219 protein-coding genes, 3 tRNA genes, 1 other RNA gene, 1 pseudogene and 1 riboswitch (1 of these 225 cut by a window edge) are annotated in these 230,686 nt (G+C 31.3%); of the genes and pseudogenes, 204 read left to right on the forward strand and 20 right to left on the reverse strand.

Features of this window, described 5'->3' with window-relative positions:
- Positions 1–111 precede the first annotated feature (111 nt).
- Complete coding sequence (locus bsdE14_RS18515) at positions 112–414, forward strand: DUF1919 domain-containing protein (RefSeq protein ID WP_264851480.1); 303 nt, start codon at positions 112–114, stop codon at positions 412–414.
- A gap of 31 nt (positions 415–445) precedes the next feature.
- Here bsdE14_RS18515 and bsdE14_RS18520 read toward each other — a convergent pair.
- Positions 446–534: transfer RNA gene (locus tag bsdE14_RS18520), tRNA-Leu, on the reverse strand.
- Positions 535–762: 228 nt separating this feature from the next.
- On the opposite strand from bsdE14_RS18520, the gene glsA reads away from it, so the two are divergent.
- The 13 genes from glsA (at position 763) to bsdE14_RS18585 (ending at position 13,696) form a co-directional block, all read left to right on the forward strand.
- Positions 763–1,680 carry a glutaminase A gene (gene glsA / locus bsdE14_RS18525; RefSeq protein WP_264851481.1) on the forward strand — a complete coding sequence of 306 codons (918 nt, stop codon included), beginning with the start codon at positions 763–765 and terminating at the stop codon, positions 1,678–1,680.
- Between the two features lie 90 nt (positions 1,681–1,770).
- Positions 1,771–2,181: an RrF2 family transcriptional regulator gene (locus bsdE14_RS18530; protein ID WP_264851482.1), complete on the forward strand. Its 411-nt coding sequence runs from the start codon at positions 1,771–1,773 to the stop codon at positions 2,179–2,181.
- A 355-nt stretch (positions 2,182–2,536) separates the two neighbouring features.
- Positions 2,537–5,167, forward strand: a complete 2,631-nt coding sequence (polA, locus tag bsdE14_RS18535; RefSeq protein ID WP_264851483.1) for a DNA polymerase I — start codon at positions 2,537–2,539, stop codon at positions 5,165–5,167.
- 19 nt (positions 5,168–5,186) lie between these two features.
- On the forward strand, positions 5,187–5,795 hold the full coding sequence (coaE, locus tag bsdE14_RS18540) for a dephospho-CoA kinase (protein WP_264851484.1): 609 nt from the start codon (positions 5,187–5,189) through the stop codon (positions 5,793–5,795).
- Positions 5,792–6,361 (forward strand): lytic transglycosylase domain-containing protein, encoded by a 570-nt coding sequence (locus bsdE14_RS18545; RefSeq protein WP_264851485.1) that lies wholly within the window; start codon positions 5,792–5,794, stop codon positions 6,359–6,361. Before coaE ends, bsdE14_RS18545 begins: the two co-directional genes overlap by 4 nt.
- 288 nt (positions 6,362–6,649) lie before the next feature.
- Positions 6,650–7,606, forward strand: a complete 957-nt coding sequence (locus bsdE14_RS18550) for a tyrosine-type recombinase/integrase (protein ID WP_264851486.1) — start codon at positions 6,650–6,652, stop codon at positions 7,604–7,606.
- A gap of 145 nt (positions 7,607–7,751) precedes the next feature.
- Positions 7,752–8,588: an SHOCT domain-containing protein gene (locus bsdE14_RS18555; protein ID WP_264851487.1), complete on the forward strand. Its 837-nt coding sequence runs from the start codon at positions 7,752–7,754 to the stop codon at positions 8,586–8,588.
- A 742-nt stretch (positions 8,589–9,330) separates the two neighbouring features.
- Positions 9,331–9,528: a helix-turn-helix domain-containing protein gene (locus bsdE14_RS18560; RefSeq protein WP_264851488.1), complete on the forward strand. Its 198-nt coding sequence runs from the start codon at positions 9,331–9,333 to the stop codon at positions 9,526–9,528.
- Between the two features lie 64 nt (positions 9,529–9,592).
- Positions 9,593–10,288, forward strand: coding sequence for a hypothetical protein (locus bsdE14_RS18565; protein ID WP_264851489.1), 696 nt, complete (start codon positions 9,593–9,595; stop codon positions 10,286–10,288).
- A gap of 554 nt (positions 10,289–10,842) precedes the next feature.
- Positions 10,843–11,907: a hypothetical protein gene (locus bsdE14_RS18570; RefSeq protein ID WP_264851490.1), complete on the forward strand. Its 1,065-nt coding sequence runs from the start codon at positions 10,843–10,845 to the stop codon at positions 11,905–11,907.
- A gap of 41 nt (positions 11,908–11,948) precedes the next feature.
- Positions 11,949–12,128, forward strand: a complete 180-nt coding sequence (locus bsdE14_RS18575; RefSeq protein ID WP_264851491.1) for a hypothetical protein — start codon at positions 11,949–11,951, stop codon at positions 12,126–12,128.
- Between the two features lie 766 nt (positions 12,129–12,894).
- Positions 12,895–13,473, forward strand: a complete 579-nt coding sequence (locus bsdE14_RS18580; protein ID WP_264851492.1) for a hypothetical protein — start codon at positions 12,895–12,897, stop codon at positions 13,471–13,473.
- 141 nt (positions 13,474–13,614) lie between these two features.
- A tRNA-Leu gene (locus tag bsdE14_RS18585) sits at positions 13,615–13,696 on the forward strand.
- A 127-nt stretch (positions 13,697–13,823) separates the two neighbouring features.
- Here the strand turns inward: bsdE14_RS18585 and bsdE14_RS18590 are convergent.
- Positions 13,824–14,066, reverse strand: a complete 243-nt coding sequence (locus bsdE14_RS18590; protein ID WP_264851493.1) for a hypothetical protein — start codon at positions 14,064–14,066, stop codon at positions 13,824–13,826.
- Positions 14,067–14,282: 216 nt separating this feature from the next.
- Entirely contained in the window at positions 14,283–15,677 is a 1,395-nt protein-coding gene (locus tag bsdE14_RS18595) for a leucyl aminopeptidase (protein WP_264851494.1), read from the reverse strand.
- Between the two features lie 143 nt (positions 15,678–15,820).
- Between bsdE14_RS18595 and bsdE14_RS18600 the strand changes: the two genes are divergently transcribed.
- The 35 genes from bsdE14_RS18600 to bsdE14_RS18770 all read left to right on the forward strand — a co-directional run bounded on the left by bsdE14_RS18600 (position 15,821) and on the right by bsdE14_RS18770 (position 49,663).
- Complete coding sequence (locus bsdE14_RS18600) at positions 15,821–16,339, forward strand: GNAT family N-acetyltransferase (protein WP_264851495.1); 519 nt, start codon at positions 15,821–15,823, stop codon at positions 16,337–16,339.
- Positions 16,340–16,404: 65 nt separating this feature from the next.
- Positions 16,405–16,574, forward strand: a riboswitch (cyclic di-AMP (ydaO/yuaA leader).
- A complete protein-coding gene (locus tag bsdE14_RS18605) occupies positions 16,575–17,204 on the forward strand; it encodes a C40 family peptidase (protein ID WP_264851496.1) in 630 nt (209 codons plus the stop codon).
- A gap of 160 nt (positions 17,205–17,364) precedes the next feature.
- A complete protein-coding gene (locus bsdE14_RS18610) occupies positions 17,365–18,075 on the forward strand; it encodes a hypothetical protein (RefSeq protein ID WP_264851497.1) in 711 nt (236 codons plus the stop codon).
- A 208-nt stretch (positions 18,076–18,283) separates the two neighbouring features.
- Positions 18,284–18,889 carry a Maf-like protein gene (locus bsdE14_RS18615; protein WP_264851498.1) on the forward strand — a complete coding sequence of 202 codons (606 nt, stop codon included), beginning with the start codon at positions 18,284–18,286 and terminating at the stop codon, positions 18,887–18,889.
- Between the two features lie 12 nt (positions 18,890–18,901).
- Positions 18,902–19,588: a RadC family protein gene (gene radC / locus bsdE14_RS18620; protein ID WP_264851499.1), complete on the forward strand. Its 687-nt coding sequence runs from the start codon at positions 18,902–18,904 to the stop codon at positions 19,586–19,588.
- 21 nt (positions 19,589–19,609) lie between these two features.
- Entirely contained in the window at positions 19,610–20,617 is a 1,008-nt protein-coding gene (locus bsdE14_RS18625; RefSeq protein WP_264851500.1) for a rod shape-determining protein, read from the forward strand.
- Positions 20,618–20,622: 5 nt separating this feature from the next.
- A complete protein-coding gene (mreC, locus tag bsdE14_RS18630; protein WP_264851501.1) occupies positions 20,623–21,486 on the forward strand; it encodes a rod shape-determining protein MreC in 864 nt (287 codons plus the stop codon).
- A gap of 10 nt (positions 21,487–21,496) precedes the next feature.
- Positions 21,497–21,997, forward strand: coding sequence for a rod shape-determining protein MreD (mreD, locus tag bsdE14_RS18635; RefSeq protein WP_264851502.1), 501 nt, complete (start codon positions 21,497–21,499; stop codon positions 21,995–21,997).
- 20 nt (positions 21,998–22,017) lie between these two features.
- The gene (locus tag bsdE14_RS18640) at positions 22,018–24,906 is read left to right on the forward strand and encodes a penicillin-binding transpeptidase domain-containing protein (protein WP_264851503.1); all 2,889 of its coding nucleotides are present in this window, start codon (positions 22,018–22,020) and stop codon (positions 24,904–24,906) included.
- Positions 24,907–25,069: 163 nt separating this feature from the next.
- Positions 25,070–25,702, forward strand: a complete 633-nt coding sequence (gene minC / locus bsdE14_RS18645; RefSeq protein ID WP_264851504.1) for a septum site-determining protein MinC — start codon at positions 25,070–25,072, stop codon at positions 25,700–25,702.
- A 13-nt stretch (positions 25,703–25,715) separates the two neighbouring features.
- Positions 25,716–26,513: a septum site-determining protein MinD gene (gene minD, locus bsdE14_RS18650; RefSeq protein ID WP_264851505.1), complete on the forward strand. Its 798-nt coding sequence runs from the start codon at positions 25,716–25,718 to the stop codon at positions 26,511–26,513.
- 12 nt (positions 26,514–26,525) lie between these two features.
- Complete coding sequence (gene minE, locus bsdE14_RS18655) at positions 26,526–26,795, forward strand: cell division topological specificity factor MinE (protein WP_264851506.1); 270 nt, start codon at positions 26,526–26,528, stop codon at positions 26,793–26,795.
- Between the two features lie 84 nt (positions 26,796–26,879).
- Positions 26,880–27,995, forward strand: coding sequence for a rod shape-determining protein RodA (gene rodA / locus bsdE14_RS18660; RefSeq protein ID WP_264851507.1), 1,116 nt, complete (start codon positions 26,880–26,882; stop codon positions 27,993–27,995).
- Between the two features lie 23 nt (positions 27,996–28,018).
- A complete protein-coding gene (mgsA, locus tag bsdE14_RS18665; protein WP_264851508.1) occupies positions 28,019–28,393 on the forward strand; it encodes a methylglyoxal synthase in 375 nt (124 codons plus the stop codon).
- A gap of 130 nt (positions 28,394–28,523) precedes the next feature.
- On the forward strand, positions 28,524–29,513 hold the full coding sequence (locus bsdE14_RS18670; protein WP_264851509.1) for a sugar-binding protein: 990 nt from the start codon (positions 28,524–28,526) through the stop codon (positions 29,511–29,513).
- 121 nt (positions 29,514–29,634) lie between these two features.
- Positions 29,635–30,966 (forward strand): sensor histidine kinase, encoded by a 1,332-nt coding sequence (locus bsdE14_RS18675; protein ID WP_264851510.1) that lies wholly within the window; start codon positions 29,635–29,637, stop codon positions 30,964–30,966.
- An 8-nt stretch (positions 30,967–30,974) separates the two neighbouring features.
- Complete coding sequence (locus bsdE14_RS18680) at positions 30,975–32,231, forward strand: response regulator (protein ID WP_264851511.1); 1,257 nt, start codon at positions 30,975–30,977, stop codon at positions 32,229–32,231.
- 194 nt (positions 32,232–32,425) lie between these two features.
- Positions 32,426–33,523, forward strand: a complete 1,098-nt coding sequence (chvE, locus tag bsdE14_RS18685) for a multiple monosaccharide ABC transporter substrate-binding protein (protein ID WP_264851512.1) — start codon at positions 32,426–32,428, stop codon at positions 33,521–33,523.
- An 89-nt stretch (positions 33,524–33,612) separates the two neighbouring features.
- The gene (gene mmsA, locus bsdE14_RS18690; RefSeq protein WP_264851513.1) at positions 33,613–35,151 is read left to right on the forward strand and encodes a multiple monosaccharide ABC transporter ATP-binding protein; all 1,539 of its coding nucleotides are present in this window, start codon (positions 33,613–33,615) and stop codon (positions 35,149–35,151) included.
- Positions 35,151–36,326, forward strand: coding sequence for a multiple monosaccharide ABC transporter permease (gene mmsB, locus bsdE14_RS18695; protein WP_264851514.1), 1,176 nt, complete (start codon positions 35,151–35,153; stop codon positions 36,324–36,326). Before mmsA ends, mmsB begins: the two co-directional genes overlap by 1 nt.
- Positions 36,327–36,719: 393 nt before the next feature.
- The gene (locus bsdE14_RS18700) at positions 36,720–37,514 is read left to right on the forward strand and encodes a M23 family metallopeptidase (protein WP_264851515.1); all 795 of its coding nucleotides are present in this window, start codon (positions 36,720–36,722) and stop codon (positions 37,512–37,514) included.
- Between the two features lie 38 nt (positions 37,515–37,552).
- Entirely contained in the window at positions 37,553–38,407 is an 855-nt protein-coding gene (locus tag bsdE14_RS18705) for a M50 family metallopeptidase (protein ID WP_264851516.1), read from the forward strand.
- 113 nt (positions 38,408–38,520) lie between these two features.
- On the forward strand, positions 38,521–40,380 hold the full coding sequence (locus bsdE14_RS18710; protein WP_264851517.1) for a TIGR03960 family B12-binding radical SAM protein: 1,860 nt from the start codon (positions 38,521–38,523) through the stop codon (positions 40,378–40,380).
- The gene (locus bsdE14_RS18715; RefSeq protein ID WP_264851518.1) at positions 40,355–41,059 is read left to right on the forward strand and encodes a TIGR03936 family radical SAM-associated protein; all 705 of its coding nucleotides are present in this window, start codon (positions 40,355–40,357) and stop codon (positions 41,057–41,059) included. The genes bsdE14_RS18710 and bsdE14_RS18715 overlap by 26 nt, the downstream gene beginning before the upstream one ends.
- A 65-nt stretch (positions 41,060–41,124) precedes the next feature.
- On the forward strand, positions 41,125–42,576 hold the full coding sequence (locus bsdE14_RS18720) for a ribonuclease E/G (protein ID WP_309298128.1): 1,452 nt from the start codon (positions 41,125–41,127) through the stop codon (positions 42,574–42,576).
- Positions 42,577–42,701: 125 nt separating this feature from the next.
- Positions 42,702–43,010: a 50S ribosomal protein L21 gene (gene rplU / locus bsdE14_RS18725; RefSeq protein WP_264851520.1), complete on the forward strand. Its 309-nt coding sequence runs from the start codon at positions 42,702–42,704 to the stop codon at positions 43,008–43,010.
- Positions 43,011–43,012: 2 nt separating this feature from the next.
- Entirely contained in the window at positions 43,013–43,339 is a 327-nt protein-coding gene (locus tag bsdE14_RS18730; protein WP_264851521.1) for a ribosomal-processing cysteine protease Prp, read from the forward strand.
- Positions 43,340–43,343: 4 nt separating this feature from the next.
- Entirely contained in the window at positions 43,344–43,649 is a 306-nt protein-coding gene (gene rpmA, locus bsdE14_RS18735) for a 50S ribosomal protein L27 (RefSeq protein WP_264851522.1), read from the forward strand.
- Positions 43,650–43,849: 200 nt separating this feature from the next.
- Positions 43,850–45,124, forward strand: coding sequence for a GTPase ObgE (gene obgE / locus bsdE14_RS18740; RefSeq protein ID WP_264851523.1), 1,275 nt, complete (start codon positions 43,850–43,852; stop codon positions 45,122–45,124).
- 262 nt (positions 45,125–45,386) lie between these two features.
- Positions 45,387–45,677, forward strand: coding sequence for a YhbY family RNA-binding protein (locus bsdE14_RS18745; RefSeq protein ID WP_264851524.1), 291 nt, complete (start codon positions 45,387–45,389; stop codon positions 45,675–45,677).
- Positions 45,678–45,840: 163 nt separating this feature from the next.
- Positions 45,841–46,443 (forward strand): nicotinate-nucleotide adenylyltransferase, encoded by a 603-nt coding sequence (nadD, locus tag bsdE14_RS18750; RefSeq protein WP_264852299.1) that lies wholly within the window; start codon positions 45,841–45,843, stop codon positions 46,441–46,443.
- Between the two features lie 15 nt (positions 46,444–46,458).
- Positions 46,459–47,028 (forward strand): bis(5'-nucleosyl)-tetraphosphatase (symmetrical) YqeK, encoded by a 570-nt coding sequence (yqeK, locus tag bsdE14_RS18755; protein ID WP_264851525.1) that lies wholly within the window; start codon positions 46,459–46,461, stop codon positions 47,026–47,028.
- Positions 47,029–47,057: 29 nt separating this feature from the next.
- Entirely contained in the window at positions 47,058–48,299 is a 1,242-nt protein-coding gene (locus bsdE14_RS18760; protein WP_264851526.1) for an LCP family protein, read from the forward strand.
- Between the two features lie 28 nt (positions 48,300–48,327).
- Positions 48,328–48,711, forward strand: coding sequence for a RidA family protein (locus bsdE14_RS18765; RefSeq protein ID WP_264851527.1), 384 nt, complete (start codon positions 48,328–48,330; stop codon positions 48,709–48,711).
- Positions 48,712–48,763: 52 nt separating this feature from the next.
- Complete coding sequence (locus tag bsdE14_RS18770; RefSeq protein WP_264851528.1) at positions 48,764–49,663, forward strand: RluA family pseudouridine synthase; 900 nt, start codon at positions 48,764–48,766, stop codon at positions 49,661–49,663.
- Positions 49,664–49,687: 24 nt separating this feature from the next.
- Here bsdE14_RS18770 and bsdE14_RS18775 read toward each other — a convergent pair whose 3' ends face one another.
- Positions 49,688–50,905, reverse strand: a complete 1,218-nt coding sequence (locus tag bsdE14_RS18775; protein WP_264851529.1) for a D-alanyl-D-alanine carboxypeptidase family protein — start codon at positions 50,903–50,905, stop codon at positions 49,688–49,690.
- 124 nt (positions 50,906–51,029) lie between these two features.
- On the opposite strand from bsdE14_RS18775, the gene bsdE14_RS18780 reads away from it, so the two are divergent.
- The 6 genes from bsdE14_RS18780 to bsdE14_RS18805 all read left to right on the forward strand — a co-directional run bounded on the left by bsdE14_RS18780 (position 51,030) and on the right by bsdE14_RS18805 (position 57,511).
- Complete coding sequence (locus tag bsdE14_RS18780; RefSeq protein ID WP_264851530.1) at positions 51,030–51,623, forward strand: helix-hairpin-helix domain-containing protein; 594 nt, start codon at positions 51,030–51,032, stop codon at positions 51,621–51,623.
- Between the two features lie 142 nt (positions 51,624–51,765).
- Positions 51,766–52,794 carry a selenide, water dikinase SelD gene (gene selD, locus bsdE14_RS18785; RefSeq protein ID WP_264851531.1) on the forward strand — a complete coding sequence of 343 codons (1,029 nt, stop codon included), beginning with the start codon at positions 51,766–51,768 and terminating at the stop codon, positions 52,792–52,794.
- 58 nt (positions 52,795–52,852) lie between these two features.
- On the forward strand, positions 52,853–54,241 hold the full coding sequence (selA, locus tag bsdE14_RS18790; RefSeq protein ID WP_264851532.1) for an L-seryl-tRNA(Sec) selenium transferase: 1,389 nt from the start codon (positions 52,853–52,855) through the stop codon (positions 54,239–54,241).
- 13 nt (positions 54,242–54,254) lie between these two features.
- On the forward strand, positions 54,255–56,162 hold the full coding sequence (gene selB / locus bsdE14_RS18795; protein ID WP_264851533.1) for a selenocysteine-specific translation elongation factor: 1,908 nt from the start codon (positions 54,255–54,257) through the stop codon (positions 56,160–56,162).
- A gap of 117 nt (positions 56,163–56,279) precedes the next feature.
- Positions 56,280–56,376: transfer RNA gene (locus tag bsdE14_RS18800), tRNA-Sec, on the forward strand.
- 253 nt (positions 56,377–56,629) lie between these two features.
- Positions 56,630–57,511: a patatin-like phospholipase family protein gene (locus bsdE14_RS18805; protein WP_264851534.1), complete on the forward strand. Its 882-nt coding sequence runs from the start codon at positions 56,630–56,632 to the stop codon at positions 57,509–57,511.
- 130 nt (positions 57,512–57,641) lie between these two features.
- Here the strand turns inward: bsdE14_RS18805 and bsdE14_RS18810 are convergent, their stop codons facing one another.
- The gene (locus bsdE14_RS18810; protein ID WP_264851535.1) at positions 57,642–58,133 is read right to left on the reverse strand and encodes a hypothetical protein; all 492 of its coding nucleotides are present in this window, start codon (positions 58,131–58,133) and stop codon (positions 57,642–57,644) included.
- A 251-nt stretch (positions 58,134–58,384) separates the two neighbouring features.
- Here bsdE14_RS18810 and bsdE14_RS18815 point away from each other — a divergent pair, with 251 nt between their 5' ends.
- Genes bsdE14_RS18815 through holA form a run of 4 tightly spaced genes read left to right on the forward strand, consistent with a single transcriptional unit; the run spans position 58,385 to position 64,024 of the window.
- On the forward strand, positions 58,385–60,865 hold the full coding sequence (locus tag bsdE14_RS18815; protein ID WP_264851536.1) for an HAD-IC family P-type ATPase: 2,481 nt from the start codon (positions 58,385–58,387) through the stop codon (positions 60,863–60,865).
- A 59-nt stretch (positions 60,866–60,924) separates the two neighbouring features.
- Positions 60,925–61,221, forward strand: coding sequence for a hypothetical protein (locus tag bsdE14_RS18820; RefSeq protein ID WP_264851537.1), 297 nt, complete (start codon positions 60,925–60,927; stop codon positions 61,219–61,221).
- Positions 61,214–62,983, forward strand: a complete 1,770-nt coding sequence (locus bsdE14_RS18825; protein WP_264851538.1) for a ComEC/Rec2 family competence protein — start codon at positions 61,214–61,216, stop codon at positions 62,981–62,983. Before bsdE14_RS18820 ends, bsdE14_RS18825 begins: the two co-directional genes overlap by 8 nt.
- A gap of 18 nt (positions 62,984–63,001) precedes the next feature.
- Positions 63,002–64,024: a DNA polymerase III subunit delta gene (gene holA, locus bsdE14_RS18830; RefSeq protein ID WP_264851539.1), complete on the forward strand. Its 1,023-nt coding sequence runs from the start codon at positions 63,002–63,004 to the stop codon at positions 64,022–64,024.
- Positions 64,025–64,057: 33 nt separating this feature from the next.
- Here holA and rpsT read toward each other — a convergent pair whose 3' ends face one another.
- Positions 64,058–64,324 carry a 30S ribosomal protein S20 gene (gene rpsT / locus bsdE14_RS18835; protein ID WP_264851540.1) on the reverse strand — a complete coding sequence of 89 codons (267 nt, stop codon included), beginning with the start codon at positions 64,322–64,324 and terminating at the stop codon, positions 64,058–64,060.
- 251 nt (positions 64,325–64,575) lie between these two features.
- Here rpsT and gpr point away from each other — a divergent pair, with 251 nt between their 5' ends.
- From gpr to ppdK, 26 genes are all read left to right on the forward strand, one after another.
- The gene (gpr, locus tag bsdE14_RS18840) at positions 64,576–65,550 is read left to right on the forward strand and encodes a GPR endopeptidase (protein ID WP_264851541.1); all 975 of its coding nucleotides are present in this window, start codon (positions 64,576–64,578) and stop codon (positions 65,548–65,550) included.
- Positions 65,551–65,613: 63 nt separating this feature from the next.
- Positions 65,614–66,699, forward strand: coding sequence for a stage II sporulation protein P (locus bsdE14_RS18845; protein ID WP_264851542.1), 1,086 nt, complete (start codon positions 65,614–65,616; stop codon positions 66,697–66,699).
- 49 nt (positions 66,700–66,748) lie between these two features.
- The gene (locus tag bsdE14_RS18850) at positions 66,749–67,018 is read left to right on the forward strand and encodes a hypothetical protein (protein ID WP_264851543.1); all 270 of its coding nucleotides are present in this window, start codon (positions 66,749–66,751) and stop codon (positions 67,016–67,018) included.
- 106 nt (positions 67,019–67,124) lie between these two features.
- Complete coding sequence (lepA, locus tag bsdE14_RS18855; RefSeq protein WP_264852300.1) at positions 67,125–68,930, forward strand: translation elongation factor 4; 1,806 nt, start codon at positions 67,125–67,127, stop codon at positions 68,928–68,930.
- Positions 68,931–69,027: 97 nt separating this feature from the next.
- A complete protein-coding gene (gene hemW, locus bsdE14_RS18860; protein WP_264851544.1) occupies positions 69,028–70,152 on the forward strand; it encodes a radical SAM family heme chaperone HemW in 1,125 nt (374 codons plus the stop codon).
- A gap of 198 nt (positions 70,153–70,350) precedes the next feature.
- A complete protein-coding gene (gene hrcA, locus bsdE14_RS18865; protein ID WP_264851545.1) occupies positions 70,351–71,388 on the forward strand; it encodes a heat-inducible transcriptional repressor HrcA in 1,038 nt (345 codons plus the stop codon).
- A gap of 72 nt (positions 71,389–71,460) precedes the next feature.
- Positions 71,461–72,078, forward strand: a complete 618-nt coding sequence (gene grpE, locus bsdE14_RS18870; RefSeq protein ID WP_264852301.1) for a nucleotide exchange factor GrpE — start codon at positions 71,461–71,463, stop codon at positions 72,076–72,078.
- A 77-nt stretch (positions 72,079–72,155) separates the two neighbouring features.
- Positions 72,156–74,006, forward strand: a complete 1,851-nt coding sequence (gene dnaK, locus bsdE14_RS18875; RefSeq protein ID WP_264851546.1) for a molecular chaperone DnaK — start codon at positions 72,156–72,158, stop codon at positions 74,004–74,006.
- Positions 74,007–74,107: 101 nt separating this feature from the next.
- The gene (gene dnaJ, locus bsdE14_RS18880) at positions 74,108–75,232 is read left to right on the forward strand and encodes a molecular chaperone DnaJ (protein ID WP_264851547.1); all 1,125 of its coding nucleotides are present in this window, start codon (positions 74,108–74,110) and stop codon (positions 75,230–75,232) included.
- A 122-nt stretch (positions 75,233–75,354) separates the two neighbouring features.
- Positions 75,355–76,296: a 50S ribosomal protein L11 methyltransferase gene (prmA, locus tag bsdE14_RS18885; protein ID WP_264851548.1), complete on the forward strand. Its 942-nt coding sequence runs from the start codon at positions 75,355–75,357 to the stop codon at positions 76,294–76,296.
- An 11-nt stretch (positions 76,297–76,307) separates the two neighbouring features.
- The gene (locus tag bsdE14_RS18890) at positions 76,308–77,063 is read left to right on the forward strand and encodes a 16S rRNA (uracil(1498)-N(3))-methyltransferase (protein ID WP_264851549.1); all 756 of its coding nucleotides are present in this window, start codon (positions 76,308–76,310) and stop codon (positions 77,061–77,063) included.
- Between the two features lie 76 nt (positions 77,064–77,139).
- A complete protein-coding gene (gene mtaB, locus bsdE14_RS18895; protein WP_264851550.1) occupies positions 77,140–78,441 on the forward strand; it encodes a tRNA (N(6)-L-threonylcarbamoyladenosine(37)-C(2))-methylthiotransferase MtaB in 1,302 nt (433 codons plus the stop codon).
- A gap of 16 nt (positions 78,442–78,457) precedes the next feature.
- Complete coding sequence (locus tag bsdE14_RS18900) at positions 78,458–78,802, forward strand: histidine triad nucleotide-binding protein (protein WP_264851551.1); 345 nt, start codon at positions 78,458–78,460, stop codon at positions 78,800–78,802.
- Positions 78,803–78,934: 132 nt separating this feature from the next.
- Entirely contained in the window at positions 78,935–79,111 is a 177-nt protein-coding gene (gene rpsU, locus bsdE14_RS18905; protein ID WP_021801013.1) for a 30S ribosomal protein S21, read from the forward strand.
- Positions 79,112–79,136: 25 nt separating this feature from the next.
- The gene (locus bsdE14_RS18910; RefSeq protein ID WP_264851552.1) at positions 79,137–79,583 is read left to right on the forward strand and encodes a GatB/YqeY domain-containing protein; all 447 of its coding nucleotides are present in this window, start codon (positions 79,137–79,139) and stop codon (positions 79,581–79,583) included.
- A 112-nt stretch (positions 79,584–79,695) separates the two neighbouring features.
- On the forward strand, positions 79,696–79,980 hold the full coding sequence (gene yqfC, locus bsdE14_RS18915; RefSeq protein ID WP_264851553.1) for a sporulation protein YqfC: 285 nt from the start codon (positions 79,696–79,698) through the stop codon (positions 79,978–79,980).
- A complete protein-coding gene (yqfD, locus tag bsdE14_RS18920) occupies positions 79,964–81,112 on the forward strand; it encodes a sporulation protein YqfD (protein WP_264851554.1) in 1,149 nt (382 codons plus the stop codon). Before yqfC ends, yqfD begins: the two co-directional genes overlap by 17 nt.
- A gap of 52 nt (positions 81,113–81,164) precedes the next feature.
- Positions 81,165–83,243: an HD family phosphohydrolase gene (locus bsdE14_RS18925; protein ID WP_435382614.1), complete on the forward strand. Its 2,079-nt coding sequence runs from the start codon at positions 81,165–81,167 to the stop codon at positions 83,241–83,243.
- On the forward strand, positions 83,240–83,740 hold the full coding sequence (ybeY, locus tag bsdE14_RS18930; protein WP_264851556.1) for an rRNA maturation RNase YbeY: 501 nt from the start codon (positions 83,240–83,242) through the stop codon (positions 83,738–83,740). The genes bsdE14_RS18925 and ybeY overlap by 4 nt, the downstream gene beginning before the upstream one ends.
- A 57-nt stretch (positions 83,741–83,797) precedes the next feature.
- On the forward strand, positions 83,798–84,496 hold the full coding sequence (locus tag bsdE14_RS18935) for a diacylglycerol kinase (RefSeq protein ID WP_264851557.1): 699 nt from the start codon (positions 83,798–83,800) through the stop codon (positions 84,494–84,496).
- Positions 84,497–84,592: 96 nt separating this feature from the next.
- On the forward strand, positions 84,593–84,991 hold the full coding sequence (locus bsdE14_RS18940; protein WP_264851558.1) for a cytidine deaminase: 399 nt from the start codon (positions 84,593–84,595) through the stop codon (positions 84,989–84,991).
- A 44-nt stretch (positions 84,992–85,035) separates the two neighbouring features.
- Positions 85,036–85,920 carry a GTPase Era gene (gene era, locus bsdE14_RS18945; protein ID WP_264851559.1) on the forward strand — a complete coding sequence of 295 codons (885 nt, stop codon included), beginning with the start codon at positions 85,036–85,038 and terminating at the stop codon, positions 85,918–85,920.
- A 61-nt stretch (positions 85,921–85,981) separates the two neighbouring features.
- A complete protein-coding gene (recO, locus tag bsdE14_RS18950) occupies positions 85,982–86,737 on the forward strand; it encodes a DNA repair protein RecO (RefSeq protein ID WP_264852302.1) in 756 nt (251 codons plus the stop codon).
- Positions 86,730–87,359 carry a DUF4342 domain-containing protein gene (locus bsdE14_RS18955; protein WP_264851560.1) on the forward strand — a complete coding sequence of 210 codons (630 nt, stop codon included), beginning with the start codon at positions 86,730–86,732 and terminating at the stop codon, positions 87,357–87,359. Before recO ends, bsdE14_RS18955 begins: the two co-directional genes overlap by 8 nt.
- A gap of 315 nt (positions 87,360–87,674) precedes the next feature.
- On the forward strand, positions 87,675–88,316 hold the full coding sequence (ccpN, locus tag bsdE14_RS18960) for a transcriptional regulator CcpN (RefSeq protein WP_264851561.1): 642 nt from the start codon (positions 87,675–87,677) through the stop codon (positions 88,314–88,316).
- Positions 88,317–88,409: 93 nt separating this feature from the next.
- Complete coding sequence (gene ppdK / locus bsdE14_RS18965) at positions 88,410–91,043, forward strand: pyruvate, phosphate dikinase (protein ID WP_264851562.1); 2,634 nt, start codon at positions 88,410–88,412, stop codon at positions 91,041–91,043.
- Between the two features lie 39 nt (positions 91,044–91,082).
- On the opposite strand, the gene bsdE14_RS18970 is transcribed toward ppdK, so the two are convergent.
- Positions 91,083–92,150, reverse strand: a complete 1,068-nt coding sequence (locus tag bsdE14_RS18970) for a CotS family spore coat protein (RefSeq protein ID WP_264851563.1) — start codon at positions 92,148–92,150, stop codon at positions 91,083–91,085.
- Positions 92,151–92,274: 124 nt separating this feature from the next.
- Between bsdE14_RS18970 and bsdE14_RS18975 the strand changes: the two genes are divergently transcribed.
- The 7 genes from bsdE14_RS18975 (at position 92,275) to rnpB (ending at position 99,545) form a co-directional block, all read left to right on the forward strand.
- A complete protein-coding gene (locus bsdE14_RS18975) occupies positions 92,275–93,303 on the forward strand; it encodes a deoxyguanosinetriphosphate triphosphohydrolase (protein ID WP_264851564.1) in 1,029 nt (342 codons plus the stop codon).
- 195 nt (positions 93,304–93,498) lie between these two features.
- Positions 93,499–95,268: a DNA primase gene (dnaG, locus tag bsdE14_RS18980; RefSeq protein WP_264851565.1), complete on the forward strand. Its 1,770-nt coding sequence runs from the start codon at positions 93,499–93,501 to the stop codon at positions 95,266–95,268.
- Positions 95,269–95,270: 2 nt separating this feature from the next.
- Positions 95,271–96,356: an RNA polymerase sigma factor RpoD gene (rpoD, locus tag bsdE14_RS18985; protein ID WP_264851566.1), complete on the forward strand. Its 1,086-nt coding sequence runs from the start codon at positions 95,271–95,273 to the stop codon at positions 96,354–96,356.
- 170 nt (positions 96,357–96,526) lie between these two features.
- Positions 96,527–97,414: a PH domain-containing protein gene (locus bsdE14_RS18990; protein WP_264851567.1), complete on the forward strand. Its 888-nt coding sequence runs from the start codon at positions 96,527–96,529 to the stop codon at positions 97,412–97,414.
- Positions 97,415–97,505: 91 nt separating this feature from the next.
- Positions 97,506–98,198: a tRNA (adenine(22)-N(1))-methyltransferase gene (locus tag bsdE14_RS18995; protein WP_264851568.1), complete on the forward strand. Its 693-nt coding sequence runs from the start codon at positions 97,506–97,508 to the stop codon at positions 98,196–98,198.
- The gene (locus bsdE14_RS19000; protein WP_264851569.1) at positions 98,189–99,004 is read left to right on the forward strand and encodes a Nif3-like dinuclear metal center hexameric protein; all 816 of its coding nucleotides are present in this window, start codon (positions 98,189–98,191) and stop codon (positions 99,002–99,004) included. The genes bsdE14_RS18995 and bsdE14_RS19000 overlap by 10 nt, the downstream gene beginning before the upstream one ends.
- Before the next feature lie 141 nt (positions 99,005–99,145).
- An RNA gene (rnpB, locus tag bsdE14_RS19005) (RNase P RNA component class A) lies at positions 99,146–99,545 on the forward strand.
- Between the two features lie 56 nt (positions 99,546–99,601).
- Here rnpB and bsdE14_RS19010 read toward each other — a convergent pair.
- Entirely contained in the window at positions 99,602–99,826 is a 225-nt protein-coding gene (locus bsdE14_RS19010; protein ID WP_264851570.1) for a hypothetical protein, read from the reverse strand.
- 191 nt (positions 99,827–100,017) lie between these two features.
- On the opposite strand from bsdE14_RS19010, the gene ppaX reads away from it, so the two are divergent.
- Both ppaX and bsdE14_RS19020 read left to right on the forward strand, forming a co-directional pair.
- On the forward strand, positions 100,018–100,683 hold the full coding sequence (gene ppaX / locus bsdE14_RS19015) for a pyrophosphatase PpaX (protein WP_435382570.1): 666 nt from the start codon (positions 100,018–100,020) through the stop codon (positions 100,681–100,683).
- Between the two features lie 165 nt (positions 100,684–100,848).
- Complete coding sequence (locus bsdE14_RS19020) at positions 100,849–101,094, forward strand: hypothetical protein (RefSeq protein ID WP_264851571.1); 246 nt, start codon at positions 100,849–100,851, stop codon at positions 101,092–101,094.
- A 50-nt stretch (positions 101,095–101,144) separates the two neighbouring features.
- On the opposite strand, the gene bsdE14_RS19025 is transcribed toward bsdE14_RS19020, so the two are convergent.
- Positions 101,145–101,900 (reverse strand): TSUP family transporter, encoded by a 756-nt coding sequence (locus bsdE14_RS19025; protein ID WP_264851572.1) that lies wholly within the window; start codon positions 101,898–101,900, stop codon positions 101,145–101,147.
- A 91-nt stretch (positions 101,901–101,991) separates the two neighbouring features.
- A complete protein-coding gene (locus tag bsdE14_RS19030) occupies positions 101,992–103,854 on the reverse strand; it encodes an LTA synthase family protein (protein WP_264851573.1) in 1,863 nt (620 codons plus the stop codon).
- 264 nt (positions 103,855–104,118) lie between these two features.
- On the opposite strand from bsdE14_RS19030, the gene bsdE14_RS19035 reads away from it, so the two are divergent.
- The 8 genes from bsdE14_RS19035 to bsdE14_RS19070 all read left to right on the forward strand — a co-directional run bounded on the left by bsdE14_RS19035 (position 104,119) and on the right by bsdE14_RS19070 (position 114,302).
- A complete protein-coding gene (locus bsdE14_RS19035) occupies positions 104,119–104,574 on the forward strand; it encodes an RDD family protein (RefSeq protein WP_264851574.1) in 456 nt (151 codons plus the stop codon).
- Between the two features lie 33 nt (positions 104,575–104,607).
- Complete coding sequence (rlmD, locus tag bsdE14_RS19040) at positions 104,608–105,960, forward strand: 23S rRNA (uracil(1939)-C(5))-methyltransferase RlmD (RefSeq protein ID WP_264851575.1); 1,353 nt, start codon at positions 104,608–104,610, stop codon at positions 105,958–105,960.
- A gap of 52 nt (positions 105,961–106,012) precedes the next feature.
- Positions 106,013–107,137, forward strand: coding sequence for a radical SAM protein (locus bsdE14_RS19045; RefSeq protein WP_264851576.1), 1,125 nt, complete (start codon positions 106,013–106,015; stop codon positions 107,135–107,137).
- A gap of 294 nt (positions 107,138–107,431) precedes the next feature.
- Positions 107,432–108,175 carry a LytR/AlgR family response regulator transcription factor gene (locus tag bsdE14_RS19050; RefSeq protein WP_264851577.1) on the forward strand — a complete coding sequence of 248 codons (744 nt, stop codon included), beginning with the start codon at positions 107,432–107,434 and terminating at the stop codon, positions 108,173–108,175.
- The gene (locus tag bsdE14_RS19055; protein WP_264851578.1) at positions 108,160–109,452 is read left to right on the forward strand and encodes a sensor histidine kinase; all 1,293 of its coding nucleotides are present in this window, start codon (positions 108,160–108,162) and stop codon (positions 109,450–109,452) included. The genes bsdE14_RS19050 and bsdE14_RS19055 overlap by 16 nt, the downstream gene beginning before the upstream one ends.
- Before the next feature lie 172 nt (positions 109,453–109,624).
- Entirely contained in the window at positions 109,625–111,025 is a 1,401-nt protein-coding gene (locus tag bsdE14_RS19060) for an MFS transporter (protein WP_264851579.1), read from the forward strand.
- Between the two features lie 103 nt (positions 111,026–111,128).
- A complete protein-coding gene (locus tag bsdE14_RS19065) occupies positions 111,129–112,295 on the forward strand; it encodes an amidohydrolase (protein ID WP_264851580.1) in 1,167 nt (388 codons plus the stop codon).
- 237 nt (positions 112,296–112,532) lie between these two features.
- Complete coding sequence (locus bsdE14_RS19070; RefSeq protein ID WP_264851581.1) at positions 112,533–114,302, forward strand: oleate hydratase; 1,770 nt, start codon at positions 112,533–112,535, stop codon at positions 114,300–114,302.
- Between the two features lie 69 nt (positions 114,303–114,371).
- Here the strand turns inward: bsdE14_RS19070 and bsdE14_RS19075 are convergent, their stop codons facing one another.
- Positions 114,372–115,088, reverse strand: a complete 717-nt coding sequence (locus bsdE14_RS19075; protein ID WP_264851582.1) for a Crp/Fnr family transcriptional regulator — start codon at positions 115,086–115,088, stop codon at positions 114,372–114,374.
- A gap of 112 nt (positions 115,089–115,200) precedes the next feature.
- On the opposite strand from bsdE14_RS19075, the gene bsdE14_RS19080 reads away from it, so the two are divergent.
- Positions 115,201–116,733, forward strand: a complete 1,533-nt coding sequence (locus bsdE14_RS19080; protein WP_264851583.1) for a YjjI family glycine radical enzyme — start codon at positions 115,201–115,203, stop codon at positions 116,731–116,733.
- Positions 116,726–117,568: a YjjW family glycine radical enzyme activase gene (locus tag bsdE14_RS19085; protein WP_264851584.1), complete on the forward strand. Its 843-nt coding sequence runs from the start codon at positions 116,726–116,728 to the stop codon at positions 117,566–117,568. The genes bsdE14_RS19080 and bsdE14_RS19085 overlap by 8 nt, the downstream gene beginning before the upstream one ends.
- 84 nt (positions 117,569–117,652) lie before the next feature.
- On the opposite strand, the gene bsdE14_RS19090 is transcribed toward bsdE14_RS19085, so the two are convergent.
- Positions 117,653–118,273, reverse strand: coding sequence for a response regulator (locus tag bsdE14_RS19090; protein WP_264851585.1), 621 nt, complete (start codon positions 118,271–118,273; stop codon positions 117,653–117,655).
- A gap of 25 nt (positions 118,274–118,298) precedes the next feature.
- Positions 118,299–119,051, reverse strand: a complete 753-nt coding sequence (locus tag bsdE14_RS19095; protein ID WP_264851586.1) for a sensor histidine kinase — start codon at positions 119,049–119,051, stop codon at positions 118,299–118,301.
- Positions 119,052–119,582: 531 nt separating this feature from the next.
- On the opposite strand from bsdE14_RS19095, the gene bsdE14_RS19100 reads away from it, so the two are divergent.
- Genes bsdE14_RS19100 through bsdE14_RS19110 form a run of 3 tightly spaced genes read left to right on the forward strand, consistent with a single transcriptional unit; the run spans position 119,583 to position 122,847 of the window.
- Positions 119,583–120,515 (forward strand): ABC transporter ATP-binding protein, encoded by a 933-nt coding sequence (locus tag bsdE14_RS19100; RefSeq protein ID WP_264851587.1) that lies wholly within the window; start codon positions 119,583–119,585, stop codon positions 120,513–120,515.
- A gap of 24 nt (positions 120,516–120,539) precedes the next feature.
- Complete coding sequence (locus bsdE14_RS19105; RefSeq protein WP_264851588.1) at positions 120,540–121,694, forward strand: ABC transporter permease; 1,155 nt, start codon at positions 120,540–120,542, stop codon at positions 121,692–121,694.
- Positions 121,681–122,847 carry an ABC transporter permease gene (locus bsdE14_RS19110; protein ID WP_264851589.1) on the forward strand — a complete coding sequence of 389 codons (1,167 nt, stop codon included), beginning with the start codon at positions 121,681–121,683 and terminating at the stop codon, positions 122,845–122,847. The genes bsdE14_RS19105 and bsdE14_RS19110 overlap by 14 nt, the downstream gene beginning before the upstream one ends.
- A gap of 148 nt (positions 122,848–122,995) precedes the next feature.
- On the opposite strand, the gene bsdE14_RS19115 is transcribed toward bsdE14_RS19110, so the two are convergent.
- Entirely contained in the window at positions 122,996–123,838 is an 843-nt protein-coding gene (locus bsdE14_RS19115) for a DegV family protein (RefSeq protein ID WP_264851590.1), read from the reverse strand.
- 134 nt (positions 123,839–123,972) lie between these two features.
- Between bsdE14_RS19115 and bsdE14_RS19120 the strand changes: the two genes are divergently transcribed.
- The 7 genes from bsdE14_RS19120 (at position 123,973) to bsdE14_RS19150 (ending at position 139,598) form a co-directional block, all read left to right on the forward strand.
- Positions 123,973–124,515 carry a TetR/AcrR family transcriptional regulator gene (locus bsdE14_RS19120; RefSeq protein WP_264851591.1) on the forward strand — a complete coding sequence of 181 codons (543 nt, stop codon included), beginning with the start codon at positions 123,973–123,975 and terminating at the stop codon, positions 124,513–124,515.
- Positions 124,516–124,939: 424 nt separating this feature from the next.
- Positions 124,940–129,418: a non-ribosomal peptide synthetase gene (locus bsdE14_RS19125; protein WP_264851592.1), complete on the forward strand. Its 4,479-nt coding sequence runs from the start codon at positions 124,940–124,942 to the stop codon at positions 129,416–129,418.
- 86 nt (positions 129,419–129,504) lie between these two features.
- Positions 129,505–130,842: a condensation domain-containing protein gene (locus bsdE14_RS19130; RefSeq protein WP_264851593.1), complete on the forward strand. Its 1,338-nt coding sequence runs from the start codon at positions 129,505–129,507 to the stop codon at positions 130,840–130,842.
- A 368-nt stretch (positions 130,843–131,210) separates the two neighbouring features.
- Positions 131,211–133,160 carry a DNA gyrase/topoisomerase IV subunit B gene (locus bsdE14_RS19135; protein ID WP_264851594.1) on the forward strand — a complete coding sequence of 650 codons (1,950 nt, stop codon included), beginning with the start codon at positions 131,211–131,213 and terminating at the stop codon, positions 133,158–133,160.
- Positions 133,161–133,177: 17 nt separating this feature from the next.
- The gene (locus bsdE14_RS19140; RefSeq protein ID WP_264851595.1) at positions 133,178–136,111 is read left to right on the forward strand and encodes a DNA topoisomerase IV subunit A; all 2,934 of its coding nucleotides are present in this window, start codon (positions 133,178–133,180) and stop codon (positions 136,109–136,111) included.
- Between the two features lie 330 nt (positions 136,112–136,441).
- A complete protein-coding gene (locus bsdE14_RS19145) occupies positions 136,442–138,283 on the forward strand; it encodes an APC family permease (protein WP_264851596.1) in 1,842 nt (613 codons plus the stop codon).
- 97 nt (positions 138,284–138,380) lie between these two features.
- Positions 138,381–139,598: a M16 family metallopeptidase gene (locus bsdE14_RS19150; RefSeq protein ID WP_264851597.1), complete on the forward strand. Its 1,218-nt coding sequence runs from the start codon at positions 138,381–138,383 to the stop codon at positions 139,596–139,598.
- 101 nt (positions 139,599–139,699) lie between these two features.
- Here the strand turns inward: bsdE14_RS19150 and bsdE14_RS19155 are convergent, their stop codons facing one another.
- Positions 139,700–140,188 (reverse strand): MogA/MoaB family molybdenum cofactor biosynthesis protein, encoded by a 489-nt coding sequence (locus bsdE14_RS19155; protein ID WP_264851598.1) that lies wholly within the window; start codon positions 140,186–140,188, stop codon positions 139,700–139,702.
- 120 nt (positions 140,189–140,308) lie between these two features.
- Positions 140,309–140,533 (reverse strand): YuzB family protein, encoded by a 225-nt coding sequence (locus bsdE14_RS19160; RefSeq protein ID WP_264851599.1) that lies wholly within the window; start codon positions 140,531–140,533, stop codon positions 140,309–140,311.
- Between the two features lie 202 nt (positions 140,534–140,735).
- Here bsdE14_RS19160 and hydE point away from each other — a divergent pair, with 202 nt between their 5' ends.
- The 5 genes from hydE to bsdE14_RS19185 all read left to right on the forward strand — a co-directional run bounded on the left by hydE (position 140,736) and on the right by bsdE14_RS19185 (position 146,144).
- Positions 140,736–141,767 (forward strand): [FeFe] hydrogenase H-cluster radical SAM maturase HydE, encoded by a 1,032-nt coding sequence (hydE, locus tag bsdE14_RS19165; RefSeq protein ID WP_264851600.1) that lies wholly within the window; start codon positions 140,736–140,738, stop codon positions 141,765–141,767.
- 173 nt (positions 141,768–141,940) lie between these two features.
- The gene (recJ, locus tag bsdE14_RS19170) at positions 141,941–143,710 is read left to right on the forward strand and encodes a single-stranded-DNA-specific exonuclease RecJ (protein WP_264851601.1); all 1,770 of its coding nucleotides are present in this window, start codon (positions 141,941–141,943) and stop codon (positions 143,708–143,710) included.
- A gap of 106 nt (positions 143,711–143,816) precedes the next feature.
- Positions 143,817–144,008, forward strand: coding sequence for a hypothetical protein (locus bsdE14_RS19175; protein ID WP_264851602.1), 192 nt, complete (start codon positions 143,817–143,819; stop codon positions 144,006–144,008).
- Between the two features lie 128 nt (positions 144,009–144,136).
- Complete coding sequence (locus bsdE14_RS19180) at positions 144,137–145,753, forward strand: PAS domain-containing sensor histidine kinase (protein ID WP_264851603.1); 1,617 nt, start codon at positions 144,137–144,139, stop codon at positions 145,751–145,753.
- Complete coding sequence (locus bsdE14_RS19185) at positions 145,734–146,144, forward strand: ATP-binding protein (protein WP_264851604.1); 411 nt, start codon at positions 145,734–145,736, stop codon at positions 146,142–146,144. The genes bsdE14_RS19180 and bsdE14_RS19185 overlap by 20 nt, the downstream gene beginning before the upstream one ends.
- 37 nt (positions 146,145–146,181) lie before the next feature.
- On the opposite strand, the gene bsdE14_RS19190 is transcribed toward bsdE14_RS19185, so the two are convergent.
- Positions 146,182–146,376, reverse strand: a complete 195-nt coding sequence (locus tag bsdE14_RS19190; protein WP_264851605.1) for an alpha/beta-type small acid-soluble spore protein — start codon at positions 146,374–146,376, stop codon at positions 146,182–146,184.
- A gap of 248 nt (positions 146,377–146,624) precedes the next feature.
- On the opposite strand from bsdE14_RS19190, the gene murG reads away from it, so the two are divergent.
- From murG to bsdE14_RS19555, 74 genes and pseudogenes are all read left to right on the forward strand, one after another.
- Positions 146,625–147,683 (forward strand): undecaprenyldiphospho-muramoylpentapeptide beta-N-acetylglucosaminyltransferase, encoded by a 1,059-nt coding sequence (gene murG / locus bsdE14_RS19195; protein ID WP_264852304.1) that lies wholly within the window; start codon positions 146,625–146,627, stop codon positions 147,681–147,683.
- Between the two features lie 197 nt (positions 147,684–147,880).
- Positions 147,881–149,386, forward strand: coding sequence for an MBL fold metallo-hydrolase RNA specificity domain-containing protein (locus bsdE14_RS19200; RefSeq protein WP_264851606.1), 1,506 nt, complete (start codon positions 147,881–147,883; stop codon positions 149,384–149,386).
- 153 nt (positions 149,387–149,539) lie between these two features.
- Positions 149,540–150,148, forward strand: coding sequence for a SafA/ExsA family spore coat assembly protein (gene safA / locus bsdE14_RS19205; RefSeq protein WP_264851607.1), 609 nt, complete (start codon positions 149,540–149,542; stop codon positions 150,146–150,148).
- Positions 150,149–150,472: 324 nt separating this feature from the next.
- Positions 150,473–153,976 (forward strand): pyruvate:ferredoxin (flavodoxin) oxidoreductase, encoded by a 3,504-nt coding sequence (nifJ, locus tag bsdE14_RS19210; RefSeq protein WP_264851608.1) that lies wholly within the window; start codon positions 150,473–150,475, stop codon positions 153,974–153,976.
- A gap of 143 nt (positions 153,977–154,119) precedes the next feature.
- Positions 154,120–154,494 (forward strand): DUF1292 domain-containing protein, encoded by a 375-nt coding sequence (locus tag bsdE14_RS19215; protein WP_264851609.1) that lies wholly within the window; start codon positions 154,120–154,122, stop codon positions 154,492–154,494.
- Between the two features lie 67 nt (positions 154,495–154,561).
- Complete coding sequence (locus bsdE14_RS19220) at positions 154,562–155,203, forward strand: HAD-IB family hydrolase (protein ID WP_264851610.1); 642 nt, start codon at positions 154,562–154,564, stop codon at positions 155,201–155,203.
- An 89-nt stretch (positions 155,204–155,292) separates the two neighbouring features.
- A complete protein-coding gene (locus bsdE14_RS19225) occupies positions 155,293–156,114 on the forward strand; it encodes an aminotransferase class IV (RefSeq protein WP_264851611.1) in 822 nt (273 codons plus the stop codon).
- A gap of 94 nt (positions 156,115–156,208) precedes the next feature.
- The gene (locus bsdE14_RS19230) at positions 156,209–158,143 is read left to right on the forward strand and encodes a flagellar assembly protein A (protein ID WP_264851612.1); all 1,935 of its coding nucleotides are present in this window, start codon (positions 156,209–156,211) and stop codon (positions 158,141–158,143) included.
- A gap of 11 nt (positions 158,144–158,154) precedes the next feature.
- Complete coding sequence (locus bsdE14_RS19235; RefSeq protein WP_264851613.1) at positions 158,155–158,601, forward strand: chemotaxis protein CheW; 447 nt, start codon at positions 158,155–158,157, stop codon at positions 158,599–158,601.
- 12 nt (positions 158,602–158,613) lie between these two features.
- Positions 158,614–159,102: a chemotaxis protein CheD gene (locus tag bsdE14_RS19240; protein WP_264851614.1), complete on the forward strand. Its 489-nt coding sequence runs from the start codon at positions 158,614–158,616 to the stop codon at positions 159,100–159,102.
- 13 nt (positions 159,103–159,115) lie between these two features.
- The gene (locus bsdE14_RS19245; protein ID WP_264851615.1) at positions 159,116–160,183 is read left to right on the forward strand and encodes a protein-glutamate methylesterase/protein-glutamine glutaminase; all 1,068 of its coding nucleotides are present in this window, start codon (positions 159,116–159,118) and stop codon (positions 160,181–160,183) included.
- A gap of 2 nt (positions 160,184–160,185) precedes the next feature.
- Complete coding sequence (locus bsdE14_RS19250; RefSeq protein ID WP_264851616.1) at positions 160,186–160,953, forward strand: CheR family methyltransferase; 768 nt, start codon at positions 160,186–160,188, stop codon at positions 160,951–160,953.
- Between the two features lie 12 nt (positions 160,954–160,965).
- On the forward strand, positions 160,966–163,038 hold the full coding sequence (locus bsdE14_RS19255; RefSeq protein ID WP_264851617.1) for a chemotaxis protein CheA: 2,073 nt from the start codon (positions 160,966–160,968) through the stop codon (positions 163,036–163,038).
- A 13-nt stretch (positions 163,039–163,051) separates the two neighbouring features.
- Positions 163,052–163,651, forward strand: a complete 600-nt coding sequence (locus bsdE14_RS19260) for a chemotaxis protein CheC (protein WP_264851618.1) — start codon at positions 163,052–163,054, stop codon at positions 163,649–163,651.
- 75 nt (positions 163,652–163,726) lie between these two features.
- Positions 163,727–164,086, forward strand: a complete 360-nt coding sequence (locus tag bsdE14_RS19265) for a response regulator (protein ID WP_264851619.1) — start codon at positions 163,727–163,729, stop codon at positions 164,084–164,086.
- Between the two features lie 11 nt (positions 164,087–164,097).
- Positions 164,098–164,499, forward strand: a complete 402-nt coding sequence (locus bsdE14_RS19270; protein WP_264851620.1) for a chemotaxis protein CheW — start codon at positions 164,098–164,100, stop codon at positions 164,497–164,499.
- Between the two features lie 20 nt (positions 164,500–164,519).
- Positions 164,520–165,515 (forward strand): flagellar motor switch protein FliM, encoded by a 996-nt coding sequence (gene fliM, locus bsdE14_RS19275; protein WP_264851621.1) that lies wholly within the window; start codon positions 164,520–164,522, stop codon positions 165,513–165,515.
- Positions 165,508–166,650 carry a flagellar motor switch phosphatase FliY gene (fliY, locus tag bsdE14_RS19280; RefSeq protein ID WP_264851622.1) on the forward strand — a complete coding sequence of 381 codons (1,143 nt, stop codon included), beginning with the start codon at positions 165,508–165,510 and terminating at the stop codon, positions 166,648–166,650. Before fliM ends, fliY begins: the two co-directional genes overlap by 8 nt.
- A gap of 120 nt (positions 166,651–166,770) precedes the next feature.
- Positions 166,771–167,046, forward strand: coding sequence for a flagellar biosynthesis anti-sigma factor FlgM (locus tag bsdE14_RS19285; RefSeq protein ID WP_264851623.1), 276 nt, complete (start codon positions 166,771–166,773; stop codon positions 167,044–167,046).
- Between the two features lie 2 nt (positions 167,047–167,048).
- A complete protein-coding gene (locus tag bsdE14_RS19290; RefSeq protein WP_264851624.1) occupies positions 167,049–167,456 on the forward strand; it encodes a flagellar protein FlgN in 408 nt (135 codons plus the stop codon).
- Between the two features lie 19 nt (positions 167,457–167,475).
- Positions 167,476–169,332: a flagellar hook-associated protein FlgK gene (gene flgK, locus bsdE14_RS19295; protein ID WP_264851625.1), complete on the forward strand. Its 1,857-nt coding sequence runs from the start codon at positions 167,476–167,478 to the stop codon at positions 169,330–169,332.
- 26 nt (positions 169,333–169,358) lie between these two features.
- Positions 169,359–170,366 (forward strand): flagellar hook-associated protein FlgL, encoded by a 1,008-nt coding sequence (gene flgL, locus bsdE14_RS19300; protein ID WP_264851626.1) that lies wholly within the window; start codon positions 169,359–169,361, stop codon positions 170,364–170,366.
- 76 nt (positions 170,367–170,442) lie between these two features.
- Positions 170,443–170,868: a flagellar assembly protein FliW gene (gene fliW, locus bsdE14_RS19305; protein ID WP_264851627.1), complete on the forward strand. Its 426-nt coding sequence runs from the start codon at positions 170,443–170,445 to the stop codon at positions 170,866–170,868.
- Between the two features lie 4 nt (positions 170,869–170,872).
- The gene (csrA, locus tag bsdE14_RS19310) at positions 170,873–171,088 is read left to right on the forward strand and encodes a carbon storage regulator CsrA (RefSeq protein WP_264851628.1); all 216 of its coding nucleotides are present in this window, start codon (positions 170,873–170,875) and stop codon (positions 171,086–171,088) included.
- 17 nt (positions 171,089–171,105) lie between these two features.
- Positions 171,106–171,489 carry a flagellar protein FlaG gene (locus bsdE14_RS19315; RefSeq protein ID WP_264851629.1) on the forward strand — a complete coding sequence of 128 codons (384 nt, stop codon included), beginning with the start codon at positions 171,106–171,108 and terminating at the stop codon, positions 171,487–171,489.
- Positions 171,490–171,515: 26 nt separating this feature from the next.
- Positions 171,516–171,800: a hypothetical protein gene (locus tag bsdE14_RS19320; RefSeq protein WP_264851630.1), complete on the forward strand. Its 285-nt coding sequence runs from the start codon at positions 171,516–171,518 to the stop codon at positions 171,798–171,800.
- Positions 171,801–171,811: 11 nt separating this feature from the next.
- Complete coding sequence (fliS, locus tag bsdE14_RS19325; protein WP_264851631.1) at positions 171,812–172,198, forward strand: flagellar export chaperone FliS; 387 nt, start codon at positions 171,812–171,814, stop codon at positions 172,196–172,198.
- Positions 172,199–172,244: 46 nt separating this feature from the next.
- The gene (gene fliD, locus bsdE14_RS19330; protein WP_264851632.1) at positions 172,245–174,236 is read left to right on the forward strand and encodes a flagellar filament capping protein FliD; all 1,992 of its coding nucleotides are present in this window, start codon (positions 172,245–172,247) and stop codon (positions 174,234–174,236) included.
- 18 nt (positions 174,237–174,254) lie between these two features.
- Positions 174,255–174,599 carry a flagellar protein FliT gene (gene fliT / locus bsdE14_RS19335; RefSeq protein WP_264851633.1) on the forward strand — a complete coding sequence of 115 codons (345 nt, stop codon included), beginning with the start codon at positions 174,255–174,257 and terminating at the stop codon, positions 174,597–174,599.
- A gap of 170 nt (positions 174,600–174,769) precedes the next feature.
- Entirely contained in the window at positions 174,770–175,594 is an 825-nt protein-coding gene (locus bsdE14_RS19340; protein WP_264851634.1) for a flagellin N-terminal helical domain-containing protein, read from the forward strand.
- A 132-nt stretch (positions 175,595–175,726) separates the two neighbouring features.
- Entirely contained in the window at positions 175,727–177,532 is a 1,806-nt protein-coding gene (locus bsdE14_RS19345) for a motility associated factor glycosyltransferase family protein (RefSeq protein ID WP_264851635.1), read from the forward strand.
- Positions 177,525–177,863, forward strand: a complete 339-nt coding sequence (locus tag bsdE14_RS19350) for a DUF8042 domain-containing protein (protein ID WP_264851636.1) — start codon at positions 177,525–177,527, stop codon at positions 177,861–177,863. The genes bsdE14_RS19345 and bsdE14_RS19350 overlap by 8 nt, the downstream gene beginning before the upstream one ends.
- Before the next feature lie 13 nt (positions 177,864–177,876).
- Positions 177,877–179,019, forward strand: coding sequence for a glycosyltransferase (locus tag bsdE14_RS19355; RefSeq protein ID WP_264851637.1), 1,143 nt, complete (start codon positions 177,877–177,879; stop codon positions 179,017–179,019).
- A gap of 91 nt (positions 179,020–179,110) precedes the next feature.
- Positions 179,111–179,779 carry a glycosyltransferase family 2 protein gene (locus tag bsdE14_RS19360; protein ID WP_264851638.1) on the forward strand — a complete coding sequence of 223 codons (669 nt, stop codon included), beginning with the start codon at positions 179,111–179,113 and terminating at the stop codon, positions 179,777–179,779.
- A gap of 44 nt (positions 179,780–179,823) precedes the next feature.
- Positions 179,824–181,050: a motility associated factor glycosyltransferase family protein gene (locus bsdE14_RS19365; protein WP_264851639.1), complete on the forward strand. Its 1,227-nt coding sequence runs from the start codon at positions 179,824–179,826 to the stop codon at positions 181,048–181,050.
- Positions 181,051–181,096: 46 nt separating this feature from the next.
- Positions 181,097–181,831, forward strand: coding sequence for a glycosyltransferase family protein (locus bsdE14_RS19370; RefSeq protein ID WP_264851640.1), 735 nt, complete (start codon positions 181,097–181,099; stop codon positions 181,829–181,831).
- A gap of 30 nt (positions 181,832–181,861) precedes the next feature.
- Entirely contained in the window at positions 181,862–182,458 is a 597-nt protein-coding gene (locus tag bsdE14_RS19375) for a formyltransferase family protein (RefSeq protein ID WP_264851641.1), read from the forward strand.
- Entirely contained in the window at positions 182,455–183,507 is a 1,053-nt protein-coding gene (gene pseI / locus bsdE14_RS19380) for a pseudaminic acid synthase (protein ID WP_264851642.1), read from the forward strand. Before bsdE14_RS19375 ends, pseI begins: the two co-directional genes overlap by 4 nt.
- A gap of 118 nt (positions 183,508–183,625) precedes the next feature.
- Positions 183,626–184,822: a UDP-4-amino-4,6-dideoxy-N-acetyl-beta-L-altrosamine transaminase gene (gene pseC / locus bsdE14_RS19385; RefSeq protein WP_264851643.1), complete on the forward strand. Its 1,197-nt coding sequence runs from the start codon at positions 183,626–183,628 to the stop codon at positions 184,820–184,822.
- Positions 184,823–184,847: 25 nt separating this feature from the next.
- The gene (locus bsdE14_RS19390; protein ID WP_264851644.1) at positions 184,848–185,864 is read left to right on the forward strand and encodes an SDR family NAD(P)-dependent oxidoreductase; all 1,017 of its coding nucleotides are present in this window, start codon (positions 184,848–184,850) and stop codon (positions 185,862–185,864) included.
- Positions 185,865–185,867: 3 nt separating this feature from the next.
- Complete coding sequence (gene pseG, locus bsdE14_RS19395) at positions 185,868–186,857, forward strand: UDP-2,4-diacetamido-2,4,6-trideoxy-beta-L-altropyranose hydrolase (protein ID WP_264851645.1); 990 nt, start codon at positions 185,868–185,870, stop codon at positions 186,855–186,857.
- 4 nt (positions 186,858–186,861) lie between these two features.
- Positions 186,862–187,866 carry a dTDP-glucose 4,6-dehydratase gene (locus bsdE14_RS19400; protein WP_264851646.1) on the forward strand — a complete coding sequence of 335 codons (1,005 nt, stop codon included), beginning with the start codon at positions 186,862–186,864 and terminating at the stop codon, positions 187,864–187,866.
- A gap of 59 nt (positions 187,867–187,925) precedes the next feature.
- Positions 187,926–188,060 (forward strand): DUF86 domain-containing protein, encoded by a 135-nt coding sequence (locus bsdE14_RS19405; protein ID WP_264851647.1) that lies wholly within the window; start codon positions 187,926–187,928, stop codon positions 188,058–188,060.
- A 93-nt stretch (positions 188,061–188,153) separates the two neighbouring features.
- Positions 188,154–189,029, forward strand: a complete 876-nt coding sequence (locus tag bsdE14_RS19410; RefSeq protein ID WP_264851648.1) for a flagellin N-terminal helical domain-containing protein — start codon at positions 188,154–188,156, stop codon at positions 189,027–189,029.
- A 383-nt stretch (positions 189,030–189,412) separates the two neighbouring features.
- Positions 189,413–189,823 carry a flagellar basal body rod protein FlgB gene (gene flgB / locus bsdE14_RS19415; RefSeq protein ID WP_264851649.1) on the forward strand — a complete coding sequence of 137 codons (411 nt, stop codon included), beginning with the start codon at positions 189,413–189,415 and terminating at the stop codon, positions 189,821–189,823.
- A 4-nt stretch (positions 189,824–189,827) separates the two neighbouring features.
- Complete coding sequence (gene flgC, locus bsdE14_RS19420) at positions 189,828–190,262, forward strand: flagellar basal body rod protein FlgC (protein ID WP_264851650.1); 435 nt, start codon at positions 189,828–189,830, stop codon at positions 190,260–190,262.
- 95 nt (positions 190,263–190,357) lie between these two features.
- On the forward strand, positions 190,358–190,666 hold the full coding sequence (gene fliE / locus bsdE14_RS19425) for a flagellar hook-basal body complex protein FliE (RefSeq protein ID WP_264851651.1): 309 nt from the start codon (positions 190,358–190,360) through the stop codon (positions 190,664–190,666).
- Positions 190,667–190,681: 15 nt separating this feature from the next.
- The gene (gene fliF / locus bsdE14_RS19430) at positions 190,682–192,277 is read left to right on the forward strand and encodes a flagellar basal-body MS-ring/collar protein FliF (RefSeq protein WP_264851652.1); all 1,596 of its coding nucleotides are present in this window, start codon (positions 190,682–190,684) and stop codon (positions 192,275–192,277) included.
- 6 nt (positions 192,278–192,283) lie between these two features.
- The gene (fliG, locus tag bsdE14_RS19435) at positions 192,284–193,300 is read left to right on the forward strand and encodes a flagellar motor switch protein FliG (RefSeq protein ID WP_264851653.1); all 1,017 of its coding nucleotides are present in this window, start codon (positions 192,284–192,286) and stop codon (positions 193,298–193,300) included.
- Positions 193,284–194,051, forward strand: coding sequence for a FliH/SctL family protein (locus bsdE14_RS19440; RefSeq protein ID WP_264851654.1), 768 nt, complete (start codon positions 193,284–193,286; stop codon positions 194,049–194,051). Before fliG ends, bsdE14_RS19440 begins: the two co-directional genes overlap by 17 nt.
- Positions 194,048–195,364 carry a flagellar protein export ATPase FliI gene (gene fliI, locus bsdE14_RS19445; RefSeq protein ID WP_264852306.1) on the forward strand — a complete coding sequence of 439 codons (1,317 nt, stop codon included), beginning with the start codon at positions 194,048–194,050 and terminating at the stop codon, positions 195,362–195,364. The genes bsdE14_RS19440 and fliI overlap by 4 nt, the downstream gene beginning before the upstream one ends.
- Before the next feature lie 13 nt (positions 195,365–195,377).
- Positions 195,378–195,815, forward strand: a complete 438-nt coding sequence (fliJ, locus tag bsdE14_RS19450) for a flagellar export protein FliJ (protein WP_264851655.1) — start codon at positions 195,378–195,380, stop codon at positions 195,813–195,815.
- 4 nt (positions 195,816–195,819) lie between these two features.
- A complete protein-coding gene (locus bsdE14_RS19455; protein WP_264851656.1) occupies positions 195,820–197,703 on the forward strand; it encodes a flagellar hook-length control protein FliK in 1,884 nt (627 codons plus the stop codon).
- Positions 197,704–197,715: 12 nt separating this feature from the next.
- On the forward strand, positions 197,716–198,171 hold the full coding sequence (locus bsdE14_RS19460) for a flagellar hook assembly protein FlgD (RefSeq protein ID WP_264851657.1): 456 nt from the start codon (positions 197,716–197,718) through the stop codon (positions 198,169–198,171).
- 30 nt (positions 198,172–198,201) lie between these two features.
- Complete coding sequence (locus bsdE14_RS19465; RefSeq protein WP_264851658.1) at positions 198,202–198,588, forward strand: TIGR02530 family flagellar biosynthesis protein; 387 nt, start codon at positions 198,202–198,204, stop codon at positions 198,586–198,588.
- Between the two features lie 124 nt (positions 198,589–198,712).
- Positions 198,713–199,438 (forward strand): annotated as a pseudogene (locus bsdE14_RS22410) (flagellar hook-basal body complex protein); the annotation flags it as partial.
- Positions 199,439–199,600: 162 nt separating this feature from the next.
- Positions 199,601–201,406: a flagellar hook-basal body complex protein gene (locus tag bsdE14_RS19470; RefSeq protein ID WP_435382615.1), complete on the forward strand. Its 1,806-nt coding sequence runs from the start codon at positions 199,601–199,603 to the stop codon at positions 201,404–201,406.
- A gap of 83 nt (positions 201,407–201,489) precedes the next feature.
- Positions 201,490–201,681, forward strand: coding sequence for a flagellar FlbD family protein (locus bsdE14_RS19475; protein ID WP_264851660.1), 192 nt, complete (start codon positions 201,490–201,492; stop codon positions 201,679–201,681).
- Positions 201,682–201,711: 30 nt separating this feature from the next.
- The gene (locus bsdE14_RS19480) at positions 201,712–202,245 is read left to right on the forward strand and encodes a flagellar basal body-associated FliL family protein (protein WP_264851661.1); all 534 of its coding nucleotides are present in this window, start codon (positions 201,712–201,714) and stop codon (positions 202,243–202,245) included.
- A gap of 10 nt (positions 202,246–202,255) precedes the next feature.
- Entirely contained in the window at positions 202,256–202,612 is a 357-nt protein-coding gene (fliO, locus tag bsdE14_RS19485; protein WP_264851662.1) for a flagellar biosynthetic protein FliO, read from the forward strand.
- Positions 202,605–203,369, forward strand: a complete 765-nt coding sequence (gene fliP / locus bsdE14_RS19490) for a flagellar type III secretion system pore protein FliP (RefSeq protein WP_264851663.1) — start codon at positions 202,605–202,607, stop codon at positions 203,367–203,369. Before fliO ends, fliP begins: the two co-directional genes overlap by 8 nt.
- A 10-nt stretch (positions 203,370–203,379) precedes the next feature.
- Positions 203,380–203,649: a flagellar biosynthesis protein FliQ gene (fliQ, locus tag bsdE14_RS19495; RefSeq protein ID WP_264851664.1), complete on the forward strand. Its 270-nt coding sequence runs from the start codon at positions 203,380–203,382 to the stop codon at positions 203,647–203,649.
- Positions 203,650–203,660: 11 nt separating this feature from the next.
- Positions 203,661–205,493 carry a fused FliR family export protein/FlhB family type III secretion system protein gene (locus tag bsdE14_RS19500; protein ID WP_264851665.1) on the forward strand — a complete coding sequence of 611 codons (1,833 nt, stop codon included), beginning with the start codon at positions 203,661–203,663 and terminating at the stop codon, positions 205,491–205,493.
- 3 nt (positions 205,494–205,496) lie between these two features.
- Positions 205,497–207,575 carry a flagellar biosynthesis protein FlhA gene (gene flhA / locus bsdE14_RS19505; protein WP_435382576.1) on the forward strand — a complete coding sequence of 693 codons (2,079 nt, stop codon included), beginning with the start codon at positions 205,497–205,499 and terminating at the stop codon, positions 207,573–207,575.
- The gene (flhF, locus tag bsdE14_RS19510; RefSeq protein WP_264851667.1) at positions 207,575–208,756 is read left to right on the forward strand and encodes a flagellar biosynthesis GTPase FlhF; all 1,182 of its coding nucleotides are present in this window, start codon (positions 207,575–207,577) and stop codon (positions 208,754–208,756) included. Before flhA ends, flhF begins: the two co-directional genes overlap by 1 nt.
- Positions 208,750–209,604, forward strand: coding sequence for a MinD/ParA family protein (locus tag bsdE14_RS19515; RefSeq protein WP_264851668.1), 855 nt, complete (start codon positions 208,750–208,752; stop codon positions 209,602–209,604). Before flhF ends, bsdE14_RS19515 begins: the two co-directional genes overlap by 7 nt.
- Before the next feature lie 11 nt (positions 209,605–209,615).
- Positions 209,616–210,275, forward strand: coding sequence for a flagellar brake protein (locus bsdE14_RS19520; RefSeq protein WP_264851669.1), 660 nt, complete (start codon positions 209,616–209,618; stop codon positions 210,273–210,275).
- A 13-nt stretch (positions 210,276–210,288) separates the two neighbouring features.
- Positions 210,289–211,014, forward strand: coding sequence for a FliA/WhiG family RNA polymerase sigma factor (locus tag bsdE14_RS19525; RefSeq protein ID WP_264851670.1), 726 nt, complete (start codon positions 210,289–210,291; stop codon positions 211,012–211,014).
- Positions 211,015–211,089: 75 nt separating this feature from the next.
- Positions 211,090–211,629: a hypothetical protein gene (locus tag bsdE14_RS19530; RefSeq protein ID WP_264851671.1), complete on the forward strand. Its 540-nt coding sequence runs from the start codon at positions 211,090–211,092 to the stop codon at positions 211,627–211,629.
- 56 nt (positions 211,630–211,685) lie between these two features.
- Positions 211,686–211,829: a hypothetical protein gene (locus tag bsdE14_RS19535; RefSeq protein ID WP_264851672.1), complete on the forward strand. Its 144-nt coding sequence runs from the start codon at positions 211,686–211,688 to the stop codon at positions 211,827–211,829.
- A complete protein-coding gene (locus bsdE14_RS19540; RefSeq protein ID WP_264851673.1) occupies positions 211,826–212,620 on the forward strand; it encodes a flagellar hook-basal body complex protein in 795 nt (264 codons plus the stop codon). The genes bsdE14_RS19535 and bsdE14_RS19540 overlap by 4 nt, the downstream gene beginning before the upstream one ends.
- Positions 212,621–212,670: 50 nt before the next feature.
- Positions 212,671–213,450, forward strand: coding sequence for a flagellar basal-body rod protein FlgG (locus tag bsdE14_RS19545; RefSeq protein WP_264851674.1), 780 nt, complete (start codon positions 212,671–212,673; stop codon positions 213,448–213,450).
- 142 nt (positions 213,451–213,592) lie between these two features.
- Positions 213,593–213,883: a hypothetical protein gene (locus bsdE14_RS19550; protein ID WP_264851675.1), complete on the forward strand. Its 291-nt coding sequence runs from the start codon at positions 213,593–213,595 to the stop codon at positions 213,881–213,883.
- Positions 213,884–213,987: 104 nt separating this feature from the next.
- Positions 213,988–214,749 (forward strand): hypothetical protein, encoded by a 762-nt coding sequence (locus bsdE14_RS19555; RefSeq protein WP_264851676.1) that lies wholly within the window; start codon positions 213,988–213,990, stop codon positions 214,747–214,749.
- A 19-nt stretch (positions 214,750–214,768) separates the two neighbouring features.
- On the opposite strand, the gene bsdE14_RS19560 is transcribed toward bsdE14_RS19555, so the two are convergent.
- Positions 214,769–216,412: a putative manganese-dependent inorganic diphosphatase gene (locus bsdE14_RS19560; protein ID WP_264851677.1), complete on the reverse strand. Its 1,644-nt coding sequence runs from the start codon at positions 216,410–216,412 to the stop codon at positions 214,769–214,771.
- 338 nt (positions 216,413–216,750) lie between these two features.
- Between bsdE14_RS19560 and bsdE14_RS19565 the strand changes: the two genes are divergently transcribed.
- Positions 216,751–219,297: a calcium-translocating P-type ATPase, SERCA-type gene (locus bsdE14_RS19565; RefSeq protein ID WP_264851678.1), complete on the forward strand. Its 2,547-nt coding sequence runs from the start codon at positions 216,751–216,753 to the stop codon at positions 219,295–219,297.
- A gap of 61 nt (positions 219,298–219,358) precedes the next feature.
- Here bsdE14_RS19565 and bsdE14_RS19570 read toward each other — a convergent pair whose 3' ends face one another.
- A complete protein-coding gene (locus bsdE14_RS19570; RefSeq protein WP_264851679.1) occupies positions 219,359–219,763 on the reverse strand; it encodes a hypothetical protein in 405 nt (134 codons plus the stop codon).
- Between the two features lie 313 nt (positions 219,764–220,076).
- Between bsdE14_RS19570 and bsdE14_RS19575 the strand changes: the two genes are divergently transcribed.
- From bsdE14_RS19575 to bsdE14_RS19600, 6 genes are all read left to right on the forward strand, one after another.
- On the forward strand, positions 220,077–220,310 hold the full coding sequence (locus tag bsdE14_RS19575; RefSeq protein WP_264851680.1) for a HypC/HybG/HupF family hydrogenase formation chaperone: 234 nt from the start codon (positions 220,077–220,079) through the stop codon (positions 220,308–220,310).
- Between the two features lie 61 nt (positions 220,311–220,371).
- Positions 220,372–221,454, forward strand: coding sequence for a hydrogenase formation protein HypD (gene hypD / locus bsdE14_RS19580; RefSeq protein WP_264851681.1), 1,083 nt, complete (start codon positions 220,372–220,374; stop codon positions 221,452–221,454).
- Between the two features lie 31 nt (positions 221,455–221,485).
- Positions 221,486–222,493: a hydrogenase expression/formation protein HypE gene (gene hypE, locus bsdE14_RS19585; RefSeq protein ID WP_264851682.1), complete on the forward strand. Its 1,008-nt coding sequence runs from the start codon at positions 221,486–221,488 to the stop codon at positions 222,491–222,493.
- Positions 222,494–222,512: 19 nt separating this feature from the next.
- Complete coding sequence (gene hypA, locus bsdE14_RS19590) at positions 222,513–222,869, forward strand: hydrogenase maturation nickel metallochaperone HypA (RefSeq protein WP_264851683.1); 357 nt, start codon at positions 222,513–222,515, stop codon at positions 222,867–222,869.
- Positions 222,859–223,506 carry a hydrogenase nickel incorporation protein HypB gene (gene hypB / locus bsdE14_RS19595; protein WP_264851684.1) on the forward strand — a complete coding sequence of 216 codons (648 nt, stop codon included), beginning with the start codon at positions 222,859–222,861 and terminating at the stop codon, positions 223,504–223,506. The genes hypA and hypB overlap by 11 nt, the downstream gene beginning before the upstream one ends.
- A gap of 201 nt (positions 223,507–223,707) precedes the next feature.
- Positions 223,708–226,002: an AAA family ATPase gene (locus bsdE14_RS19600; RefSeq protein WP_264851685.1), complete on the forward strand. Its 2,295-nt coding sequence runs from the start codon at positions 223,708–223,710 to the stop codon at positions 226,000–226,002.
- Between the two features lie 26 nt (positions 226,003–226,028).
- Here bsdE14_RS19600 and ychF read toward each other — a convergent pair whose 3' ends face one another.
- Entirely contained in the window at positions 226,029–227,126 is a 1,098-nt protein-coding gene (ychF, locus tag bsdE14_RS19605; protein ID WP_264851686.1) for a redox-regulated ATPase YchF, read from the reverse strand.
- Positions 227,127–227,432: 306 nt separating this feature from the next.
- On the opposite strand from ychF, the gene mraZ reads away from it, so the two are divergent.
- The 4 genes in view from mraZ to bsdE14_RS19625 are tightly spaced (at most 20 nt apart) and all read left to right on the forward strand, a layout consistent with a single transcriptional unit that may run on beyond the window.
- Positions 227,433–227,861 carry a division/cell wall cluster transcriptional repressor MraZ gene (gene mraZ / locus bsdE14_RS19610; RefSeq protein WP_264851687.1) on the forward strand — a complete coding sequence of 143 codons (429 nt, stop codon included), beginning with the start codon at positions 227,433–227,435 and terminating at the stop codon, positions 227,859–227,861.
- A 20-nt stretch (positions 227,862–227,881) separates the two neighbouring features.
- Positions 227,882–228,814, forward strand: coding sequence for a 16S rRNA (cytosine(1402)-N(4))-methyltransferase RsmH (gene rsmH, locus bsdE14_RS19615; RefSeq protein WP_264851689.1), 933 nt, complete (start codon positions 227,882–227,884; stop codon positions 228,812–228,814).
- Positions 228,815–228,832: 18 nt separating this feature from the next.
- Positions 228,833–229,345 (forward strand): cell division protein FtsL, encoded by a 513-nt coding sequence (locus bsdE14_RS19620; protein ID WP_264851690.1) that lies wholly within the window; start codon positions 228,833–228,835, stop codon positions 229,343–229,345.
- 13 nt (positions 229,346–229,358) lie between these two features.
- Positions 229,359–230,686 carry the 5' portion of a stage V sporulation protein D gene (locus bsdE14_RS19625; RefSeq protein ID WP_264851691.1) on the forward strand. 859 nt of this gene lie beyond the right edge of the window, so the window shows 1,328 of its 2,187 coding nt (coding positions 1–1,328); its start codon is at positions 229,359–229,361; its stop codon lies off the right edge, out of view.

Genomic DNA, 230,686 nt, shown 5'->3' on the forward strand with positions numbered 1-230,686 from the left:
TATAAGGTTTGGCAAAGATGACTGCTGACCATTGGTTATGCAAAGGTACTTAATCCCAAGGACCTAGTCTAGGTCCTTATGTAAACAATTACATTAAGGGGGGGATTGGTATTGACTAGTGATGTAAGCAGATATAAGAAAGCGCCAGAAATAGATACAAATATTTTTGCACATATTCAGTATAATAAAAAAATTATTGATGCAAGAATTTTAAACTTGAACTGCTGGGGGGCTACTATATACATGGATGATAAACTGCCCACAAATGAGCCATTTATTATCCGATTTGTTTATATGTTAGATTATGTACTACATGCTAAAATTATTTGTAAATTAAGTGAACATGAATATAGGATCGAATTTATATTTATTGACTGGCATCAAAGAGAAACTTTAAGAAGAGACATAAAATAAGAAAACCACACTGTATAGTGTGGTTTTCTTATGGTGCCGGAGGCGGGGGTCGAACCCGCACGGAGTGTTAGCTCCACCGGATTTTGAGTCCGGCGCGTCTGCCAATTCCACCACTTCGGCAAAGATTACGTTTATTATAATAACATACAATTTTCATAAATGCAATAAAAAAGATGCTTTTTATTTCTAATTTTACTAATAAAATTTCTTTAATTATAAATAAAATTGCTAAAAACAATTACAAAGTAATAAAAAGAATATATAATATAGTTGGAAAATATCTTAGCTTATAATAATTTTTATTTAATTATAGGATTAAGCTGTATGAAAAGTGTATGGAGGTAACAAATGAACAGATTATTAGAAGCAGTAGTAGAAAACAATAGACAATGGACAAAAGAAGGTAAAATTGCTACTTATATACCTGAGCTTGGAAAGGCAGACCCAAATACATTAGGAATATGTATAACTACTTTGCATGGAGAAGAATACTTTGGTGGAGATTATGAGACTAAATTTACAATACAAAGTATATCTAAAGTAATTACTTTGATGCTCGCACTACTTGATAATGGCAGGGATAGAGTATTTTCGAAGGTTGGTGTGGAACCAACAGCTGATGCTTTTAATTCAATAATTACGCTAGAAACAAAGAATACTCAAAAGCCGCTAAATCCAATGATAAATGCTGGGGCAATTGCAACAGTTTCATTAATAGAAGGTAAAAATAGCGAGGAAGCTTTCAATAGAATATTGAATTTTACTAGGAAAATTACTGGAAATCCTGATATAAATATAAATAAGGATGTTTACAATTCGGAAAAGGCTACTGGTCACAGAAATAGAGCATTAGCATATTTTATGAAAAGTACAGGAGTTATTGAAAACGATGTAGAAGAGGTTTTGGATGTATATTTTAGGCAGTGTTCAATGGAGGCAACCTGTAAGGATATTGCTAGAATTGGAGCAATGCTTGCAAATGATGGAGTTTTACCTTGGAGTGGTGAAAGGATTATACCAAGACATGTTGCTAGGATAGTAAAAACTATAATGGTTACCTGTGGACTTTATGATGCATCTGGACAATTTGCTGTTGAAATAGGAGTACCTGCTAAAAGTGGAGTTGGTGGTGGAATTCTTGCCGCTGTACCAGGAAGAATGGGAATAGGTGTATTGTCCCCTGCTTTAGATGCAAGAGGTAATAGTATTGCTGGCTTAAAGGCACTAGAAGAACTATCAAAAGAGTTGGATTTAAGTATATTTTAGTGAAATTAAGTAAATTATTGACACTGCTTATATGTGGTGGTATATTGAATCTAAATGTAGATGGCATATTTTGAAAGTAGGGGAATAACTATGAAAATAACCCAAGAGGCTGATTATGGTTTAAGGGTAGTCCTTTTTCTCAGTAAGTTAGACTACGGTGAAAAAATTGAAGCAAAGTCAATAGCTGAACATGAACATATACCAATAAGATTTTTGCTTAAGATTTTACGAAAGTTAACTCACGCTGGAATTATAAAATCTTATAGAGGTGTAAATGGTGGGTATTCCTTAAATAAACTGCCAGAGGAAATAAGCGTAAAAGATGTTATAGAAATAATTGATGGGCCTATCAGCATTAATAGATGCACTATAGATGAAAATTTTTGTACTGCTAATAGGGCTTCCTATTGTCAATTACATAAGGCAATGGAAGGAGTTCGAGACACGTTATGCGATATTCTAAGTAAAACGAATTTTGGAGATTTTATTGATAGAAAATAAAAATAGTGAAAAAATTATAATAAAAAATAAAAGTGTATTTTTACCACTTTTATTTTTTTTCATTAAATTAGTCATCAATCAATAGAACAAAATCATGTTAGATGTTATAATTAGACGGTAGAAGGTATAAAATAATTATTTTTTATATTTAAATTAAAAATGGAGATAATATTAATGGTATTATTTTCATGTATATGAAATGCATTCCTAAGGAGTATAAAATAAATACGTAACAATTAATATCTTATTTTGATAAAGTTAGTTACAGTATGGTATTTATAATTATTTGAAAAGCATTTTAGATTTTACATAAACAGAATATAGGATTGTTTTGTTATAAATGGAGGTTTCTTTTATGGGAAGAGAAAGATTATTGATATTAGATGGAAATAGTTTGATGAACAGGGCTTTTTACGCTTTGCCACCTCTTACAAATAGCGAAGGACTTCACACTAATGCATTGTATGGATTTACGAATATGCTTTTAAAGATGAAGGAAGAAATTGTACCTGATTACATAGTGTGTACTTTTGATAGAAAAGCTCCTACATTTAGACACGAAGAATATAAGGATTATAAAGCGGGACGAAAAAAAATGCCGGATGAACTTTCAGAACAATTTCCGGTACTGAAAGATATCTTAAATCTCTTAGCGATTGATATTTTTGAAATTGATGGCTTTGAGGCGGATGACCTTATTGGAACTTTGGCGAAGTTTGCTGAAAAAAAAGAAATAGAAGTGTATATAGTCACAGGTGATAGAGATGCACTTCAATTAGCTTCAGACAATATAAAAGTTGTTATAAACAAAAAAGGAATGACTGAAAAGGAAATATACGACAAAGAAAGAATGACACAAGAATTTGGTGTTACTCCTACACAATTTATTGATGTGAAGGGTTTAATGGGTGATAGCTCTGATAATATACCTGGAGTACCTGGAATAGGCGAAAAAACTGCTTTTAAACTCATAAAGGAGTACGGAAGCATAGAAAATGTGCTTCTAAACATTGATAATATAAGTGGAAATAAAATAAAAGAAAATTTAAGAGAATATAGTGAGCAGGCTATTTTTAGTAAAAAGCTTGCTACTATAATAACAGAAGTACCTATAGAAATAGATTTGGATTCAATAAAGTCTAAGGAAAACTTTGATAAGGCAGCGCTTAGGCAATTATTTTATAAACTTGAATTTAGGACCTTATTAGACAAATTAACGATTGATGCAGAAGATAAAAGTATATCAAATAGTGAAGAAAAAGAAAAAGCAAAATATATAGAAATACGCAGCTTAGACGGCCTTAAAACTTTTTGTGAAGATATTAAAACAGAAATATATCTTATATACAATGTTATCAATGCTAACGTGTTTTCAAAATGTGAATTTGAAAAATTATATATTAACTCAAATGGCAAGAACTATAGTTTGAATATGCAAGATATTTTTATTGAGAACAAAGATAAAGCTGTTGAAATAATTAAAGGTATCTTTGAAAATGAAAATATACTAAAAATAGGACATGATTTTAAATTGGCTTATCTTATATTAGCAAAGTACGGAATCAATATTAAAGGCGTGAAATTTGACACCAAGATTGCAGCTTATCTAATTGATTCTTCAAAAAGTGATTACGATTTGGTAGATTTAATCGTTAAGTATCTTCATTTTGAAGTTTCAGGTGAAGAAGAGCAAATTGAAATTGAGAAAATTGATTGCATGCCGAACCTATACAAGGCATTAAAAGAAAAAATTGAAGAGTTTAATATGGAGGAACTGCTTTATGAGGTGGAACTTCCACTAACAAAGGCCATTGCTTATATGGAAGTAGAGGGCTTTAAAGTTGATAAAGATAAGCTAAATGAACTGGGAGAAAAATTTAAAATAGAAATTGATAGAACTCAAAATGAGATATATGATTTATCAGGTGAAAACTTTAATATAAGTTCTCCGAAACAACTTGGAAAAGTATTATTTGAAAAATTAGATCTTCCAGTAATTAAAAAGACTAAAACAGGATATTCAACAAATGCTGAAGTGTTGGAAGAATTAATCGATAAGCATCAAATAATAGAAAAGATAATTTATTATAGACAGCTTACTAAACTTTACTCTACTTATATAGAGGGGTTAAAAGCAGTAATTGATGTTGATGGAAAGATACATTCTAGCTTTAATCAAACAGTTACTACTACGGGAAGGCTTTCTAGTACTGAACCTAACCTTCAAAACATACCTATAAAGTATGAGTTAGGAAGGGAGATAAGAAAGGTTTTTGTACCAAATAATGAAGAATGTATAATATTATCAGCTGACTACTCTCAAATTGAGTTAAGAGTTCTAGCACATATAGCTTCTGATGAAAATCTTATAGATGCATTTGTAAACCATAGTGATATTCATACAAAGACAGCTGCTGAAGTGTTTAAAGTGCCAATTGAAGAAGTTACAAAGCTCATGCGAAGCAGAGCAAAAGCCGTTAATTTTGGTATAGTTTATGGCATAGGAGAATTCAGTCTTGCCAAGGATCTAAAAATTACTAAAAAGGAAGCTAAAGAATATATCGAAGCATACTTTGATAGATATCCAATGGTAAAGAAGTACATGGAGGACATAGTAAAAGAAGCAGAAAAAAATACTTTTGTAACTACTATTTTGAATAGAAGAAGGTATATTCCTGAAATAAATGCTTCTAATAAGATATTAAAAGCTTTAGGAGTCCGTTTGGCAATGAATACACCTATTCAAGGAAGCGCGGCAGATATAATAAAAAAGGCTATGGTTAATGTTCATAAGGTACTAAAAGAACAAAAACTTAAGAGTACTTTGATTTTGCAGGTTCATGACGAATTGATTTTAAACGTATATAAAGATGAACAAGTTCAAGTGGAAGAGATTGTAAAAAGAGAAATGGAGCAGGTATTTAATTTGTTAGTACCATTAGAAGTTGACATAAATATAGGAAACACCTGGTATGAGGCAAAATAGTATTTTGGGAGTGATTTCTATGATTAAAGTAGGGCTTACTGGAGGCATAGGTAGTGGTAAGAGTACCGTTTCTAAAATACTAAAAGAAATAGGAATACCTGTAATTGATGCAGATATCATTTCTAGGGATATATTTAAAATATATCCAGAAGTAGTCGAAAAAATAAAGCATCAATTTGGAGAACAGTATTTTGATGAAGAGGGACAGCTAAGAAGAAAAGCACTTGGAAACTTAATTTTTAAAAACCATGAATTGAGAAAGGTACTTGAAGACATTACTATACCTTTTATAGAATTAGAAATAAATAATCAGTTTTCACAGTATAATAGAAAAGGATGTAAACTATGTGTATTAGATGCTCCTACATTGATTGAGCATGGTATTCATAAGCAAATGGATAAAAACATATTAGTATGGGTAGACATTGATACACAGGTTTCAAGGGTTAAATCTAGAGATAAGATAAGTATTGATCAAGTGATGGATAGAATACATTCACAAATACCTCTTAACGACAAAAGAGATTTAGTAGATTTTATAGTAGATAATTGTGGTTCAATTGAAGAAACAAAAGCACAACTTAAAGCAATATTAGCAGAGATTTATAGATATGAGGGGGAGCAATGAAATCACTTAAACACAGATATATTATAATACTTTTAATACTCATTGCAGTGGTACTATGTGTGCCATCAGTTGCACGTAAGATGTATCCGTTAAAATATTCTGATTATATAATGAAGTATTCAAGTAAATATGATTTAAGTCCATATATAGTGGCAGCAGTAATTAAAGCTGAAAGTAATTTTGATACTAAAGCAAAATCACCCAAAAATGCTTTTGGGCTTATGCAGATAACTCCTGCTACTGCGGAATGGGCAGCAAAAGAAATGAAGATAGATAATTTTAATACAGATATGCTGAATGATCCTGAATTCAACATTAATATGGGCTGCTGGTATTTAAACAACTTAAAAGAGGAATTTAACGGAAATATGGATTTGGTTTTAGCAGCTTATAATGGGGGAAGAGGTAATGTTCAAAAATGGCTGAATGATACCAGTCATTCCAAGGATGGAAAAAATCTGCATTATATTCCCTTCAAGGAAACTGATAAATATGTTAAGAGAGTAAAGGTAAACTATAACATATATAAGTTTTTATATAGTAAAAATATAGGTAATAAAAATTAGTAATAAATAATAGGGCTATTTTTATTTTATATATGTTGACTTTATTTTTTTAGTTAGTATAATTAAATATGTAATGCGGATGTGGCGGAATGGCAGACGCGCACGTTTGAGGGGCGGAAATGATAAAATAGCCTAAAATGCACGTAATTTAAAGGACTTTAAAGCCTTTAAACATTGATAAAATCGAATATTTAGCACGTTTATAAGTGTTACACGTTGTTTTATGAAAAATAAACAAACGTGTAACACTTTTTTATTTTATCAATAAAACGAAAGGAAGTTTTTTAAATGGTGCAGAGGAAAAAAATTGAATTAAAAAGAGAAGAAAATCAAATTACTTTTGATAGGCTATTTGATGAATTTATAGTTTATCAAAAATCAAAAAATCTTAGACAACATACAATCAAACATTATGAAAACACAGTTAATTCTAGCTTCTATAAGTACATAGATTGTAAAACAGAAGTTAAGAACATCACAAGCAAGACAATAGAAGGATATATTAATTTTTTAAAGTCACGGGGAAATATTGGAGATGTAACAATAAATACTTATCTTAGAGATATAAGAGCAATTTTATATTATGCAATGAAGGAAGGATATTTAGCAGAGTATAAAATTAAACAAATCAAAGCAGACAAAGAAATTATTGAAACTTATACAGATGAAGAATTAATAATATTGCTAAAGAAGCCTGATGTAAAGAAGTGTAATTTTATTGAATTTAGAAATTGGACTATATCAAATATTCTTATTGGAACTGGAATGAGAATACAAACTTTAGTAAACATAAAAATCGAAGATATAGATTTAAGCAATGACTTAATTTATTATTCACATACAAAGAATAGAAAAAATCAAGTAGTTCCAATAAGTTCAACGTTAAAAAGTGTTCTTATTGATTATCTTAAATATAGAAAAGGAGAAGAAGAAGATTATTTAATAACTAATATATATGGAGAGCAGTTAAAGACTAATTTACTTAGTCAAAATATGTGTAAGTATCACAGAAGCAGAGGAATTACTAAAACGGGATTACATCGTTATAGACATACTTTTGCAAAGAAATGGATTTTAAACAATGGGGATATTTTTAGGCTTCAAAAAATCTTAGGGCATAGCAGTATGGATATAGTAAGGGAATATGTAGAAATGTTTACAGAGGATTTGCAAAGAGATTTTAATATATTTAATCCTCTTGAAAGTTTAAGTATAAGGAAAACAAGTATAAAAATGAGAGTATAGTTTTTAGTTTGATGTTTTAATAAAATCGAGATTTTATTCTATTTATCAATAGTAGGTTAAGTTAATAAATTGTATTTTAAATATTTACATCTTATGGAATACAAGTTAAAATTAAGTAGTATATAAATTAATAGGGGGGGTTATAATGGAAGTTTTAATAGGTCTAATTATGGAGTTGATTGGATTTGTACTAATACTAAAAGGGTGTGGACGAATAGAAGATGGCGGAGGTGGAATGATGATATTTGGATTAATTCTAATAGCTTCAGCAGCAATTCCGCTAGTATTATCCTCTAATAAACAAAGGAAAGAAACCAACCAAAAGATTGATACCTATAAATCTAAAACAGATATACCTTCTAATGCTAGAACAATAAAATATATTGAAGGAATGGAAAGTATAAACTATTTCATAAAGGAAAGCCAATATTATATTTGGCGAGAAGCTAACAATATAAAATTAGCCTTAAATCCTATTAATGTTATAAATTTAGCTACAGAAGTTGGACAAGGAAAAGTTATGATGTTTCCTATTGATAAAATACAATATTATAGTATTGTTGGAGACGCATATACTGAGACAAATGTAAAAGGTGGTGGAAGTTCACTAACTGGTGCAGTTGTTGGCGGGGTGATAGCTGGAGGTGCTGGTGCAGTGATAGGAAGTAGAAAAGAAATAAAGACTGAAACAAATAGAGTAGATAATCGAAAAACTATTATTACTTATAGTGATAATGGAACTACAAGAAATATCTTTTTTGCTCCAGATGCTTATGAAACTTTACTACAACTTATACCAGAGAAAGATATTAATTTCATTAACTCAAATATCAATTCAAGTGCTTCAACTCAAAATAAAGACGATATTAATAATGATGTGTATGATAAAATTAGACAACTTGCAAAATTAAAAGATGATGGAATATTAACGGAAGAAGAATTTAACTCTAAGAAAAAGGTTTTATTAGAAAAGATAAGTTAATCGATATTATATTAGGAGGCAAGCGACAACGCTTGCTTTTTTCTTTTGCAAAAGTTAATAAAATCAGTGGCGGAAAAAGGTTAATTTTAGGCTTAGTTTTCTATTAATATATATGAGGGAGTAGTTTTAACAAAATAGGTGGATTTCAGCTTCAAAACGCTATTTATATATATGAGGGGACAAAATAAGTAGATTTTAATCCTACTTTTCTATTTATATATATGTGAGAGTAATCGCAGAAAACAAGTCAAATAACACTTGAAAACTCCCTATATATTATATAAGGGATAAGTATTATTCCAAAGAAAATTTCACAACAATACAAATTAAAGTTATAAAGATTGGTTTTATTTAACCAAAGCAAAAGGTGATTATAAACAGTGTTCATCTTGTGGACAAGTTAAATTAGCAAATGAACATTATTTCAGAAAACATTCAAAAACAAAAAATGGACTACAAAGTCGATGTAGAGAATGTGAGCAAAAGTCAGATAAAGAGAGAAAAAGTAGTTTTTAACGGAAATAGGTAGATTTTGTCGTTAAAACTCTATTTATATATATGAGGGCATGTAAATAAAATTTCGATTTTATAAAAAATGTACATATTTGCAACTAATGAATATCTCGCTTTTTAAATATAAATGCTTCTTTTATAAGTCATTTATCGACTTTAGAGTAGATGTAAAAATCTACTCATTTTTTTATTTGATTTAAAGTCCAATATTAGACAAAGGAGGGATACTATGATTTTAAATCTTACTGATAGAGAATATTACAGATTAATGAGAAAACGCTATAACATCAAATTAAAAGCAATATCAGATTACATTGGCTGTTCTTTAAGTCTTTTATCAAAGTATGAAAAAGGACAACGTGAGTTATCAAAAGATAAATTAAAACTTTATATCAAGTTTATAAATGATTTTATTAAGAGCATTTAAAGCTATGGCAAAGAAGCATAGAAGATGTAATGGCAAATATGAAATTAAATAAGGAGTGAATAAAATGTATTATCAACTATTATATTTAAATGATGAAAATGAAGTAACTATAAACGAATTTGAAACAAGAACTTATGATTTTAGCACTGAATTTGCAATCGTTTTATTTGATAATTCAAAAAAACCTTTTGCATTTATTGAATTGGAATACTCAATAATTGATAAGGCATTAGGGCATACTATAACGCTAAATGAAGTAATTAGTACATTAAAGGATTTTGGATTTGACAAGCTAACTTCTAATAAATCAGCTAAAAAATTAAGAGAAGAAGTAGAAAAGAGAACGGATATATGTTATGTAAATAATCGCACAAAGGAAGTGCGCGATTATTACAATCCAATCAAAGATTCAACAGTTCCTAGGTCAGTTTATAATTTAAAAATTATAGATTTAAAAACCAAAGAAGAATTACTTTTTATTGAAAATTGTCTGTTCAATATGGAAAACCCACCTTATCGAATTATTGCAAACGGCATAAAGGATTATACAATAGATTATTGCGAAACAAAAGAATATGAGGAAGAATGTAAACTTGAACAAGAAAAAATTCAAAGGCAAAAGCAAGAAGAAATAAAACTAAAAGAGCAAGAAAGAATAAGAGCAGAAGCTACTCAATTAGTCAGAGAGGAAGAAACAAAAAGAATAGAGGAATTAATTGAAATGAAGATTAAGGAACTGCAAAAACAAGAGAGTGTTTAATTACTCTCTTGTTTTCTAACTTACGATTATAACCTTTAGTATCTATTTTAATATATCTTAAAAGACTATTAATCGGTATAGTATACTCTATACTATTTCTTTTCCCATATGACAGTAGAATAGTACAGACTTGAACCGTTCTCCCGTCAAGGTTCTTGACTCGCAATAATAGAAATGAATAGAAGTCAATGAAAAAGAAACAAGAAAGAACATTTTTTATTTCGCTTTTTCAGATGAAATTCTGAAAGAAGTTACTATTTATAATACATTGAGAAAGAGCAAAGGAATTACTTTAGGTGTGTAAAAAACGTACTAAAATTGAATAAAAATTACACACCTAATATGTAAAAAACATACTAAAACAATACACAAATTACACACCTAATATGTAAAAACTGTGCAAAATTAGTACGGGGATTACACACAAACTAATATATCTATACAATACTAATAAATCTATACTATTACTACTCAACACCCTTCGGGTGTTTTTTTAATTAGCATAGTTTTTGGTTTTCTTTTTCAAATAAAAATCTTATTTTAAAGGAGTGTTTATGTTGAACTATATTATAATACAAAAAGATATTTATAAACAATTGACAGAAGATGAATTTTTAATTTACTGTTTTGCAAGATTTGAAATGAAAGTACTAGAAGATTATACTTTCTCTAGTAGTATTCTAAACTATAAACTAAATGCCACAACAACAAGAGCAAGAAAAAGGCTTAATATTGCAACTAAAGGTTTGATTGAAAAGGGATTACTTCAAAGTCCTATTGATGATGTCTACATTATCAATAAAACAGAAAATATAGGCTATTATTTTGTATTGTATGATATTGAATTTGAAGCCTTAAAAAGTAATAGTAATTTATTAAGATACTTTTGCTTTTTAGTAACTTGCTTAGATAATAAAACACATCAATTTACTATGGCAAATAGCTTTATTCAAAATGGATTTAATGCTTTATATCCAGAGAAAAAAACAAATATATCTAATAAAACAGTTATTCTGAATAATGATACATTGACAAAGCTAAATCTAATTGAAGTAATTAAACAAGGTGAGAATAGAAGCAATATCATTAAAAGAGTTCATATTGCAGAAGATTATAAAAACAGAACAAATGAAGTTAAAGCAAAAGATACTTCTATCATTGAAAAAGAAGCTAATTCTAAAGTTACTCAATCAGTAATAAAAGAAAATAAATCTACTATAGATGAAAAAGAAGTAAACAAACGTTATGCAGAAGCAATTGGAATTGCTGAAAGTGAAATTAATATACGCAAAGACCAATATGAGATAATTGATAAAGTAGGACTAGATAATTTTATTATAATAGCAAAAGATTGTATGCCTAAGTATCACTATATATTTGAAAATCAAAATACTACACCTCAACAAAAATCAGGAATATTCATTGGAATGTTAATAAAAAACAATGAATTAGAAAAAGGATTGGAAGATATAAAAAGCAGAGAAGAAGAACGACAACGGTGTAATCTTTCAGAAGCAGAAATAGAAAATATGCTACGATATACTGATAATAATAATATACAATCTCCAAAACCTCAATTAACAGATTTAAGTTGGGCGTTAGATGAATTTAACTACTAGAATGGAAATTATATTATTAACATAAAAGGAGTAGATGATTTATGAAAAAAGCATTTTTAAGAGTTAAGAGAGCATTTACAAAGAAAAACGATAATAACATTTATGACAGAGCAGAAGGATTTAAAAAGGAACTAGAACATATTATAAAAGAAACAATATTAAGCCTAGAAGAAAATTTAAGAAATACTAAAGAAGCATTAAATGATATTAGAACTATGTAAGAGCATATATAGAGGATATACAGAGATATAGAAGAAGTATAATAGATAGGGCGAAGATGGCGTAGAGGGTGAATAGAGTTTAAAAAGGCTTAAATCAAGTCTGTTGTTATTCACTCCGTTTTCACTGTTATAAATTACGACCCTACTTTGTTATTTTTGCGATGAAGTGTTATTGTGTTATAAAATACGATAAAGTGTATTATTTACGATGATTTATTAATGGGTATCAGTTATATATCTTAATGATTATTGAAATAGCGGAACAAAAATTAAGGCTAATTGATAACTATTATAAATACTTATTTAATAAGAATAAATGTATAAAAATATGAATATTAGTGTATGAAACAATACAAACACGCATATCTATACAAAATGAAAATGTATAAATAAAATAAGTATACAAAATGAAATTGGCTTTATATTTTCATTGATTAAGAATATAGCATTTTCAATGTTTCTAGAGATTTTGAAAGGATGGATAAATACGAATTTCGCAAAATGATAATTTAGCGAAATTCAAAAGAGAAGAAATATATAATAATGAAAGAACTCAATAAAGTTATAAGAATATTAAAAAGAAAATATAAAAAAGGATAAACAAGAACTAGGCAAAAAAGTCTAGTTCTTTCTTTTTTAAAGATAGGAGGGAGAGGGGATAGTTAAAATCTAAGTAAGGACTTTATATTTGTAGGGGTGCTAGAGTACATCTACTCGGACGCTCTCAAAAGGTTGAAAGGCAAGAAAGGTCGGAAGGAAAATAAAAATGAAAGAAGGATTTATAATGACAAACAGATTTTCCGATTTTAATTCTTGCAAGAGAATTGAAGAAAATCCAACTACAAGGAGGGTTTTAGATAATTTCTATAGAACTTTAGGTTATGATTTCGAAAGAGTTGACTTTGATAAAGATTACCAGAGCAGAGCATTACAATACAAAGGAGTAGATGTAATACTTTATAAAGATGGTGGGAGTTTATATGTTGATGAAAAAGTAACTACAAAAGAATTTAAAGGAGATATATTGCTTGAAATAGGAAATGCAAATAAACAAGGTTGGGCTTTGAATGAAAAGTATTTGACCAATGTAGTATTGTTCTATTATACAAATAAAATTATTTTAATTGAGTATGATTCACTTAGAGTATATTTACAAAGTAATTTATTTTTTCTAAATGCAAAATACAAAGTAATAACGTCAGACAATGGAAAACAAAATGTAATAATTCCACTTGAAGTATTACAAAGAGAACTTTATTCCTCTATTTGTACAAATACAGTAAAAGTATTTGATACAATTGAATATTGTAGTGATGAAGAAAAAATATTAAGTTTATTTAAATAGGAGATGGAGAAAAGTCCATCTCTATATTTTTAATACTACTTGAAAAAGTGTTGAAAACAGTATATACTTATACGTGTAAAAAATATAGGCAACGTGTTCGAGAGTTATCATAAGACACGTGCATAAAGCTAGTAAAATCATGCGGATGTGGCGGAATGGCAGACGCGCACGTTTGAGGGGCGTGTGGGAGACCATACGGGTTCAAGTCCCGTCATCCGCACCATAGAGAATAAAAAATACCAATGCTTAAAAGCTTGGTATTTTTTATTATGTAAAGATATAACAATTTATTTATCTTATACTGTAAATGAAAAACCTCGGGCAGACATCCCGAGGTTTTTATACTTAATTTAATTAAATCCCATTCTTTCAAAATATTCATCCATGGACATCTTTCCACCTTTAGGAGCTTCTGAACCACCGATTTTAAAGAGTTCCTCCTCAGTTTTACAATTCATAATAATATCCACCGATCTTAAAGGTCTTTCTCCAATAGGTCTTCTCACAACGTATTCAACTGATGCTGTATATACATAAAATCTATTAAAGAACTTTTCTGTACCATGAAATCTAACTTTTCTAATACTAAGCATATTTATCCCTCTTTCTAACCATAGCGTTTAAGTCCATTTATAAAAATAAATGATATAAGTCAAAAGTGTTATTGATTCTATTTTATATGAATTGAAAAAATATTGCAATTACTAATAATGGTTCTTGTATATAAAATAATTATGTTTAGGAATAAAATAATTTATCTGCCATAATGTTCAATAATACAGAATGAAAAAAACAGGGGATACCCCTGTTTATGTTGTAAGATATTCTATTAATGTTCTAGTAGGAATTCCCGTTGCACCTCTATCATAAAAATCAGAACCTGAGCTAGAAGCAGCACATCCAGCTATATCTAGGTGTGCAAAGTTAACATCTTCTGCAAAGCTTTGAAGGAATAAACCAGCAACAATTGCACCACAATCAGTACCTGAATTTCTCATGTCAGCACTATCGGTTTTCAATTGTTCCATATACTCCTCATTATCTGGCATTCTCCATAAGTTTTCCCCAACTGATTTGCCGCAGTCAATGAGGGTTTTAGATAAGGAATCAGAGTTGCTAAGCATTCCTACATTAATGCCGCCCAGGAAGTTAGCACAAGATCCAGTCAAAGTAGCAATATCAATAATTGTTGTGGCTCCTAATTCCTTTGCGTATGTAATGGCATCACAAAGTATTAGCCTTCCTTCTGCATCTGTAGATATAATTTGAACTGTTTTACCGCTATAAGTAGTTAGAACATCTCCAGGTTTAAATGCATTACCTGAAGGCATATTTTCAGCAGTAGGAATTAGTGCAATTATATTTTTCTTTGGCTTCAATTTTGAAGCTGCCTTCATTAATCCAAGCACTGAAGCAGCCCCAGCCATATCAGTAACCATAGCTTCCATACCTTTGCTAGGCTTTAATGAAATTCCACCACTATCAAAAGTAATTCCCTTACCTACTACAGCAGTAATTTCTTTGCTTTCAGCATCTCCAAAATACTGCATTATAATCAACCTAGGGCTATGTATGCTGCCTTTTCCAACACTCAAAATGCCATTCATACCAAGCTGCTCAAGCATGTATTTATCTATAATTTTCAAATCTAGATTTTCTTCTTTTGCAAGATTTTCGGATTGTTGAGCAAGATATTTAGGAGTAACATAATTTGAAGGCATATTTACTAGATTTCTAGTAAAGTTTACTGCACTTCCTACTATTAATCCTTTAGTTATAGAATCCCTATTTTGGGACACTATATTTAATTTTTGTAGCTTGATTTTTTCTTCGTTATGTTTAATTCCATTGAATTTATACGTTGCTAGTTCAATGGCTTGACCAAGGGCATATCCAAAATCCTCGTGAAAATTATCTAAGATATCTAGTTCAGTTAAGGAGTCTTTTAATGATTTAATAGCGTAGCCTAGACCTTTAAGTAGTTTTGTTGAATTGAATTCCTCAGTGCTTCCTAGACCTAAAATAAATATTTTTTCATATTCATTTTGACCAAGAGTGTTTATAATTTCTAATTCTTTGTACTCACCTTTGCTAGTGGAGTACTTCAGAATATCCATAAGCTCCTCAGGATAAGTAAGTTCAAAATTATTAAACTTAAAGATAAGTAAATTTGAATACATTCTACTATCATTTACACCAATCATGTTATGCACCTCCACGAATATAATAACATACTTGCAATAAAATGTTTATACTTATTTTTACATAAATAAAAATGTAAAGTTTATTAAAAAAAAGGAATTTAAAATTAAATGTAGAATAAAAATTCGTAGGAAGAGGTGAATTTATGTTTGATATAAATATTAAAATTGATGATATAAGTATTTCAAGCATAGAGAAAGAAGATATTATTTATATTCAAAAATGGATAAATAATCAACAAGCTTTAAATATAAATATTGAAAATCCCTTAGGACTTAAGGAGTTATATCAGAGATTCCTTGAATACTATGTTAGTGAGAGTGAATTTTTCCTTAAGTTAAATCGAGGCGAAAATCTCATTGGTGTCTTAAAGGGAAGGTTAGAATTTAAGAATAATAACGAAGTATGGTTTTGGTATTATCTAATAGACCATGAATTTAGAGGAAAAGGTATAGGTAGTAATATAGTAAAAGAAGTAATGAATTATTTTTCAAACAATTTTGGAATATATAATTTTTATACTGGAGTACCTGCAAAAGATGATGATATTAAAAGATTCTGGCTAAACAATAATTTTAATCTAATAAGAGTTTCAAAGAACTTTTTTAACATTAATGGAGAAGAAATTGATATGCATATTTTAAAAGCAAAGGCTTATATGTAATAAAGTGGGAAATATTTTTATAAAATAGTTAATTATCATTGACAGCGCACATATAATAAACTATAATAAAAATCGTGCTGAATCCTATTTATAGGTACGGAGGAACCAGTATGTTGGGGTTAATCCGATTATTTTATTAAATAATGTCCAATTAATGGACAACTTAATAAAAAATTGGTAGGGAACCTTCACCCGAACCCGTCAGCTAACTCCGGAGGCAAGAAGGAGGTTACAAATGAAATACATAAAATCAACGGCATTTATTTTTGTTGTGAGTATATTAGCTATAAGCATCACATCCAAAACAAACAGCTATGAGGTAAAGGCAGATGCAGCTATTAAAACACAACAAGGAGTTGTAGTTCGATCTGCGAACTTAACAACAGAGAAGGTAATAGTAGTTCCTAAAAAGGAAACAGAAGAAACAAGTAAGGGCAATTCATCTAAAAAGTCATCATTAAGCAGAGGTGGATCAATGAATAGCTCACTTGCTAAAACATCAGGTAACAGCAGCGTAGTTGGATTTGCTTCCAATTTTTTAGGAAGGCCTTATGTATGGGGAGCTTCAGGCCCAAGAGCCTTTGATTGCTCAGGATTTACAGCTTATGTTTATAGTAACTTTGGTGTTTACTTAGATCACTATACTGGGTCACAATTTGGAGCTGGTAAGTCAGTTAGTAGAGCAAATTTATCTCCTGGCGATTTGGTATTCTTTAATACCTATGGTTCGATATCACATGTTGGTATATACATGGGTGATGGAAGATTTATTCATGCAGCTAATCAACGAACTGGTGTAACAATAAGTAATTTAGATGAAGGGTATTATTCAGCTAGATATGCTGGAGCAAGAAGAGTAAAATAGTAATTTATCTCCCGACAAAATTTGTCGGGTTTTTTTTATCATAAATTTATTAAACTTCAAATAGTATAAAGTATGTATTTGGTTACTGCCATATTAAATTCCGCTTATTATACTAAGGTAGAAACCTTTTATAATTAACATATTATTTGGAGGTATAGTTATGAAGTACACAAGATATGATATGAGAAAAAAGAAAAATGAAGGAACTATGGTTCTGCTTATTTTAGCTGTTACACTGATTATGGCTTTCGTTATTGGTACTGTTATGTCAAACTTTTTTCTAAAGAACGCTTCTAATGTTAAAAATGAAGATGGTGCACAAAAAACTGTATCACAAAAAACAAGTAATCAATCCGCTGAAAAAGATGCTGTTGTTAAATATGTAGTAATTCAAGGCGGAAAATACATAAAAAGTGAAAATGTAGGACCAGAAAAAAATATATTAAGCAATTATGGAAATCCATTTACAATAGCAGAAGCAGATGGAACTAGAGTTTTACTTGGAATATATAGTGAAGCTGATTCTGAGAAACTTATAAAAACATTAAATGACAATAAAGTTGATAATTCTAAAATGGTTTTAGAAGTTACTAATGGAGATATGTGTAATAAGGAGATAGTTGAAATAATAAATGCTAACCTATTAATACTTACAAAGTTAACTGAAAAAAATGTACCAGCAGTTCAAACTAAAGATTTAAAAGAATGGTGTGCTAGTCTTAAGGATGTAGAAAAAGGAAGTAAGAATTATGCAATACTTACTGAGCTTAAAGGATATGTGAAAAATATGCCAGAGACTATTGCAAAAGAAAAGGCATCAGATAATTATGTATATATTTATAATATTTTGAAGAAATTTAATTCTAAATGAGAATTAACGCGTCATATGTAAGGCGCGTTAATTTATTTTTTGTAAATTTCTTTTTATTTTCATACAAAAAACTTAAAAAATTATTAAACAATCCTCTAAATACTTGTTTATGAATATTTTAAATGATAAACTATATAAGATGTATATTTAAAAAATTTAATTTAAATATAATGTCTATTAAAGGTTGAATCTTGTCAATAATACTAGTATGGATACATTAGGATGTGATAAAGTGAAAATTATATTGGCATCAGCTTCTGAAAGAAGACAGGAGTTATTAAATAGATTGACAGGTGAATTTGACATTAATGTAAGCAATTTCGATGAAAGCACGATTCCTTTTAATGGCAGCTTCCACCATTATGTAATGGAGCTTGCCAGGGGGAAAGCCTTAGAAGTCGAAAATAGATTGTCAGATGCCGAAGAAAAAATTATCATTGGTTGTGATACAATTGTTGCATTTAATGGCAAGGTACTTGGTAAGCCAAAGGATAAAGAAGATGCCTTTAAAATGCTAAGAGAACTAAGTGATGCTGAACATGAAGTATATTCTGGAATTGCTCTTGTTAATACAAAAACCAAAAGGGTAATAACAGATTTTGTATGCACTAAAGTGAAGTTTTCTGATTTATCTGATGAGGAAATAAAAAGGTATATAAATACAGAAGAACCAATGGATAAGGCAGGAGCTTATGGGATTCAGGGAATAGGTGGAATTTTTGTTGAAAAAATTCACGGATGCTATTATAATGTTGTAGGGCTTCCTTTAAATAAGCTCTATTGTATGCTAAGGGAGATGGGAGTAAATCTATAAAGGAGTATATTCATGGGAAGTTTACTTAGAATTATGGATTTGCCCGAAAATGAAAGACCGAGAGAAAAGTTGTTAAGGTATGGCGCTGATGAGCTTTCTAATAGTGAACTGCTAGCAATTATATTAAGAACTGGCAGTAACAGCGAGAACATATTGAACCTATGCAGTCGAATTTTAAAAGAGACTGATGGACTCAATGGGCTTATGGAATGTTCTGCAAATGAATTTATGAGTATAAAAGGAATTGGTGAAGCAAAAGCATCTCAACTTCTTGCTTTGGCAGAACTCAGCAAAAGATTTAAATCTTTTAAATCTGGTGATGAGTATAAAATATCAGAACCAAGGGACGCTGCGCTTTTAGTTCTGGAGAGTATGAGATATCTAAAGAAGGAATTTTTAAAGATTATTATGCTGAATACTAAAAATATAGTTATTTCTATAAAAGATGTTTCAGTTGGAAGTCTTAATTCTTCTATAGTACATCCAAGAGAGGTGTTTAGTGAAGCAATAAAAAAGAGTAGTGCTTCTATTATAATTTGTCATAACCATCCTTCTGGAGATCCCACTCCTAGTGGAGAAGATATAAGTGTTACTAAAAGGTTAAAAGAATGTTCTTTACTAATAGGAGTAGATTTATTGGATCACATCATAATTGGAAATGGAACATATATAAGTTTGAAAGAAAAAGGAATGCTGTAAAGTTGAAAGGAGAATTTTTGTATGGGAATTTTTGGAATGTCTAAAGATATGGGTATAGATTTAGGAACTGCTAATACTCTTATTTATGTGAAGGGAAAGGGTATTTTACTTAGAGAACCATCTGTTGTAGCAATTAACAGTGATACAAAAAAAGTATTAGCTGTTGGTATAGAAGCAAAACAAATGATTGGTAGAACACCTGGAAATATAGTTGCTATAAGACCATTAAAGGATGGAGTTATTGCTGATTTCGATGTTACACAAACTATGCTTAAAAAGTTTATTGAAAAAATAAGTCCTAAGAGTGCATTTACTAGTCCAAGAATTGTAGTATGCTTTCCATCCGGAGTAACTGAGGTTGAAAAGAGGGCTATAGATGAAGCTACAAAGACAGCTGGAGCTAGAGAAGTACTTCTTATGGAAGAACCAATGGCTGCTGCAATAGGAGCTGGACTTCCAGTAAATGAACCTACTGGAAGTATGATTGTTGATATCGGTGGAGGAACTACTGAAGTTGCTGTTATTTCATTAGGTGGAATTGTAACAAGTAAGTCACTAAGAATGGCAGGAGATGAGCTTGACCAAGCTATCATTAACTATATAAAAAGAGAATATAACTTAATGATTGGTGAAAGAACAGCTGAAACTGTAAAAATGGAATTAGGTTCAGCTTTCCCAGATGAAGATGAAAAATCAATGCAAATAAAAGGAAGAGACTTAATAACTGGACTTCCTAAAATCATAGATATATCAGAAGCAGAAGTAAGAGAAGCACTTAAGGAACCAGTTTATGCTATAGTTGATTCTATAAAAACTACACTTGAAAAGACACCACCAGAACTTGCGTCCGACATAATGGATAAAGGTATAATGCTAGCTGGTGGAGGAGCACTCCTTAAAGGTTTAGACAAACTTATAAACCATGAAACTCACATGCCAGTTCACATTGCAGAATCCCCTCTTGACTGTGTGGCACTTGGCGCTGGAAAGGCTCTAGACAACGTAGATAAAATAAGTAGAAGCAGATAATTAATATGACATTTCTTAAAAATAAACTGGCAGTAACAATTATTGTACTGTCAGTTAGCTTTTTAGTATTAATTGGGTATAGTGTCAAGAGGGAAAAGGTATCTTTTGTAGAAAATGGCGTTGGAGTAACCTTAAATTCTGTACAAAAGGTAGTTTATAGCGCTGGAGCTAATATAAAAGAATTTGGAAGCTTTATAATTCATTTTTCTGAAATCAAAAAAGAGAATGAAGAGCTTAAAGCTCGAAATGATGAACTTGAAACAAAGGCTTTAGAATATGATGCTTTAAAGAGCGAAAATGAAAGATTATCTGAAAACTTGAAGTTTAAAGACGAGCGTTCTGAATATGATTATTTAGGCTGTAGGATCATTGGAAATGCAGGCGGCAACTATTTAGATGGTTTTACTATAGATAGAGGAATTAAGGACGGAGTAAAAAAAGGAATGGTAGCTGTTACATCAAAAGGACTTGTGGGACAAGTAACTGCTGTTGCAAGTAATTGGGCTATTATTCAATCACTATCTAATGAGAATATTGCAGTGAGTGGTATGGTAAATTCTCAGGAAACAAGTGGAAATGATAGTGGTATGGTAAGAGGTTATAAAGATTCAGAAAATAGACTTCTTGCAAAATTATATTATCTTCCATTAGATTCAAAGGTTAAAAAGGGCGATGAAATTTTAACTTCTGGGCTTGGAGGATTATATCCAAAGGGAATTAGAATAGGAAAAGTGCTTGATATTGAAGAGGATAAAGGAAAGATTATGAAGAATGCAGTAATTGAGCCTTATGTTGAATTTAATAAGCTGCAAGAAGTAATGTTAGTAGTTCCTAAAAATATTAGAGATTTAAATGAAATAAAATACTAGGGTGGTAACCATGAAGAGAATATTTACAATTATTTTTTTAAGCCTAATTTTTTTTATAATAGATAACACTATTATGCCTTTATTCTCTATTAAGGGTATTTTCCCTAGCTTTTTATTTTTGTTTGCCATATGTTTTTCAATAATTAATGGAGTATGGGAAGGTTTATGGTTAGGTGTGTTTACAGGTATGCTTCAAGATTTATACTTTTTTAATGGCTTTGGAGTAAATGCATTTGTAAATATGCTAGTGTGCATAATAGCTGCAGTAATTGGAAATGTGATTATTAAGGAGAAGAGACTTATACCAACAGCTGCTTCATTTGGTTTATCTCTTCTTAAGGGTGTAATTGTATTTGCTATATTATATATAGCTAAGCAATATACCTATTTTGAGCATATATTTTTCGATTCACTTTGTAATATGGTAATATGTTTTTTCTTTTATAAATGGTTGTATAGATTTTGCCAAAAAGACTATATGCAAAGAAAGTGGAAATTTTATGAAAAATAAAAAGTGGTGATGGTGGGATTATGAAGAAAAAGAAGAAAAAGAGTTTTAATAGGTTTACAGCCTTATTTATAATAATGCTTCTAATATTTACAGCCATAACATCTAGGCTCACCTATCTGCAAGTAGTCAAAGCAGAAGATTATAAGGAAAAGGCTAACAGAAAATCTATTACTGAAATACAGGAATTTGCACCAAGAGGTGAAATTAAGGACAGAAATGGCAGCCTGCTTGCAACAAATCAAAAGAGCTATATACTAACATATACGGAAACCGATGAAAGTAAACTAAATTTCTTCCAAACAATGGATAAGGTATTTAAGGTGTTAGATGAAAACAAAGAAGTGCAGCAGGATGACTTTGAACTAAAAATTAACCCATATAGATTTGAATTTAAAGTTCAAGATGAAGATGCTAGAAAACAGATAGAATTAAGATTTAAGAAGGATAGGGGTTTAGATGAGGAAATTATAAAGAAGCTATACCCTAAAGTGAAGGACACTCTTTCAGAAGAACAGCAAGAAAAGGTTGATGAAGAATTATTAAAAATAACTCCTGAGCAAACATTTAAATATCTGGTTGATCAATATAAGCTTACTCCTAAGGATACTTTTAAAAATATAGTTGATCAATATAGTGATGTTCCTAATGATACATTACAACTTATTAAAAGCAAGTATAAGATTTCTTCAGAAAGTGAAGTAAAAGCATTGCTTGATCAATATGTAAAGGATAAAAAGAAAACTAAAGAAATATTTGAACAGCTAGTTGTAAAATGCGGAGTAGATAAGCTTAACTATACAATAGATCAGCAAAGAAGATATATGCTTGTTAAAGATACTCAGAAGATGCAAAGTTTTTCAGGTTATAAGCCTGTAGAAATCGCAAAGAGTATTAATCAGGATACAGCATTTATATTTTCTCAAATGCTAAATGATATGCCAGGTATAGATATATCAATTCAGCCAATTAGGTATTATCCTTATGATGAATTAGGATCTGCCTTTTTAGGTTATATATCTAAGATTAACTCTTCAAGTAAAGATAAGTACGATGAAAAAGGATATGATTCCAATACGGATTATGTAGGTGCAGCAGGACTTGAAAGAGCTTATGAAGACAAACTTAAAGGCTCAAAAGGTGGAAGAATAGTTAAGTTAAATAAACAGGGTAGAGTAACTGAAGAATTAGGCAGCAGGGAGTCTTATCCAGGACAGACACTACAGCTTACTATTGATAAAGATGTTCAATATGCAGCAGAAGTAGCTCTTGATAAAACAATGGCTAGTTTGCAAAAAGCAGGAGTTCAACAAGACGTTGATACATCAAATGCTACAAGAGGAGCTGCAGTTGCAATTGATGTAAATACAGGGGGAATATTAGCTCTAGTAAGTAGACCAGGATTTAACCCTAATGATTTTGCAAAAGGACTTACAGAAGATCAATATAAAAAGTATTTTAGTCCTGATTATGCTGGTTTTGGAAAGTTGAAGGGATACAATAATGATAAAATAAATGAATTGTTCCCAATGTATAAGAACACAAATATAAGATACGATAAATATGATGTTTTGCCAAAGCCTCTTTATAATTATGCTACATTATCATTAACTCAACCAGGTTCTACATTTAAGCCGTTAACAGCTATAGCTGGACTTGAAAAAGGAGTAATTAATACATCTACAACTGTTGATGATGAGGGATTTTTTGATGATGGAAATGGTTTTAACACAAAATTTCCATCGGATGGACGTAATGGTATAGTCAATTTAACTACTGCTATTGCAAAATCTAGTAACCCTTATTTTATGACAGTTTCTCAAAGACTAAGGGCGGCTTATGGCGATGATGTTTTAGCTGATTATGCTTGGAAATTTGGACTCGGTATAAAGCCTAATTCAGGACAAAAACCAACTACAGGTATAGAATTTGCCAGTGATGAAGAAAATTTTGGACAAGTGTTTAATTCTTATACTATTAAGAATAACTATGCTGCAAGCTATCTTGCAAGTTGTATGGATTTGCTTAAGTCTGGGAAGAGTTCAAAGGGAAATACTTTTACACCTATCAATTTATATTATGGTGATTCAGATAGTGATGAAGTAAAGCAAATTAAGAAAGATTTTAAGGATCAGATATCAGCTTTTATAAAGAATGGTGGATGGGTAGAAGGTGTAGGTAGTAAAGATGATAAGAACTCTGGAATTAAAAGGGATACTTATGTAATGAACACTTACACAACTTTAATTAATAAGCTTATAGCAGCAGATTCAAGCTATAAAGGTAAAAATATTTCTAAGAGTGAAATATCAAGCATGGCCTATGATTTGCTTAGTATAAGTATTTATGATGGATATTTCCAAAGTACAGCACCGTTTAATATCTACAACGCTTCTATAGGACAAGGTATAAGTAATTTTACTCCACTTCAACTTGCTAATTACGTTTCAACTATGGTAAATGGAGGAAATAGATACAAGCTTCACCTTGTGGATAAAATTACTGATGCTAATGGAAATGTAATCCAGGATATAAAGCCTGAGGTTGTTGAAAATACAGGAGTTAAGCAGTCTACCTTAGATGCAGTAAAGGCTGGTATGTTGGCCGTTACCGATAAAGGTACTGCAGCAGGAGCTTTTGCTGGCCTTCCATTTCAAACAGCAGGTAAGACAGGATCAGCTACTTTTAGAAATGACCAAGCTGATTTTGGAAGAACCTCCTATGCAGTGTATGTTGGTTTTGCACCATATGATAAACCTCAAATTGCTGTGGCAGTGATAATATTCGATGGTGGTCACGGGGGATTCATAACACCTGTGGCAAGAGCTATGTACGAAGCTTATTTCAAGGATCAATTAAAAGCAAATGGTGTTACACCTCAGAGTGACATTGAGGCTAAGCCAATTAATTAGTACAATAAAAAAATAGATGGGTGCACCCCATCTATTTTTATTATGCAAAATTCAATTAAATTTTAGTATTTAAGCTATAATATACGAAATTTTACAAGTTGAAAGAAGGATTTTACTAAATTTTGTTGAAATATAATGTTATGCTTACTTATGGAGGTTTTTTATGATAGAAGACAGAATAATAATTAAGGGAAACAAAGAAGGTTTAAATGCAGTTATTAATATCCACAAATTCAAGGACTTTGATGAAGTTTTAGAGGTTTTAGTGGATAAGCTATCTAAGGGAAGAAAGTTTTATAAAGGCTGTACCTTAAAGATAACTGCAGAACTAAAATATATAAATGATAGAGAATTAAGTAAGCTAAAAGACATTTTATTTGAAGAGTTTCTTATTCAAGATTGCATATTTGAGGATAAGGAAGAAAAAAACTCTAAAGTTTTTTCAGGAATATACGAAGGTAGAACAAAGTTCATAAAAAAGACTATACGTGGCGGGCAAAGCATTGACTATTCTGGTAACATAGTAATAATTGGCGATGTTAATCCAGGAGCAGTAGTCTCAGCTGGAGGCAATATTGTAGTTTTAGGTTCTCTACGGGGAAATGTGCACGCTGGTGCAAGCGGTAATGATAAAGCTATTATTGCTGCTTTTAGTATGCAGCCTGAAATACTTCAAATTGCAGATATTATGACTAGATCACCTGAAGATGGCGTAAAGCCAACCTTTCCAGAGGTGGCTAAGGTAAAAGATAATATGATAATTGTGGAACCGTATTTATTAAACAAGTTTATTTAATGGAGGTAAGAAAATGGGAGAGGCTATTGTTATTACATCAGGTAAAGGTGGAGTTGGTAAAACAACTACAACTGCTAATATAGGTACTGCACTAGCAGCAATGGGTAAGAAAGTAGTTGTAGTAGATGGAGATACAGGACTAAGAAATTTGGATGTACTTATGGGACTTGAAAATAGAATTGTATTTACTCTATTAGACGTATTAGAAGAAAAGTGCAGGTTAAAGCAAGCACTAATAAAGGATAAGAGATTTAATAATTTATTTATGCTTCCAACTGCACAAACTAGGGATAAAGACGATGTGGATTCGGAGAAGATGTTAAGTACTGTAAATCAGTTGAAAGAGGAATTTGATTATGTAATTATTGATTGTCCTGCAGGAATTGAACAAGGCTTTGAAAACGCTGTGGTTGGAGCTGATAGAGCCATTGTAGTTGTTAATCCTGAGCTAACTTCTGTAAGAGACGCAGATAGGGTAATAGGAAAATTAGATTCCAAAGGTCTTGAGAGGCATGAACTAGTAATTAATAGACTAAATCATGAAATGGTGAAAAAAGGCGATATGCTAGATATTAACGATATTCTAGATAGCCTAGCTATAAAACTTATTGGTGTAGTTCCAGATGATAGAAATGTTACAGTTTCGACCAATAAGGGAGAGCCTATTGTATTGGATGATAAGGCTTTCTCAGGACAAGCATTTAAAAATATTGCAAAAAGAATTGTGGGGGAAGAAGTACCTTTTATGTCCTTAGACAATGATGAAGGTGGATTTTTATCCTCACTAAAAAAGATATTTAAGAAAAAATAGGGGGAGAGTAATATGGATTTATTTAAAATATTTTCCTCTAAATCTTCCTCAAAGGATGTAGCTAAAGAAAGATTGCAGCTTATCTTGATACATGATAGGTCTGACTTATCTCAGGAATTTTTAGAGATGATTAAAAGTGAAATACTAAAGGTTATATCTAATTATGCTGAAATTGAAAATGGAGATATTGAAGTTAAACTTACTAGGACTGAAGCAAGCGAAGGTAATGCTCCTGCGCTTGTAGCTAGTATACCTATAAAAAGTATGAGAAAAAAAATATAAAGCTAAGCTGTGTATAATTAAAAGATTATACATAGCTTTTTTTTAGTTATATGGTATAATCATATTGTTAATGGAGGGATTACTATGTACGAAAAGTTAAAAATTAATGGTAAGCTTCTGAAAGAACTCGATTATGGAATTCTTATAGCAGCTGTTATTATTGTAATATTTGGAGCATTTAATATATATAGTGCAACACATAATGCATATGGAACTGAATATTTCAAACTTCAGCTTATATGGTTGGTACTTGGACTAATTGTAGTATATCTGATACTGATATTTGACTATTCATTCCTGATGAATTATGCAACAGTAATCTATTGGGCCTCTATTGGGCTTCTAGTGATAAATGATGTATTTGGACATACTAGTCATGGTGCAAAGGGATGGCTATCTATTGGAAGCAGAATGATACAGCCGTCTGAATTTGCAAAGCTTGGTATGATAATTATGCTAGCAAAAAAGTTAGATGATATGGAAGGTAATATAAATACTCCAAAGAATTTTTTTACACTTTGCTTTTATGCTATAATTCCAATGGCTTTAATTGTTATTCAGCCTGATATGGGAATGACAATGGTATGTTTTTTTATTGTATTAGGTATTTTTTATGCTGTTGGGCTAGATTTAAGAGTTATCTTTGGAGGTATTGGCGGATTAATTATATCAATTCTACTGGTTTGGAATTCAGGCTTAATAGAGGGATATCAAAAGAAGAGAATAACTGCTCTTTTTAATCCAGAGGCAGATCCGTCAGGGGCCAATTTGCAGCTTCAAGAATCATTAAAAGGTATTGGCTCAGGTGGCATACTAGGAAAGGGATTTTTGAAGGGCACTCAGGTTGGAGGCGGTTTTATACCTGAAGCACACAATGACTTTATTTTTGCTGTGGTTGGCGAAGAATGGGGACTTATTGGAGGCTTGGCCTTAATGCTGTTTTATGGTATTATGATCTATAAATTTATAAAAATTGCAAAGAGCTCAAAAGATGTATTTGGCTCAGTATTATGCATTGGAGTAATTTCAACATTTTTATTTTCATTACTTCAAAATATAGGTATGACAATTGGAATTATGCCTATTACAGGAATTACCCTACCTCTAATGAGTTATGGTGGAAGCTCTATTTTAACTAGTTTTATGGCTATAGCTATAGTACTTAATGTTGGTATGAGAAGAAAAAAGATTAATTTTTAAAACATGGAGCGGGAGGAGATTTTATGAAAATTGCACTAATTGCACATGATAAGAAAAAAGATGACATGGTAGAATTTGTTTCAAGGTATAAGGAAGTTTTTGAAGGGCACGAATTATATGCTACTGGTACTACAGGAAGATTGATCATAGAAAATGTAGGGCTTAAGGTTCATAGGTTTTTATCAGGACCATTAGGAGGAGATCAACAAATTGGTGCTAAAATAGCTCAAGGGGAAATGGATTTAATAATATTTTTGAGAGATCCACTAACTGCGCAACCACATGAACCTGATGTAACAGCGCTTTTGAGATTATGCGATGTGCATCGTATACCTCTAGCTACTAACATAGGTTCAGCAGAGATATTTATGAAAGCATTCATTTCTAGAGTTCAATAGATTGCACACTGATAAAAGATTACTATTAGATAGTAGTCTTTTTTATTTATGGAGGATATTAGCTTGTTTACAATATTTGGATAATATATAATATTAATTGTAGTATATTGCTACTGTGAGGTGATTGTAAATGAGAAGACTTTATAAGTTCATAAAATATATACTAATGTTTTCATTTTTTATAATATTCAATTTCATTCTTCTTAATAGCATAAAAGAGCAAACTCCTGCTTATGAAGAAATGAAGCCTAAAATAATACTTATAAGTCATGTATACTCTAATCCATATTGGAAATATGTAAAGTCTGGAGCAGAAAAGGCAGCTAAGGAGAGAGGTGCTGTTGTTGAGTTTCAAGGTCCTGATTACGCTAGTGTAGAAGAAGGGGTAAAGCTTATAAACATGGCCTATGCTGCTAAAGTAAGTGGAATTATAACTTATGTTCAAGATGAAGCTAGCTATAAATCAGTTATAGATAAGGTTATAATGGGAGGAATCCCATTAGTAACTGTAGACTCAGATGCAGAAAGCAGCAAGCGTTTAGCTTACGTTGGCACCGACAATGTAGCTGCAGGAAGCGCCGGGGCAAAGGAAATGATTAAGCAAGTAGGGAGAAATGGAGATGTGGCAATTATTATGGGCGGGAGGAATGTTAAAAATCAAATTGAAAGAGTAAAAGGATTTACAGATTATATAAAAAATAATTCTAGTCTTGCGATTTCGGATATTGAGTCTTCTGATTCATACTTGTTAGAAGCAGAATTAGCAGCTAAAAGAATTTTGATGAATCACAGTAATATTAAAGCCATATTTTGTACTTCAGCCCTGGATGGACAAGGTGCTGCGAAGGCCTTGAAAAGCACAGGATTTGAAGGAAACGTTAAAATTATTTCCTTTGATGATTTGCCAGAAACCTTGGAGTTTATAGAAAATGGAACCATTGCTGCTACAATAGTTCAAAATCCTTATGCTATGGGATATAAATCAGTAAATATAATTATGGATATTATGGAGGGAAAAGATATCAAAGGGATATTCCCAACTGACGTAACTGTAGTTTCAAAAGAGAACTTGGACAAGTTTAGAAAAAGGCAAAGTGATTATGATGGCGAAGACAAATAGTTTAAAAAGAAAATTTATCATTTTCGCAATTATTATAATTACCCCCATAGCAACAACTAGTATTGTATCTTTAATCATAAGCAAACAAATTACTAGTGCTTATGATACTATGCTAAATAAAATGAGTACAACAAATGAAATTAAGGAAAAACTCAATGATTCTTTTAATAATTTTAATAAATATGTACTAGATAATTCTGAGCAGAGCAAAACACTTTATGAGGAAGGATATAGTAAGGCATTGGATAATGTAATTTTGCTTCAAAGCAAATCTGGTATTGAAAGTAGATATATTTTAAGAGACCTGCAAAACTCATTAAGAAGTTATAAAGGTGTAGGTGATAATACAATTAAGTTAAGTTCTAATAAAGATGGAATTGATGTATATTATACTAATTATGTTTCTACCAAAGAAATATTTAATTATTGTAATATATTTATCTCTAAGTTAAGTGACAGTTATTTAAAAAATAATAATGAAATTTATAACAATCTAAAGGCAAAAGAAAAATATATTTATAAAGTATTGATAATATATATAGTTTCTGCCTTGTTAATAAGCATACTATATACTTTATTCTTCCTTAAAAATATTTTGGAAAAGCTAAAGGAACTAGTAGATACATCAAAAAAAGTATCACAAGGCGATTTTTCTTTTTATGAAGGAAAAAAAACCTTTATTTATGAATTGGACATTTTGTCCCTTGCCTTTAGTGCAATGATAAATGATATTAAAAAGTATATAAATTCTATAAAAGAAACTGCTGCATTGGAGATAAAGCTTAGAAATGAAGAAATGAATTTGTTAAAATATCAAAATGCACTTAAACAGTCTCAGCTTAGGGTTTTACAATCGCAAATTAACCCACACTTTTTATTTAATACTCTAAATTGTATTAATCAAACTGCAATAAGTGAAAATGCTGTAATAACAGAAAGTTTAATTACTTCAGTTTCAGGTATCTTAAGATACAGTTTAAGAATGATGGATAGAAATGCAACTCTTATGGAAGAAGTTAATGTAGTTAAACAGTACATGTATATTCAAGAACTAAGATATGGTGATAGAATTAAATTTAATCTAAGTATTAAGGGTGATTTAAATAGAGTAATGGTGCCAGGAATGACCCTTCAACCTTTTGTTGAAAATGCCTTTATTCATGGCATAGAACCAAAAGAAGATGGAGGATTTATTAATATTGATATACACGAACTGGGGGATTCGTGTACAGTTATAATAGAGGATAATGGATGCGGTATTGATGAAGAAACATTAAATAAGATAATTTGTGAAGAGAGCAAACTTAAGCATATAGGACATACTACTGGAATGGGAATAAGGTCTGTAGTTGAAAGACTTGAACTTATTTATGAGGAAAAAGGTATTTTTAAAATAGAAAGCAAAAAAGGCTGCGGCACAAGGATTTACTTACAAATTCCAATAAAGGAGTAGAAATGTGTATGGTGAAGTTGCTTATTGCTGATGATGAAAAATATGATAGGGATTCTATAATTAATATTATCAAAAATGAATTTATGGAACAGTTAGAAATAAGTGAAGCCAGAAATGGTAGAGAGGTAATAGAAGTATTTGAACGTGTTAGGCCAGATATAATTATTACCGATATAAAGATGCCAGGAATAAATGGATTAAAAGCCATACAGGAGATTAGAAAAATTAACCCAAATGTTTTCATTATAATTATTACAGCTTATGATTATTTTGATTTTGCTGTAGAAGCAGTTAAGAATAACGTAAAAGAGTATATTTTAAAACCATTTAGCAGAGTAGAGCTTATTGAAAAGATGAAGGAAGCAATAAGTTTTGTTAATAATGAGAAAGAAAAGCGTAAAAATGAAATTGAGAATCAGGAGAAAATTTATAATCTAATGCCTATTTTAGAAAATGAACTAAGCTATTCAATTATTAATGATACATTATATTCAATTGATTACGATACATACCTTAGGTATCTAGAAATGGATTTTAGAAATGGTTATGCAATGGTGGTACAGTTAAACAATGTAACTAACGATGAAAGTCTTAAGTTCAAAGTTGGAGAATATGTAAAAGAATATATAAATCATAGATATAGAACTATAGGCAGTTATCTTTTTACAAAAAATTTAGTATATTTTATTGAAGTTAAATCCAAAGAGGATGAAGAAGTAAAAGCTGATGCTATTAAACTAGCAGCTGATATATGCAGAGAAGTTAAAAAAGTATTTGGGATCACATTAAATATAGGTGTTGGAGTGTGCTGTGAAGGACTAGTAAAATTACATAAATCCTATGAAGAAGCCTGTATCTCTATAGAGTATAAGGTCCAGAATAATGCAGTTAGGTATTTTGGAGACGTGATAAATGCTCAGGAACCTGTGAATGCAGATAGTGAAAAAATTGCCCTTTTTAAGGCTGTTGAGCAATATATTATAGATAACATTAAGGAAGAAATAGATCTAGAGAAAACTGCGGCAAAATTTAATCTTAGTTCTTATTATTTTAGCAGAACTTTTAAGGAGATATTAGGATATAATTATTCTGATTATGTAAATATAGTTAGAATTAATAAGGCAAAAGAATTCCTACTAAATAAGTCTAAAAGTATTAAGGAAGTATGCTTTTTAGTGGGGTATAGTGATCCAAATTATTTTAGTAAGGTATTTAAGAAATATGAGGGCATTAGCCCAACTGAATTTAAACAAAATATAAATTAGAATGTAATATTCTATTGTAAAAGCGCCATAAGCGCTTTTTTTATAGTATTTTTTTGCTGTAGATTAGGTAATAATCCTCCATAAAATTTGAGCAATATTTTATTGTAGTACAGCAGAAAATTACGTTTAAGATAACGTATACATGTATTACTATTAAGTTATGAAGTATATTGAATAAAAGGGGGAAAAAGTAAATGAAAAAGATTATTTCAGGAGTTTTATCAGTACTGCTCGCTTTAAGTTTAGTTGGGTGCGGTACAACGAAACCAACTAGCACTACAACTACAGATTCCAATGGAAAGGGTGCTCTTATAGGTGTTGCTATGCCAACTCAATCACTTCAGCGTTGGAATCAAGACGGAGCAAATATGAAGTCACAGCTTGAAGCTAAAGGCTACAAAGTTGACTTGCAATACTCAAACAATGATGTTAACACTCAAGTTCAAGGAATTGAGAACATGATAACAAAAGGATGTAAAGTTCTTGTTGTTGCATCTATCGATGGTGCAGCACTTACTGATGTTCTGAAAAAGGCAGGGGATAACGGAGTAAAGGTTATAGCTTATGATAGATTGATTATGAAGACAAGTAATGTTGACTATTATGCAACTTTTGATAATTTTAAAGTAGGAGTTATTCAAGGACAATATATTGAAAAGAAACTCGGACTTAAAGATGGTAAGGGACCTTTCAACATAGAATTATTTGCTGGTTCACCAGACGATAACAATGCAACATTTTTCTATAACGGGGCAATGAGTGTACTTCAACAATACATTGACAATGGAAAATTAGTTATAGGCAGTAAGCAAAAGGATTTTACAACCATAGCTATTCAAGGCTGGGATTCAGCTAAAGCTCAAGCAAGAATGGATAACTTAATTACTGCAAACTATGCAAACGGAAAGAAACTTGATGTTGTACTTTCACCAAATGATAGCTTAGCTATTGGTATTGTTGCATCACTTAAAAATGCAGGCTATGGTACTGCTGACAAGCCATTCCCAGTATTAACAGGACAAGACTGTGACAAACCAAATGTACTTGCAATGATTAACAATCAACAGTCAATGTCTATATTTAAAGATACAAGAACTTTAGCAGCTAAAGTTGTTGAAATGGTTGATGCTATTCTTCAAGGTAAAACAGCTGAAACTAACGATACAAAAACATATAATAATGGTGTTAAAGTTGTGCCATCCTTCTTATGTGATCCTGTTTACGCAGACAAGGATAACTATAAGCAAATACTTATAGACAGCGGATATTATAAAGAATCCGATTTAAAGTAAAAATTAAGTGAAGTTTCATTTTGAAGGCCGAATATCTGTAATAGGATATTCGGTTTTCAGATAGAAAAATAATGTTAGGGGATGAGGGGATGGATGAGTTTATACTTGAAATGAGAAATATTACAAAGACCTTTCCAGGAGTAAAAGCACTTGATAATGTAAATCTAAAAGTTAAATATGGAGAGATTCATGCTCTAATTGGGGAAAATGGAGCTGGAAAGTCTACTCTTATGAATGTGCTCAGTGGAATCTATCCATATGGAAGCTACACTGGGGAAATAATATTTCAAGGAAAAGAGTGTATTTTTAAAGATGTAAGGGATAGTAAAAATATTGGTATTGGTATAATTCACCAGGAATTGGCGCTAATACCCTATCTCTCAATAGGGGAGAACATTTTCCTGGGAAATGAAAGAGCAACACATAGCTTTATCGACTGGGAGATTACGTATGCAAAGGCAAAGGAACTTCTAAAAAAGGTTGGGCTTAATGAAGAGCCTAGCACTTTAATTAAGGACATAGGTGTTGGTAAGCAGCAGCTTGTTGAAATTACAAAAGCTTTGGCTCAACAGGTTAAACTACTCATTTTGGATGAGCCTACTGCAGCTCTTAATGAAGAGGATTCAAATAATTTGCTAAAGCTGTTATTAGAATTAAAAAAAGATGGAATTACATCAATTCTTATATCTCATAAGCTTAATGAAGTTTTAAAGATTGCAGATTCAATTACCATTATACGTGATGGTGGGGTAATAGAAACCTTGGATACAGCGCAAAAAGATATAAGTGAAGATAGGATAATTAAGGGCATGGTAGGCCGAGAGCTAACTAACAGATTCCCAAGCCATCAGTCTAATATAGGTGAAGTTGTTTTTGAAATGAAAAATTGGAATGTATATCATCCCATAATTGAAGGCAAAAAGGTCATAGACGATGTAAATATAAATGTTCGTAAGGGAGAAATTGTAGGTTTGTCAGGCTTAATGGGTGCTGGGAGAACTGAACTTGCAATGAGCATATTTGGTAAAGCCTATGGTAAACACATAAGCGGAAAAATCATTAAGGATGGTAAGGAACTCAATCTTAAAAATGTACGTGATGCTATAGATAATGGGATATCCTATGTAACAGAAGATCGTAAAACTGCAGGTCTTATTCTTATGCAAGATATAAAAATGAATATTTCACTGGCAAATCTAAATAAAATAAGCTACAAGCAGTTTGTGAATGAGCACAAAGAGAGTGAAGTAGCTGAAGATTATAGAAAAAGATTAAATATTAAATCATCAAGTATAATGCAAAACACAGGGAATTTATCCGGTGGAAATCAGCAGAAGGTAGTACTAAGCAAATGGATATTTACAGATCCAGAAGTGTTAATATTGGATGAACCTACAAGGGGTATTGACGTTGGTGCTAAATATGAGATTTATACAATTATAAACAAATTAGCTGACGCTGGTAAATCAATTATATTTATTTCTTCAGAGCTTCCAGAAATATTGGGTGTTTGCGATAGAGTATATGTAATGAATGAAGGGAAAATTGTAGGGGAACTTTCTCGTGAAGAAGCATCTCAAGAAAGCATAATGAAGTGTATCATGCAGGGGAATATGGAGGTAGAATAATGGAGTCGGTTAAAAATATATTTAAAAAAAATATAAGACAATACGCAATGCTTATTGCTTTAGTTGTGATAATGGCATACTTTCAAGTTGCTACAAATGGGATACTTTTAGTACCCATGAATGTTACTAATTTAATACTTCAAAATGGCTATGTATTTATTTTAGCAATTGGTATGACTCTTACTATTTTAACTGGAGGAAATATTGATCTTTCTGTAGGATCATTATGCGCTCTAATTGGAGCAATTGTGGGAACATTAAGTATTACCATGAAAGTTAATATAGTGCTTACAATAATTATTGCACTGGTATTAGGAGTAGCTATCGGAATTTGGCAAGGTTTTTGGATTGCTTATATAAGAATACCTGCCTTTATAGTAACGCTTGCAGGTATGCTTTTATTTAGAGGCCTAACTATTACAATGCTTAAAGGATTAACACTCGCTCCTTTTCCAGAGAGTTTTCAAAAAATTAGTTCTGGATTTGTTCCAGATATATTTAATGGGTTTGGTACAAAGTTAAATTTTACGGCTATTTTTGTAGGAATTTTAATTTCCTTTATATATATATATATTCAATTAAAGAAGAGAATTAAAAGTAGAAAAAGCGGATTTGAAATTAGCAATTTAACTCTTTTTCTAACTAAAATAATAGGAATTGTATTTCTAATTAATCTTTTCTTCTATTGGCTGTCAAGATATAAAGGAATTCCAATAGGACTCATAATTATAGGAATTCTTATTATGGTGTACTCTGTATTCACAACAAAAACTGTTCCGGGCAGATACCTTTATGCAATGGGTGGCAATGAAAAGGCAGCAAAACTTTCAGGTATTAATACTAATAAGGTGCTTTTCTTGTCCTATGTTAACATGGCTGTTTTATCTGCTGTGGCTGGAGTCATGTTTTCATCTCGTATTAATTCAGCATCCCCACAAGCGGGCTTAAACTTTGAACTTGATGCAATTGCTGCATGTTTTATAGGTGGAGCATCGGCCTATGGTGGGGTAGGTACAGTCGTAGGAGCTATAATTGGTGCATTAGTAATGGGTGTGCTTAATAATGGTATGTCTATACTAGGTATAGGAAGTGACTGGCAGATGTCAATTAAAGGATTAGTTCTTTTAATTGCTGTAGCCTTTGATGTAATTTCAAAGAAAAAGTCAAAAGCATAGCTAGAAATTTATTTATATGGAAAAGTATAGTGATGCATCCTAAATTGGCAGCCTTCGTTCTGAAATGAGGATTAATAAATAACATATAAAAATCACTTGTGTTTTTATTCTAAAACACAAGTGATTTTTATATGTTAAATTATATATTTAAAGCTGGGGCATTAATAATTGTTCCTTCGATTTTAGTCATATATGTTTTTATATAAAAATATATATAATTAGTAATATTTATATAGGAGGTAAAAGTCCTAAATGGACTTTCACGGGGCTAAAGGTCTAAATGATCTTTAATAGGTAATTTAGCAAATGAGAATTTGGTAAATTAATCCCTACATCTGCCATAGTAAACGGCAACAGTAGGTTACCCCGCGTGACCACTAATAAGGAGGAAAAATGGGAAGCTATAATTCGCAATATGAAAGTTACTATAGAAATCTAGGAAACAAGAGAAAAAGTTATGGAGGGTATTCCTATGGCGGCACTTCATCTTTTGGAAAAAGTAAATCTAGTTTTGACGGCAATTTTCTTATGAAAAGATTAATGCAGGATCTTATAGGGGTATTTGCAATGCTCATAATTGTCATGGGGTGCAAGCTTGTAGTAACACCAGCTACTACCACTGTTTACAATTATTCTAAAGATATGGTTAACAAAAGCTATGATTATACGAAGATAGTAGGTTCTGTTAAGAATTTTAAAATATCAGAAGCACAGAAAAAAATTATGGATTTAATAGAAGAAATAAAAATTGATATTGGTGGGGGAAAAACAATTAAAGATAAAATTATGCAGGATTTTAATATTCCTGCTGCTGGAATAATAACCTCTGAATTTGGATATAGAGAAGACCCTTTCACTAAACAGAAAAAGTTTCATGAAGGGGTTGATATAGACTTAAAAGAAGGGACTGAAGTGAAATGTCCTTCTAGTGGGAAAGTTAAAGAATGTGGTGAGGATGCAGAGCTCGGTAAATACATATTAATAGATCATGGAAGTGGTATTGAGACAAAATATGGTCATTTAAGTGAACTGCTAGTGAAAAAAGATGACAAGGTGGAAAAGGGGCAAACTTTAGCTAAGAGTGGGAATACAGGAAAGTCTACTGCTCCTCATCTTCACTTTGAGCTGTTATATATGGGAGAAAATAAAAATCCAGAGGAGTATTTTAATTTCAGCTCAGCTAAATAAATTTTTTACATAGGTATTACTTTTTTAGGAGGGCATTTTTGATTAGGGTAAATAAGTTTTTTATTCCGTACATAATTTTACTAATATTAATTGGTTTTAAGGGTCATTTACTAATGGCTTTTTTAATCGTTATATTTCATGAAATGGTGCATTACTTAACAGCTCTATGTTTTGGCTTTTCTGGTTTTGATATGGAGATATTGCCAATAGGGGCTGTATTAACTCTAAAAGATATGGAGGAAATAACTCCAAATCAAGATATAATTATTTCCTTATCTGCTCCTATAGTTAATATTGCTGCTGCAGTGATTTTTTATAAAATTTATAGCCAGTTTGGTTATAGTTATGCATCATATTTATATAAGGGGAATCTCGCTTTAGGGTTATTTAATATTTTTCCTGCATTTCCTTTAGATGGAGGAAGAGTGCTTAGAAGTTTTATAGCTCAAAAAACTATATACAGAAGAGCAAATCAAATTACAATGCGATTTAGTATATGTTTTGGCATTGCCTTATTTATCCTATTCCTTGGAATGATTTTTTTTCATATTGTAAATTTAAATATTGGTATAATAGCTGTTTTTATAATTATATATTCGTATAAAGAAAAAGAGAGGATAGCATTTATAATTATGGGAGACATAATAAAGAAAAAAACAAAATTTAAGAAGCGAGGATATATTGAAAATAAAAGCACTTCTATATATTATAAGAATGATTTAATTAATACCCTATGTATTTTTGATAAAAATAAGTACAATGTTTTTATGATATTAGATGATGAAATGAAAGTTATGGATATTATTTATGAAGAAGAAATATTGGAAGCACTAAAGCTTTATGGAAATATGACTATAGAACAATTTATAAGTAAGAGAGATGAGAATTATTAGTTTATTAAGCACAGAAAATCTGTGCTTATTTTTTATTTGTTTATTATGATGATTATGTGATAAAATATAAAATAGCGTATTATGCCCAGTGTTACTAGTGAAAGGAGAAAAATATGAATAAAATTACTGATGATATTTTATATAGAGTAGAGAAGCCAGCAAGATATATCGGTGGGGAATTTAACTCATATAATAAAAATAAGGATGAGGTGGATATAAGATATGCATTTTGCTTCCCAGATGTCTATGAAGTTGGAATGTCGCATCTAGGTACAAAAATACTGTATTATGTATTAAATCAGAGGGAAGATACATTTTGTGAGAGAGCCTTTGCACCATGGCCAGACATGGAAAAACTTATGAGAGAAAATAATGTTGATTTATACGCATTAGAAAGCAAAGATTCTTTAAGAAAATTTAATTTTCTTGGATTCACACTTCAATATGAAATGAGTTATACAAATATTCTTAATATGTTAAATATGAGTGGGATACCATTAAGAGCTTCTGATAGAGGAGATGAATATCCAATAGTAATGTTTGGCGGCCCTTGTGCGTATAATCCAGAACCTCTATATGATATTGCAGACTTCTTTGTTATCGGAGAAGGCGAAGAGGTAATAAATGAAGTTCTTGATAAATATAAAGAGAATAAAGGAAAGAGCAAAAAAGAATTTTTGAAAGCAATATCACATATTCAGGGAATTTATGTTCCTAGCTTATATAATGTAAATTATAAAGAAGATGGAACTATAAAGGAATTTATTCCGCTATTTGAAGATGTTCCAAAGGAAATCAAAAAGAGAATAATAACAAATTTAAATGAATCAACGTATCCTGATAAGCTAATTGTTCCATATACAGAAATAGTTCACGATAGGATAATGCTTGAAACTTTTAGAGGATGCACAAGAGGCTGTAGATTTTGCCAAGCTGGTATGATTTATAGACCTGTTAGAGAAAAGAATACATCAACATTGATTGATCAGGTAGATGAACTTATAAAGAAAACTGGTTATGAAGAAGTGTCTTTGACATCCCTAAGTATTTGTGACTATTCAGATATTGAAAATTTAATAAATACCTTAGTGGTTGAGCATAAAGATAAAAAAGTAGGGGTATCCTTGCCTTCCTTAAGAATAGACTCTTTTTCAGTGGATTTAATTAAAGAAATACAAAAGGTAAGAAAAACTGGACTTACTTTTGCACCAGAGGCAGGTTCTCAAAGAATGAGAGATGTAATTAATAAAGGGGTAACAGAAGAAGATTTAATAAATTCAGTAAGAAGTGCCTTTGAAGCAGGATGGTCAACTATAAAACTATACTTTATGATTGGACTTCCTTATGAAACTACAGAAGATGTAGAGGGAATAGGACATTTAGCTGAGAAAGTTGTTGATGAATATTATAAGGTTCCTAAGAATGTTAGAAATAAGGGACTAAAAGTAACTGTAAGTACATCTATATTTGTCCCTAAACCATTTACTCCATTTCAATGGGCTCCAATGGATAAAAGGGAAGATGTAAGAGAAAAGATAAGTGCTTTAAGGTCCGTTATAAAGAGTAGAGCAATATCTTACAATTGGCATGAATCTCTTGTTAGCTATCTAGAAGCTGTGTTTGCAAGAGGTGATAGAAAACTATGTGATGTACTTATAAAAGCCTATGAAAAAGGTGCAAAATTTGATGGTTGGTCAGACTATTTTAATTTTGAGATTTGGGAAGAAGCTTTAAGAGAATGCAGCATAGATGGAGATTTTTATGCATATAGAGAGAGAAGCTATGATGAAATACTTCCTTGGGATTTCATTGATATTGGAGTAGATAAAGAATTCTTAATTAAGGAAAATGATAAAGCAAAAGTTGCTGTTCTTACTCCAGATTGCAGATTAGGATGTACTAGATGCGGTATAAATGTGAACTTTAAGGAAGGGAAGTGTTTCGAAGGTGCGTTACCTAATAAAATTCACTAAGGAAAGTGAAATAAAGTTTATTTCACACTTAGATTTAATGAGGACCATTCAAAGAATTGTAAGAAGAGCAGAACTGCCTGTAGAATATTCAAAAGGCTTTAATCCTCACATGAGCATATCTATTGCACAACCATTATCAGTAGGCATGTATTCTAAAGGTGAGTATATGGATTTGGTTTTAACTGAAGAACTTGAAGAAGATTCAATTAAGAAAAGGCTTAATGCTAATGTACCATCAGGTATAAGATTTATTGAGGTTGTGAAGATTATAAATGTAGAAGGTGAAAAAAAGCTGCCTCAAGCTATGGCTCTAATTGAAGCTGCAGAATATAACATAAATATTAAATATGATGACTTAAAAAACTTAATGAAGCAAGTAGAGGATTTAAAAAATAAGGATCAATGGAATACTATAAAAAGAAGTAAAAATGGAGATAAAGAAGTTGATATAAAGCCTTTAATTAAGAGCTTTAGGTATAATGAAACTTCTCGTGGGCTTAATCTAAGGGTTATATTAGCCTGCGGAAGTAAAGAAAATTTATCAGCAGATTTACTTGCCTCATTTATAAAGAATAACACTGACAATTTTAAAGCAGAGACTTTTGTAGATATAGAAAGAGAAGAAATGTTTGTTATTAAAAATAACAAATTTATTCCTCTTTTTAAATGTATTGAATAGCATAGTAATTTAATGGAGAAATGGAGGAAGTTAGTCCAGGTTCTCCATTTCCATATTAAGTAGAGGTGTTCAATTTGAAGGATATATTTATTGAAAGGCGAGAAAATCTTTTAAAAATTGTAGTTAGAGAAAATGATAAGCTTGTTGAATGTTATATTGAGGAAGAAAACAATGGACCTATTCCAGGGGAGATTTATAAAGGAGTAGTGAAAAATGTTGTTCCTGCTATAAAATGTGCATTTATTGACATAGGGTGTGAAAAAAATTGCTATATGTATTTAGATAGTAAGTTTAACAATAATAAAATAAAAAAACAGGATGAAGTTATTGTTGAGGTTTTAAAAGAGAGCATTGGAACAAAAGGTCCTAAGGTAACAAATGCAATAAGTTTACCTGGCCGTTACTGCGTAATCGAGACTCTAAATAAAGATATTAGATTTTCGAAGAGTATTAAAAATGAAGAATTTAAACTCCATATTAGAGAAAACATTAATAGACCTAAAGATATAGGAATAATGATAAGAACTAATGGAGAAAAAGTAGGACTAGAGGAATTACAAAAAGAAATTAGTAGTCTGTATCTGCAATTAGAGAAAATTCAAAGAGAAGGTAGATATTCTATTAAGCCTGGACTTTTATACAGCGATGCTGGAGTTATGGATAGAGTACTTAGAGACAGAGTTGATGTTAAGACTTCTAGGATAATTGTAGATAATGAGGCTGACTTTCAGTATGTAAACAAAATAGTACATAATATTAGTGATGTAAAAGTAGAGGTAATATTGCATAATGACAGCAGAACGCTACTTAATGCTTATGGTATAGAAAAAGAAATTTTGAATTTGAGGCATAATAAAATACAACTAGGTAGTGGCGCATCTATAGTAATAGATAAAACAGAAGCAATGTATGTGATAGATGTAAATTCAGGAAAAAACTTGAACAGTAATTCTATGGAGAGGACTGTATTAAATACAAATTTGGAAGCTGCTGAGGAAATTTCAAGGCAGATAAAGCTTAGAAATTTAAGTGGAATTATTGTAGTAGATTTCATCGATATGGATAATAAGGAATATCAGGATAGGGTTTTAGAAGTTTTAAGAGCAGGATTTAAAGATGATAAAAATGCTACGTATATTTATCCTTTTACAGAGTTGAATTTAGTACAAATTTCTAGAAGAAGAAGGGGCAGAAACATTAGTGAATTCATTGAGGAAAAATGTGAAGTATGCGATGGAAAAGGAAAAAGAATAAAGCTATCATATTTGGTATCAATGATTAAAAGTGAAGTGCTAAAAATAGACAGAGAACAAGGTATCAAAGATATATATGTGGAGATGAATTCAATCTATAAAAAAGAAATTTTAGAGGATAAAATAGGATTTGTAAAGTCAATAGATGCTTTAGATAAAAGAGTATATGTAAATTTTAAAAATAAGATGGAATTATTTAAAGTAGAGCCACTGATTTTTGCAAATCAGATTCAAAACCTCGAAGTATATAGGATTTATGGATAAAATGTGCTTTACAAACATATTTTTATATGTTAAAATGTCATCTGTAGACCGCACGCAAAAGGTTTTGTTAAACATTTGAAAAAGTGTACCTTAGATGGCGAGACTGGTAAGGGGAGGTGTTTTTAATGTACGCAGTAGTATTAACTGGTGGAAAACAGTACAGAGTACAAGAAGGAGACGTAATATACGTTGAAAAGCTAAATGCTGATGTTGACTCTTCTGTTAAACTTGATGTTCTTGCAGTAGGAAAAGAAGAAGGTCTTGTTGTAGGAAAACCTGTAGTTGAAGGAGCTAGTGTTGAAGCTAAAGTTTTAGGTGAAGGCAAAGCTAAGAAGATTATAGTTTTCAAGTACAAGAGAAAGAAAGACTACAGAAGAAAGCAAGGTCACAGACAACCATACACTAAGTTACAAATCGAAAAGATTAATGCATAATTATGATTAATATTTGCTTTAAACAAAGTTCAAGTAAGATATTGGGATTTAATATAGAAGGCCATGCTGAGTATGGAGAGGAAGGCGAAGATATAGTATGTAGTGCTGTATCTGCTCTATCCTATACTATAGTGAATGGCATAACAGAAGTATTAAAAATTAGTGTAGAACATATTATTAAGGATGGCTTTTTACAATTGAGTTTAAGGGATAACAACCTAGAGGAAATTGAAAAATGTCAGGTTTTACTAGAAACCATGCTGCTTGGATTTAAAAGTATGGAAATTGGTTACGGTGATTATATAAAGGTACAAGTAGAGGAGGTGTAGCACCATGTTAGTTATGAACCTTCAGTTATTTGCTCATAAAAAAGGGGTAGGTAGCTCTAGAAACGGTAGAGACAGTGAATCCAAAAGACTTGGAGTTAAAAGTGCTGATGGACAATTTGTTCTTGCTGGAAACATATTAGTAAGACAAAGAGGAACAAAAATTCATCCAGGAGCTAATGTTGGAATAGGTAGTGACGATACACTTTTTGCTAAGGTAGATGGAGTAGTTAGATTCGAAAGACTTGGCAGAGATAAGAAGAAAGCAAGCGTTTATCCTGTTAACAATGTAGAAGCTTCATTAGCTGAGTAAGATAAAAGCACCCAATAGGGTGCTTTTTTAAATCTTACAATAAGTAATATAAAAATAAATAATTTAGTTAATAATATAGCTATGGATGCTTCACTTAAATATAATCATTACAGATTTTATAAATTTACATATTTAATAAAGACTTTTTACATACGGAAAATATATTAGCTTAATTAGTTTAAAAATGAGAGGTGAGTTTTATGTTTATTGATACAGCGAAAATTTTTGCCAAATCTGGCGATGGAGGAAACGGTGCAATTTCCTTCAGAAGAGAAAAATATGTACCCCTTGGAGGACCGGACGGTGGAGACGGAGGAAGAGGAGGAGACGTAATTTTAATTGCGGATCCAAACATGACTACTCTGTTAGATTTTACATATAAGAAAAAATATGTGGCTGAGAGAGGAACTAATGGTTCAGGTTCAAAGTGTTATGGAAAAGATGGAGAAACACTTTATATAAAGGTACCAATGGGAACAATTATAAGAGATGTAGAAACGGATAAGATTATGGCAGATTTATCTCATCCTAATGATAAATATGTGGTTGCTAGAGGAGGTAAGGGTGGAAAAGGTAATGCTAAATTTACTACCCCTACAAGACAGGCACCAAGTTTTGCTGAACCAGGAATGCCTGGAGAAGAAAGATGGATTGAGCTTGAACTTAAGCTTTTAGCAGATGTTGGACTTTTAGGCTTTCCTAATGTAGGAAAATCAACACTACTATCCGTTGTAAGTAAGGCAAGACCTAAAATAGCAAATTATCATTTTACAACTTTAAAGCCAAATCTAGGAGTTGTCAGCGTACCAGGAATACAAAGTTTCGTAATGGCAGATATACCAGGAATAATTGAAGGTGCAGCTGAAGGAGTTGGATTAGGTCTTGACTTTTTAAGACATATAGAAAGAACAAGGCTATTGATACACGTAGTTGATATATCAGGCGTAGAAAATAGGGATCCTATTGAAGATTTTATAAAAATAAATGAAGAATTAAGAAAGTATAGTGTTAAGCTTTGGGATAGACCTCAAATTGTTGCAGCAAATAAATGCGATATGCTTGAAGACGAATCAATTTTCGAAAATTTCAAAGCAAAGCTTAATGAGATGGGATATAAAAGCATATTTAAGATTTCTGCTGCTACAAACCAGGGTGTGGAAGAACTTATAAAGGAAGCTGCGAGAATGTTAAGCACTATACCAGTAATGGAACTAGAAATTAGTGATGAAGAAATCTTTGTACCTGAAGAAAAGAAGTTTACTTATGAAATAAGGGTAGAAGATGGAGTATATGTAGTAGAAGGAAGCTTTGTGGATAGACTACTGCAAAGTGTTAATGTTAATGATGCTGATTCATTAAAGTATTTCCATAAAGTATTAAGAAATAAGGGCATATTAGATGAACTTGTTAATAAGGGAATTAAAGATGGAGATATTGTAAGACTAAATGACTTTGAATTTGAATTCTTATTATAAAGAACTATAGAAGGTATAACAATTAAAAATTGTTATGTTTTACAGAGAAATACAGGGGACGAAATAAGTGATAATTATTTCGCGTACCGGAGAACTACAGGAGGTAAAAGTCCTAAATGGACTTTTACGGGGTTAAAGGTCTAAATGACCTTTAAAGGGTAATTTAGCAAATGAGAATTTGCGTTAAGAATTACCCCGGACGCCTGTCGGTGGGAATCGACAAGAATAGGTTACCCCGTGTTCCCAGTGAAAGGAGAAAATAATGATTACTAGCAAGCAAAGAGGGTATTTAAGAGGCTTGGCAAATACTATGGTTCCTATTTTTCAGCTTGGAAAAGGTGGAATTGAAGATAATTTTTTAAAGCAGATAGATGATGCTTTAGAGGCAAGAGAACTTATAAAGCTAACAGTGCTTAATAATAGTGGCTTTGAAGCAAGAGAAGCTTCAGATATTATCTGTGAGAATCTTAGATGCGAAGGTATTCAAGCTATAGGCAATAAAATTGTTTTATATAGAAAGTCAAGGAAAAACCCTAGAATAGAGCTACCATAAATTATTTAGCATATATGAGTTTTTAAGTTCATATATGCTAATTTTATTGTAAAATAATAATTGAAATTAATTGAATATTAATGGTATATTATGTAAAATGAATATAAGCATATATTACATTAATATTTAATATAATAATAAGTTATTTATTTGAAGGTGAATAATTATGAATAAAGCAATTTTTGGTGGTACCTTTGATCCAATTCACAATGGCCATATACATATAGCATACAATTGCCTTTATGCATTAAATATGGATGAAATAATATTTATGCCATCAGGCAATCCTCCGCATAAGACAGATAAAGAGATTACTGATGCAGGAATCCGTTACGAATTAGTTAAAATGGCAACTAGAAGTGAAAGTAGATTTAAGGTTAGTGATTTTGAAATAAATAATAAAGAATTGAGTTATACCTATAAAACCTTAGAGCATTTTAAAAATTTGGAACCTGATACTCAGTGGTGGTTTCTAACTGGTGCTGATTGTCTCATAGAGCTAGATATGTGGAAGAGTGTTGATAGAATCCTTGAAGCTAGCAATTTAATTGTATTTAGTAGGCCTGGACATGATAAAAAGGATATAATTGAACAAAAAAAACGAGTTGAAAATATTTATAATAAAAAAATTACTTTTTTAGAAGTGCCACTTATGGACATATCCTCCACATACATAAAAAATGAAATAAGAGAAGGTAAGAATATAAGCTATATGATGCCAGAAGGAGTGTATAACAGTATACTTCAACTGAAATTGTACAAATAGAAGGAGTTGAGATAAATGTGGAGTGAACAAATGATGGAAGATTATTTAAAAAAACACCTAAAAGGTGAAAGATATGAACATAGTATTAGGGTAAGAAACACTGCAATTGAATTAGCTGATTTTTTTAAAGAAAATAAAGATAGGGCAAAAATAGCTGGGCTCATACATGATTGCGCAAAAAATATGGAAGATGAGGAAATAATTAATATAATTGAAGAAAATGGGTATACTATAGATGAAGTTGAACAAAAAAGTCCAAATATTATGCATGGCTTGGCAGGAGCAATTATTGCAAAGGAAATTATGGGAGTTTATGAACAAGATATCTTTAATGCAATTGCTTATCATACTACTGGTAGGAAAAATATGAGTGTTTTAGAAAAAATCATTTATATTGCAGATTATATTGAACCAATGAGGAATTTTCCTGGAGTAGAGAACCTTAGAGAACTTACATATAAAAATTTGGATGAAGCTCTGTTAATGTCTTTTGATAATACAATTAAATATGTTATAGAAAGAAAGCAGTTAATTCATTACAAAACCATAGAGGCTAGAAATTGTTTGATGACCATACTATTGTAATGTTTGTACTGTAAATAGCAGGTGAAATAATGGGGAATTTAAGAGAAAAAACAAATAGCTTTAGAAATTTTATACTTATTTTTTTATTATTGATATTATTATTGGGACTTGGTACAACGGGGTATCTTTATTTTAACAATTTTCACTTACCTTTTAACACTGGAAAAGATAAGATAAATCCTATTGCAGTAAAAAAAGATGAGCCAGTAAATATACTATTAATGGGAGTGGATATAGGAACACCGGGCTCAACGGCCAAAAATGACCCTAAGAGAACGGATACCATCATACTTCTAAATTATAACCCTAAAATAAACGAGCTAAATATGGTATCTATACCCAGAGATACATTAATTGAGATTAGTGGTAAAAGAAGAAAGATTAATGAAAGTCATGCAATTGGTGGAGTTGCATATTTAATTGACGCGGTTCAGAAGCTGCTTGATGTACAGGTAAACTACTATGGAAAAGTAGACTACGCTGGGTTTAGAAAGATTATTGACACTTTAGGCGGAGTAGAAATGAAAATTGGCAGCAATATGGATTATGATGACGATTCCCAAGATCTTCATATACACTTCAAAAAGGGAGATGTTGTGAAGCTAGATGGTGAAAAAGCTGAAGAATTTTTTAGGTGGCGAAAAAATAATGATGGAACAGGTTTATCCGATGGTGATTTAGGAAGAATAGAAAATCAGCATGAGTTTATTTCTAAAGTTGTAGATAAATTTAAAAGTCCAGCAATAATTACTAAGATACCTTCCATTTTAAGTACTGTACCAAATTATATTGAGACTAATATGAGTGTAGAAGAAATGATTAAGCTTGGAACTACATTTGGAAAACTTGATAAATCAAGCATCAAAGCCTCTACTTTAAAAGGGGATACTGATTATATAGATGGGATTTCCTATTTCATATATGATCAAAATAAGAATGTACAACTACTTTCTAAATTGAATGCAAAAACCGAGATGGTAAGCAATAACAATATAATAAAAAGAGAAAATATTAAAGTTCAAGTGCTTAATGGTACAGTGAAACAAGGCTTAGCTGCTAAATATGCCGAAAGCATTGCAAAAAAAGGCTATAGTAATACAACTACTGGAAATGGTCAAAAGTGTAAAAAATCAAAAGTTACTGTATATGGTATGCAGCCAGAGGCAGAAAAAATAATTAAAAATGAATTTGGTATAGATAATATTGAAATAATGCCTACAAATGAACAAAATTTTGATATAATAGTATTGCTTGGAGAAGATTATAAATAAGTAAATTATATCAAAGGGAGGAATTAAGATGGAAAGAAAGGTAATAAATACTTCAAAAGCACCATCTGCGATAGGTCCATATTCACAAGCTATAAAGGTAGGCCAAATGCTTTTTACTTCTGGCCAAATTCCAATAGATCCTGCTACTGGAGAACTTGTAAATGACGATATCAAAAAGGCTACTGAAAGAGTAATGGAAAATTTAAAGGCAATATTAGAAGAAGCAGGTACATCTTTAAATAATGTGGTAAAGACCGTTATATTTATTAAAGATATGAATAATTTTGCGGCTATCAATGAAGTTTACGGAAAATATTTTACAAATAATCCACCTGCAAGATCTTGTGTTGAAGTTGCAAGACTTCCAAAGGATGTACAAATAGAAATTGAAGCAGTTGCTTTAGTAGAATAATTAAAAGATTAACTGTGCTTAAAAGCACAGTTATTTTTTGTAGAGGTGTAACATGGACAACAAACTAATATTTGAAGTAAAAGAGTCTGAAGTAGGTATGAAACTAGGGGAATATTTAAGAAAAGTCGCAAGTTTTTCTGGAAGACTTATAAAAGGTGCTGCAATTCAGGGCAGGATAAGGATAAATGGAAATATAGTAAAATTAAATTATGTTTTAAAAAATAAAGATACAATAGAATTTGATGTAGTTAAAGAAGAAAGTCAGAATATTGAGCCTGAAAAAATGGATATAGATGTAGTTTTTGAGGATAATGATATAATTGTCGTTAATAAAAGTCCTGGTATGGTAGTGCACCCAACAAAGAGTTATCAGAGTGGTACTTTAGCAAATGGGCTTTTGTATTACTTTAAAGAAAAAGGAGAAAATTGCATAGTCCGACTTGTAAGTAGGTTGGACATGGATACTTCAGGTCTAATAATTGTGGCAAAGAATCAATTTTCTCATATGGCTTTAGCTAGAGATATGCAAAGAAAAGACTTTGAGAAAAGTTATTATGCAATTGTACATGGAAATATGAAAGATAAAAAAGGAACTATTGACTTACCTATTTATAGGGATGAAGAAGCAGGTATTAGAAGGATAATAGACCATAGAGGTCAAAAAAGCATTACCCATTATGAAGTAGTAAAAAGTTTTAATAATGCAGATTTGGTGAGGCTAACTTTAGAAACGGGAAGGACACATCAAATTAGAGTGCATTTAAGTCATTTAGGACACCCTATTTATGGGGATAGTTTATATGGAGAAAATCAGGATGAGGATTTTATAAACAGACAAGCACTTCATGCTTATAAATTGGCGTTTCCGCATCCAAGAACATCACAAATTACTATTTTAGAAACAGATATACCCGATGACATGAAATGTTTAATAGAAAAAATAAGTAGGTAAGTACCTACTTATTTTTTAGTGTTTTTATCTAACTCTTTTATATCTTTTTATAAAAACTGCCATTAACAATATTATTGCAATGCCCGGAACAGCAAAGTACAATAAATTATTATTTACCTTAGAGTCACTTTTAAAGCTAAAAACAGGTTTTATTTCATGATCAATGCCGCTGGCTATCTTTAGATTACCAACTTGCTTATTGCTAAAGGTAACAGGAGTTTCTAGCAGAATATCACCAGTTTTAAAGGATCTGTCACTTAAGTTTGTTTGTGGTATTGTATAAGTAGGTACTTCATTTGAATTTTTTTCTTTTACATAGTAAAAATCTTCGCCTGCTATAAGTGGTATGGTTAAATTTTCACTTTTATAACTCGAAATTTCATCACCTTTAGAAAATAGCTTTTCTAATTTATAATTATTAAAACCATAGTTAAATAAATTGACGGAATCTTCAAAAAAAGTTTTGTTTTTATCATGTACTAGGGCAACAATCAATCTTTGTCCGTTTCTTGTTGCTGCAGCTACATATGAATGCTCTGATTGAACAGTATATCCAGTTTTTCCACCAATAATACCATCGTAATAGTATCTTGAATTTTTTTGGATTAACTTATTCTCATTCCATAAAGGTCTTTCCTCTTTATTTTTGTTTGTTGGAGCAATTTTTGTAGCTAAAGTTGTAGCAATTGTTTTATATTCAGGCATACTTGAAAGCTGTCTCATAATGAGAGCTAAATCTTTAGCTGAAGTTTTATGGTTTTCATTATATAACCCACTAGGATTTACAAAATTTGTGTTTTCACAACCTAATTCTTTAGCTCTTTTATTCATCAGCTTTGCAAATTCGTCCATAGAACCAGAGATGTGTTCAGCTAAAGCTTCTGCACAATCATTAGCTGATGGGAGTAACAAACCATATAGTAAATCTCTTACAGTTAACTGTTCACCCTCAAATATATAGATTTTACTTCCATCTGCAAAAGGAGGATTCTTTCCAACAGTAACGATATCATCTAAGTTGCATTTTTCTAAGGTTAATAGTGCAGTCATAATCTTAGTAGTTGATGCAGGTGGAAAAGCAGCGTTCATATTTTTAGAATATAGAATTTCCCCAGTAGCTGCATCCATTAAAACTGCGCCTTCAGCAGATACTGTTGGTTCAGGTTCTTTTGCTAAAACCTTTAAATTTATATTAGAAAAAATAATAATTGACGATAATAAAATAGTTAAAAACTTTTTCATTTTTGCCTCCTAAAACGATACTAATAAAAGTATATCAAAAAAGTTTTAAATAAGCGACAAAAATTTTATAATATGTCAATAATTTAGATAGATGATATGGTTTTATAATATATGGAGGTCATTTATGAGAGAAAAAAAGAAGATAATTGGATCAATAGTCATTTTAATAGTATTTTTTGCGTTTTTGGTTGTAGGGTATTTTATATCCAGACCTAAGGCACATAATCCAAATGAGAATGATATATTTGTAGATAGTCAATCTGTGGAAAAACAGGATGCTAAATTAATAACGGTATGCATAGAAGGTGAAGTTAAATCACCTGGTGTATACAAATTAGAAACAGGCAGCATTGTACAAGAACTAGTTAAGAAGGCTGGGGGATTTACTGAAAATGCAGATAAAAACCCGAAGCTTAATTTGGCAAGAAAGCTTAAGGATGAGGACTTTATTTATATTGATAAAAAAGGGGAAACTGCCAATAATAGCTTAAAGTCAAGTGCTTCAAATGCATCAAAGGTTGAAGATAAAGTTAATATTAACACTGCAACTTTAGACGAATTAGATAAGGTAAGTGGAATAGGTCCTGTGACAGCTCAAAAAATAATAGATTATAGAGATAAGAATGGTTATTTTAATACCATTGAAGATTTAAAAAAAATTGGTGGAATTGGAGATAAGACAATAAATAAATTTAGGGATAAGGTAGACATTAGATAGCTATTATTATAAAATTATTTTGAAGATTTACAAAAGAAGAGCACTCTCAAATAGGATAATTAATAGTTATGCATTTTATTGGATGCAGGTTAAAGTAATAATTATATCTATTGGGAGGCTATGATTAAGAAGGAGGGTTAATATGGATAAGAGATTAACTGAAATGACAAGAACCTCCGGGTGAGCAGCCAAAATAGGGCCGGAGACCCTTTCGAATATACTAAGTAAATTACCTAAAATGGAAGATAAAAACTTGATTGTGGGAATTGAAACCTCAGATGATGCAGCTGTTTACAAATTAAATGATGAAATGGCTACTATACAAACATTAGACTTTTTTACACCTGTTGTTGATGATCCATATACTTATGGACAGATAGCTGCAGCTAATTCTCTAAGTGATGTATATGCCATGGGTGGTAAGCCAATTATGGCCTTGAACATTGTATGTTTTCCAACTTGTTTATCCATGGATATCTTAGGAGAAATTCTAAGAGGTGGAGCAGACAAAGTAATTGAAGCAGGAGCAGTAGTAGTAGGTGGGCATACTGTTGATGATAATGAACCAAAGTTTGGTTTATCAGTTACAGGAATAGTTCATCCACAGAAGGTTTTAAAAAATTGCGGATGCAAAGTAGGAGAAGTAATTATTTTAACAAAACCTCTAGGTACAGGAATAATAAATACAGCTATAAAGGGAGAAGTAGCTTCTAAAGATGCTTATAATACCGCTGTAGAAGTAATGGCGACATTGAATAAATATGCTGCAGAAATAATTACAAAATATCCTATAAGTGCCTGCACAGATATTACTGGCTTTGGGATAATGGGACATGGATATGAGATGGCCAGCGGCTCAAATGTGACACTAAAGCTATTTAAAGATAAAATTCCTTATATAAATGAAGCTAAAGAATATGCAGAGATGGGACTTGTACCTGAAGGAAGCTACAACAACAGGACTTATTTGCAAGGAAAATATGAGTTAAGAGATGTTCCTGAGTGGATGGAAGATATTTTATTTGACCCACAAACTTCAGGAGGACTTCTGTTTAGCTGCTCAGAAGATGAAAGTGAAAAAATACTTAAAGAATTAAATGAGCTTAAGTTAAAATCATCAATTGTTGGAAAAGTATTACCTTACGAAGAAAGCTATATTGTTGTAGAATAATAAGCTTAGCATTGTGCTAATTATTATTCATTAATACTGTGAAAGGCAGGTTAAAGGGATGGAGAAAAAAGAACTTCTTAGAGCATTGCCTAAAGTAGATGAGCTTTTGAACGAAGAAGTGGTTAAAATGTCTCTGGACAAAGCAATGAGGATTTTTGTTATAGAATCTTTGAGAGAAAGTATAGATAAGTATAGAAAAGAAATTTTAGACGGAAAGATCAGTGAGTTTTCTAAACAAGATATATTACAGTGTTTTGATAATATTTTAAAACACAAAAATGATCCTAACTTGAAAAGTGTGATAAATGCTACTGGTGTTATTATCCATACTAATTTAGGGAGATCTTTGCTGTGCAAAGAAGCTGCTCTAAATGTATTAAGAGTTGCAGAAAACTACAATAATTTAGAATACAATCTTGAAGGCGGTCAAAGAGGCTCAAGGTATGAGCATGTTGAAGATTTGATTGTAAAAATAACTGGTGCTGAAGCAGCAATGGTGGTTAACAATAATGCAGCAGCAGTTATGCTTGTATTAAGTACACTCTGTAAAGAAAAGCAGGCAGTTGTATCAAGAGGTCAGCTAGTTGAAATTGGAGGTTCCTTTAGAATACCAGATGTTATGAGTTTCAGTGGAGCAGAGCTAATTGAAGTTGGTACTACTAATAGGACACATCTATATGATTATGAAAATAATATAAATGAAAACACAGGGGTATTACTTAAGGTACATACATCTAATTTTAAAATTATGGGATTTACCGAGGAGGTAGGAATTGAAGAACTTGTGGAACTAGGCTGCAAATATAAGATTCCTGTTGTAGAGGATATAGGAAGCGGAGTGCTAATTGATTTTTCAAAATATGGTTTTACCCATGAACCAACTGTTCAGGAAAGCATAAGAAAAGGAATAGATGTGGTTACCTTCAGCGGAGATAAAATGCTTGGAGGACCACAAGCTGGAATTATAGCTGGAAAGAAAGAATACATAGATAGAATTAAAAAGAATCAACTTACACGCGCATTAAGAATAGATAAGATGACACTAGCAGCATTGGAAGGGACCCTAAAATTCTATCTTGACGAAAAAGAAGCAGTAAAACACTTGCCTACTTTATACATGATTTTGAGTTCCAAGGAAGAACATAAGAAAAGAGCTCATAAATTAAAGAATAAACTTCAAAAAGAAATAAATAATATTAATTTTACCATAGATCAGGATTTCTCAATGGTAGGTGGAGGTTCTATGCCTACAGAGAGAATACAAACCTATGTTATAAAGGCAAAATGTGATGAAATAACACCTGAACAGATGGAATTGAAGTTAAGAAAAAATTCTACTCCAATTATAGTTAGAGTTTTTAATGGAGAAATAATAATGGACCTTAGAACTATAAAGGATAGTGATTTTGAAGTTATAGTTGAGGCCTTTAGGAATATTACAGTATAGTGGAGATGGGAAGATGAAACATATAATTGTTGGTACAGCAGGGCATATAGATCATGGCAAAACCACACTAATAAAAGCGTTAACAGGTAGAGAAACTGATACATTAAAAGAAGAAAAAGAAAGAGGGATATCCATTAATTTGGGATTTACTTTTTTTGATCTTCCTTCTGGCAGAAGAGCAGGAATTATCGATGTACCAGGACATGAAAAATTTATTAAAAATATGCTTGCTGGCATAAGCAGCGTGGATTTAGTTTTACTTGTTATAGCTGCTGATGAAGGAATAATGCCACAGACTAGGGAACACTTTGAAATTCTTCAACTTTTAAATGTTAAAAAGGGAATAATTGTGCTTACTAAGGCAGACATGGTAGATCAAGAATGGCTTGAAATGATAAAAGAAGATGTAAAAAATGAATTTAAAAACACCTTTTTAGAAAATGCACCACTGCATGCAGTGTCTTCAAAAACAGGGGCTGGTATTCAGGAACTTATAGCTGAAATAGATAAAGCTACTGAACAAGTTGAAGCTAAGGATACTGAGGGACATTTTAGGCTGACGGTGGATAGAGTATTTTCCGTAAGCGGCTTTGGCACAGTAATAACTGGAACAATAATAAGTGGAAGAATTAATGAAGGAGAGACTGTTCAAATATATCCTTCAAATATAGTTACAAAGGTAAGGGGAATCCAGGTACATGAAAGTTCTGTTAAATTTGCTGAGGCTGGGCAGAGATGTGCAATTAATCTTGCTAATGTAAAGGTAGACGAAATAACAAGGGGCGACGTAATATCAAAAGAAAATCTTATGGAACCTTCTATGATCGTGGATGCATCCTTATACTATTTAAAAAATGCAGAAAAACCTTTAGAAAATAGGCAGAGGGTAAGGTTATATCATGGTACAAGTGAAATTCTTTGCAGGGTTATTTTGCTTGATAAAGAAGAACTAAACCCTGGAGAGAGTGGGTATGTGCAATTAAGGCTAGAAGCGCCACTTACAGCACAAAGAGGAGACAGATTCGTTATAAGAAGTTACTCTCCTATGGACACAATTGGTGGAGGGGTAATAATTGAACCTGTTTCAAAAAAAGCTAAAAGATTTGATAGTGGATATATCGAAGAAATAAAGATAAAAGAGAGTGGAAAAAGTGAGAATATAATTGAAAACACAGTATATAATTTAAGTGAGTCTTTTCCAGAGGTCTCAAGCATCCTAAAGTCTTTAGGAAAAAATGAAGAAGCTATTGAAGATAAATTGAATGAACTTGTTAAAGACAGAAAAGTTGTAAGGCTGACTTCTCTTGATAAAGTTATATATGTTCATAATAAATATTTAAAAGAAAAGGCTGAAAAGCTTGAAGAAATTCTTATTAAATACCATAAGGATAATCCACTTAAAGCAGGCATGCCAAAAGAGGAAGTTAAGAATAAAATATTCGGAAAGAGCATTAAGCAAAAGACTTATGATGAGATACTTAATATATTTGCTGAAAGAAACAATATAAGAATAAATGGTACCTTTATAGCAAATTTCAATTTTGAAATTAACTATACAAAGGAACAACTCCGAATAAAAGATAAAATTGCAGCTGCTTTTGATGAAGGAAAATATATGCCTCCCAAATATGAGGACTTACTTGCAGGTGAAAAAGATAAAAAGAATTTTAAGATGGTATATGATTCATTGCTTGATACCGGAGTTTTAGTTAAGGCATCAGAGGATTGTATTATATTAAAAGAATACTATGAAGCTTCAAAGTCAATGGTAATTGAATTTATAAAAGAAAATCAAAGTATTACTGCAGCACAGGCAAGAGATCTATTTAATACAAGCAGAAAATATGCTGTTGCACTATTAGAACATTTTGATAGCATAAAGCTTACAAAGAGACTAGAAGATAATAGAGTGCTTTATTAAAAGAAATTGATGTATAATTTGAATTCCCTTCAAAATGAAGGGAATTCAATAAAATAATATATTTACAACTTAGCAGTGCTGTGATATAATTCATTTGTTCTTAAATTAATCTAATATGGGAGTAGATGGGTGCTGGTGTGCCCGCCAGTCTTCAAAACTGTGTTGTCGTGCTAAGACCACGATGGGTGTGTTCGATTCACACATACTCCCGCCAAATAAAAAGCCACCAAACTTGTGAAATGAAAGTTTCTATAGTTTGGTGGTTAAAGTATTTTTTGATGAAAATTTACTCTTTTTACTATGTTAAAAATAAGTTTATATGATAAGTAAATAAAATATATGAAGAAAAATTCATACAGGTATGTAAATAATCACCATGATGTTATATAATTTATATGTTTGATTGTTTGTTAAAAAAATGACATTAATAATTTTTTACATTTACATAAAATAAGGAGGTAAGATGTATGCAAATTGTTAATAATATAAAAGATACAGCCTTGATTTTTGAGGGTGGAGGGATGCGTGCAAGTTATACAGCAGGTATTTTAAATAATCTACTTGAGCAAGAGATATATTTTGACTATGTTGCGGGAATTTCAGCTGGTTCTAGTCATACTGCTAATTATCTATCAAGAGATATAGCAAGGTCTAAACGTTCTTTTGTAGATTTAGTATTAGATCCTAATTTTGGGGGATGGAAATCCTTTATAAAACGTGAAGGTTTTTTTAGATCACAATATATTTATGAAGAAACCCATTATCCTGACGCAGCTTTACCTTTTGATTTTGAAACCTTTATGGCAAATCCTGCTCAGCTTCGCATAGGGGCGTTTGATCGTGACTGTGGTGAAATGAAGTACTTTGCAAAAGAAGATATTCACCAGATTAGTGATTTGATGAAAATTGTTAGAAGCTCATCTTCTATGCCAATATTTATGCCGGAGACATATTACTCAAATCACTACTATGTAGATGGTGGTTTAGGAGGGGGAATTCCTCTAGATATTGCTAAAAAAGATGGATTTAAAAAGTTTTTTGTAGTTCTTACACGCGAAAAAGGTTACAGAAAAAAGCCATTAAAATATACAGGCATTATTAAAGCATATTATCGAAAGTATCCACTTGTAGTGGAAGCTATGTTGAATAGGTATAAAGTTTATAATCAAATACTTGAGGAACTTGAACAGCTAGAAAGTGAAGGTAAGGCTTTTCTTGTTTATCCTGAAGCAATGAAAATCTCTAATCGGGAAACAAACTATGAAAAGCTATCTGAAAGTTATAATTTAGGCTATGAACAAGGACAAAGGGATTTGCCAAAGTGGGAGAAATTTTTAGGTATTGTCTAGATAAATTATATAGTGGAGTATTAAAATATTCATATTTTTGCTAAATAAAAAACTCTTGATTTGAATAAAGCTTATCAAGAGTTTTTTATAATCAAAGCTCATTTTAACAGTAAATATTTATATTTTTATGTTATACCAAATATTTATCGTATATTTTATTAGTACAACCATAGTCAATTAAAACTGGTTTATTGTTTAAAATCCCCCAAGAACTAATAGCGATGATATCTTCGTAAAGGAGATCATAATATTTTAGTAAGGGTTTCATCTCTTTAAAAAATTCACTTTTTTTCCTCGTATTTAATATTTGAAGCATATTAAGACCTCTGTTAGTTATTATAGAATTAAGAGGAAGAGCTCTTTTCATAATAATAATATCATTTTTATAGTATTCAATAGGGCAAAGATATTCTTTTAAACTTTCATTAGCGCTATTAAATATATTATTTTCTACTTTATTTTGAAGTACACCTGAAGTGTTACGAGGTACTTTGATTACATAATTTTCATCTATTGCATAAACTTTTCGTCCGGATCCTTTACCTATGAAGTGCAAGTTAGATTCTATGAGATATTTATCCGTTTCACAAAGCCTTATAAATTCATCTTTTATAGTATCCATTTTTATACCTCCATTGTAAAAAATGCTAAAAGAAAGCATATTCATGGTATATAATAATATATAATTGAAAACTCAATTTTGTTACAATATTAATAAATGGACACTTTGCTCCTATAGATATTGGCATATTTGTTTAAAGTTTTCTATTTTGCCACCGAAAATTACTATAGAAAGCAGCTCAAGTTCATAAATGCAGGATACGGAGCAGTTAATAATTGTTATGTGCTGCTAAGGAATACAGGAGGGTTGTTATGTCTGAGTGGTGTAACAAAGGCTGGGTCGAGGTTGTAAAAAGGCTTAATAGCGATTCAATAAATGGATTATCTATGAAACAGATTGAAGAACTAACTATAAAAGATAAAATTAATAACAAAAATAACGGGAATAATATAGGTATATTTAATATAGGCTATAATACAATTAAGAACTTATGGATTATATATATAATAGGTTTTATAGTATTGAACTTAGTGGTAAAAAACTATGAAACCACTTTGATTTTTTTCATAATTTTACTGATAAATCTACTAATACTAACATTTAATAAGTACGTTGAAGAAAAAAGACTTGATAAATTGGAAAAATTAAATCCAGTGTCCTGTAGGGTTATTCGTGAGGGAAGAATACACAGAATAAATCCAAAGGACTTAGTTATAGGGGATATTGTACTGGTTGATAAAGGAGACATGGTCCCAGCAGACCTTAGAATTGTTGAAAGTGAAGGGCTTAAAGTCAAAGAAACTCCTATAACTGGTGAATCTTTTATTGTTGAAAAATATGAAACAAAAATTGAAGAAAGAGACCTTGCTCTATCTGAAATGAAAAATATTTTGTTTAAATCATCAACTATTATAGAAGGCAATGGCTCAGGAATAGTAATTGCCACGGGCTTCGATACGGAAATAGGAAAAATAATTCATTTGCTTTATAAAAATCGAGATAAAGAAAATTATTTTAATATATATATATCTAAGCTGCTTAATAAGGTTAGCACCATATCATTAGTGTTAATATTACTAATAATTGTTGTTAATATAATTTTAAATAAAACAATACACGATATTATAAATCAGGCCAATTTAGTTTTGATAAGCTCTGGAATATATATTGTTTTTCCTAGCGTTTATATTTTTCAAAAAATATTGGGAAAAAAGCTTAAAAGAAATGGCATAACTTTTAATAGCTTAAATGCATTTGATAAGATAAATAAAATAAACACACTTATTATGGATAAGATTGGTTTTATTTCAAAAAACAAAATGGTGGCAACATCAATAAGTACTGACTATGAATTAATAAATATATCAGATGGGGAAAAATTAGAAAGAGTGGATGAAAATATTGAGAGATTACTTGAGATTGCATTACTAACCTGCGACTCTAAATATATGTCAAATTCTGATATGTATAACCCTGTTCATTTAATGGAAGAGGCATTAAAAAAGGTATCAGAAGATAATGAATATGATATGAATGCGTTAAATAGAAAATTAAAACGAGCTGTTTTTATACCATATGACAGTGATAGGCGTTTAATAACCTCTGTAAATAGATCAGGTAAAACCTTTAGGGCTAATGTTAAAGGTGCTTTAGATTCTATACTTATTAAATGTACTCATATTATGGTAAATGGTGTTGAAGAACCAATAAAGGACAGAGATATTAAAAAGATAAAAAATCTTCATTTGGAATTGCTAGAAAAGGGTTTAGAAGTTTTAGGGTTTGCTTACAGGAACTTTGGCTACGAACCCACCACAGATGAAAATATTGAAAGCAATCTTGTTTATGTTGGTTTAGTATCCTTTTTTAATCCAATGGACGAAGAAACTGCTAGCTGCCTAGAATATTTAAGAGAGAATCAAATAAATTTGGTATTGACCACTGAAGAAAATAAGATTTCAGCAATAGCCTCTGGTAAGATGGCAGGTTTAGAGTTAAAAGAAGAGAATATTATGTCCGGTGTTGAATTAGAAAATATTGAAGAAGCTGAGATGGAAGAGCTAATAAAAGAACTAAGGGTTTTTTCTAGAGTAAATGCTGAACATAAGAAGAGGATTACTCAATTACTTAATAAAATTGGTAATGTAATTGCTGCAGCAGGATATAAGTTTTCTGATTTAGGATTTTTGGATATATGTGACTTAGGTATTGCTATATCAAATAAATGCAGTTCTCTTGTAAAAGAGATGTCAGATATATGGATGGAAGATTCAAGTATTGTTAATTTAACTAGTCTTCATAATGACAGTAAAAAAATACTCAAAACAGTTGAAAAAATTATAACGTTTATTATTACAGGAAGTTATATTCAGTTTATATTGCAATTAACATGCCTGCTGATATTTAAAGAATTTAATATGTATATTATCAGCAGTTTATGGATAAATTTTGCATTAGTTCCTCTAATAATTATAGCTTTTTCATCACTTTATAAAAATGTGGAATTAGTGAATGAACAAGGTGACAGCAGATTAATATTTACTAGGCAAAAAATTGATAAAAAGTTTTTACTAAAAGTTGCAACCATAACTCTTACAGCATTATGTTTCATCATTTTAACCCATAGCTTTTTATATAGCTTTATTTATGAATCTGTATATATTTTTCTTGGTCTAACATTAATTGCTTATGCATATATAAGTTCTCCTAAACAGATGTGTAGAGATAAAACTTTTAACATTATTATAGTAATTACTTTAGTACTTCTCTTTATTGCCATCAAAATACACTGAAACCTCTGATTAAACTAATATTAATTGGACAAAATAATTTCATGGAGGTGGATGGCACTATGTTTGAAAGTATATTTGAAACTGTTGTTATGGGAAGTAATACTGTGTTTTTAAGCATACCTGAAGATGATTACTTTTTAGCTTATGATTCAGTAACCAAAAAGGCCGCAGAAGAAATAACAGACGATTATTTTAAAATGAGAGGCAGAGACGGAATTCCTAATGTTAAGCATATTGAATATGATGAACCTTCTCATAGAATAAAGATAACTCTAGAGGTTAAGGAAAATATGGATTGGCCTAGACCAGGTTATACTGTACCTGACACTCTTAATATTACCAGGAATAATGAATAGGCCGTTAGTTTATTTTTCTATATCATTATTTATGGGTTGTCTTTCCTCCGTACTTATAGAAGATAATTTAATTATAGATGCAGTAATTACTGCATCTTTTTTGACGTTAATATTTTTTACATTAAATAAAAGGTATTTTATATTGTGTATGCTGTTTTTTTGTCTTGGAGCTATTGATATCGCATTCTACTTCAATATATCCATTGGGAACGGAGCAATAAACGTAAGAGTGGAAGATAAAAAAGATAGTTATATGGTTGCATCTTATAAAGATAGGAAGATGTACTTGACAGGAAATGTAGATAAATTAGTAGAAGGAGAAAACTATAATATTAGTGGCAAATTTCAAAATCAAAAGAGCTATGATAGAGGAATAGTAGGTAGTTTTAGTGTTAAAAATTATAAAAAAAATAAGGAAGACATAATATCTGCTTCATATAAATTAAAGAATAAATTGTACACTGAATTTTCAAATGTTCTTGGAAAAGAAGATGCTTCAATGGTTATGTCCTTGTGCTTTGGCGAAGCTAGTTATCTTTCTGATAAGCAGAATACGGAATTTAAGCAATTAGGTGTGGTTCATGCAATAAGTGTATCTGGCTTCCATATGGCGCTGATTTATAAAGTTTTAGAAAATATTTTTGGTATTTATGTATCTATGATTATATCTTTTTTATATGTTTTGTTTACTGGTTCCCAAGCAGCTACCCTACGCTCATTTATAATGATTTTTGTAATGAAGTTATCCAAAAAATTATACAAGAACTATGATAGTTTGTCATCCTTGTGCTTTTCGGCAATTGTATTGCTAGTATATAAACCATACTATATCCTAGATTTAGGATTTTTATTATCGTATTTAGCTTGTATAGGCATAATACTCTTTAATAAAAGGTTGAATAGATTGCTGTTTAAGCTTCCTGATAGTATTAGAGATGGAGTAAGTTTGACCTTCAGTGCACAAGTGTTTTCAATGCCTTTTGCAGCATTGGAATTTAAACAAATAGCCTATGGTTTTTTATTAGGGAATATACTACTTCTTCCTTTGTATTCTATTATAGTTTTAATAGGAAATATAGCTTTAATAGTGTTTAAATTAAAACCACTTTTTAGTATAGCATCTCTAATATTAAAAGTTGTATTAATAGCAAATAAGGGGGCTACATTTGTACTTTTAAAACTAACACCTGCTATAAGCAATGTTAGTTATATAGAGGCAATTTCTATGATTATAATATTCTTCTGCGCAATTCTAGTAAGGCATGGGTATAAGAAGTGGACATATTTTCCTTTGTTCTTACTACCAATTTTGTTGTTTCAAAACTTCTACTTGTTTCCTGAAGTTCAATTTTATAATTTAGGAACTAAAGAATGTGTTTTAATCTATACAGGAAATGAAAGTATACTACTTGAAAAAGAAGAAGACAGGGCTGCGTTCAAAACAATAGATGCCAGTAGAGTAATAAGTTATAAAAACACAACCATTAAATTACTGAACAACTATTATGCTTCTGTTCAATTATTAGAGGATAGTAACAATAGCATAAATTCAATGGATTTAAGGGTGATTTCGCCAAATAAAAAAATTATTTTTACTAGGGATACTTCCAAATATGAGCATCTAAGTCCAAATGAATATGATATAATAAAATTGCCTAAAAAGAAATACTATTATAAAAAGGGTATAAGCTTGAATAATAAACTTTCATCAGTGAGATATAAGGTGATTTTTGATAAGGTTTATAAAATATCGGGACTTTAGCAGTGAAAGGTGAGGACTATGATTGAATTTCCAGACTTTGAAGAAAAATTAAAAAAAGGTGAACTAAACAATTCATATATATTTTGTGGTGTAGATGAGGGCTTAATGCAGGACAACATAAAATCTTTAGTTAATAAAAATGTTGATAAAACCTTTAGAGAACTAAATTATGTACAGTTTGATGGAAGTACCGTTGACATGGACGCTGTTATAAATACATGCGAGACTATCCCTATAATGAGCGATAAAAAGGTAATATTAGTATATAGAGCTAAATTTTTAGGAGAAGGCGAAGATAGGGAAGATAATAAACGGTTTGATAAGCTCATAAAGTATATAGAAAATGTACCAAACTTCTGTATTCTAATAGTTTACTATGTATTTGAGAATGATAGGGAAAAGCCTAGTAATAAGGTAAAAAAGCTTGATAAAAAAACAACAGTTGTAAGATTTGATAAACTTAAAGGTGCTGCTTTAGAAAAAAGAGTTAAGAGCCTTTTTGAAAAAAGAGGAGTTGAAATAGGTAAAATAGAGTTGAAGTTATTTTGTGATGGGTTGGAGAATAACATGAATATTATATCAAATGAGATGGATAAGCTTTGTAGTTATACATTAGATCGAGGAATAACAAAAGAGGATATCATTGCAATGCTTCCACCAAAATCTGATAATGATATATTTGATTTAGTAGATTGTATTTCTCAAAAAAAACCTGAGAGGGCATTAGAAATTTTAAATGAGTTGATATTTAAAGGTGAAAAGGCCACATATATTTTATTTATGATTGAAAGGCAATTCAATATTCTATTTAATCTAAAGCTTGGGGTTGAATCGGGAAAAAATAAAGACATGCTTTCTAAGGAATTAAAATTAAATCCATATATTTGTGAAAAGATGATAGCTCAAAGTAAAAGATTTTCAGCAAAGCAGCTAACTAACGCTCTAGAATTCTGCTTAAATACAGAGGAAACTTTAAAAAGTTCTTCGGTTAGCGGAAAGACTGAAATGGAACTTTTAATTATAAATACAATAACAGCATAAAAATAAATAACCGGTTAAAAACCGGTTTATTTATTAAGCATTAATGCTATTTAATTTTGATGCTAATCTTGATTTCTTTCTAGAAGCCATATTCTTGTGGATTATTCCTTTTGATGCAGCCATGTCTAATGCTTTAGCAGCATTTACAAGAGCTAATTTAGCTTCCTCAGCATTTCCACTAGTTAAAGCAACTTCAAATTTCTTTATAGTTGTCTTAAGAGCGGATTTAACCATTCTGTTTCTTAGAGTCTTTGCTTCAGTTACTTTGATTCTCTTTTGAGCTGATTTTATATTTGCCATCGTTAATTCACCCCCTTATATTTTTATAGGGTCTCTGCAGTTTGGGGAAATCTGCGTACGAGTTCTTATATTCAACAAAGCATATTATAGCATTAAACTTATTACACTTCAAGTAGAAATTACTAAATTAGGACTAAAACAACTATTATTAAAATAGATTGCTGCAAGTTTATGTCTTTATCGTATAGTATGAGTTGTTTTGGAAAAACTATTACTAAAAACATCATAGAAAGGGGTAATGATGTTAAGTGATGAAAAATATAAGAACAGATTTGGCCATTGAAGCAAAGGAAATATACCAAAAGGAGAATAATGGTTCTTATCCAGGAGTAGAAGTGGATGAATACACAGAAGAAGATATAAAGATAACTAATGTAAGAATTATAGACCAAGTTGGAGAAAAGGCTATGGGTAAACCAAAAGGAAGCTACATAACCGTTGAGATGCCTGAATTTGCTCACTACGACAGCGATGCTATGGATGATGTTAGTGAAGTGCTTGCAAAGGTTCTAACTCCACTTATAAAGCTTGAGGACAATATGACTGCATTAGTAGTAGGACTTGGTAATTCAAGTGTAACACCAGATGCACTTGGACCAGAAGTAATTTCAAGGCTCATGGTTACAAGGCATCTTAAAGAACTTGTGCCTAATAGTATTGATGAAGGTATAAGGCCTGTATGTGCAATTTCGCCAGGTGTTCTTGGTACTACTGGTATTGAGACTGGAGAAATAATAAGGGGAGTTGTAGAAAAGATAAAACCTAACCTTGTTATATGTATTGATGCTTTAGCCTCAAGAAAGATGGAGAGAGTAAATAGAACAATTCAAATAGGAGATACAGGTATATCACCAGGTTCTGGTGTAGGTAACAAAAGAATGGAACTTAGTGAACGAACACTTGGAATACCAGTAATTGCAATTGGAGTGCCTACTGTGGTTGATGCAGCCACCTTAGCCAATGATACCATTGATCTTGTATTAGATGAAATGATACAGCAGGCAAAGAATGGTGGAGAATTTTACAATATGTTGAAATCTATAGATAAAAATGAAAAGCAAAAGATGATTCATGAAGTTCTTAATCCTTATATAGGAAACTTAATGGTAACTCCAAAAGAAGTAGATGCGGTTATTGAATCTCTCTCTAAAATTATTGCTAATGGAATTAATATTGCCCTTCAGCCTGCACTAGGACTGGAAGATATAAATAGATATATTAATTAAGTAATAAATAACAATCCCCTCTCATACAATGTTATATGCTTGTACATATGGGAGGGGATTTTTTTGGATAACATAAGTTTAAAAGGTTATAAGCTAAAAAAATATATTAGTGTACTCATATTTATTGTACTCATAAGTATTGTAATTCCTTCTATAGTAAAGGCAGCAGAAGAAAGCAATAGAAGAAATATGTTCTATATTCAGCTTATTAATTACACTATGCCTCTGGTAAAAACTACATCTTTCGATGAAGACGATATGGCAGAAAATCAATTTTCTATAAAAGCAGTAGTATTAAGCTATTTAGGAATAGATATTCATTCTCCAATGTCTATTTTACAGAAGGAAATAAGTTACTTAAATACTGAGGAAAAAGCAACGCCAAGTAAAGGGCTAGTTGACTTTGCTCTTAACCCATTTAAATTAAATGAAAATCAGATATCAACAGGAACTACACCTGCTAATAATGAAAAAAGTAATGAGGGTAATTTAAATTTGCCAGATAATCAAGTGACTATGTATGATCCAAAGTTAAAACAGAACCTAAATGTAGCAAAACCAGATGTGTTTATTTATCATACACATACATCGGAAAGTTATAGTCCTGGTGCTAGTGATAACGAAGACCAAACTAAAAATGTTTGTGCGGTTGGTGATGCTCTAGCTGATGAGCTTGAAAAAAATTACGGTATATCAGTAGCCCATGATAAAACAGTCCATGATGTTGTTTATAATAACAGTTATGCCCGTTCAGCAGAAACCGTAGATAAATATATGAAAAAATACGGCGATTTTAAAGTAGTTATAGATTTGCATAGAGATTCTATTGAAAATAAAAAAACTGAAACCATAAAATTAAATGGTGTAAATACTGCTAAATTTATGTTTGTTATGTCTAAAGGTAATCCACATTCAAGTAAAAACTGGGCTGTAGCAAACAAGATGGTTGATATTTCAAATAAATTGTTTCCTGGACTATGCAAAGGAATTTATCCTTATAATAATGGTATAAGATATTTTAATCAAGGAAAGAGCAATAATGCAGTGTTGATTGAAGTAGGCTCTGATGTAAATACCACTGAAGAGGCGAAAAACACCTCCAAGTATATTGCTAGAATAATCGCCGAGTATATTAATTCTAAAAATTGAATAAAAGTGGAAAAAAAGTACATCCTTATAAAATGGAGGTGCTTTTTTTATGTACCAAAAAATTAAGAACTTTATAATCATATTTCTTTGCGTATTAATTGTAGGATATGGGGTTTTAGAAGTTAGTAGTGGACTTCCCAAATTTATAAAAGATAATTCAGCTGTGAAAATTAATTTTAACCCTAGAAAAGTTGATTTAACCATAGAATCTGGACAATATGTATTTTATTTTAATAATAATCTTATAAGTAACCTTGCAGAAAAAACTTCCGGTGTTTTTAAAAGTATAGAGAACAATTTTATTAATAAGGCCAACTAGCATATTTTATGTTACATTTTTTTACTTAAAACAGTTTATATTGACATAAACTAGAACCATTGTGGTATAATGTATTTTGACTTATTACGTAATGGGGGTAGTACAAATGCAAACTGACAGGCAAAAGCATATTAGAAATTTTTCAATTGTTGCACATATAGATCACGGTAAATCTACTCTTGCAGATAGATTGCTAGAGAAAACAGGAACATTAACTGAACGAGAAATGGAAGAACAAGTACTAGATAACATGGAACTTGAAAAAGAAAGAGGAATAACTATAAAAGCTCAAGCTGCAAGACTTATATATAAAAGGCCAGATGGAGAAGAGTATATACTAAACTTAATTGATACTCCAGGGCACGTAGATTTTAATTATGAGGTTTCAAGAAGCCTCGCAGCATGTGAAGGGGCAGTCCTTATAGTTGATGCGTCTCAAGGTATTCAAGCTCAAACTTTAGCAAATTGTTATCTTGCACTAGATCACAATCTTGAAATTGTGCCTGTTATAAATAAAATCGATTTGCCAAGTGCTAGACCAGAAGAAGTTAAAAAGGAAATTGAAGATATCATTGGTATTGATGCAGAGGATGCACCATTAGTTTCAGCTAAATCGGGAATAAATATTGAACAAGTATTAGAGGCTATTGTAGAGCATGTGCCTGCACCTTCAGGAGATGAAGAGGCTCCCCTAAAGGCATTAATATTTGATTCTTATTATGACAGCTACAAAGGTGTAATTTGTTATGTAAGAATTAAAGAAGGAACAGTAAAGGTTGGAACTAAAATTAAGCTTATGGCTACAGGAAAAGTATATGAGGTAACGGAAGCAGGAGTATTTGCTCCACAATTTGTTCCTACAGGTGAACTTAAAGCTGGAGATGTTGGCTATATAACTGGATCTATAAAGAATGTAAGAGATGCCCGTGTAGGTGATACAATAACAGAAGCAGATAGACCAGCTAAAGAAGCCTTAGAAGGTTATAGACCAGCTGTACCAATGGTATATAGCGGAATTTATCCAGTAGATGGAGCAAAGTATGAAGAACTTAAGGAAGCACTTGAAAAGCTTCAGCTTAATGATGCTGCCCTATCCTTTGAACCAGAAACATCAATAGCTTTAGGTTTTGGTTTTAGATGCGGTTTTTTAGGTCTATTGCATATGGATGTTATGCAGGAAAGAATAGAGAGAGAGTTTAATCTTGATATTATAACAACTGCACCTTCTGTTATATATAAAGTAACGAAAACAGATGGAACTCTTCTTGAATTAACCAATCCAACAAATCTTCCAGAACCTAGTGAAATATCATATATGGAAGAGCCAGTGGTTAAAGCATCAATTATCTCACCTTCAGATTATGTTGGTGCCGTAATGGATTTGTGTCAGAATAGAAGAGGTACTTTTAAGGATATGCAGTATCTTGAAGCAACGAGAGTTGTGTTAAATTATGATATACCTCTAAATGAGATTATTTATGACTTCTTTGACCAACTTAAGTCAAGAACTAAGGGATATGCATCACTAGATTATGAGCTAAAAGGTTACGAAGAAACTAAGCTTGTAAAACTTGATATATTACTAAATGGAGAAATTGTTGATGCTCTTTCAATGATTGTACCTCAAGAAAGAGCATATGCAAGAGGAAGAGGCATAGCAGAAAAGCTAAAAGAAGTTATTCCAAGGCAGCAATTTGAAATTCCTATTCAAGCTGCAGTAGGAGCCAAAATTATTGCAAGAGAAACTGTAAAGGCTTTAAGAAAAGATGTTTTGGCAAAATGCTATGGCGGAGATATAACAAGAAAGAAAAAGCTTCTTGAAAAGCAAAAAGAGGGAAAGAAGAGAATGAGACAGATTGGAACTGTTGAAGTTCCGCAAGAAGCGTTTATGTCAATACTTAAAGTAGATTAAACGTAGGTAAAAGTCCTGAATGGACTTTTAGGGATAACCTACCGCAGAAAATGGCAAGAATAGGTTACCCTTGTTCCAATATAAAGGAGGAAAACATATGGAAAAATCCATAGCGCTTTATATACACATACCATTTTGCAAACAAAAATGCCTGTATTGTGATTTTCCTTCATTTAGTTCAAAAGATAAGCTTATGGATAGTTATACAGAGGCATTATGTAAAGAAATTGAAAAAGTTAACAATAATTTAATAGAAACTATTTTTATAGGTGGGGGAACTCCCACCTATTTGTCTATAGAAAACTGGAAGAAAATAAGCAAAACTATCACTGATCTCAGATTAAAGGATGATTATGAATTTACTATAGAGGGGAATCCAGGGAGTTTTACTTCAGAAAAATTAAGGTGTTTTAAAGAAATGGGAGTAAATAGATTGAGCATAGGACTGCAAGCTTTCCAAAATCATCATTTAAAAGCCTTAGGAAGAGTTCATAATGTTCAGGATTTCATAGATACATATAATATTGCTAGGGATATTGGGTTTGATAACATCAATTTTGATGTTATGTTCGGATTGCCAAACCAAGCAGTAGGGGAATGGGAAGAGACTTTAAAGAAATGTATAGAGCTTAACCCAGAACATATATCCTGCTACAGTTTAATTATTGAAGAAGGAACTCCTTATTATAAAATGTATGAAATGGGAAGTCTTATTCTCCCAGAAGAAGATGAAGAGAGAAAAATGTATGATTTAACTCTAAGATTACTAAAAAATCAAGGTTATATTCAATATGAGATATCTAATTTTTCAAAACCTGGAAGAGAATGTAGACACAACTTGGTTTACTGGAGTTTAGAAAATTATATTGGATGTGGTTCTGGTGCTCATTCATATATGGATGGGTATAGGTATAGAAACACTGAAAGTATAGAAGAATATATTATGAAAATAAATACAGAGAATAATGCTGTTGTTGAAAAAGGTAAGAACACTATTGAAGATAACATGGAAGAATTTATGTTTATGGGACTTAGAAAGATAGCAGGAATTTCTATTGATGAATTTGAGAAAAGATTTAATGTGTCAATAGATAGGATATATAGCGCTGTAATACAAAAGCATATAAACAATAGGCTGCTAGAAAGGGAAGAAGGAAGGCTTTTTTTAACACCAAAAGGCATCGAACTATCTAATATAGTAATGTCAGATTTTATATTATAGTAATAATTATTCGATATAGTATTAACTAGGAGTAAAAACGAGAAATATCGAGATAGAATGAATTAAATTGAATTGTAAATGTATAATAATATTTTTTTGATTTTTATGAAGCATTGACAAAAAAGTGTTACAGTGATATTTTTTAATCATAGTGATTAGCACTCACCTCGAGTGAGTGCTAATAAATGAGGTGATAATATGGAAATGGATGAAAGGAAAATTAGAATACTTCAGGCAATAATAAATGATTATATAAATACTGCAGAGCCTGTAGGATCCAGAACCATAGCAAAAAAATATGATTTGGGTATCAGCTCAGCTACTATAAGAAATGAAATGGCTGACTTAGAGGATATGGGCTATCTCGAACAACTGCACAGTTCTTCTGGAAGAAAACCTTCTGATAAAGGTTATAGACTTTATGTAGATAAGCTTATGAGGGTAACTGAACTAAGTGATGAAGAAGAGCTTATAATTAAAAATCAACTTATAAATGCAGCGCTTTTTGAAGTTGATAAAATTGTAAAGCAGGCAACTCAGTTGTTATCAGAAATGACTAAATTAACTTGTGTTGTAAAAGCACCTTCCGCTAGTAAGAGCTATATTAAGTCTATTCAGCTTTTAAACATAGATAACAGCAATATATTAGCTGTTATTATTACTGATACGGGACTTATAAAAAATCACATGATTAGAATTCAAAAGCCTTTAAGCAATGAAATGTTAGCAAAGCTTACAAGTATTTTAAATGCAAGGCTTAACAACTTAACTGTTGAAGAAATTAATTTAGCTGTAATTAATAATCTAAAAAAAGACTTGATTAATTATGAAGAAATATTCGATGCTATAATTCCAGCACTTTATGATAGTTTAAGTGGTAGTGATCCTTCGGATATATATATGGAGGGTACAACAAACATATTTAACTATCCTGAGTACAATGACATTGATAAAGCAAGGGAGTTTCTATACTTATTAAATAACAAAGAAACTATTAGCGGACTTCTTGATGTAAAAAATGGAATTTCTATTAGTATTGGTGAAGAAAATTATATAGAACAAGCTAAAGATTGCAGCATTATTTCAGGAGTTTACAGTATTGGAGGAAGGCCGTTAGGGGCAATTGGGGTCATTGGACCAACAAGAATTCCTTATTCAAAAATTATTACCTTGCTAACTAAGGTGGTTAAAGAAATAAATGACAATATAGGTCAGATTTTCTTAGATGATAGATAAAAAGACCACAGTAAAACTTGGCTTGTTTATAAGTATACTATGGCTTAGAGGGAAAGGAAGAAGATAATGACAATGGAAAAATGGGAAGACGAAAAACAATTTGAAGCAAATGAAACTGATGAAAAATTCACTGATGAAGTTCTTGAAGATCCAGAAAAGCTAGAAGACGAGGAGTTTGAGGAGATAGACCAGGAACATATTCTTTCTCTTGAAGGTATTGCTGAGGAACTTCAAACTTCCAATAAAAAGTTATCTGATGAAAATCAAAAACTTCAAAATGAATTAGAAGCTTTAAAAGAGAGAGTTATACGAGTTTCTGCAGAATACGAAAACTACAGAAAGAGAACAGCGAAAGAAAAAGAAGGCATTTATACAGATGCCTGCGAAGATGTTTTAAAGACGATGCTCCCTGTTCTCGATAATTTGGAAAGAGCTGCTACTGTCACTGGTAGTGTTGAAGACATAAAAAAAGGTATAGAAATGACCATAAGACAATTTAAAGACAGCTTTGAAAAGCTTCAGGTAGAAGAAATTTCTACAGAAGAAGGCTTTGATCCAAATTACCATAATGCAGTGATGCATGTGGATGATGAACAATTTGGTAATAATCAAGTAGTAGAAGTATTCCAAAAAGGTTACAAAAGAGGCAACAAGGTTTTAAGACATAGTATGGTAAAGGTAGCAAACTAGAAAAAATCTTATTATAAATTAAAAGAGGTTGCTAAACAATCGGTTTGGCATAAGAAAGTTATTAAGGAGGAATAAAAATGGGAAAAGTCATAGGTATCGATTTAGGTACTACAAATTCATGTGTAGCAGTTATGGAAGGTGGAGAACCAGTTGTTATTCCAAATGCAGAAGGTTCTAGAACTACACCATCAGTAGTTTCATTCCAAGCAAATGGTGAAAGATTAGTAGGTCAGGTAGCAAAAAGACAGGCAATAACAAACCCTGATAAAACTATAATATCAATTAAGAGAGAAATGGGTACAAATCATAAAGTAAATATTGATGGAAAAGAGCATTCTCCACAAGAAATATCAGCAATGGTTCTTATGAAGATAAAGGCTGATGCAGAATCATACTTAGGAGAAAAAGTTACTCAAGCTGTTATAACAGTTCCAGCATATTTTAATGATAGCCAAAGACAAGCAACTAAGGATGCAGGTAAAATAGCAGGACTTGAAGTTCTAAGAATAATAAATGAGCCTACTGCTGCATCACTAGCTTATGGTCTAGACAAAATGGATACAAACCAAAAAATATTTGTATATGACCTAGGTGGAGGTACATTTGACGTATCAATTCTTGAACTAGGTGATGGTGTTTTTGAAGTTAAATCTACTAATGGTAATACAAGATTAGGTGGAGATGACTTCGACCAAAGAGTTATGAACTATATAGCTGATACTTTCAAGTCAGAGCAAGGAATTGATTTAAGGAATGATAAAATGGCACTTCAAAGATTAAAGGAAGCTGCTGAAAAGGCTAAGATTGAATTATCTTCATCATTACAAACTAATATAAATCTACCATTCATTACTGCTGATGCAACTGGTCCTAAACATATTGATATGAATCTTACAAGAGCTAAATTCAATGAGATTACTCATGATCTAGTTGAAGCTACAATAGAACCTATGAAAAAGGCTCTTCAAGATGCAGGCTTATCAATAAATGAAATAGATAAGGTTTTACTTGTAGGTGGATCTACAAGAATACCAGCAGTACAAGAAGCTGTTAAGAACTTTACAGGAAAAGAACCATCAAAGGGAGTTAACCCAGATGAATGCGTTGCTGTAGGTGCTGCTATTCAAGCTGGAGTTTTAACAGGAGATGTTAAGGATGTATTGCTGCTTGACGTTACACCTTTAACTCTAGGAATAGAAACTATGGGTGGAGTTGCTACTGCTCTTATAGAAAGAAACACAACAATACCTACAAGAAAAAGCCAAGTATTCTCAACAGCTGCTGATGGTCAAACTTCAGTAGAAATTCACGTTGTTCAAGGTGAAAGACCAATGGCTGCTGACAATAAAACTCTAGGAACATTTACACTATCAGGAATAGCACCAGCTCCAAGAGGGATTCCTCAAATAGAAGTTACTTTTGATATAGATGCAAATGGTATAGTTAATGTTTCAGCTAAAGATAAAGGAACAGGAAAAGAAGCTAATATTACAATAACAGCTTCAACTAACCTATCCAGTGATGAAATAGATAAGGCTGTTAAAGAAGCTGAAAAGTTTGCAGAAGAAGATAAAAAGAGAAAAGAATCTATTGAAGTTAAAAACAATGCAGACCAAATAGTTTACCAAACAGAAAAAGCACTTACTGATCTAGGTGATAAGGTTTCTGCTGAAGATAAAGCTAAAATAGAAGAAAAAGTAACTGCTATAAAAGCTGTTAAGGATGGAAATGATCTTGAAGCTATTAAGAAGGCTACTGAAGAGTTAACTCAATTATTCTACAGTATTTCATCTAAGCTGTATCAACAAGATCCAGGTGCACAAGGAGCAGGTTTTAATCCTGGAGATATGGGCGGCAATGCAGGTAATGCAGGAGCTCATGATGACAATGTAGTAGATGCAGATTTTAAAGTAGAAGATGACAAATAAAAAAATGTATGTATAATATATAAGGGATGGGTATATACCCTTCCCTTAATTTAGGTTCATAGTAAATAGTATATAAGTAATATTAGGTGGTGGAAAATAGCGTGGCAAAAAAAGATTATTATGAAATTTTAGGTCTGCAAAAAGGTGCTAGTGATGATGAAATAAAAAAGGCTTTTAGAAAGCTTGCTATAAAATACCATCCAGATAAAAATCAGGGGGATAAAGAGGCTGAAGAAAAATTTAAAGAGATTAATGAAGCCTATCAAGTGCTTTCAGATCCACAAAAGAAAGCACAATATGATCAATTTGGAACTACTGATTTTAATGGTGGTCAAGGAGGCTTTGGAGGATTTGACTTCTCAGATATTGGAGGCTTTGGAGACATATTTGAGAGCTTTTTCGGTGGAGGCTTTTCTTCAGGAAAAAGACGTAATGGACCTGAACGGGGTGCTGATATAGAATATACTCTTAGCTTAACCTTTGAAGAAGCCGTTTTTGGTGTTGAAAAAGAGGTACCTATAAATAGATATGAAAAGTGTGAAACTTGCTCTGGAAGTGGTGCAAAGCCTGGAACTACAGCAAAAACCTGCGACAAATGCGGTGGAACAGGTCAAACTAGAGTTCAAAGACAAACTCCACTAGGAAGTTTTGTAAGTATGAATACCTGTGATAAGTGCGGAGGTAAAGGTAAGTTAATAACTGATCCATGCCCAACTTGTAAGGGAACAGGTAAGGAAAGAAAACATAGAAAAATTAAGATTAATGTTCCCGCTGGTGTTGATACAGGCAATGTAATTCCATTAAGAGGTCATGGAGAACATGGTTCTAATGGTGGACCTTCTGGCGATTTGTATATAAATATAAAGGTAGCACCTCATCAAACTTTTAGGAGAAAAGGCTTTGATATTTATATAGATAGACATGTAAGCTTTGCAAAGGCATCAATAGGTTGCGAGCTTAAAGTTCCGACAGTTGATGGTGAAGTGAAATATGAAGTTCCATCAGGAACACAGCCTGGTACTGTGTTTAGACTTAAAGGTAAAGGTGTGCCTAGAGTTAATAGCTCCGGTAGAGGAGATCAATATGTAACTATTGTTGTAGATATACCTAAGACTTTAAATGAAAAGCAAAAGGAAGCTTTAAAAATGTTTATGGAAGCAAGTGGCGAATCAATAGAAGAAGGAAAAAAGTCTTTTGTTGACAAAATAAAAGATTCATTTAAGTAAATGAACAAACTTCGTTTCTTATGGGTGAAACGAAGTTTTGTTTTTTAATGGTTTACCATTGTGGATAATTTGGTATAATATAGACGTAAATAAAATCAAAGCAAAAGAAAGGATTGGAAATAATGCAGGGAAAATGGATAGAAGTTAAGGTCGTTACTACTAGTGAGGCACTTGAACCGGTATCAGGTATATTTTACTCCTTAGATGTAAAAGGGGTTGCTATAGAAGATCCAAATGACATATTACAAAGAGAACAAGGTCCGCTTACTTGGGATTTTGCAGACATAAATTTGTTTGAATATGGTGATAAAGCAGCTGTTGTAAAGGGATACTTTAGTGTTGAAGATAACATGAAGGAAATAGAAGAATATATTAAAGAAAAAATACAGGATCTGAAGGGCTTAGGAATAGATATAGGTGAAGGTAAAGTAGAAGTTAAGGCTGTATATGAAGAAGATTGGGCTAATAACTGGAAGAAGTATTATAAGCCAACTAATATAGGGAACAAAATAGTTATAAGACCAATATGGGAAGAATATCAAGCTAAAGAAGATGAAATAATTATTGATATGGACCCAGGTATGGCTTTTGGAACTGGTACACATGAAACAACTAGAATGTGTATAGAAGCACTAGAAAAATATGTTACAAATGAAAAAACAGTATTTGATATAGGAACAGGTTCTGGAATATTAGCTATTACTGCGGCAAAACTTGGAGCAGATGAGGTGATAGGTGTAGATTTAGATCCTGTAGCAGTTGATTCCGCTAGACAAAATGTAGAACTTAATAAAGTACATAGTGATATTAAAATTCTTGAAGGAAATCTTATGGAAGTAGTAGATGGCAAGGCTGATATAGTAGTTGCTAATATTATTGCAGATGTAATTATTTTCCTTGCAGAAGACGTGAAAAAATTTATTAAGGATAATGGATACTTCATTGCTTCTGGAATCATAAGAGAAAGAAGTCAGGATGTAGTAAATAAGTTAGCTGAGTGTGGCTTTAAAGTTGAAGAGGTAAATACCCTAGGAGAATGGGTATGTATAGTTGCTAAAAGGTAGGGATAAGCATAATGCATAAGTTTTTTGTGCCAAAGGATAAGATTATAAACAATAAAGCCTATATTGAAGGCGATGATGTTAAGCATATATATAAGGTATTAAGACTTCAACCAGGCGAAAAGGTAAGCATAAATAATTGTAAAGGTAGAGAATATTTAGGCGAGATATATGAAGTAAATAAAATGCAAGTTACAGTTGATATTGTTGAAGAATTAGATGTAAGTAATGAGAGTCCACTAGATATCTACCTTTATCAAGGACTTCCAAAGTCAGCCAAGATGGATTTCATAGTTCAAAAGGCTACTGAACTGGGTGCTTTAGAGGTTACCCCTGTAATAACTGAAAGAGTAGTAGTTAAAAATGAACTTGGAGAATTTAAGAAGGTAGATAGATGGAATAGAATAGCTCTTGAGGCATGCAAACAGAGTAAAAGATCCATCATCCCAACAATAAATACACCTATTGAGTTTAATGAACTACTTGAAGAGCTAAAAAAAGTTGACTTGATTGTTGTACCTTATGAAAATGAAGAAGGGTATGGAATTAAGCAAATGATTAAGACCATAAACAGTGAAGTTAAAAGTGCAGCAATAGTAATAGGCCCTGAGGGCGGATTTGAAGAAGAAGAAATAAGTAGGCTTAAGGAACTTAAAGCACATGTAATAACACTAGGACCAAGAATCTTAAGAACAGAAACAGCAGGACTTACATGCATATCATTACTAATGTATGAACTAGGAGATTTAGGCGGTAAAATGTCTAAATGACCTTTTACGGGCAACCTGCCGATGGGAATCGGCACGGTTGGGTTGCCCCGTGTATCGGTGATAAGGAGGTTAACTAATGAAAGTTGCTTTTGCTACCTTAGGCTGTAGAGTCAATCAGTATGAGTCTGAAGCTATGGCTGAAAAATTTATACGTGAAGGCTATGAAGTTGTACCATATGATCAATTTTCTGATGTATATGTTATTAACACTTGCACAGTTACTAATATGGGAGATAAAAAGTCTAGGCAAATGATAAATAGGGCAAAGAGATTAAACGAAGATGCAATAGTTGCAGTAGTAGGCTGTTATTCTCAAATAGCCCCAAATGAAGTTTCCAATATTGAAGGTGTAGATATAGTTTTGGGTACCAGAAATAAAGGGGATATTGTTTACTGGGTTAATAGGACAAGAGAAGAAAGAAAACAAGTTGTGAAGGTTGAAGATGTATTAAAAAATAAGCAGTTTGAAGAGCTTAATATAGAAGAATATCAGGATAAGACTAGAGCATTCCTTAAAATACAGGATGGGTGTAATAGATTCTGCTCCTATTGCCTTATACCTTTTGCAAGGGGGGCCGTATGCAGCAAAGAGCCTTCAAAAATCATGAGCGAAGTTGAAGAACTTGCAAGACATGGATTTAAAGAAATAATCTTATCGGGTATCCACACTGCTTCTTATGGAGTTGATTTAGAAGAAAAAGTTACACTGATAGATATTTTAGAAAAGATTGAAAAGGTTGATGGAATAGAGAGAGTAAGAATTGGTTCTATTGATCCTACATTTTTTACAGAAGAAGCTATAAATAGAATTGTAGTACTTAAAAAATTATGTCCGCATTTCCATTTATCACTTCAAAGCGGTTGTGATGAAACACTTAAAAGGATGAATAGACATTATACCACTGAAGTTTATAAAAAGGTTGTTAATGACTTAAGAAACCATATAAAGGATGTATCAATTACAACAGATATTATTGTAGGATTTCCTGGTGAAACAGAAGAAGAGTTTGAACAAACTTTTAAATTTTTAAGTGAGATTAAATTGACTAAGATGCATATATTTAAATATAGTCCACGAAAAGGAACAAAAGCAGCAGGCATGAAAAACCAGGTGGATGGAAATATTAAGGAATACAGAAGCAGCAGGTTAATAGAGTTAAGTGAGTGCAATGAAGCAGATTTTATCAAAAAGCTTGAAGGAGCTTCTGTAAAGGTCCTATATGAACAAAGAATCAATAGTATAGAAGATAGATATGAAGGGTATACTCCAAATTATATAAAGGTTATAACAGGCGCTAAAGAAGATATTACAGGAAGTATTATTAAAACTACACTGAAAAAAGCTTGCAAAGACTATATGATTGGAGAGATAATATAATAAAGGGGGTGAAAAAATGTCTGATTGTATTTTTTGCAAAATAATCAATAATGAAATTCCATGCGAAAAAATCTATGAAGATGATAAAGTTATAAGCTTCAAAGACATAAGCCCTGCAGCTCCCGTTCATATACTGATTATTCCTAAAAAGCATATAACTAGTATTAATGAAATGTCAGAGGAACATATTGAGCTTATTGGACATATCTTTGTAGTAGCAAAAATGTTAGCTAAGCAGCTTGGCATTAGCGAAAACGGGTATAGAATCGTAAATAATTGCGGTGAACAGGCTGGACAGACGGTTAAACATGTTCATTTTCATATGCTTGGAGGAAGAAACCTTAATTGGCCACCAGGTTAATTATAAATTTGATAATGAAATTCTTGACAGATTTTTTAAATATGTTGTATAATAAAAAATGTGCTATTTAGCCCGCGATGCTGCATTTTATATTGAATTATTAATTTGTGCTAGCGGAGGGAGGGATAATAGATGTCAGAAATAAGAGTTGGAGAAAACGAAACATTAGAAAGTGCATTAAGAAGATTTAAGAGAAAATGTGCTAGAGCTGGTGTTCTTTCAGAAGTTAGAAAAAGAGAACACTATGAAAAGCCAAGCGTAAAGAGAAAAAAGAAATCTGAAGCTGCAAGAAAGAGAAAGTTTAAATAGAATATCTTTGAAAGAAGGTACAGTAATGTCTCTTAAGGAAAGACTACAAGCAGATTGGAAAGATGCTTTAAAAGCAAAAGACAAATTTAGAGCCGATACAATAAGTACGGCAAGAGCTGCTATATTGCAAGTAGAAAAAACTGATAGAGTAGAACTTGATGACGAACAAGTCATTGAAGTATTAGCTAGGGAAGTTAAACAGAGACGTGAAGCTATACTTGAATTTGAAAAAGGAAATAGACAAGATTTAGTTGACAAAGGTGTTAGTGAAATAGAGATCTTGTTGAGTTACCTTCCTCAGCAGTTAACAGAAGATGAAATTTTTGTTATAGTTAGAGATGCAGCTGTTGAAGTAGGTGCTAATAGCATGAAAGACATGGGAAAAGTTATGTCGGTGCTCGCGCCAAGAGTTAAAGGCAGAGCTGATGGCAAACTTGTAAGTCAAATTGTTAAAGAGTATTTAAATAAATAGTCATGTAAAAAGGTTCAGTTAAAACTGAACCTTTTTTATTTTGCCTCCAAATGGCATTAAAATTTTAATCTTTGAATAGATTAGTATGAAAGAATTTTTAGGGGTGTAAAGTGTGGAAAACAAAATAAATAAGACTAAGGAAACTTTAGCCGAAAAATTAGATTTACCAAGAGATGTGGTGTTAAACCTACCCAAGATAACAATTACTGGAGATAATGAAATTACTATAGAAAATCATAAAGGAGTAATACTTTTTGAAGATCATGAAATAAAGGTTAATTCTAACGTAGGGCTGATAACTATTGAGGGCATACACTTTGAAATTCTATTTATGGGAGGCAGTACCTTAACTGTATGTGGGAAGTTTAAAACTGTGAGGTATGAAGGAAATGCTTAATTTTGATAAATATAGGAATGGAATAATAACTATTGAAGTTCAATCATTAATGCCCGAAAAATTTATTAACCTATTATGGAAAAATGGAGTTTATATAAAAAATATTAAAAAGATAAACATCACAACAATGACAATGGAAGTTAACCTTAAAAATTATAGCTTAATTGAGGAAATATCAAAAAAAACTGGTACTAAGATAAAAATAATTGGGAGAAAAGGAATAACTTTTTTCTTTTTAAAAATGAGAAAAAGGGCGGCTCTTATTGGCGGAATTGGCATCTTCATTTTAATATTATATTGTTTATCTAATTTTATTTGGAGCATAGATATTGTTACTGATCATAACTTGACACCTTATGAAATTAGACAGCAGCTTTTGGAGCTAGGAGTAAAGCCAGGTATTAATAAAAAGAGTATCAATGTATATCAATTAGAGGAAAAATTAAAAAATAATGATAACATAATGTGGAGTAGAGTAAGAATTGAGGGTTCGGAGTTAAAAGTATCAACTATAGAAAGAACATCTCCTCCTAATATGGTTGTAGAAAATGAACCTTGTAACTTGGTAGCCAAAAAAGATGGACAGATAGTTAGAGTGTATACTACTGCAGGTACTCCAGCGGTAAAAGCTGGTGACATAATAAAGACTGGACAAATTCTCGTTAAAGGAGAACAAGGGAAAGAGGGAAGTGTATATACTGTACATGCTAAAGGAGATGTAATTGCTAAAACCTTCTATGAAGAAATAAAAGAAGTACCAATTAAAGGTGTGAAAAAAGTTAGAACAGGAAATAGTGCTGAAAGTTTATATATTGAGATAAAGGGTAAGAGGTTTTATTTTAAAAATGATTTAAATAAATTTAAGATTTATGATAAAATAGAAGGAAATAAAGGAATCTTAAAAAAGGAAACCTATTATGAGGTAAAAGAGGAAAAGTTTGATCTTGATCCTAAAAAGGTTATTGATGAAACCGCAGATGAGCTTTTTCAAAAGATTAGCGTAAATTTAGACAAATCAGTAGTAATTAAGGATAAAAAGGTAGAGGCTCAGCCTGTAGGAGATAACTATAAGATAAGACTTTTAGTTATTGCAGAAGAAAACATTGCTTTACCTGAGAAAACGGAGCAGTAGCTTTTTATTAACAAAAGGTGGGATATAGGTGGGTACAGTGAACATAAAAGATATGTTAAAGAAAAATAAACTTAAGCATATAATAATTTTCGTCATTTCTTTTTTAGTTATTTATTCAGCTTTGCTTACGTCTATTGCAACTAAAAAATATACATTAAAAGAAGGAGAAATTGCAAAGACTAATATAAAGGCACAGAGAGAATTTAAGGATGAGATAAGTACAGAAGCTAGAATAAGAGATACAGAAAATTCGGTACAACCACAATATACAAAAAAAACTGAGATTAAGGATACTGCTATAGATCACATAAATAATCTTTTTGTTGAACTTGTAAAACTTAAAGATTTAAACAGTGATGAAAAAGATAAGATTAGTAAACTAAAAGGCAGCACGGATATAGCCTTATCTGATGATGATATTTCATATCTATTAAAATTATCAAAGGATGAACTAAAAGGCTTGCAGGATTTTATTGTCAGCACACTATCAGAAATATATGATAATTCTATTGAATATAATCCTGAAGTTTCAAAAGAAATAAATGATGAAAAATTGAAAAGGGCACAGGAGACTGTACTTTTAAAATTTAATAGTTCGAAATTTTCCAAAGCAATAAGAGATATAGGAACTACTATTGCAAATTCACAAATAAAACCTAATTCAATTTATGATAAGGATAAAACTGAGGAATTAAAAAAAGAAGCTATAAAAAAGGTTTCCCCAGTAATGATTAAAAAGGACCAAATAATCGTTAAAGAGGGAGAGCCAGTTACAAAATATCAACTGGAACTACTTAAGACTATAGGATTATTAAACAATGGTGGTCCTTCTGAATGGTACTTATATGTAAGTTTAGCGGTGTTTGTAGCCTTTATATTGATAGTGGAGAGCTATTATCTATTCAGGTATCATAATGAGCTGTATTGGGATTTAAAGAAATATATGATGATAAATTTGCTTGGCTGTATCTCGGTTATTTTGGCAAGGGTATTAAGTCTTGCTTCGCCATTTCTAATACCATTTGCCTGTATACCCATGCTAATGACCTTACTTTTAGACCACAAAATATCACTTGCAATTAGTGTAATTAATACTTTACTCATAAGCGCAGCTATGGGCTTTAAAATTGAGACAACCCTGCTTGCTGTTATAAATGCTGTGATGGGTGCAATTATTCTTAGGAAAATGCAGCAGAGAAACGATATTTTATATGCTTGCTTATCAATATCGATGATAAATTTGATAACTTCTTTTTCAATTGGTTTTCTTTTAAGCAACAATGCTTTGGATATTTTAAAAAATGCTATTTTATCTGTAGTATCTAGTTGTTTATCAGGTGTGCTTACTATAGGCTTCTTACCTTTCTTTGAAAGTACTTTTGATATAGTAACAACAATAAAGCTATTAGAGTTGTCAAATCCTAATAATCCACTATTGAAAAAGCTTCTAATGGAGGCACCAGGTACCTATCATCACAGTGTGATAGTTGCCAATCTTGCGGAGGTAGCTGCAGAAGAAGTTGGTGGGAATCCAGTACTTGCAAGAGTATCTTCTTATTATCATGATATAGGAAAAATCAAGCGGCCGTTTTTCTTTAAAGAAAATCAGTTAAATGGTGATAATCCACATAATAAAATAACTCCAAATTTGAGTGCATTAATTATTACATCACATGTAAAGGATGGGTTAGAACTTGCAAAGGATTTTAAGGTTCCAAGAATTATTAGGGATGTAATTGAACAACACCATGGTGATTCGCTTGTTAAATACTTTTATATAACTGCAAAAAATTCTTCTGATAATCCTGAAAGTATTAATGAAGAAGACTTTAGATACCCTGGTCCAATTCCATATTCAAAGGAAGCAGGAATTGTTATGCTGGCTGATAGCATAGAAGCATCGGTTAGGTCAATAAATGAACCAACTAGTGAAAAAATTGAGTCTATGGTAGACAGCATATTCAAAGATAAACTGGCAGAAGGACAGCTAGATAACTGTGAGTTAACACTGAAGGATTTGGATAAAATAAAAAAGGCATTTTTGAAGTCATTATCAGGAATATACCATCAAAGGATAGAGTATCCTACTGATAAGTGGGCAAAAAAACAAAATGAGGAGATTAAAGAATGATTTTTATAGATAACAGACAAAATAAGATAGAAGTAGATAATGAGCTTGAGGATATCTTGAACCAAGTTGTTGAATACGCATTAAGAGAAGAAAAAGTAAATCAAGAATATGAAGTTAGTATTATTTTTGTTGACAATGAAGAAATAAAGCGGCTCAATTCTGAATTTAGAAATATCAAGCGAGAAACAGATGTACTTTCTTTTCCAATGCTGGAATATCCTCCTCATAATGTTTTCAAGGAGGTATACATAAACCATAAATTTGATGATAGCTATTTTGATGAAGGTAAATTAGTGCTAGGTGATATAGCTCTATCGTTAGAAAAGGCACTAGAGCAAAGTAAAGAGTTTGAACATAGTTTTTATAGAGAAGCATGTTATTTAACTATACATTCTATCTTGCATTTGCTTGGTTATGACCACATTGAAGATGAGGATAAAGTTGTTATGAGGAGCAGAGAAGAAGAAATACTATCAAAATTTAATATAAATAGATAGATAAATTATACAAAAGAATAAATTTGCAGCATTAAGTAACAATAAAGGGGTAATTATATGAAGGTTAAGAAACTAGTAGATAGTTTTAACTATGCAATTTCTGGTATTGTATATGCAGTGAGAACTCAAAGAAATATGAGGATTCATATGATAGCAGCTTTAATAGTTCTAACTGCATGTTTTTTTTACGATTTAAGCAAATTTGAAATATTAATTTTAACTATAACTATAACTATGGTTATCATGGCGGAAATGATTAATACAGCTATTGAATGTTCCATTGACATAACCGCAAACTTTTATCATCCATTAGCTAAGATAGCAAAGAATACTGCTGCAGGCGCTGTATTAGTAACAGCAGTTAATGCTATAGTTGTAGGTTATATCATATTTTGGGAAAAACTTAATTCTATAAGTTTTATTGTAATTAGTAAAATAAAGCAATCTAATCCATATATGATTTTTATAATATTAATTATAGTTTTCATAGCTACAATAGTAGTTAAAGCTAGATTCGGAGAAGGTACTCCTTTAAGGGGAGGTATGCCTAGTGGACACAGTGCCATTGCGTTCACTGTAGCAACGACAATTGCGATGGTTTCAGCTGAGCCACTAGTAATACTGCTTAGCTATTTATTAGCATTTATAGTGGCACAAAGTAGAGTTGATTCCAATGTGCATTCAATCTTAGAAGTAACTGCTGGTGCTATATTTGGCACAATTATTACAATACTGCTGTTTAAGATATTTGGGTAATTATAGTTGTAATATTGTTGAAATATTAATAATAAGTGCTATAATTGATATACAACATTTATTAAACAGTTAAGCCAAAACTTGGAGGTTACTTAAATGGAAAATAAAGAATTGGTTATTGAAGCTCTTAAAGCTAAAGAAAAGGCATATGTACCTTATTCAAAATTTAGAGTTGGGGCAGCTTTACTTACTGAAGATGGAAGCGTATACAGTGGATGTAATATAGAAAATGCTTCATATGGAGCAACAAACTGTGCTGAGAGAACAGCTATATTTAAGGCAGTATCAGAAGGTCATACAAAGATTAAGAAGATCGCAATAGTTGGAGATGCAATAGGATATACATACCCATGTGGAATCTGCAGACAGGTTATACTAGAATTTGCCTGCGATGATATTGAAATAATTTTAGGTAAAGACGAAAATGACTTTTTAGTAAAGTCTATGGAACAAATATTGCCTGGTGCATTTACTAAAGAGGATTTAGAACGATAAAATACATAAATGAACGCATAGTGCGAGAGGAGCAAAAACTCTATATGTTTAAATCAGGATTTGTAACAATTATTGGAAGACCAAATGTAGGTAAGTCTACACTTATTAATCATATTATGGGTGAAAAACTTTCTATAGTATCCAGCAAACCACAGACTACAAGAAATAATATACAGAGTATAATGAGTGGAGAGGATTATCAAATTGTTTTTGTGGATACTCCTGGTATCCATAAGCCAAGACATAAACTGGGTGAATTTATGGTTAAAATTGCAGAAGAAACCGTAAATGAGGTGGATTTGATACTTTTCTTGACTACACCAGATATGGAAGTAGGAAAAGGAGATCAATATATATTGGAGCAATTAAGGAACTCTAATGTTCCGGTTTTTTTAGTGCTAAATAAAATTGATGAAAATACGGATGAAAGAGTAGCTATAACATTGAAGAATTACTCAGAGTATTTTAATTTTGCTGAAATTATCCCTATATCTGCAATAAAAGGGAAAAATACAGATACGTTAAAAGAGTTAATGGTAAAATATATGCCAGAAGGTCCTAAATATTATCCTGATGATATGATTACTGATCAGCAGGAAAGGTTTATAGTCTCAGAGACTATAAGAGAAAAGGCATTAAGGCTTTTATCTGAGGAAGTACCACATGGAATTGCAGTAGAAATTATAACCATGAAAAAGGATGAAAAGGGTATATATAATATTGAAGCTACTATGCTGTGCGAAAAGGATTCTCACAAGGGAATTATAATAGGAAAAGGCGGAGCAATGCTTAAAAAGATATCTACCTATGCAAGACAAGATATTGAAAAGTTTTTAGGACAAAAGGTATACTTAAAACTTTGGGTTAAGGTAAAGAAAGAGTGGAGAGACAATCCTCTTATTTTAAAAGAACTTGGATATAAGAAATAACAATATAAAATACAAATATTTTTTCAATATGGGGTATAATAGCATTAGGAGATGATTTTTTCTGGCCAGTTTTAAAACAAAAGCAGTAGTAATTAAAACTTTTGACCTCAAAGAAGCGGATAAAATTGTTTGGCTGTTTTCAGAAAAACTAGGGAAAATATCTGCTGTGGCTAAAGGTGCAAAAAGAAATAAAAGTAAGTTTTTATCTTTGTCATTGGGCTTTTGCTATGGAGAATATGTGGTATATAGGGGTAAAAGCTTATATAACATAACAGAAGGAGAACTAATTGATTCTTTTCAGGATTTTCTTAAGGATATTGACAGTTTAACCTATGCATCCTATTTTTGTGAACTTATTGATATTGCTTTACAAGAAGAGGAAAGTAATAGAGAACTGTTTAAGGACTTTATCACTGTATTATATTTGCTAAAGACCAAAGCAGTAGATTTCGAAATATTAGCAAGGGCTTTTGAAATTAAAGTATTAAGAGCTACTGGGTATGGAATGAATATAGAAAATTGTAGTATTTGTAAAAAGAAATTATATAAGTCAAATTATATAAATCTACAGTATTATGGTGGAGTATGCGAGGATTGTGAAAAGGTTAATGGTATGAATATTAGCTATGGCACATACAATGCATTAAGATACTTAAATAAAGCACCATTAGATAAGCTTCACAGACTTACTATAACTGAAGATTCTAAAAAAGAGTTATATAAAATACTTTCATTAATTATTGCTAATAATTATACTAGAAGACCTAAGAGTTTAGAAATATTTGATTATTTTAAAGGGAGTGAGAAAAATGAGTGAAATCACACTTGAAAAAATTGATATTGTTAGAGAAAGAACAGGAGTTACTTATGCAGAGGCTAAGGAAGCGCTAGAAGCTTGTGATTGCAACGTGGTAGATGCTTTAATTTACATTGAAAAGAATAAAAAGTCTCCAATGGATAATATCTACACAACTAAAGATGAGTTTTTGACTTGGTTAAAAGATATTATCAACAAAGGAAATATAACTAGAATTAAAGTGAAAAAGGATGAAAAAGTATTAATTGATATGCCAGTAAATGCTGGAATAGCTGTTGGTGTTATTGCTTATGCTATATGGGCCCCTATAATTGCAATTGGAGTTGTAAGTGCAGTAGTTACAAAAATCACTATTGAGCTTACCAAGAGCGATGGAACAGTAGAAGTTATAAATAAGACTATACAATCTACCGTTCAGGAAGTAAAGGAAAAAATGTCTGATGTAGTATCAGATGTAAAAGAAAAAATGTCAGATGTTACTTCTGATATGAAGGAAAAAGTAACAGATGCTGCTTCAGATGTGAAAGAAAAGTTCAATACAAAAAAGAATGAACCAGAAAGCACAGATGAAAATGTTTTCAAATATACAGTTAAATTTGATGATATAGACGAAGAAAAGTAATTAAGAGGCCAGCAGTATTTTATAATTATTGCTGGTCTTTTACATGAATTTTTAGACATTTTCACTATAAAGTATATTAATTTGCATAAAATATAAATTAGTTATTGCATTTATATTATAATTTAGGTAAAATATTTAAAGCACAATAAATATTATAAAATAATGCAAATGTGAATAATGAAGAGAAATATCGTAAATTTATGAAATTTCTATTAATTCAGGAATATTCTATTAATTCTATGATAAAAATAATTCTGATGTGCATTATTTTTATCATAATGGTGCTATAATAGTTTTATAGTAAAATGAAAGAGGGTGGACACAATAAAACTTACACCTAGACAAGAAGAAATTATTAGATTAGTGAAAGAGAATCCACCTATTACCAGTGAAGCATTAGCCGAAAGGTTAAATGTTACTAGGGCTGCCTTGAGGCCTGATTTGGCTATTTTAACTATGACAGGTATTTTAGAAGCTAGGCCTAAAGTTGGATATATATATTCAAAAAAGCCATCCTACAGTTTGATTTATGACTATATAAGAAATATAAAGGTTGCTGACATTATGTCAAATCCTGTAGTAGTTGATGAAGGCACTTCTATATATGATGCTATTGTACATCTGTTTTTAAATGATGTTGGTACCTTGTTTGTTCAAAACAATGGTTACCTCATTGGAGCTGCTTCGAGGAAAGATTTCTTGAAAATAGCTATGGGTGGAACTGATATTCATAAGGTTCCTGTTGGGATTATTATGACAAGGATGCCTAATATAGTGTACATAGAGAAGGAAGATAGCGCATATCTTGCTGCACAGAGAATTATTGAACATGAAGTTGACAGCTTACCAGTGGTTGAAAGGGCCTTTGATGGTTCAAAAGAAGCTTTTACAATTGTAGGTAAAGTATCTAAGACAAACATAACCAGACTATTTGTTAAACTAGGAGAAAATGGATAGCTGGTTTTTTAATGACCTAACCGGGACACCAAAAAACCCGTTAGATATACAAATTAAACAACAAACCATTAATTTACCAAAGGGGTGTTACATATGACAAACAAAAAGTATGTTTACCTTTTTAGCGAAGGTAACGGCTCTATGAGAGAGCTTCTTGGTGGAAAAGGCGCTAACCTTGCTGAAATGACAATTTTAGGAATACCAGTTCCACAAGGATTTACAGTTACAACAGAAGCTTGTAACAAATATTATGATGATGGTAAGAAGATAGCTGAAGAAGTTATCGACGAAATCCTTCAAAACATGGCTAAGTTAGAAGAAATCACTGGCAAAAAATTTGGAAGCATTGAAAATCCATTATTAGTATCTGTTAGATCTGGTGCTAGAGCTTCTATGCCAGGAATGATGGACACTATACTTAACCTTGGATTAAATGATGACACTGTTGAAGCAATGGCAAGACTTACTGGAAATGAAAGATTTGCTTATGATTCATACAGAAGATTTATCCAAATGTTTGCAGACGTTGTTATGGAAGTTGAAAAGAGAAACTTTGAAAACATTCTTGATGAAGTTAAAGAAGCTAAGGGTGTTAAGCTTGATACTGAATTAGATGCAAACGATCTTAAGGAAGTTGTTAAGAGATTTAAAGCATTCTATAAGGAAGCAAAGGGAGAGGATTTCCCAACAGATCCAAAGCTTCAATTAATTGAATCAGTTACAGCTGTATTTAGATCATGGGATAACCCAAGAGCTATAGTTTACAGAAGAATGAATGATATACCATCAAGCTGGGGTACAGCAGTTAATGTACAATCAATGGTATTTGGTAACAAGGGAGAAACTTCTGGTACAGGAGTTGCATTCTCAAGAAACCCATCTACTGGAGAAAAGAAGATATATGCTGAGTATCTAATGAATGCTCAAGGTGAAGACGTTGTTGCTGGTATCAGAACACCAGAAGATATTTCAACACTTGAAAAGAGAAACCCAGAAGTTTATAAGCAATTTATGGGTATCGTAAATACATTAGAGAACCACTACAAAGATATGCAAGATATGGAGTTTACAATAGAAGATGGTAAGCTTTACTTCCTACAAACTAGAAATGGTAAGAGAACAGCTCAAGCTGCATTAAAGATTGCTGTTGATCTAGTTGAAGAAGGAATGTGCACAAAGGAAGAAGCTATACTAAAAGTTGATCCAAAGCAATTAGACAGCTTACTTCACCCAGCATTTGATGCTGCTGATTTAAAGGCTGCTAAAGTAATTGCAAAGGGACTTCCAGCATCTCCAGGCGCTGCTTGTGGTAAAATAACATTTACTGCTGAAGAAGCTAAAGAAAGAGCTGAAAAGGGAGAAAAAGTTGTTCTAGTTAGACTAGAAACTTCTCCAGAAGATATAGAAGGAATGGTTGCTGCTGAAGGTATATTAACAGTAAGAGGTGGAATGACTTCTCACGCTGCTGTTGTTGCGAGAGGTATGGGAACTTGCTGTGTTGCTGGTTGCGGTGACATAAAAGTTAACGAAGAAGAAAAGACAATAGAAGTTGCTGGATTAACATTAACTCAAAATGACTTCTTATCAATAGATGGAAGCACAGGAAATGTTTACTCTGGAGCTATAAAGACAGTTGATCCAGAAATATCTGGATACTTCGGAACATTCATGGGTTGGGCAGATGAAATAAGAAGCTTAAAGGTTAGAACTAATGCTGATACTCCAAGAGATGCTGCTCAAGCAGTCAAGTTTGGAGCTGAAGGTATCGGTCTTTGCAGAACAGAGCACATGTTCTTCCAAGAAGATAGAATAGCTGCAGTGAGAGAAATGATAGTAGCTAAGACAGAAGAGCAAAGAAGAAAAGCTCTTGAAAAGTTACTTCCAATGCAAAGGGAAGACTTCATAGGTATCTATGAGGCTATGGAATACAGACCTGTAACTATAAGATTCCTTGATCCACCACTACATGAATTCTTACCTCACGAAGATGAAGATATTAAAGCATTAGCAGTTGAAATGGGATTAACTTTTGAAGAGTTAAAAGCTACTGTAGAATCACTACATGAGTTTAACCCAATGATGGGACACAGAGGCTGCAGACTTGCAGTATCATACCCTGAAATAGCTGAAATGCAAACTAGAGCTGTTATCGAAGCTGCTATAGACGTTAAGGCTAGAAAAGGCTACGATATAGTTCCAGAAATAATGATTCCTCTTGTTGGAGAAGTTAAGGAATTAAAGTATGTTAAAGATGTAGTTGTAAGAATTGCTGACGAGATAATAAAAGAAAAAGGTGTTGATATGAAGTACATGGTTGGTACTATGATAGAAATACCTAGAGCAGCTCTTACTGCTGATGAAATAGCTAAAGAAGCTGAATTCTTCTCATTTGGAACAAATGACTTAACTCAAATGACATTTGGATTCTCAAGAGATGATGCTGGAAACTTCTTAAAGCACTATTATGAAAAGAAGATATACGAGTTTGATCCATTTGCAAAACTTGACCAAACAGGCGTTGGACAATTAGTTCAAATGGCAGCTCAAAAAGGAAAAGCTACAAGACCAAACATTAAGCTTGGTATTTGTGGAGAACATGGTGGAGACCCATCATCAGTTGAATTCTGCCACAGTGTAGGATTAAACTATGTATCCTGTTCACCATTCAGAGTACCAGTTGCAAGACTTGCAGCTGCACATGCTCAAGTAAAAAACCCAAGAAAGTAATATAACATTAAAAGTCGCTAGTAGTTCTAGCGACTTTTTTTAATTCAGTCTTTGATTAAACTTTTTTTCAATATATGCACTAAAGCCTTCTATAAATTTGAGCTGATAATCATTTTTTTCATTGGTCTTGCTTAATAAGGTTACAAAAGAATTTTTGTTGCATTTGTTGATGTTGTTATAATAATCCCTAGAAATTTTCCAAAACTTTTGGGGGAAAGAAAGATATACTAATATATATTTGTACTCATCAAAGTTTAACGGATTAATTTCTTCATACAGCTTAAGGATATTTATAGTTAATTCAAGATCCCATTTTGTATTGTCTCTTTTTAGTAATCTTCTCAGGAAATATGAAACATCATGGACACTAAAATCGATTTTGCATTTATCAAAATCAATGGTCCAAGGGCTGCCACTATCGTCAAAAATAATATTTTTGTTAACATAGTCAAGATGACATAAAGAAGTAGAAAGCTTACTATTATCAATAGTAGCGGCCACTTCAACAGCTGTCTGTGCTAGCAATAGGTTTGAATCAAAATGCTGGAGAAACATTTTTGAAAATTTGTCTCCGTATCTAAAAGCTAAATTAGAGCATAACAATATTTGTTGAAAGTGCTTAAAGAATGATGTATACAAATCTTCAACGCCTTCTCTCTTTGAGCTTCCTTTAATTGGAGCGAAATTTTTAGTTCGTCTATGTATTCTAGCTAGATTGGAACTAGAATCTAATACATTGGAGATATTATCATAACTGCATTTACTTCCTTCAATCCAAGGGGTTAGTATAAACAGCATGTCTTCAAAAATTGCATATCTATTATTATCTTTTGTTGGTAATATTCTTGGAACTTTTATATCATTTCTATAGAGCCATTCTACTGCAGAATACACGAATAATAGTTCTTCCATAGGAAAATAAACTTTCTTAAGACAGTAGTATTTCTCATCTATAGTAATTTTATAAACAGCCCTCTGCTTATCAGTATCTTTAAATTTTATCTGTGTTATTTCTGCATTTTCTAATCCATACCTTGGTAGAACGTATTTTTTAATGTTTTCTTCAGATAATAGGTTTATGTTATATGATTTAGCCTCATCAGGCATTATACCACTCCTTAAAAACAGTCTTCACTATAAGATATTAAAAAAGTTTTTACAATATACATAATAAATAAAAAAAGGGATTTTTAATCAAGTATAGAATAAAAGAAATGGAAGGAGTTTTTATATGATTATTAGGGAAAAAATCCAGAATAATGAAAGAAAAGTTCTAATACCTTATGCTGCTTTTTCAGCTTCTACAAAAGGCCGACATTTGGAGGAAGAAGATGACGAAATAAGAACTCCCTATATGGTAGACCGTGATAGAATTATTCATAGCAAGTCTTTTAGAAGACTTAAGCATAAAACACAAGTATACATAAAAACCTCAAGCGATCACTATAGGACTAGGCTTACCCATACTTTGGAGGTTGCACAGATTGCAAAAACTATTGGTAAGGGTGTTGGACTTAATGAAGATTTAATTGAGGCTATTGCTTTAGGTCATGATATTGGTCATGTTGCTTTTGCACATAATGGGGAAGAGGTTTTAAATAAGCTGCTTCCTGGAGGATTTAAGCATAATGTTAACAGTGTAAGGGTGTTAACTAGAATAGAGAAACAGGGAAAAGGGTTAAATTTAACAAGTGAAGTTTTAGATGGTATTCTTTATCACAGTGGTTTTTCAACTAGTGCTAAAAAGTCATATACTTTGGAAGGACAGGTTGTAAAGTATAGTGATAAAATAGCATACGTAAATCATGATATAGATGATTCTATAAGGGCTGGACTATTAAAGGAAGCTGAGATACCTATTGAGCTTCTAAAAACCTTAGGAGAGTCCCACAGCACTAGAATAGATACGCTGGTTAAGAATTGCATATATTCCACTTTGAAAAATATAGATAGTAATAAGCCTGAAGTTACTTTAAGCAGTGATATTGAAAAAACTTTATCAGAATTAAGAAATTTTATGTTTGAGAATATATATAAGGGAGTTATTCTACAAGAGGAAAGAAATAAGGCAAGATTTGTTTTAGAACAGGTTTTTATACATTTTTATAATCATCCTGAGAATATGCCAGAGTTTTATAGGACTATTGTTGATAAAGAAGGACTTTATCAAGGGGTAGCCGATTATATTGCTGGAATGAGTGATGACTATTGTCTTGCAACTTTTAATAAAATATATGTTCCAAAGTTTGTAATATATTAAAAATAGAGAATAATTTTTACTATATATTGGGCAAAATATTATTTGCTTAGATTAAAGGAATGTATGCAACCATGTAGAATATAATTTTATTATGCATTTTTAATAAAAAAGTAGAAATTAAGAAGGAATATAGTAATTTATGTCGAATATAAATAATCTTGTTGTGAAAAATAAATAGTTAGGTGGGAGGATTCATTGATATCAGAAGATACCATCCAAAAAGTTAAAGAACAAAATGATATTGTGGATGTAATATCTGAGAGCGTTAGGCTCAAAAAGTCTGGCAGAAATTATTCGGGACTGTGTCCTTTTCACCATGAAAAAACACCTTCTTTTAGTGTATCTCAGGATAAACAGATTTATAAATGCTTTGGCTGTGGAGAAGCTGGTAATGTCATAACTTTTGTTATGAAATACAGAAATCTTGGCTTTACAGAAGCTTTAAAGCTTTTAGCTGAAAGGGCGAATATTCAGATTGAGGAAGAAGGACAAAAGACTGTAAGAAAAGATCCCTATGAAAGGTTATACAAGATTAATACTGAAGCTGCAAGATTCTTTTACAAAAACTTGCAGGGAAGTAAAAGCTCTAAAAGCTATTTTTTAGGAAGAGGTATAACTGAGGGGACCATAAGAAGATTTGGACTTGGATATGCGCTGGATAACTGGGTTACGCTTTTAAAATATCTAAAAAGTAAAGGCTATTCAGAGTTAGATATGTTAAATGCTGGGCTTATAATTAGGAATGAAAAAGGAAACTATTATGATAGGTTTAGAAATAGAGTTATGTTCCCAGTATTTGATAGCAGGGGTAGGGTCATAGGATTTGGAGGTAGAGTTTTAGACGATTCTAAACCAAAGTATTTAAACTCACCAGAAACTGCAGTATTTAAAAAAGGCACAAATCTTTATGGACTAAACTTTTCAATCAAGAATAAAATAGAAGATAGAACAATAATTATTGTTGAAGGCTACATGGATTGTATATCTCTTCATCAATATGGAATAACTAATGTTGTAGCGTCATTAGGAACAGCACTAACAATTAATCAGGCAAAACTTCTTAAGAGATATGTAGATAAGGTAATAATTTCTTATGATGCTGATTTAGCTGGTCAAAGTGCTACTATAAGAGGACTCCAAATATTAAAAGGTGAGGGGTTTGACGTAAGAGTACTTACTGTGCCTCAAGGTAAGGATCCAGATGAGTATATAAGAAGTAATGGCAGAGATGCGTTTTTAAAGCTCATTGATAATGCTTTACCTCTTATAGATTATAAAATTAAAAGGGCAAAAGAGGGAATTGATTTAAACAATCATGAGATGGTTATTTCATTTATTAAGAATGCAGCTGAAATTATCTCAGATTTAAATCCAGTAGAAAAAGATATCTACATAAAACAGATATCTGAAGAAGCTGGCATAAAAGAGCAGGCAATTTATGACTTAATAAGTGATAATATTCACAAGAACAGCAGCAATATGCAAGATATGAATACTTTGGATAATTTTGGACAAAAATTATATGTAGAGCCTTCATATATAAAGGCGGAGAGAAGTATTCTTAGACTAATGCATGATGAAAAAGATGCTTATGATGCTATAATTAAAACTATTTCAAAAGATCAATTTATAATGGAAAGCCATAAGAAAATATTTGACCTTATATGTGAGAACATAGACTTGGATCATAAGGAAAGGCAGAACCGCATTGAATTAAATTGCGATAATATAGAAAGTTCTAAAGAATGGACTCATATATTGGAAATGGAACTAATATATGAGGATGAAGATTTTGAAAAATTAATATTAGATTTTACAAAAGAAATAAAAAAATACAGGTTAGAGGAGTCGAAAAAAGAAATTATGAATAAAATTAAACAATGTGAATTGAATGGACTTATGGATGAGTCTCTTAAGCTAGCTCAGGAACTAATTTATATACAAAAAGAACTTGGAAGATTGTAAGCATGGCGGAAGGAGGTAACTATATGAAAGACAAAGGCGCAAAAATGGTAATAGTTAAAAGACTTATTGAAAAAGGCAAAAAAAGCGGTACTCTAACCTATAAAGAGATTATGGATGAACTAGAAGAAATTGATATAAGTCCAGAACAAATTGAAAAAGTTTATGAAGTCCTTGAAAATATGGGCATTGACGTTATTGGCGATATGCAGGATATGGAGGTTCAAGAAGAAGACTTAGACCTTTCAGTGCCAGAAGGAATAGCTATAGATGATCCTGTAAGAATGTATTTAAAGGAAATTGGAAAGGTGCCTCTATTATCACCTGAGGAAGAAATAGAACTGGCAAACAGAATTGAACAGGGTGATCAAGCGGCTAAAAAGAAATTAGCTGAAGCAAACCTCAGATTAGTTGTTAGTATAGCTAAAAGATATGTAGGAAGAGGCATGCTTTTCCTTGATTTAATACAAGAAGGTAATTTAGGCTTAATTAAGGCGGTAGAAAAGTTCGATTATAGAAAAGGCTTTAAATTTAGTACATACGCTACTTGGTGGATTAGGCAGGCTATTACACGTGCAATAGCTGATCAGGCAAGAACGATAAGAATACCTGTACATATGGTTGAAACTATCAATAAACTAATAAGAGTATCAAGACAACTTCTCCAGGAATTAGGTAGGGAGCCACTTCCAGAAGAAGTTGCAAAGATTATGGATATGCCAGTTGATAAAGTAAGAGAAATTATGAAAATTGCTCAAGAACCTGTATCTTTAGAAACTCCAATTGGAGAGGAAGAGGATAGCCATCTTGGTGACTTTATACCTGATGATGAAGCTCCAGCACCTGCTGAAGCTGCAGCGTTTACAATGCTTAAGGAGCAGCTTATTAATGTATTAGATACACTTACTCCAAGAGAAGAAAAAGTATTGAGACTAAGATTTGGACTTGATGATGGAAGAGCAAGAACTCTTGAGGAAGTTGGAAAAGAGTTTAATGTAACTAGAGAGAGAATAAGACAGATTGAAGCAAAAGCTCTTAGAAAATTAAGGCATCCAAGCAGAAGTAAAAAGTTAAAGGATTATCTTGATTAAGCACCTATCTTTATGGTGCTTTTTCTTATAAAGAAGATTATAAAATTATGAATGTGCTGGAACATATGTAAAATGTTGGGTATAATTATCTTTATCAGTAATATTATAAATATATAGACATTTCTAATGATACAAATACTATGTTATAATAATTAGAAGAAGGTGATAAAATGAATAAATTTAAAGCGTTAAAGGGAACCGGGGGATACTATGTACTAGCATCAATGATTATATATGATGCTCTAATTGTGGTACTATTAATGCTAATAAACTCTTATATAATAACAATGCTTCTTAAGTTATTGCTTGCAGGCTGTACCTTATACCATATTTATTATATTTTATTATCCATAAACTTATATTATAGTATGGATGAAAATAAATTTTATATAAATGGTGCATATGGATTAAGAAAAATTAATTTCTTATTAAATGAAATTGACGGTTATTCAATATCTGAAGGAACTATTAAAGGGTTAAGACTTTCTGGATTTGGAAGATCTTCTTTTGCATACGGCGAGTTTTTAATAAATAAAATCGGTACAACCAGAATGTATGTTACTGCTAATAAAGAAATTTTATATTTAAAAGTAAGAGATATGAACTATGCGGTTTCTCCAGAAAACTTGCAGCAAATCCTATCATTTTTAAATTCAAGAGGAATAAATCAGTTGGAATGGGAAACTAAAAGAAATAAGGATTTACATTTGTATAAGGAAAAACGATATTCCATTCCGTTCTTTATTACTAGTTTAGTAACTTTAGTTATTACTTTAAATCCATTTATTCTTTATTTAACGAATAAACTGCCAAGTAAGATGCCTCTTAATTTCGATGCTGCATTTATACCTGTTGAGTTTGGTACTGGCAAACAATTTGCGGTTAATCAGGCTATTTATGGGTTTCTTAATATGGCTATATTGTTTTGCATGTATTATGCATCGTTTTTTTATGCCAGATATGATAAAAAATCAGGAAATAAATTTATATATGGTGCATTAGCTATTGCCATAGTGTTTTTAATAATACAATTAAGGGTTCTATATACATTTAGATAATTAAATACTATGGACTTATATGCGTCTATTAAAAGTACAAAAGTATTTATGTTATAACATTTACTAAAGAATAAGAAAAACAGGAGGATTTATGGAGCTTGGAATAAGACTTAACAAGATAGCATCAATGGTAGATAGCTGTGAGTGTGTTGCTGATATAGGAACAGATCATGCTTATATTCCAATATTTCTTGTAGAGGGAAAAATCTGTAATAGGGCAATTGCCTCTGACATAAATTATGGACCAGTGAAGAAAGCTGAAAATAATGTGAAAAATCATCATTTGGAGAATAAAATTGATTGCCGTCAGGGGGCTGGCCTTAGAACTATTAATATAGGTGAAGCACAGAGTGCCATAATTGCTGGTATGGGTGGAAATCTAATTAGGGATATAATTGAAGAAAGCATGGAAATATTCAAAGATTTATCTACTGTAATATTACAGCCTGTACAAAACCCAGAGGTTTTAAGACAGTACATTTATAATAGTGGATATAATATATTAGCTGAGGAATTATGCTATGAGGAAGGTAAATACTACGAGATAATTAAGATTTCTTATTCGAAGAATTATCGTGAAATGGAGCCTATATTTTATGAGATAAGTGAGAAGCTTATTGAAAAGAAGCATCCATTAATTAAGCAATACATAAGCTATAAATTGAATAAATACAGCAAAATATATAATAATATTAATGAAATAACAGAAACAGCTTTAGCACGAAAGAAAGAGTTACGCTATAAGATTGAAAAACTAGAGGAGTTGCAAAAACTATGTCTTTAAAAGTTAAGGATTTTAGAGCGATTATTGAAAAATATGCGCCAAAGGAGCTTAAGGAAGATTACGACAATGTAGGACTTATGGTAGGTGATCCTGAAAGTATTATAACATCAATATTGATTGCATTAGACTGTACCTTTGAAGTTATTGATGAAGCAATTGAAAGGCAGTGTAATCTTATTTTTACGCATCACCCCTTATTGTTTATAAAACCAAACTCCATTACAACAGAAACACTTCAGGGTGAAAAAATAATAAAGTTAATAAAGAGTGATATTAATTTATATTCTAGCCATACTAATTTGGATGTAGCTGAAAATGGACTTAATGATTTGGTAACTAGAATTTTGGGCTATGATGAATGGGAAATCATAGAACCATATCACTCAAAGAATATTCATGATGATAGCCTAGGAATAGGAAGGCTAGTAACCTTGAAAGAGCCTGTTTTCCTTTCTGAAATGTGCAATAAAGTAAAAAACTCTTTAGGTATCAAAGTACTAAGATATTCTGGTGAAGAAGAAATGTCCATAGAAAAAGTAGCAATTATTAATGGCAGTGGTGAAGATTATTTTGAATCCGCTAAGAATATGGGCGCGCAATGTATAATAACCGGAGATACTACTTATCATTTTGTAAGTGATTTTAACGAGCAAAATATAGCAATTATAGATGCAGGACACTTTCCAACTGAATGGGCACCAATGAAGCTTCTTGCAGATATAATTAAAAAGGAAATTATTAATTTAGGTGAAGATGTACCAATTATTGTTTCTGATAAGAGTAAAAATCCATATAAATATAAGTAATTTATGAAATTACTAAAGGTTATATTATTAGGAAATCATAATATATATTATTATAATTCAAATAGCTATATGTATAAAAACCAAAAGTGGTATAAAAATATATTTGCTTTTTAAATTAAGCTGTGATAATATAATATTCGTTGAGTAAGCCAGACGGTCGCTGCTGCTTAATGCAGGAGAGGAAAGTCCGAGCTCCATAGGGCAGGGTGCTGGGTAACCCCCAGTGGAGGCAACTCTAAGGAAAGTGCAACAGAGATATACCGCTAGAATTAATTTCTTATATTTTAAGAAGTTAATGAATGTAGTTTCGTGAGGAGCTACCTAGTAAGGGTGGAAAGGCGAGGTAAGAGCTCACCAGCGCACTGGCGACTTTGCGGCTATGTAAACCCCATCTGGAGCAAGATCGAATAGGAAGGCATCATCGCAAGATGAAGGGGCGGCCCGCTCCGCCTTCGGGTGTATCGCTTGAGCCTATTGGTAACAATAGGCCTAGATAGATGACTGTCAAATACAGAACTCGGCTTATAGGTTTAGTCAACATAACATGAAAAACACTAGGTTAACGCCTAGTGTTTTTGTTTCATAATAAATAAAATATTAGTCCCACTCTTCAATATTTTCTAGGCCATCGAATTGTTCTATAGCCCATTCAATAGCTTCCCTAGGGTCATCAAAACGTTTTCTAGTATTACTAATATAACCTTCTCCTTCGTCTTCCTCTAATTGTTTAATATATATTTCATCCTCTTCATTATAAAGTCTTATCTCGCCATTAATTTCTAGACTCTCAATTAATTCTTCTTTTAATAGTTCGTCATACATTTTTATTCTCCTTTCAAATCTTTTAATATATATTACTTAGCATAGTGACGGATTATTCTTAATAGATTAATTTTAATGGTATAATTACCTTTAATATTGCTAAAAAGTTGGAGATGCTAATTGTCATATTATATTTGATTAAGCTTTATGTTTTTTACTATTATAATGATATATTATAGTATATAATATATATGTATAGATTAAAGAAAAGGATTGATGAACTAATGATTAAAGCAGTTTTATTTGATTTGGATGGAACTTTAATAAATACAAACAACCTAATTATAAAGTCTTTCAATCATACCTTCAAAAAGCATTTAAACAAAACCTTAGATGAAAAAGAGATTGTAATGTTCTTTGGAGAACCTTTAAAGGAAACTTTAGCTCGCTATGATAGAGAAAATGTAGATGCACTTCTTAAAACTTATATGGAATATAATGAAGTAAGGCACGATGAACTTACAAAATCCTTTGAAGGAGTAGAAGATGCAATAAAAGCAATTAAGGAAAGAGACATAAAGGTAGGAGTTGTTACTTCTAAAAGAAGAGTAATGGCGCTGAAAGGTCTTCAGCTTTTCGGATTAGATAGGCTAATGGATGTAATAATAACTCCAGAAGATACAAAGCTACATAAGCCATATGGCGAACCTGTTTTAAAGGCTTGTGAAGTACTTAAAATTAATCCCGAAGAAGCAATAATGGTAGGAGACAGCTACTATGATATTTTATGTGGGAAAAATGCAGGAGCAAAGGCATGTCTTGTTAAATATACTGCTCTTCCAATTGAAGAAATATTAAAGTATGATCCAGATTATACTATAGATAGTATTAGAGAATTAGTAGAGTTTATTGCATAGAATTTAACCTGAAGTAATTGCTTCAGGTTTTTTATTTGTAAATAAAAAGTAAAATCTATAAAAATAGAAGGAAAAAAATGTAAAATGTAGAATATATATTTAAGTGATTTTATTATTAATAATATTAATTTTAAGATCACAAATTATATAAAGGGGAGAAGTATTATGAGAAAATTATATTACTGTGAAGAATGCAAAAGAGTTTTAGATGATGATAAAAAGTGTAGTTTTTGTAATAGCGAATCAGTAAAAGAACTTAATATCGGAGCTCCTGTTAATGTTGTTGGAAGTAAACTTAAGGGTAAAATATTAAAAATAAGTGAAAGTAACGTTAGGCTTCTAATAAGAGATGAATCAAATAACAAGTTTATAAAGGAATATGAGCATAATAAACTTCGAAAGGTAATATAGAAAGATAAATATAAAAAACTGCCTCTAAAAGTAAAAGAGGCAGTTTTATGCTATGTAAGCATTGAGTATAGCATTTTTATAGCTACACCTAAAGACATAGTTATAAAAATAGGCTTTATTAGCTTAGCTCCTTTATTAAGTGCTAGCTTAGTTCCTATTCTTGCTCCAAGAATCATGAAAATAGCTACAGGAATACCAAGTGCATAGTCTATTTTATGATTGATAGCAAACATTATTAGAGCAGTAATGTTGCTTACAAAGTTTAGTACCTTAGCATTTCCACTAGCTTTTACAAAGTCAAAATGAAAAATACTAATTAATCCAAATATTAGAAAAGAACCTGTACCTGGACCGAAAAAACCATCATAAAATCCTAATGCAAAAGCTAATATTATGGCTAGAGCTATATTTTTAGCATTTATGCCTTGAAACTTGTCCTCCATTCCTATAGATTTTGAAAAGAAACTATAAATACCTACAAATAACACTAATATTAAAACTAGAGTATATAAAAAGGTTTGATCTATCATTAGTACTGTATTTACACCAAGTACAGCCCCAATAAGAGTAAAGGGTATAGCAAATTTTAATATTTTAAAATCTACTTTTCCGGAAGTTGCGAATTTAATTGAGCTAGTAAAGGAGCCTGCAGTGGAAGAAAATTTATTTGTACCTAAACTATAATAAGGAGGAACTCCTGCAAGTAAATATGCAGGTACACTTATTAGACCACCGCCTCCAGCAATAGAATCGACTAGTGCTGCAAGAAAACCAGCTCCACATAAAAAAAGTATTTTCATTAGCATATTAACACCGCCTATATAAAAGTCAATATTATTGTAACATACTTTTGAATATTGTTAATATAAAAAAACTAGAGAATTATCTCCAGTTTTTTTAATTATTATTCTGTTTATCGTATACCTTTAGTAGATTATGCTTTAATATCTCATCTGAATATTCAAGTTCCTTTAATCTAGCTGTTCTTTCAGCTTTTAAATCTTCAGTCTCGTTAAGTTTTTCACCACTTGAATAGTCATAATAAGTAGAATTGCTTGAAAGATAGAATACTTTTCCATCTGTAAAAGAACCATTTCTAAATACAACCGTGCTATTTTTAGTGTTTAATAAATCACTTCCTAATAAGTCTTGATTTTGAATGTCTAATATGTTACATAGTGTTGGGTATAAATCTATCTGTCCTGATGTAATATGATTTACTTCAGCATACTCATTACTCGGAAAATGGATCATCATTGGTACCTTTTGAAGTTTAGCCCATTCAAGCTCATTCATATTTTGGATACCCATAAAATCTGCTAAATCTTTTTCATTTTCTTTAGGTATTGCATTATGATCACCATAAAGCACTATTATACTATCTTTAGAAATTCCCTCATCATCAAGCTTTTGTAAAAACATACCAAGCTGTTCATCGGTATAGTGGATAGCTTTGATGTAATTTCCTAAAAGGGTATTTTCGTATTTACCAGTATTAAAATCACCATAATGTTCAGTATCATCAAAGGGAAAATGACTGCTCAAGGTTATGATGAAGCTAAAATAAGGCTTATCCATAGTTTTTAACTTTTCCACTGTTTGATTCAAAAAAGATTTATCACTAAGACCGAGACCCACAGTTTCATCAATATTGAAGTCTTTTTCACTGTAATAATTATCAAAGCCCTCAGCTTTATACATAATATTTCTATTCCAGAAGGTTTCTTTATATCCGTGAAATACATTAGTGCTGTAACCTTGAGTTTTTAACACCTTTGCTATGGAATTATAATCATTATCATAATACATGTAGTATGCTGCACCAGATGGTGAAGGATATAGTGAATTATTTGACAAAAACTCAGCATCAGATGTACCGCCTGAAGAAACTTGATAGTAATAGTTATCAAAATACTTGCTTTGACTAGCAAGTTTGTTTAAATTAGGGGTTATTTCTTCACCATTTACCTTAGCATTTATAACAAAGTTTTGCAAAGCTTCTACTTGAATCATTATAAGATTCTTACCCTTACCAACACCTTTTAAAGCTGTGCTGCTTTCAGTAGTATTGGCCTGAAGATAGTTTTGTATTTCTTCCTCCTTTGTTTTGGATATAGCCATTTTTCTTGAAGCATCATTTTTTAGAGTATTAAATATATCAATACCGTGAGTATTTATTAATCCAAGCTTCTTTTCTATGTAAACTTTATTGTACATGGTGCTTATAAGTCGGGGTTGTTCTTTGGATAATTCATAAAAATAATAAGAATTTGTGCTAACGGCAATTATTAAAATTGAAAATGTAATTGCAAGTCTTTTTACAAAAGAGATATTTTCAAAATTAAAATGCTTTCTTATTTTCATTAATGGTATTATAACAAGAAAGTCACTAAAATAAAGTAAGTCCTGAATTTTAAATATGCTATTAACACTTGATTTTACATCACCTAGTAAAAAACCATTTTTTATTACAGGAATTGATAGTAAGTCTTTAAAATATCTAAAGTAATTAATATCGCATATAATGGCAATACTTATAATTAAATCCATGAGAAAAAGAAATTTAACTCTTGATTTATTCTTTAATAATATGGCTATAGCTAGTATTATTGCTATAGATGAAGCAGTAGGGAAAATTGAACTTTTTAAAAAATAGCCTTCTCCTATTTGAATACTGTACTGTTTTAACTTAATAATTATAATAATGAAAAATAATAGAATATCTATATTAGAAACTGATTTTTTCAAGATCTTATTCATATAAGTCCTCCATTTGTTATTTTATAACGATAAAAGTATAGAACTTTTATATGTATAAACTCAAAATAAATTGTTAATAAATTGTTACGATTTTGTTAAAGAAAATTATAACTGCATAAATATAATTATATTTAGGATATGCAAAAATTATTAAAAAATTTCAAACAATTTTCATACAGCTATAAATTATATTTACATATTTTGAATACTATTGCATAATAGATAATGAACTAATGGAAATTTAATATTTTGGAGGGTAAGAAAATGCTAGATCAAAATAAAAATTCAATGGAAGAGAATGAAGAAGAAGTAGTTTTAAATGAAGAAGAATTAGAAAATGCTGATGAAGTTACTGAGATAAATGAAGAAACCATCCCAGGTAATGAAGAACAAGCTAAGGAAGAAAAGGCAAAAGAAGCTAATGACACTGAAGAAGAAAAAATAGAGGACTTTATTGAGCCTGTAGAGACTTCTAAAGATAAAGTTGTAGGTAAAAAATCCTTCTTTAGAAATTTAATTGCTGCAATTGTGGATGAGGCAGTTATAGGTATAATTTCAGTTGTATTACTTTATTTGGGTGATTTTATATTAAGAGCAGCAGGATATTTTATTAGTGGAAAGATAAGCATGCTACTTATCATATTTGTTGTAGTTTCAATACTTTATCCAGCAATAATGGAAAGTACTAAAAAAGGTAATACTATTGGCAGAAGCATATAATAACACAATATATTAATTAGGAGCAGCGTTCGCATGAAAAAAGGAAACGTATATGATATTTTTATAAAAGAAACAGAATTTCCAGGTTATGGTGTAGGAGAAGTAGAAGGTCATAAGGTTTATATAAAGAATGCCCTGCCAGGTCAAAAGATAAAGGGTAAAATAATAAAAAAGAAGAGTTCTCATGTTGAAGCTAACTTATTAGAGGTGCTTGAAGATGTGGACTATAAAATCCATAATAAGTGTGCTCATTTTGGTCAATGTGGTGGATGCACTCATCAGATGATATCCTACGAAAAGCAATTAGAGTTAAAACAGCAGCAAGTTTTAAAGCTTCTAAAGGAAGCAAATATAGAAGATTATGATTTTTTAGGAATCGAAAAGTCACCTGAAGAGTTTGCATATAGAAACAAGATGGAATATACCTTTGGAGATTATGAAAAAGGTGGAGAACTTACACTAGGAATGCATGTAAAAGGAAAAAGCTTTAGCATATTAACTGTTGATAGCTGTGAAATAGTAGATGAGGACTTTAGGAAAATACTAAATACAGTACTTAGTTATTTTAGAGATAAGAAGTTACCTTACTACAGAGTATTAGCGCATGAAGGCTATTTAAGAAACCTGGTTATTAGAAAGACAAAAAATACTGGAGAAATATTAATCAATATTGTAACAACAACACAAATTGATTTTGACTTAACAGAGTTAAATAATCTTTTATTGCAATTAAATTATAATGATACAATTAAAGGTATAATACATACATTAAATGATTCCCTTGCAGATATGGTGCAAGCAGATGAAGTAAAAATATTATATGGAAGAGATTATATAATAGAAGAGTTACTAGGCTTAAAGTTTAAAATTTCTCCATTTTCATTTTTCCAGACTAATTCCAAGGGTGCTGAAAAGCTATACAGCATAGTACGAGAATTTTTAGGAAAAGCAGATTCTAAGGTAGTGTTTGACCTTTATTGTGGTACGGGTACTATTGGTCAGATTGTAGCACCAAAGGCTAAAAGGGTTTTAGGCATAGAACTTATAGAAGAAGCAGTAATTTCAGCTAGAGAAAATGCCAAACTAAATAATCTTTCAAACTGTGAATTCATTGCTGGAGATGTTGCTAAGGTAATTCAGACTATTGATGAAAAGCCAGATGTTATAATTCTTGATCCACCAAGAGCAGGAGTTCATCCAACAGCAATGGACTATGTAATAAAATTCAATGCTCCAGACATCGTGTATGTATCCTGTAATCCAAAGAGTTTAGCAAATGATCTTAAGGTATTAACTGACAGAGGATATAAAGTTGAAAAGATTAAGCTTATGGATATGTTTCCACATACTCCTCACGTGGAGACGGTAGTTTCATTAAAAAAATAGCAGGAAGATTTGAAATAAATCTTCAGGAAGAGTAATTGGAGGAGGATACATTATGAAAATTTCAAAAAAAGATGCGCTTGCATGGTTTGAGTTTTTTTCAATATTACCAGAGGATGAGGAACTAATGATAAAACAACAAGAAATCATTTACTCTACCTTTGCTCAAATTGAGGCAGCCATCGAACATAGAAATGATAAACTAAAGTTGGAAATTGCAGGTCTGAAAACTTTAGAGAATAGAACTCTTTTTGTGGGAAACGAAAGCAAATTTTCAAAGGGATGCCGCTCTTGTTTGCTAGGAACCGGCTTAGGAGCTATTAGAAAAACAAATAAATGTAACATAGAGTGTAAGTTCTGTTATAATTATGGAGATTTAGATAATATTCCTCCAGTTGGCGAAGGTATGTGGGAAATTGGAGGTACAAAATTTTATGAGAAGGATATAGATTTACTTCTTTCCATTCACAAGAAACCCACTGGCGTTGCTTACGTTTATTTAGAGCCATTTATGGAAATTGAAAAATATTATTCCATTATAAAAAAATTTAATGCAGCGGGAATTTATCAGCATTTATATACAAATGGCACTTTAGCAACAGAAGATACATTGAAAGCATTAGGTGAAGCCGGTCTTGACGAGATACGGTTCAACCTAGGTGCCTCTAATTGTTCAGACAAAGTAATAGACAATATTGGAGTAGCAAAAAAGTATATTAAGAATGTAGGTATTGAAACTCCAATGACTCCAGAGTTTTTCGAAGCTTTTTTTAAGAAAAAGCAAGCTATTTTAGATACAAAACTGGATTTTATCAATTGTGCAGAGTTACATTTAAATGAGAATAACATAGACAATTACTATGGGGAAAACATGTATATTGCAAGGCAGGGCTATATATCTCCAATTTGGAGTAGAGAGTTAACTCTGAAATTCATGAAAAAAGCCGATGAAGAAAAGTGGGATTTTGCAGTTCATGATTGCTCAAACAATACAAAATTTGCTAGGGATTTAAATTTGAGCAGCAAAGAGGGTAAGTGGTTCGGAGCTAGTAATTATACTTGTGAGTTTTCCAGGATTCCGTACGAAGCATTCTTACCAATACTTCGTGATGACAATTTCAAATTTTTAAGTGAAGAAGAATTGCCTGATGGCTATAAGCCAGGAGAACTTATTTTTTAGAAAGTCTTTAATTTGTTTTCAAGATAAAATTTGCCGCTAAGGATCTATTTGATTCAAGCGGCATTATTTTTGCCTGTTTAAAGTATTTTTAGATGATAATAATGTTTGCTTTTTGTAATATATTACATATGAGTTATTGGTTTTCTTCTGCGAGTAATTATATAATTGGAATCATTATGAGTTATATATTATAGTGAATGATGATTATAAAACATTTTCGTGGTAAAATATATAATATAAAAAATAACATATATAGCTCCATTATCTAGTTTTTTACTAAGAAAATGTAAAGCGGTGATTTTATTGGATATAATTATATGCGAAGATAGACAGGAATATATAAAAGAAATCTCAAATATAGTAAAACTTTTTTTTCAGGATAGTGATATAAAATGCAACATTAATGCATTTAATCATTATGAAGAAACAATAAACTATATTAAATCTTTAACTTCTTATGAAGAGTGCCTATATATTTTAGACATAGATTTAAAGCAGGATAAGAATGGGTTATTATTAGGAAGAGAAATAAGAAATTTAGATGATTATAAAGGGGAAATGATGTATATTACTTCCTACGTTCATCAAATGGGTAGTGTATTTAAATATAAACTAAGAATATTAGATTTTATAGATAAAGGCTGCGATATGGAAAATGACCTGAAAAAGGCACTTAGCGCATATCTTAAGATTTATAAACATAGGATTGAGAGTGAAGCTTTAGTATTTAAAGTTGGCGCGGACGTAATTAAAGTAAAGCCTTTAGATATTGTATTGATAGAAACTGATAAACATAAAAAGAAAATTATATTGCATACTGCTAAAGATAAAATAAGTTTAAATTTAACATTAAAAGAAATTGAAGAAAAGCTTACAGATGATTTTATACAAATTCATAGATGTATTATTGTGAATAGGAATCATATTAAAAGGATTGAACATGTTGATAAAGATTTGTATGTAGTTCTTACTGGTGATATAAAAGAGCCAGTTTCCAAGAGAAGAGAAAGGGAAATAAAAACATGCATTATACAATAGCAACTACTTTTGTTCAGGCATACCTTATATATGTATATTCAAATCAAAAAACAAAAATAAATATCAAGAATATTAGTGCAATAGTTTTAGTTATACTTATTAAACCTACAACTATGGGATTTTTGCAAGATAGCTTTCTAGTTTTTATATTTGTATGGCTTTGTAATTATATTATAAGCCATTTTTTAGTTGGTAGAGATATTAAACGCAATATACAGCTTTCTTTTTTTGTTGAGTTAATCACTTTACTATCATATTATATGAGTGCAGGCATAGTACTCATTATGGGCTATAGTATAAATATAAAAGATATATTTAATTTTAATATATTGTTATATAAAGTTAACTACTATTTTGTTTTCATTTATTTAGCTATCATGATAGCTTTTGCAGTGTTTAGAAGATATATTCCTCTAAGCTTTTCCAGTGAGGGTGTAAAGGAAAGAGACTTTAGTGGCATATATATTATTATCGCAATTAATCTAATAATAGAGATAATAAATAATTTTAATTTAAACTTTGGAATTAAATTAATCGCATTTGTTTGTATTAATTTATTCGTTTTAATTTTTTATATTATAAACAATGAACTAAGCATTGAAAAAATAAAAGCTAAGTTACAATTAAAGGAAAAGGAGAAAAGAATTGAAGAGCTTAGCCTTTACATAGAAACTATAGAAGAATTAGTTGAAAAATACCGAGAATTTAAGCATGATTATAAAAATATTATTTTAGGTGTCGGAGCAGAAAATTCTAATGTAAATAATTTATTAGAAAAAATAAATAAAGAAGTAGCAGGAGATGAGAGTTATCATTCTTTTTTAAACTTAAAAGACATAAGTTACATTCCGCTAAAATCCATACTTTCATACTACATAATGCTAAGCATTAAGAAAAATGTAGAAGTAAGCTTAATAGTTATAGGAGAAATAAAGGAATCTTACATAACGGAAGTGGAATTTTCTAGAGTTATGGGAATCATATTAGAAAACGCATTAGAAGAAGCATCAGAAAATGAGAGCAAGAAAATAGAAATTTATGTTGAAGCATCTGATGGTGGTTTAAATATTACAGTAGGAAATACCTTTAAAAGTAAAGAAATGAACCTAGATAAGATTTTTAATAAGGGTTATTCTACAAAAGGAGAAAATAGAGGATTAGGTCTTCATATACTTAAATATATAGTTGATAAAAATTCTAATATGACTTTAAATACATTTATAAATGAAGGAATGTTTATTCAAGATTTATATATTTTTTCTGTAAAAAGAAGTTAAAAGGAAAATAGTACTTTTAACTTCTTTTTACGTTTAGATTAAAAAATAACCTCCTAACGTAATAGCATATAAAACTTAAGGTGAAAGAATAAGCGTTGGAAGAAAGTCTATTTTAACTTTCTTTTAATAGGTATAACATGAAATTGTTCAATAAGTTTAGGAGGGAAAATATATGCCAAATTACAAAGGTAATGATCGTTTATTATTTGGAATGGTTCTTGGAGTTGCAACTTACTGGTTATTTGCAGGCAGCATAACAGCAGGGGTACCGGCAATCCATCAAAGCTTAGGAATCTCAAGTTCTGTTATTAGCACTGCAGTTAGTATAACTGCATTAATTTGTGGAGTAACTATTGTAACTGCTGGAGGTATCGCTGATAAGTTAGGGCGTATAAAGATTAATCAAGTTGGATTTATTTTAAGTATAATTGGTTCTATACTTTGTGGGATATCACAGGGACAATCACTTCTTATTATAGGTCGTGTTATCCAAGGTTTATCAGGTGCATTTATTATGCCTGCTACTTTAGCTATTATAAATGCCTACTATGAAGGTACAGCTCGTCCTCGTGCCCTAAGCTTTTGGTCTTTAGCTTCATGGGGTGGTAGTGGTCTTTCTAACTTCTTTGGTGGTGCGGTAGTATCAGCCTTAGGGTGGAGATGGTTATTTTGGATTACTGTTCCAGTAGCTGTGGTTGGTATGTTTTTAATTAATGGTACTCCAGAAAGTAAAAATACTAGTGGAGAAAAACAAAACTTTGACTATTTTGGAATTATTACTATAGTAATATCATTACTTTCATTAAATTTAATAGTTACTCGTGGTTTACAGTGGGGTTGGTTAAGTACTAAGGTTCTAATACTATTAGCTGTATTTGTTGCTGCATTTGTATTGTTTATAATTGTAGAACGCAAAAATGCAGCACCATTAGTTGATTTTTCACTATTTAGAAGCAAAGGTTACAACGCTGCCGTAATTTCAAATTTCTTGCTTAATATGTGTGCAGGTTGTTTATTTATACTAATGCCCTACGTACAGACAACAAGAGGATTAACTTCTTTCCAAAGTGGCTTGTTAACTATTGGCTATTTAATAGCTATAGTATCAACAATTCGTGTAGGGGAAAAAGTGATGCTTAAGACAGGAGCACGCTATCCTATGATTATAGGAACTCTATTGGCTGCTGTAGGAATCTTCTTAATGACATTAACTTTCTTAACGAATATTTTATATTTTGCATGTATTTTTGTTGGACTTGCTATTATGGGAGTTGGATTCGGATTTTATGCTACTCCATCTACAAACACAGCAGTTGGAAATGTTCCTAAAGAAAAAGCTGGATCTGCATCAGGTATTTATAAAATGGCTAGTTCTTTAGGAGGTAGTTTTGGAGTTGCTATTTCTGGAGCGGTTTCTACAGCAATTCTTATGAGCAGTAAGACAGCTTCAAATTTAGCAGCTGGACTAGGACTTGGAGTTAGCGTAATAGCAGGAACTATTTCATTAATTGCTGTTTTAGCACTAGTTCCTAAGATAAAGAGAAGTGAAGGAAATGAAAGAAAGGTAGCTTAGATTTTACTGTGACAGCTTACCAAAAGGTAAATATAGATATTGCAGCTTTTAATATTTAGTTAAATAAAGGTGAAAATATATAAATAAGAAAGGAGTGCTTTAAATGTCAAATATATTAGATAAGGTAAAATCAATTGAAGATTATATTATAAAATTCAGAAGAGATTTGCATGAAAATCCTGAGCTTAGTGGGCAGGAATTTAAAACTCAGGAAAAGATTATGAAAGAATTAGATAAACTTGGGATACCATATAAGAAGGCAGGCAACTCTTCTTTAATAGCTACATTAAAGGGTGAAAAAAGTGGAAAGACTATAGCACTAAGAGGGGACATAGATGCTCTACCAGTAAAAGAAGAAGCAGATGTTGAATTTAAATCGAAAACCCCTGGATTAATGCATGCTTGCGGTCACGATGCACATGCTGCTATGCTTCTAGGTGCTGCAAAAATTTTATCTGAAATGAAAGATGAAATACCTGGTGAGATAAGATTTTTCTTTCAAGAGGGAGAGGAAACTTTCACAGGAGCAAAAAAAATAATAGAAGCAGGAGGAATGGATGGAGTTGATGCTTGTTTTGGAATGCATGGAATGCCTGGGTTAGAGACAGGATATGTAGATATCACTCCAGGATATAGAATGGCAGGCTGTGATACTATTTATGTTAAGTTTGAAGGAGTATCAGGCCACGGGTCTGTTCCTCATCTAGCAAAGGACACCATTCATCCGGCATGTATTTTTGTTACTGATCTTCAAGGAATAGTTGCTAAAAACATTGATGCTCAAGAGCCAATAGTGCTTTCTGTAGGAAAGTTCGTTGGAGGAACAAAGGCAAACATAGTTGCTAAATATACAGACATTGACATTTCAATGAGATACTTTAATCCAAAAGTTAGAGAACTAGCTCATAACGCAATAAAAAGACATGCAAAGGCTATTGCAGATGCTTACGAGCTTAAGGTTGATGTAATCATAGAGGAAAGTGCACTAAGTCTTTACAATGATGATGAATTATCAATACTTGCTGATAAAAGCTGTACAAAGGTCTTTGGAGAAGGCAAGAATATAACTTTACCTAAAATGATGGGATCAGAGGATATGCCTTACTATTTTAAGCATGCTAAAGGAGTATATGCCTTACTTGGATATAGAAATGAAGAAAAGGAAGCTATATACTTTCCACACCATGAGAAATTTAAGATTGATGAGGACTATATGAAATATGGTACAGCATTGCATGTCCAATTTGCTATTGATTTTTTAAATAAATAGTAAGAGAAACACAAATTAGGGAAGGCAATGAGATATTTATTACTTCGGCATACAGAATACAATACAGTAAAAACCCCATTGAAAAATTATTTTTCGACAAAATGGCTTGTTTGTAGAAAGTTTCTACAAATTAAGTCTTTTGTAGAAGGTTTAGACACCGTGCTGATATTGTCTATTGCGGGCATGCATAAATTTTTTTATAATCTAGTAATAAAATAGAGTTTAGGGGGTTTTTCTATGTATTATAGTAATGGTAATTATGAAGCATTTGCACGTCCTTTAAAACCTGTTGATGTAGATAAAAAGTCAGCATACCTTGTAGGAGCAGGTTTAGCTTCTTTGGCAGCTGCTTGTTTCTTAGTACGTGACGGACAGATGAAGGGTGATCACATTCACATTTTGGAAGAGCTTAGCCTTCCAGGGGGAGCTTGTGACGGTATTAAAGACAATCAAAAAGGATTCATTATTCGTGGTGGTCGTGAAATGGAAAACCACTTTGAATGCTTATGGGACTTATTCCGTTCAATCCCTTCTATAGAAACAGAAGGCGTTTCTGTTCTAGATGAATATTATTGGTTAAATAAAAAGGACCCAAACTATTCATTACAAAGAGCAACTATCGATAGAGGCGAAGATGCTCATACTGATGGAAAATTTGGATTAAGTGAAAAGGCATCTAAGGAACTTGTTAAGCTATTTATGACTCGTGATGAAGACTTATTTGATAAGAAGATAGAGGATGTATTCTCAGAAGATCTTCTTAACTCAAACTTTTGGATGTATTGGAGAACAATGTTTGCATTCAGAGATTGGCACAGTGCATTAGAAATGAAGTTATATCTTCAAAGATTTATTCACCATATAGGGGGATTACCAGACCTATCTGCTTTGAAGTTTACAAAGTACAATCAATATGAATCATTAATTCTACCAATGGTAAAATACCTAGAAGCACATGGAGTTAACTTCCAATATGATACTGAAGTAACAAATGTTATTTTTGATATTAAGGGTGGCAAAAAGCTAGCAAAGAAAATTGTTTGCAAGCATGCTGGGAAGGAAGAAATTATTGAACTTACTAAGAATGATTTAGTATTTATTACAAATGGAAGCTGTACAGAAAATTCTACTCTTGGTGACCAAAATCATGCACCTGAGTTTGATGATTCAATAAGAGGATGCTGGCAGTTATGGAAGAATATCGCTAAACAAGATCCAGCCTTTGGTAGGCCTGAGAAGTTCTGTTCTAATACAAAGGAAACAAACTGGGAATCTGCTACAGTAACTACACTTGATAACAGAATCCCTCCATATATTGAAAAAATTTGCAAACGTGATCCATTTAGTGGAATGGTTGTTTCCGGTGGTATTGTTACAGTTAAAGATTCAAATTGGCTAATGAGCTGGACTGTAAATAGACAACCACATTTTAAATCACAACCAAAAGATCAGCTATGTGTTTGGGTATATGGTTTATTCTCAGAAGTTCCAGGAAATTATATAAAGAAGCCAATGAAGGAATGTACTGGTATTGAAATTACAGAAGAATGGCTATACCATTTAGGTGTACCTGAAGCAGAGATTCATGATATGGCTACAAAATCTGCAAATTGCATACCTTGCATGATGCCATATATTACTGCATTCTTTATGCCTAGAAGATTAGAAGATAGACCTAAGGTTGTACCAGATGGAAGCGAAAACTTTGCTTTCCTTGGTCAATTTGCTCATACTGATCGTGACACAGTATTCACTACAGAATATTCTGTAAGAACAGCTATGGAAGCAGTGTATACATTACTGGATGTAGATCGTGGTGTTCCAGAAGTATTTGGTTCCTGCTATGATGTTCGTGTATTATTGGATTCTACAGTGAAGATGATGGATGGCAAAAAGCCTGGCGATACAAAATTACCATTCCCATTAAATCTTGTTAAAAAGAAAGGCTTAAAAAAGATTCAGGGAACAGTAATAGAAGATGTACTAAAAAGATATAATATAATTTAAAAAGTATTTTGATTAATTAAAACAAAATCGGAGATGCCTCGCATAATGAGGTACTCCGATTTTTTTAATTTATATATTATTGATAGAATTAAAAATACTTTGGAGTTTTTTATGGTTAATTTCAGTAATTACTATATCTTGACGATCTCTTGAAATGATATCTTCATCTGTTAACTTGTTTAAATATCTATAAAGTGTCCTTTTATTTATTTGCAGTGAGTCAGCAATAAAGGTCTTATTGTCCTTGACCCTATAAGGAAGACTTTTTTTCATGGTTTGATTGTACAAATATATAATCAAATTTTCATAAGGTGATATGGATTTTTTATACTCTGAAGCTTTGATTGAATGAGTTGAGAAATTAGCTAAGTATTTTATTATGTATGAGGCTATATCAATGTCTTTGTATATCGCCTCTAAAAAATATTCCTTTTTAACCTTAACAAGTAGAGAATGAGAGAGAGTTATTACGGTCCCGCTATAAATGCTAGTATTATTTATTGCCTCAATCAAACCAAATATTTGAGTTTCACTAAGAGTATCTGCAATTATACGTCTTCCATCAACAGTATAATATACGATATATGTTATGCCGCTTACTAAGATAAATATATAATCTAATTTGTTACTACTTTCAATAAAAACTTTACTTTCCTCAAGTTCTAATACCTGAAGTTTATCAGAAGAAAGTTCTTTTAAAAAATCCTTTGCAGTATTATAAGAATTGGATTTATTTGAAAAAGTAAATTCTAATACTTTTTTTAGGGAATTATTGAAGTTATTCATAGTGTCTCCTTTTTTAAAAATATGACAGTTGTCATTTATTATATTATATCATTATTGATAAAATATAATCAACGAAGAGCGAAAGTATTAAACCATATAAGGGGGATTTAATGTGAAAATTTATAAAAATATTGAGGAGACAAAGGAATCCGTTTTAGAAATAATTAAGAATCCAAGTCTAACATACGAACAGCAAACATATGGGCTTGCAAAGCTGGCTGAAAACCAACTGCCTTATCCGAGTGGCGCAGATGAAAAGTTTTTCGAACTTGTTCATAAGGGTATTATATGTGACCTTGATGAAGGTCATGCTCCTTATGCACCTAGATATATTTTACCCGACTATGATAAGTTACTTAAAGAAGGGTGCGAGTTTTTGAGGCTAAAACCTGCAAAAACTTTAGCAGAAGTTATTAACATGCTTTTGATATTTTATCATCATGTACCTTCAGTAACAAGATTTCCTGTTTATTTAGGAAGCATTGATAAATTGTTAAATCCTTTTATTGTAGATGAAAAAGAGGCCAGAGAACAGATAAAATGGTTCTTAATAAATTTAGATAGAACAATAGATGATAGCTTTTCCCATGCAAATATAGGTCCTGAAGAAACTCTAGCAGGAAACATAATCATAGATTTAGAAAAAGAACTTCAAAATGTTACTCCAAATTTGACAATACTTTATGATGAAGACAGAACAAGTAATAAATTTGCAATTAAATGTGTTGAATCTTCGCTAATTTGTGCTAATCCTGCCTTTGCTAATGACAAAATGTTTAGAGAAGACTTTAAAGGCGATTATGGAATAGCAAGCTGTTATAATGGACTTCCAATCGGAGGTGGAGCATTTACACTTTCAAGGTTGAGACTTAACAAAATTGCAGAGGATTCAAAATCAACTGAAGAATTTTTCAATGTTAAACTATTAGAAGCTATAGATGCAATGACTAAGTTTATGGAAAGCAAGATAAGATTTATTGCTGAGGAGACTCCATTTTTTACATCAAACTTTTTAGTAACTGAGGGCTTTGTTAAACTTGACAGATTTGTTGGGCTATTTGGAATGGTTGGAATGCACGAATGTGTAAATAAGCTTATGGAACTGGATAATAAGAAATTATGCTTCGGAAAAGATCAAGAAGCAAATGAGCTTGGAGTAAAAATATTAGATATTATAAAAGAGAGAGTAGATAGTTTTGAAAGCAAGTATGGAAAGATATGGGGTAATAGATTTATTCTTCATTCACAAGTAGGGGCAGCTGGAGATGAAGGCACCACAGCTGGAGTGAGAATAGCAATTGGTGAAGAAATTTCACTATATGACCATCTAAGACAAGCAGGAATGTTTCATAAATATTTTCCATCAGGTATAGGAGATCATTTTCCATTTGATCATACTGCAAATGAAAATCCTCAAGCAGTTCTTGATATTTTTAATGGGGGATTTGCAGCAGGTATGAGATATATATCAGCTTATCCGGAAGATGGTGACCTTATAAGAGTAACTGGTTATCTTGTTAAAAAATCAGACCTTGAAAAGATCAACAGCGGAAAACAAGTAAGCTACGACACAATTCAGTATGCTCAGGACCCATTAAATAAATATGGTATTCTTGATAGGAAAGTAAGAAGTGCTAATGATTAAAGCAAAGATCAATAAAATTATCGACAGCAGCGTTGTTGATGGTCCAGGAAATAGGACAGCAATTTTTTTTCAAGGTTGTAATTTCAATTGCAAATACTGCCATAATCCAGAAACCATTAATCATTGTGTACATTGTTTAAAATGCGTAGATAAATGTCCTTCTAGTGCACTTACAGTAGTAGATGGTAAAGTTCATTGGGAAAAAAATAAATGTATTAATTGTGATGCTTGTATAAAGGTATGTACATTTAATGCTTCTCCTAAAATAGAAACCTTAAGCGTAGAGGATTTACTGACTCATATCAAAAAGAACATGCCATTTATAAAAGGAATAACTACTTCTGGGGGAGAATGTACGCTGCAAAAAGACTTTTTAATAGAGCTATTTAAAGAAACTAAGAAACTTGGGTTAAGTAATTTTATAGATTCCAATGGTTCAATTAGGTTTTCTGATTATCCAGAATTGATGGAATATACTGACGCGGTAATGCTTGATGTAAAATCAATTGATTATGATGAACATCTTGAGCTAACTTCAAAAAGTAATGAAATGGTGTTAGAAAATGCAAGGTATTTAGCAAGTATAGGTAAATTATATGAAATAAGAACAGTTGTTATAGATAATTATTTAAATAATAGAAAAACTGTTTACGAAATAACTAATATGCTTAAGGAATATCAAAAAATTAGAGAAATAAGGTACAAAATTATTAGGTATAGACACTTCGGTGTTAGAGAAGAGTATAGTAACATGAAAGCACCATCAGAAGAAGAAATGAATTATTTAAAGAGTATAGCCATTGAAAATGGATTTTCAAACGTTTTATTAGTATAGTATTTTTTAAAAGATTATGATATTTGAAGGAAAGAAATTTTGTATTTGTACAATAGTGCACTAATATAAAATTTCTTTCCTTTTTTATTTGTTTTTATAATAGAAGATAGCTAGTTGTGTTCTGTCTCTAAGCTGTAGTTTATCCAAAATAATAGATAAAGTGTTTCGAACAGTGCCTTCGCTCAAATATAGCTTGGCAGCAATTTCTTTATTACTGAGACCTTCAGCTACCACGGTGATGATTTCCAGTTCTTTTTCAGTAATACCCAAGGATAAAAAATCAGTTTTGTTTTTGCTATTAATTAAAGAAGGAATTTTTGATACAATGTCATCACCAAATACACTTTGACCAGCATATACAGCTCTTAAAGATGGTATAATACATTCAAAATTTTGTTTGATAATATATCCCTTTGCCCCTATATTTAGAGCTTTTATAATATATTCATCATCAGAAAAGGTAGTTAAAAATAGTATTTTGGCATTTTTATCTTTCTTTAAAATGGCTTCACCAGCTTCTATACCTGTCATGGCTTCCATTCGAATATCAATTAATAAAATATCTGGTTTTAACCTGTCATATAGCTCAATGGCTTCTTTTCCATTATTACCAATGCCAACTACTGAAATATCTCCCTCAGCCTCTAAAATAGTTTTGAGAGAAACACATACTAATTTATCATCATCAACTACTAATACCCTCATATTTTATTTAAATCCTTTCTAAATATTACTTTTTAGGTAGTGAAATAAAAATTTTAAAACCCTTATCTGTACTTATATTTAAATTGCCGTCTAAAGCGCTTACCCTGTCAGAGATGTTTTTAATACCTATACCATTTTCATTTTCATAGCTGCAGCCAGAACCATTGTCCTGTATAACCAACTGATAAAGTGCAGGATGCTCACGGATTATAACTAAAACATTAGTAGCATTTGAGTGCCTAATTATATTTGATAGGGCTTCTTTTGTTATAGCTATAAAGCAATATTTTATGCTCTTTTCTGGGTTAGTTTTAACATCATATTCAAATTTAATGGTACAAAAGCTGAAATCATCAACTAACTTTTGAATTTCAGATTGAAGATTAATTGCCTCCTCATGTAAATCATGTACGCTTGAACGTATACTATCCATTGCTTCGGACAAGGTGTCTTTTATAAGTTTCAAGCTTTCTCTTGTTGGATCGTCTTTATTTATGGCAAGCAGTGCTCCAATTTGTAAAATAGATCTTGATAGTAAATGCCCTACATTGTCGTGAATATCCCGTGCAATTCTATTTCGCTCTTTTAAAGTTGCTAGGTTTATTTCGTAATCTTGTTTTTCTAAAAGCTCTTTATTCCTTTTTTCAAGCTGCATAGATACTTCTTTAGTATTATCACGAAGATCGTAATAGTCTTTTTTAATTTTTTGAAGTGAAACTGTACGATATTTCAAAATACAAGCAACTATAATAAAAGCTGATAAAAACCAATTTGACATGAAAAGTGTATGAAAAAAATTAGATGAAAATGGTAAGAAAGCTAAAAGCCATAGCCATTTGATTTTAGTCAATATCACATCATAACATATGAGAGGAATAAAGAATAAAAAAATTGATCTTGTAAAGCAAACAATTAAGTATACTGCAAAAACTATTATTGATATACGGTCGTCTTCCAAGTAGCTCATGAGAGCACTTAAAGTCACTGCGATTAGGATCGGTACAACCATATATATATCATTTACACTAGGTATATATATAGCTAAGCAGACAATAAAAATAATAAGTTTATCTATTAATTTGTTCATTATATCAATCAAACCTTTGCTAAAGTAATTTAAATTATATACTAATTTTAGCATTTCATATTACGGTGCTCAAGCTATAATTACATTTGTCACACACTGTTTGGAGTTTAGTCACTAACGGAGGGTTTGCAAATTTAGTAATATATAAATATAGAAAGAAAAATAGCAAGATTATTGTGCAGAATTTCAAAAAATATGATAAATAATAATGGAGGGAACCTTATGGTAATAAAAGTTAGAAATCTAGTAAAAAGATACGGAGATTTGTTAGCTCTTGATCATTTCAATTTGGATGTACACGAAGGGGAGGTATTTGGTCTATTAGGTCCAAATGGTTCAGGAAAAACTACAGCAATAAATTGTATTCTATCTTTACTAAAATATGATAAGGGCACTATAGAAATCTATGATAAAGCTATGTCGCCAGATGCTTATCACATTAAACGTAATATTGGCATAATCATGCAGAATGTTGCAGTGTTCGAAGAATTGACAGTACTTGAAAATATTGATTATTTTTGTGGACTGTATATTTCAGATAAAAAGAAACGCAGAGCTCTTGTAGAGGAAGCTATCGATTTTGTTGGACTTAATGATTTTAAAAAGTTTTATCCTAAAAAGTTAAGCGGAGGATTACTTCGTAGATTAAATATTGCTTGCGGTATTGCCCATAAGCCAAAACTAATTATATTGGATGAGCCTACTGTTGCGGTTGATCCTCAGAGTAGGAATAATATTTTGGAAGGAATACAAAGACTTAATAAAGACGGAGCCACCATAGTATACACTTCACATTACATGGAAGAGGTAGAACAAATTTGTACAAGAATAGCTATTATGGACAAAGGAAAGATAATAGCTACGGGAACTAATGATGAGCTTAAAGGTATGATAAATTCTGGTGAAAAACTCACTATTGAAATATTTAAAACTGATAATAGCATTTTAGAGGATGTTAAAAAACTTCCCAATATAATTTCTGCTGAATATAACAATAATTTTCTTGTTGCAAAATCAAGCAGAGGAAATAATAATTTAGTTGCTTTGCTTGATTATTTAAAATCAAAGAATGTTGTTATAGGAAAGATATACTCTGAACCGCCTACATTGAATGATGTATTCTTAGAGATTACAGGTAAAGAGCTTAGAGATTAAGGATTAGAGGAAAGGAGAGATATTATGTTTTTGCATAATTATATATATAGGTTGAAATGTATTGTTAGAGATAAGCAAATGATATTTTGGACTTTTCTATTTCCAATACTTTTAGCCACACTATTTAATATGGCATTTTCAAATCTTTCAAGTGCAGAAAATTTTTCAAGAATCAAAATTGCAGTTGTTAATAATGATGAGTATAAAAAAAATACGGATTTTATAAAAGCAATTGAATCGGTTTCAAAACCTGACAAAAGCGATGGTAAAGATAATCTTTTCGATATAAAATATACATCGCAGGAAGATGCAGATAAACTTCTTGAAGATAGCAAAATTGACGGATATATTTACTTTGATGAAGGGGTAAAGCTTGTAGTGAAAAAATCGGGTATTAACCAAACAATAATAAAAGGATTTTTAGATGACTTCAAACAAACTTCATCTACAATGATAACAATTATAAATAAAAATCCTGCTGCAATTCAAAATGGACTGTTAGATAGTATTTCAAATAGAGAGGATTTTCTTAAAGAGGCTTCTATCAGCAAATCTGCTCCTAATACTGTAGTAAACTATTTTTATACCTTAATTGCTATGGCATGCCTTTATGGGAGTTTTTGGGGGTTAAAAGAAGTAGTTGCTATACAAGCTAATCTATCACCACAAGGAGCAAGAGTCAATATGGCACCTACTCATAAGGTAAAAGTATTCATGGCTTCAATATTTGCTGCAACTACAGTTCAGTTAGCAGAAATATTCATACTGCTTGCATATTTAATTCTTATATTAAAAGTAAACTTTGGAAGTCAATTAGGATATATAGCACTTACTTGTGTAATTGGAACAATAACAGGTGTTACTTTTGGAACTTGTATTGCTTCGGTAATTAAAAAAGGTGAGGGAGTTAAAGTAGGAATTTTAATTGGATTTACTATGATGATGTCTTTTTTGTCAGGCATGATGTACGATAAAATGAAATACATTATTAGTACTAATGTACCAATTTTAGGGTATCTTAACCCAGCGAACTTAATTACTGACTCATTTTATTCGCTATATTATTATAATACCCATTCAAAATTTTTTGTTGATATAATTTTACTTTGTAGCTTTACTGTTGTTTTCAGTATAGCCACTTACTTAGTATTAAGGAGGCAAAAGTATGCAAGTTTATAAAGCTTTTTTTAAAGTAATATATAAAAATATAACTCAGATAATGATTTACGTTGTTATATTTTTATTCTTTGCTGTAATTCTTACAAAAACTTATTCAAATCCCGTTACTACAAGTTTTACTGATACTAAGGTCAATATAGTTTTTATAAATTATGATACAGATTCAAAGCTTGTAAAAGGCTTAGAAAATTGTATAAGCAAAAATGCAAACTTTGTAAATATTCCAGATGATACTGAAAAACTTCAAGATGCTTTATTTTTCAGAAAAGTGGAATATATAGTGAAAGTGCCTAAGGACTTTACTAAGGATCTGTTGAGCGGGAAAACGGTTAAACTTGAAAAAACTATAGTGCCAAATTCAACAAGCGGAATTTACATGGATAGTATAATAAATAAATATTTAAATACGGCTAAAACTTATAATAACAATATAAAGAATTTGTCCCAGGAACAGCTTATAAGCCTAATTGATAAGGATTTATCTGAAAAAACTGAAGTTAAGCTTAGCAGTCCTTTAAATCAAAATACCGATAGCGAAAAATGCGAATACTATTTTAATTACTTAGCTTATTCATTATTTGCAATATTAATCTTAGGAGTATGCTCAGTAATGATGACCTTAAATAATACTGATCTAAAAAAGCGAAACCTTTGCTCGCCATTAAAACTCAGAGAAATGAATTTTGAGATGATTTTAGGAAACATCAGTTTTGCAGTAGCAGCTTGGTTTTTAATGATTTTCACTAGTTTTATAATGTATAGTAAATATATGTTTACTGTAAGAGGTATGCTGTATTTATTAAATTCTTTTGCATTTACATTAGTAGCTTTGAGTATAAGCTTTTTAATAGGAAATGTAATAAAAAGTAAAGGAGCAATGTCTGCTGCAGCAAATGTGGTATCATTAGGAACTTGTTTTATCAGCGGGGTGTTCGTACCACAGATTTTATTAGGCAAAACAGTGCTAAGAATAGCGAGCTTTACTCCAACCTATTGGTATGTAAAAGCTAATGATAATATAGCTAATCTGGAAACAATAAAGCTGGAAAACCTTATGCCAATATTCAGTAATATATTAATTATTATTGGCTTTTCTATGGCTATTCTTGCTATTTCACTTGTAGTAATTAAGCAAAAGAGATTGAGTAATTAGCTTGTTTAACAGTATTAATCATTATAAAATTTGTTAAGTTGAATCTATGAAATTAATAAAAACTTCATCAGCAAAAAGCTCCTTGGAGATCAAGGAGCTTTTTTTCTATAAGTTGTAATTATGTTTTTTTAAAGGCAATAAAATATTTTTAGCGTATCCAAGATAATCCCACGCTTTTTTCCCCTGTATGCACACTTATTACAGGAGAAAGTTCTTCAATTAATATATCATTTTCAGGATAAACTTTTGAAACCATTTCCTTTAATTTTAAGGCGTAATCATACCCATTTGCATGTGCAATTATTATTTTGGAAGTTGGTGTTAAATTATCATCACTTATTAGATCTATTAATTTACTATATACTTTATTTAAAGTCCTTACCTTGTATTTTAATACTATTTCACCTTTATCAAAGTATAAAATTGGTTTTATTTTCATGACTTGTCCCAAAGAGGCCATTGATAAGGAGATTCTACCAGTTCTTCTTAAGTGCTTTAAGTCATCAACTACTAAGTATATTTCAGAATTTGACTTTATATATTCAAGATTTTCAATAATATCTGTAATTGAGCTTCCGTTTTTTGCAAGTTCTAAAGCTTTTATTGCCATCTGCTTTTGTATGGTTGATGTAAACAAGGAATCAAAAACAATTATTTTATCTTTTGAAATTTGACTTTTAACTAACACTCCTGTTTGAAAGGTACCGCTTAATTTTGAGCTAATTGTAATATATATAATGTATTCATATTGCTCGGTTAGTTTTTCTAGAAGGTTAATGACATCTCCAACGTTTGGTTGCGAAGTAGTTGGAAGGTGTAAACATTCATTCATTTTATCACAAAACTCACTTGGTGTTATATCTAAACCATCACTATAGGATTTATTATCTATTATTAGATGTAAGGGTAGCGAATATAAATTACTATTACTTTTAAGTAGCTCATTATCGATTACAGCGGTACTATCAACAACCACAGCTATTTTATTCATTAAGTTCACCTCATAAAATGTTATTCGTGTTACAAGTAATACACTTGTAACATTTACTTATTTATCATATAATACTGTAAAGTAATAAGTCAATTAAATAAAAGAAATTATACAAACAAGGAGAAATGTAACAAATGAATCAAAACAGAGCAAAAGTTAATCCTATAACTTTGAGGTCAAAAAATTGCATTGTAAACTCATTACTTGAATTGATGAATGAAAAGCCATATAGCATGATTACGTTAAAAGAAATATCTGAAAAATCAGGATTAACTAGACAGACAATTTATCGAAACTTTTCTACTAAGGAAGCAATTTTAGAACACTATGTAGATGGACTATATAATGATTTTATAGAGATAATCTCAGCTAAGGAAAGTATCACCTTTTATGATTTGCTTATTACATATTTTGAATACTGGTATAAGAATAGAGAATTTCTTAAAAAGCTTATAGATGATAATGTATTTTTAATATTACTTGATTTACATTTGAAATATATAAATTCTATGGGAACTAATGAAAAGTTTATTAAACTAACCTTTATATCAAAAGACGAATATTTTAATCATTTTTTAGCTGGAGGATTGTGGTTTGTGCTTAAAAAATGGATTGAAGAAGATATGAAAAAAACTCCAGAAGAGATGACAGATATAATTTTAAACACTGTATATTAAAAGCTGAATAACAAATTAAGAACAGTAAGGGTGAGAAATCACTCTTATTTTTTTATATTAATTTAGCTTTAAGAATATGGATTTGTTTATGAAAAGTTATAGAAAAGGTAAAAATCAAACATATTAGATTGAACATTATAACTAATATGTTTAAAGTTTACAAATTATTAATTATAAGGTATAATTTTAATGTAAAATGTCGTATTTACAATTATTTTTAAATTGCTTGGATAGAGCCATTGCTATTTAAAAGGTGTTGTGAGGCTTTTTATGTTGGTTTGTGCTGATAAATACATAGACTAGATTAAAAGAATCATAATAAGCAATGTTTTTATTAAATTACAAAAGGAAATGTAAAACTAATAATTTAATTAATGCAATAAAACATTAATTAAATATTAAAGGTATTCAAGGGGGTATTGACATGGAACAAAATGAGAGGGCTTATTATGGGTTAACTCATCCACAGAAAAGAATATGGTATATAGATAGAGTGAATTTAGATTCTCCACTGCATAATATTGGCGGTTGCATAAGCATACATGGAAAAATAGATGTCAGTAAAATGCAGAAGACTATAAATATAGTTATAAAAAATAATGAGGGGTTGAGATTAAGATTTATAGAAAAAGATGGAGAACCAGCTCAATATATTCATGAATTTTATGAGGAAAATATTGATTTTGTTGATTTTACAAATTATGAAGAATCTAAAGAAGAGTATGAAAAGTGGTCAGAAAAGCTATTTAAAAGCCGCTTCGACATAATGGACAAGCAACTATATTATTTTGCAATTTTCAAAATTAGTGAAGATGAATATGGAGTACTATTAAATATTCATCATATTATATCCGACGGATGGTCCATTAGTCTCATACAAAGACAAGTATGTGAAGTATATAGCAATTTAATAATTAATTTGCAATTTAATACGGATGAAATTTATTCATACATAGATTTTGTAAAAGAAGAAGATGAATACCTAAAATCAGAAAGATTTATAAAGAATAAAAATTTTTGGAATGAAAAGTTTAATAACATTCCTGAAGAATTTTTGTATAAGACTTCTAATAGTTTAGATGGAAAAAGGCTTAGTTTTGATATAGATTCAGATTTATCTAATAAAATAAAGTTATTTATTGATGATAAAAAATGCTCACTAAATACTTTTTTTATGTCAGTTTTACTTATTTATATAAATAAGATTTCATATAAGAGTGATTTGGTTATTGGGACACCAGTATTTAATAGAACAGGTAAGAAACAAAAGGGTATGGTTGGTATGTTCACCAGCACTGTGCCTTTTAGATTCAACATAAATAATAAAATTAATGTTGAAAATTTAATAAAATTAATTAACAAAGAACTTAAAGCTTGTTTAGTAAATCAAAAGTATCCTTATGATCTTTTAGTAAAGGATTTAGAGTTAAGCAAGAATGGGTATGATAGTTTATACAAAATGTGTGTAAATTATTATAACTCTAATTATTTGAATGATATTAAAGGCATGGAAGTTGAAACTTTAGAGTATTACTCAGGCAATCAAAGTTACTCATTACAGTTAACAGTTAAGGAATGGAAAGAGAATAATATTACACTGAATTTTGATTATAAAATACTTGAATACACAGAGATAGAAATTAAATCAATGTACAGGTCAATGCTTAATATTATTAATCAAGTATTAATAAGTGGAGAAACATTAATTAAAGATATAAAGCTATTGAGCAAAGAGGAAACTGATTATAAATTGTATTCATTAAATTCAAGAAGCAGTATTTATCCTAAGAAAACTGTACAAGAGCTCTTTGAGGAGCAAGCGCTAAAGACACCCAATAAGGTTGCGTTGGAGTTTAAAGAAATAACATTAACTTATAGAGAACTAAATGAAAGGTCAAATCAAATAGCAAATTATTTAAAGGAAAAGGGTATTGGCAAGAAATCTATTGTAGGAATTATGGAAACTCATTCAATAGAGCTGCTTATAAGTATTTTAGGTGTGCTAAAGGCTGGGGCTGCTTATCTTCCAATAGATCCGAGTTATCCTATTGAAAGAATAAACTATATGCTAGAAGACTCTGGAAGCAGCATGTTAATAACTAATTTTAAAGATGAAAGTGGAATTAAAATTAATGGAACTATAGCAGACATAGCATATATTAATTTAGATTTATACAGCAAAGAAAACTTAACAAAAGTTAATGATTTAAATGATTTAGCCTATATTATTTACACTTCTGGTTCAACTGGAAAGCCTAAAGGTGTTATGCTTGAACATCAAGGCCTTACAAATTATATATGGTGGGCTAATAAAACGTATTTAAAGAGTGATAATGAAGTTATGGCGCTTTATTCTTCTATTTCTTTTGACTTAACTGTAACCTCAATATTTACTCCATTGATATCCGGTAGCAAGATTGTTATCTATGAAAATGATGAAAAAGAGTTTGTATTATATAAAATATTAAGAGAAAATAAGGCAACAGTAGTTAAGCTCACTCCCGCTCATCTGACACTATTAAAAGATATGGATAATAGTAAATCAAATATAAAGAGATTTATTGTTGGAGGAGAGGATTTGAAGGTAAGTTTAGCAAAAGAGGTTAGCAGAAGCTTTGGAGAAAGTATTGAAATATGTAATGAATATGGGCCAACAGAAACAGTTGTGGGATGCATGATATATAAATTTGATGAAGAAAAAGATAAAGGTATATCTGTACCTATAGGATACCCAGCAGATAATGTACAAATATATATTTTAGATGAAGATTTGAATGTTGTTCCAACAGGTATTGCTGCAGAACTTTATGTTTCTGGTGATGGTGTTGCTAGGGGCTATCTGAATAGAGAAGAATTAACCTTGGAAAGATTTATAGAAAATCCGTTTATAAGAGGAAAAAAGATGTATAGAACTGGAGATACAGCAAAGTACTTAGAAAATGGAGCTGTTGAATATGTTGGCAGAATTGATAATCAAGTAAAGATAAGAGGACATCGTATTGAGCTTGGAGAGATTGAAAAATACCTATTGGAGTATGGTGCTATAAAAGATGCAGTAGTAATTATCAAAGAAGATTCTATTGGTAATAAAGTAATAAATGCATATGTGGTAAACAATATAGAAATTACGGATTTAGAAATTAAAAACTGGCTTTTGAGATTTTTACCTAAGTATATGATTCCAACTAATTTTATTTTTATGGATAAGTTTCCTTTGACTTTGAATGGGAAGGTGGACTATAAATTGTTGCCTGAGCCAGTGATGGTAAAGAAAGAATTTTTGAGGTTTAGAACTCGAGAAGAAGAAGAATTAATTAAAGCAATGGAAGAAATTCTGGGAGTAAAGAATATAAGTATGAATGATAACTACTATCAACTTGGAGGGGATTCTATTAAAGCAATACAGATTGCTTCTAAACTTAAAAATAAAGGGCTAGATATTAAGGTGAAACATATATTAGCATATGAATCCATAGAGGAAATTGCAGCAACTGTAGCAGAGAGAGAAGAAGTTAAAATGATTAGTCAAAAGCCTAGTAAAGGAACTATTAAAAGCATGCCGATAATAGAGTGGTTTTTTAGTAGGAATTTTGTAAATCAAGACTTTTATAATCAATATGCGTTAATAGAGTATATTGGAACATTAGATGTTAGTAAGGTAAAAGCCACAGCAGATAGTCTAATTGAACATCACGATTCACTAAGGATTAATTATAATAGACAGGATAGTGTGCTGTTTTATAATAATGATTATTTAAATAGTGTGAACATAGTTGAGTATGTAGATCTATCTAAGTTTACTTTCCAGGAGCAAAAGAAAGAAATTAATAAATACAAAGCTAGTAACAGTTTTAACGTTGAGAAAGGCATGCTGTTTAATATTATAGTTTTTAATTTGGGATGTGAAAAAAATGCTTTGCTTTTTAAAGCTCACCACCTATTAGTCGATGGAGTATCCTGGAGAATAATTCTAGAGGATTTCTTTAATATACTTATACAATTAGAAAATGGTGAAAATGTTAAGCTGCCTTTGAAAACGAATTCTTTTAGGGAATGGTCAGAAGCATTAAAGGAATATGCTAAAAATGATTTCTGTGAAGAAAAAACTTATTGGCAGTCAATTTTAAACAAGGATATTACTTATCCTGTGGATTTTAATATGGACAAGGATTCTGTTGAAACTACTGAGGTCTTAAAGGTTAAATTAGATGAGAATTCGTTAGATGAACTGATTATAAAGGGAAAAGAAATCTATAATCTAGAGCTAAATGATATTCTAATTATTGCTTTAGTTATTTCAATAAGTAGATTCGCATCTATGGAGGAGGTAGTAATTGAACTTGAAAGACATGGGAGAGAAGATATAAGCAATAATATTGATGTATCTAGAACAGTTGGTTGGTTTACAAGTATGTATCCAGCGTTTTTTAAGGTGGAAAATGTTGAACTGGAAAGCAATATTAAATCTCTTAAGGAGCAGCTAAGAAATATACCTAATAAGGGTTTTAATTTCAGTATACTTAAATATTTAAATATAGAGTTAGAAGAAGTAGAAAAAAAGTATATAAGATTCAATTATCTTGGAGATTTTGACAATATTATAGATAAAAATAATTTAAATACATCAGATATTGAATTTGGACTGGAGAGCGATTACAAAAATTCTTTAACAGCATTAATTGATGTGGCAGCTATAAAAGTAAATGGTGAATTAGAGATAAGCGCAACCTATAGCAATGCTAGATATAAAAAGATAACAATGCAAAGTTTTATTGATGGCTATATAGCCACATTAACATTTATATTGGATAAATGTTTTAATAAGAGCATTAAGGAGTTTACTCCTTCAGATTTTGATTCTATTGATATTTCCCAGGAAGATTTAGATGCTCTATTTGATTGATGTGATAATAAAGTAAGGATAGATGGTGTATGGAGAGATAATTTATAATGATCTCTCCATTTGTAAACATAAATGGGGTGGGATTTGTGAAAAAAGAAAATAAATTAGATAGAAATAATGTAGAAAGTATTTTGACATTAACAAGTATGCAGAAAAAAATGCTGCTTAGTTATATTCGAGATGATAGAAGTGATATTTATCATGAACAATTGAGTTTGACAATAAGAGGAGATATGAAAATAGATATTTTGAAAACTTCTTGGCAAGCTGTAATAGAAAATAATGAAATGCTAAGAACTGTTTTTAGGTGGAAGGAAATTAGCAAGCCAGTACAAATAGTGCTAAAAAAACATGAAGTTCCAGTTCTTTATATGGATTTTTCAGAAGAGGAAGATAAAATGAATGCCATAGAGAATATTAAATTTCAGGATATAACTAATAGAATAGATATAACAAGAGAAACCCTAAGAATTTATTTGTGTAAAATGGATGACTTTACTCATGAGATGATTATAAGTAACCATCATATTTTATTTGATGGTTGGAGCAACGGAATAATTTTAAAAGAACTAATGGAAGTCTATAGCAGTTTATATGAAGGAAAAGTACATAAAAGATTATATAAAACAAAGTTTAATGAGTTTATTAAATTTTTAAACAGCAAAAATGAAGATGATGAAAAGGCATACTGGTCAGATTATCTGAAGAATATAGATAATAGCAATGATTACTTTAGCTGTGATGAAAAAGGAAGAATTAAAGAAATATCATATAAAATTAATGTGAATAAGACACTTAGAATGAAAGAGTTTGCAAAGGAAAATAGAGTATTGCTATCCTCAATGCTATATGGAGTATGGGGTGTACTGCTTCAAAAATTGAGCAATTCAAACGAAATACTATTTGGCACTACAGTCTCAGGAAGACCAGAGAATATAAAGGACGTAGATAATATGGTTGGCTTATTTATAAATACTATTCCGTTAGTAGTAAAAACAGATAATGATACTACGTTTATAGAACTTATTCAAAGTTTAGATAAGGCTCTTAACGAAAGAAAAAATTACGAGAATACATCCTTATTTGATATTAAAGAAAATTGTGGGCTAAGTAATTGTGAAGAGCTATTTAATTCTGTTGTTATTATAGAAAACTATCCATTAGATTTTAATTCAAACAAAAAAATGACGTTAGCAATAGATGCCTTTTCTATAATAGAAAAATTCGACTATAACATGGTTTTACAAGTATTAACTTTTGATGATTTTGAATTAAAATTTATCTTTAATAGTGAGGCTATAGATAATGAGATTGTAAAAAAATTAGGTAATTACTATGAGATAATACTAAATATTCTGTTGAAAAATCCTTTTATCAACATTGAGGATGTGGATTTCATTTTAGAAGTATCTAGAACTAACTAGTTTTAAAGTTTGAAGAAAAGAATGTGTAGAAGAGTTTATAAAGCTAATTATTTTAATTAATAAACAGGTTAAGAAAAGAATAGAGTGCTTTTTATTAATTAGTAATAGAAGGCGCTTTATTTTATTTTCTCATATAATAAGAGGCTTTAAGTTGTACTAAGTCTCTTGTAATATATAATATTATTTAGAATTTAAAAAATACTTTGTGAAATAATATTATTTTATATAAACAAAGAACGCTTGTTTGTGTTTTTTATAAAAATATCTTTACCTTTTTAAAATAAACCTTTAAAATACTATTATGTATACTGCTATTATATTGTTTTATTAGATTTTTTTTAAAAGGTTTAGAGATATGGAGGAATTTTATGGAACTAGATAAAAAGAGTATGTCCTATGATGTTACAGATTTGACTTCTTTAGAGAAGCTGGAACCTGTGCGTGTGAGACCTGGTATGTATATAGGTTCTACAGGCTCTAAAGGACTTCATCATTGTATATGGGAAATACTAGATAACGCTATAGATGAAATAACTAATGGTTTTGGTGATAAGGCCACAATTATATTAAATAAGGATAAAAGTGTTACAGTTATTGATAATGGAAGAGGAATACCTACGGGAATTCATCCAATAAAGAAGAAGTCTGGCGTGGAAATGGTATTTACTGAACTTCACACTGGTGGCAAGTTTGATAACAAGAACTATAAAACTTCAGGAGGGCTCCACGGAGTTGGTGCTGCAGTTGTTAATGCGTTATCTGAATGGCTTGAGGTTGAAGTGTGCCAAAATGGAGAAGTATATAAACAGAGATTTGAATATGCTTATGACAAACATCTTAAGAAGTTAATGCCTGGTACACCTGTTACACCATTAAAAGTTGTGGGTAAAGCAAAATATACTGGCTCTAAGATTTCATTTATGCCAGATAAAAGCATTTTTAGTACTATAGATTTTAAGTTTGATGTTATAGATGAAAGGCTTCAAGAGCTTGCATTCCAAAATAAGGGAATTACTCTAGAGCTTATAGATAATAGAAAAGATGAACCAATGACTAAAGTATATCACTCTGAAAGAGGCCTTTTAGATTTTATCGATTATTTAAATGAGAGCAAAACTGTTCTTCATGAGCCTATTCTATTCGAAGGAGAAAGGGAAGTAAATGGGATATCACTTAGTGGAGAAATATGCATGCAGTTTACGGATTCAACCACGGAATATATTGCAAGCTATGTAAATAATATTCCTACTACTGATGCAGGTACACATGAGGCTGGATTTAAAACAGGAATGACAAGAGCTTTTAAAGAATGGGCAAAAAAGCTCAATTTAATTAAAGATAAAGATAAGGAATTTGAAGGAGATGACCTTAGAGAGGGATTAACTTCAATAGTGAGAATAAAAATCAGTAATCCCATATTTGAAGGCCAGACAAAGAATAAACTAGGGAATAACGAAGCTTATACTATGATGAATGATTTAGTATATACAAAGCTATGTGAGTGGATAGAGGATAATAAAGAAACAGCTGGTCAGCTTATAAATAATGCTATGGAAGCTGCAGCAAGAAGAGATAAAATAAAAAAGATTAATGAAGCTGAGAAGAAAAAGGTTGGTAAGGGTACTGCCCCACTAGCAGGAAAAATTGCAGTATGTACTTTAAAAGATCCTTCCTTTTGTGAATTTATTGTTGTTGAAGGGGATTCAGCTGGAGGAAGTGCTAAGCAGGCAAGAGACAGAAGATTCCAATCTATAATGCCTTCAAAGGGCAAAATAATGAATACAGAAAAGCAAAAGCTAGAAAATGTACTTGGAAGTGAAGAACTTAAAATTTTCAATGCCGCTATTGGTACTGGAATTTTAAATAATTATAATGAATCTGAATTAAAATATGACAAGATAATAATTATGAGTGATGCTGATGTTGATGGTTACCATATAAGGACATTATGGATGACTTATATTTACAGATATATGAGACCGCTTATTACGAATGGACATTTATATATAGCCCTTCCACCTCTATACAAGGTTTATAAAACGGACAAAAAGGGTGAAGTAGTAGTATATGCTTATAGTGATGAAGAAATGGAAAAGTGTAAAAAAGAAGTTGGAAAAGGAGCGCTTATCCAAAGATATAAGGGACTTGGTGAGATGAATCCTGAACAGCTTTGGGAAACTACTTTAAACCCAACTACACGAACTCTACAGCAGGTTACAATAGAAGATGCTTCAAAAGCAGAAAAAATTGTTTCACTGCTTATGGGTGATGTAGTAGAGCCGAGAAAAAACTATATGTATAAGTATGCTGAATTCTAGAGGAAGGACTGAAGCAAATGGCAAAGAAAATAGAAATACCAAAGGACAATAATATTTTAAAAACACCAATTGAAGAAGCTATGCCGGATAATTATCTTCCTTATGCTGTTGAAGTAGCAAAGGATAGAGCTTTACCTGATGTTAGGGATGGATTAAAGCCAGTACATAGGAGGATTCTTTATGGAGCATATATGCTAAAGGCTTTTCCAGATAAGCCATATTTTAAGTCTGCTCGTATAGTTGGAGACATACTAGGTAAGTATCACCCTCATGGAGATAGTTCGGTTTATGAATCAATGGTAATACTGGCTCAGAATTTTTCAACAAGAATGCCTTTAATTGATGGTCATGGAAACTGGGGAAGTCAGGATGGTGACAGTGCGGCTGCAATGCGTTATACAGAAGCCAGACTTACAAAGCTATCCATGGAAATGCTTAGAGATATAGATAAAGGAGTAGTAGATATGATGGACAACTACTCCAGCTCGGAATTAGAACCTAAGGTGCTGCCTGCGAGATATCCAAATTTGCTTGTAAATGGAACCTTTGGAATAGCAGTAGGACTTGCAACTAATATTCCTCCACATAATTTAAGAGAAGTGATAGATGCTACATTAGCATATATTGATAACAATGAAATAACTACTGATGAACTGATGAATTATGTAAAGGGACCAGATTTGCCTACGGGTGGTGTTTTGATTGGAAAAAATGCGCTTAGATCCGCATATGAAACTGGGGAAGGAAAAGTAACATTAAGAGCAAAGGCTAACATTGAACAATTAGAAAATGGAAGACTTGGAATAGTTGTTACTGAATTTCCATATAGAAAATCAAAAGCTAAGCTTCTTCAATCAATTTCAGAAATGACTGATGATAAGAGACATGCTAAGGCGCTTGAAGCAATAACTGATATAAGAGATGAATCGGATAGAACTGGTACTAGAGCTGTTATTGAGTTAAGAAAGTCAATAGATAAAGAAGGCGCTGAAAAAATACTAAAATATTTGTATAAAAAGACAGAGCTTCAGAGCAATTTATCCTTTAATATGGTAGCTTTAGCAGATGGAAAGCCAGAAACACTAGGGCTTAAACCAATATTAATGCATTATGTAAATCATCAAAAGGAAGTTGTAAGAAGAAGGACTGAGAGAGAATTAGATATTGCTAAGAGGCGTTTTCATATAGTTGAGGGTTTTATAAAAGCTATTGATATTATTGATGAGATAATAGCAGTTATCAGAGGTTCAAAATCAAAAAAAGACTCCGAAAATAACTTATGTGAAAAATTTGGCTTCACTGAAATTCAAGCAGAGGCTATAGTTGAATTAATGCTCTATAGGCTTACAGGGTTGGAAATTAAAACTTTTGAGAAGGAATATAAGGACTTAGAAAAAGAAATTAAAAGGCTTAGCAAAATACTTGAAACTGAGAAAGAATTACTAAAAGTAATTAAAACTGAACTTTTAGAGATAAGTGAAAAATATAATGACCACAGAAGAACATTATTAGTTGAAGATGACGATGAGGCAAAGATTGACTTAGAGGAATTAATTGTGGTTGAAGATATTGTGATTACTCTTTCAAATGAAGGATTTATTAAAAGGGTAGCATTAAAATCCTATAACAGATCCAGCAGCAATGTTGAAGACATAGAATATAGGGAAGGGGATTATAATAAATTCTTAATAAACTCTAACACTAAGGATACGGTTATAATATTTACTGACAAAGGAAATATGTATCAAACTAAGGGAGCAAATATTCCTGAACAAAGATGGAAAGAAAAAGGAACAAAAATTGATGAGTTAATTAAAGGATTAAATCTCTCTGAAGAAACTATTGTAGATTTATTTTCAATTAATGATTTTTCATCCCAATTAGATTTTATGTTTATAACTAGTAGAGGTGTTATTAAAAAAACTTGTTTAGATAAGTTTATTACTAGTTATTCAAAACTTGTAGCATTAAAGCTAAAAGATAATGAAAGATTAATTGATATTAAGATGTTGCCAAGAGAAAGAGAAGAAAAGTTCATAAGACTTAAGACCCAGGAAGGTCTTGATTTTACGGTTGAGGAGCCTGCTATTGAGCCAATAGAGAGGAATGTAATGGGTATTCAGTTAGCTCCAATTGCAGAAAAAGACCCAGTAATAACTGTAGAATACTGTGAGGAATATGAACATAGAAGTTTTTATGTTAAATTAATTGACAAAGGTATAATCAAAACTGTAAGTTCTGTTAGAAAGAATGACAGAAGTCTATTTAAAACTTTCACAAATAGCAGTGAAACTATATTGATATTTACTGAAGAGGGTCAAATGTACTCAATTCCATCCTATATGCTTCAAAATATAGAAGACCAAGGTATTGCAATAGAAAAAATACTTGATGGCTTTGAACCTCAAAATAAAATAATTAATCTTTATTCTATAAGTAATTTTAATCAGGATGTAGCTGTTTACTTCTTTTCAAAATTTGGATTAGTTAAAAAGACCTATCTATCAGAGCTTAATTGTCAAGGTAACACTGTATTAGTTTATAAACTAAAAAATGCAGGTGATAAGTTAATATCAGTGGCTATGGGAAGAACTAATGATATAGGAACACTCGTAGTAATTACCAAAAGAGGTATGGGAATAAGAATAAGCAGCAGCAGTGTAAATGCTATGGGGAGAAATGCTTCAGGGGTTACTGCCATAAGCCTTAGAGAGGATGACACAGTAATATTTGGCGGATACAATCCTTCTTATCAAAATGAGAGTGCTTTTGACGAATTAGCTATTGGAAAAGAAACCTGTGAAATACTGCAGCTTATAACTAATAAAGGTAATAACTTGGATGTAAATATTGATGATATAAAAATACAAAACAGGGCAGGTAGAGGTTCAAATTTAATGCTGGTAGTAATGGATGAATTTTTGAAAGAAGTTACTTTGAAAGAGAAGTAAAAAATATTAGGTTGTTTTAAATTTTGTTATTAACTTAAAAAAATTATCTTTAATATGAAATTGTATTAAAGAAAAAGGTGAAAAAGTTTACATAAATACTCTATGGCATGGCCATGGAGTATTTTATTTTTTTAAAATAGCAACAGCTATCTACAGCAAGATTTTTAAATAAAAATAAACATAGTGTTAATTTTCTATGAATAATTTAGCGAATTTCATCTAAAACTGAAGAAATACGTTCAAAAATGAGATTGAGTTAATATAAACCCTAATATATAATTGATAAATGTTGTGGGACAACATATTATTATTTAACTTAGAGGTGCAATTATGTTATCAAAAATTAGAAAGTTATTGATTGGCGAAAGTCTAAGTTCGGACCAACTTACAGCAGAAAAGTTTAATGTATTTTGGGGACTTCCAATTTTGTCAAGTGATGCTATTTCTTCAGTTGCTTATGCAGGAGAAGAAATTTTGATAGTTTTGATACCAGTACTTGGGATGCTATCATATAAATACATGTTTTATGCAGCACTATGTATAGTGTTTTTATTATTTTTACTGGTATTTTCATATAGACAAACTATAGACAATTATCCATGTGGTGGTGGTTCATATATTGTTGCTCATGACAATTTAGGTACAATTCCTGGTCTTGTAGCAGGAGCATCACTATCAATTGACTATATTTTGACTGTAGCAGTTAGCGTAAGTGCAGGTACGGCAGCAATTTATTCCGCAGTACCATCGCTATATGCGCATAAAGTAGCTATTTCTGTAGCTATTATTATATTAATGACAATAGGTAATTTAAGAGGTATTAAGGATTCTTCAAGACTATTTGGAGTTCCAACTTATTTGTTTATTGTATCTATTATAATAATGATTGTTACTGGAATTATAAGGCACTTTTTATTTGGATATAATCCTCAACCGCTATACCCAATACAGCAAAAGGCAATAGGAGATATAACAATATTTTTATTCTTAAGAGCTTTTGCATCAGGTTGTACAGCACTTACTGGCGTTGAAGCTGTAAGTAATGGTATTCCAAACTTTAGAGAGCCTTCTCAGAAAAATGCTAAAGTTGTACTTGGTTTATTAGCAGGAGTTGTTTTATTCATTTTTGGAGGTTTATCTTATCTAGCTACAATATATCATGCGGTTCCTAATCCAGAAAATACAGTTATTGCTCAAATTGCCACACAAGTTTTTGGTACAAGCTTTATGTATTATGTTGTACAGGTTACCACTGCATTTATATTAATTATGGCTGCCAATACTGCTTATGCTGATCTTCCTCTTCTTCTGTCACTACTCGGAAGAGATGGATTTGTTCCCAGACAGTTTGCTAAGAGAGGAAAAAGGTTAAGTTTTTCAAATGGAATTATATTACTATGTATTGCTTCTTGTGCTTTAATAATCGCATTTGGTGGCGATACACATCATTTATTGCCTTTGTATGCCGTAGGAGTTTTCATATCCTTTACACTTTCTCAATCTGGTATGTTTACTAAATGGATAAGAGAGAAAACACCTGGATGGAAACACAAAGCCATTATAAATGGCATGGGTGCACTAGTTACGTTCGTTACTGTTATAATAATAGGAATAACTAAGTTTAAACATGGTGCTTGGATTGTATGCGTTCTTATACCTATATTTGTATTTATTATGCTAAGGATAAAGAGACATTATATTAAAATAGCTGAACAACTTAAGCTTCCTTTAAATATTAGACCTAAAAATTTGGAACCTGCTGATGACAAACAGCATGTAATAATCCTTGTTAATTCGCTAAATAAATCTTTCTTAAAATGCTTAAATTATTCAAAGAATCTTTCAAAGAATATTGTTGCATTCCATGTATCAGTTGATAGCGATGCAACTGAGAAGCTTAAGAAAAAATGGGAAGAATACGATGTAGGCATACCACTAGTTGTAAGACAATCGCCATATAGAGATGTAATTGATCCCTTACTAGAATTTATTGATTCGGAGGAACATGCTTCAAAGCCTGGGGAGACAGTTACAGTAGTTATATCTCAGTTTGTAATTACGAAATGGTGGCACAATATACTTCATAATCAAACTTCTTTATTTATAAAGAATATGCTTTATAAAAGAAGAAATATTGTCGTAGTATCCGTACCATATATAATAGAAGAGTAAATTTTAAAATTCCTAGCAAATGCTAGGAATTTTTTTTATAATTATTGTATTGACTATTTGATTTTAAAATATACTTATAATTAATTTGGAGGGTATAATGGAAAAAGTTTTTTTAAAAAATGGAGCTAAAATTATTTATGAATATAGAACTGGTAATATAACATCCTTTTGTATAGGATTTAATAGTGGTGCTTTGGTGGAAAATGGAAATCAGAAAGGCCTTGCACATGCAGTAGAACATATGCTGTTTAAAGGAACTATAAAAAGAAATGAGAATGATATTAATAAGCTTTGCGATGAAGTGTTTGGATTTAATAATGCAATGACAAATTATCCATATGCAATATATTATGGTACAAGTCTATCACAGGATTTTGAAGAGGCTTTTGAACTATATTCAGATATAGTATTAAATCCAGTTTTCCCTAAGGAAGGTTTTATAGAGGAAATCAATATTATAAAGGAAGAGCTTAAAGAATGGAAAGATGACATATCGCAATTATGTGAAGATGAATTATTTTATAACGCTTTTAGTACAAGAAGAATAAAAGAATTGATTATAGGAGATGAAAAAAGTATTTCAAATTTCACTCCTGAAGATATTATTAATTTTTATAAGCAGCATTACTTGCCTAATAACTGTGTAATAACTGTTGTTTCATCTCTTCCCTTTCACATAGTAAAAAAAACTGTATGCATGTATTTTGATAATTGGAATGCTGATATTAATATTGAAATAAAAAGTACTGATTATGAATTAAATAAACCAGGTATATTTAGTGATAAACACAAAGGAATTAAAGGAGCAAAAATACAGTATTTATTCCCTATAGATAAGTTGAGTAATAGAGAATTAAAGGCATTAAGTCTTTTTAATGTTGTATTTGGAGAGGGATCAAGTAGCCTACTCTTTGATGAAGTTCGAACAAAGAAAGGATTAGCTTATGAAGTTTTCAGCAGCATAAAAAATGAGTATGGCATTAAACTATTCAGCATTTTTGTTGGAACTTCCTATGAAAATATTCAAATTACAATTGAAACTATAAATAATGCAATTAATAAAGCTATAACATCTTTAAACCTTGATAGACAACAGATTGAGAAATTGGCAAAGAGTTTAAAATTACGAAAAGAATTAAAACTGGAGAAGTCTATAGAGCTCTGCAAAGCATTAGCTACTTATGAGATTATGTATGATTCTTGTGAATTATTATTTGAAGAGATTAATGATTTAGAAGGGATTTCTGAAGAAGAAATAATTAATGTAGCAAAAAAGGTATTAAAGGATCCAACAATTCAAGTAATCTCAGCATAAAATCTACTTGCAAAAATTAGACAATAGTACACTAAAAAACTAAGACTATAGATTTTCATTCTTTAGTCTTAGTTTCATTTTATTGCTTAAAAAATAAAGCTTTATTCACCACATTCAGTTGCTTCACCTTTTAGTATTTCTATACCATGAATTAAGGCAGGAAGTATGGCATTTAAGTTTTCGCGCACACCTTTTGGACTTCCAGGTAGATTTATGATTAAACTGTTTTTTCTGATTCCAGAAGCAGCACGGCTGAGCATTGCTCTTGGAGTTATTTTGAGACTTTCATACCTCATCGCTTCTGCAATCCCGGGAACAAGTTTATCAACTACTTCTATAGTGGCTTCTGGTGTAACATCCCTTATAGAAAAGCCCGTACCACCTGTGGTAAGAATTAAATCTAAGCTTTTAATATCAGCAAAGTCTTTAAGCTTTTCCATAATCAATTCTTTGTCATCGGGTATAATTATATAGGAAGAAACTTTACCACCATTTTTCTCTATAATGGATTTTATTTCTGGACCACTTAAATCAACCCTCAGATTTTTGCTACCCTTATCACTAATAGTGATTATTCCAACAGTAAACATTTTTATACTCCTTTCGTATTGCAATATTACCTAAAGAAATATTAACTTCTAAGGTAATATAATTTAAACTCATATAAAAATATATGAATTTTAAACAGGAGTAGAATATAATTATTAAAACTATGAATTAAATTTCTCTAATACAAATTTGATTTTGTAAGTTAAATCATCAATATCTTCACCAACTAGAACTCTTCCATCCACTTTTGCAATTGGATATCTTGAACATTCCCCGCAGCAATGCAAACAATCGCTAAAAATTATATTGTAATTAGGAAAATTTTTATTCATTGATAAAACTAAGGTATCTAAATTTATATTACTACTGCACAAAATTATATCCATATCGATACTCCTTATATTGTAAGATTTCTTTGAGCAAACATCATTAACAATAAATATGATAGCACATTTTAATAATGTACTAAAGATATGAAAAAACATTTTGTATATTCATGTTTGCTATATGTGATTTTAATGCTATAATATCTTTGAAAACTTGTAATTGATAATTATTTAACGCTGATGGGGAATATGGAGGAGTAGCATGTTAGAATTAATCCAAAAGGCAGAACAGACTCATGAATTAAGCAAAGAGGAATTAATAGCATTATTAAGTAATGATGATTATGATAAGTATATATTAGAAGCAGCAGATAGAACTAGAAAAAAATATGTTGGTGATGAAGTTCATTTAAGAGGATTAATAGAGTTCTCCAATATTTGTAAGAGAAATTGCTTATATTGTGGTCTTAGATATGGAAACAAAAACATAAAAAGATATAGACTTCAACCTGAGGAAATAATTGAACTTGCTAGAAAAGGTAAGGAATATGGATATAAAACAGTAGTACTTCAATCTGGTGAGGATGATTTTTATACAGTTGACAAGGTGAAACAGATAGTTAATGGAATAAAGGAATTAGGGTTAGCTGTTACTCTCAGTATTGGTGAAAAGTCCTTTGAAGAGTATAAGGAGTACAAAGAAGTTGGTGCAGACAGATACTTGTTAAGAATTGAAACTACTGATAGAGAACTTTATGAAAAATTAGATCCAGACATGAGCCATGAGAATAGAAAGAGATGCTTGAAGGATTTAGCATCTCTTGGCTATGAAGTTGGCTCTGGCATTATGGTAGGTTTACCAAGGCAAACTATTGAATCTTTAGCTGATGATATACTATTCTTTAAAGAAATAGGTGCTGATATGATAGGCATAGGTCCATTTATACCTAATGAGGATACCCCTTTAAGCGCTGAAAAAGGTGGACAATTTGAATTAAGCTTAAAGGTAATGGCACTAACAAGATTGTTATTACCAGATATAAATATACCTGCTACAACTGCAATGGAGACTTTAAATAAGCAGGGAAGAATTATAGCATTACAGAGTGGAGCTAATGTAGTAATGCCTAATATTACTGAAGGTGAGTATAGAAGATTATATGCCTTATATCCGGGCAAAATATGCGTGGGAGATACTCCTGCTCATTGTAGAAATTGTATTACAGGAAAGATTAATTCCATTGGAAGAGCAGTTTCTAAGGATTACGGATTTAGAAAAAGGGTTATAGAATAATTAAAAAATATTAATTAGTATGAAAGTTCCTGCTCTTATTAGTGGGAGCTTTCACTGTTTATTAGATTAGATTTCAAATACATGGTACTGATTTTTAATTCTCTGGAAAGTGTATCCTAAACTGTTACAATAATTTTAACTGTGGTATAATAGCTAAGTATGAGGTGAATAAAATGTATGAAAGATGGATGCTTAGAAGAAATGCTATGAACATTAAAGAATTGGCTAAAGAATCGGGAATTACTGAAACAACTGCCAGTATTCTTATAAATAGAGGGATTACAAATAAAAAAGATATTATTGAATTTTTATCTGCTTCTTTAGATGATTTGCATAATCCTTTTTTAATGAAGGATATGGATAAGGGAATAGAAATTATAATTGAAGCAATTTTACATAAAAAGAAAATAATTATATATGGAGATTACGATGCTGATGGTGTTACAAGCACTTGTATTTTATACAAAGGATTAAAAAAATGCAATGCAAGTGTTGACTATTATATACCAGATAGGGAACGTGAAGGTTATGGTATGAATAGTAAAAGACTTAAACTATTACGGGATGAAGGTGCAGAGATTATACTTACTTGCGATAACGGTATATCTGCTGTTGAGCAAATTGCTTTTGCAAAGGACATAGGCTTAACAGTTATTTTGACTGATCATCATGAAATACCGTTTATTGAAGATGAAGCTGGAAATAGAAATAGCGTAATACCTCCTGCTGATGCTATTATTAACCCTAAACAAAAAGAATGTAAATATCCTTTTAAACTTTTATGTGGAGCAGGAATAGCTTTTAAATTTGTTCAAGCGCTTTACAGTAGATTAGATATCCCGAAGGAAGAAATCTCTGAATTATTAGAGTTTGCAGGAATTGGTACTATATGTGACATAGTTGATTTAATCGGAGAAAACAGAATTATAGCAAAAAATGCTTTGAAACAATTAAATAACACAAAAAATTTGGGACTTGTATCTCTAATAGATGCATTAGGAATGAAAGACAAAAAAATTAGTTCAGGAACTGTAGGCTTTCAAATTGGTCCATGCATTAATGCAACTGGCAGACTAGAAACTGCTTCAATATCTGTAGAATTATTATTATGTGAAGATATTGTAAGGGCTAGAGAATTAGCAAGTCAGCTTGTAGAACTGAATAGAAAGAGACAAAGGATTACAAATGATAATGTGGAAGAAATTATAAATGAAATAGAACAGTCTCCAATGTCAAAGCAGAAGGTTTTGGTGGTTTATAAGGAAAATGTACATGAAAGTATTGCGGGCATAGTTGCAGGCAAAGTTAGAGAGAGATTTAATGTACCCACAATTATATTAACGAAAGGTAAGGAGATGCCTAAGGGTTCAGGAAGGTCTATTGAAGGATATAACCTATTTGAAGAGTTGAATAAGTGCAAAAAATTAATTAGTCAGTTTGGTGGTCATCCTATGGCAGCAGGTTTGTCTATCGAAGAAAAGAACATAAATGAGCTCAGAGAATCTCTTAACAAAAATTGTACACTCACTGATGAAGACATTATACCTAAAATTAGAATAGACAAAAAACTATCACTTCATGAAATTAATTATGAATTGATAGATGAATTAGAAACCTTAGAGCCATTTGGAAAGGGAAACGAAAGTCCGATTTTGGCTGAAAAACAACTTCATGTTGAGAAAATTAGCATTATTGGTAAAGATAGCAATGTAATTAAATTTTTATTAAGAGTACCTAATAGCATGAGAAGGATAGAAGCACTATGTTTTGGTAAGGTGAATGAGCTTATAGAGATGCTTAGCAAAAATTATGGTGATAGGTACCCTGAAGTTATGGACAAACCTAGTGGACTTAAGCTTGATATTATCTTTACGCCTTTTTTGAATGAATATAATGGTTCCACATCTATTCAACTTAGGATTTCATCTTTCAGGATTTCCTAGTATATTTTCTATCTATAGATTTATTAACCTAAAATAGTATTTTAAGTTTTATACTGCACATAATATTAATGAATTTTATTAAAATACTATTTGAGGAGTGGTATCAATGAATGATAATGCAAGACAAAATCTAAAAAACGCATGTAGTGGTTTAAATGAAATTAAAAATGAATTGCAGGAAGCTGCTAATAATGTGGAGAATAATAGTATAAAAACAAGAATAGAGGATCAACTACAAAGTATAGATAGATGTCTTAAAGAGTGCCAAGGGATATCATCTGGATTAGCAAATAAATAAAAAAATTAATTAGTTTAAAGGAATTCTTAAAGAATTCCTTTTTTATTCCATAAATACATATTGAAGGATTTCTAATTTTTGTATAGAATTATAGATAGTGTAAATATGTACCTTGGAGGAAAAAGTTAATGTATGATTTTTATAATAATCTTCCTTTTGGAGTTATGATAATAGATACTAAACTTACGAATGTTATTTTTGTGAATGAAAGATTTAAAAAGTTTTTCAATGTGGATTGCGGTGTTACTGGAAAAAACGTAAAGCACATCAGCTTTTTTGATAAAATAAGTGAACTATTTATTGACAATGATATAGATGATAATGAAAGAGAACTTATAGAAGTGGAATTAATAAGCAGTAGATTCTATAATATTATTTTGAAAAAGCAAAATCAAAGATTTGAGCTGTTTTATTATGATATAACTAATTCTGTGTTTGAAAAGCAGAAGCAAATAGATATAAAAGAGCATAAATTAAAAGCTGAACGTGAAAAGTTTTTGAGCATTTCAACAGAACTTAAGACAAAGTGCGATATAATTGAAATTTTAAGAGATAGGGAAAAGGAACATTTAATGCACCTTAAAGATGTTATTAATAACATCTCAGAAGGACTAATGGTAATTGATAATAAAGGCAGGTTCAGTTTATGTAATAGAGCTGCTTATAATATTACTAAACTAAACATGGGTGAACTTATAAACAAGGTAAACATGGGAAAAAAGTATTTTATATATAATTCAGAAGAAAATACTGAAGATGTAGATGTGATTTATAATCAATATTACAAGAAAAACATACCTATAAATAACCTTACATTGAAACTAGTTGATAAAATAGATTTATCCATAAAATATTTAGAGCTAAACAGCAATCCAATTTTAAATAGAGCCAATGAGGTGCTTTATACAATAGTAACAATAAAGGATGTTACTGAATCAAAAATACATCAAATTAATGCTGAAGAACAAGCTAATTTTGTAAGAAATGTTGTTAACACAATAGATGTACCCATTGCAGTACTAGAATATCCTGAATTACAATATAAGCTTATAAATAAGAAATATGATTCTATGATGAAATATAAGTTTTATGCCGATGATGATATAATTGGTAAAAGCGTCAATGAAGTATTTTTTAGTAACATGGACGAAAATCTGCAGAAAATTGTATTCTATGTTGGTGAAAGAGGACATGAATACACATATTCTCCTTGTTCTATTATTGATGAAAATGGCAATGAAAGATTTTATAAATTTAAGTTTATGCCTTATAAAAATTCTAAGGATAGCGTTACTAGAATACATATTCATGGATTAGATATAACTGATGAAGTTAATCATAGTATTGAGCTTGAAAAAGTTACAAAGCTTAAGGATGAATTTTTTACGGTGATATCACATGAACTTAGGACTCCACTTACTATAATATATAGTTCACTACAACTAGCTACTGATATTTATGGCAGTGAGATTACTCCTAATATTGATAAAACGTTGTTTAGAATAAATCAAAATTGCAGCAGGCTTTTAAAGCTTATAAATAATATTTTAGATCTTTCTAAAGCTGAAGCTGGATTTTTGGAATTAAGTAATATAAGTTTTGATATAGTTTATATAACTGAATTTATCGTGAACTCTGTAAATCTCTATGCAAAAAGTAAGGGTATTGAGTTGATTTTTGATACAAATGAGGAAGAATGTGAAGTTAATTTAGATAAGGATAAATATGAAAAAAATCCTACTTAATCTTCTATCTAACGCGATTAAATTCACACCGGAAGGAAAGCAAATTTTAGTTGAACTCCAAATAGAAAATGAGACTGTAGCATTAAGTGTTAAAGATCAAGGAATTGGGATACCGGATAATAAAATTGACTTTATTTTTGATCGATTTGTACAAATTAATACATCGTTGTCTCGAAGAGCCGAAGGTACAGGTATAGGCTTATCTTTGGTAAAAAAACTGGTGGAATTAATGGAAGGCGACATTAAAGTTAAAAGCAAAGAAGGAAAAGGAACAGAATTCATAATGAAGTTTAAGAAGCAAGGAGGACAAACTCCTAGTACAAATAATCTTGTTAGGTTGGATTCTAGTATGAGCGATAAGATTCATATAGAGTTTTCAGATATCAATTAAGGCACATAGATTAAATGCTCTATGTGCCCTTTTGTTTTTATAAATTTTTTTCGTAAGCTTCAACCATTCTTTTAACCATTTGTCCGCCTACAGAACCATTTTCTCTTGAAGTAAGATCCCCATTATATCCTTGACTTAAGTTAACTCCAACTTCTTTTGCAGCTTCCATTTTAAATCTATCTAAACCTTCTTTTGCTTGTGGTATTAATACTTTATTACTTCTACTTGACATAATCAATTACCTCCTTTTTATTTTATAGTATTATGTTTACCATATAAATTAGAATTATTTTAGTAATCTATTAGTAATGTAACTTAGAATGTTCAAAAATAAAAAAATGTGGTAAACTTTTAAATACGATTCTATTTTAAAATAATAATTTTTTTATGAAATAGTACATTATATATATAAATAGGATATAATGTATAGCAGAATGAATATTTCGATTGGGAGATGGTATTTTGGGTAGACGAAAGATTATGCTCACTGGTGGAGGAACTGCTGGACATGTTACTCCAAACTTGGCTCTAATACCTGGACTTAAGGAATTAGGATATGACATAGAATACATAGGAACTGCTGATGGGATTGAGAGAAAAATAATCGAGGAAAATAATATCAAATATCATATAATTTCCAGTGGAAAATTAAGAAGGTATTTTGATTTGAAAAACTTTTCTGATCCCTTTAAAGTAATAAAGGGAGTTTGGCAAGCTGTTAGTATTATAAAAAAACAAAAACCAGATATTGTGTTTTCAAAGGGTGGATTCGTAGCAGTACCAGTTGTTATAGGGGCATCCTTGAATAAGGTACCTGTTGTAGCACATGAATCCGATATAACGCCTGGACTTGCCAATAGGTTATCAATTCCTTATTGTACAAAGATATGTGTTACTTTTCCGGAATCCTTAGAGCATGTAAAGAAGAGTAAGGGAGTTTTAACTGGCACTCCTATTAGAAAAGAGTTATTTGAGGGCAGTAAGCTGACAGCAATGAAGATATGTAATTTTAAAGAGTCAAAGCCTATTTTGATGGTAATAGGCGGAAGTCTTGGATCAAAAGTAATTAATGATGCAGTTAGAAACAATATTAACTCGTTACTTTTGAAGTACAACATTATTCATATATGTGGCAAAAAAAATTTAGATGAGAAGCTTGAAAATAGGAATGGTTATGTTCAATTTGAATATGTAGATGCAGAATTGCCTCACTTCTTAGCAGCGGCAGATTTAGTTCTTTCAAGAGCAGGGGCAAATGTGCTATTTGAGCTTTTGGCACTTAAAAAACCAAATATTCTTATACCACTTTCTGCGAAGTCTAGTAGAGGGGATCAAATACTCAATGCTGCATCCTTTGAAAAGAGTGGCTATAGCATGGTGATTCAAGAAGAGCAATTGAATGATCAGACTTTAAAAAATAAATTAGATGAACTTTATGATAATAGGAACAAATACGTCAAAAATATGAATTCTAGCAATTTAAATAATGGAGTTGAAAATATTTTAAAGGTAATCGAAGAAACTCGTGTAAAAAGATAAGATAAATAAAAACTTGGAGTAAAATCCAAGTTTTTTATTTTATAGAACTATAGTATAATAATAATTAAGAATATTTAGATAAAACTGAATAAAAGGTATAGCCATTAATCCAAATTATCTTTGATATAATATAATACTTTTCTTAATGTTTCAATTAAAAGATATTAAAATAATTACATTACAAGGGGGGACAAAATATGAAAATTGATTTTTATGGAGCAGCAGGATGCGTTACAGGTTCTAGTCATTTACTAAATATTAATGGGAAAAATGTACTTTTAGATTGTGGTTTATATCAGGGACGGGATGAGAAAGAAAGAGGTAATGAAACCTTTCCTTTTAATCCAAAGGATATTGATTATGTAATTCTATCTCACGCACATATAGATCATAGTGGAAGGATACCCCTTCTTTATAAAAAGGGATTTAAAGGTCAGGTATTATGTACTGAAGTGACAAAAGATCTGTGCAGTGTAATGCTGCCAGATAGCGGACATATTCAAGAAATGGAAGTAGAGTGGAAAAATCGAAAGAGAGAAAGACAAGGTCTCCAGACGATAGAACCATTGTATACAGCTAAGATTGCTGAGCTTTCATTGTATCTGTTTACTGGATATAAGTATGATGAAGTTATAGATGTTTATGATGGTCTTAAAATTAGATTTAAAGATGCTGGACATCTACTTGGAGCAGCAATAGTAGAGCTTTTTATAAAGGAGACAGGTAAAGAAGAAGTAAAGGTTGTTTTTAGTGGTGACTTAGGCAATAAAAATATACCAATTATTAAAGATCCGAGCTTTATAGATTATGCTGATTATGTAATTATGGAAACTACCTATGGAAATAGGGTTCATGAAAATATTACAGATGAATTGGCACAGCTCATTACTATAATTAAAGATACCTTCAAAAGAGGAGGAAATGTAGTTATTCCATCATTTTCTGTAGGTAGAACTCAAGAGGTATTATATGCTTTAAATAACTATATCGAAAATGATTATTTAAAAGATGTTAAAGTGTATGTAGATAGTCCGCTAGCTATAGAGTCAACAAAAATTTTTGAAAAATATAGTAACTTATATGATGATGAGGCAAAATCTATAATAGATAAAGGGGATAATCCGCTTGAATTTGATGGCCTGCTTTTCACAAATTCTCCCGAAGACTCAGCAAAGATTAATAAAATTCAAAGTGGTGCTATTATTATTTCTGCTAGTGGTATGTGTGAAGCAGGTAGAATAAAGCATCATTTAAAGCATAATTTATGGAGAAAAGAAAGTTCTATTGTTTTTGTTGGGTATCAAGCAGAAGGAACTCTTGGAAGATCTATTTTAGATGGGGCTAAGAAAGTTAAGCTATTTGGAGAAGAGATAGCAGTCAATGCAAATATTTATGCTCTTCAAGGATTATCTGGTCATGCAGATAAAAATGGTCTTTTGGAATGGGTAAATGGATTTAAAAAGAAACCTAAAGAAATATTATTAGTACATGGAGATATGGAAGCAAGATTAAACTTCAAAGAGATGTTAGATAATAAAGGCTATAATTCTAGAATTATCAATTTTGGAGAAACCTATTTCATAAACGATAAGGAAGCGAAACTTTCAGTAAGAGAAAAGCTTATTAAATACATTGTTTCTGCTGACATAGAAAATATGGATAAAGAAACACTGCTTAAGAATATAGAGAGTATTTTGGAATAAGCAGATAAAAATTAAATGTATACTAAAATTTTAAGTTTTAGTATACATTTTTTTTATTTTATACTAAGTTTCCCATAAGCTTGATTTTAAACCATTAGTTTTAACTAATAATAATATAGCAATTAACCAAAATATATTTGCGAGGTGATTTAAATGAAAAAAATTTATACTTTTTTAGTTAGTTTATTTATTCTAATTGGTGCAAAATCTATAGTTAATGCTGAGCCTATTACTTATACAGTTAAACCTGGAGACAGTATGTGGTTTATAGCTGTTAAATATCAAATAGGAGTACAAGAAATAATAGATGCTAATAAGCAAATTAAAAATCCTAATATGATAATACCTGGACAAAAACTTTCAGTGCCAAATATTGATGACATAAAGAAGGTGGAAAATGAAGTTGTTAGACTATGCAATATAGAAAGAAGCAAGAGGGGAATAGCTCCGTTAACTGCAAATTGGCAGCTTTCAAGAGTGGCAAGATATAAAGCACAAGATATGAGGGATAAAAATTACTTCAACCATTATTCACCAACCTATGGTTCACCTTTTGACATGATGAAGAAATTTGGACTTAGCTTCTATCAAGCAGGAGAAAATATTGCTATGGGACAAAGAACTCCACAAGAAGTAGTAAGTTCTTGGATGAACTCCACAGGACATAGAGCAAATATATTAAATCCTAATTTTAAAGAAATAGGAGTAGGATTTGCAAAGGATGGTAGTAACTATTGGAGTCAAATGTTTATGACTAGATAAAAATAATAATATAAAGAAGGAATTTGCAAGTTTATGTAGAATATTATACTAAAAGCGGGCTTTGTATACTAACTAAGTTAAAAGCCTGTTTAATATAAGAAAAAATATGTACAAGTTTCTTTAATATTACAAGAATTTTAACATTGTTAAAATTTTAGAAATTTGTCCAATTCTTACTTGAATTATTTCTGTCATGGTATATAATGAAAGGGTAGAAAACATTTATAGACTGTTGATTGACAGTCTTTTGTTATGAAAGTACAATTTTTAAAAATTGTCAAATTAGTTAATTATTAAACATACATATAGAAAGAAGGTATAAAAATGAGAAAAATGAAAACTATGGATGGTAATACCGCTGCAGCTCACGTCTCATATGCATTTACAGATGTAGCAGCTATATACCCTATAACTCCATCCTCACCAATGGCTGAGCACGTTGATGAATGGGTTTCCCAAGGAAGAAAAAATATTTTTGGACAAACTGTTAAAGTTATGGAAATGCAATCAGAAGCTGGCGCAGCTGGTGCTGTACATGGCTCATTACAAGCAGGTGCATTAACTACTACATATACTGCATCACAAGGTCTTTTACTTATGATACCTAATATGTATAAAATTGCTGGTGAGCTTTTACCAGGAGTTTTACATGTATCAGCAAGAGCTCTTGCTGCAAACTCACTTAACATATTTGGTGACCACCAAGACGTTATGGCTTGCAGACAAACTGGTTTTGCAATGCTTGCAGAAAGTTCAGTACAACAAGTTATGGATCTAGGAGCAGTTGCTCACTTAGCAGCTATAAAAGGAAGAGTTCCATTTGTTAACTTCTTTGATGGATTCAGAACATCACACGAAGTTCAAAAAATAGAAGTTTTAGAATATGATGAATTAAAAGATTTAGTAGATATGGATGAAGTTAATGCTTTCAGAAGAAGAGCATTAAATCCAGATCATCCAGTAACTCGTGGTACTGCTCAAAACCCAGATATATATTTCCAAGAAAGAGAAGTTTCAAACAAGTACTACGAAGCACTTCCAGAAATAGTTGAAAGCTACATGGCTGAAATAACTAAGATAACAGGAAGAGAATATCACTTATTCAATTACTATGGAGCACCAGATGCTGAAAGAATGATAATAGCTATGGGTTCTGTATGTGATGCTATAGAAGAAACAATAGATTATTTAATGTCTAAGGGAGAAAAAGTTGGTTTATTAAATGTTCACTTATATAGACCATTCTCATTAGAACATTTCTTCAAATATATACCAAGTACTGTTAAGAGCATAGCTGTTCTTGATAGGACTAAGGAGCCAGGATCAATTGGAGAACCATTATACCTAGATGTTAAAAATGCATTCTATGGTAGAGAACATCAACCAGTAATCGTTGGAGGAAGATATGGATTAGGTTCAAAAGACACTGTTCCAGCACACATTCTTCCAGTGTTCGAAAACTTAAAATCAGCAAATCCAAAGAATGGATTTACAATTGCTATAGTTGATGATGTAACTAATACTTCATTACCAGTTGGAGAAGATATAGATACAACACCAGCAGGAACTAAAGCTTGTAAGTTCTGGGGTCTTGGATCAGATGGTACTGTTGGAGCTAACAAGAGTGCTATAAAGATCATTGGTGACCATACAGACATGTATGCACAAGGATACTTTGCATATGACTCAAAGAAATCAGGAGGAATAACAGTTTCTCACTTAAGATTTGGTAAGACTCCAATTAAGTCCCCATACTTAATAAACAAAGCTGATTTCGTAGCTTGTCATAACCAATCCTACGTTTACAAGTATAACGTATTAGAAGGATTAAAGAAGGGCGCTAAATTCTTACTAAATACAGTTTGGACACCTGAAGAAGTTGAAACTCACTTGCCAGCTTCATATAAGAGATTTATTGCTGAAAACAACATTGAATTCTATACATTAAATGCTGTTAAAATAGCTCAAGAAATTGGACTTGGCGGAAGAATCAACATGATAATGCAATCTGCATTCTTCAAGATTTCTAACGTTATTCCAGTTGAAGATGCTATCAAATACTTAAAAGATGCAGTTGTAACTTCTTATGGTAAGAAGGGACAAAAAGTTGTTGATATGAACAATGCTGCTATCGATAAGGGTGTTGAATCAATAGTTAAAATAAATGTTCCAGATTCATGGAAAGATGCTGTAGAAGAAGCAGCTGCAACAGTTGCTATTCCAGAATTCATAAGCAAGATTGTTAACCCAATGAACAGACAAGAAGGAGACAAACTTCCTGTAAGTGCATTCATAGGAATGGAAGATGGTACATTCCCACAAGGAACTGCTGCTTATGAAAAGAGAGGCGTAGCTATAAATGTTCCTGAATGGGATGTGGACAAGTGTATACAATGTAACCAATGTTCATTTGTATGTCCACATGCTGCAATAAGACCAGTACTTTTAACTGAAGAAGAAGCTGCAAAAGCTCCATCAGCATTAAAAGTTAAAGCTGCAACAGGTGCTAAGGAACTTAAGTTTGCTATAGCTGTATCTCAACTTGATTGTACAGGATGCGGAAACTGCGCTGATATTTGTCCAGCTAAGGAAAAAGCTCTTGTTATGAAGCCACTTGAAAGTCAATTAGATAAGACTGTGGCATGGGATTATGCTATGAAGGTATCACCTAAAGCAAATCCAATGAGCAAGTTCAGTGTGAAGGGAAGCCAATTCGAACAGCCATTACTTGAGTTCTCAGGTGCATGCGGTGGTTGTATGGAAACTTCATACGCTAAGCTTGTGACACAATTATTCGGTGACAGAATGATGATAGCTAATGCTACTGGATGTTCGTCAATCTGGGGAGCATCAGCACCAGCAACTCCATACACTGTTAACCACAGAGGACACGGACCATCATGGGCTAACTCATTATTTGAAGATAATGCTGAATTTGGTCTTGGAATGTTCCTAGGAGTTCAACAAACAAGAGATAGATTAGCTGCAACTGTAAAAGAAGTTTTAGCTGGAAATGCAAGCGATGAATTAAAAGCTGCTCTAAAGGATTGGTTAGACAACATGAATGTTGGAGAAGGATCAAGAGAAAGAGCTGATAGAGTAATAGCTGCAATTGAAGCTGAAAATTGTGATTGCGCGAGTGTTAAAGAAATATATGAAAATAGAGATTTCTTAGTTAAGAGATCAAACTGGATCTTTGGTGGAGACGGTTGGGCATATGACATCGGATACGGTGGATTAGACCACGTTCTTGCATCAGGAGAAGACGTAAATGTATTCGTATTTGATACAGAAGTTTACTCAAATACTGGTGGACAATCTTCAAAAGCTACTCCAACAGCTGCAATAGCTAAATTTGCTGCTAGTGGAAAGAACACTAAGAAAAAAGACCTTGGAATGATGGCTATGAGCTATGGCTACGTTTATGTAGCTCAAGTATCCATGGGTGCTGATAAGAACCAAACATTAAAAGCTATAGCTGAAGCTGAAGCATATCCAGGACCATCATTAATAATTGGTTACTCACCATGTATTAATCACGGATTAAAGAATGGTATGGGCAAGAGCCAATTAGAAGGCAAGAGAGCAGTTGAATGTGGATACTGGGCTAATTACAGATACAATCCAGCATTAAAAGAAGCAGGAAAGAATCCATTCAGCTTAGATTCAAAGGAACCAACTGCAGACTTTAGAGAATTCTTAATGGGCGAAGTAAGATACGCTTCACTTGCTAAGCAATTCCCAGAAGCAGCAGATGCATTATTTGAAAAGACTCAAAAAGATGCTATGGAAAGACTTGAAAACTACAAGAAACTTGCTGGTCTATAATAAAAATTAAACTGGATATAATATTAGGGATAGCCAAATTAGGCTGTCCCTAAAAAATTTTTTGTAAAATATAAAAAAAACACTTTTAATATTTGCAAATTAAGGTTAAAATTATACCATAATGCCAAAGGAGGTAATTAATTATGATAGACGAAAAAATATACAATAATCCTGAGGAGGAAAACTGCGGTTGCGGCTGCGGCTGTGGAGATCATGAAGAAGGCGATTGCGGATGCAATGAAGATGAAGGATGTGGCTGTGGTTGTGAAGGTCATGATCATGACCATGGTTCAATGGTAGTAGATCTTGAAGACGAAAATGGAAATGTAGTTGCATGTGAAGTAGTTGATGGATTTACATATAAAGAAAATGATTATATACTTGTTCAACACCCAGAGGACGGCTCAGTTTTCCTATTTAAAGTTGAGGGAGAACAAGGCGAATTAGTAATACCTGATGACGCAGAGTTTGATGAAGTGTCCAAGTATTATGAACAATCAATGAATGACGAAGAATAAGTGATTAAGGAGTCGTTGCTAAGGCATCGACTCCTTATTTGTAGTAAATTCAAAGAAAGGAATATATATGGAGAAACTAGCGATATTTGATGTAGATTATACATTAACAAAAAAGGAAACCCTTGCACAGCTTTATATGTTTATGATGAAAAAGAATCCAAGCTTTATAATTCATGCTCCTAGAAGCTTTTTCTCTGCATTTCTATATGCACTTAAGTTTTTTGATGCTAAAAGGGCTAAGGAAAATTTTATAACTTTCATTGAAGGCATTAAAGAAGAAGATATGCAGAGGCTTGTTAAGGAATTTTATGAAGAGAAGCTTAGCAAAATATTATATGAAGATGCGATTAAAATGATAAAAAAGTTAAAAGGTGAAGGTTTTAAGGTTTATTTAATATCCGCATCCCCTGAATTCTATTTGAATGAGCTTTATAATATAAAGGAAGTGGATAAAATAATAGGAACTAAGTTTCGATGCAGTAACGGTATTTATAGTAGAAAAATGGAAGGCGAAAATTGTAAGGGAGAAGAAAAGGTTAGAAGATTAAAAGAAGAACTAAAAAAAGATAATATAGAAGTTGATTTTAAAAATTCTTACATGTTTTCAGATTCTTTAGCAGATAAACCTTTATTTGATCTAGTGGGAAATCCGTTTTTAATTAATTATAAAAAAGGTCACGATAAAATTAAAATATTAAATTGGAAGTAAAAGTCCTAAGTGGGCTTTAAGAGAAAACTGCCATTAGGAACTGGCAGGAATAGTTTGCAGCATGTTCTGAGTAAAAAGGAGGTAGTAAAATGAGCGAATGTGTAAATAAATTATTTCTCCAAGATTTTAAAGAATTAAGTACAAATGATTTTGATGAAGCTTTGATTTCAAAGGGTACTTCAATATACGAAGTTATTAGAGTTATGGATGGGGTACCGTTATTTTTAGAGAGGCACTTAGAAAGACTGAAAAAGTCAGCAAATATAGTAAAACTTAAGTTATGGCTTACAGATAGCGAAGTAAGAGAGCAGATTAGAAGGCTGATCAAATTAAATGGAACTAAAGATGGAAACGTAAAAATAGTGTTTAATTATAGCGACAAAAATTCATTTTTAGTATACTTTTTAGCACATCATTATCCTAAAGAAGACCAATATCTTAACGGGGTACCAACAATTATTTATCATGGTGAAAGAAGTAACCCTAATGCTAAAATTATAAACCATAATTTTAGGCATGAAGTTGAAAAGAAAATTAGCGAAAGTGAAGTATATGAAGCTATATTAGTGGACAATAATGGTTGTATTACCGAAGGAAGTAAGTCTAATATTTTTATGGTGAAGAATAATAGCGTTATTACTGCGCCTATTGAAACAGTTTTGCCTGGTATAACTAGACAAGTAATAAAGGAAATATGCATGAATTTAGATATAGAGCTGAAAGAGCAGAAAATTAAGGAGATTGAGATTAAAACGCTTGATGCTCTTTTTATAACTGGAACATCTCCAAAAGTATTGCCTATAAGTAAAGTGGATAGTCTTAATTTTAAGTCCTCAGCTAATTCTATTGTCTTATCCATTATGAGGGCTTATAATAAAATTATAGAAGATTATATAAAAAGCCAAAAATAGACAAATATATTTAAAGTTTTAATTTAATATTACGATATATTAAATAATGATTTGTTAAAATTCGATATGTTCTGCTTTTTTGGGGGGGGAAAATATGAACAAAACCTACACTTGCAGTACGATAGATGAATGCTTGGAGCAGGCAAGTAAAGAACTCGGTATACCAAAGCATTCCCTCGACTATAGTATTGAAGAAGAAACTAAGCTTTTTTTTAGAAAAAGCTGTACTATTTCAGTAAAAATAGAAGAGGCATCTAAAGAGGATGTTTTAAGTGGTAGTGCAAGTATAAAAGATGGTAAAATAATCGTTAAAAATCCTTGCGAAGGAAAGCAAGCTGCAATAATTAGAGCATCAAAGGATGTAAGGCTTGTTATTAATGATAAAGAAGTTGTAAATTCAGTAGAGATTTATGAGAATAGTAAAATTGAGTACTTTTTTAGTGAGACAAAATCAGAAAGATTAATGAACATTAGAATAAGTGATAACAGAATGGAAGCATATTTGGATATTAAATATATACCAGAAATAGTTTTCAAGCTTAAGGATACTAAGGAAACAAACACCCTCATTTTAGAGTCAGATATAAAAGAAAAAAAGTATCCACCAAGATTTAGTAAAGATGAAATAAAAGAAGAGTTAAAAAAACATGGAATTATTAATGGTGTTATAGAAGAAAATGTTAATGAATGCATCAAAAAAGATGAAATTAATAATTTGGTTATTGCAAAAGGTCAGCCAATGCAGGATGACGAAGATGATGTAGTTGAAATAAAGTTTGCAATGGATAACGATTTGAAAAAACTTTCGGAAGATAATAATGGAAGAGTAGACTTTAAAAGCATTGGCTCAATTAATGCAGTTCTGCAAGGCGATGTGGTAGCCAGATTGATAAAAGGTAAAGAAGGCACAGATGGCAAGGATGTTTTTGGAAATATAAAAAAGCATAAAGCAGGGAAGAAAATTAATTTAACTGCTGGCCAAGGATGTATTTTAAAAGATAATACTACAGTAATAGCAGCTATCCAAGGAAAGCCTTGCATAAAGAATAATACCTGCTATGTTTTTCAGCTTCATGAGGTTTCAAAGGATGTAGATATGTCTACAGGAAACATAAAGTTTGTTGGTGACGTTTTAGTTAATGGTACAGTTAGAGAAGGTATGAAGGTAGAGTCAGGTAATGCAGCTAATATTAAAGGAAATGTGGAAAGAGCGGAAATTATAGCAAAAGGTGATATCAACATTGATGGAAATATTATATTTTCCTCAGTTAATGCTGGCGGAGAAGATAATGAAAAACTAAACTTTTTAAAGACTTTGGAAGGTTTTAGTATTTTACTTAAGGCATTAATTGACAATATCGAGGAAATCAAAAAGTTTAATTTATTAGGATATGATAAAACAGATGGACAAATAATTAAAGTTTTAATGGATACTAAATTTAAAACTCTTAGTAAGATATGTTTAAACCTATTAGCACAATCGGCTTTAATTAACCATCAAGAAGGTAAAAAGAATGATAGTCTTACAGAAGCTATTAGAGGCCAATTAATGGGACTAGCACCACTTAAAATAAAGCATTATAGTGAACTGTTTGGAATAATTGATATTTTAAAAAATAAGATTGAAATTTATAAAAATACCTTGGCACTACCTGTTAATATAAAAATAGGGTATTGTCAGGATTCATCTATAAAGAGTTCTGGAAACATAATGGTGGTTGGAAAAGGTACCTATGTTTCTAATTTGGAGGCTCACCAAGGCATTTACTTCCTGACAGAAGGTAGTGTAGTACGAGGTGGTTCTTTAAGAGCATCAACTGAGATAAAGTGCAAGGTAGTTGGGAGTCAAGGTGGTGTGACTACTAGACTTATAGTTGATGATGGTGGGCAAATTTGGATGGATACAGCATATGAAAACACTATAGTTGGAATTGGAATGAGAGAACAAGCAATTGATGTACCAAGTAAAAATGTACATGCTTTTTTAGATACTAATGGTGATTTGATAGTTGAAAGATTAAATTTATAGGAGGATGCTTTATGAGTGACAAGGAAATTAAAGTATTGATTTTTTGTATTAATGGGGAATACTATGCTACTGATATTATGGAAGTCGAAAGAATTTTAGGATATGAAGAGCCTACAAAACTTCCTGATTCTCCAATTTTTGTTGAGGGAGTTATAAATTATGAGGGTAACATATTACCGATAATATCTATGGCAAGAAGATTTAATTTGCCACTTAGCGAAAAGAGTAATGATTGTAAAATAATAGTATCAAAACAACAAGAAAGTAAAGTTGGAATAATTGTTGACGTTGTTTCAGAAGTAAGAGACGTTAAAGTAGAAAATATAGAGACTCCACCAGAAATAGTTGCAGGAATATCAAAGAGATATATGAAGGGTCTTATTAAGATAGATAATAAGATTATTATATTTTTAAATCTTTCAACTATTTTAACCGATGAAGAAAAAAGACAAATATAATTAGGTGTTACTATGGAAAATAGAGAAATTAAAGTAGGGATTGCAGATTTAAATGTTGCTAATTCTCCAGATAAGCTAATTACAGTGGGACTTGGCTCATGTATTGGCATAGCATTATACGATAAATTTAGAGGTATAGGTGGACTCGCACATATAATGCTGCCGGATAGTTCTCAATTTAATAACGTAACTAATCCGCATAAATTTGCAGATTTAGCTATTCCAGTACTTATTCAAAGAATGGAAGAGCTTGGAGCTACTAAAAGAAATATTAGAGCAAAAATCGCCGGTGGTGCTTCAATGTTCAACTTTTCAGATAAGAGTATGATAATGGATGTTGGAAATAGAAATGGTTTAGCTGTAAAAATGGCACTAGAAAAGCTTTCTATTCCAATTTTAAGCGAAGATATTGGTGGAAACAAAGGAAGAACAATGGTTTTCGATACTTTAAATGGAGTTGTTCAAATAAAGACAGTAGGTATGGGTATAAAAGAAATATAATGGAGTGATTTGCTTGAAAAAAATAAGAGTAATTGTAGTTGATGATTCAGCTTTGATGAGAAAAATCATTTCAGATATGATTAATTCTGAAGACGATATGGAAGTAGTAGATATAGCTAAAAATGGACAAGAGTTATTAAATAAAATATCTAATAGCACACCTCAAGTTATTACTCTTGACGTAGAAATGCCAATAATGGATGGCATGACAGCTTTGAAAGAGTTAAAGAGGTCCTATAAAAATATACCCGTAATAATGCTCAGCAGTATATCACAAAAAGGAACTCAATTGACCATGGAATGTCTAGAGTCAGGAGCCTTTGATTTTATTCCAAAGCCTTCTGGAGCTATTTCACTTGATATAAATAAAGTTAAAGATGAATTAGTTCAAAAGATTAGAATAGCTTGTGATAAAAATATTACTAGTGATGCAATTAAAGAAGGCAAACCACAAATGCCTATGGAAAGAACATATCAGAGAAATTATATCAGTAAGCTTAAAAATGATAAAATTGAATCTGTAGTAATAGGTGCATCAACTGGAGGACCTAAAGCACTTTATACTGTTATTACAGCTTTACCAGCAAATTTGGGTGTGCCTGTTTTTGTAGTTCAGCATATGCCAGTAGGGTTTACAAAAGCATTTGCAGACAGATTAAATGCTAACAGTGATATAAAGGTAGTAGAAGCTTCAGAAAATATGCCTGTTGAAAGAAATGTGGTGTATATTGCACCAGGTGGATACCATATGGAAATAGGATTGGATAAAAAAATTCACTTAAATTTAGAACCAGCCATATGGGGGGTACGACCAGCGGTAGATAAATTATTTATCTCAGCTTCTAAAGTTTATGGTTCAAGGATAGTAAGTGCTGTTCTAACAGGCATGGGAAAAGATGGTGCTCAAGGAACAGTAGAGATAAAAAAACATGGTGGAATTACATTGTCGGAAGATAAATCCACTTGTACAATATATGGGATGCCTAAGGCAGCATTTGAAACAGGAATGGTAGATGCAGTTTTACCACTAGAGGAAATTGCAATTCAAATTATTAAGCTAGTAAGTGGTGGAGGAAGGTAAATATGGATTTACAATATTTCGAGCAATGGGTTCTAAAAGAATTTGGAATAAATCTTTCTGCCTATAAATCAAATCAACTTCATAGAAGAATTTTAAGTCTTATGTCAAGGGTGGGTGTTAATTCTGTAGATGAATATATAGCACTACTAAAAAAAGATGAAGCTCAAAGAAAGAAGTTTCTGGATTTTATAACTATCAATGTTAGCGAATTTTTTAGAAATCCAGAGATTTTTGATGAATTAAGTGAAAAAATAAAAAGTGAATTGATTCCTAATAATAAAAATTTAAAGGTTTGGAGTGCGGCTTGTTCTATAGGTGCAGAACCATATTCAATTGGTATGATTCTAGATAATTTGTGTCCAACAGGGAGACATAAAATTATAGCTACAGATATTGATAACACTATTCTTGAAAGAGCTAAAAAAGGTGAGTATGTAGCTTCGGAAGTTAAAAATGTGAAAAATGAGTATCTTAATAAGTATTTTAAAATTGATGGTGACAAATATTTAGTTGATACTAAAATTAAAAGTATGGTAACATTTAAGAAGCATGACCTAATTTTAGAAAGATATGAAAATGATTTCGATTTAATTGTTTGTAGAAATGTCGTAATATATTTTAATCAGGATGTTAAAGATGCAATATACAAAAGATTTAGCAGTTCCTTGAAAAAGGGTGGTTTATTATTTGTAGGAGCCACAGAAAGCATATACAACTACAGAGACTATGGTTTTGAAAAGGCTTCAACATTTATCTATAGGAAGTTGTAAGGAGGTATAAATATGGATACATCACAATACCTTTCAATGTTTTTAGAAGAGTCTATGGACAATTTACAGACATTGAATGAATCATTACTTCAGTTAGAACAAGAACCAGATAATATTGATAAGTTAAATGAAATTTTTAGAGTGGCACATACTATAAAGGGTATGGCTGCAACAATGGGATTCAGTGAAATGGCCGAACTCACTCATAAAATGGAAGACGTTTTATCTAAATTTAGAGATGGTGAACTTAAGGTAACGCAAAAGGTTGTAACTGTACTATTTCAATGCTTGGATACTTTAGAGCGTATGGTAAATAATATATCTGAAGGAATTGAAGATGAAATTCCAGTTGATGGAATTATAAGTGAATTGGAGACTATTGCATTAGGAGAAACTTCAGAAGAAGTTGTTGAATCTAACGAAGAAGTATTAACTATTGATGAAGATACCATTAGCAGTGTGAAAAAAGAAAAAGTACAGCTTAATGAATATGATATTAACATAGTAAAACAAGCTTTAGATAAAGGATTCTATTCATATGATGTAAATGTTAAACTAAGCGAGAATACACTTTTAAAATCTGCTAGAGCATTTTTGGTTTTCAAAAGCCTTGAAGAAAGTGGAGAAATAATCAAATCAGTTCCTAGTGCTGAAGATATAGAAAATGAAAACTTTGATTTCGACATAGAGTTAGTATTTGTAACTAATAAAGATAAGAAATATGTTTATGATGGACTTATGTCTATATCTGAAATTACTGAAGTTACTATAGATGATATAGAATTGAGCAATTTAAAGGAACAAGCAGTATATAGCGCTATTGACAGTGTAGCAAAAGAAAATTCAATAAGTAATAATAGTGAAGTAAAAGTAAATAAGGCTGTCAAAAATAAGGAAGCATCAGCAAAAGATACTGTGAGGGAGACTTCAAAGGATAATAGTTCTGTTCATAAAAAATCCCACCAATCTGTAAGGGTTGATCTTGAGAGATTGGATAAATTTATGAATATGGTATCTGAGCTTGTAATTCACAGAACTAGATTAGAGCAAATTAGCAGTAATTATAGATTAGGTGAATTAAATGAAACTCTTGAGCAAGTAGCAAGAACAACTTCTGATTTGCAAGATCTTGTTATGAAAATTAGAATGTTATCCCTTGATGTGGTATTCAATAGATTCCCTAGAATGGTAAGAGATCTTTCAGTTGAATTAAAGAAAGAAATGGAACTTATTATTGAAGGCCAGGATACAGAACTTGATAGAACTGTAATTGATGAGATTGGCGAACCACTTATTCATTTAATTAGAAATGCAGCCGACCATGGAATAGAACCTAGAGAAGAAAGAATTGCTAAAGGAAAAGATCCAGTAGGCAAAATTAAGTTAGTTGCTTATCAAGAAGGAACAAAAGCAGTTATTAAGGTAGAAGATGATGGTAGTGGAATAGAAGTCGAAAGAGTTAGAGCAAAAGCTGAAAGAATAGGTATAAATACTGAAGGTATGAGTGATTCTGATATCAGAAATCTTATATTCCTTCAAGGTTTTAGCACAAACGAGCAAGTTACAGACATTTCGGGCAGAGGGGTAGGAATGGATGTCGTAAAGACAAAAATATCTGCTCTAGGCGGTACTGTTGATGTAGTAAGTGAGGTTGACAAAGGTACATCATTTATTATAAGATTACCATTGACTTTACAAATTATCCAAGCGCTTTTAGTAAAAGTAGGAAGTGAAACTATGGCAATATCACTTGGATATATAGATAGAGTAATTGATTATAAAGAGGACCTTGTTAAAAAGACAAACAATAAAGAAGTCATTATTTACAATGGAAATGTAATTCCATTAATTAGAGTAAATAAGAAGTTAAACCTAGAAGTACCAGAGAACAGTAAGCATTATATTGTGATAGTTAAGGTAGGAGAAAAGACCGTTGGGCTTCTTGTAGATGGATTATTTGGACAGCAAGAAATTGTAATTAAGCCTTTAGGAAAGACATTGCAAGGACTTAAGGAATATATTGGTGCTACTATTTTAGGTGATGGTTTAGTAACTTTAATTCTTGATGTGGCTGCTCTAATTTAGGAGGAATATTGTGATGGATTATTTGAATTTAAAGCCTATACAATTAGATGCATTAAGAGAAGTAGGCAATATTGGTGCAGGGAATGCGGCTACTGCACTTTCACAGCTCATTAATAAAAAGATTGATATGACTGTGCCAGCTGTTAATATTGTTCCTTTTGATGATATCTTTTCTAGAATTGGAGGAGAAGAGGTTGTTATTGGAGTTATAGTAAGAGTTTTAGGTGACACTCCAGGAAATATATTATTTATTTTTGAAAAGGAAGTTGCACTTAATCTAATTGAAACTCTAACAGGAGAAAGAGACGAGCAAATTACTGAAATGGGTAATTCAGTTTTATGTGAAGTAGGGAACATAATATCCAGCTCCTATATGAATTCAATTGCTAGATTTACAAATTTAGTAATTACTCCATCGGTTCCAGCAGTTACTTATGATATGCTAGGAGCTATACTATCTACAACCTTTATAGAATCTGGACAGTTTGATGACATGGTATTAGATATTGAAACAATATTTTTACAAAATAATGAGGAAATTAGTGGACACTTTTATTATATACCAATGCCAGGATCACTAGAAAAAATACTAGGTGCATTAGGTGTTAATTAATAATTAAAACAATTTTATTTAATTTAGGAATAGCCACAAAAGTGGTTTTTGATAGAATTGCGAGGAGGAAATAAAATGGCTAAAGTATTAATAGTTGATGATGCTGCTTTTATGAGAATGATGATAAAGGACATACTAGAAAAGAATGGATTTGAGGTTGTTGGCGAAGCTAGTAATGGACTTAAAGCAGTAGAATTATATAAGAAGGAGACCCCAGACGTAGTTACAATGGATATAACTATGCCTGAAATGGATGGTATAGAGGCAGTTAAAGCTATAAAAGCTTTTGATCCTGCGGCAAAGATAATAATGTGTAGTGCTATGGGACAGCAAACAATGGTAATGGATGCAATTAGAGCTGGAGCAAGAGACTTTATTGTAAAACCATTCCAACCAGACAGAGTATTAGAAGCCATTAGAAAAGTAATTGGCTAGGGGGAATAAATATGCAAGTTGTAATATTTAAACTAAATGATGAACAGTTTGCTGTTGAAACAGCAAAGGTTCAAAGCATAAATGATATGATGGAAATAACTAAAGTACCTAAGGCTCAAAGTCATATAAAAGGTCTTATAAATTTAAGAGGTAATATAATATCATTATTAGATATAAATTTACTACTTGATGTAGAGAAAAAAGAAAGCAGTCAAAGTAATATCATAATTCTTGAAATTCAAGAGGAAATGGTAGGAATTACAGTTGACCAAGTTGACGAAGTATTAGATATAGAAGAAGATATAATCGAAAAGGGTGAAGATGAGAGAAAAAAAGGTTATATCAAAGGTGTTATAAATTTCAAGGATAGAATTGTAACTCTTATAGATATTGAAAAACTACTTTTAAATTAGTAAGGAAATGAGGGGAATGTATGGCAGAAGTACTATCACAAAGCGAAATAGACGCTCTCCTGTCTGCCTTATCCTCTGGTGAATTAAAACCAGACGAACTTCCAAAAGAGGAAGACAAGCAAAAAATTAAGCCATATGATTTTAGAAGTCCTCAAAAGTTCTCAAAAGAACATTTAAGGACACTGGAATTAATTTATGATAATTATTCCAGAATTATTTCTAATTATCTTACAGCTCAAGTTAGAAGCAATGTAAAGGTAAAGATAGAGTCAATAGAGCAGATTACGTATGAGGAATTTATTCACTCTGTGTCAAATCCTACTATATTAACCATTTTTAAAATGCCTCCGCTTAGTGGCTCAATATTATTTGAAACAAATCCTCAATTTGTTTATCAAATAATAGATGTTTTATTAGGTGGAGCAGGAAATGGTAAGTACAAGAATAGGGAATTTACTGATATTGATAAAAATATTATAAGGCTTATAAACCAAAATCTAATTTCAAATATGAAATTGGCTTGGGAGGACGTTATGGAAGTAGAGCCAGAGATTGAAGGATTAGAAACTAATCCAGCTTTAAACCAGACTATGGCGCCTACTGAGCCTGTTGCCCTAATTACTATGTCTGCAGAAATGAATAAAAGCAGTTCATTGGTGAATATTTGTATTCCTTATTTAAGTATTGAAAAGGTATTAGATAGGCTTGTAGTACAATATTGGTTCCAGGATAATGATGAGGCACTTTTAAATGAATCACGTGAAAGGCTAAAAAACAGATTAAATATTGTAGATGTTGCAGTAACTGCAGTTCTTGGTAGTAGCAATATCACAATTGATGACTTTTTAAAGCTCAATGTAGGTGATGTGGTTACTTTAAATGAAAAGTGCAATAGCGCAGTTCAAGTTTATGTTGAAGATCAACCTCATTATTATGCAAAGCCGGGTATAGTAGGGAAAAATTTAGGAATCCAGATACTGGATATCATAGATAAGGATGTGGAAAATTATGAGTAATGGATTTCTTTCTCAAGAGGAAATAGATTCTCTTTTAAATGGAGGAGGCATGACTGCAGAGCCAGTACAGGAAGAGATTCTTTCTGATATAGAAAAGGATTTACTTGGTGAGATTGGAAACATATCCATGGGATCTGCCTCCACAGCACTGTCAACTATAATAAATCAACAAGTTAATATAACGACTCCAGTGGTTTCTGTAACAACATTGAAAAGTTTAAAGGATAATTTCCAAGTTCCTAATATTGCACTAGAGGTTAAGTATACTAGTGGAATTATGGGTGAAAACTTGTTAGTAATGAAGATAACAGATGCTGCTGTAATAGCAAACTTGATGATGGGTGGAAATGGTGTAGCAGAAAATACTGAGCTTTCAGAAATAGAGATAAGTGCTGTTTCAGAAGCAATGAATCAAATGATTGGTTCAGCTGCTACTTCTATGGCTACCATGTTTTCAAGAGAAGTTAATATATCACCTCCAGAATCTAGAATATGGAGCGATGCATCTAGCAATCTTTCAGATAATATAAACGATAATGAGGATATAATTCTAGTATCATTTAGATTAACTATAGGTGATTTGGTTGATAGTAATATAATGCAGCTTCTTCCTGTTGAAACTGCAAAGAAAATTGTATCAATCATGATGGGAACTGAGACTTCAGAGCCTACGAAGACAGCTGAACCTACAAAGATTGAGGAAACCGCTAAACCACAGGAAACTCAAAGACAGGAAACACATACACAACAAAGAGTAAGCCATGAAGAACCTCAAAGTTCTTACTATCAGGAACCAGTAAGACAGCAACCGCCTGTAGAAGTACAAAAAGCTGCGTTTCAACCTTTAGGCAATGCAGCGGCTTCAGCAATACCTAAAAATATTGATTTAATCTTAGACGTACCACTAGAAATATCTGTTGTTCTTGGTAGAACAAGAAAAAATATAAAAGATATATTAAGTCTTGGTACTGGGTCATTAATAGAACTTGATAAATTAGCTGAAGAACCTGTAGAGATACTTGTTAATGGTAAGAGAGTGGCTTATGGTGAAGTTGTTGTTGTAGATGAGAATTTTGGAGTTAGAATCACAAGTATAGTAAGCAGTGCAGAGAGAGTAAAAAGTTTGAGAGAGTAAGTTAAGAAGAAATAAAGTATTAATACTTTATTTCTTTTTTATTGGGTATAAATATTTTAAAAGTATAGACGATAATACTAGTAATAAATAAGGATAGTAAGGTTTAAGGAGTGTTAGATAATGAAGATAAATGGTGCTAGTGTAAATAAGGTTATTAATCTCTACAATGCAAATAAACAATCAATAGAAAAAAAGGATACAAAGGTAAAGAATGATAGCATAGAAATATCTACACTAGGCAAAAAATTAAGTGATTTATCAATTGACGAAAATATTGGCAATTCAGAAGAAAAGATAGAAGCTCTTAGAAATGAAGTTAAAAATGGGACCTATAAGCCAAGTTCAGGAAATGTAGCTAAAAAAATGTTAGACATTATAGGTGAGAGAGGAATTTAGTTATGAAAGATGAACTAAACAATATTTTAGAAAATGAGATGAAAGCTATAGAATTACTTTTAATTGCATTAGAAGAGCAGCATGAATGCCTTCTTAACAATGATGCAGTGACATTAGAAGCTTGTGTGAAAAATTTAGAAGACAAAAACAGAGAAATAGCAGACTTTGAAGTTAAAAGAAGACAAATAACAAAAGGTGAATCTATGAGTAAAATTGTAGATGAATTAGGAGATGAAAAACTTCAGCATAATTATCGCGAAATTAGAAAACTTCTTCAAATAACCGCAATTCAGAAGGATACAAATGAACTATTAATTAAGCAGGGGTTAGGCTTTACTAATAGAATGCTAAATATATTGAATCCTGATAGAGGTGCTAAAACTTATAATGGATATGGAAAAGTAAGATAATAGAAAATGAGGTGTACAGATGTCGGGTTTATTTTCAATTTTCAATACAGCAACAAGAGGTATGTCAACACAACAAAGGGCAATTAATGTAACTTCCCATAATATAGCAAATGCAAATACAGAAGGTTTTAGTAGACAAAGAGTTGTTATAGAAACAACTACACCTTTTGGAATGCCTAGTTTAACTAATGCAGCAGAACCAGGGCAAATGGGTACAGGATCCCAAGTTTCTGCAATCCAAAGGGTTAGAGATAGTTTTTTAGATTACCAAGTAAGAACAGAAACTAGCGTAAAAGGTCAATTTGATGCTAGAGAGAAGTTTTTGAGTGAAATTGAAGGAATATTAAATGAACCTGGGGATACTGGGATATCAACTCTTATAGGTAAATTCTTTGATTCATGGCAGACTTTATCACAGCAGCCACAAAGCTCAAATGCAAGAACTGTAGTAGCTCAACAAACAGCTGCATTAACTGATTCCTTAAATCATACAGCAGTTCAGCTTGACAAACTTAAAGAAAACACACAATTAATAATGAAGGATTCTATATTCGAATTAAATAATATGCTGGGTCAAATTGATCAGCTTAATCAACAAATTATAGGTGTAAAGGTTGCTGGCAATGAACCTAATGACCTACAAGATAAAAGAGATTTACTTCTTGATCAACTAAGTGCTAAATTTAACCTAACGGTTGAAAATAAGGAATTTGGAGGAATTGATTTAAGACCGGCTGATGCAACTGATCTTCAGGATTCTTCGGTTATAAAAGCTCAATTTAATAATAATTCTAAAAGGTTCTCATATGTAAGTAATATTGAAAAGGTTAATACTAACGGGAGCATAAGCGCTAACGGAGATGTATATAAAATTACTTATTATAAAAAGGGTAATATGTCTTCTGATGAAGATAGAGTTGAATTATATGTTTCTGGTATGTCAGCAGAAGATGTTAAACAACTAGACGAGTGTAGAGTGTTATGGGCTGAGAATGATGGTACGGCTATAGGAACACAAATGAAAAGTTCCTTTGATAATCCTGTAGACTTTAGATCATTAAAGCTATTTAAACCTTCTTCTGGAGAACTAAAAGGATATATGTCAGTACAAGCGGATATAAATGATTATAATGATCAACTAGATAAACTTGCAAAGGCTATTGCATTTTCTGTAAATGCTGTACACAGTGGTATGGAAGATGTAACTAGTAACGGAGAGCCAAAGAAGGATTATATGCCTTATTTTGTAAATGGTGATGTAGCAAGGTATGAAAATAATAAACTTGTAAATCTAGATGATGATCTTTTAGCGGGAAAATCAGGGGTGCTTTCTTCAGAAAAGGATATTACAGCTAAAAACATAACTATAAACAAACAGATATTAAATGATGTAATGCAAATAAAAACAAGAACACATGATAATATGTTTGATTATGAAAAAGATAATAACATTGATGGTGAAACTGATGGATCAAGGGCACTTGCAATAGCAAAATTAAGGGACTCTTTAATTAAAATTCAAGATATAGGAAGTACAATAAACGAAAGAGCTGATTTATTCAAATATGGCGGAAATACACTTGGAAATAATGGATTAGACTTTACAAGCAATATTAACGGTATGAAGGTGGACAACTATTATAGAGATGTCATTGACCGTCTTGGTGTGCAAAATCAAGAAGCTATAAGAATGGTAAAAAATCAAGAGTCATTATTGGATAGCTTCCAGCAATCAAGGGAATCGGTATCCGGAGTCTCATTAGATGAAGAAATGTCCAATTTAGTTCAATTCCAGCATGCTTATCAAGCTAATGCAAAGGTTATTTCGACTGTAGACGAGCTACTAGATGTAGTTATTAACGGGCTAAAGAAATAATATTAAGTAGTAAGAGGTGAAAAATAATGCGTGTAACAAATAAGATGCTTTCAAGCAGTTTTTTAGCTGATATGAGGGGAAACCTAGCTAATATGCAAAAGCTTCAGCAACAATTGACTTCAGGAAAGGAAATAAGAAGACCTTCTGATGATCCTTTCAAAGTAGCTAGAGCTATGCAGCTCACTACTGATATTAATACAAATAAGCAATATAATGAGAATATAACAAATACCATTAACTGGCTAGATACAACTGATACTGCACTAGGACAAGCAGGAAACGTTCTTCAAAGAGTTAGAGAATTACTTGTATCAGCTGGTAACGCTGGATACAGTGTTAACGAAAGAAAAGCTGTAAAGGATGAAATAAATCAAAAAGTTGGTGAACTTGCTCAAGTTTTAAATACTAACTTTGATGGAAAGTATGTTTTTGGAGGAAGCCGAGGAACAACAAAGCCTGTTGATGTTGAAAATCGAGATGCCCTTGGAAACATAAAGAATGCTGAACTATTTTTCTACAAAAATGGCGGTGGAAAACTAGCAACAGGTGATAATGAATTAGATATGCTTTCGAGCAAGCTTCAAGTAGAAATTTCTCAAGGAGTAACAATGGATTATAATGTTACTTCAACAGATATACTTAAGTTTACAAACGAAAAAGGCGAACAAATAGATATAGCAGATTTGTTTAAAAGAATAACTAATCATTTAGATGGAAAAAATGATAGCGGTACTGCATTAGATCCAACTTCTGTAAGTAAACTTACTGGTGATGATTTACTGCAAATTACAGATTCAATAACAAACCTACTTAGAATACGTTCAGAGGTAGGGGCAAAAGAAAACAGAATGGATTCTGCCAAGGATAAAAATGAAGAAGAAAACTTTAATATGACTGAATTATTATCTAAAACTGAGGATATTGATATAACGCAAAAAACTATGGAGTTTGCAACAATGCAGACTGTTTATACAGCTTCACTTCAAACTAGTGCTAGGGTTATACAACCTTCATTATTGGATTACTTAAGGTAATAGAGTGTTAACTAGTTATGAAGCAATTAATGAAATATGCGCATGGATTTCCAACTAATAAAACGAGGTGGAAAAAATGAAACTTAATACTAAATTTCATGGAATAGTTGAATATAATGAAGAAGATGTAATTACCTTTAAAAAGGGATTGCCAGGTTTTGAAAATTTAAGATCATTTATATTAATCCCAGTAGAGGAAAACAACATTTTTACTATACTTCACTCTATAGAAGATGACGAGGTGGGATTGTTATTAGTATCTCCTTTTGAGGCTGAGCCAGATTATGAATTAAAGCTTAACGATGAAAAAATTAATGAGTTGAAAATTGAATCTCAAAATGAAGTACTAGTGCTAAATACTGTTACATTAAGAAACAATATTAAAGAAATAACTACTAATTTGAAGGCTCCAATTATTATAAATATAAAAGAAAAACTAGGGGAACAAATAATACTAGATAACGAAAAATACTGTATAAAACATCCTCTATTTAAGGAGTGATAGAATGCTGGTAGTTTCAAGAAAAAAGGGTGAATCCATATTAATAGGTGATGATATTGAAATCACTATAATTAAGGTTGAAGAGGGCGCTGTGAAAATAGCAATATCAGCACCTAAGAATATACCTATTTTGAGAAAAGAACTATATAAAGAAGTTACAGAAGAAAATAAGTTAGCTATAATTGATAACTTTGATATACTTAAAAATTTTAAAAAATAGTGATGGGGGAAATAAATATGGAGTTAAGAAACATTGGCCAAGGGGGACAGGTCAATTCTGAAACTGTTAAAAATATTGATAAAAGCAACTCATATAATAGCACAGATGTGAAATATCAAGACGTTAATGATAAATCAGGTAAAGATTTAGTTGTAACTTCTATGGATAAAGATACAGATGAAAAGGCAATTAAAAAGGCTGTGGACAAATTAAATAAATTTCTTGAAGATGATAAAACTCATGCTGAATATGAAGTTCATGATAAGTTTAGGGATATAATGATAAAAATAGTAGATGACAAAACTGGCAAAGTTATTCAAGAGTTCCCACCAAAAAAGATATTGGATATGGTAGCTAAAATGTGTGAAATGGTAGGAGTTTTGTTTGATAAGAAAGCTTAATTAATAAAAAATTGGAGGTAGGTCATATGGAATTTAGATTAAATAAAATTGATACAGACTTACGCCAAAGGGTTAACGAGATTACTAAAGAAGGTAAGGTTCATGGAACAAAAAATATATCTATAAGTAAGGATGTTAGAGAAGACAAGAAAAAGAATAAAGATTTTAAAGAGTATTTGTCACAGCAAAAAAATAAAGACAAGCTTCATGTAGAAGCAATAAAGTCAGAAAATGTTGAGGTTGAGGGCTATATGGAAGGTTCAGATTCAGAGAACTCAGCAAAGGGTGTTTTTTTAGACATAAAAAAATAGGAGGGAACATCATGCAAACAAGCAATGCTTATAATGCATATAGAAATAACAGCATAAATTTTGCTTCAAAAGAACAACTCTTAATGATGCTTTTAGATGGTGCAGTAAAGTTTTCTAAAATAGGTAGACAAGCTATTTTAGATAAGGATATTCAAAAAGCACATGAGAATATTATTAAAACTCAAAACATATTTTATGAATTAGTAATATCCCTTGATTTAGCTAAGGCAGGGGACTGGGGCAAGGATATGGTTGAATTATATGAGTTTATAATAAAAAGGCTTACTGATGCAAATATGAAGAAAGATATTAAGATAATTGATGAGATTATTCCACTTATAGAAGATATAAAAGAAACTTGGAATGAAGCCTACAACATGTCAAAAAATATTCGATAACTATAAACAAAAATGGGATTTAGATTCATAATGGAGGTTGATTTATATGAGCGATATATCAGGCAGCTATAGCACACCATCTGGTATGACCGGTGCAGGTGGAGGGCAAATGTTAAGGATAACAGGTATGGCAACTGGACTTGACGTTGATGGAATGGTAAAGAAAATGATGTTAGCAGAGCAGACTAAGCTCGACAAAGTAAAACAAGCTCAGCAGTTGATAGCCTGGAGACAGCAGGCTTATCAAGATATTATTAAGGATATTAAGGATTTACAAAATTCATTTTTTGACCCATTAACTCCAGCAAATAACTTATTATCAACTACTAATTATAATAGTCTTATAGCTTCAAGCACAAATGCAACAGCTATAAATGCCACTGCTCAAACAGGAGCTGCTACAGGAACCTATACAATAAATGTTACTCAAATAGCACAAAGTGCTGCATTAGTTAGTAATAGTAGTTTAAATTCACAATTTAAGGTAACAGATCCAGCTAACTGGGGTGGAGCTGGAAAATCCATAACATTTAGTGTAGATGGTGTTGACGCTTCACCTATAGATTTATCAGGATTTACACCATCTGGGGATAACTCAAAGGATCTCCCTAATCTAGCTGCTTATATTAATAATCAAATTAGTAAAAATACAAGTTTAAACGGCAAGGTTTCAGCATCCTATGTTCAAGATGCAAATGGAAATAATATTATTAAATTTAGTCCATTATCAACAAGTGCAATACAAATAACTTCTACTGGGGTTTCTGACATTACAACTTTGAATACAAATTTTGTTTCTGCTTCTGGAAATATGAAGCTTACTTCCTTGGATTCAACGCTAAATACAAATCTTAATTTAAATTTAAACTATAATGGTAAAGATATAACTGTTAATTTAGACAATAGTGCAGCTGGGAAAAATGGAACAGCCACAATAAATGATTTAATCACAGCAGTTAAAACAGCTACAGGAGGACAAGTTACAGGAAGCTTTGATGATATGACGGGAAAATTTACATTACAAACTGTAAATACTGGAAGTAATACATCATTATCAATAACTGGAAATAGTTTGACAGCAGCATTAGGATTTTCGGGTAATCAATCTAAACAGGGATTGGATGCAATAGTTCAAATAACTGCTCCAGGAGCATCCTCTCCTACAACAGTTACAGAAAATTCAAATAATTTCACATTAAATAATATGACCTATTCATTGAATAGCACAGGTAATTCATCTATATCTGTTGACAATAATACTCAAGGCGTACATGATAAAATTAAAACATTTTTAGATAAATATAATGCGATTATAGATAAGATACAAACTAAACTAAATGAGAAAAAGAACAGTGACTATCCACCTTTAACAGATACACAAAAGAGTACAATGAAGGATTCTGATATTACTGCATGGAATACAAAAGCTCAGCAAGGTATTCTTAGAAACGATAACAATTTGCAAAAGCTACTTTCAGATTTAAGGAGTGCATTTGTATCTCCAGTAACGGATGCTACAGGCAAAAATGTTTCTAGTGTATACTTTGGAAGTTATGGAAGTGGTGCAATAGGAATTGACACTCCAAGTGGTGCAAGTACTGCAACAGATGGTGATAAGATTTCAATATCTGATGATAGTAAGCTAAACAATGTAATATTAAATCATGGAGATGATTTAATAAAATTATTCACTAATGTAGCAACAGATAGTAATGGTAAACAAATTTTTAATCAAAGCGGTATATTTCAAAGAATGAATACCATTCTTCAAAGTAATGTAGGATATACTGGTACAACCTTTAATAATGCAATACTTACAAAATATGCAAATGTACAAGATGATTTTAGTATTAATGGTGGTGCAGGTACAAATACTCTACCTGATCAGATTTATTATAAGCAACTGATGATAACAAAGATGGCTGCTGCTATGACAACCAAACAGGAGCAGTATTATAAGCAATTTTCTCAACTTGAGACAGCTATGAATAACTTAAATGCTCAGCAAGCACAATTGTCACAGCTAACATCAGGTTAATCAGGGTGGAGAGTGTAAATGAAAAGTGAATTAGTAGAAACTATGAAATTGATTTCAGTTATTACAGATGAAATTATTCAAATAGTTAAAGGTGATGATTATTCAGATTTACTTACTGCCTTAGAAAAGAGGCAGCAAACCATAAATTTCTTGGAAAGCTTGGGGTATTCTAAAGAAGAGTATAGAGAAGCTGAGATAAAGTATAGAATAATCAACCAACAACAACAACTATTCAAAATAATGGACATTAAAAAAGTTGAACTGATGGAAAAATTACAGGAGTTATCTAAAAATAAGGTCGTAACTAAAAGTTATAATCATAGTAACTTAAGTGGCTCTAAAATTTTTAGTAAAAAAATATAAAAAAATTATAATAAGCTATAAAGTATTTTTAACACCAAGCGATATATATAATATAAGTACTTAACAAACAAATACTGATTAGTTAATTAACTATGATAGTAAACTTTAAAAGTTTAACTATAAAAAATTGGCAAAGGATTGCCTAAACAAAATTCAAGGAGGAATTTAAAATGATAATTAATCACAATCTTAATGCAATGAATGCACACAGAAACATGACTGCTAACATAGGAGCAGCAGGAAAATCAATGGAAAAATTAAGCTCAGGTTTAAGAATAAACAGAGCTGGTGATGATGCAGCAGGACTTGCTATTTCTGAAAAAATGAGAGGCCAAATTAGAGGATTAGATCAAGGTTCAAGAAATGCTCAAGATGGTATTTCATTAATCCAAACTGCTGAAGGTGCTTTAAATGAAACTCACAGCATTCTTCAAAGGATGAGAGAACTTTCAGTTCAATCAACAACTGCAACTAATACAACAGCTGATAGAGCTGCTCTTCAAAAGGAATTTGGTCAATTACAAAGTGAAGTAACAAGAATAGCTACACAAACAAACTTCAATACAAAAACATTAATGAGTGGTTCATTTAGTGCTGCTGCAAATGCTTTACAATTCCAAGTAGGAGCTAATGCTGGTGAAAAAATAAACTTACAATTATCAACTATGACTGCAACAGGATTAGCAGTTAATGCCGCTTCAATATCAACAGCAGCAGCTGCATCAGCTGCAATAACAACTGTAAATACAGCTATTGCAACTGTTTCTACTGAAAGAGCAAATCTTGGTTCAGTACAAAATAGATTAGAGCATACAATCAATAACTTAAATACTGCAAGCGAAAACTTACAAGCATCTGAGTCTAGAATAAGAGACGTAGATATGGCAAAAGAAATGATGAATTATTCAAAGAATAATATACTTCAACAAGCTGCTCAAGCTATGCTTGCACAAGCTAACCAAGCACCACAAGGAGTTCTTCAATTATTAAGATAATTGAAGAAGAGTTAATTTAACAAACATAAAAAACCTTCAAGTTAGTTACTTGAAGGTTTTTTTATTAGCTAAAGTTTATTCTAAAATATTCGATAAATTAAGTGAGTTAATTTTATGACATAGGAGGACGAAATGAATCCAATAACTGAATATGCGTTACAAAATTTAACGATAGATAAAGGTTTAAGTTCAAACTATTTTATAGAAAAGAGCAAAGACAATAAAAATATAATAAAGATTATTAAAAATAGTAAGCCATTTTATATTGGCAGTAACTATTCAGTAACTAGAGATATTATTAATTTTATGAATCAAGTGGGTGATTATAATGTAAATACTATATTTGTAGTTTTTGGATTAGCTGCTGGTGAACATATAGTTGATTTGCTACACAATATTAGTGATAGCAATAAAATACTTATTATTGAACCAGATGAAAATATAATAAAATTGTTTTTAAATACAAAACAATACATTGATAACATTATTAATAATGATAGGGTTGTACTTACATCATGCGAGGAAAAAATGCTTGATATAATAATTAATAAGTATATAGAGGACTTCGCCATAAATAATATCAAGTTTTTAATTTTTGCAAATTATGATAAATTATATAAGGAAAAATATCTGCTCAGTTATAACGCGATTAAAAAATATATAGAAGTTAAGGCAATGAATATTATTACAAATCAACGATTTTCAAAGGATTTTTTTAAATGTTTTGTTAAAAACATAAAGCATATCATTAAGAGTACACCACTAAATGAAACAAAGAATTCATTTAGTGGAATACCAGCAGTAGTCGTATCGGCTGGCCCTTCATTAGAAAAGAATATTGAACAATTGAAAAGAGTTCAAGACAAATTTTTAATAATTTCTGGTGGAAGAACTATTTCTGCATTGAATAAAGTTAATGTTTATCCTCATTTAGTATCAGTAATTGACCCTGGTGAAGCTTCTTATGAAGTAATAAAAAATTCTTTAGAATGTGATGCACCTCTTCTTTTTTGTGAGGTTACAAATCATAAAGTAGTAGAAGAGTACTCAGGAAATAAAATTTTTACTCAGGAAGGGTATATCTTGAATGAGGTTACTAGAGAAATTTTAGAAACAAAGGTAGATGCTCTCTATCAAGGTGGATCTGTAGCACACACTTGTGCAGCTTTTGCTCAATATTTAGGTTGTAATCCAATTATTTTTATTGGGCAAGATTTTGCTTTTACTAATAATAAGCTGCATGCAGATATAGCAAGTATAGAAATTAATAACATAAATGATAAAGAAACTATTATGGTTGAAGGTGTGTATGAGGATCAAGTACCAACAAGTAAATTGTTTGATATTTATAGAAAAAATATGGAACAGTTTATTGAGAACCACACTGATACTACTTTTATTAATAGCTCTGAAGGGGGGGCTAATATAAAAGGTACTAAGGTTATAAAACTACAAGAAGCAATAGAATTATATGGGAAAAGAAATTTAGATAAAGATATGTTTAGTATTATAAGAAATAAATCATATAGTTTTAATGAAGAACTTATTAAAGCAAACATAGAAACAATTTTGAAAGACTTAGAAAATTTAAGAAATAAATGCAGTGTGACTGTTGAATATTCCAAGGAAGTTTTGGAGTACTATGAAAATAGTAAGAAGAAGAATATTAATCTATTGCTTAGTAAAATTAATGAGATTAACAACAATATAGGAAAAGTTAAATTCATTAGTAATCTTCTACAACCTGTAATTTTCCAAGTATTAATGAACCCTGAATATATGGAAAAAATAAATGAAACTGAAAAAGAAAGAGGTACAAGATTTGCAAAACAAGCCATTAAATTATATTCAGAAATAATAATCTCAATAGATGAAGCTGTACCATATGTAAAAGAATGTATTGAGGAATTAAGCAAAACGGAGGTATACAATGGATAAGGAAAAACAAGAAGCTTTAGTTACAGCTAGTGAATATATTGTTAATTTAAAATTAGGATTAAAAAAAACAGCAGAATTTTTTCAAAATTACGATGAGACAAAAGGCTCAGCTCTTCTTTATAAAGTAATTGATGGTTTATATTGGATAATGGATGTTTTAGTGTATACAAAAATTGTATCAGATGAAGAAGTTGTAGAAATTAATGATAATTTTAAAAAAGTTGTGAATGCATTTGAAAATGAAGATTATGTTTTAATTGGAGATTTACTTTTTTATGAAGTTATGCCTATCATGGATAATATTGAAATAAAGATAAATAAGTGTATTTAAAGGAGGATGTGATTTGGCAGATATAATTATTTTTAAAGGAAGTGGGCAATATGATGCTCTTCAATATTTTGCAGATAAACTATATGAAGCATTTATAGAAGAAAATATAAATGTAAGATTACTTGATCTTGTTGAAAGTCAATTATCAGTCGATGATTTAGAATTTCTTATAAAAAATGAAAGACCAAAACTATTTATAGGAATTAATACTAATGGTTTTAATATAGGGGAAACTAAATATTATAAATTTTTTAATGTAAATCATTTAGCAATATTAATTGATCATCCAATATATCATCTGAATAGCTTAGATTTTTCTGCAAATACACTTTATATTTCATGCGTAGATGAGGACAGATTATCTTTCCTTAAAGATACTAAAAATTATAATAGGGGCTTTTTACTTTATCATGGTGTAGATAGTAAAATAAAATTTAATGCCTTTGATAAGGAAAATGATATGGTCTTTTTTGGTAGCCTCTATGATTACGAAGATAAGAGGGCTCAATGGAAGAATAAGTATAATGACGATATTATAAAAGTTTTAAACACTGCATTAGAAATAGGAATATATAATTCGTTCATGCCTGTTCAAGATATTATGGATTTAGCTTTAAGATATTGCGGTTATGAATTACATGATTATAAGCAAATTGAAATAGGTAGATTATTAATTACTGAAATTGATGGCTATCTTAGAAATTACCATAGACACAAGTTTATAAGTAATATTAAGGAGAATAAAATAGTCATACATGGTAATGGATGTTGGGATAAATATTTTAATGGCTGCAATAATATTGATATTAGACCTGAAGTTAAAATGAATGAAGCAGTTAATATTATGCAAAAGTCTAAAATAACTATCAACTGTACAATTACGGGTATGTATAATGGAAGTCATGAGAGACCATTTATGGCTGCAATGGCTGGAAGTGTAGTTTTATCTAACTATTCACCTTTCTATGAACGAGTTTTTGGGGAAAGCGCAGTTCTTACTAATATTTTAGATATGAATGATATAGACAATAAGATAAATGGTATATTAAATGATGAATCATTAAGAATGAATATGGCATATAAGGCTAGAAAAAATGTTGCCGAAAATCATACATGGAATAGCAGAGTGAGGCAAATTATGTCTATGTTAGACTAAGAGTATATTTGGGATATTAAACTTAAAGTTTCTAATTTTATGTTTTATTATAGAAAGGTGACTTGGAATGGATGATCAAATGAGTTAATAAATGAATATAATTGTTAGAATAAATAGTGAGTTAGTAATAGTTGGTCGATTTAATGCAGGTATAAAACTTGCTGAAGGAAAATATGCTGCATGCATTTGTAATGATTTTATATTCACAGTAAATTGGCTCGATAATTTACTTAAACCTATTGAATCAGATGAATCAATAGGTTTTGTTTCTCCAGGTGCTAATATAGTAAGTAATTATCAACAAATAAATTCAAATTATAATACAATAGTTGACCTAGAGAAATTTGCTGAAAACTACAATGTTTCTGTTCCAAAGAAGAGGGAAAAAAGAATTAGATTATTGGCATGTGTTTTGATGTGTAAGATTGAATTGTTTAAAAATATAGTAGGTTACGATTCTAGATTTTACTTTGGAGACTTTGCAGATGATGATATCAGTTTCAGAATTCGAAGAGCTGGCTGTAAACTAATATATGCTAGAGATACATTTGTTCATCATTTTGGTTCTGTAACTGTAAAAGAGGATCATATTGAATACAATTCACTAGAGATAAGTAGAAAAAATTTTATTGATATTGGGATTAATGCTACAATATATAATTCAAATCTAGAAGATAATGCGGTAGTTTTTGTGAATGATAGTGGGGAAACCAATGTTAAGTTTAAATTAGAACCGTGGTCAAAGCAATGGTTTGTTTGATTTATCATACATGAATATATTCATTGATTAAAGGAGTAGTAAATATGCAAAGAATTATTAAAGTTTTACAAACTAAAGAAGGAAATTATACTTTATCTATTGATAATGTTCTTTTGCATAGTAAATATTATCCTTCTAAAGAAGCTGAAAGATTTGTAGAAAATAATTTGGATAAGATTAAAGCTAAAGAATTTGTTGTTATTTATGGTATAGGGCTAGGATATCATTTAAAGGAAATAATGAGGTTAGTAGATGAAAATTGTAAAGTTTTTGCCTTTGATGCTGATATGGAAGTGATTAAAAAAAGTGAAGAGTTAGGAATGTTAGATGAACTAAAAATGGATAAAAGAATACAATTCTTTTATGGATACAATAGAGCGTTTTTTCAGGAAATGTCAATAAAAATGAATTTAGTAGAAGATATTATAATATACAAACCTTCAATAAGGACTATGCCATCAGAATATGAAGATTTAATAAATATATTAAATTCATATGAATTAGCGAAAATTGCTGTAGAAAGATTTGGTGATATAGCAATTGAAAACTATAAGGCTAATTTAAAGGAAGAATACAAAACTATGCAGAATTTCTTTAATATAACAAATTTTTCTCATAAACCTGTGGTAATAGTTGCAGGGGGACCTTCTTTAGAATACAATTTATCAAATTTAAAAAAATATAGAAATAAAATACATGTTTTTTCTCTTGGTAGAACAATAGATATTTTAATGAAAAATCAAATAAAACCTGATATATTAACGATTATTGATCCACAAAATATTGTATATGAACAGATTAAGGATTATTTAGAATTAGATATACCATTATGTTTTTTAAGCACAGCATGCAATAGTGCGGTAAAAAACTTTAAAGGGCCTAAGTATATATTTTTTAATGATTTCGACGAAAATAATAAGGAAAAGATTATTATAAATACTGGGAAGTCTGTAGCAGTAGCTGCTTTAGATATAGCAATAAAATCTGGTTCAAAACAGATAGTTTTAGTAGGGCAAGATCTAGCATATCTGAATAGTAAGTTTCACGCTGGAGATAATTTAAATCAAAAAGATAATTTAACAACAAAAGGATTAAAAAAAGTAGAAAGCGTAGACGGTGAAATGTTGGATACTACTATGGGACTTATAGAATTTAAAAGGAATATTGAAAATATAATACAAGATAACCCAGATGTGAAGTTTTATAATTGTAGCAAGGGTGCAAAAATAAGTGGAACCATAGAAATGAATTTTGAAGATTTGTTCAGTTAATATTTTATTTATTTAAAATTAATTCGAAACGGTGAGTGATGATATTATGAAAGTTGTATGTATAATGCAAGCAAGAACAGGTTCAACAAGATTGCCAGGTAAGGTTTTAAAGATAATATGTGGAAAAACTGTTTTAGAGCATGATATTGACAGATTAAAAAGAGTAAAAAATATAGATGAAATAATAATTGCTACTACTACTCATGAAAAAGATGATGTTATAGTGGAAGAGGCTAATAGATTAGGAGTAAAACATTATAGAGGTTCTGAAAATGACGTTTTATCAAGGTATTATTATGCTGCAAAAGAGAATGTTGCTGATATTATAGTAAGAGTTACAAGCGATTGTCCACTCATTGATAGTGAAGTTACTGAAAAAATAATTCAATATTATGTCGATAATAAGAATAAATATGATTATGTAAGTAATACTATTAATAGGACATACCCTAGAGGCTTGGACACAGAAGCTTTTAGTTTTAATGTACTAGAGAAGGCATTTAATGAAGCAGTAAGTAGTAGAGATAGGGAACATGTTACGCCATATATATGGGACAATCCGACAGTATTTAGTCTATTCCAATATAAAAATGACATAGATTACTCTAATTTAAGATGGACATTAGATACAACAGAAGATTATGAATTAATAAATCGTATTTATTCCAGTTTATATCCACTTAAAGGTAATGAATTTAATATGAATGACATAATTGAATTATATAATGCTTTTCCAGTACTTAGAGAAATAAATAAGAATATTGAGCAGAAAAAGGTTTAATATGCGTAAATTGTAAAAAGGATTGATAAAATGAGGATATTATTTTTAACTAATAATAAAATATCTTATGAATTATATAATTGGATAAAAACTAAAGAAAATGAAGATGTAACCTTGTTTGAAGACCGTATAAATATAGATTTTGTAAGGAATTTCAAGCCTGATATTATTATTAGCTATAATTATAAATATATAGTAAAAAAAGAAGTAATAGATTATATGAAAAATAAAATTGTTAACTTACATATATCATTACTTCCATGTAATAAAGGTGCTTCACCAAACTTGTGGAGCTTTTTAGAGGATACACCGAAAGGAGTTACAATTCATTTGCTTGATGAAGGATTAGATACAGGAGACATACTTTTTCAAAAAAAGATTTATTTTGATGAAAGTAAAGAAACATTAAAATCAAGCTACATTAAGCTTCATCAAGAAATACAAAAACTATTTAAAGAAAATTGGAACAAAATTAAAAGCGATAATCTGGTACCAATTCCTCAAGTTGGCGCTGGTAGTAAGCATTTTATTAAAGATTCTAATAATATTATGAGTTTGATAGATAGTTGGGATATTACAATTTTAGAGCTAAAAGAAATATATAAAAAATCTAAAGGTGATTTATGATGAATAAAATTAAAATTGACAATGTTATTATTGATAATAATAACAGTACTTTTATAGTAGCTGAGCTTTCAGCTAATCATTTGCACAACTTTGACAATGCAGCTAAATTAGTAAAAGAGGCAGCAAAAGCCGGAGTAGATGCTATTAAACTTCAAACCTATACTGCAGATACTATAACTATTGAATGTAATAATGAATATTTTCAAATTAAACAAGGAACATTATGGGATGGTAGATCATTACATAATCTTTATCAAGAAGCATTTACTCCATGGGAGTGGCAGCCTAAATTAAAAAAAATTGCAGAAGATGAGGGACTTATTTGCTTTTCCTCTCCTTTTGATAAAACTGCAGTAGATTTTCTTGAAGAAATGAATGTACCTGCCTATAAAGTAGCATCTTTTGAAATAACAGACATTCCTTTAATTGAATATATGGCATCTAAAGGAAAACCTATGATTTTAGCTACAGGTGTGGCAACAATAAGTGATATAGAGGGAGCTGTTAGAGCTTGTAGAAGAATGGGAAACAATGAAATAGCTGTTCTTAAATGCATTAGTGCATATCCGGCTCCGATAGAGGATATGAATTTAAGAACTATACCTAATTTAGCAGATACATTTAATGTAATTCCCGGATTATCAGATCATACTTTAGGAATTACAGTTCCAATAGCTGCGGTAACTTTGGGAGCAAAAATAGTGGAGAAGCATTTTACTTTATGCAGAGCTGATGGTGGACCAGATGCAGCTTTTTCCTTAGAACCAGATGAATTGAAAAGTATGGTAAAGTCCATAAGGGAAGTTGAAAAAGCTTTAGGTAACGTTAGCTATGATTTAACTGAGGAAACGAATAAAAGTAGAGAATTATGCAGATCTTTATTTGTTGTAAAAGACATGAAAAAAGGGGAAGCCTTTACTGAAGAAAATTTACGATCCATAAGACCTGGATTTGGCATGCATCCTAAATACTATAATGAAGTGATTGGAAAAGTGGCAAGTGATGATATAAAAAGAGGTACTCCGATGAAGTGGAATCTAATAAAATGATTAGTAGTAAACCTACTAATCTATTTCTTTTTTGAGCACAGTATAAACTATTCAGAAAAAAACTCGAAAATAGTAACTAGACGTATAATAAAAACTTAATTAAAGGGAGTGTTATCTTATGAATGAGAAACTTGCCATAAATGGTGGGAAAAAAATAAGAGATACATATTTATCATATGGCAGACAATGTATAGATGATAATGATATACAAGAAGTAATAAAAGTACTAAAAGGAGATTTTTTGACTACAGGTCCAAGTGTAAAAAAATTTGAAGATAAGGTAGCGAGTTATGTTGGAGCAAAATATGCTGTTGCTGTTAGTAATGGTACTGCTGCTCTTCATGCTGCATGCTTTGCCGCAGGTATTAAAGAAGGTGATGAAGTGATAGTATCTCCAATGACTTTTGCGGCTTCAAGTAATTGTGTTTTATATTGTGGCGGGAAGCCGGTTTTTGTAGATATTGATCCTAAGACATATAACATTGACGTTAGTAAAATAGAAGAGAAAATAACTAAAAATACAAAGGCTATAATACCTGTAGATTTTACTGGCCAAGTTGCAGATTTAGATAAAATAAACGAAATTGCAGAAAAATATAATTTAACAGTAATTGAAGATGCTGCTCATGCTCTTGGTAGTGAATATAAGGGTAATAAAGTAGGAACACTTTCACATATGACAGAGTTTAGCTTTCATCCAGTGAAACCTATTACAACTGCAGAAGGCGGAATGATAGTTACTAATGATGAGAAACTGTACCAAAGGTTAGAACTTTTCAGAACTCATGGAATTACAAGAGATAAAGGACTTATAAGCCACAATGAAGGTCCATGGTATTATGAGCAGATAGATTTGGGGTATAATTACAGAATCACAGATGTTCAATGTGCCTTAGGAAGCAGTCAGATGGATAAAATAGATGGTTTTATAAAGAGAAGGAGAGAAATAGTAGGAAAATACAATATAGCTTTTAAGGAGTTAAATGATTTTATAACTACACCTTATGAAGCAGAATTTTCAAATTCAGGCTGGCACATTTACGTTATAAAGCTTAATTTGGATAAGTTAAAGGTTTCTAGAAAAGAAATATTTGAAGCATTACAAGCTGAAAACATAGGTGTAAATGTTCATTATCTTCCAGTTTACTTACATCCTTATTATAAAAATTTAGGATATAAGAGAGGAATCTGCCCTGAAGCAGAAAAATTATATTCACAGATTATTACATTACCTTTGTTTCCTAATATGACTGATAGTGATACTAATGATGTAATTGAAGCAGTAAAAAAGGTTATTATGAATTATAGAAAATAAGCAATGTATATACGGAGGAGCATGTATGGGATACTACACTAATAAAAAGATATTAATAATAGGTGGAACAGGTACTATAGGGCAGGGGTTAGCTAAAGAATTACTAAAGAATGATCCAAAGGTAATTAGAATTTTTAGCAGAGATGAATATAAACAATTTAATATGGAAAATGAACTTACAGATAAAAGCAAATTTAGATTTTTAATTGGTGATGTAAGAGATTACGAAAGAGTTGAAAGAGCTATGAATGATATTGACATAGTTTTTAACTTAGCAGCAATGAAGCATGTTACTTCTTGTGAGTACAATCCATCTGAAGCAATTAAGACTAATGTAATAGGAATGGAAAATGTAATCAAAGCAGCTTCTCATCACAATATTGATTGTGTAGTATTTACAAGTTCGGACAAGGCAATAAATCCAGCAAATTCCTATGGAGCAACTAAACTTTTGGCAGAAAAACTTGTGCAAGCTGCCAATTTTAGTAAGGGTAAAATAAAGACAAGATTTGTAGCTGTGAGGTTTGGTAATGTAATGGGTTCTAGGGGTTCGGTTATTCCTTTATTTAAAAAACAAATTGAAGATCGAAGAAAAATAACTGTTACAGATCCAGGAATGACAAGGTTTATGATGAGTATTACTCAAGCTGTTAAGTTAATTATGGATGCTGGTGAAAAATGTATAGGCGGAGAAGCGTTAGTCCTAAAAATGCCTGTAATAAAACTTACAGATCTAGCTGAAGTGGTAGTTGAGGAAAGCTGTGAAAAATTAAGGATAGATAAGGAAGAAATAGAAATACAGAGTATAGGATTGAGGGCTGGGGAAAGACGCTTTGAGGAACTAATGACAAAGGAAGAATCTGAGTCTGCCTTTGATCTTGGAGATATGTATGCGGTGCTTCCGTTATCCAATGTGAATAGATTAAGAGAAATTTATTTAAAATATCCTAAAGCAGAAGTTGGAAGTTATAATTCTTCAGATAAAGATGTTTTAAATAAAGAAGAAGTAAGAAAACTACTTAAAGAAGAAGGTCTAGTGTAATAGATGAAGATTGCAATAAGAGCTGATGGTGGATGTAATATAGGAATGGGGCATATAATGAGAACATTAGTATTAGCTAAGGAGCTATCTAAAACTAATGAGGTTTTTTATATATGCAGGACAGATAGACCATTAAGTGAAAAATATAAAAAAGGCATTGATAAAATTAAAGATGAAGGATTTACTGTTAAGACTATAAGAGAGGATTCTGTGCTTCTTGATATAAGTGCTATTAAAGTAGAATTATTGATTACAGACAGCTATGATGTTGATAGCATATATTTTGATGATACTAAGTCGATTTTTCCCAAAACTGCCTATATTGATGACATGAATTTTTGTAATTATAATGTGGATTTTTTAATAAATCAGAATATAAATGCATGTGATTTAAACTATAGTATAGATAAAAAAACTAAATTACTTTTAGGTTCTAAATACGTAATGCTTAGAGAAGAATTTAGGAATGCGCCTGAAAAATTTATAAAAGAAAAACCACAGGACATTATGATAACTGTAGGAGGTGCTGACCCCTATCATGTCACAGAGCAAATTCTAGACTATGTAAAGCATATGAGTTATAATTTTCATGTTATTGTAGGTCCTTCTTTCAGCAATAATAATTTTAAAATATATAAATCTGAAAATACATATTTTTATTGTAATGCAAATATGTATGATATCATGAAAAAATGTGATGTAGCAATTTCGGCGTGTGGCAGTACTTTATATGAATTAGCCGCCTGCTCTGTTCCTGCTCTAGGAATTATAATTGCTGATAATCAGCAGGGAATAGCTCACAAAATGAGTGATTTAGGTGCTATAAAATGCGTTGGCTGGTATAATAAATTATCAAAAGATACATTTCTAAAAGACTTTAATAATTTGTGCAATAGTTATATTTTAAGAAAAGAAATATCAAACAAAGCTAAAAAAATAGTAGACGGCAAAGGTGTGTATAGGATAGTTCAAGAATTAACTAAAAAGGAGTGATGATATGAATATATTAGTTACTGGAGGGGCTGGCTTTATTGGCCGCTGGGTAGTAAAAAGATTATTAGAGGAAGGACATAATGTAGTAGCGTTTGATAACTTATCAAACGGCAGTCTTGAAAATATAGAAGAATTTAAAAAAATGAACTTTAAATTTATTAAAGGTGATATAAAGAACGAAAATGACTTAGATAAAGTTTTTCAAGAAAAGTATGATATTATTTATCATTTAGGTGCATCCATAAATGTTCAAGACAGTATAGATGATCCAAGGACTACTTTTTTAAATGATACAGTTGGGACCTTCAATATTCTTGAAAGAGCAAAAGTTCAAATGTTCGGCAAAAACGGAAAGATGGATGGTGATGGATGGAAATTAGACTCTTCAGAAGAAATGCATCCATGCAAGGTAGTTTTTATGAGTACCTGTATGGTATATGATTTGGCTGGAAATGAAGGAATTAGTGAATCTCATCCTACAAAGCCGGTATCTCCTTATGGCGGAAGTAAAATTGCTGCTGAAAATATGGTTCTATCTTATTATAATGCATATAAACTCCCTACTGTTGTAATAAGGCCATTTAATACCTATGGTCCCTTTCAAAAAACAGGCGGTGAAGGTGGAGTAGTTGCAATATTTATAAATAATTCTTTAAATGGCAAAGACATAAACATATATGGATCAGGTATGCAGACGAGAGATTTACTTTATGTTAAAGACTGTTCCAGATTTGTAGTTATGGCAGGATACTTAGATAATGTAAATGGTGAAATTGTAAACGCAGGTACTGCTTTTGACGTTACTATAAATGATCTGGCAAAAATTATTTCTAGGGATAGAGTCAGCGTTAATCATGTAAAGCATATACATCCACAAAGTGAAATAATGAAGCTTAAGTGTAATTATTCAAAAGCAAAGGAGCTTATGGGATGGTGCCCTGAATATACATTGGAGCAAGGAATAAGAGAAACGGAAGAGTGGATAAAGCAGACTAAGATGATAAAATAAGTATATTAATAAAATGATAAAATAGTTTTAAAAGACTTAGTGGATTCTAGGTCTTTTTTTTGTACTTTAGTAATATTTTAGTTCATGATTACATTAAATTGGATAGAGACGTAGTGTGTACCGTAGTAATAAATAACCTAAAAAACATTGAAGAGTTTATGAAAGTAGTAAGTGAAGATGTTCAGGGATTATGAAAAAGTGCCTTGAGGATTATTAATAAATTACCCTAAAGTTTATGTTAAATTATTCGATAATATAATATATAAAAACGTGGTGGAGATGATAAAATGAGATTGTATCACAACTTAGCCTCATTAAATATATATAGAGAGCAGAATAAAGTTTTGTCCAAACAAAGCCAAGCCTTGGGAAGAATATCCTCAGGTTATAAGGCAAATAGTGCAAAAGAAAACCCAAACGCCTTAGCTCAAAGTGAAAGGTTTAGGATGCAGATTAGAGGAGTTCAAATGGCTGCTAGAAATGTACAAGATGGGGTAAGCATGCTTCAAACCACTGAGGGTGGACTGGATAGTATGACTGGATTGCTTCAAAGGGTTAGGGAACTACTAGTTCAGGGTGGAAATGGAACGAATAATATTGAAGATAAGGCTAATGTTCAAAAGGAAATATCACAGTTAATGCAGGAAGTAGATAGAACTGCTAGAAGTACAGAATATAATGGCGTTAAGTTACTATATAATGATGACGTAACTGATAACGCGAAACCTGGCAGTATATTTATGACTTCTGGTGCTAACGAAGGAGAAAAGATTGAAATACCTTACTTTAATCTAGCTATCAATAGTGGATCGGCTAAAATGTCTGATGGTACCGTGAGAGATTTTAGTAAGCTAGATATATCAGCTGGAACCAGCATAGATGATGCCATAGGAATGGTTGATTCAGCTATAAATACAGTGATATCTGTTAGAAGCCAGTACGGAGTATTAGAAAATAGGTTTGAAAGTAGCTATGCAAGTCTTAATGAAATTGGAGATAAAATTGAAGGAGCAGATAGCAAAATAAGGGATGCAGATATAGCTGAAGAGATGATGGAATATACTAAGGATAATATATTGGTAGAAGCGGGCAATGCTATGCTTGTACAATCAAATAAATTACCTCAAGATGTACTTAGAGTTTTAGAGAATATGAGAAGATAATTTTTGAATAATATATAAATAAGTATAATAGTAGAACTCAAAAAAGACTTTAGCAGTAGCTAGGTCTTTTTTTATGTAACAAATTAACTGTATTTTCTCAATAGTTTTATTAATTGTTGTCTTGTACTGTAAAATCATGCACACTTATTTAAAATATTTTGATTGTCAAAATTCGACGGTAATATTTAGCAAAATGGGCTCGTTGTCTGAATTTCCTGGGATGAATAACTAAATTTAATATCAAATTGAGTAGAATTTACATGACAGAATAAAAAAATCTAGTGTACAAAATGAAAAATTTAATGTAAAATAAAATTAAATTAAATACCTAGATTTGTGAGTAATGTTTGGAAGTTTTATGTAAAAGATTTGGAGGAAAGTGAATGGATATAAGTAAATTGTCGAAAAGCGAACAAACATATAATTTACTGAAAAAGGGGTTAGATGCCTCAGCCTTGAGAAGTAAAGTTAGCGCAAATAACATAGCTAATATAAATACTAAAGGATATAAGAGATTTAATGTTTCTTTTGAAGAATATTTACAAGATAGCACTGAGAACCTCAATTTAAAAACTACTAATAATAAGCATATTCCAGGTGAATCAGATGAATACGGAACCATAAAGGTTCAGCAGGATACTTCAACAAGCATGAGAGCAGATGGTAACAATGTAGATATAGATAATGAGATGACAAATCAAGCTGCAAATGCAATGATGTACAATGCATTAATATCTCAGGTTAATTCTAGACTTAGCATGGAGAGATATGTAATTAGCGAAGGAAGGAGATAATTAAATGATAAGTGCTTTTAATTCAATGAGAATAAGCGCCAGTGGTTTATCAGCAGAGAGATTGAGACTTGATACTATTGCTTCTAATATAGCAAATGTAACTACTACAAGGGGAGAAAATGGACAACCTTATAGAAGAAAAGTTGCTGTTTTTCAAGAAAACCTGGATAATGAATTAAATAAACAGACAGGAAAGTATGAAGAAAAACTTCTTGGAGTTAAAGCAGTTGGAGTTGAAGAGGACAAGTCTCCTTTAAGAAAAGTATATGATCCTACGCATCCTGATGCTGATGCTGATGGGTATGTTAATATGCCAAATGTAAATATATTAAATGAGATGGCAGATATGATTGCTGCAACTAGATCTTATGAAGCAAATGTAAATGCAATGAGTGCAGAAAAAGGTATGTTTATGAAAGCTTTAGAAATTGGTAGATAATAGATAAACGTCTTTAAAGGGCTTTTACGGATAGACTGCCGCTTCGAAACGGAATGGTAGGCTATCCAGTGTTTCGACTGAAAGGGGAAAAAATTATGAAGATTAATCAGTTTGTACCAGATAGTAAGATATTTGATAGTTTTAATATTAAAGATAATAAAACTGAAAAGTCAGATAGTTCAAGTGGGAATTTCTTGGATATTTTAAAAGAAAAATTAGATGCAGTTAATGATAAACAAATTGCTGCAGAAAACACTACAGAATCATTTATTAAAGGAGAAGAAACAGATATTCATAAGGTAATGCTGGATACTGAAGAGGCAAAGATGTCTCTAGAACTAGCAGTTCAAGTTAGAAATAAAATAGTAGAGGCATATCAGGAACTAAACAGAATGCAGTTATAGTAAGGAGTGCAGATAATGGGTAAGCTATCGGAGTTATTTAACAGTTTAAAAGAAAAATGGCTAGGTATAAGTAAAGGCAAAAAGATAGCTTCAATAGTTACATTAGTAGGGGTTATAACAGCTTTGATATATTTAACTGTATCTTTAAATTCCGTTAAGTATTCAGTATTATTTTCAGATTTAGATGCAAAAGATTCCAAAACAATAGTGGATAAGCTTAAAGAGCAGAAGGTAACCAATGTTAAAATACAAGGAAATTCAATTTTAGTTCCTTCCGATCAGGTTGACAGTTTAAGGTTAACCTTAGCTCCAGATATTTCTGATGGAAGCAGTGGATGGGAATTATTTGATAATACTAGTCAATTTGGTATAACAGATGCTGAAATGCAAGTTAAATATCAGAGAGCTCTACAAGGTGAACTAGAGAAGACTATTAAAAGTTTTCCACAAGTGGATAAAGCTAAGGTGGCATTAGTAATGCCTGAGGATAGCGTTTTTGTAAAGGATTCAACACCGGCCTCAGCCTCAGTAACACTTTTATTGAAATCAGGTCAAAAGTTAAATGAAGAACAGGTAAAATCTATTGTAGCTTTAGTATCCGGAAGTGTTAAAAATCTTCCTAAGGAAAATGTTCAAGTAATAGATAACAATATGACTTTACTCACAAAGGACTTATATAATAATGATAATATCGCTACTTCAAACACAGCAAATGAAAAACAACAGCAGATGAAAAAGGAATACGAGAAATATTTAGAAGATAAAGCTATGGCCGTGTTAGGCAAGGCTTATAAAGATAAAGTCGGAATAAAAATAAATGCAGATTTGAATTTTGATGCTAATAAAACTGTAAGTACAACTTATGATCCTAAAGGTACAGTAGTCAGTGAGCAAAAGAAGTATGATGCTAATCCAAATGGAACTAGTACTCAGACTTCTCAAAGTCCTGTTGATAATAATATGGTTAATGGGTCAGCCTCTACTACTACAAATGCAAATGGAACCATAGTTCACAGTGAAGAAATAAATAACTATCAAGTAGGATCTACACAGCAGGAAACTATTAAGGCTCCAGGGGATGTTAAAAGATTAACAGCTTCTGTTATTGTAGATGGAAATCTAGATGAAGCCACAAGAAGCTCAATTAAGAATTTAGTTTCTGCAGCAGTAGGCATTAATGATACTAGAGGTGACGTAGTTAGTGTTGAAGGACTAGCCTTCGATACAACAGCTCAGAATCAGCAGAAAAAAGATTTGCAAGCTTTACAGCAAGAGCAGGATAAGGAAAATAGAATGAAGATTTACACATACGCTGGGATTGGAGCTGGAATTTTACTGTTGGTAATTATAGCTGCAATAGCGTTAAGAAAGAAGAACAAAAAGGAAGCTCCAGAAGGAGAATTTGAAGATTTTGTTTCAGCTAAAGGTATAGATGTAGTTATTGGGGATGAAGAAAAGAAGGAAAAAATAGAATTTGAGCCTATAGATTTTGATAATGAAGCAATGGATGAAAAGAAGCATATTGAAAAGGAAATTAAGAAATATGCATCTGAAAAGCCAGAGCAAGTCGTAGATATCATCAAATCTTGGTTGGCAGAAGATGAGAGGTGATAGATAATGCCCAGAGAAGCAACTAAATTGACTGGGGTACAAAAGGCAGCTATTCTGTTCATAACTTTGGGTCCTGATGCAGCTGCAGCTATCATCAAGAAATTGCCTGAGTCAGAAATACAAAAAATAACCTATGAAATTGCTAATATATCACAAGTAAAATCAGAACAAAAGCAAGAGATATTGAATGAATTTATAGAAATAAACAAAGCAAGGGATTATATTCTTGAAGGTGGTCTAGATTATGCTAGAGATCTTTTGAGTAAGGCACTAGGACTTCAAAGAGCAAAAGATATTCTTGATATGGTGACTGAAGCTACTCAGCAGTATAGACCATTTGGAATAGCTAGAAAAGCTGATGCACATCAGCTTTTGAATATAATAACCAATGAGCATCCACAAACCATAGCACTTGTGCTTTGTTATCTTCAAACAGATAAGTCAGGTCAAATTTTATCAGCTTTACCAGATGATGTTCAAGCAGAGGTTGCTTATAGAATTGCAAATATGAGCAATATTTCACCTCAGGTTATTAAAGAAATTGAGAAGGTATTAGACAATAAGCTATCATCAGTAGTTAAGTCTGATATGAAGGTTATTGGTGGAGTAGATACTCTTGTAGATATACTGAACCAAGTAGATAGAACTACAGAAAAGAATATTACAGAGAGTCTAGAAAAGGAAAATGCAGAACTAGCAGAAAAAGTAAAACAATCTATGTTTGTATTCGAGGACATAATTACATTAGACGATGTTTCAATACAAAGAGTTTTAAGAGAAGTAGAAACAAAGGAATTGGCTCTGGCACTAAAGGGATGCTCAGAGGAAGTTGCCAATGCTATTTTTAGAAATCAATCTAAGAGAGCAGCAGCATCACTAAAGGAAGATATGGAATTCTTAGGTCCAGTAAGACTTATGGATGTTGAAAAATCTCAGCAAAAGATTGTTAGTATCATAAGAAGATTAGATGAAGCAGGAGAAATTGTAATTTCCAGAGGTGGAGAAGATGCAATCATCGTATAGAGTTATAAAAAATAACCACGTTCAAAGCTTAGGAAATAAAGAAATAAGCACAGAGTTTATAAAGGTTCAAGATAAAGAGGAAATAGAAGAAAATATAAAAAATAACTTTGAAAGCTATGAAACACTTGTTAACACAATGATGGAGAATGCAAGGAGAAAAAGTGATAAAATTCTTTCAAGTGCATATCAGGAAGCACAATTTGTGGAAAGTGACTCTAGGCTAAAAGCTGAACAAATAATGCAGGAGGCTTATAGCAAGGGTTACGAGGAAGGCAAAGCAAAAGGCTATGAAGAGGCCTACAATGATAACTTTCCGAAAGTTCAACAGCAGTGTCAGAGTATAAAACAGCAGGCCGAAGACATACTATTTGAAGCAAAAAAAACTTATGAACTTTATTTAGAGCAAAAGAAGCATGAAATTAAGGATTTTATTTTAGAAACGGTTGAAACCATCTTGAAGCAATCTATACAAAATGAGGATTCACTAGAAAAAATGATATATAGTGCACTTGAAGATACTAAAAATGCTAAGTGTTTTATTATCAAATGTCACAGCATGTATGTAGAAAATCTGAATAGTAAAAAGGACATTTGGAGAGAACAACTTGCTTTTAAAGGAGATATATTTGTGCTAAAAGATGATTCATTAGAACCAGGCTCTGCTGTAATTGACAAAGGTACAGGGAAAGTAGTAGTAAGTATTGAATATGCATTGGATAAATTAAAGGAGCTCCTTGAAGGGAATGAATAATAGTGATTGATATAGATTTCGGACAATTGAGAACTAAAATTTCTGAGAGCAATTTTAATTATGTAGAAGGAATAGTTAAGAAAGTTATTGGGCTTACTGTGGAAGTGGAAGGTATAAGGGCTTTTGTAGGAGAGGTATGCATTATATATAATGATAGAAATCATCCTATTTCCTGTGAGGTTGTTGGTTTTAAAGAAGATAATGTAATATTGATGCCGCTAGGAGAGCTTATAGGAATTGCTCCAGGGTGTAGAGTGGTACCACAAGGAAAACCCATGAGTATTCAATGTTCTGAACAGCTTTTTGGAAAGGTTTTAGATGGCCTTGGAAATCCAATGAGTGGCGAGGAGCTAAGAGGGGGAATACCTTACTCACTTGATACTCAGCCACCTGATCCGCTTAAGAGAAGGAGAATAAAAGAAATTTTACCTACTGGGGTTAAAGCTATAGATGGTTTTTTAACTTGTGGAGAAGGACAGAGAATAGGTATATTTGCTGGTAGTGGTGTTGGAAAAAGTACTACCCTGGGTATGATTGCAAGATATGCTGAAGCAGATGTTAATGTTATTGCTCTTATTGGTGAAAGAGGAAGAGAAGTTTTGGATTTTATAGAAAAAGACCTTGGGGAAGAAGGTATGAAAAAATCCATTGTAGTGTGTGCAACTTCAGATAAGCCAGCATTAGTAAGACTAAAAGGTGCCTTTACTGCTACAGCAATTGCTGAGTACTTTAGAGATCAAGGTAAAAAAGTGATACTAATGATGGATTCAGTCACAAGATTCGCAATGGCACAAAGAGAAGTTGGACTAGCTACCGGCGAGCCACCAGCTACAAAAGGATATACACCATCAGTATTTGCTATGCTGCCAAGACTTATGGAGAGGGCAGGAATGTCTAGTAAAGGATCCATAACTGCATTTTATACTGTACTTGTTGATGGTGATGATTTTAATGAGCCAATTGCTGATGCTGTTAGAGGTATTCTAGATGGACATATAGTGCTTTCCAGAGCATTGGCTGCAAAAAACCATTTCCCTGCAATAGACATTTTAAGTAGTATCAGTAGACTTATGTCAGAGGTTGCCACCGAGGAGCATAAACAGGTAGCTTCCTTTGCCAGGGATTTATTAGCCACTTATAAGGACTCAGAGGATTTGATTAACATAGGTGCTTATATTAAAGGAAGCAATAAAAAAGTTGATATGGCAATAGCTTATAACGATGAAATAGAAAAGTTCCTAAAGCAAGGAATGGAAGAACATGTCAGTTTTAATGAAGGCATTGAATCGTTAAAAAGTATTTTTATGAGTTAGGAAGTGATGTTCCTTGGAAGGGTATAAATTTAGATTACAAAAATTATTAGATATCAGGCTTGATAAAGAAGAAGAAAGCAAAAGAAATTTTAAGGAAGCACAAAGGAATAAAACTCTAACTGAACAAAAACTCTTAGATTTAAAGGAAAAACAAAATAAGTACACTTTAGGCAGTTCAAAAGAAACTATAGTAGAACAAAAAATAAGAAGGGCCTTTTTAGATTCAGTGATAAGGTCTATAGATGAAGTTTCCATAGATTTGAATAAAAAAAATCAAATACTTGAGGAAAAAAGAGTAGAGTTAAAGCAAAAACAGATTGAACGTAAAACAGTTGAAACATTAAAGGACAAGCAACTTAAGGCTTTTATTAAGGAGCAACAGCTCATTGAACAAAAGACTAATGATGAATTTGCCCTTTATGGTTTTATAAGAAATCATGAAGGGAGGTGATTATGTGAATGAGATAAGCTTTCAAAATAATATTACAAAAGTTTCAGGTGCTAAAGATGGTATACAGTCAAAAGATACTAAAAATGAAGGATCAAGTTTTAAAGGTATTTTAGATAAGGTTTCTTCTAGCACAGACTCGAAAGTAAAAAAGAACTTAGAAGGTCCTAAAAACACAATTGATGAAAGAAAAGCTGAATGTACGAATAATAATGGTACAAAAGTTGTCTATGATAATAAAGATAAGGCAACAAATAGTGATGAAAATGAAGCTATAAATGACAATAGAAATTTTATAAAATTATCCAGCAAAGAACTAGCTAAGCTTAAAGAAATCCTTGCCAAATTACAGGTTTCTTCTGATAGTCAAATTAGCATAGATGATAAGTCTGAACTTAATTTAGACCGAGTTATGCAGATTATTAAGGGAAATTTATATAAGTTAAATGATGTACTAAAAAATAAAAATTTATCTATGGCAATTGGAGATAATGTAGATTTGATTAATGAACTAAATGAAATGAAAAATCAAATTGAAAATCTAATAAGTGCTATTGATACAGCTACTGCTTTAGGTGATCAGTCAAGTAAAGAAGCAAAGGATATTTTAAATGCTGATTTGTCAGAACATTCAACTAATGCAGAAAAGAATGAAACTAATGATCCAAGTATAAAGGCTTCAGATACTGTACTAGCTCTTTGTGGCATGGCTTCAATTCTTTCAGAAATTGCTGCGTTAAAAGCAGAAAATAGTACAGAAGAATCAGTGAAAGAAATACAAGCATTAAATAAAGATATAACTACAATAGAAGAACTTATAAAAAGCAGTAACCAAATTGGCCCTGAAAATCAAAAGGATTATGAAGAGCTTGGAGCTGCTGCTAGTAAAGTAATATCAAATTCAAAATTAGGCGTTAAGATTGACCAATTTAGTATTTCCACATTACCTAATGCAAAGGAAGCTACTGATGAAATCGTAAATCTTATGTCTAGCAGTAAAGATGATATGAAAGTAGATTCTGATCTTGAAAAGCTAATTAATAAATTTATTGGACAAGCAGATAAATTGGAACAAAAGTTAGCTTTTACAAAAGATGCGAATATGAGTGTAGAACACAATACTATTGTAGACACAAAAGGCAAAATAAACTTTATTGTAAAAAAGAAGCTTTTAGATAGAGACTTTAAGATTGATGTTGAGAATACAAAAGTCATTCCTAGTAAGGGCAAGGCAGGTACATTAAGCAATGATGCAATTGAAAATTCAAAGCAAACTTCTAATGATGTAGAAAAAGCAAATAGAAGTTTAAATACTGAAGAGGACAAACTTCTCTTAAAACTTTCATCAGATGATACTAATTCAAGTAAGGATGATTTGAGTAATAAAATTGCTAGGGTTACTAATTTAGCTACTAGCCTTCAGACAGAAAAGAATTTATCTGTTGAAAACAGTGAAAAATTGCCGGTAGTTAACAGGCAGACATTTAATGAGGACTTAGTTAAATCATTAAAGTATATGGAATTAAATGATGTTAAGGAATTAACTGTAAAAGTTGTACCTAAAGAATTAGGAGAACTGTTCATAAAGATAACTCGAGAAGGCGAAGTTGTCAAAGCTCAAATTACTGCTACCAATAGGGATGCCTATAATGCACTGAACTCAAATTTAACTGAGATTACTAATAAGCTCAGTGAGCAAAACATTAAAATTCATAGCTTCAATGTAGAGATTTATAATGGTGACAGCAGTTTCTTAAATCAAGGCTCAAAAAACGAAAATGGCAATTCAAAGGGTAGAAGAAAAAATAGTGTTGGTAATTTAGAAGTTGAAGAAGTAGGTAATCCAGAAGAAATTACTTATGACTTGAATAATTTAAATGCTTTAGCATAAGGAGATGAAATAATGGGAGTAGAATCAGTAAATTCAAGTAATAACCAATCAATAACTGAAAGTGCTAAAATTACTGAAGGTGCAACAGTTAGAGGTACTAAAATCAATAAAGCAGGAGAGGATATGGATAAGAATGCTTTCCTAAAAATTTTAGCCGCAGAACTATCCAATCAAGATCCTGAAAACACAAAGGATTCTACACAATATGTAGCTCAAATGGCACAATTTACATCAATTGAACAAATGTCAAATTTGAATAATAATCTTAGCTTTACTGGTGCAACTTCATTAATTGGAAAGGTTGTGCTTCTAAATCAGAAAGACTCTTATGGAAATCAGTTCGGAGGCTTAGTAAAGAGTGTTGTAAAAGATTCAGGAGTAGTAAAGGTTAATGTTGAGGTAGAAGAGAATGGTGAACCTGTTACTAAAGCATTTCCGCTGGATAATGTGATTACAGTTGAGTCGTAAAGCTAGGGAGTTCTTAGTAGGTGATTTTATATGGGATACAGAGTAATAAATGGAAAGTTATATGCCATAGGTAATTTCCCAGAACCAAACATATCACGAAATAATAATAGTAATAGCAATGTTAAATTTGAAGATATATTAAAAAATGAAATTGACAAAAAACAATCCTTTGTAATTTCTAATCATGCGGCTGAAAGACTAAATGATAGGAATATTACTTTAAATGAAAGTGATATGAATAAGATTAATGATGGGATTAACAAGGCTAATGAAAAAGGTGCTAAAGAATGTCTTATATTATATAAGGATTTGGCGCTAATTACAAATATTAAAAACAGAACTGTAATTACTGCTGTTGATAAAAGTAGTAGTAAGGACAATGTATTTACTAATATTGATAGTGTAGTATTACTTTAATGCAGCTGGGCCTTATAGGGGGCTGCGCCTTGTGGAATGATGGAAGCAAGGCTATAAGATAATAAATACAGTATTAATGAAGATAAATTAGATAGATAAATATAAAGATGGGGGTAATTTTTAAATGTTAAGATCATTATATTCAGGTATTAGCGGCATGAAAGCTAATCAAACAAAAATGGATGTAGTAGGTAATAATATAGCTAATGTTGGTACAACAGCATTTAAGAGTTCAAGAGCAAGATTTCAGGACATGCTTAGCCAAAGTGTAAGTGAAGCAACAGCTCCGTCAACTAATCAGGGTGGTATTAATGCCAGCCAAGTAGGGCTAGGAGTTCAAGTAGCAGGTATTGATACAATAACAAAGCAAGGAATGATGCAGCCAACAAGCAGAAATCTTGATATGGCAGTAGACGGTGACGGTTATTTCCTTGTTGGTAAGGGCGAATCCATATTCGATGATGGAATGATTCAAGTAAATCAATCAATTGGTGCACATAATATAGATTCTAATACTCTTGCAAAAGCAAATATGGATTTAATGTATACTAGAGATGGTTCATTTACTCTTGACAGTGATGGTAATTTATTAACTTCAGATGGATATAGAGTAATGGGATTTTCTCTTACAAATGATTCTACTTTGACAGCTGCAACAACACAAGCACCTAATGCAGTTAGGACTTCAGGACTAACCTTCCAATTTGGACCAGGTGCTGCTCTAAATGGTTATCATATAGAACTAGGAACAATTGGAGCAGGAACTACACCTTCAGCTTCAGTTGATAAAAATAATAAAAAAATAATATTAAATGGTGACTTTTCAGCAGCAGGAGCTTTGACAGCTGACCAGGCGCAAATAGCTATTAACAAAGCGCTATCTTATGCTGGAATAGCTCAAACACTAACAGTATCAGGAAATCCGAATGTTATTCCCAATATAGCTTCTAATGCTGTTTCAGGTGGAGCAGATGACAAAGCACCATCTGCAGTATCTTCAGCAGGTTTTACATTGGAATTTAGTGCTGGAACTGCATTAAATGGTTATACAATAGAACTTAGAACAGTTGCTGCTGGTACTTCTCCTTCAGCGCAGGTAGATACTGCTAATAAAAAAATATTAGTTGATGGAGATTTTGTAACACCAAATGCTATGACTGCTCTTTCATTTAAAAATGCAATTAATCAAGGACTTTCAAATGCAACTCCAGCTATTTCGCAAGTAGTTTCATCTGTAAGTGGGGCTTATTCAAATATAAGTGGATTAGCAGCAACTACTGATAGTACTGGTAAAATTCCACATGTGCCAGGACCTGCTTCAATGAACTTAGGTGGATTTGATTTGACTTTTGGAAATGGTGGACAATTAAATGGTTATACTATAAAACTTGGAACAGTTGCTGCTAGTACAACTACTTCTGCAAGTATTGATACTACTGGCAAAACATTAACAGTAAATGTTGATTTAACTACTACTCCACCAGATACTACTGCATTAGCAACTCAAATTAAGGCAAAGGTTAATGCAGCACTAGCTAGTAATAATATAACTCAACCACAATTAACGACTGTTGCAGCTACTACTCCAGGAACTGTAGTTCCTGGTAATAGCTCTATTACTGTAGATACTACAGGTAGTGATTTAGCTGCTCCAACTAGTGTAACGGTGGGGGGAATGAATTTTGCATTTAACAATGGAACAACTTTCAATGGTTATACAATAGAACTTGGTAAGATTTCTGTTGGCACAGCTTTAAATGCTACTGTAGATACTACTAATAAGAAAATCACAATTGATGGAGATTTCATTACTCCAAATGCATTTACAACTAGTGCCTTACAAACAGAAATAGATAATAAGGTTGGTGCTGCTACTTTTGCAGCTGGTACTGCATTTAAATCTGACGGTACAGCAGGTGCACCAAAAATTACAGTTACTGGGGCACCTAAAAATATAACAGGAATTTCATCCAGAAGCATTGATGGTGGTACAAATCTTGCACAACCTGCTGCTGTTTCTGCAGGCGGATTTAATTTTCAACCAGCTTATGGAGCTGCTTTAAATGATTATAAATTTATAATAGGAACTGTAGCAGCAGGTACTGAAGCTTCTGCATCAGTAGATACTGCAAAAAAGATTATTACAATAAATGGAGATTTTACAGTTGCTAATGGAGTTACTAATGGTCAAATACAAAATGCTATAAATACTGCACTAGAAGGTAAAGGTATTATGCAAGCAATTTCAGTTACAGGCATAAATACAGTTATTAGTGACTTTAAGTCAAACAATACCAATGGCGGGACACCTGTACAAAGTATGAAAGCTGATGGTACTGTAAGCTTTGTAGATGGTACTAAAATAGTAAATGCATATGATGAGAGCTTAAAATCCTTGAAAATACCAGATAAAATACACGATGATGCAGCAAATATAGATTTGAGAGTTAGAACTTTCTCAGTAGGCAAGGATGGAGTAGTTAGTGCAGTTCTTGAAGATGGAAGAGTTACAGCAATAGGACAATTAGCAATGGCTACCTTTAAGAATCCAGCAGGCTTAACTAAGCTTGGCAAGAATTTATATCATGGATCTGTTAACTCAGGTGACGCTACACTAAGAAGTGGAGCTGGAACTCTAGGGGAAGATAACAGTAAAGGATATGGTGATGTGCTTCAAGGTATGCTTGAAATGTCAAATGTTGACCTTGCAGAACAATTTACTGATATGATTGTTACAAGTAGGGCCTTCCAAGCAAGTTCAAAGGTTATTACTACAGGTGATGAAATTCTTCAGGATATATTAAATTTAAAGAGATAATACTATTAATAGTTAATTACTTTGACTGACGGGGTGCTTCTCCCCGTTAGTCAATATTTTTATAACATATGGGGAGGACTTTGATGATTAAGCTTACAGGAATGAATAATAAAGAATTTGTTATTAATGCTGAACATATCGAGAAGGTTGAAGAAATGCCAGATACTATTATTACATTGACTAATGGAAATAAATATATTGTTCTAGAGTCTGTAGATGAAGTCATCGATTTAGTCATAGAGTATAAAAATAAGATTTTTAATTTTGGTAGATAATATAACTTACAGTGAAAAGGAGACAGTTTTATGGGAGAGAAAAAAGAAAAGAAGGAAAAGACAAAGGGTACAGGAGATAAGCTTAAGTTAGTAATAATTATACTTTTAGTTTTGGTTATTGTAGGTGGAGGATCCTTTGCTGCATGGTTTATATTCTTTAATAAGAATACTGCAGCGGCAAATGCTACAAATACAGCTGCAAGTACTCAAAAAGTTGTTGTATCAAATGATCCTAATGTAACTGCTTATGAAGCTTCAGATTATAAGCTAGAATTAGATGAATTTCTTGTAAATCTTTCAGATGATGGAGGGAAAAAGTATCTTAAGGTTAAGATGATATTAGGGTATAACACAAAGGAAAAAAAGAAATTTCCTGCAGAGCTTGAAGAGAAAAAACCTATTTTAAGAGACACAATTATAGCAGCTTTAAGAAATAGAAAGTCTACTGATATAACTGCAAAAGGAATTGAAGATCTAAAGAAAGAGATTATAAACAGAGTTAATGTAAACTTGGAATACGGAAAAATCAATAATGTCTTTATCACAGATATTATAGTACAGTAGGATGATATAAATGGATAGTGAATTTTGGTTAATGCTCTTAAAAATCATACTAGCTTTACCTTTTATACTTGTTTTAATATACTTGTCTTTAAAATATGGTGGCAGCAAGCTTCAACATATTCAGAATGGAAGATATATTAAGATTTTAGAAAGAGTTACACTTTCTAAAGAAAACAGTTTACTTGTAGTGAGGATAGGTGAAAAGGGCTATGTGATTTCGTCTACAAATAATAATATTCAAGTATTGTCTGAGGTTAGTAGTGAAGAAATGACTAAAATTGAAGAAACAAAGATAATACCACAGTATTCAAGCCTAAAGGAGTTTTATGAAAAAGTTATTAGAAAAAAGGAAGATAACCATGAATAAAAAACGTGTCGCAATTTCATTGCTTGCTTTTTTAGTTTTGTTTTTTATAGGTACAAAGGTATATGCAGCACCAGAGACAATACCTATTCCGCGTATAAATATTTCTGTGGACAATGCTAATACGCCTACTGAGTATGTAGATAATATAAAGCTTCTTATAATGCTTACAATATTGACGTTGTTACCTTCAATAATAGTAATGATGACCAGCTTTATAAGAATTTCAGTAGTTTTCTCTTTTTTAAGAGGAGCACTAGGAACACAGCAAGCGCCACCTAATCAGGTTCTCGTTGGACTAGCAATATTTTTGACCATTTTTATAATGGCGCCTACTTTTAACAAAATTAATTCAACAGCAATAACACCTTATCTTAATAACACAATTACTCAGGCACAGGCTATTGAGGAAGGTGCTAAACCGCTTAGAGAATTTATGCTTAAGCAGACTAGACAAAAGGATTTAAAGCTTTTTGTGGAAGCTTCAAAATATAATGGAACAATTACAAAAGAAAATGTGCCATTATATATTGTTATACCTGCCTATGTTATAAGCGAGCTACAAACTGCTTTTAAAATAGGATTTTTGTTATATATACCATTTATAATTATGGATTTGGTCGTATCAAGTATTCTTTTATCAATGGGTATGATGATGCTTCCACCTGTAATGATTTCACTACCATTTAAATTGCTTTTGTTTGTAATGGTGGATGGATGGAATCTATTAGTGAAGTCACTTATTATGAGTTTTTCGTGAGGTGAGGCAGATGAGCGAAAATATGGTTATGTCCATTATAAAAGATGCAATTCAGACTGGGCTTTTAGTTGCAGCACCAATTCTTATTGTATCTTTAGCAGTTGGACTTATTATAAGTATTTTTCAGGCTACAACTCAGATCCAGGAGCAAACTTTAACTTTTGTACCTAAAATAATTGCTGCAGCAATTATTGGACTTATAGCAGGTCCATGGATGATGCATACAATTGTTAACTTTACTGAAAGAATTTTTGCTCTTATATCCAATATTGTTCATTAGGTGGGATAAACTTGATTAGTACTACTTACTTTTTAGCTTTTTTACTAGCTTTTTTAAGAATGTTTGGTTTTTTTACAGTATTACCAGTATTTTTTCCAAAGGGATTGCCTAATATTGCAAAGATTGCACTTACAGCAATTATGGGCTATATGCTTTTACCTGGAATTGATTATAGTTTTTTAACTTCTATAAACAGCACTAATACACTTATTTTTTATTGCATTAATGAAGTAATAACTGGATTAGTTCTTGGATATATTGCTAACTTATGTTTTAACAGTGTAAAAATGGCTGGACAGCTAATAGACTTTCAGATTGGATTTTCTATGATTAATATGTTCGACCCATCTTCCGGTTCTAATACAACCCTAGTTGAAAACCTTCTTTATTGGCTAAGCTTAATGCTATTTTTTATAATTGATGGGCATCACATGTTGATTAGAGCGCTGATGGAAAGCTTTAATGTTGTTGGACTCGGAAAATTTATACTAAATCAAAAATCTATAATGCTAATTATTAAAGCTTTTATAGAATTTTTTGCTATAGGCTTAAAAATTGCAATACCTGTTATCCTTGTTATTATCATTACAGATATTGTATTGGGACTTATAGGAAGATCAGTTCCATCGCTAAACATAATGATTTTAGGACTTCCTGTAAAAATTCTAGTAGGGCTTGCGGGTTTTTTATTTGCATTACCTTATATTGTAAAAGTTATAGTAACTACCTTTGATGGAACAGGAGATTTATTCAAGAGTTTATTTAAGGTGTTGACTGTAGTTTTTATTTTTGCTTCTGAAGATAAGACAGAAGAGGCCACCCCTAAGAAGAAGAGTGAGGCTAGGAAAAAAGGTCAAGTAGCTAGAAGTAAAGAAGTCAATCTTGCTCTTACACTACTTGCAACCACATTAATATTAATAACTTTAGGTGGGTATGTTGGAAATAGTTTTAAAGCTACAATAATTACCTTTTTAAGCAATTATCTTAATATAGATTTAAACTATAATACTTTAAGAAATATAACATTTATAGCAATGTGGAGGGTTTTTTTAGTATTTTTACCAGTAGCACTACCAATCATGATTATGGGAATTCTAGCAAATTATATACAAGTAGGTTTCATGTTTATAGGCGAACCTTTAAAACCACAACTGTCCAAGTTAAATCCTCTTAAAGGATTAAAAAGGATGTTTTCAATGAGGACATTAGTGGAAACAATCAAGAATATTATTATAGTTATCTTGCTTTGCTATGTTGGATACTCCTTTGTTAGAGATAACTTTTCATATATATTAACTATTGGTAACTTGAAAGTAGGAGAAATACCAGTTTCATTTGGCAAAATAGTAATTAATATTTTCTTTAAAGTAACCTTAATAATGATTATAATAGCATTGATAGATTATATTTATCAAAGGTATACGTACAACAAAGAGTTAAAAATGACAAAACAGGAAGTTAAAGAAGAATTTAAACAGCAAGAAGGAGATCCACAGATAAAGTCAAAAATAAAACAAAGGCAAAGGGAAATGGCATCAAGAAGAATGATGCAAGCAGTACCTAGTGCTACTGTGGTTGTGACAAATCCTACTCATATAGCAATTGCTCTAAAATATGATGAAGGAAAAAGTGAAGCTCCAATACTAGTTGCTAAAGGAGCAGACGCAGTAGCAATTAGAATTAAGGAAATTGCTAAAGAAAATGATGTACCGATAATTGAGAATAGGCCATTAGCAAGACTTATATATGAAAAAGTTGAACTTGATTCAGAAATTCCTAATGATATGTATCAAGCCGTAGCCGAAATACTGGCTCTAGTTTATAAAATGAAGAAGAGAAAGTAGAAGGTGATAAATTTGGCGTCAAATAACAAGCCTAAAGTTAATTTAAAAAACAATACAGATGTCATAGTTGCTTTTGGTGTAATAGCTATAGTACTTATGATAATTATACCTTTTCCACCCAAGATGCTGGATGTCCTGATAGTATTAAATATAACACTATCAATAATGATAATATTATTAACTATGTTTACTACTGAAGTATTGCAGTTTTCAGTTTTCCCAACTATGCTTCTTATTACAACACTTTTTAGACTAGGACTTAATATTTCCTCAACGAGACTTATACTTAAGGATGCGTATGCAGGGGATGTTATTGAAGCTTTTGGGAGCTTCGTTGTTGGTGGAAACTATATTGTAGGTATTATAATATTCTTAATAATTATGATAGTTCAGTTTTTAGTTATTACTAATGGTGCAGGAAGAGTATCAGAAGTATCTGCTAGATTTACTTTGGATGCTATGCCTGGTAAACAAATGAGTATAGATGCTGATTTAAATTCAGGTCTTATAAATGAGGAACAAGCAAAGTTAAAGAGAAGAAACATACAAATGGAAGCTGATTTTTATGGAGCAATGGATGGTGCTTCAAAATTCGTTAAAGGGGATGCTATTGCAAGTATTATTATTACAGTAATTAATATAATTGCAGGTATAATAATTGGGGTTGTAATGCTAAAAATGGATATACAAACTGCAGCTACCACTTATGTAAGACTTACAATAGGTGACGGACTTGTGAGCCAGATTCCAGCACTACTGATTTCCACAGCCTCAGGTATATTAGTAACTCGTTCAGGAAGTGATGAAAATCTAGGTACAGTACTTGTTTCACAGCTTACTGGTTTTCCAAAGGTTTTTGCTATTGCTTCAGGAGTACTGATGGTACTAGCAATTGTTCCTGGTCTTCCTCACTTTGTATTCTTTATATTATCTGTGGCTACTGGAATAAGTGCTTACTTCCTATTTAAGGATGAAAAGTCAAAAGAAATAATGAAGATTGAATCTGAACAGATGGAGATTACTGAAACCGAGAAGAGGGAACCTGAGAATGTGATGAGTTTAATTGCAGTAGAGCCAATGGAAATTGAAATTGGATATGGACTAATTCCTCTAGCTGATGAAAGCTCTGGCGGTGATTTACTTGAGAGAATCGCTTCAGTAAGAAGACAATGTGCCATTGAAATGGGAATAATAGTACAACCTATTAGAATTCGGGACAACCTTCAGCTTAAGACTAACGAATACATCATTAAGATAAGGGGAACAGTAACTGCAAAAGGTGAACTGATGCCTAATATGCTTTTATGTATGGATCCAACTAATGGTGATTTTGAACTACAAGGAATAAAAACAGTGGAGCCAGCATTTGGATTACCTGCTGTGTGGATAAATAAGGATCAAAGAGAAGATGCCGAAATAAAGGGACTCACAGTAGTTGATCCTACTACTGTTATGGTTACACACTTAACTGAGACCATTAAGTCTCACAGTTATGAATTACTTGGTAGACAAGAAGTAAAGCTAATTGTGGATACAGTAAAGGAAAAGTACAGTGCAGTTGTTGAAGAACTTATACCTGATCTTATGACAATAGGCGAAGTTCAAAAAGTATTACAAAATCTGCTAAAGGAAAAGGTTCCAATAAAGGATATGGTAACAATTATGGAGTCTTTAGCAGACAATTCAAGGGTAACAAAGGACTTAGAGCTTTTAACTGAATATGTTAGATTTGCACTAGCAAGAACTATTTGTAATCCTCTTATCGATGATAGAGGTGCTATAACTGTTGCTACACTTTCACCAGAAGTTGAAGATGTGGTTTCTAGCAATATACAAAAGTCAATGCAAGGTTCCTTCCCAGCAGTTGATCCAGATACTACTGGAAGAATATTAAATTCAATAAAAGGGGTTCTAGATAGCGTATATTTTTACGACAATCAACCGGTGCTTTTAGTTTCACCAAAAATTAGACCTGCTTTTAGAAAACTAATTGAAATGGTATTCCCACATATTAATGTATTATCATTAAATGAGATACCGAATGAAATTGAGATAAGAACCGAAGGAGTAGTGACTATCTAATGATTATAAAGAGGTATATTGTTAGTAATATGAACGAAGCTATGACGCGTATTAGATACGAGCTTGGCAAGGATGCTGTTATTATAAGCCAGAGAAAAATAAAAAAACCTGGACTTATGGGATTTTTCTCAAAAAAAGTAATTGAAGTAACTGCTGCAGTAGAGAATAACAAAAAGAAGGAAGAAGATATGACAGAAAGTATTGAGGCCATTAAAAAACTTATGAAACAAGATGGTACAATAGATAGTGCTGACATATCTGTTCCTAAGAAGGAAAAAGTTACTATATTACGTGAAAAGGAAGTCTATAAACCTGAAAGTCAAGCTATGCAAAGTAAGCAGGTGGATTTATATAAAGAAATGCAAGAAATGAAAAATATGCTTGGTAATATTCTGGATAAATCTCAAGGCCTAACTGAAACTGGAGTAAAGAGTGATTTGGTATCAAAACTAGAAGATAATGATGTTAATGATAAAGCAATAAAGAAAATATTAAGTCACATGGAAATTCAAGGTGAAGATTTAGAAGAGAAAGAAAAAGCGAGATATGCAATTGAAAGCATGATATCTGAATCTGATGTTAAGATGGAGGGCAGTGTGGTATTAGTTGGACCAACAGGTGTTGGGAAAACTACTACCATAGCAAAACTCGCTGGAAGACTATCTTTACTAGAAAAGAAGAAAGTTGGACTTATTACAATTGATACTTATAGAATTGGTGCTGTGGAGCAGCTCAAAACCTATGCCGATATTATGAACATACCATTTAAAGTGGTTTTTACAATTAAAGAAATGGAAGCAGCAGTAGAAGCAATGTCAGATTGTGATGTTATTTTAATTGATACTACCGGCAGAAGCAGCAAAAATGCAATGCAGATATCAGAGCTCAGGGCTTTTGTTGAAAAGGTTAATACTGATAACATACATCTAGTAATCAGTTGTACAACAAAAAATAAGGATATTGATTCAATTGTTGAAGGCTACAAGCAGCTTAAATATAATAATGTGATTATAACAAAATTAGATGAAACACAGTCCTATGGTTCAATAATAAATATATTAGAAATTGCTAAAAAGCCCATCAGCTTCATTACAACAGGTCAAAATGTTCCAGACGATATTAGAAAACCAAGTACTAAGGAAATTTCTAATCTTATACTAGGAGAGGATAGTATATGTTAGACCAAGCTCAAAGACTAAGGCAGCTAGCAAATCAAAATGATAGTACTACTAAACCTAGAATAATCACAGTTACATCTGGAAAAGGCGGAGTGGGCAAGAGTAACTTTGTAGTTAATCTTTCTATCACGCTTCAAAAAATGGGTAAAAAAGTAATGATATTTGATGCTGATGTGGGAATGGGAAATGATGATGTGCTTATGGGATTTCTACCAAAGTACAACGTATTTGATGTAATTTTAAATGGTAAAGAAATTGATGAAGTAATTATTACAGGGCCGTATGGAGTTAAGCTACTTCCGGGTGGTTCTGGATTAACGAAGATAGATGAGTTAACAGATGACCAGAGACAAGTATTTATAGACAAATTGGAGAAAGTTAAAGACTTAGATTATATAATTATGGATACAGGGGCGGGTATCAACAGGAGTGTTTTAGGATTTGTAGCTTGTTGTGAAGAACTTATAGTTATTACAACTCCTGAGCCAACTTCCTTGACGGATGCTTACAGCTTATTAAAGGCGATTAGTCATTTTAAAATAAAAAGCAGTGCTAAGGTTATAGTTAACAGAGCATTTGATACTAAAGAAGCTGACATTACTTTTGGAAAATTTAATAATGCAGTAACTAACTTTTTGAAAATGAGGCTAGAGTATCTAGGATTTATATCTGATGATAGAAAATTAATTCAAGCTGTAAGAACTCAACAGCCTTTTGTTATTAGTTTTCCTAATTGTGAAGCTGCGCAGGATATAGGAAAAATAGCAAGAAAGCTTGTTGGTACCTCAGGAAGCGAAGAAAGAATGGGAGTACAGGGTCTATTTAAAAGAATATTTAGTATTTTTTCATAAGGGGTGTTCTAATGGCAGAAGAAGTAAATTTCATAATAAACACTAAGGTTGAAATCTCATGGAGTGATGGATACTATAAGAGTAACATAGAAGATGTAAGAGAAAATTATATAGCAATCAGTATTCCTACTAAGGAAGGACAATATATTCCTCTTAGAGTAGGGGAACAGCTTGAGGTATTTTATTATCCTAATAATGAAGATATATATAAATTTAGTTCTATAGTTCTAGGAAGAGAAGTAGATAGAATACCTATGATACTTTTGGGTATGCCATCTTCAATAATGAAGGTTCAAAGAAGAAAGTTTGTTAGAGTTCCTATTGTTTGTGACATAAACTGCTCTATAATCGATAAGGCTCTTATTAATAAGGATTATACAGTAGAAGCTAATAGAAGTAAGGAAACACTTAAAGCTACATTATTGGATTTAAGTGGTGGTGGAATGAGGGTTAGGTTTAATAAGGATATTAAACTTAAGGAGATAATTGTAAGCTATATACCTATAGATTCTGATGAAATAGTAATAATGGGTGAAGTTGTAAGAGTAGATAAGGATAAAGATAGCAAATGTATTTGTGGAATTAATTTTATGGGTTTAACAGAGAAAACTAGAGATAAGATAATAAGATTCATATTCCAACTTATGCGCAGTCAGATGCGAAAAGTATAGAGGGGGTTCTAGTATGGCCATGGCGAAAGCTGCCGATGTTAAGGTACAGGTAGTAGAAAAATATATACCATTAGTTAAATACATCGCTTCAAGAGTAATTATCGGAAAAACTAAATATATTGAATATGAAGACCTCGTTAGCAATGGTATGATTGGTCTAATGGATGCAATAAATAAATTTGATCAGAGCAAGGGCATGAAATTTTCAACCTATGCATCTATAAGAATAAAGGGTGCTATGATAGATGAGCTTAGAAAAAATAGCCCAATTTCCAAAGGAGCCATGGATAAACTTAATAGATACAATGAAGTAGTTGAAAAACTTCAGAGAAAACTTTTGAGAGATCCACTTAATTCAGAAATAGCTAAAGAATTAAATATATCTCTACAGGATGTTTCTGACATAGAAAGCTATATAAACTATATTTCTATTGTTTCCCTTGAGGATTTGATTTTTTCAGAAGATGATGACATGCCCTTAATTGGTACAATACAAGATGAAAACAGTCCAAGTCCTGAAAAGAGCTTGGAGGAAAAGGAAGAACTTGAATATTTAACTAAAGCGTTAGAACTTTTAAATGAAAAGGATAGAATAGTATTATCACTATATTATTATGAAGGTCTTACCTTAAAGGAAATTGGAAAGGTTTTAGAAGTGTCAGAATCAAGAGTATGTCAATTGCATAGTAGAGCAATTGTTCACCTAAGAAAAGAAATGAAAAAGTTAAAATATACTTAAAGCCTGGAAGAACCACAGGAAGTGCAATAATTAATAATTATTGTTGGCCTGAGAGAAGAACAGCAGGAGGGTATCATGCCATATATTATTTTACTAATTGCTGTATTGCTCATATTTTTTAATGTAAGAGCAATGAAGAAAGAAAAAATGTCCTTTTTAAACAATTTTGAAAATGCCTCAATGAATATGAATGAATATGATATAAAACTTGGTGAACTGCGAAGAGAATTTTCTGAAACAATCTTAGAACTTCAAAAGGAAATACAAGATTTAAAACTAAAACTTGAAAATAGTAGTGTCAATGACACTGAAAAGCTAAAGCTTCATGAAGATTTTGAAATAAAAGGCGTCAGCGGTGAAAGAAAAAATCTTAATACTGATATTAATGATATCAGCACAGATAAACATAGAGACAAAATCGAGAATTTAGATTATAATAATATAAAAGAAGAAAAAAATAGTCAAAATATTGACATAAAAGTAGAATCAAACAATATAAAGATAAATGAAATCGAAACACTTATAAATAAAGGACTAAGTATGGATGAAATATCTGAAAAACTAGGTATTGGTAAGGGGGAAGTACTATTAATAAAAGAATTATATCTAAAATAAAAGAATTAATAGACTTTCTTAGTGATAGAAAAATATTAATTGGTATTGGAATTGGAATGATAGTTGCAACTCTTATTATGATTGGCGTTAAAATCAATTATCAGATGAGCAATGCAGAAATAGAAAAAAGGGCTAGAGGACTGGGTATGGACTATCCAACAGAATTTAAAGTAATAGAAAAAAAGGATGTGAACAAATGATTAGAGGGCTTTATACAGCAGTTTCTGGAATGATTACTCAAGAGGCAAGGCAGGACGTTATTACTAATAATATGGCTAATGTTAACACTGTAGGATATAAAGGTGATAATCTTTCAGTAAGAAAATTCAATGATGTATTGATTCAAAATTATGATAAAAAAGTTAATGGCAAAAATGTGAAAAATGTTATTGGATCTTTAAGTGAAGGTAGTGAGATTGATGTAGTGAAAACTGTGTACACGCAGGGACTTATTCAATCAACAGATAAGCCAACTGATTTTGCTCTTGATGGCAGTGGCTTTTTTACCGTTTCTAGAAATATGTTAGGTACAGAAAAACAATATTATTCAAGGGATGGTCACTTCCATGTAAACAGTGCTGGATATTTAGTAAATGATAGTGGAGATGCAGTGCTAGCAAAAGAACTAGATAATAATTTAAATACAGTGGGCGAACCAAAGCCAATATATGTTGGAAATAATTCTATTACTTCGGATAACCTTGGAAACATAAATATAGGTGACAAAAAATATAAATTTCATACTGTTAATTTTAATAACTATGGTGATTTAAAAAAAGTTGGAGACAATTTATATGATGGAGCAAATCCAATTGAAGATAATAATGTAGGTGTAAAACAAAATTCTTTAGAAAAATCAAATGTTAATGTAATAAACGAAATGGTTAATATGATGACTGTTTCTAGAACTTTTGAATCAAATCAAAAGGTTGTACAAGCTATGGATGAGACTTTGAACAAAGCTGTTAATGAGGTTGGAACAGTAAGATAACTAGACAACTAGTTATGTATTACTAAAAGAATTGCGGAGAGGTGAAATAGTTGCTTAGAATATTATGGAATAGCAGAGCTGGTATGAATGCTCAGCAGGAAAAATTAGATTCTATATCTAATAATTTGGCTAATGTTAATACTGAAGGATATAAGAAAACGGATGTAACTTTTAGTGACTTAGTGCAGGAAACTTTAAATAGGCAAGGTTATCCTAACACAAAAGGTTCAATTTCCTCCACAGGAACTGGTGTAAAGGCTTCACAGTGGATAAGAGATGGAAAACAAGGAAATCTTCTTCAAACTGGTTCTAATACGGATTTAGCTATTGATGGAAGTGGATATTTTGCTGTTACAACTGCTGATGGAACAGTAGCTTATACAAGAAATGGGAGCTTTAATACTGATTCAGCAGGAAGTATTGTAGATAAGAATGGAAATAGATTAAATATAACTTTTAATCCTGGAGCTACAAATGAAGATAGGGTATTTACACAGGATAATTTTGTTGTAAGTCCTGAAGGAATTGTATCTAAAAGATTACCAGGCGGGAATACCAAGGAAGTTGGAAAGATAGAATTATATAATTTTGTTGGACAAGATTCCTTAAGATCAGTTGGTGAAAATTTATATGTTCCAAAAGCAGGAACACAAATGTACCAAAACAACGATTACAATATAGAGCAAGGATTTTTAGAAGGCTCTAATGTTGATGTTGCTTCTGAAATGACAGATATGATTGTAACACAAAGGGCATTTGAATTAAGTTCTAAGGGGTTAAAAACTGCGGATGATATGTGGGGAATAACCAATAATTTAAGATCAAAATAGTAAGTAATCTGTTTGCATTTAAGGTATGTAAGTTTAGCATAGTATGCTATCTTATATGCCTTTTTTATTTATGAAAAAATTTAATAAAATGGAAAGTAAAATCATATATATTATCAACAGAAAATTTAAGGGAGGAGTATTTATGTATTGCATAAAAAGAGATAAATATTATTCAAATGATAACTCATTATGTCCATTTATGGCTTACTATAGTCAACCTAAGGCACCATATGCACCTTGCTTTATGACAAATCAAAATTTTGTACAAGGAGGATGTCGCCATTGCCAAAGCTTTAATATAAACGCTGTACCTGTTAATTATCCAGATCTTCAAATGAATCCTATGTATTATTCTAATCTTTATAACTACAATATGATGGGAAACATGGTTACATCTATGCTTCCTGTGCCAGTAGAAGAAATTGAAGATTAAGATTTATGTAATAAAGCGTTTATCGTTAGTAAAAGTATCATGGATATGAGAATGGTATAGCATATCCATGATTTATTTATAGTTTGTTGGGGGAACATAAGCATATGGGTATTGGGTATGTGTTGGGGTGCCTTATAAGTATAATACTATGGAAATTGGACAGGCAGAAATTCTATGCTCTAATTCATAAGAAGGCAAAAGGAATATTAAAGAATGATGTGCTTATTCAACTAATTTTCTGGAGTTTTACTGCCTTAATTTATATGATTTTCTTAAAGTTTAATAAGAATGAAATTTTTAATGCCATTACTGCTTTTACAGTAATAGATATTAGCAATACAGAAAGAAAAAATATAAAATTTAAGGAGCGATTCCAATTTTATGACTCCATATCCACTATATCAAGAGCTATAGTATGTGGATTTGTTGCACCTCTCTTCTACATAACACTATTTGGAAATGCGTTTGCAATATTATATTCTTTTATATATAACTTTTATATGCTACATGAGGAGTCAGACTATTTAAAGGTGATATTTACAATTTTGACAATTGTACCAGCATTAATATCAGAAATATTTTTATATATTGTTTATATATTTAGAAATAAAAAGTATAGAATAGATTTTAAAGGAGATTATTTTATTAACGCCTTTGTAAGGCCACTGCTAAATGTAGACATTATGGGTGCATACATTGAATCTGTAAATTTTTATTATTATTTTTCTTCAAATAATACAGATTTTATAAAAAGCTATGGTGAGTATAGTAAAAAAGTTGATAGTATTTGTATAAAAGATTATTTAAGTATTGGATACGGGACTTGCATTTTGACCTTTCTTTTATTTTTTATACTAATAAAATAAGAAGTGAAAAATTCACTTCTTATTTCATTGATGTTATAGCAGTAGTAATAGGTGGTATTACTTGCTTTTTTCTTGAAAGAATACCTGGAAGATAAACACTATTTCCAGTTAATTTTACATTAAAGGCTCTTGAAATTATATCTTTATCTTTACCAAGGGCTATAAGCTCGGAGCCTCCGTTTAAAATATCTGTTAACATTAATACTATCACATTGAAACTATCTTCTACAGCCTTTTTTTCCATTAGATTGACCATTTCCTCACGAATATCTGAGAAGCTTTCTATATTCATAGTTCCAACTTGTGAAATTCCAATTTTTAAGTTGTTTATGGTGAAGACTTTAAAGTCCTGATGGAAGATTTCATCAGCTGTCTTATCCTTTAGAGAAGTACCAGCTTTGAACATTTCTTTTGCAAATTTTTCCACATCTATATTTGCTATTTCAGCAAGTCTTTTTAAGGTTACTTTATCAACATTAGTTGAGGTAGGTGATTTGAATAAAAGTGTATCAGAAATTATAGCAGCACACAAAATTCCTGCAGCTTTTCTAGAAGGTCTAATGCCATTTTCAAAGAATATTGATGCTATTATAGTAGAAGTACTTCCAACGGGTTCGTTTCTAAAATATATTGGACCTCCAGTTTGAATATCTGCAATTCTGTGGTGATCTATTATTTCTAGAACCTCGGCATCTTCAAGACCATGAACAGATTGAGTCCTCTCGTTGTGATCAAGCAAAATAACTTTTTTCTTGTTTTGAGTTATCAAATGGTATCTAGAAACACTACCCATAACCTTATTGTCTCTATCAACTACTGGATAGCTTCTATACCTAGTTTCAAGCATAACATCCTTAATTTCTTCAACGAAATCATCAACATGAAAGCTAAGTATATTGTCTTTAGTCATTACATATCCTATTGGAATACTTTGAGTTATAAGTCTTGAGGCAGTAAAAGTATCGTATGGGGTAGTTATTATAGAACATCCAGCAGCTGTAGCCTTTTCAACAACAGTGTCACTGGCAAAATGATTGCCTGTAATTATCATAAGTGAAGCTTTTGCATTAATTACGGATTCCTGAGTATCTTCTCTATCTCCACAGATAACCACATCACCCTCTTCAATAATACATTCAGCACTATCAGGCTGCATAGCAGCAGTAACAATTTTTCCTCTAATTTTAGGGTTTTCCTCAGGAATATATATACACTTAGCAGAAAGGGTTTCTAAAATGTTTTCCAGTGTAGTATTACTTTTGGATAGTATATTGTTATCCCAAATATCCATATAAGTTGAAGTTAAGTTTGAAAGAGAAGCAATACCTATTAGGGTATCAGTTTCGTTTACTACAGGAAGGGTTTTTATATTATTTCTTTTCATTATATTCCAAGCCATTTTTAAGGAAATTTCCGGATATACTGGTGCTACGATATCAATATCTAAATCAGAAATTTGCACTTTTACAGTTTCTATTAGCTCAGGAATTTCTACGCCAAAATAATTTAGTATAAATTGAGTCTCTCTATTTACAGCACCAAGTCTTACAGGTATGGCAGTAGTATTTTCAGTCTTATTTTTAAACTCTGCATAAGCAATGGATGCGCAAATAGAATCAGTATCAGGATTTTTATGTCCAGTTATGTATATTACATCATTCATAATAAAATTTCTCCTTTCAGTCGAAACACTGGGTAACTTAAACATGATCGCTACCGCTCACAATTTACCCGTAAATGTCCATTTAGGAAATTTACCTCCTATAAGCAAATTTAAAAAGTCTACTTTACACTATTTTATAGTTTAAAACTTTGCTTGTAAATAGAATAATTAAGCTATTTACAATTTAAACCTTTACATTTTTATAATAATAAAATTTCACATATCTAATAATTTGTGGACATATATTACTATAGGGCAAAAATGGACAAAGTGTACTTTGGATAAAGTAAAATTCCATAGTTTGAGGTTCATTATTTTAAGTAGCAGGAGGGAAGAAAATGGTTAATCATCAAGATGCAATGTATGGTTTGACAAAGGAAGATGTAGATAAAAGACTAAAGACATATGGCTTAAACCAGCTTGAGCAAGCGAATAGAATTTCATCTATTAAAATCTTTTTATCCCAATTTAATGATTTCATTGTATGGGTTTTAATAGGAGCAACTATTTTATCCGGAATTATGGGAGAAAAGGCTGATGCAATTACAATTTTAATAATTATAATTATGAATGCCATTCTAGGTTTTGTTCAGGAATTTAAAACGGAAAAATCCTTGGAGGCTCTAAAAAAACTTGCAGCTCCTACCGCAAAGGTAATTAGAGAAGGAAAAGTACAAGTAGTAAATGCAGAATTTTTAGTACCAGGTGATTTAGTTATACTGGAAAGTGGAGATAGGGTACCAGCTGACTGCATTATACTTCAATATAGCAATGTAATGGTGGATGAGTCGCTTTTAACTGGTGAATCCCTTGGGGTAAACAAGAGTGACAAAGATAAAGAAAATAATTTATATATGGGAACTATAGTGCTTACGGGAAAGGCAACTGCTAAAGTATTACAAACTGGTATGAAAACTGAAATGGGAAAAATAGCAGGTATGCTTCAAAGTATTGAAAATGAAGTATCACCATTAAAACTAAAACTAGCCTCTCTTGGCAAAATACTTGTAGTTTTATGTGTAATAATTTGTATAGTTGTTACTTTGACAGGTATATGGAGAGGACAAGATAAGTATCAGATGTTTCTATCAGGTGTTAGCTTGGCAGTTGCTGCGATACCAGAAGGACTAGCAGCTATTGTTACTGTGGCACTAGCTCTTGGAGTGTCAAGAATGCTTAAGAGAAATGCGCTAGTTAGAAAACTTCCTGCAGTTGAGACTTTAGGATGTACCTCAGTTATATGCAGTGATAAGACAGGTACATTAACTCAAAATAACATGACTGTTAAAGCACTGTACTTTAATAACAATTTATACAATTATGATAAGGAAAGGGTTCCTGAAAATTTAGTTTTAAAAAAGGCTTTTACCTTCTGCAACGATTGTAATTTGGATTTAAAAGAAAATAATATTCAAAAGAGTCTTTTAGGTGACCCAACTGAAACAGCTTTAATAAAGGCATTTTTTAATGATACAAAATCCTATAATACTTTTTTAAATACTGGAAGCAGAGTATTTGATTTGCCATTTGATTCAAACAGAAAAATGATGTCTGTAGTTATAAGAGAGTCTGGCAGAGAGTGCTGTTATGTAAAAGGGGCTCCTGAAAGAATAATAGATAGATGTAAATATGTTTTAGATAGCGGAGAAGTAAAACCGTTAACCCCTATATATAAGCAAAAAATTCTTATAGCAGTAGAAAATATGTCTTATAAGGCTTTAAGGTGTATCGCAGCAGCGTATAAGGATAAAAATATTGTAAAAAATAGCAGTCTTGAAAATGATTTGATATTTATTGGGGTTGCAGGAATAATAGATCCCCCAAGAAAAGAAGTTAAAGATGCAGTATTGGAATGTAAGATAGCTGGCATAAAACCAGTAATGATTACTGGAGATCATAAAAATACTGCTTATGCTATAGGTAAGGAATTAGAAATATGCAAGGATGAAAGTGAAGTACTTACTGGAGAAGATTTAGATAAGATAAATGATAAAGATTTAGTTAAAGTGGTAGGAAATGCTACTATATTTGCTAGAGTTAGTCCAAACCATAAGCTAAGAATAGTAAAAGCATTTAAGAATAGAAACCAAATAGTAGCAATGACTGGTGATGGAGTAAATGATGCTCCTGCTGTAAAGGAAGCAGATATCGGTATTTCTATGGGTATATCAGGCACTGATGTAACCAAAGAAGCTTCATCCATGATTCTTCTGGATGATAACTTTGCTACAATAGTGGCCGCAGTAGAAGAAGGAAGGGTAATATATGATAACATAAGAAAGTTTATAAGATACCTTCTTTCCTGTAACCTTGGAGAGGTATTAACTATGTTTTTAGCTTCTATGTTCTATTTAGATACACCTCTTCTTCCAATACAAATATTATTTGTAAACTTACTTACAGATGGGCTTCCGGCTATAGCTCTTGGTGTTGACCCCGCTGATAAGGACATAATGTATCAAAAACCTAGAGAAAAGAATGAACATATATTTGCAAGAGGACTTACAGAAAAGATATTAATAAGAGGCAGCTTGATAGGAATTTGTACGGTGCTGGCATTTATAATGGGAAGATACTATAATATGGATTTAAAAGCCTGTAGAACTCTAGCACTAGGAACACTAATTATGTCTCAATTGATACATGTTTTTGAATGTAGATCAGAAAAACATTCAATTTTTGAGATAAAGCTATTTACAAATATGTACTTAGTAGGTGCAGTGCTTATTTCGATAACAATGCTCAACTTAGTTCTCTATGTACCATTTTTACAGAATGTATTCCATACGGTAGCATTAGGCTTTGGACAATGGATGATAGTTATATTCTTTTCAGGTATAATATCTTTCATTAATAGTGTTTATTTGTATATGCAAAGAAGATAATTATTAAATTAGGTGTAAAAAATCCCTTGTATTCTTGATACAAGGGATTTTTTATTATGAATTATTTATATCTTCTAACTTGTTGAACCTTTTGAGTTTTGCCTTCAACAGGAACTAAATCTTTCTTTGTGCTTAGGTTTCTTACATTCATAATTGAAAGCATTTCTCTATTTTCTTTACCTTTTTTGCCCTTAAGTCCTTGTATTACGACTAAGTTACCTTGCGTTATACTAATAAAGTTAGGTTTTTTAAACCATTTGTTTCTTTTATACATACATTTAACTATTGACTTACTTCTATCTGGTCTAACTAGAATAGTAACTCTTAATTTATGGAAAATCCATAGGACAGTTTTTTCTTCTACTTTAACAGAAACTACATTTCCTTGAACTTGAGTTATTCTGTCACCATATTTTTTTAAATAAGAATCTGTATAAACCTTGGAAAACTTTTCTTTAAAACTCATATATATAACTCCTTTTCAATGAATTTATTTATAAATTCAAATAATCTAAATAAGGCCATTATTATAATAATATTATTTATGGCATTTTTATGTATATTATATCACAGTGTCCAGTTATTTAAAATATATAATTTTTAAAATATATATTTATAGTTTTGCCCATAAATTCTTAATTATATGAAATAAATAAATTTATAAGAAATTATATTAAGATAAATAACTTAACTAAAAATTTTATTTGTGATATCATAATTATGAGAGTATGAAAGTAATTATGTCGAATTTACTCAACTTAGAAAGGCGGGAGAGGAAAATGTGTTTAGGAATTCCTTTAAGAGTCATCTGCATTAATGGTAATACAGCTGTTGGAGAAATGAATGGAATTGAAAGAAAGATAAGAATAGATTTAGTTCCAAACGTTAAGCTAGAGAACTATGTTATGGTACATGCAGGTTTTGCAATAGAAATTATTGATTATGAAGCTGCTAAGGAAACGTTGGATATAATGAAGGAACTAGAGGAAAGTTTAGAACAAAATAATAGATAATTTGATATAAATTTTGATATGTATATCTTAAATGAGCTTATGCATTTAGAAAGGGATAGATATGGAAAGTGCAGTTTTAAATGAAGTATTAAAAAAGATAGAAGAGATCAATAAGTTTCAGAATAACATTAGTATTATGGAGATTTGTGGTACTCATACTATGGCTATAAGTAAGTATGGAATCAGGGATTTGCTTAATAAAAATATAAATCTGGTATCGGGACCAGGGTGTCCAGTTTGTGTAACTCCAAGTAACTATTTAGATTATGTTTATGATTTATCACTTGAAAAGGATGTTATTATAGCTACTTATGGAGATATGATTAGGGTACCTGGGAGTTCACCAGCTAGGACTCTAGAAAAGGCTAGAGCTCTTGGTGCTGCTGTGAAAATGGTCTATTCAAGTATAGATGCAGTAGAGCTTGCAGCAGAAAATAGAAACAAAAAGGTAGTTTTTCTAGGAATAGGCTTTGAAACTACAACGCCTGCAACAGTAGTTGCAATAAAGGAAGCAGAAAGACAAAAGCTTGATAACTTTTATGTGCTGTCGCTTCACAAGCTTGTTGAGCCCGTTATGAAGGTTTTACTTGAAGATAAGGAACTCAATATACAAGGATTTTTACTGCCAGGTCATGTAAGCGTTATCTTGGGGGAGGAAGGCTTTAAATTTCTAAATAACTATGAATGTAGTGGTATAATAGCAGGCTTTGAAATGAAAGAAATAGTAGATGCACTTTATGAAATAGTAAAGTCCATAGAAAGCAATGAATATACAGTAAAAAACTGTTATAAATCAGTTGTAAGAAAGCAGGGTAATGCTGTAGCCAAAGATATGTTTAAAGAGGTATTTGAAGTAAGAGATGATTATTGGAGAGGACTAGGGCTAATTAAGGAAAGCAGCCTAAAGCTTAATGAAACTTATAAAAAATATGATATTGAAAAAATATATCCTCTTAAGTATAAGGAAGAAAAATCATCAGGCTGTAGGTGTGGGGATGTTCTGAAGGGGCTTATTAAGCCTTGTGAATGTGGAAATTTTGGGAAGGTATGTGTTCCAGAAAATCCATTGGGTCCATGTATGGTATCTAGTGAAGGAAGTTGTTCTGCATACTATAAATATGATAGAAATAATATTAAACTTTAATGTTTTTATAATATAGTGAGAAGGTGCGCTAATGATAAAGGATGAATTTGTGACTATGTCATTTGGTAATGGAGGTAAAAAAACCTCTGCTTTTATTGATAATGTAATTTTACCGAGCTTTAATAACAAGGAACTTAATAGCCTTGGAGACGGTGCTGTTTTGGATGTATCTGGAAGTATTGCTTTTTCTACAGATAGCTTTGTAATTGATCCTTATATATTTCCTGGTGGGGATATTGGTAAGCTAAGTGTGTGTGGGACAGTAAATGATCTATTGATGTGCGGTAGTATTCCTAAATATCTAAGCCTTTCCTTAATAATTGAAGAGGGGTTTAGCTTAAAGGAGCTTGAACATATAATTACTTCTTTAAGTAAAACTGCTGAAAAGGCAGGAGTTAAAGTTGTAACAGGGGATACAAAAGTAGTTGACAAGGGACATGGACATGGAATTTATATTAATACAGCAGGTATTGGACAAAGAGTAGAAGGTATTGATTTAGGAAAGTCAAGAATTAAAAGTGGAGATAAGGTTATTGTTTCTGGCAGTGTGGGCAATCATGGATTAGCTATTTTATGTGCTAGAGAGAAGCTGTTGGAAGGAAGTCTATACTCAGATTGTACCCCACTAAATGAAGTGGTTTCTACCATATTGAAGTACGGTGATAAGGTTAAAATATTAAGAGACCCTACAAGGGGAGGAGTAGCTACTACTCTTAATGAATTCACGGAGGGAATGGACTTTTCTATAGAGCTTTTAGAAGAAAGTATTCCAGTAGATCCAAGCGTAAGAACAGCAGCTGACCTATTAGGCGTAGATCCTCTTTATAGTGCAAATGAAGGTAAGGTGCTGGTAGTTGTGGATTCAGAATGTGCTGATGATTTGGTTGAGGACTTAAGAAAACATGAAGCTTCTTTTAATGCAGCTGTAATAGGCCAGGTAGTTGATTATCTACAGTCAAAGGTAGTTATAAAGAATCAGCTTGGAATTAGAAAAGTTCTGGATAAATTATCAAATGATTTGCTGCCAAGAATATGTTAAAGAAGGAGAATAAGTTAGTATGCATGAATTGCCCATAACGGAGAGCATAGTTAGAATTTGCTGTGAAGAAGCGGAAAAATACAATGTAAAAAAAGTAAATGAAATTAAAATTAAGGTAGGTGAGCTTTCTGGCCTTGTACCAGAATGCCTGCAATCTTATTTTGATATAGTAAGCAAGGATACTATTATTGAAGGGGCTAAATTAAATATAATTAAAATTCCTGTAACTATGGAATGTACTGAATGTAATGCAAAATTTGAGCTTCTAAAATCACAAGGTAATTGCTGTGAAGTGTGTGGAAGCACCAAATTGAAAATAGTTAATGGAAATGAGTATTATATAGATAGTATGGAGGTCGATGAGGATGGAAATTAAAGTTGTAAGACAGATAATGGAGTGGAATGAAAATTGTCACCAAGAGCTAAGAAATACTTTTGAAGAAAATAATGTTTTAATGATAAATATAATGGGTTCTCCTGGAACTGGTAAAACTACATTTATTACGAATATTATTAATAGCTTAAGCAATGAATATAAAATAGGTATAATTGAGGGTGATATTGCTGGTTCTATTGATGCTGAAAAAATAGCAGCACTAGGTATACCTGTTGTACAGCTTAATACTGAGGGCGCATGTCATATAGAAGCAATGTCAATAAAAAATATGCTTCAATACTTTGATTTAAAGGATTTAGATATTTTAATAGTAGAGAATATAGGAAATCTTGTTTGCCCCGCTGAATTTGACATTGGAGATGAGCTAAAGATAGCACTTTTAAGCATACCTGAGGGTGATGATAAAGTTGAAAAATATCCGCTTATGTTTACTAGAGCAAATGCACTAGTAATGACAAAATACGATATGTTACAATACTTTAAGTTTGATGAAAAAAGAGTAGTTGATAACGCTAAAAACAATAATCCTGATATTGAAATATTTAAAGTTAATAGTGTTAAAGGTGATGGAATGCCTGAATTTATAGAATGGATAAAAAGCTACTTAAACAAATAAAAAATAATCTTAAAGCGATGTTATATATTTAAATAGTAATCTTTGAACTGCGTATTTACGCAGTTTTTTTTATTTTGTAATAATATTGTTCCTAAAATCCAATTTTTAGAATATTAATATAGTAAGTCATATTTTTTGAAGAAGGCAGTAATGGCCTTAAAAATTATGCTCCTAGTAAATCATGAAGGGAGGAATAGTATAGTGAAAAGACAGTTAACTGCTAATGATATTGTATATAAGTTCGAATTTGAAAACATAGATTATAGAAATGAACTTGAGCATATACCGGAGTATAGCAGCGTTTATGAAAAGATTAAGGAAACTATAGATATAGAAAGGTCAGGTTATAACATTTATCTTATTGATGATTTTTCAAAGGATAAATTAAGAAATATAATAAATTTTATCGAGGGAAATTTTGAAAAGAAAAGTTCGCCTAAGGATATTTGCTATGTAATAAAAGAAGATATAAAACATCCTAAAGTTCTTTTTTTACCCGCTGGCAAGGGGAATGAATTAAAAGGAATGGTTGAAAAAATACAGAGTTCCTTTGCTGACTCAGCTTTCGAATTTTACAATTCAACAAACAATAAGGAAAAAGAGGAGATTATAGATTTTATTCAAAAAAGACGTAATGAATTAATGAGTAAGCTGGATAAAATGGCTGAGGACTTTGGATTTGAAGTAAAAGTTACAAATTCAGGCTTTGCATTTATTCCCGTAAAAGCTGGAGAGGAAATGAAAGAAAGGGAGTACGATGACTTAAACGAAGAACAGAAAAGTGATATGTTAAGTAAAGTGAGTATATTAAAGAATAATGCTCAGGATATATTAGAACAATTAAAGGATATTGAAGTAACTGAACTTGAGAAAATCAAAGCATTAATGAAGAAGCATTTTTGCGACGAAATAAAAGAGCTAGAGGCTGAATACAATAATGGATTTAGTGAGAATGGAGATATAGTTGAATATTTAGATTATGTATGCAGTAATATTGAACAGGGGCTTATTGATATTTACTCTATAAATTACGAAGAAGATGAAGAAAAAATAAATGAAGTAATTTATAAATTTGATGTAAATGTACTTGTAGATAATGAAAAAAACAAAAATCCAATGGTTATTTTTGAAGAAGATCCTTGTGTAGATAAATTGCTTGGTAATATAGAATATGAAAATCGTAATAATACTTACTCTACGGATGTAAGCCTAATAAAATCAGGTTCTTTGCTAAGGGCAAATGAAGGATGTTTAATTATAAGAGCAAATAGTCTCCTTGCAAATCCTAATGCATATTATTATTTGAAAAAATCTCTTATTAGTGAAAAAATAGATTTAGACTATAACAGGGGATATCTAGAACTACTTTCGCTAAATGGATTAAAGCCAGAACCAATAAATATAAAAGAAAAGGTAATTTTAATAGGGGATTATGAGACTTATGATTTGTTATACAATTATGATGAGGATTTTAAAAAGCTATTTCCTATAAGAGCTGAATATGAACCAATTGTTGATATAAATGAAGCTACTAAGGTGGCTTTATTAAAAAATATTCACAAGGTTATTAAGGAAAATAATTTATTAAATATTGAAGATGGTGCAGTAAAAGAGATAGCTAAATATCTTTCTAGAAAAGCAGAAGACAAGAGTAAAATATATTTTGATGGTATTGAATTAAGTAAAATTTTGATAATGTCCAGTAATAGAGTGAGAGGAAAAGGAGAGAAACTAGTTAAAGCTGAAGATATCAAAGCTGTGGCATATTCCGAGGAACTGATTGAAAAGAGCATAATGGAGAGCTTTAGCAGCAAAAAAATGTATATTAGTGTGAATAATAAAGTGGCAGGTCAAGTAAACGGACTTTCAGTAATAGATACAGGGTATTTTTCGCTTGGAAAGCCAATAAGAATCACCTGTACTTGTTATAATGGTGACGGTAGTATAATAGATATTCAAAAGGAAAGCAATTTAAGTGGAAGTATTCACAGTAAATCAATCAATATTTTAAGAGGCTATTTAAGCAGAATAGTGAATAGCTACAATAAGCTTCCTGTAGATTTTCATTTGTGTTTTGAACAGCTTTATGGCAAGATTGATGGTGATAGTGCATCAGTGGCTGAAATAGTTTGTATGATTTCTGCGCTTACTAAACTTCCCATAAGACAAAATATTGCAGTCACAGGGTCTATAAATCAATTTGGAGAGGTGCAGCCTATTGGAGGAGTTAATGAAAAAATAGAAGGCTTTTTCAAAACCTGCAAAGCCGTAGATACCATAGAAGGTAAGGGAGTGCTGATTCCTTATTCAAATAAGGATGACTTAGTATTAAGTGGAGAAGTAGAAACAGAAATAGAAAAGGGTGCATTTACTATATATACTATGGAAACTGTGGAGGATGCTATAGAAGTATTAATAGGCACTGAAAAGATAAAATATGATGATGTTATAAACATTATGGAAAAGGAAATAAAAAAATATAGTTCAAAATCATAAAAAAGATGCCTTAAAAGGCATCTTTTTTATACATTAAATCTAAAGTTAACTACATCACCATCTTGCATAACATATTCTTTACCTTCAAGACGGAAAAATCCTTTTTCCTTAGCAACAGCTTCAGAACCGCATTCAATAAGCTTATCATAGGTTATAATTTCTGCCCTTATAAATCCACGTTCTATATCTGTGTGTATCTTACCGGCTGCTGCTGGAGCTTTTGTACCATTTTTAATTGTCCATGCTCTAACTTCTTGAACCCCTGCAGTTAAAAAGCTCATTAGCCCAAGTAGTTTGTAGCTGGAATGAATAAGCTTATCAAGGCCTGTTTCAGTTAAACCATACTCACTAAGCATTTCAAGCTTTTCTTCATCCTCTAATGCAGATAATTCTTCTTCTAGTTTAGCACAGATAGTGACTACCTCTGAGTTTTCGTTCTTTGCATATTCTATAACCTTTTTAACTAGGTCATTTTCGAGATTTCCTGAAACTACATCATCCTCAGATACATTAGCTGCATAAAGTACAGGCTTAGAAGTTATAAGAAAAAATCCTTTTACTAATTCTTCTTCATCAGAAGTAAATTCCATGGTTCTTACAGGTTTGCCGCTTTCAAGCTGAATTTTTATCCTCTCCATTAAAGCCAACTCTTCTTTAGCCTTTTTGTCTCCGGATCTTGCTAGCTTTACAGCCTTTTCAATTCTTCTTTCTAATACTTCTAAATCAGCAAATATTAATTCTAAGTTTATCGTCTCTATGTCTCTTATTGGGTCTACAGAACCATCAACGTGTACTACATTACCGTCTTCAAAGCATCTTACAACATGAACTATAGAAGCAACTTCTCTTATATGTGAAAGGAACTTATTACCAAGGCCCTCACCTTTGCTTGCTCCTTTTACTAGTCCAGCGATATCATAAAATTCAATATTAGCATATACTTTTTTCTTTGATGAGTACATTTGTTCTAGTACATCTAGTCTTTTATCAGGTACATTAACAACTCCTACATTTGGTTCAATTGTGCAGAAGGGATAGTTTGCAGATTCTGCACCAGCTTTTGTTATAGCATTAAACAATGTGCTTTTTCCAACGTTAGGAAGTCCTACTATTCCAAGCTTCATTAGTTTACATTCCTTTCTTAATTAGCTTATTACTTTAATTTCTTAATAAATTATACTCTACACCATGTAGTATTTCAAGAAGGAATACTATATTACAGTTTAAATTAACTGTTTATGTATTTAATTACAATATAAGGAAATAGCTGTGAAACAGATATTTATAAATAATATAACAAGAAATAATTTTTTTAAATTATATTAAAAATTTACTTTAATTAGAAGGAATTTCATAATTTATATAGAATTATATAATAAAGTGGTTTAAAGTGGATGAAAGTGGAGTGAAAATACTAAAAGAGGTGTAAAATGTTTATAGGTGAGTATCAACATGCCATAGATACTAAAAACAGAATGATTATACCCTCAAAGTTTAGAGATGAATTAGGTAGTAATTTCATTTTAACTAAAGGTTTAGATGGATGTTTGTACGCATTCACTATAAACGAATGGAAGGTCCTTGAGGAAAAGCTTAAATCACTTCCACTAACAAGTAAGGATGCGAGAGCTTTTGTAAGATTTTTTTTCTCAGGAGCTAATGAAATTGAAATAGATAAGCAAGGAAGAGCACTTATTCCTCAAACTCTTTTAGAATATGCTCAAATAAAAAAGGATATAGTAAGTATAGGAGTATCTACAAGAATTGAGGTTTGGAGTAAAGAAAAATGGGAAGAATATAATAACTCAGATATAGATTTTGATGATATAGCAGAAAAGATGAGCCAACTTGGAATATAGTGCTGTAAAGGAGAATATGTATGGATTTTAAACATGTATCAGTGCTTCTTAATGAATGTATAGATGCTTTAAATATAAAAGAAGATGGGATATACGTAGACTGCACGCTTGGGGGAGCAGGGCATTCTAGTGAAATCGTAAAGAGACTATCCCCAAAAGGAAAGCTTATAGGCATAGATCAAGATAAAAATGCTTTAGAAGCCTCTAAAAAAAGATTGGCAGAATACGATAATGTTATATATGTACATAATAATTTTTATAATATAAAAGAAGTGCTTGATGAACTGAACATTGAGGGAGTAGATGGAATACTCATGGACCTTGGAGTATCTTCTCATCAGTTGGATGAAGGAGAAAGAGGCTTTAGCTATATGAAGGATGCTCCACTTGATATGAGAATGAACAGAGATAGTAATTTTTCTGCATACAATGTTATAAATAATTATAGTGAAGAAGAATTAACTAGAGTTATAAGAGATTTTGGAGAAGAAAAGTTTGCAAGGCGTATTGCTAAGTTCATTGTTGATAGAAGAGGTGAAAAGCCTATAGAAACAACATATGAGTTGGTAGACATAATAAAAGCTGCAATACCCGCAAAAGCTAGAAGAGAAGGGCCGCATCCAGCTAAGAGGACTTTTCAAGCTATAAGGATTGAAGTCAATAATGAACTTGGTATATTGGATAGAGCCATAGAAGACGGTGCAGCAAAACTTAATAAGGATGGAAGGATTGCTGTAATAACCTTTCATTCTCTAGAAGATAGAATAATCAAAAATAAATACAAACAATTAGAAAATCCATGTACTTGCCCAAAGGAATTTCCGGTATGTATATGTGGGAAAAAGCCAGAAATTAAGATTATAACTAGAAAACCTATTGAACCTTCTGAGATTGAAGTGGAAGAAAATCCAAGAAGCAGAAGCGCTAAGCTGAGAGTAGCTGAGAAAATATAGTTCTAATTTAATGGTGGGGTGAATAAATTGGTAATGAAGGATGATAAAAATAGATATATAAACGGAAACACTGTATTAGTGCCTGACTATACACCAGAGAGAAAAAAAGATAAAGAAGAATACGAAAAGCTGAAAAAGGCCAGAGAAGAGAGGCTTAATCAGAAAAAGGCTAAGAGTTTAAAGGATAAGAAGAATACTTTAATCTGCATTGTTGCCTCTTTTGCAGTATGTCTATTATTAATAAGTAGATATACTACTATGTACAGCATGGAAAAGGAACTATCAAAAGTTAAAGTTGAAATTAATACCGTAAATGTAGAAAATGAAAGCTTGAATTTGGCCTTGCTAAAGGAAAGTAATCTTCAGCATATAGAGGAAGTAGCTACAAATAAGCTGCATATGATGAAAGTTGACAAGAACAATGTAATATACGCTGACCTATCTAAAGATAATTTTGGTAAAACCGCGAATGAAGAAAAGAAAACTGCACAGGAGAATATAATAGAAAAGATAAAAAATATATTATTCTAGTGGAGGTATTAAGTTGGCGGAAAAACAATACAGGGATAAGGTTATAATAAGAAAAAGGATGCTGATTATTTTTGGCATACTTTTTATTTTGTTTTTTTTGTTAACTAACAGATTAGGGTATTTAATGATTGCACAAGCTGAAAAGCTAAACAAGCTTGCAACAGAACAGTGGACAAGTGAGGTTAAAATTGATGCTAAAAGGGGCAGAATTTTAGATAGAAATGGCTCAGAACTCGCTGTAAGTGCTAATGTTTTTAGAATAGACTTGGATCTTAATACCATTAGAAGTCATGATGAGAAGAATATGAGCAAGGAAGAAATAGCAAACAAGCTTGCATCAGCACTTAATATGGATCCCCTAGAAGTACTCAAGAAATTAGATACAAAACTGTCAAGTGGACTTCCTGCAGGAGCAAGTACACTTGCAAGAAGAATTGAAAAGGAACAGGCCGATAAAGTTAGAGATTTAGGACTTAGAGGAGTTTTAATATCATCAGATACTAAGCGTTATTATAAAAATGGTGATTTTTTATCTCAAGTTTTGGGACATACTACCTCTGACGGCATAGGGCTAACAGGAGTTGAGAAGCAGTATGATACCATACTAGCAGGCATTCCAGGAGTGCGTATAGCTGAAACGGATAACAAGAGTAAGGTTCAGCCCTATACAATTTCAGACTATACTAAACCTATAGATGGGAAAGATTTAGTTTTAACCATAGATGAAATAATACAGCAGTTTTGTGAAAAGGCTGCAAAACAGGCATTAAGTGATAACAAGGCAAAAGCAGTTACTATAATTGCTATGAATCCAAATAATGGTGAAATCTTGGCTATGGCAAATGAGCCGGGTTATAACCCAAATGATCCATGGATGAAAGGACAAAACATTTCTCCAGATGATTTACAGAAGATGTGGAGAAACAGAGCTGTTAGTGATACCTTTGAACCAGGTTCCGTATTTAAGGTCGTTACAGCTACAGCAGCTATGTCAGAAAATGTGATAAGTGATAAAGATAAATGGGTTTGTACAGGAAGTTCTAAAATTGCCAATAGAATTATACACTGTTGGAAAAGAACAGGCCATGGAACTGAAAGTTTTGTAGACATACTAAAAAATTCCTGTAACGTTGGTTTTATGGATTTAGGTAAAAGACTAGGAAAAGATAAGCTGTACAAGTATATTGTTAAATTTGGATTTGGACAAAAGACAGGTGTTGATTTACCAGGAGAAGCAAAAGGTATAATCAAAAAACCTGAAAAAATGAATGATGTTGATTTGGCCACAATATCCTTTGGTCAAAGTAATACAGTTTCAGCTATTCAGTATATTACAGGATT

This window comes from Clostridium omnivorum (assembly GCF_026012015.1).
GTDB lineage: Bacteria > Bacillota > Clostridia > Clostridiales > Clostridiaceae > Clostridium_AX > Clostridium_AX omnivorum.

Bases quoted from the DNA above. Each gene is read 5' to 3' on its own strand.
- glsA (WP_264851481.1), top strand. From the start codon at position 763: ATGAACAGATTATTAGAAGCAGTAGTAGAAAACAATAGACAATGGACA.
- bsdE14_RS18530 (WP_264851482.1), top strand. From the start codon at position 1,771: ATGAAAATAACCCAAGAGGCTGATTATGGTTTAAGGGTAGTCCTTTTT.
- polA (WP_264851483.1), top strand. From the start codon at position 2,537: ATGGGAAGAGAAAGATTATTGATATTAGATGGAAATAGTTTGATGAAC.
- coaE (WP_264851484.1), top strand. From the start codon at position 5,187: ATGATTAAAGTAGGGCTTACTGGAGGCATAGGTAGTGGTAAGAGTACC.
- bsdE14_RS18545 (WP_264851485.1), top strand. From the start codon at position 5,792: ATGAAATCACTTAAACACAGATATATTATAATACTTTTAATACTCATT.
- bsdE14_RS18550 (WP_264851486.1), top strand. From the start codon at position 6,650: ATGGTGCAGAGGAAAAAAATTGAATTAAAAAGAGAAGAAAATCAAATT.
- bsdE14_RS18555 (WP_264851487.1), top strand. From the start codon at position 7,752: ATGGAAGTTTTAATAGGTCTAATTATGGAGTTGATTGGATTTGTACTA.
- bsdE14_RS18560 (WP_264851488.1), top strand. From the start codon at position 9,331: ATGATTTTAAATCTTACTGATAGAGAATATTACAGATTAATGAGAAAA.
- bsdE14_RS18565 (WP_264851489.1), top strand. From the start codon at position 9,593: ATGTATTATCAACTATTATATTTAAATGATGAAAATGAAGTAACTATA.
- bsdE14_RS18570 (WP_264851490.1), top strand. From the start codon at position 10,843: ATGTTGAACTATATTATAATACAAAAAGATATTTATAAACAATTGACA.
- bsdE14_RS18575 (WP_264851491.1), top strand. From the start codon at position 11,949: ATGAAAAAAGCATTTTTAAGAGTTAAGAGAGCATTTACAAAGAAAAAC.
- bsdE14_RS18580 (WP_264851492.1), top strand. From the start codon at position 12,895: ATGAAAGAAGGATTTATAATGACAAACAGATTTTCCGATTTTAATTCT.
- bsdE14_RS18590 (WP_264851493.1), bottom strand. From the start codon at position 14,066: ATGCTTAGTATTAGAAAAGTTAGATTTCATGGTACAGAAAAGTTCTTT.
- bsdE14_RS18595 (WP_264851494.1), bottom strand. From the start codon at position 15,677: ATGATTGGTGTAAATGATAGTAGAATGTATTCAAATTTACTTATCTTT.
- bsdE14_RS18600 (WP_264851495.1), top strand. From the start codon at position 15,821: ATGTTTGATATAAATATTAAAATTGATGATATAAGTATTTCAAGCATA.
- bsdE14_RS18605 (WP_264851496.1), top strand. From the start codon at position 16,575: ATGAAATACATAAAATCAACGGCATTTATTTTTGTTGTGAGTATATTA.
- bsdE14_RS18610 (WP_264851497.1), top strand. From the start codon at position 17,365: ATGAAGTACACAAGATATGATATGAGAAAAAAGAAAAATGAAGGAACT.
- bsdE14_RS18615 (WP_264851498.1), top strand. From the start codon at position 18,284: ATGGATACATTAGGATGTGATAAAGTGAAAATTATATTGGCATCAGCT.
- radC (WP_264851499.1), top strand. From the start codon at position 18,902: ATGGGAAGTTTACTTAGAATTATGGATTTGCCCGAAAATGAAAGACCG.
- bsdE14_RS18625 (WP_264851500.1), top strand. From the start codon at position 19,610: ATGGGAATTTTTGGAATGTCTAAAGATATGGGTATAGATTTAGGAACT.
- mreC (WP_264851501.1), top strand. From the start codon at position 20,623: ATGACATTTCTTAAAAATAAACTGGCAGTAACAATTATTGTACTGTCA.
- mreD (WP_264851502.1), top strand. From the start codon at position 21,497: ATGAAGAGAATATTTACAATTATTTTTTTAAGCCTAATTTTTTTTATA.
- bsdE14_RS18640 (WP_264851503.1), top strand. From the start codon at position 22,018: ATGAAGAAAAAGAAGAAAAAGAGTTTTAATAGGTTTACAGCCTTATTT.
- minC (WP_264851504.1), top strand. From the start codon at position 25,070: ATGATAGAAGACAGAATAATAATTAAGGGAAACAAAGAAGGTTTAAAT.
- minD (WP_264851505.1), top strand. From the start codon at position 25,716: ATGGGAGAGGCTATTGTTATTACATCAGGTAAAGGTGGAGTTGGTAAA.
- minE (WP_264851506.1), top strand. From the start codon at position 26,526: ATGGATTTATTTAAAATATTTTCCTCTAAATCTTCCTCAAAGGATGTA.
- rodA (WP_264851507.1), top strand. From the start codon at position 26,880: ATGTACGAAAAGTTAAAAATTAATGGTAAGCTTCTGAAAGAACTCGAT.
- mgsA (WP_264851508.1), top strand. From the start codon at position 28,019: ATGAAAATTGCACTAATTGCACATGATAAGAAAAAAGATGACATGGTA.
- bsdE14_RS18670 (WP_264851509.1), top strand. From the start codon at position 28,524: ATGAGAAGACTTTATAAGTTCATAAAATATATACTAATGTTTTCATTT.
- bsdE14_RS18675 (WP_264851510.1), top strand. From the start codon at position 29,635: ATGAGTACAACAAATGAAATTAAGGAAAAACTCAATGATTCTTTTAAT.
- bsdE14_RS18680 (WP_264851511.1), top strand. From the start codon at position 30,975: ATGGTGAAGTTGCTTATTGCTGATGATGAAAAATATGATAGGGATTCT.
- chvE (WP_264851512.1), top strand. From the start codon at position 32,426: ATGAAAAAGATTATTTCAGGAGTTTTATCAGTACTGCTCGCTTTAAGT.
- mmsA (WP_264851513.1), top strand. From the start codon at position 33,613: ATGGATGAGTTTATACTTGAAATGAGAAATATTACAAAGACCTTTCCA.
- mmsB (WP_264851514.1), top strand. From the start codon at position 35,151: ATGGAGTCGGTTAAAAATATATTTAAAAAAAATATAAGACAATACGCA.
- bsdE14_RS18700 (WP_264851515.1), top strand. From the start codon at position 36,720: ATGGGAAGCTATAATTCGCAATATGAAAGTTACTATAGAAATCTAGGA.
- bsdE14_RS18710 (WP_264851517.1), top strand. From the start codon at position 38,521: ATGAATAAAATTACTGATGATATTTTATATAGAGTAGAGAAGCCAGCA.
- rplU (WP_264851520.1), top strand. From the start codon at position 42,702: ATGTACGCAGTAGTATTAACTGGTGGAAAACAGTACAGAGTACAAGAA.
- bsdE14_RS18730 (WP_264851521.1), top strand. From the start codon at position 43,013: ATGATTAATATTTGCTTTAAACAAAGTTCAAGTAAGATATTGGGATTT.
- rpmA (WP_264851522.1), top strand. From the start codon at position 43,344: ATGTTAGTTATGAACCTTCAGTTATTTGCTCATAAAAAAGGGGTAGGT.
- obgE (WP_264851523.1), top strand. From the start codon at position 43,850: ATGTTTATTGATACAGCGAAAATTTTTGCCAAATCTGGCGATGGAGGA.
- bsdE14_RS18745 (WP_264851524.1), top strand. From the start codon at position 45,387: ATGATTACTAGCAAGCAAAGAGGGTATTTAAGAGGCTTGGCAAATACT.
- yqeK (WP_264851525.1), top strand. From the start codon at position 46,459: ATGTGGAGTGAACAAATGATGGAAGATTATTTAAAAAAACACCTAAAA.
- bsdE14_RS18760 (WP_264851526.1), top strand. From the start codon at position 47,058: ATGGGGAATTTAAGAGAAAAAACAAATAGCTTTAGAAATTTTATACTT.
- bsdE14_RS18765 (WP_264851527.1), top strand. From the start codon at position 48,328: ATGGAAAGAAAGGTAATAAATACTTCAAAAGCACCATCTGCGATAGGT.
- bsdE14_RS18770 (WP_264851528.1), top strand. From the start codon at position 48,764: ATGGACAACAAACTAATATTTGAAGTAAAAGAGTCTGAAGTAGGTATG.
- bsdE14_RS18775 (WP_264851529.1), bottom strand. From the start codon at position 50,905: ATGAAAAAGTTTTTAACTATTTTATTATCGTCAATTATTATTTTTTCT.
- bsdE14_RS18780 (WP_264851530.1), top strand. From the start codon at position 51,030: ATGAGAGAAAAAAAGAAGATAATTGGATCAATAGTCATTTTAATAGTA.
- selA (WP_264851532.1), top strand. From the start codon at position 52,853: ATGGAGAAAAAAGAACTTCTTAGAGCATTGCCTAAAGTAGATGAGCTT.
- selB (WP_264851533.1), top strand. From the start codon at position 54,255: ATGAAACATATAATTGTTGGTACAGCAGGGCATATAGATCATGGCAAA.
- bsdE14_RS18805 (WP_264851534.1), top strand. From the start codon at position 56,630: ATGCAAATTGTTAATAATATAAAAGATACAGCCTTGATTTTTGAGGGT.
- bsdE14_RS18810 (WP_264851535.1), bottom strand. From the start codon at position 58,133: ATGGATACTATAAAAGATGAATTTATAAGGCTTTGTGAAACGGATAAA.
- bsdE14_RS18815 (WP_264851536.1), top strand. From the start codon at position 58,385: ATGTCTGAGTGGTGTAACAAAGGCTGGGTCGAGGTTGTAAAAAGGCTT.
- bsdE14_RS18820 (WP_264851537.1), top strand. From the start codon at position 60,925: ATGTTTGAAAGTATATTTGAAACTGTTGTTATGGGAAGTAATACTGTG.
- bsdE14_RS18825 (WP_264851538.1), top strand. From the start codon at position 61,214: ATGAATAGGCCGTTAGTTTATTTTTCTATATCATTATTTATGGGTTGT.
- holA (WP_264851539.1), top strand. From the start codon at position 63,002: ATGATTGAATTTCCAGACTTTGAAGAAAAATTAAAAAAAGGTGAACTA.
- rpsT (WP_264851540.1), bottom strand. From the start codon at position 64,324: ATGGCAAATATAAAATCAGCTCAAAAGAGAATCAAAGTAACTGAAGCA.
- gpr (WP_264851541.1), top strand. From the start codon at position 64,576: ATGAAAAATATAAGAACAGATTTGGCCATTGAAGCAAAGGAAATATAC.
- bsdE14_RS18850 (WP_264851543.1), top strand. From the start codon at position 66,749: ATGTACCAAAAAATTAAGAACTTTATAATCATATTTCTTTGCGTATTA.
- lepA (WP_264852300.1), top strand. From the start codon at position 67,125: ATGCAAACTGACAGGCAAAAGCATATTAGAAATTTTTCAATTGTTGCA.
- hemW (WP_264851544.1), top strand. From the start codon at position 69,028: ATGGAAAAATCCATAGCGCTTTATATACACATACCATTTTGCAAACAA.
- hrcA (WP_264851545.1), top strand. From the start codon at position 70,351: ATGGAAATGGATGAAAGGAAAATTAGAATACTTCAGGCAATAATAAAT.
- grpE (WP_264852301.1), top strand. From the start codon at position 71,461: ATGGAAAAATGGGAAGACGAAAAACAATTTGAAGCAAATGAAACTGAT.
- dnaK (WP_264851546.1), top strand. From the start codon at position 72,156: ATGGGAAAAGTCATAGGTATCGATTTAGGTACTACAAATTCATGTGTA.
- prmA (WP_264851548.1), top strand. From the start codon at position 75,355: ATGCAGGGAAAATGGATAGAAGTTAAGGTCGTTACTACTAGTGAGGCA.
- bsdE14_RS18890 (WP_264851549.1), top strand. From the start codon at position 76,308: ATGCATAAGTTTTTTGTGCCAAAGGATAAGATTATAAACAATAAAGCC.
- mtaB (WP_264851550.1), top strand. From the start codon at position 77,140: ATGAAAGTTGCTTTTGCTACCTTAGGCTGTAGAGTCAATCAGTATGAG.
- bsdE14_RS18900 (WP_264851551.1), top strand. From the start codon at position 78,458: ATGTCTGATTGTATTTTTTGCAAAATAATCAATAATGAAATTCCATGC.
- rpsU (WP_021801013.1), top strand. From the start codon at position 78,935: ATGTCAGAAATAAGAGTTGGAGAAAACGAAACATTAGAAAGTGCATTA.
- bsdE14_RS18910 (WP_264851552.1), top strand. From the start codon at position 79,137: ATGTCTCTTAAGGAAAGACTACAAGCAGATTGGAAAGATGCTTTAAAA.
- yqfD (WP_264851554.1), top strand. From the start codon at position 79,964: ATGAAGGAAATGCTTAATTTTGATAAATATAGGAATGGAATAATAACT.
- bsdE14_RS18925 (WP_435382614.1), top strand. From the start codon at position 81,165: ATGTTAAAGAAAAATAAACTTAAGCATATAATAATTTTCGTCATTTCT.
- ybeY (WP_264851556.1), top strand. From the start codon at position 83,240: ATGATTTTTATAGATAACAGACAAAATAAGATAGAAGTAGATAATGAG.
- bsdE14_RS18935 (WP_264851557.1), top strand. From the start codon at position 83,798: ATGAAGGTTAAGAAACTAGTAGATAGTTTTAACTATGCAATTTCTGGT.
- bsdE14_RS18940 (WP_264851558.1), top strand. From the start codon at position 84,593: ATGGAAAATAAAGAATTGGTTATTGAAGCTCTTAAAGCTAAAGAAAAG.
- era (WP_264851559.1), top strand. From the start codon at position 85,036: ATGTTTAAATCAGGATTTGTAACAATTATTGGAAGACCAAATGTAGGT.
- bsdE14_RS18955 (WP_264851560.1), top strand. From the start codon at position 86,730: ATGAGTGAAATCACACTTGAAAAAATTGATATTGTTAGAGAAAGAACA.
- ppdK (WP_264851562.1), top strand. From the start codon at position 88,410: ATGACAAACAAAAAGTATGTTTACCTTTTTAGCGAAGGTAACGGCTCT.
- bsdE14_RS18970 (WP_264851563.1), bottom strand. From the start codon at position 92,150: ATGCCTGATGAGGCTAAATCATATAACATAAACCTATTATCTGAAGAA.
- bsdE14_RS18975 (WP_264851564.1), top strand. From the start codon at position 92,275: ATGATTATTAGGGAAAAAATCCAGAATAATGAAAGAAAAGTTCTAATA.
- rpoD (WP_264851566.1), top strand. From the start codon at position 95,271: ATGGCGGAAGGAGGTAACTATATGAAAGACAAAGGCGCAAAAATGGTA.
- bsdE14_RS18990 (WP_264851567.1), top strand. From the start codon at position 96,527: ATGAATAAATTTAAAGCGTTAAAGGGAACCGGGGGATACTATGTACTA.
- bsdE14_RS18995 (WP_264851568.1), top strand. From the start codon at position 97,506: ATGGAGCTTGGAATAAGACTTAACAAGATAGCATCAATGGTAGATAGC.
- bsdE14_RS19000 (WP_264851569.1), top strand. From the start codon at position 98,189: ATGTCTTTAAAAGTTAAGGATTTTAGAGCGATTATTGAAAAATATGCG.
- bsdE14_RS19010 (WP_264851570.1), bottom strand. From the start codon at position 99,826: ATGTATGACGAACTATTAAAAGAAGAATTAATTGAGAGTCTAGAAATT.
- ppaX (WP_435382570.1), top strand. From the start codon at position 100,018: ATGTATAGATTAAAGAAAAGGATTGATGAACTAATGATTAAAGCAGTT.
- bsdE14_RS19020 (WP_264851571.1), top strand. From the start codon at position 100,849: ATGAGAAAATTATATTACTGTGAAGAATGCAAAAGAGTTTTAGATGAT.
- bsdE14_RS19025 (WP_264851572.1), bottom strand. From the start codon at position 101,900: ATGCTAATGAAAATACTTTTTTTATGTGGAGCTGGTTTTCTTGCAGCA.
- bsdE14_RS19030 (WP_264851573.1), bottom strand. From the start codon at position 103,854: ATGAATAAGATCTTGAAAAAATCAGTTTCTAATATAGATATTCTATTA.
- bsdE14_RS19035 (WP_264851574.1), top strand. From the start codon at position 104,119: ATGCTAGATCAAAATAAAAATTCAATGGAAGAGAATGAAGAAGAAGTA.
- rlmD (WP_264851575.1), top strand. From the start codon at position 104,608: ATGAAAAAAGGAAACGTATATGATATTTTTATAAAAGAAACAGAATTT.
- bsdE14_RS19045 (WP_264851576.1), top strand. From the start codon at position 106,013: ATGAAAATTTCAAAAAAAGATGCGCTTGCATGGTTTGAGTTTTTTTCA.
- bsdE14_RS19055 (WP_264851578.1), top strand. From the start codon at position 108,160: ATGCATTATACAATAGCAACTACTTTTGTTCAGGCATACCTTATATAT.
- bsdE14_RS19060 (WP_264851579.1), top strand. From the start codon at position 109,625: ATGCCAAATTACAAAGGTAATGATCGTTTATTATTTGGAATGGTTCTT.
- bsdE14_RS19065 (WP_264851580.1), top strand. From the start codon at position 111,129: ATGTCAAATATATTAGATAAGGTAAAATCAATTGAAGATTATATTATA.
- bsdE14_RS19070 (WP_264851581.1), top strand. From the start codon at position 112,533: ATGTATTATAGTAATGGTAATTATGAAGCATTTGCACGTCCTTTAAAA.
- bsdE14_RS19075 (WP_264851582.1), bottom strand. From the start codon at position 115,088: ATGAATAACTTCAATAATTCCCTAAAAAAAGTATTAGAATTTACTTTT.
- bsdE14_RS19085 (WP_264851584.1), top strand. From the start codon at position 116,726: ATGATTAAAGCAAAGATCAATAAAATTATCGACAGCAGCGTTGTTGAT.
- bsdE14_RS19090 (WP_264851585.1), bottom strand. From the start codon at position 118,273: ATGAGGGTATTAGTAGTTGATGATGATAAATTAGTATGTGTTTCTCTC.
- bsdE14_RS19095 (WP_264851586.1), bottom strand. From the start codon at position 119,051: ATGTCAAATTGGTTTTTATCAGCTTTTATTATAGTTGCTTGTATTTTG.
- bsdE14_RS19100 (WP_264851587.1), top strand. From the start codon at position 119,583: ATGGTAATAAAAGTTAGAAATCTAGTAAAAAGATACGGAGATTTGTTA.
- bsdE14_RS19105 (WP_264851588.1), top strand. From the start codon at position 120,540: ATGTTTTTGCATAATTATATATATAGGTTGAAATGTATTGTTAGAGAT.
- bsdE14_RS19110 (WP_264851589.1), top strand. From the start codon at position 121,681: ATGCAAGTTTATAAAGCTTTTTTTAAAGTAATATATAAAAATATAACT.
- bsdE14_RS19115 (WP_264851590.1), bottom strand. From the start codon at position 123,838: ATGAATAAAATAGCTGTGGTTGTTGATAGTACCGCTGTAATCGATAAT.
- bsdE14_RS19120 (WP_264851591.1), top strand. From the start codon at position 123,973: ATGAATCAAAACAGAGCAAAAGTTAATCCTATAACTTTGAGGTCAAAA.
- bsdE14_RS19125 (WP_264851592.1), top strand. From the start codon at position 124,940: ATGGAACAAAATGAGAGGGCTTATTATGGGTTAACTCATCCACAGAAA.
- bsdE14_RS19135 (WP_264851594.1), top strand. From the start codon at position 131,211: ATGGAACTAGATAAAAAGAGTATGTCCTATGATGTTACAGATTTGACT.
- bsdE14_RS19140 (WP_264851595.1), top strand. From the start codon at position 133,178: ATGGCAAAGAAAATAGAAATACCAAAGGACAATAATATTTTAAAAACA.
- bsdE14_RS19145 (WP_264851596.1), top strand. From the start codon at position 136,442: ATGTTATCAAAAATTAGAAAGTTATTGATTGGCGAAAGTCTAAGTTCG.
- bsdE14_RS19150 (WP_264851597.1), top strand. From the start codon at position 138,381: ATGGAAAAAGTTTTTTTAAAAAATGGAGCTAAAATTATTTATGAATAT.
- bsdE14_RS19155 (WP_264851598.1), bottom strand. From the start codon at position 140,188: ATGTTTACTGTTGGAATAATCACTATTAGTGATAAGGGTAGCAAAAAT.
- bsdE14_RS19160 (WP_264851599.1), bottom strand. From the start codon at position 140,533: ATGGATATAATTTTGTGCAGTAGTAATATAAATTTAGATACCTTAGTT.
- hydE (WP_264851600.1), top strand. From the start codon at position 140,736: ATGTTAGAATTAATCCAAAAGGCAGAACAGACTCATGAATTAAGCAAA.
- recJ (WP_264851601.1), top strand. From the start codon at position 141,941: ATGTATGAAAGATGGATGCTTAGAAGAAATGCTATGAACATTAAAGAA.
- bsdE14_RS19175 (WP_264851602.1), top strand. From the start codon at position 143,817: ATGAATGATAATGCAAGACAAAATCTAAAAAACGCATGTAGTGGTTTA.
- bsdE14_RS19180 (WP_264851603.1), top strand. From the start codon at position 144,137: ATGTATGATTTTTATAATAATCTTCCTTTTGGAGTTATGATAATAGAT.
- bsdE14_RS19185 (WP_264851604.1), top strand. From the start codon at position 145,734: ATGAAAAAAATCCTACTTAATCTTCTATCTAACGCGATTAAATTCACA.
- bsdE14_RS19190 (WP_264851605.1), bottom strand. From the start codon at position 146,376: ATGTCAAGTAGAAGTAATAAAGTATTAATACCACAAGCAAAAGAAGGT.
- murG (WP_264852304.1), top strand. From the start codon at position 146,625: ATGCTCACTGGTGGAGGAACTGCTGGACATGTTACTCCAAACTTGGCT.
- bsdE14_RS19200 (WP_264851606.1), top strand. From the start codon at position 147,881: ATGAAAATTGATTTTTATGGAGCAGCAGGATGCGTTACAGGTTCTAGT.
- safA (WP_264851607.1), top strand. From the start codon at position 149,540: ATGAAAAAAATTTATACTTTTTTAGTTAGTTTATTTATTCTAATTGGT.
- nifJ (WP_264851608.1), top strand. From the start codon at position 150,473: ATGAGAAAAATGAAAACTATGGATGGTAATACCGCTGCAGCTCACGTC.
- bsdE14_RS19215 (WP_264851609.1), top strand. From the start codon at position 154,120: ATGATAGACGAAAAAATATACAATAATCCTGAGGAGGAAAACTGCGGT.
- bsdE14_RS19220 (WP_264851610.1), top strand. From the start codon at position 154,562: ATGGAGAAACTAGCGATATTTGATGTAGATTATACATTAACAAAAAAG.
- bsdE14_RS19225 (WP_264851611.1), top strand. From the start codon at position 155,293: ATGAGCGAATGTGTAAATAAATTATTTCTCCAAGATTTTAAAGAATTA.
- bsdE14_RS19230 (WP_264851612.1), top strand. From the start codon at position 156,209: ATGAACAAAACCTACACTTGCAGTACGATAGATGAATGCTTGGAGCAG.
- bsdE14_RS19235 (WP_264851613.1), top strand. From the start codon at position 158,155: ATGAGTGACAAGGAAATTAAAGTATTGATTTTTTGTATTAATGGGGAA.
- bsdE14_RS19240 (WP_264851614.1), top strand. From the start codon at position 158,614: ATGGAAAATAGAGAAATTAAAGTAGGGATTGCAGATTTAAATGTTGCT.
- bsdE14_RS19250 (WP_264851616.1), top strand. From the start codon at position 160,186: ATGGATTTACAATATTTCGAGCAATGGGTTCTAAAAGAATTTGGAATA.
- bsdE14_RS19255 (WP_264851617.1), top strand. From the start codon at position 160,966: ATGGATACATCACAATACCTTTCAATGTTTTTAGAAGAGTCTATGGAC.
- bsdE14_RS19260 (WP_264851618.1), top strand. From the start codon at position 163,052: ATGGATTATTTGAATTTAAAGCCTATACAATTAGATGCATTAAGAGAA.
- bsdE14_RS19265 (WP_264851619.1), top strand. From the start codon at position 163,727: ATGGCTAAAGTATTAATAGTTGATGATGCTGCTTTTATGAGAATGATG.
- bsdE14_RS19270 (WP_264851620.1), top strand. From the start codon at position 164,098: ATGCAAGTTGTAATATTTAAACTAAATGATGAACAGTTTGCTGTTGAA.
- fliM (WP_264851621.1), top strand. From the start codon at position 164,520: ATGGCAGAAGTACTATCACAAAGCGAAATAGACGCTCTCCTGTCTGCC.
- fliY (WP_264851622.1), top strand. From the start codon at position 165,508: ATGAGTAATGGATTTCTTTCTCAAGAGGAAATAGATTCTCTTTTAAAT.
- bsdE14_RS19285 (WP_264851623.1), top strand. From the start codon at position 166,771: ATGAAGATAAATGGTGCTAGTGTAAATAAGGTTATTAATCTCTACAAT.
- bsdE14_RS19290 (WP_264851624.1), top strand. From the start codon at position 167,049: ATGAAAGATGAACTAAACAATATTTTAGAAAATGAGATGAAAGCTATA.
- flgK (WP_264851625.1), top strand. From the start codon at position 167,476: ATGTCGGGTTTATTTTCAATTTTCAATACAGCAACAAGAGGTATGTCA.
- flgL (WP_264851626.1), top strand. From the start codon at position 169,359: ATGCGTGTAACAAATAAGATGCTTTCAAGCAGTTTTTTAGCTGATATG.
- fliW (WP_264851627.1), top strand. From the start codon at position 170,443: ATGAAACTTAATACTAAATTTCATGGAATAGTTGAATATAATGAAGAA.
- csrA (WP_264851628.1), top strand. From the start codon at position 170,873: ATGCTGGTAGTTTCAAGAAAAAAGGGTGAATCCATATTAATAGGTGAT.
- bsdE14_RS19315 (WP_264851629.1), top strand. From the start codon at position 171,106: ATGGAGTTAAGAAACATTGGCCAAGGGGGACAGGTCAATTCTGAAACT.
- bsdE14_RS19320 (WP_264851630.1), top strand. From the start codon at position 171,516: ATGGAATTTAGATTAAATAAAATTGATACAGACTTACGCCAAAGGGTT.
- fliS (WP_264851631.1), top strand. From the start codon at position 171,812: ATGCAAACAAGCAATGCTTATAATGCATATAGAAATAACAGCATAAAT.
- fliD (WP_264851632.1), top strand. From the start codon at position 172,245: ATGAGCGATATATCAGGCAGCTATAGCACACCATCTGGTATGACCGGT.
- fliT (WP_264851633.1), top strand. From the start codon at position 174,255: ATGAAAAGTGAATTAGTAGAAACTATGAAATTGATTTCAGTTATTACA.
- bsdE14_RS19340 (WP_264851634.1), top strand. From the start codon at position 174,770: ATGATAATTAATCACAATCTTAATGCAATGAATGCACACAGAAACATG.
- bsdE14_RS19345 (WP_264851635.1), top strand. From the start codon at position 175,727: ATGAATCCAATAACTGAATATGCGTTACAAAATTTAACGATAGATAAA.
- bsdE14_RS19350 (WP_264851636.1), top strand. From the start codon at position 177,525: ATGGATAAGGAAAAACAAGAAGCTTTAGTTACAGCTAGTGAATATATT.
- bsdE14_RS19360 (WP_264851638.1), top strand. From the start codon at position 179,111: ATGAATATAATTGTTAGAATAAATAGTGAGTTAGTAATAGTTGGTCGA.
- bsdE14_RS19365 (WP_264851639.1), top strand. From the start codon at position 179,824: ATGCAAAGAATTATTAAAGTTTTACAAACTAAAGAAGGAAATTATACT.
- bsdE14_RS19370 (WP_264851640.1), top strand. From the start codon at position 181,097: ATGAAAGTTGTATGTATAATGCAAGCAAGAACAGGTTCAACAAGATTG.
- bsdE14_RS19375 (WP_264851641.1), top strand. From the start codon at position 181,862: ATGAGGATATTATTTTTAACTAATAATAAAATATCTTATGAATTATAT.
- pseI (WP_264851642.1), top strand. From the start codon at position 182,455: ATGATGAATAAAATTAAAATTGACAATGTTATTATTGATAATAATAAC.
- pseC (WP_264851643.1), top strand. From the start codon at position 183,626: ATGAATGAGAAACTTGCCATAAATGGTGGGAAAAAAATAAGAGATACA.
- bsdE14_RS19390 (WP_264851644.1), top strand. From the start codon at position 184,848: ATGGGATACTACACTAATAAAAAGATATTAATAATAGGTGGAACAGGT.
- pseG (WP_264851645.1), top strand. From the start codon at position 185,868: ATGAAGATTGCAATAAGAGCTGATGGTGGATGTAATATAGGAATGGGG.
- bsdE14_RS19400 (WP_264851646.1), top strand. From the start codon at position 186,862: ATGAATATATTAGTTACTGGAGGGGCTGGCTTTATTGGCCGCTGGGTA.
- bsdE14_RS19410 (WP_264851648.1), top strand. From the start codon at position 188,154: ATGAGATTGTATCACAACTTAGCCTCATTAAATATATATAGAGAGCAG.
- flgB (WP_264851649.1), top strand. From the start codon at position 189,413: ATGGATATAAGTAAATTGTCGAAAAGCGAACAAACATATAATTTACTG.
- flgC (WP_264851650.1), top strand. From the start codon at position 189,828: ATGATAAGTGCTTTTAATTCAATGAGAATAAGCGCCAGTGGTTTATCA.
- fliE (WP_264851651.1), top strand. From the start codon at position 190,358: ATGAAGATTAATCAGTTTGTACCAGATAGTAAGATATTTGATAGTTTT.
- fliF (WP_264851652.1), top strand. From the start codon at position 190,682: ATGGGTAAGCTATCGGAGTTATTTAACAGTTTAAAAGAAAAATGGCTA.
- fliG (WP_264851653.1), top strand. From the start codon at position 192,284: ATGCCCAGAGAAGCAACTAAATTGACTGGGGTACAAAAGGCAGCTATT.
- bsdE14_RS19440 (WP_264851654.1), top strand. From the start codon at position 193,284: ATGCAATCATCGTATAGAGTTATAAAAAATAACCACGTTCAAAGCTTA.
- bsdE14_RS19460 (WP_264851657.1), top strand. From the start codon at position 197,716: ATGGGAGTAGAATCAGTAAATTCAAGTAATAACCAATCAATAACTGAA.
- bsdE14_RS19465 (WP_264851658.1), top strand. From the start codon at position 198,202: ATGGGATACAGAGTAATAAATGGAAAGTTATATGCCATAGGTAATTTC.
- bsdE14_RS19475 (WP_264851660.1), top strand. From the start codon at position 201,490: ATGATTAAGCTTACAGGAATGAATAATAAAGAATTTGTTATTAATGCT.
- bsdE14_RS19480 (WP_264851661.1), top strand. From the start codon at position 201,712: ATGGGAGAGAAAAAAGAAAAGAAGGAAAAGACAAAGGGTACAGGAGAT.
- fliO (WP_264851662.1), top strand. From the start codon at position 202,256: ATGGATAGTGAATTTTGGTTAATGCTCTTAAAAATCATACTAGCTTTA.
- fliP (WP_264851663.1), top strand. From the start codon at position 202,605: ATGAATAAAAAACGTGTCGCAATTTCATTGCTTGCTTTTTTAGTTTTG.
- fliQ (WP_264851664.1), top strand. From the start codon at position 203,380: ATGAGCGAAAATATGGTTATGTCCATTATAAAAGATGCAATTCAGACT.
- flhF (WP_264851667.1), top strand. From the start codon at position 207,575: ATGATTATAAAGAGGTATATTGTTAGTAATATGAACGAAGCTATGACG.
- bsdE14_RS19515 (WP_264851668.1), top strand. From the start codon at position 208,750: ATGTTAGACCAAGCTCAAAGACTAAGGCAGCTAGCAAATCAAAATGAT.
- bsdE14_RS19520 (WP_264851669.1), top strand. From the start codon at position 209,616: ATGGCAGAAGAAGTAAATTTCATAATAAACACTAAGGTTGAAATCTCA.
- bsdE14_RS19525 (WP_264851670.1), top strand. From the start codon at position 210,289: ATGGCCATGGCGAAAGCTGCCGATGTTAAGGTACAGGTAGTAGAAAAA.
- bsdE14_RS19530 (WP_264851671.1), top strand. From the start codon at position 211,090: ATGCCATATATTATTTTACTAATTGCTGTATTGCTCATATTTTTTAAT.
- bsdE14_RS19535 (WP_264851672.1), top strand. From the start codon at position 211,686: ATGATAGTTGCAACTCTTATTATGATTGGCGTTAAAATCAATTATCAG.
- bsdE14_RS19540 (WP_264851673.1), top strand. From the start codon at position 211,826: ATGATTAGAGGGCTTTATACAGCAGTTTCTGGAATGATTACTCAAGAG.
- bsdE14_RS19550 (WP_264851675.1), top strand. From the start codon at position 213,593: ATGTATTGCATAAAAAGAGATAAATATTATTCAAATGATAACTCATTA.
- bsdE14_RS19555 (WP_264851676.1), top strand. From the start codon at position 213,988: ATGGGTATTGGGTATGTGTTGGGGTGCCTTATAAGTATAATACTATGG.
- bsdE14_RS19560 (WP_264851677.1), bottom strand. From the start codon at position 216,412: ATGAATGATGTAATATACATAACTGGACATAAAAATCCTGATACTGAT.
- bsdE14_RS19565 (WP_264851678.1), top strand. From the start codon at position 216,751: ATGGTTAATCATCAAGATGCAATGTATGGTTTGACAAAGGAAGATGTA.
- bsdE14_RS19570 (WP_264851679.1), bottom strand. From the start codon at position 219,763: ATGAGTTTTAAAGAAAAGTTTTCCAAGGTTTATACAGATTCTTATTTA.
- bsdE14_RS19575 (WP_264851680.1), top strand. From the start codon at position 220,077: ATGTGTTTAGGAATTCCTTTAAGAGTCATCTGCATTAATGGTAATACA.
- hypD (WP_264851681.1), top strand. From the start codon at position 220,372: ATGGAAAGTGCAGTTTTAAATGAAGTATTAAAAAAGATAGAAGAGATC.
- hypE (WP_264851682.1), top strand. From the start codon at position 221,486: ATGATAAAGGATGAATTTGTGACTATGTCATTTGGTAATGGAGGTAAA.
- hypA (WP_264851683.1), top strand. From the start codon at position 222,513: ATGCATGAATTGCCCATAACGGAGAGCATAGTTAGAATTTGCTGTGAA.
- hypB (WP_264851684.1), top strand. From the start codon at position 222,859: ATGGAAATTAAAGTTGTAAGACAGATAATGGAGTGGAATGAAAATTGT.
- ychF (WP_264851686.1), bottom strand. From the start codon at position 227,126: ATGAAGCTTGGAATAGTAGGACTTCCTAACGTTGGAAAAAGCACATTG.
- mraZ (WP_264851687.1), top strand. From the start codon at position 227,433: ATGTTTATAGGTGAGTATCAACATGCCATAGATACTAAAAACAGAATG.
- rsmH (WP_264851689.1), top strand. From the start codon at position 227,882: ATGGATTTTAAACATGTATCAGTGCTTCTTAATGAATGTATAGATGCT.